Consider the following 230686-nt stretch of genomic DNA (forward strand, 5'->3'; position numbering starts at 1 on the left):
CTGAAGTGCTCGCACACCTTCAACCTGCTGGACGCGCGCGGCGCCATCTCCGTCACCGAGCGCGCCAACTTCATCAAGCGCGTGCGCGACAACGCCAGGCTGTGCGCGGAGGGCTACCTCCAGATGCGCGAGCGGCTGGGCTACCCGCTCTTGAAGTCACCGTGGACGGTGGGCGAGCAGCCCCCGGTGCTGGAGGGCAAGCCGGCCAGCGACTACTGGAAGCACGTGCAGCTCAACAAGCCCGTGGAGAAGAAGCAGAAGGCGGAGGTGGCCCATGGCGCGTGACCTGCTCCTGGAAGTGGGCGCCGAGGAGATTCCGGCGTCGTTCATCGGCCCCGCGCTGGATGACCTCGAGCGCATCCTCACCGAGCGCATGGCCGAGGCCCGCCTCAAGCACGGCGAGGTCCGCACCTTCGGGACGCCCCGGCGCCTGGCCGTGTGGGTGAAGGACGTGGCGGACGCGGGCGAGGACATCGTGAAGGAGGTGCTGGGCCCCAGCGCCAAGGCCGCCTTCGACGCACAGGGCAAGCCCACCAAGGCGGCGGAGAAGTTCGCCGAGGGCCTCAAGCTCACGGTGGAGCAGCTCGGGCGCGCCACCACGCCCAAGGGTGAGTACCTGTCCGCGCGCGTGGAGGAGAAGGGCCGCCCGGCTGCGGACATCCTCAAGGACGCGCTGCACACGGCGGTGCACGCCATCAACTTCCGCAAGTCCATGCGCTGGGGCGACGTGGACACGTCCTTCGCGCGGCCGGTGCAGTGGCTGGTGGCGCTGCTGGGCGGCGATGTGCTGCCCGTGGTGTTCGGTGACGTGTCGAGCGGCCGCGCCACGCGGGGGCACCGCTTCCTGGCGCCCGGTGCCATCGAGCTGAAGGCTCCGGCGGACTACGAGGCGGTGCTGGAGAAGGCGCACGTGGTGGCGGACATCGCGAAGCGCCGCGCGCAGCTGGTGGAGAAGGTGAAGGCGGCGGCGAGCAAGGCCGGCGCCCAGCTGCTGGAGGACGAGGCGCTGGTGGACCAGGTCACCAACCTGGTCGAGCTGCCGAGCCCGGTGGTGGGGACGTTCGAGGAGCGCCACCTCGACCTGCCTCCCGAGGTGCTGGTGCAGGAGATGAAGAGCCACCAGCGCTACTTTTCGCTGGTGGACGGCGCGGGCAAGCTGCTGCCCAAGTTCATCGCCGTGTCCAACACGCCGGTGCGTGACGAGCAGCTCAGCCTGCGCGGCTACCAGCGCGTGCTGCGCGCGCGGCTCGCGGACGGCCGGTTCTTCTTCGACGAGGACCGCAAGACGCCGCTCATCGACCGCGTGGAGAAGCTGGGCCGCGTGGTGTGGCAGGGGCAGCTGGGCAGCTACCAGGAGAAGGTGGAGCGCTTCCGCTCGCTGGCGCTGTGGCTGGCGGCGCAGTCCGGCAAGGCAGGGGAGGCGGCCACCATCGAGCGCGGGGCCACGCTGGCCAAGGCGGACCTCGTCACCGGCATGGTGGGCGAGTTCCCCGAGCTCCAGGGCATCATGGGCCGCGAGTACGCCCGCGCGGGCGGCGAGCCGGAAGCGGTGGCCCTGGCCATCGCCGAGCACTACCTGCCGCGCGGCGCCGAGGACGCGCTGCCCACGCAGGACGCGGGCGCGCTCATCGGTATCGCGGACCGGCTGGACTCGCTGTGCGGCATCTTCGCCATCGGCAAGGCGCCCACCGGCGCGGCGGACCCGTTCGCCCTGCGGCGCGCGTGCATCGCCATCATCCGGCTGGTGCTGGGCCGTGGCTATCGCTTCAGCCTGACGGCCGCCGTGGACGAGGCGCTGCGGCTGCTGGCGCCGAAGCTTGCCAACGTCAAGCGCAAGGCCGGGGACGCCGCCCCGCGCGAGCAGGTGCTGGAGTTCTTCCGCGGCCGCCTCAAGGCGCTGTGGGGCGAGCAGCACCGCACGGACGTGGTGGAGGCCGTGCTCTCCGCCGGCTTCGACGACCTGGTGGCCGCCCAGAAGCGCCTGGAGGCGCTGAGCCTCATCGTGGGGCGGGCGGACTTCCAGCCGCTGGCGGTGGCCTTCAAGCGCGTGGTCAACATCGTGGAGAAGCAGGGGCGCGACGTCCAGGGCGGGGAGACCAACCCCCAGAAGCTGGTGGACGAGCCCGAGCGGAACCTCCACGCCGCCTTCACCCAGGCCCGGAACTCCGTGTCCGGACTGGTGCGCGCGGATGACTTCGCCGGTGCCCTGCGGGAAATCACCAGCCTGAAGCCTGTCGTGGACACCTTCTTCGACAAGGTGATGGTGATGGCCGAGGACAAGGCTCTCAGGGAAAACCGCATCCGGCTGCTCGTGGAGATTGGCGCCCTGTTCAACCAGGTGGCCGACTTCTCGAAGATTCAAGCCGAGACGGCCGCGGCCTGACGGGTGGCCTGCCTGCCCTCCGGGGAATGAAGCACCCCGGGGGGCACGCAGGCGTCGGGCGCCGGGCGCACGGGAATGGCGCGCCGCGTTTCCGGTTGCCCGGGGGGAGGCCCCTCCCTACACTCCGCCCCCCTCTGATGCGCGCCTACCTTCTGACCTCCGCGTTGCTTCTCGTGTCGTGTGACGTCGGCTCCGAGAGCAAGCCCCCTCCGACCACCCGGCTCGTCTACCCGAGTGGCCTTGCCTTCTGGCGCCCCGAGACGGGTCCGTCCACCAACGGATACCTCTACGTGGCGAGCGCCAACTTCGACAAGTGCTATGACTCCGGCTCGGTCGTCGCACTGGACCTGGACGCGGTGGGCGTGCGGCCCTTCGGAACGCCCTTCGACCCCTCGGAGAGCCTGCCCAACGACGTCACCTCGCTGGGGATTGGCCCGCAGTCCTACCTGCAGATCCAGAGCTTCGCCGGAGAGATGGCGATGTGGAGCCCGCCAGGGCGTCCACCGCGGCTCTTCGTCCCGGCGCGCGCCGAGGGCAGCCTGCTGCACGCCATCGACGTGGGGGCGGACGGCCTCACCCTGAGCTGCGTCCAGGGCGGCGACCGCGACTGCCGCGTCAACGCGCTGTCCCTGCTGGACGTGCCGGGCTCTTCCAATGGGCTGCCGTCGGCGCCGGGCCCCCTGGGCGTGAGCGTGGCGGGGAATGGTGAGGACGCCCGCGTCTGGGTGACGCACACGGAGCTGGCGGGCCCGGCGTCGGCCACCGCCGAGGCGGACCTGGAGGGCTACCTGCTCAACCTGCCCGCAGCGAACCCCACGCGCGAGGCGCTGGACGTCAACGAGTTCGTGGTGCTGGGGACCAACGACCGGCTCTCCGGCGTGGCGCACGCGACGGCGATTGGCAGCCGGTACGTGTACGCGTCCGGGCGGAACTCCTCGTCGAACATGCTGGGCGCGCTGCCCGCGCGCTTCATCCTGCGGCTGGTGGACCGGACGACGCCAGGGCGGGTGCTGGAGACCGACCTCGAGCTGTCCTACTCGGTGCGCGAGGCGCGCGGGGTGGCGGTGGTGCCCGCGGCCACGCGCGTCCCCGACCCGGCCCAGCCGGACCAGACCATCGTGGATGAGCGCGTGTACCTGCTGGCGCGCGGTCCGGACACGCTGCTCGTCCTGGACGTCCTGAACGCGGCGGGCACGGCGCCCGAGGCGGGGAACCTCCCCACGGTGCGCATCGTGTCCGCGCTTCCGATGCCCGCGGGCGCCAGCGAGCTGGAAGTGATTCCGCGCGGCGAAGGCCGCGGCAACCTCGTGGCGGTGACGGGCAGCGGCGACGAGGCCGTCGTCATCTTCGACGAGGAAGTGGGGCAGCTCGTCGCCCAGGTGCAGGTGGGCGACAATGACCCGAACAACCCCAGCCAGCCCTTCGGGCTCGCCGCGGACATTCGGGGCAATGCCGCTCGCATCTTCGCCAGCACCTTTGGTGATGGCCGCGTGGCCATCATCGACATCCCCGACCTTGACCGGCCGCAGAATGCCCGGCTGGTGGCGAGGCTCGGCGCCCGGCAGGGGCGTGACCCGCGCCAGGGCACCAGCCTGTGCCAGGAGACCTCCCCGTGAAGCGCAGCGCCCTTGCAGCCCTGTTCGCGTGCGCCGGCCTGGCCGGTAGTTGCTCCGCGACCGACGTGACGACCGGCTTCGCCGGCCTGTCCGGTACCTTCGACGTCACGCTGACCGGAGACTTCGTCTTCGTCACGTCGTCGGACCGGGACGAGCTGCGCGTGCTCGACGTGGCGTCCAATCCCCGCGCCTTCGTCCCCGCGCCCAACCCGCTGGAGGCGCTGTCCATCCCAGTGCTGGACCGCCCGGATGCGCTCACGCGCGATGTGGGCTTCAGCGCCACGGGAGACGACGTCCCGGGGCCCTACATCTACGCCCGCAGCTCGGGCTCCTCGGAGATTTCGGTGGTGGCCGCGGCGCGCGAGCTGCTCCGGCAGGTGGTCCGCCTCCAGGCGCCAAGCATCGTCACCGCGTTCGCCGCGCGCTCTCCCGCGCCCGAGACGGATGAGCCCAGCACGCTGTACTTCGCCATCCAGGACCCCGACGGCGTCTTCGACACCGACACCGGCGGGGCACGCATCCTCCGGCAGGAAATCCCAGGTCCCGATGCCCTCCTGGCCGCCGAGCCCGCCCCGCTACCGCCGCCAGTGACGGTGTTCTGCCTCCAGCCGGGGGAGTCCATCCTGTCCATGACGATGCTGGCAGGGCAGGGGCAGTTCGCGGTGGCCACGCGGCAGGCGTCGGGCCGTTCGGGCCGCACGCTGGTCGTCACGGACTCCGGGCCGGTCGCGGATTGCCTCCAGCCCTCCGCGCCCACGCTGGACGTCTCCGCGGGCTTCGGCAACGTGCCCGTGCGGCTCCTCGTGAGCCACCCCCGCGCGGAGATCCCCAATGTGGAGACCCTCAACGCGGGGCGCTACCTCTTCGGCATCCGGGACGAGTCCGCGTGCGCGGGCGCACGTGAGTGTTCAGGGGTGCTCGCGGTGGACCTCGAGTCGTCACCCCCGGGACAGACGGCGCGGGACCTCAGCGGTGCCCCCATGCTGCCCATCTACCCGGCGGGCGGCATTCCCACCGGGCTGGCACTCATCCCCAATGCGCCCCTGAACATCACCCTTGATGATGCGTCGTCAGGCGTCATCACCGTCCCGCTGCTGGGGGTCATGCCGGCGTCCAACGGCTACATCACGATGTTCTCGGCCGGCGACCTTCGCCAGTTCGACCTGTCGGCCGCGACGGCGCGCTCCATCGTGTCACTTCTGGACAGCAACGAGCTTCCGGTGACCATCGAGACCGCGGACCTGGTGATGGTGACCCAGGATCCGACGCTCCAGCGGTCGGTGCTCTACGAGGGCTCGGTGCCCAACGGCTTCTACCGCATCATCTACCAGGGCGGGCTCCCGGGGCTGAACAGTCTGGATCGCAATGTCGATGACCCCCGGCGCTTCGAGGCCGAGGCCGCCGTCGCCGCGAACGCGCGGGCAGGGGACATCATCGTTCTCGAGAGCTCGGAAGCACTGTGCGCCGTCGACCTGTCGATTTCTGCCGTGGAGCCCGTTCCGGGGACCACCCGGGTGCGCTTCGTCATCCCGGACACGCAGGAGATTCCCACCGAGTGCGCCAGCCTGCCGCGCTTCACCGTGCGCGCGGGCGGTGATCAGCCCTTCGTGCTCTTCGATGAGGCTGGTACCTTCCTGTCGCGGGATGTGACGGGGGCATCGAGCTACAGCATGCCCACCGAGTACTTCTTCCACCCGGAAGGGTTCTACGTCGACGACGACGAAGACCCGCAGACGCCGCCGGTCCCCAATCAGGCCCTCTTCCCCCAGCCGCCCCCTCCACTGCACATCCGGGTGGCGGCCGTCGGGCGTGAGGTGCGTCGAGGCGACCGCTACGCAGTGACGGTGGCTGCCGGCATCCGGACCTACATCCTCACGCCGGATGTCACGGCGGGCACGGGGCTGGCGTTCTACTCGCTGCCTGGGCCGGTCACGGCCGCCCAGAATGGGGAGGCGGACTTTGCCTACATCGCCTACCCGTCGGCGGACGGCATCCTCCAGATCAGCCTGCAAGCCATCTACGACAACCGGGCGCAGTCCCTGGGATTTGTCCCCTTCGAGTAACTGGGCGGGAATGGAGGCCTCTGCTATCGTCCGGGGCTTCCAGTTTCACGCGAGTCAAGACCGATGATCGATCAGAACTCCCGTCCTGCCCGCAAGGTCGGTATCGCCGACCACCTGTGGGAGACGTACGAAGACATGGCCCAGCAGATGGGCTCGGATCGCGATGCGCTGATCAACCAGGCGCTCTTCATGTTCGCGCGCCTGAACGGCTTCCTCGAAGTGAAGTCCCGCTCCGAGGCCGCCATGGCGCCGGTGGCCGCTGCCTCCGCGCCGGTGAAGCCCGTGCAGGCCGCGCCGGTCCGTCCGTCCTCGCCGCCGGTGCTGGCGCCCGCGCCCAAGCCGGAGCCCACGCCCGCCCCAGTGCGCCCGCCCGTGCGCGCCACGCCGGAGGAGCGCGCCTCCGCCAACGGCCTGGACAACGACCCGGTGCGTCGCGAGGTCGCCGAGCGCGTCCTGGAGACCGCCGCCGAGCTCGAGCGCCTCATCAAGGGCAAGAACAGCGAGCCGCCCCCGCCGGCCGACGACCTGGTCGAGGACGAGGAGCCGCTGCCCGAGGCCGAGGACCCGGGCCTCATGGACGAGGAGCCGCCCCCGGAAGAGGCCGAGGAAGAGCCCGCGGACGACCTGGCCGAGGAGGAGGAGGGCGGGGCGCTGTACCTCGTCACCGAGTCGGGTGAGCAGGAGCAGATCGTCAAGGATCGCTTCGTCATCGGGCGCGGCAAGCACTGCGACTTCGTCATCAACTCCGGCAAGGTCTCTCGCGAGCACGCCGTCATCCTCCGCGAGGGGGACGACTGGATCATCGAGGACCTCGGCTCGTCCAACGGCACCTGGTTCAACAAGCAGCGCATCAAGCGCCGCAAGGTCGAGGACGGGGACGAGTATTTCATCTGCAGCGAGAAAATCCGTCTCTTGCTCCGATAACGCGATGACCCAAGCCCCGTCTTGCGGGGCTTCTGGTTGTTCGCCAATTGACGGGCTCCGGGCGTCCCTGGTTTGATACCGGACGCCTGCCGCGAATGGGACAGGCGCTGATGACGCCTGTTCAAATCGCGCTTTGGATGGTTCTCGGAGTGGCCCTCGTGATCTCGGTGGTGACGGATGTGCTTCGCCGCGAGATCCTCGACGTGGTCACCTACCCGCTGATGGCGGTGGGCCTGGGCGTGCGTCTCGCCACCGAAGGGGTGGGGGACCTGGACCAGGGCCTCGTCAGCGGGCTGGTGTCGGGGGCAGGACTCGCGTTGTTGCTGCTGCCAGCGGCGCTGCGCGGGCGGATGGGGTGGGGCGACGTGAAGTTGATGGGAGGGGTGGGCACCGTGCTGGGATTCCCGGCGGTGCTCGCGGCAGCGGCCTTCATCTCATTGGTGGGGGCACTGCAGGCCGTGGTGACGCTGCTCTGGCAAGGGGCGGTCTGGGACACGCTGGCGGCGGTGGTGCGTCGGTGGGCGGTTCGGGTCCGGCTTGCGAGCGCGGACGAGAACCCCGCCCCCCAGCGCCACATTCCTTACGGCGTGGCCATCGCGCTCGGCACCTTCTGGGCTCTGTGGTGGCAGCACGGAACGTTGGGTTAGCTCGGACTTCTGGAAGAGAAGAAGGGACACGGACGATGTTCACACGCATCACGCATGCCGCGGCGCTTGGCGCCCTCATCGCACTGGTGGCGGGCGGTAGCGCCCTGGCGCAGGATGGCACCAACATCAGCATCGGCGTGGGCTCCCAGAAGGTGGTCACCATCCCTGGCCTCAGCCGCGTCGCGCTCGGCGATCCGAGCATCGCGGACGTGAAGACGCTGGGCTCCGGCCAGCTCCTCATCACCGGCCAGGCCGAGGGCCGCACGACGCTGCTCGTCTGGAAGTCGTCCGGTCAGCGCGTCAGCTACCTGGTGTCGGTCCGCAAGCAGGACCCCAACGAGATCATCACCGAGATCAAGCGCCTGCTCGGGGAGATCGAAGGCGTCTCCGTCCGCATGGTGGGTGACCGCATCTACCTGGACGGCCAGGCCTACACCACGCAGGACGCCGACCGCATCGAGCAGGTGGTGGGCCTGTACCCGAACGTGAAGTCGTTCGTGAAGATTGCCCCCAACGCCAAGAAGCTGGTGGCCCAGAACCTCAACGCGGCCTTCCAGAAGGCGGGCCTGAAGAACGTGCAGGCCAACGTGGTGGGCGCCACCATCTTCCTGGAGGGCTCGGTGGAGAGCCAGCAGGACCTCCAGAAGGCGGAGCTCATCACCAAGGCCATTGGCGAGAAGGTGGAGAACCTCCTCGTGGTGGGCATCAAGCGGATGATCCTCTCCGAGGTCCAGTTCGTGGAGATCCGCCGCAACAGCCGCGACCGCTACGGCATCCGCTACCCCACGGACATCACCGGCACCGCGACGGCGGTCTCCACCATCACCCAGGAGCTCTTCCCGGGGACCTTCGGCTCCGGCGTGGCCAACATCGGCCTCAACGCCTCCGCGGACTTCTCCTTCGGCTTCCAGGGCAACGACGGTTATGGCCGCCTGCTCGCGCAGCCCAAGCTGGTGTGCGCCAGCGGCGAGAAGGCGGAGTTCCTCGCCGGCGGCGAGGTGCCCATCCCGCTCATCACCAACAACCAGTTCACGGTGGAGTTCAAGAAGTACGGCGTCATCCTGAACCTGCGCCCCACCGCGGACCGCAACGGCAACATCCAGACGGAGATCGAGGCGGAGGCGTCCGAGATCGACACGTCCGTGGCGGTGTCCTTCGGCGGCTCGGCGTCCATCCCGGGCTTCCGCACCCGCAAGGTGAAGACCAACGTCACCGTGCGCCACGGTGAGACCATCGTCCTCTCCGGCGTGTTCAGCCACGACGAGCAGAAGTCGGTGTCGAAGATTCCGGGCCTGGGCCACATCCCGATCGTGGGCGAGCTCTTCAAGAGCCGCGGGTTCGACTCCACCAAGCGCGAGCTGGTGATCTTCGTCACCCCGCGCATCGTCAACCCGGACTCCGACAAGGTCCGCACCATCATCGAGGACGTGAAGAGCCGCTACAAGCAGGCCCGGTCCGAGGTGAACTTCAACATCTTCGACTGAGGCGGGCGCCCCGGGCGCCGCTCCAGCGCGGCCTTCACGGGCCACCCAACGGGCCGGCTTCCTCCCTCCTGGGGAGGGACGCCGGCCCGTCGCTTTGCGGGCAAGCGTGCGACCTGGTTCTCACGCTTTGAGGTCGAAGGGGGGCTTGCTAGCATCCGTCCCCATGTTTCTCATCACCCTCGCGGAAAAGGGCGGCGGGACCGAGCAGCGCGAGTACCACAAGAATGAGGTCACCATCGGCCGTCTGCCGGGCAATGACATCATCCTCGCGAAGGGCAACGTCTCCAAGTACCACTCGCGAATCGTCGCCAAGGACGGGAAGTTCATCATCGTGGACATGAAGTCCACGAACGGCACGTTCGTGAACGGCAAGAAGATTGCCGCGCCCCAGGTCCTCAAGCCGACGGACCAGGTCTACATCGGCGACTACATCCTCAACGTCGAGGCGCTCGAGGACGAGGGCCCGGCGATGACCCGCGCGGGCCAGCCGGAAGAGGAGTACTACGACGACCAGGGCGAGGAGCCCTACGAGGACGAGGAAGGGGCCTACGAAGACGAGGAGCCCTACGAGGAGGAGGAGCCTCCGCCTCCCGCGCCCTCGCCCAAGAACATGCCGGCGTCGCTGGCCTCCGCGCTGGCGAAGAACAAGCGCAAGGTGGACCCGCGCGTGGAGCGCTACACGCGCCTCCAGAAGGAGATCCACGACCGCCTCATCGAGTACCTCGACCTGCGCCGGATGGACATGGACCGGCTCGGCGACGACGAGCTGTGGCGGCGCACCGAGAAGGCCATCCGCGACATCATCGACCAGATGGAAGCGGATGGAGAGCTTCCGGAGGACGTGGACCGCGAGGAGCTGCTCACCGACGTCATCAACGAGGCGCTGGGGCTCGGGCCCCTCGAGGCGTTCCTCGCGTCGGATGAGATCAGCGAGATCATGGTGAACCACGCCAACCAGATCTACATCGAGCGCAAGGGCAAGCTGACGCTGTCGGAGAAGACCTTCTCCTCCAACCAGGCGGTGCTCGGCGTCATCGAGCGCATCGTGGCGCCCATCGGCCGCCGCATCGACGAGTCCAGCCCGCTGGTGGACGCGCGCCTCAAGGATGGCAGCCGCGTCAACGCCATCATCCCTCCGCTGGCGCTGAAGGGGCCTTGCATCACCATCCGCAAGTTCAAGAAGGACTCGCTGAAGATCTCGGACCTCATCAAGTTCAAGACCGTCACGGCGCAGATGGCCGAGTTCCTGGAGATGTGCGTCAAGGCCCGGCGCAACATCGTCATCTCCGGCGGCACGGGCTCCGGCAAGACGACGACGCTGAACATCATCAGCTCGTTCATCCCGGAGGGTGAGCGCATCATCACCGTGGAGGACGCCGCCGAGCTGCAGCTGCCGCAGGACCACTGGGTGCAACTGGAGAGCCGTCCGCCCAACCTGGAAGGCAAGGGCGCCATCACCATCCGCGAGCTGGTGAAGAACTGCCTGCGCATGCGGCCCGACCGCATCGTCGTGGGCGAGTGCCGCTCCGGTGAGACGCTGGACATGCTCCAGGCGATGAACACGGGCCATGACGGCTCGCTCACCACGCTTCATGCGAACACGCCCCGTGACGCCATCGCCCGCCTGGAGACGATGGTGCTCATGTCCGGCATGGACCTGCCGGTGAAGGCCATCCGCGAGCAGATCGCCAGCGCCGTGCACATCATCGTGCAGCAGACGCGCTTCTCCGACGGCACGCGCAAGATCTGCTTCATCACCGAGGTGTCCGGCATGGAGGTCGACATCGTGACCCTCCAGGACATCTTCTATTTCAAGCAGGATGGCTTCACGGAGGACCACAAGGTGCGTGGCCGCTACGTCGCTTCCGGCTTCGTGCCGAAGTTCTACGACGAGCTCCAGCGCAAGGGCATCCCCGTCAACATGAGCATCTTCCGCGAGGACTGACGCGCCCATGCCCACCCTGGTCGTCCGTCTGCCTGACGGTACCGAGAACGAATTCGTCATCACCGGCGAGCTGAAGATTGGCCGCCAGCAGGGCAGTGACATCCTCCTCACCGAGGGCGGTGTGTCACGCACGCACGCGCGCGTCTTCGAGGAGGGCGGCACCGTCTTCATCGATGACGTGGGCAGCGCGAACGGCACCTTCGTGGACGGCAAGCGCATCATGGCGCCCACGGCGCTGACGCCTCAGTCGGAGGTCCTGCTCGGGGACTACACGCTGCGGCTCAAGGCCCCTGCTCGGGCCTCGGGCTCCCGGCGCGCGGCGAAGCCTCCCGCGGACGTGGAGGCGCCGATGCCGGTGGGCGGCGAGGGCGGCGGTGCTCGGGCCACCCGGGCCATGCCCAGCATCAAGAAGGGGCCCGGCGCCGCGAAGGGCGCGGCCGGCTCGGAGCTGGCGAAGCGGCCGCGGCCGGCCCGTTCCGCGCCCGGCGGCGCGCGTCCAGAGCCAGGCCGCGGCGGGCCGTCACTGCGCGGCATGGTGGGGCCCTGGGCCGGGCAGACGTACCCGCTCAAGGGCAAGGTGCTGGTGGGCCGTCAGCCGCCGGCGAGCATCCTGCTGGATGACGACTCGGTCAGCCGTCGGCACGCGGAGCTGGAGGCCACCAGCGCCGGCGTGACGGTGCGGGACCTGGGCAGCGCCAACGGGACGCTGCTCAACGGCGAGCCGCTGGACCAGACGCCGGTGCCGCTGGAGCCGGGGGATCAGCTCCAGTTCGGCGTGGTGGAGATGACCTTCGAGCCGGACGCGTCCGCGGCGCCGGTGCGCCGTGGCGCGGGGGCGGCGAGCCGGGGCGGGGCGGTCGAGGACCCGGCCGCGAAGCGCAAGAAGCTCATCGTCGTCGCGGCAGCCCTGGTGGGCGTGCTGCTGATGGTGGGCATGGTGTCGTCCATCCTCAGTCCGCCACCCGCGGACGTGCCGGCCTCCGCCGCGGCCGCCCAGGAGGACCAGGCCGCGAAGATCCAGGAGCTGCTGAGCGAGTGCCGCTCCTACGCGTCCAGCGAGCTGGGCGCGCCCAACTGGGACAAGGCCAACGAGGTCTGCACCCAGGCGCTGGACCTGGACCCCATCCACCCGGAGGCGAACACGCTCATCCGGCGCATCAAGCTGGAGAAGGAGTCCTTCGAGTACTACTCGCAGGGTGAGCGTCTGCTCGAGCGCCTCAAGCCCGAAGAGGCCCTGGAGTCGTTCCGGAAGATCCAGAAGGAGAGCGAGTACTTCCGCCGGGCCCGTGCCAAGGCTCGCGAGGCCGCGGAGGCGGTGACGAAGCGCGCCCTGGAGGACTGCAAGCTGTACCTGCGGGACTCGCAGTGGAGCGCCGCCGTGCCGCGCTGCGAGGTGTACATGGCGGTGTGGTGCCAGTCGGTGTCCCGCGAGGACCTGCAGCCGCCCCTGGGCTTCACCCTGAAGCTGACGGGCCGCCTGCGGCGCAACGAGTGGCGGCCGAAGGACCCGCTGTTCGTGAAGTTCCTCATCGCGCGGCAGCGCCTGGACGCCAACGCGGCGCCGTGGGTGTGCCCGGTGGCGGAGGTCCTCGCGGGAGACGAGCGCGTCGTGGACCCGCGCACCGTCGTCGCGGAGGCGGCCAAGAAGCGCTTCCCCAACAAGCTGATGCAGGCCGCGCTGCTGGACTACTGGAGTGGTCGCGGCAGCGAGGCGCTGGCCACCATGCAGAAGCTGCGCGCCAACTACGAGGCCGCGCAGTACCACGCCCAGGCGGACGAGCTGATGAAGATCATGTCCACGGTGGATCAGCTCTTCAAGGCGGGCCAGAGCTTCCTGGCCGCGGAGGACCCCGAGAAGGCCGCGGAGCCCTTCCGCGAGGCGCTCGCCACGGACAAGGCCCTGATGCTGGACCTGGCCGAGTCCAAGCCGTCCTTCTACCGCCGCAACATCCTCCAGGACTTCGCGGAGAAGTCCTACCAGCGCGGCAAGCACTGGGCCGATCGCGAGGACCACCGCCGCGCCTGCCGCGTCTGGAAGCTGGGCTTCAGCTTCTACGCGGGCAACCCGAACCTCAACAAGGCGGCGGCCTTCTGCTCCACCCGGGCGCTGGAGGCCTTCCGGGCCGCGGGCGGCTGCGGCGACATGGCGGTGGCGCTGGACTACGCCGTCAAGGGCGACGGCGTGGAGGAGATGGTCGTCGCGAAGAAGGCCGAGCTGGGCTGCAAGTAGCGCCCGTCATGGACAGGGAGGGGCGGGCGCGCTAGGCACGGGGCATGGTCGACACCAGCCCCTCGCGCTCCGCGCCCACCCTGGTCCTCATCGACGCGTCCGGCTTCATCTTCCGCGCCTACCACGCCATCCCTCCGCTCACGACGAGCAAGGGCGTGCAGACCAACGCCGTGCTGGGCTTCACGCGCATGGTGCTCAAGGCCCTGCGCGAGCTGACGCCCACGCACGTGGCGCTCGCCTTCGACAAGGAGAGCCGCACCGAGCGCCAGAAGATTGACCCCACGTACAAGGCGAACCGCGAGGGGCCCCCGGAGGACCTCGTCCCGCAGTTCGCCCTCATCCGTCGCGTGGTGGAAGCCATCAACGTGCCCGTGCTGGAGGTCGCCGGCTGGGAGGCGGATGACGTCATCGGCACGCTCGCCGTGAAGGCGAAGCAGGAGGGCTTCTGCGTCCAGGTCGTCACCGGCGACAAGGACTTCGTGCAGATTGTCGATGACGACGTGCGCCTGTACGACCCGATGAAGGACGTGCACACGCTGCCCGCGGACGTGAAGGCCCGCCTGGGCATCGAGCCGCGGCAGATGCGGGACTACCTGGCCCTCATCGGCGACGCGGTGGACAACGTCCCGAAAGTGCCGGGCATCGGCCCGAAGACGGCCACGGAGCTCATCCAGCAGTTCGGTGACGTGGAGACGCTGCTCGCGCGGCTGGACGAGGTGAAGAAGCCGAAGATTCGCGAGAACATCGCCTCCCACCGCGAGAGCCTCCTGCGCGCCAAGCAGCTCGTCACCTTCAAGACGGACCTGCCGCTGGACGTGCGCATGGCGGACCTGGCCCGCAGGCCCCTGGACGCGCAGCGCTCGCGCGAGCTGTTCACCGAGCTGGAGTTCTTCGCGCTCCTCAAGGAGCTGCCGCAGCAGGACGGCGCCGCGGGCGCGCCCGAAGCCGCCAGGGAGAAGCCGGCGCCCCTGACGGTGACGCCGAAAATGGTGAGCGAGGACGCGGAGCTCGCCACGCTGGCGGCTGCCGTGCGCGAGCAGGGCGCCGTCACACTGATCCCCGCCTTCGAAGGCGCGCCCTTCGGCGCGAAGCTGGTGGGCCTGGGCCTCGCGCTGCCGGACGGACAGACGGCCTATGTGCCGCTGCGGCACGCGCAGCTCGGTGTCACGCAGGTGAAGCCGGAGTCCTTCACCGCGGCCTTCCGCGAGGTGCTGGAGGACGCGGCGGTGAAGAAGGGGGGCCACGACCTCAAGGCGCTCTGCCTGGTGCTCGCCAACGACGGCATCACCCTGCGCGGCGCCCACGACGACGTGGAGCTGCTCAGCTACCTGCTCAACCCGTCCCGCCGGGAGCACGCGCTGGTGGACCTGGCCCGCGAGCGGCTGCACACGGAGCTGCCGCCGCTGCCGCCCGCCGCCGAGGGCAAGCGGGGCAAGAAGGACCGCGCCCTGGCGGACCACACGGTGGAGGAGGTGGCCACGGGCTTCGCCATCCGCGCCGAGGCCGCCCGCCGGCTGGCGCCCGAGCTGTGGAAGGAGCTGGAGGCCGCGAAGCTGGCGGACCTGGCCCGGGATCTGGAACTGCCGCTGCTGCCACTGCTGGCGCAGATGGAGCGGCGGGGCGTGCTGCTGGACACCGCCGAGCTGTCGCGCACCTCGGTGAAGGTGGACGCCGCCGTCGAGGCGCAGGTGAAGGAGGTCTACCGGCACGCGGGCCGCGAGTTCAACATCGGCTCCAACCCGCAGCTCGTCGACGTGCTCTTCAACGAGCTGAAGCTGCCCGTCATCAAGAAGGGGAAGACGGGCCCCTCGGCGGACCAGGAGGTGCTGGAGAAGCTGTCCGAGGAGCACCCGCTCCCCGGCGCCATCATCGAGTACCGCGGCCTGTCCAAGCTGAAGAGCACGTACCTGGACACGCTGCCCACGCTGGTGGCCGCGGACGGACGCATCCACACCACCTACCACCAGGCGGCCACCGCCACCGGGCGGCTGTCCTCCACCGACCCGAACCTCCAGAACATCCCTGTCCGCACGGAGCTGGGCCGGGAAATCCGTCGGGCCTTCGTGGCCGCGGAGGGTCACCAGCTGGTCAGCGCCGACTACAGCCAGGTGGAGCTGCGGCTGCTGGCGCACATCGCGGAGGACGCGGTGCTCATCGAGGCCTTCCGCCACGACGAGGACATCCACACCCGCACCGCCGCCGAGGTGTTCGGCGTGGCCCCGGACCAGGTGGACCGGGAGCAGCGGCGGGTGGCGAAGATGGTGAACTTCGGAATCGCCTATGGCCTGTCGCCCCATGGCCTGGCCGCGCGGCTCGGCATCGCCCAGGACGTGGCCCGCGACATCATCGAGCGCTACTTCACGCGCTACGCGGGCATCAAGCGCTACCTGGAGGAGACGGTCGACCGGGCGCGCAAGACGGGCTACGTGGAGACGCTCTACGGCCGCCGCCGGTACATGGCGGACCTGAACTCCAAGAACCGCGGCGTGGCCCAGGCCGCCGAGCGCGCCGCCATCAACATGCCCATCCAGGGCACGGCCGCGGACCTCATCAAGAAGGCGATGCTCGCGGTGGACGTGGCGTTGAAGGCCCAGAAGCTGCGCACCCAGATGCTGCTCCAGGTGCACGACGAGCTCCTCTTCGAGGCGCCCGATGCCGAGGTGGAGCAGGTGAAGGCCCTGGCGGTGCAGGCCATGTCCTCGGTGGCGGACCTGAAGGTGCCGCTCAAGGTGGAGGTGGGCGCGGGTCGCAGCTGGGCGGACGCGCACTGACGCGGCCGCGACGGCCAGAAAAAAGACGGGAGGAGCGCCCACCCCCGTAGGCGCCCCTCCCGATGCTGCACCCCCGCGGCCCCCACGGCCGCCACTGCACTCCCACTGCGACAAATGCGCCGACCCGTCCGACCGGCGAGTCGCGTGGACCCCCATCCACGCGTCTTGCCAGCGGCTCGCGGTGCGCGCTCACCACTCCCCAGCGGGAGCACGCCTTCCCACTCAGTGCGCCGTGGGCCCCCACCCAGGCGCACTCCCTCCCGCCGGTCTCGGACGCGCCCGTTGCCGGGGGCGTCAAGTCGAACGGGCCGGCCAACCCCTACACGCCCTCAGTGCATTGCCGTGCGGCCATCTCCTGTGTCCGGTGACACGCGCCGCGTGCGAGACGGGCGCTCGAAGTACTCGACGACCAAGCCACCGAAGGGCACCCGCGGCCCATCCGCCCTCGGGTCCTTCATCCGTTGCAGGAGCGCCACCGCGGAGTCCACGGCCTCGTCGACCGCGCGGTTGATGCGCTCGCGTTCCCAATCCCCGCCGCCGAGCACCTCGGAGGCGTCCACCAGGCAGCGCCGCAGCGCCGCGAACTCGTCATAGAGGGAGCGGGCCCCCCGGTGCGGCGACAGGCGCAGCACCGCGCGCGTGCGGCTCCAGGGGCTCGTCTCCTCACCCGCCAGCGTCCGGCCCAGCTCGCGGATGAAGGGCTCCACCAGGTTGTCCAGCTGCGTGGGCATGCCCTGCGAGGCCTCGGAGTCGGGCGCCGCCAGCACCATCCGCCGCCACAGCGCGGAGATTCGATCCGGCTGCTGGCGGAAGAACCGCGCCAGCACGGCTGCCTTACGTCCCCGCTCGCTCATGTCCAGTGCCTTCCGCATCGCGTACGGAGGCCAAAGCAAACCGGCTGCCAACGCCACCAGAAGACACATCGCCAGTGAATTCAGCAGGTTGCCCTGAAGGGCTGGGCAGGCAGAGGAGCAGTGCGGCCGTAGAAACTACAGGGCCGGCCCTGTAGCGATGCCGGGCTCGGGGCCACCGGCCTCAGTGCAGGGTGGGCTTGGGCGGGCGGCCGTGGGGGCCATCCTCGTCGTCCGCGTCACCCGGGAAGTCCGGGGAGGCGCCATCGGCGAGCACGGCGTCCGTGTCCGGGGGCGGCGCATGGGACTCCGTGCCCGGGGGGCCCGAGGGCCAGTCCGGCCACGTCGCGTCCGCGGCGCTGGCCAGGGGGGCCTGGGCGTTCGCCGCCGCGGCCTGGGCCGCCAGCAGGCGCAGGGTGGCGTCCTCCGCCGCGTCCTGGGCGGCCATCTCCGCCAGCCGGGCGGCCCGCTGCTGGCGGCGCCGGGCGTAGGCGGCCACGCAGAGGAAGGACGCGCCCAGCCACACCAGCGCGGAGCTGGTGGTGAGGGGCAGCCAGCCGTAGCGCGCGGCCAGGCCGTCACGCCACGCCGTCTCCTCCACCAGCAGCGAGGTGCGGAAGGCCTTGCCGAAGGCTGTCTCGAAGGGCTCGCCGCGCGCCACGCCGTCCACGAGCGCGGCCATGCCCTGCGGGCCGAACTTCGAGGACAGGTGCGCGACGAAGGCCGCGCTCTGGGCGTAGGCGATTTCCACGTCGGACGGCACGTCCGGCCAGGCCCGCGCCAGGTGCTCGAAGTGGAAGACGCGCTCCTGCGTCACGGCGCGGAAGAGGGCGGCGTAGTGGGTGATGGAGAAGTGCTCCCCGGTGACGTTCTGCGCGACGCCCTCCTGGAACCAGCGGGGCCACTCCGGGGCGAGCTGTCCCAGGGCGACGTGCGCCAGCTCGTGCCGGAGCGTCTGCTGCCCGTCGGGGGCATGCAGGCTGAGCGCGTCCAGGAGGATGATTTGATGGGCGGGGTAGGCCAGGGCCACGGCCCAGCCCGGGGGCTTGCCGCCGGGCAGCGCCAGCGCCTCGAACTCCGAGCGCCCCACGCCCAGGCGAATCTCCGTCACGCCTGGCCAGTCCTTGCCCAGGATGGAGCCAAAGGCGTCCCGGACGCCTTCAATCTGGCGGGCGAGCTCGTGCGCGGCGGCCGTGGCGGCGGCGGTGTGGAGGATGCGGAAGCGCTTCGTCGTGACTTCGCCACTCACCTCGGCCGGACGGGTCAGCGGCACCAGGGCCGCGTCGTACACCACGTCATGGCCGTGGGGGCCCGGGGTGCCGCCCGGTCCCTGGGCCCGGGCACCCGGGGTGGCCAGCAGCAGGAGCAGGACAAGCAGGTGGCGCATGTGCGGCGGCCTCACGTTCCCACTGACATAACAGCCTCGCCCCCGATTGCCGCAACCTCGCGGCATGCTGCGCGGTGCGTCAGGAGTCGGCGTTGGCCTTCTTCTGGGACAGGTAGGCCACGTTGTCCTCGACGCGGGCGTAGTCGCGGTCTGCGAACGCCGGGCTCTTGAACGTCTCCAGCAGCTTTTGATGGGCGTCCAACACCGAGCGGACCTGCGATTCGAACTGCGCGCGCTGGCGCTTCAGCTCGTTGATGTCCTCCACCACCTGCACCAGCCGCTGGTGGGCGCCGTGGACGATCTTCTCCGCCTGGTGCTCGGCGTCCGCGATGATGATTTCCGCTTCCTTCTTCGCGGCGTCCTTCAGGTCCTCGCTGATGCGCTGGGCGGTGACCATGGTCTCCTGGAGGGTGCGCTCCCGTTCCTGGTGCTGTTCGACCTTGAACTGGGTGCGCTTCACTTCCTCCTTGAGCGCGATGTTCTCCTTCACCACCTCCTCGAACTCGCCGGCGATGAGCTCGAGGTAGGCCTCCACCTCACGGCGGGAGAAGCCGCGCAGGGCCGTTTCGAACCGTTTCTGCCGGATGTCGAGCGGGGTGATTTTCATGACGCCGCAGTGTAGCGCAGGGGCGTCACTTCTCCAGGAATCGGCCCTTGACCCGGGCCGCCGCCCCGGCGGGTGGTGCCTGGCTGCCTGCCCGGCGGGGAGGCGTCAGCGGCGGACAGCGTCCCACTGGGACACGACGGTGCGCGCGGCGTTCTGCACGCCCGAGGTGAGGCGGGCGTCCACGGCGGCGTCCTGGACGGCGCGGCGCGCGGTGGGGGTGCGCTGGAAGATGAGCCCGTTGAGCGCCTGGATCTTCAGTGCGTCCGGCAGGCGGGGGTGGCGCACCACGTTGGCCAGGATTTCCTCCGCCCGCGCGTGCTGGAACAGCGTCACGGCGCGCAGGGCGGCCTGCTGGATGCGGGGGTTGGGGTCCCACAGCAGCACCGCCAGGGCGTCCAGGGCGCGGGCATCTCCCAGCAGGGCCAGGTCCTCGATGGCCATGGCCCGAATCTCCTCCGGTGCCGGCTTCACGGCCCCCAGCAGCCCCCGGAGCAGGGCGGTGTCGTCCGAGGGCGAGGCCGAGGCGACCGGCTCTGTCGCCGGGGCCGCGGACGCCAGGGGCGGCGGGGTCGGGGCCTGGGCGCGGGCGGCGGTGGCAAGCAGCAGGCCAGCGAGGAGCACGGGACGCATGGAGGCCCTTCTACTCCGAGGTGAAGAGATTTTCTTGACGCGATCGCCCATCGTGGGAGCTTCCCCGCTGCTACAGGTGTGTTGCGAACGGGAGCAAGGTTCGATGAACGCGGCGGCCGCGAACTGGCAGACCCTGGAAAACGTCGATGTGGAGTGCACCCACTGCGGCATCCGGATGACCCTGCAACCGGGGACCCGGGTTCGCTACTTCCGGTGTTCCGGGTGCCACCGCTGGGTGTCCAGCGTGTACTCCGACGTCTTCCGGGCGGACGCGAAGGTGCGGACCCACCCCGTGAAGGACACGGACGCCCGGGACGAGCAGTTCATCGAGGTCAAGGACCGGCTGGACCGGTGGCTCTCCGCGCTGGAGGAGCAGGACCCGTACCGGCTGCTGGGCGTGTCGCCGCTGGACTCGGCGGAGACGGTGCGCGCGCGCTACCACGCGCTGGCCATGGAGCGGCACCCGGACCGCGGCGGCTCGGCGGAGAAGATGCGGGAGCTGAACGCGGCCTACGAGCGCATCCTCCGGCACCGTCAGCGCAAGCGTCAGGAGGCGCTGTCGGCCGGCATCTCCGCGGCCTCCGCGTCCGTCCTGCCCGCGCGCAGCAGGTAGCCCCAGAAGAGCGCCCCCAGGGCCAGCCCCAGCCCCGCCTTCATCCAGGTGGGGAACAGGTCGCCGGGTGAGACGTAGCCCTCCACCACGCCGATGAGCGCGAGGAAGGGCGCGCAGCCCAGCACCAGCTTCACCGCCTCCCGCCCGCGCAGCGCCAGCGCCTGTCCCCGGGGAAGCTCCCCCGGGTCGATGAGCGCCTGGCCCACCATCAGCCCCGCCCCGCCGGCGATGACGATGATGGACAGCTCCACCGGCCCGTGCGCGGCGATGAAGTCCAGGAGCCCACCCAGCATGCCCTCGCGGGCGCACAGCGCGCCGATGGCGCCGATGTGCACCCCGTTGTTCACCAGCACGAACAGCGTGCCCAGCCCGAAGGTGATGCCCAGGGCGAAGGTGACGATGGTGACGGTGAGGTTGTTGGTGGCGATGCCCGACGCCACCGAGTTGGGCGGGGCCACCGACAGGATGTCGTCCGTCCACATGCGGCCCTGGGCCACGTAGTGGCGCACGCCGGAGGGCACCAGCAGCTCGGCGCCCTGGGGCTCCCACAGCACCACCACCGCGCCCAGCAGGATGCCCAGGACGAACAGCGCGGCGCTGGCGCCCACGAAGCCGCGCTCGCGGCGCAGCGTGGCGGGGAACTCGCGGCGGAAGAAGTCGCGCACCGCGGGCCAGCGCTCGCGCGGAGGCTGGTAGATGGCGGCGTAGGCCTGGCCGCAGAGCTGGTTGAGGAAGCGGTGCGCGTCCGTCCCCGGGTAGAACGTCTGCGTGTGGGCCAGGTCGGCGGACGCGCGCCGGTACAGCGTGTCCAGCGTGCGCAGCTCGTCCAGCTTCAGCGTCCCGGAGCGCTGGCGCGCCAGCAGGGCCTGGAGGGCGTCCCAGTCCGCCCTCCGGCGGGCCACGTAGGCGGGCAGGGGCGTGGCCATGTCAGCGCTCCCCCTGGACGCGGGCGCGCAGGAAGGCCTCGGTGCTCTCGGAGGAGGCCAGCACCGCCGCGCGCGCCTCCGCATCCGGCGGGCCCACGCGCTCCACCAGCCGCGCGCCCAGCCGCTGCCGCACCTCCGGAGAGAGCCCGGGCGCGCGCGACAGGAAGGACAGCACCAGCTCCACGTCCTCCGGCGAGAGGGGCCGCGCGCCGGCGGACTGGGGCGCGGCCTCCGTCAGGGAGGCGGGCGGCGCGGCGGTGTACTTGTCCAGGTCGATGCGCTCCTCGCGCACCAGCAGCGTGCCGGCCAGCAAATCCCCGAGCCGCCGGTGCTGGCGGGAGAGCAGCATGCTGATGCAGGCGGCGGCGTACAGCATGGGCAGGAAGTCCACCGCGCGGCAGAGGTTGCGGACCGCGCTCTCGTAGACGCCCACCGGCGAGCCATCCACCCGCACCACGCGGATGCCGAGCGCTCGCTTGCCCACCGTCTGCCCGTGGAAGAGGACCTCGCTCACCGTCCAGTACAGCCACTGCGTGGCGAAGATGCCCACCACCAGCAGCGTCTGCGCCACGCCCGACAGCCCCTGGAAGACGCCGAGCACGTCCGACACCAGCAGCGTGAAGACGAAGTAGGCGACCAGCCAGAAGAAGAACAGCAGGCTCGCGTCCACCAGCCACGCCAGGCACCGGTAGCCGATGCCCGCAACGGGAAGCGTGAGCGCCACGCGCTCGGGCGTGGCGACGTCGAGATGGGGAGTCGGAGCAGGGCTCATGCTGGAGGCGCAGCATACACGCCCGCCTTCCACACCCGCCGACATGTGCGCCGCGTTTCAGCGCGGAGTTGCGGGGTTTCCGGGGCCCTATCGCGTGTAGAGCGGATGACATCCGGGCTGGCGAAGGAGGGTGCTTTCATCGACTTGTGGACGTCACGGCGTGTCGTGAGGCCGACAGCGATGACGAACCAACGGATGAAACCCCCGTAACGTGCTCTGATTCATGCACACTGGACACTCCCGTTAGGGCTGGTTCGCGTCTGCGCTTTCCCGGTGATAGGGTTTCAGCCGTTGGACCATGAACCTGGGCCGAAGGAGGTGCGGCCCGCTGGGACGTCGGAAGTAGCAGAAAGTCAAATACAGTCAGGAGTCGAGTCGTACATCGGTAGGTCGACTCCGGAGTGGCTCAGCGGACACGCTCGTTCTTCCCTGTCACACAACCCACTGGCCCAGGATGTACCGGAGCCGGCTGTGGTCAGTTGTCTGTTCATGCAGTTTTCGCCATGACGGCTGGGGGGCCTTCGCATGGCAACCAATCAAGCAGCGATTCGTGTATCGATTCTCGAAGGACCGTGGGCGGCCTGGCAGGGCCTGGCCGACGGGCTCCGGGGTGAGGGTGTACAAGTGTCCTCGGTGACGAGGGACGTGCGCCTGTTCCTCGACAGCCTGGGCACGGACCCGCCGCAGGTCGCGGTGATGGACGTCGAGGGTGACAGCGAGGCGGCCGTGGGCTGCTCCGTGACGGAAGGCATCAACCTCCTCAGAGAAGCGCGCAAGCGCCGGCTCGAGGTGAGGATGCTGTTGCTCTCCGCGGTGAGCTCGCCGGAGATCATCTCTCAGTGCTTCGATGAAGGCGCCTCCGGCTACCTGTTCCGGGCGGGCCTGGGGACGACGGCCGTCGCCTCCGCCATCAACTCGCTGGTCCGTGGCGAGCGGTTGTTCCCGGTGCAGCTGTTGCGCAATGACTTCGAGCATCCGCCGGTGACGTCGCCCACCGCGAGCGTGCTGCTGGCACTCACGCAGCGTGAGCGCGAGGTGCTGGCGTACGTGGCGGGCGGCGCGGACAACCTGAAGATTGCCGCGCACCTGCAGATTGCCGAGCGCACCGTGAAGTCCCACGTCACGCAGCTGTACCGGAAGCTGGGCGCGGAGAACCGGACCCAGCTGGCGCTCAGGGCGTGCCACCTGGGCGTGCGCCCGCCGCCGGACCTCTAGTCCGCGGCACGCCGTACCGCGCATGCAGCACGCCCCCCGGACCTGGGCGAGGTGGCCCGGGTTCGCAGGGGGCGTGCGCACGGCGGTCGCGGTGCCTACTGCTTCGACATCTCTTCCATCTTCTTGCGGAGGCTCAGCGGACGCATGTCCGTCCAGACCTCCTTGATGTACTCGAGGCACTCGGCCTTGAGGCCCTGCTTGCCCGCATCCTTCCAGCCGAGCGCGTTCTCGCGGTCGGCAGGCCAGATGGAGTACTGCTCCTCGTGGTTCACCACGACCTTGTAGATGGTCGTGTCCTCGCGCTCATCCGCCATGATGACTCTCCTCGAACGGCCGCATTCTGGTCACAATCCAGGAAAAGGGGTCAAGACGCGGAAGGTGTGAGCGCGCGTCGTGGCCGGGCGCCTCCTATACTCGCCGGCCATGCGTCACGTGTCTCGTTTCATTTTGGCCGCGTTCCTCCTGCTGGGGGGCGTGTGGGCCGCGCTCGCCCTGTCGTTGACGGGGGCGGGGCCCGAGGGCCCACACCTGCTCCGGGGGCTGGGAGCCGTGCTCCTCTCGGCCGCCGCGGTGGCGGCGTGGCGGCGCCACTCGAAGCGTGCGGCCACGGCGGTGATGGTGGTGGGGTGTGCGGTCATCTGGGGGTGGACCCAGACGGTCCGGCCGGTGAAGCAGGCGGACTGGGCGCCAGACCTGGCGCGCTCCGCGCGGGCCGACGTGGACGGCACCCGGGTGACGCTCCATGACGTGCGCGACTTCCGCTACCGCAGCACCTCGGACTGGGACGCGGCGTGGTACTCGGCCACCTACGACACGCGGGAGCTCACGGGGGCGTGGTTCATCGTGGAGCCCTTCTCCGGCGTCTGGGGCGCGGCCCACACCATGGTGAGCTTCGGCTTCGCCGACGGCCGCTACCTCGTCTTCTCCGTGGAGGTCCGGCGCGAGAAGGGCGAGACGTTCTCCGCGCTGGGTGGGCTCTTCCGCCAGTTCGAGCTCACCTATGTGGTGGGGGACGAGCGTGACCTGGTGCAGCTGCGCTCCAACCACCGCAAGGACGACGTCTACCTGTATCCGGTGGACGCGTCGAAGGAGCGCATCGCCAGCTTCTTCCTCGACATGGTGGCGCGGATGAACGCGCTGCACGAGCGCCCGGAGTTCTACGACACGCTCACCAACAACTGCACCACCAACCTGGTGCGGCACCTGGAGAAGGTGAGCCAGGTCCAGGTCCCCTACGACCACCGCACGCTGTTTCCAGCCTTCTCCGACGCGCTGGCGTACGACCTGGAGCTCATCGACCGGGACGTCCCGCTGGAGGAGGTGCGCAAGCGCCACCACATCAACGCCCGCGCGTTGGCGGCGCACGGGCGTCCGGACTTCTCGCGGCGCATCCGCGAGCCCCTGGTGGCCACCGCCGCTGACAGCGGCCCGTGACGGCTCGCGCGCCGCCTACGCGGCCGAGCGCGCCTTCAGGTGCGCGTCGTAGTGCTGTTGCAGCGTGACGAAGTAGCCGCGCTCCTCCCAGAGCGCCGCGATGAGGCGCTCGGTCAGCGTCTTCACCTCGGCGCTCTCGTCCGGCGTGGGCGTGCGGGGGCCGGGGGACTGGGCGCTGAAGAAGGCGCGGCTGGCCTCGGCCATCAGCAGGCGGCTGCCCGCGAAGAGCCGGCGCAGGGCCTGGTTGACGGGGCGCGGGTCCAGCTCCGCGCATGCGGCGACGATGGCGTCGTGAATTGCGTCGGGGCGCTTGCCCTCCATGTCCTCGGGCCTCAGGTCGCCGCGCTCCAGGGCATGGTTGAGCAGGTACCCATGATGCAGGGCCGACGAGGCCACGTCGACGCAGTCCTTCACCCACAGCACGAAGAAGACCTTCCGGAACACCTTGCGCAGGGGGAAGAGCGCCAGGCCCTTCACGTAGCTCAACACCCGTCCGCCCGCCGTCCGGCCGACGTGGGAGCCGGCGAGGATTTCCACGGTCCGGGACGGCTTGGGCAGGCGGTGTTCGGAGAGGAGCGTGAGGACCATGCTCTCTCGGGCCTGGCGGAGCGCGTAGTCGTCCAGGAAGGGGACGGGGATGAGCGGCGTCAGGCCCGAGACGACGGAGAGGAAGGCCACGCGGCTCAATACCGGGGGCAGCTCGTTCGCGGGAGGACGGGGCTTCGGCTCGGTCATATGTCCTTCATATGCCCATCTCTCCTGGCGATTGCGCTGGGCCTGGAGGGCGGGCTGTTGGCTGGCTCCCAACCGGGCGGCGGCCCTCAGCCCTTCCGTTCCCCTCGGGCGTGCGGCAGCAGCAGGGCATACAGCGTGGCCATGACCGGCGTGGGGACGCCGCGCGCGCGGCCTCGGCGCACCACCGCGCCCTGGAGGTATTCGACCTCCAGCGGCTTGCCGTTCTCCAGGTCGCCGAGCATGGAGGGCCGCATGTGGGCGGGCAGCCCGTCCAGGTACTGCAGCAAGGCCTCCGGTGTCCGGGTCGTGGTGACGCCCTCCGCGGCGGCGACCTGGAGCACCTCGGCGCCCGCTTGCTGGAAGACCTCGCGAAGGGCAGGGCTCTCCCGCAGCACGCCCGCGGGAAGCCGGGTCACGGTGCCGAAGCCGGACAGGCAACCCAGGAACGAGAGCTTGTCCCAGAGCGCTCCGCGGGCATCCGGCACGGCCTCCACGGTGACGCCCGCGCCGGCCAGCGCGTCCCGCAGGGCTTGTGCCCGGGGTGAGACTCGGGAGGTATCGCCGAAGACCTCGCCCAGCACGATGCGGTGGATCGTGCCCACCTGGGTGATGACACCCGGCTCGGTGATGGCGGCGGAGATGTACGTGGTGCCGCCCATGACGGCGGATTCTCCGACGACGGCCGCCACCTCGGCGGGACTGTCCACGCCGTTCTGCAAGGTGAGCACCCACGGCGGCGTCGCTCCCTGCGGGACATCGCCTCGGGCGGAGAGCAACGTCTTCACTGCTGGCAGCACGGAGGCGACGTCGTAGGTCTTCACGGCGAGGAACACGCCGTCCACGGGACCGAAGCGCTGGACGTCATCTTCCGCCTTGACGGGGAGGGTGAAGTCTCCGTCGGGGCTGCGAATGCTCAGTCCCCGCTCGCGCATGGCACGCAGGTGCGCGCCGCGAGCGAGGAATGTCACGTCATGGCCGGCCCGGACCAGCCTCGCGCCGAAGTACGCACCGACGCCTCCTGAACCCACGATGGCGAATCGCATGGCGCGGAAGATAACCGCGTCTCGACGCCCCAGCAGGCTGGAATGCCGTGCCCGCACTCAGCGCATCATCGCGCCGCGAACTGTGCTGGTCGCGCCCACCATGACACGTGGGCGTGGCCGAGCTCAGCGCGTCAGCGACACGTGGACGGTGGCCTCCTCGGGAGGCGGGTGCCACGCGAGCGGGCTGGTGGGCGGAGCGGCCTCGCGGGTGGTGCGGCGGTGGCGCGAGATGAACGCCGCGCTGCTCTCCGGGCTGGCACATGCGGAGAGGATGAGCTCCGGTGTCACGAAGGCGGTGGCGATGGCATCCGCAACGCGCGCGTCCTTGCTGCCCGCGGCGAGCAGCTCGATGACATGCGGCGGAGGAGGCTGCAGCAGCGCATTCGTCCAGTGCGTCGCGGGCGCCGTGGCGGCCCACGAACTCGCCTCGGCCTCGCGACAGAAGGCCTCATCGAAGGGGCGCTGCTCCGCCAGCGCGGTGACGATGTTCTCCGCCAGGGCGAACGCGGAGGCGGAGCCCGCGTTGGCGCCCTGTCCCGCGACCGGGTCGTTCGTCACGTGCGTGTCGCCCACCGCCAGGGCGAAGCGGCCACCCGCGAGGCGCGCCCAGCCCTGGCGCACCACCGGCGTGAAGGAACCCTGGAGGTAGTCGAGGGGCCCGCGCACACCGAAGCGGGCCGGGTCCACGCGCTCGTAGGTGGTGGGCGCGAAGCGGCGCAGGAAGTCCAGCAGCAGCGCCTCGAAGCCACGCGGGTCCTCGTCGTAGCGCTGGGTGCTGAGCCGCGACAGCTCGCTGCCTGGCAGCGCCTCGATGAGGACGCTGGGAACGCGGCCCTCCGCGGTGACGACCTGGGACTCGAAGATCTCGCCCTGGCCCGGAATCAGGTTGGCGTTCATGCCGATCGGCTCCTGCATGCGCACGCCCTTCAGCAGCGCGGCGAACAGCATGCGCGGCGGCTGCGTGTGCGGCGACAGCTCGGGCACGCGGGGGAACAGGCGCGTCAGGCCATTGCGGCCGGTGGCGACCACCATCAGCGCGTGCTGCGCGGCCAGGCGCTCCAGCACATCCACGTCGACGGGGAGGACCTCCAGCTTGCCACCTCGCGCGACGAAGTCCTCCGCCAGGCGCGGCTGGTACTGACGGTAGTCCACGAAGATGGAAGGCGAGTCCACGCGGCCACGGAGGCTGAAGGGCTGGGGGCCACCGTTCACGTGGATGCCGATATAGAACATGTCGGCGTTGGGGCCGCTCCAGTGGTCCACGCCCAGCACGCGCTCGCGCGTGCGCGTGGGCGCGTGGTGCGCCACCGTGTTGAGCAGACGGGAACCCCGTAGTCTGCTCGGCTCCTGCTCCGTGTAGATGGTCACAGGAACACCGTGGGACAGCAGCTTCAGCCCCAGGTGCAGCCCCGCGGTGCCAGCGCCAACGATTCCAATGTGCTCCATATGACTTTCCTCCGTGTCCCGTGCCTTCATGGCTGTCTGTGTCGGGATGGACCCCCCAAGGGCCGGGGGCGTTCCTTAACACAACACAATCGGAGAACTTCAGACAGGACGTACTTGATAGCCGAGAAAATTGGAGCCGCGTTGCGTCATGCCCTGATGGGCAGACGTTTGCGTCCGGTTGGGAACAGCAGGCACAAGGCTTTACAGTGACAGTCAATGAGCCAGTACATCGACGTGGCGTTGAAGGTGGGAGACATCACCGAGTTCCCCGCGGATGCCGTGCTGTTCAAATATGCACAGAGCTTCTATGGCGCGTCGGGTCAGGCGGCGAGGCGCCTGGAGGGGGTGGGCATACCCGCGTCGCAGCTCACGCTCGCTCCGGGGAGCCATCGCTTCGTCGAGACCCGTGGGGTCCTGTCCGCGCCGCTGGCGCTCTTCCTGGGCACGGTGCGTCTGGGTGAGTTCGGCTACCACGAGATTCGCCAGTTCGCGGTGCGCGCGTTGACGGCGCTGGAGCCCCGCTCGGCGCTCACGCATGTCGCCGGGACGGTCCATGGCCCCAACTACGGCCTGGACGAGGACGAGGCGGTGCTGGCCTTCGTGGGCGGGCTCGTCGAGGCTTTCCAGCGTGGCGCCGGGCCCCAATCCCTGACGCGCTTCACGGTGGTGGAGCGCGACTCGCGCCGTGCGCGAAGCCTCGCCAGGACGTTGGCGCGGGGCATGAGCGAAACGCCGGGAGTCCAGGCGCTCCCGGAGGGCGTCTTTCGCGTGTGGCGGATGTCTGCCGTCACGCAGGCGCCGCCCCTGGCGACGGCGGGCACGGTGTCCATGGCAAAGCCTCACGCCTTCGTGGCGATGCCCTTCTCGCCTGAGATGGAGGACACCTATCATTATGGCATCCAGGGCCCGGTGAAGGCCGCGGGCCTGCTGTGCGAGCGCGTGGACCAGGCCGTGTTCGATGGTCCCATCATCCAGCGCATCCGCGAGCGCATCGAGACGGCGAAGGTCGTGATTGCCGACCTCTCGCTGGCGAACCCCAACGTGTACCTGGAGGTTGGCTATGCATGGGGGCGCGGCCGGCCCACGCTGCTCCTGGTGCGTGACGTGAAGGAGCTCCGCTTCGACGTCGCGTCATATCGCTGCATCGTCTACCGCAGCATTCGCGAGCTGGAGTCACTGCTCGCGAAGGAGCTCCAGCGGCTGGACTGAACGGAGGGGAGGGCGTCACCAGCCGCGTGCGGCAATCGCATGCGTCGCCACGTGGCGGTCTTGCCGCATCACATGCAGCTTCTCGTGCAGGTTGACGGAGGCGCACGCGTGGTTGGGCACGACGCGCACGCGGTCGCCCACGCGAGGACGCCAGTCGGTGCGGGACAGGTCCAGCAGGCCGTGCTCTTCGGACAGCCCGTGTACCCGCACCTCCGGCATGTCGAGCAGGGCGCCGTAGCCGCCCGAGGCATCGAAGCCTTCCTCCTTGGCCAGCGCCTTGGAACCCGCGTCGATGACGGCCTGTCCGGGCACCGCGGTGCTGACCACGGTGGCCAGCACGGAGTAGGCGCACTCGCTCCATTCGCAGGCGCCCACCGACACGGAGTTGCGGTCGTTGAAGATGTTGATGCCGGGGCGAATCTCCGTGAGCCCGGCGACGTCGTGCGAGCGCCACAGTGTCGGCGTGGAGCCCCCACTCACGGTTTCGGGGCGCAGGCCCTCGGCTGTCAGTGCCTCCACGAAAGCGAGCAGGCGCTCGGATTGCGCGCGCATCGCGGGGCCCAGCTCCGCTTGAGGCAGGCGCAAATGGCCGGCGTAGAAGGTGATGCCCCGGTACTCGACGCCGCTGCTGTACGCCGCCTCGCGTGCCAGCTTGACGGCGTCCGCCGGCGACTGGACGCCCACGCGGCGCATGCCCATCTCCAGCTCCACCAGGACACCCACGGTGCGGCCGGCACGTCGCGCCGCATGGGCCAGCGGGTGCAGTGCTTCGGAGGAGTCCAGCGCGACGGTGAGCCGCACGTGTGGTGGCAGGTCCATGAGCCGGTCGAGCCGCTCCGTTCCCACGGGCGGGTAGGCCAGCAGCACGTCGTCACAGACGGAGGCCATGACCTCGGCCTCCCGGACCGTGGCCACCGTGACGCCCTGGGCGCCGGCGGCCAGCTGGAGCTGGGCGAGCTCGGGCGTCTTGTGGGTCTTCGTATGCGGGCGCCAGCGCAGGCCGCGCTGTCGGGTGTAGGCGGCCACCCGCGCCAGATTGGCCTCTACGCGGTCCAGGTCCACGAGGGCCGCGGGCGTCACGGTCATATCGAGCCAGCTCACGTCCATGGCGCGCATGCTGACACCGGGCAGCGCGGGCTTCCAAGGGGAACGACGGGCCCTGTCCTTCGCGCCGTGGGGTGGTACACCACCGCGACACATGCCAGACACTCCACTGACTCGAAGAGCCCTCAACCGCGCGACGCTCGCTCGGCAGCTGTTGTTGGAGCGTGGGACGGTCTCCGTGCTCGAGGCGGTGGAGCGGCTCCTGGCGCTTCAAGCCCAGCAGGCCAGGCCTCCCTTCATTGGCCTGTGGTCGCGTGTCTCGGGCTTCGAGCGGGGAGCGCTGCTGTCATTGCTCCAGCGCCGGGAGGTCGTCCGGGCCACGTTGATGCGCGGCACGTTGCACCTCGCGAGCGCGAAGGACTACCTGCACCTGCGTGCCAGCTTCACGCCGCTGCTCGAAGCGTCGGTGGCATCGGTGCTGCGCGAGCGGGCGAAGGGGCTGGACATCGCGCCGCTCGTCAAGGAATGCCGCGCCTTCTTCGAGGAAGCGCCCCGCACCTTCGAGGCGCTGCGCGACCACCTGGTGGCCCGTCATCCCGAGAAGGACGAGCGCGCCATGGGGTTCGCGGTGCGGATGTTCCTGCCGCTCATCCAGGTCCCCACGGAGGCGGAGTGGGGCTATCCAGGCACCACGGACTTCGCGGTCGCGGAGTCGTGGCTGGGGACGTCGCTGCGAACGGAGGCGGACCTCTCCACGCTGGTGCTGCGCTACCTGGCGGCGTTGGGACCGGCCTCGGTGGCGGACGCCCAGACGTGGTCCGGCCTCAAGAGGCTGAGGCCCGTCTTCGAGTCGCTGCGTCCGTCATTGCGCACGTTCCGGGATGAGAGCGGGCGGGAGTTGTTCGACCTGCCCAAGGCGCCCCGGCCAGACGAGGACACGCCCGCGCCGGCGCGCTTCCTCCCGGACTTCGACAGCCTGGTGCTCGGCCACGATGACCGGGCGCGGCTGGTGGATGACGCGTATCGCTCCAGACTCATCACGAAGAATCTGCGGGTCCCCGCGACCTTCCTCGTGGATGGCTTCGTCGCCGGGACCTGGACGGTGGAGCGCAAGCGCGCGCTTGCCGCCCTCGTCGTCGAGCCGTTCGCGCCACTCAAGAAGAAGGACCGCGACGCGCTGGCGAAGGAAGGCGAGGCCCTCCTGCGCTTCGTCGAGCCCGAAGCCCGCACGTTCGAGGTCCGTGGACTCTGAGGGGCGGGCGTGCCTTTCCAACTTTCTCCGAGCTAGGCTGGACGCGCAGCTCACACAGAAAGGTGGTTTCGCATGCGGGGTTCACTGAAGCGGTTCGGGCTTCATGGTGCCGTGTTGCTGGCCGTCGTGGGGCTCACGGGCTGTGGTGTCGTGGAGGACGAAGGCGCGGCTCCCGACACGGTGGGCGCGGAAGCCGCGCTCGACACCGGGTGCTGTCAGGCATTGCCGGGGACGACACAGGCCTTCTGTGACTCGCTTCCCCAGACGCCGGACCGCTGCAACCAGGCCTACGGTGGCACGGCCTGCGCCTGGGTGTGCCCGTCGTGCTGTCAGGCATTGCCGGGGACGACGCAGGCCTTCTGTGACTCGCTTCCCCAGACGCCGGACCGCTGCAACCAGGTCTACGGCGGAACGGCCTGCACCTGGACCTGCTGAGCCTCCGGGCGGCAACTGCTCCACCGCCGCACCGACTGCGGGGCGGCGGTGGAGGTGTCGCTCACGCGGCTACTGCGGCTTGGGCGCCGCGACCTTCTTCGCCGGCGGCTGGTACTTCATGCCCAGCGCGTTGAACACGAACGAGTAGACGTCCACTTCCTCCTCGATGCGCGCGTTCAACGGCGTGCCAGCGCCGTGGCCCGTCTCCGCGTTGGCGCGCAGCAGGATGGGGTTCGGCGCCGTCGTGGCCTCCTGCAGCCGGGCCACCATCTTCCGCGAGTGGAACGGGTCCACGCGCGGGTCGTTCGCGCCGGACGTGAAGAGCACGGACGGGTACCGGGTGCCGTCCTTCACGTTGTGGAACGGCGAGTACGCGTACAGCGCCTTGAACTGCTCCGGGTCCTTCACGGAGCCGTACTCGGTGATGTTGAACTGGCCGTTGGGCGTCAGCTCCACCCGGAGCATGTCATAGATGCCCACGCGGGCCACGACGGCGCCGTACATCTCCGGGTGCTGGGTGACGGCCGCGCCCATCAGCAGGCCGCCGTTGCTGCCACCCTGGATGGCCAGCTTCTTCGGCTGCGTGTACTTCTGGTCCACCAGCAGCTTCGCGACGGCGTAGAAGTCGTCGAAGACGTTCTGCTTCTTCGTGAGCGAGCCCTCGGCGTGCCACTTCTCGCCGAACTCCGAGCCGCCGCGCAGGTTGGCCACCGCGTACACGCCGCCCTGCTCCAGCCAGAAGCCGGCCAGCACGTTGAAGCCCGGGCTGATGGAGATGTTGAAGCCGCCGTAGCCGGTCAGCAGCGCCGGGTTGTTGCCGTTGAGCTTGAGGCCCTTCTTCTTGAGGATGCTGACGGGCACCTTCGTGCCGTCCTTGGACGTGGCGAACGCCCGCACCACGTCCACGTCGCTCAGGTCCAGCGGCGACGTGCGGGCCAGGGCCGTCTTCTTCACCGTGTTGTCCTTCGCGGAGTACCGGTACCAGGCCATGGGCTGGGTGAAGCTGGAGTTGATGAAGAGCACATCATCTCCACCCTGGCTCACCAGCCCGCCCACGGCGGACACGGGCAGGGTGGGCACCATCCCCAGGGCCTTGCCCTTCAGGTCCACCATGCGCAGCTGCGACGGCCCGCCGAGCTGCTCGCTCACGTAGAGGCGCGACTTCGTGGGGAAGACGCCCTGGATGCTGGCCTCGCCCTCCGGAACCAGGACGGTGGCCTTGTCCAGCGTGGGCGTGGCCAGCGGCAGCCGCAGCACCTTGCCGCGCGGCGCGTCCTTGCGGCTCAGGAGGTAGATGGCCCCGTCATGCCCGAAGCGGGCGCGGATGACCTTGTCCTCGAACTTCGACACCTGCGTCCACTTCCCGGCAGGGTCGCGCAGGTACAGCATGTACTCGCCGCCGTCGCCGTTGGCCACGACCGCGGACACGTACTTGCCGTCGTGCGAGGTATCCAGCTCCGTCATCGCGATGCGCGGGAAGTCCTTGCCCAGGACGTAGGTGTCCTTCTCCGTGGGCGTGCCGAGCTGGTGGAACCAGACCTGCTGGTAGAAGTCCCGGTCCGCCGCGGGGCGCTCCTCGCCGCGCGGATAGCGCGTGTAGAAGAAGCCCTTGCCGTCCGCGGTCCACGCCAGGCTGCCGCCCGCGGTGCCGCCGTTCACCCGCGGCACCGTCTCGTTGGGCAGCGGTTTGCCGGTCGCCACGTCATAGACGGTGACGTCGCCGCTCTCCGTGCCGTTCTTCGACAGCGAGACGGCGACCTTCTTGCCGTCCAGCGTGGGGACGTACCAGTCGATGGTGGTGTGCCCCGACGGATCCACGACCATGGGGTCCAGCAGCACGCGCTCCTTCGACGTGTCATCCACCGAGCCGAGCACGACCAGGAAGGCCTGCTGCTTGGGCGGCTGCGCCTTCATGGCGAACAGGGTGCCGCCCGCCTCGTGCAGCGCGCCATAGCCCGGGGACTTCCAGCTCAGCAGCTCGGTGACGCGCTGGCGGATGGCCTCGCGGCCCGGGAGCTTGTCCAGGACGGCCCGCGTGTACGCGTTCTGCGCGTCGTTCCACTGCTGCACCTTCGGGTCGGAAGATGCCTCCAGCCACTGGTACGGGTCCTTCACCTGCGTGCCGTGGTAGGTGTCCACCTTCTCCTGCTTCGCCGTCGCGGGCGCCTTGGCGGCGGCCTTGCGGGGCGCCGACGCGGCGGGCGCGGGGGCAGGGGCCGCCGGCGCAGCCAGCGGCAGTGTCAGCACCGCCGCCGTCAATGCGGTCTTCAGCTTCACGGTTCACCTCGGGGGTTGGGAAAGGTCCGCGCAGCCTGCCACGTCCCTCGTGTCGAGGCAGGCCCTGCGTGCGTCGGGAATGCCGTCGCGGCCCGGGTGTTCGCTCGCGCCGCCACCGTTCCAGTGTCGGAACTGCGACACTGGGCGCGAGACATCAACGCAGCGGCAGTGTGACCAGCCCTTGCGCGAACCGGTCGAACGCCACGTTGGCGGGCAGGGCGGTGCCGTCGTCCATGTTCCCCAGCATCAGGGCGAAGACGACGCGCGGGTGACGGGAATCGCCTGGGCGGTCCACCACGCCCACGAAGCACTTCTGACCCGACAGCGTGCCCGTCTTCGCGCGGATGTGGCCCGCGGTGTCGGCGGTGACGGGGCGGGTGGCCAGCGTGCCGTCCTGTCCGGCCACGGGCAGGCTGTCCAGCAGCGCGTCACCATAGGACTCGCGCAGGCTGGTGTAGAGGACGCCCACCAGCCCGCGGGCGGTGGCCAGGTTGTAGCGGGACAGGCCGCTGCCATCCACCGGGCGCAGGTCTCGCGAGGGGATGCCGCGGCGGGACAGCTCCGCCGTCAGGGCGGTGCGCAGCGCGGCATAGTCCTCCGCGCCCGTGAGCTCTCGCGCGAAGCGCAGGCCCAGCCGCTCCGCGTACAGGTTGAGGGACTCCTTGTTCGTCACCTTCACCAGCTCGGACAGCGGCGGGCTGACCAGCGTGACGAGCGGCGAAGGCACCGGGGGGCTCGAGGGGGTGGGGGCCTCCAGCGTCAGCGGCAGCCGGGGGATGCCGCGCTCGAGCAGGGCGGCTTCGACACACGCGGAGAAGAGCTGCTCGGGCTCGTCCACGGAGAGCCGCACGGCCGCGGTGCGGGGACACGCATCCGCGGGAGAGCGCCACAGGCAGCGCACGCCCGGGCCGCCGCGCTGGCGTACGCAGGCCAGCGTGGGGCGCTCCGCGTCCGTGTCCACGCGCACCACGGCCTTGAGCGACGCGAAGGCGGGCGCCACCTGGAGGGTGGGCGGCTGCGCGCAGTCCACGCCGTCCGGCCGCGACAGCGTCAGGTCCACCACGTTCTCCCGGAAGACGAAGGCCGTGGGGGCCGCGCTGTAGGCGTAGGCGGCGTCGTCCCAGGCCCAACCGGGACCGAAGGGGAGCTCCCCGTCACGCGCGCCGCGCACGCGCACCTGGCCACGCCACTGGCGGATGCCTCGGGCCTGCATGGCGTCCGCGACCTGCTCGCAGGCCCGCGCCGTCTCCGGGAATCGCCATGAGCCCAGGGACGGGTCGCCCGCCGGGTCCACCACGACGTCTCCGAGGAACAGCCCGCCGTCGACGGTGCCCTCCAGCGCCACCGGCGTCTGGAAGCGGTAGTCCGGTCCCAGGGCGGCGAGGACGGACGCGGTGGAGACCACCTTCATCGTCGAGGCTGGCAAGAGCCGCATGTGCTCCCGGTGGTGGAAGAGCGGCTCGCCCGTCCGCGCGTCCACCACGTAGGCGCTCGCGAGGGCGCCCTCGGCCTCCAGCGTGTCGATGAGGCCCTGGGCCAGGTCGGGGAGCGTGGTGGCGGTCTCCTCGGGCCGCTTCGTGTGGAAGCAGCCGGAGAGCGCCAGGGAAGCCACGAGCAGCAGCGAGGCGGACGGAACGCGGCGCATGTCGCCGGCCACGCTACCGCCGGGGCGCGGGCATGTCATGCGGTGGGGGGCCGGCTGGCTGGAAAACGGGCGTGTCTCCTGGGAAGGCGCCCGCCAGCCACGCCGAGTGCCTTGACGGCACGGCGCTCGCCCACCATCCTGCCGCGCCCCATGCCTGTCCTTCGTGGTGCTGTCACGTTGTCGCGCTTCCGGGTCGAACCGGCGAAGGAAGCGCCCTCGGATGTCAAACGCTGGCTGACGCGCGGCCTCAAGGCGCACGCGTTCGAGCCCATCGACCGCCGCTCCGAGGAAGAGCGCGCCGTGGGCTTCGTGGAGCTGGAGAACGAGGAGTCCAGCGAGTTCCCCGCCAGCCGTCTCTATTATGGCGAGTACGCCCTTTTTGCCTTCCGCATCGACACCATCAAGGTGCCGGCCGCGGCGCTCAAGGCCGAGCTGGCGAAGTGGGCCGCCGCCTTCGAGAAGGAGAACGGCCGCCCGCCCAGCCGGGGCGAGAAGACGCAGAGCCGCGGTGAAATCCGGCAGATGCTGCGCAACCGCGCCACGCCGCGCACCACCACGGTGGACGTGAGCTGGAACCTGAAGACGCAGCAGGTGCAGATCTGGTCCGCGTCCCGCAAGGTGGTGGACGAAATCACCGTCGCGCTGGAGGGCGGGTTGAACGTGAAGTTCTTTGGCATGACGCCCGCGGCCATGGCGCAGACGGCGGGCATCGACGAGTCCGCGCTGGGCCCCACCGCGGAGTTGATTGGCATGGACCTGCCGGCGACGGCTTCGGAGGAGGTGGCTCATGGCGAGGCGTGACGAGGCGCGGGCCGAGGCGGCCTTCATGCGGGGCGACGTCGGCGTGGACGGCGCGGCCACCGAGGAGACGCAGGACGAGGCCGAAGTCGAAAAGGGCAAAGCGCGAGAGCAACTGCTGCGGGGCCGGGCCTACCTGGGCCGGGAGTTCCTCACGTGGCTGCTGTGGCGCACCGAGGCTGGAGGTCCGCTGGTGGAGGTGGAGGGGGAGGGCGTCAGCGTCCTCTTCATGGGGCGCGTGGTGCTGCGCGGCATCTCCGGCGAGGTCACGGAGATGAGCGCCAAGGGCACGCTGGCGCCGTACTCCGAGCAGGTGAAGCACTCCCTGGACCGGGGCCTCCTGGTGGCGCAGGCGCGCCTGCGCTTCACCCATGGGGAGAAGGAGTACGAGGCCACGCTCGACTCCGAGTTCCTCGACATCCGCGCGGGCAAACTGCCGGCGCTGATGAGCGAGGAGGAGGATGACCAGCTCTCCGAGCGGCTCTTCCTGATGGAGCAACTGTCCGCCATGGTGGACGCGCTGGTCCACGACTACCTGTCGGTGCGCGCGGGCAAGAGCTGGAGCAAGTCGGTGGTGCCCGCGATGAAGGCGTGGATGCGCGGCGACGAGCAGGGCACCGACGCGCTCGCCAAGGCCGCCCGCGCCCGGGGCCGCGACGCCCGCGCGGCGCGGAGCTGAGCGAGGCCCGGTGGCGCTAGGCGTCTGGAGGCGGCGGTGAGCGCCGCCGCACCCAGGCCAGCGCCAGGCCCGGCAGCAGCACCATGCCCGCGAAGAGCAGCAGGAACGACTCCAGCTCCGCGGCGCTGGCGCCCAGCGCGGCGTACGTGACGGACACGCCGAGGTTGGCCAGCGCGGTGGTGGTGAGGAAGGCCCGTGCGCCCATGCGACTGGTGCCCGCGAAGAGCACGGACGTCTCCGCCAGCACGGGCACGGCGCGGAACGTGAGCAGGAACCAGGGCCCCATCCGCTCCGCGGCGCGCATCAGCCGGGCCACCTCCGTGTCGCCCGCCATGCGCCGCAGCGCCGCCGTCCCGGCCCGCGCGCCCAGCACGTAGCCGACAGCGCAGCCCGCCATCATCCCCAGCCAGGACGTGGCGGCACCGCCCCAGAAGCCCAGCAGGCCGCCGGCCGCGGTGCCCACGAGGCTGGAGGGCACCGGCAGCACGACGTCCCCCGCCAGCAGGCCGCCCAGCAGCAGCGCCACCTGCCAGGACGGGGGCCTCGCGGCGAGGAAGGCCTGGGCCGCCGCCTCCAGGCCTGGGCCGAAGAAGGCGAAGGGCACCAGGACGCCGGCCAGCAGCAGGCCGCAGAAGGCGGCCCATCCGGAGAGGACGCGTCCGGAGGGGCGGCTCGCGCCCACCGTCACGCCCGGCGCGGGCTCACCCATCCGCGAGCGGGAGCCGGGATGCCGCGGCCATCAGGGACGCCTCGCGATCGATGGCCAGCGCGCCTTCCTCCATGAAGGCGATGCCCACCACCGCGCGGACGCGGCCCGTCGCGTCGAGCACGGGCAGCGCCACGGCCGCGCGTGCGTCCACCGCCTTGGCGCCCGGCTTGATGTCCGAAGAGGTGTCCTCCTGGAGGTTGCACGTCTGCACCGGCGCCTTGCGCACCTGGGCGAGGCCCGCCATGCCCTTGCCGTGGGGCACGTGCTGGACGGCCGTCATCAGCGGCGGCGGGATGTTGAGGGCCGCCACGAGGAAGAGGTCATCTCCTCGCTGGATGTGGACGGTGCCGGCGGTGGCGCCGTGCTCGCTGGCGAACGACTCCAGCCACGACTGGTAGGGCGTGCTCTTCTCGCTCATGACGCTCTCGACTGTGCGCCCCTGCTTCTCCCGCAGTCAACGCGGTCCATTCGCGGAGTCCGTGCCGCGTGCATGCGTTCATCCGCCAGTCGACGCTCGGCCGTCGCGGCGGCGGTCTGTCCAGTCCAGGTCATTCCCTTGCACTGGAGGGCACCGGGGCCTGGTGTCCGTGCACGATGGGGCCGCGACGCTCCCTGGAGGGAGGTCGCCGGACGTCCATTGCACGATTTCCTTCGGGTGCCTGGTCGATGAAGGCGCGCTCGCTTCGCTTCTACCTGGGGTTGCTCGCATTCGGCCTGCTCGTGCCGGTCGTGCTCTTCGCGGCGGGCGTGGTGAATCGCTTCGCGGACTCGCAGCGAGAGGCGCGCGCTCAAGGCATGCGTGAGACGGCCCGGGCGCTGGCGCTCGTGGTGGAACGTGAGCTGGGGCAGTCCGTCCGGGCGCTGGAGGTGCTCGTGCGCTCGGCCGCGCTGGAGGCCGGAGACCTCGAGACGTTCTACGCCACGTGTCAGTCCGTGGTGCGCACCCAGGAGCCGTGGGGCTCGCTCACCCTGCTGGATGCGGAGGGGCGGACGATGTTCACCACGGACCACCCCTTCGGGACCGACCTGACGGCCCAGGTGGATGACCGGCCCTACGTGCGTGAGGTGGTCGCGACGGGGCGGCCCGTCATCACCGACTTTCCCTATCAGCGCATGCAGGGGCCGCCCACGGTGGTGGTGGCGATGCCGGTGAGGCGCCTGGGTGTGCTCACCGGGGTGCTGGTGGCGACGTATGCCATGCAGCACTTCGACCGGCTCTGGGCCGAGCAGCGCATCTCCGGCGACTGGGTGGGCACGCTGGTGGACGAGGACGGCATCATCCTCTCGCGCAGCCGCGGCCGTGCCCGCTTCGTGGGCACCAAGGCCCGGCCCGAGTACATCAAGCGAATCCGCGAGGGGCGGGAGGGCTTCTTCGCGTCGCGCACGGTGGAAGGGATGAAGTCGTACGCGGCCTTCGCGCGCCTCCAGCTCGTGCCCTGGACGGTGTCGTTCTCGGGGCCGCGCGCGGCCTTCAAGGCGTCGGTGAACGAGACGCTGGGCGCGCTGCTCGTCGCGGGCCTGGGCTGCTGTGTCATCGCGGCCGTCTGGGCCACCTGGGTGGGCCGCCGCATCTCGCACCCGCTCCGGGCGCTGGCGAGCGCGGCCCGCGAGCGCCCGGACTCGCCGGATGCCTTCACCAACGTGGGCGCCACCGGCATCTCCGAGCTGGAGGACCTGCGCGCGACGCTCGCGCTCACCGCCGCCATGGTGACGGATCGCGAGGAGGCGCTTCGAACGAAGATGTTGGAGGCGGAGGCGGCCAACCTCGCCAAGGACCAGTTCCTCGCCATGCTGGGCCACGAGCTGCGCAACCCGCTGTCCGCCATCACCCACGGCGTGAAGCGGCTGGCCGTGGCGGACGACGCCGCCAGCCGTGAGCGGGCGCGAGCCCTGGTGGAGCGGCAGGCCTTCCACCTGGCCCGCCTGGTGGACGACCTGCTCGACGTGGAGCGCGTGAGCAGCGGCCGCATCCTGCTGCGGAAGCGCGCCATGGACCTGGCGGAGTGCGTGCGTCGCGCCATCGCCGCGCTGGAGGCCTCGGGGAAGACGCAGGCGCACCAGCTCGAGGTCGACGTCGCGCCCGCGTGGCTGGAAGGCGACGAGAGCCGCCTGGAGCAGGTCGCCTCGAACCTGGTGTCCAACGCGCTCAAGTACACCCCGCCGGGTGGGCGCGTGCGGGTCGTGACGCGCGAGGAGCCCGGCCACGTGGTGCTGGAGGTGTCCGATACAGGGGATGGCCTGTCTCCCGAGCTGCAGGAGCGCGTGTTCGAGCTCTTCTTCCAGGCGGAGCGCACGCTGGACCGCGCACAGGGTGGCCTGGGCATTGGCCTCACGCTGGTGAAGCGCCTGGTGGAGCTGCACGGCGGCGTGGTGCGCGCGCGGAGCGAGGGGCCGACAAAGGGGAGCCTCTTCACGGTGCACCTGCCGCGAGGGCAGGTGGTGCGGCCACCGGCGTTGCCTGCGCAGGCGCCGGAGCCCGCGCCGGCCCGCCGCGTCCTGCTCGTGGATGACCACGAGGACAGCCGCATGCTCGTGCGGGAGCTGCTGGAGCTGGAGGGGCACACCGTCAGCGAGGCGGAGGACGGCCCCTCCGGACTGGCGAAGGCGCGCGAGCTGCGTCCCGACGTCGTGCTGCTCGACATCGGCCTGCCCGGGATGGACGGGTACGAGGTGGCGCGGGCGCTGCGGACGTCGGACGAGGGCCGTGCCCTCGTGCTCATCGCGGTGACGGGCTACGGCCTGGAAGAGGACCGGCGCCGGGCGCTGGAGGCTGGCTTCGACGCGCACCTCGTGAAGCCGGTGGACCTCGCGCGTCTGCGCGAGCTGCTCCGGCTGCGGAAGGACGCCCCCCGGGCTCAGTCCACGTAGCCGGGGCAGGACAAGATGGCGGGCTGGCAGAGCTGCACGACGCGCGAGGGGTCGGAGAAGGTCTGCTGCCGCGCCTGGATGTAGCAGCCCGCGGGGTCTTCGTCCGGCGCGGTGAACTGGCACAGCTGGACGGCCTGGCTCTGGGAGAGGGAGCCATCGTCCTGGGCGCGCACGAAGCAGTCGGCGGGGGCCGAGGAGCGAGCGCCCCGGCAGAGCTGTGCGGCCAGGGAATCATCGAGCCCTCCCTCGGTCGCGCGCTGGTAGCAGGACACCTGTGGAGCAAGCTCCTGCGCGGCCACGACCCAGGGCGCCGCCGCGACGCCGAGTGCCACGGTGATGGCTGCGCGAGCCAACGGACGAACGCGCCTGGATGTCCCCCTGCCTGTCTTCATGGAGCCTCCTTTTCAAGCAATCTAGGCGTCCGCGCACGGAGAGGCCGGCCCCCGGCGGGCGGTCCGCCCCGAGGCGGAGCAGGGGAGGAGGGCCTCGCTCCGTTGCCTTGCCTCGAACGGCACAACTGTCGCGTGGCGAGTTCCTGTCCGGGCCGCGACGTCCCCGGAACGAGTCGCTGGCTCACTTCATGACGGCTGCACTTCGCGCGGTCCGGCATCCGGCAGACGCGGCCTCGGCCGCGGGGTCCGGCCCCTGGCATCCGGCTCCCCCCTGAACCACCAGAGCATCGCCATGAAACAACGACGTCCGTCACTCATGATGCTGCTGTCGCTGGTGATTGTCGCATTGGGCCTGCTCGGCATCTCCCTCGCATGTCCCGGTTCATCGACCGACCCGGGCGTCGGGCCAGGGGACGGCAAGGACATCCACGACCCTCCGGGCGATGGTGGACCGGGCACCGAGGCAGATGGGAGCACACCGCACTCGCCCGATGGCGAAGCCCCGGATGCGCCGCTCCCCTTCGGGCTCGATGTACGGCCTTCGAACCCCACCTGTGTCGCGCCCCCTCGCCCTCCGGACCCCGCGGGCGTGGCCCTCGAGCGTGCCTTTCCGGAGCTGAGCTTCACCCAGCCCCTGTTCGCGCTCCAGGCGCCAGGGGACAACCGCCGCATCTATGTCGTGGAGCGGGGCGGACGGGTCCGCGTCTTCGACTCGAGCGTCACGCCGGTGACGAGCTCGGTGTTCGCCGACCTCTCCGGGCGGGTCAACACGGAGCATGACGAGACGGGCCTGCTCGGCATGGCCTTCCATCCGAACTTCGCCACCAACGGGCAGGTGTTCCTCTCCTACGTGGGGAACAACGAGATGGGAGGCCTCCGCTCGTACATCGTCCGCTATCGGAGCGCGGACGGCGGCGCCACGCTGGACCCGGCGAGCGCGGAGCTGGTGCTGGAGCAGGACCAACCCTTCTCCTTCCACAACGGTGGCCACCTGGCGTTCGGTCCAGACGGCTTCCTCTACTTCGCGTTCGGCGATGGGGGCGGTCGCATGGACCCGAACCGGACGGCCCAGAACCCCAACGAGCTGTTCGGGAAGATGCTGCGCCTCGACGTGGACAGCGCCCGGCCCTACGCCATTCCTCCCACCAACCCGTACGCGACGGCCGGAGGGCGGAAGGAAATCTACGCCTCGGGTTTCCGCAATCCCTGGCGCTGGAGCTTCGACCGGGCCACTGGTGCGCTCTGGCTGGGGGACGTGGGGGAGAAGCTCCTCGAGGAGATTGACCGCGTCGAGCTGGGCGGCAACTACGGCTGGAGCGTCCTGGAGGGCACCGAGTGCGTGCGAGGCGCGGGCTGTGACACCACCGGGCTGACGCCACCCGTGGCCACCTACGGCCGTGCCGAGGGCGTCTCCGTCACCGGCGGCTATGTGTACCGGGGCACGGCCGTGCCGACGCTGGTCGGCAAGTATGTCTTCGGGGACTTCGGCGCGGGCCGCGTCTGGACGCTCCCGGGAGATGCGCAGCCTGGAGGAGGGGCGAAGCCGGAGCTGCTCTTCAGCACCGCGCTCAGCATCTCCTCCTTCGCGGAGCTGAACGACGGCGAACTGCTGGTGGTGGACTTCGCGGGCGGCGGCCTGCATCGCATCAAGGCCTCACTGCCTGCCACGCCTCCACCTGGGGGCAGCTCGTTCCCCGCGCTGCTGTCCGCCACGGGCTGCGCGGACCCCGCGGACGTGAAGCTGCCCTCGGCGGGCCTCATTCCCTACGACGTGAACGCCCCGCTCTGGTCGGACGGCGCGCAGAAGGAGCGCTTCATCGGGGTTCCGGACGGCACGTCAATGACGGTGGGACCGGAGGGTGTCCTGGATGCTCCGCCCGGCACCGTGGCGGTGAAGACGTTCGCGCTGGGAGGCCGCCTCGTGGAGACCCGGCTCTTCATGCGCCATCCGGACGGCGTCTGGGCGGGCTACTCGTATGAGTGGAACGACGCGGGCACGGACGCGGTGCTGCTGGAGACGGGCAAGGTGAAGACGGTGGGCACCCAGACGTGGACCTTCCCCAGCCGGGGGGAGTGCATGCAGTGCCACACTGCCGCCGCGGGCTTCTTGCTGGGGCTGGAGGTGGCCCAGCTCAACCGCAACTTCAAGTACCCCGGCGGCCGCCTGGCCTCGCAGCTCGGGACGCTGTCGCACATCGGCGTGCTGACGCTGCCCGCTCCGCCGGAGCAGCTGCCCCGGATGCCGGCCTACAACGGACCGGAGCCCGTGGAGGCGCGGGCGAAGGCGTACCTCCACGTGAACTGCGCCGTGTGCCACCGTCCCAATGGCCTGGGCCGCGGTGAGTCGGACATGCGCTACGCCACGCCTGTCGCTGGCATGAAGGTCTGTGGCGTGGCCCCGCAGCACGGCGACCTGGGAGAGGCAGGCGCCATGCTCGTTGCGCCGGGGGCCCCCACGAAGTCGATGGTGTCGCGGCGCATGCACACGTTGGCGACGGCGCGCATGCCGCCGCTCGCCACGGCCGTGGTGGACACGGAGGGCACGGCGCTGGTGGACGCCTGGATCACCTCCCTGCATGACTGTCCCGAGGGGCGCTGAGGCGTGGGGTGACGCCGCGCCTGGCCCCACGGTGGGCCAGGCGCGTCAGGCGGGTCGCTGGACGGTGCCCGGCGCGGGCTTGCCATCCTTCAGGCCCGGGCTCCGCACGTCATAGTGGGCAATCACGGGCTGGTGGTCGGAGGACTCCGTGCTGCGGTCCACCTCGAAGAGGACGGGCACCAGCCCGGGGCTGGCGTACACGTTGTCGAAGCGCTTGCCCGTCGCCGGCACCACGCCGTGCTCGTCCGGCAGGGAGGTGAGGGTGGCGCTGTCGGCGACGTCCTGCAGCCGTAGCCACTGCTCGCTGCCGCGCTTCACACGGCCGGAGCGCAGCTCGGCGCAGGCCTGCTTCGGGGTCATCAACGAGCCATCCGGCAGGCGCACCTGGGCCGTGGTGGCGTGGGCGATGGTCTCCGGCAAGCCCTGCTCCAGCACGTGCAGCTCGTGCCGCAGGCGGGGGTCGGCGATGTTGCCCACCCCCCGGTCACCCACGCTGGCGTGGGGCTCGCCGTAGCGCACCTCGTACTCTTCCACCGTATCGGTGTCGTCATACGTCTTGAGGTGCGCCATCAACCAGGAGCCGCCCTTCTTGATGGCGGTGTTTGCGTTGAAGTCGCCCAGGACCACCGCGTGCATGACCTCGCGCTGGTGCAGCAGCGCGTTGAGCTGCCGGAGGTTGCGCGCGTTGATGCCGGAGTCTCCCAGCGTGTGGTGCACGTTGTAGAGGACGACGGGGTGCCCCTCCACCTCCAGGCGCACGTAGAGCGCGCCCCGGTCCTCGGGAATCTCGCAGGGGTCTCCGCCGCGCCGCATGATGGCGGCGTCCCGCTCCGCGTCGGGGGTGACATAGGTGAAGTGCGCCGCGTCGACGAGCGGATGGCGGGTGAGGAAGGCCTTGCCATTCAGGAGCCGCGCCCCCGGGCCGCCGTCATGCCCCTGGTAGGCCAGGTGGAAGCCGTAGCGCTCCGCCAGGAGCACCGAGATGGGGACATTGGCCTCCTGGAGGCCAAGCACGTCCGGCATGCGTCCCTGGGCCTCGAGCGTGTCGAAGTACGCCAGGAGCGCCTCGCGGCGCGTGCCGCCGAGCAGGATGTTGTACGTCATCACCGTGAGCCCAGGTCCCCGGGGGGCGCGCGCCGCGGGATGCCGGACGACGAGCGTGCGGCCATCCCCCAGCGCCCGCTCGGTCCGAGGGATGGGCACGGAGGCGAAGTCGGGCAGGACCACGGTGGCCTCACGCCGAGACAAGGACTCCTCCGGCACGTGGGCCATGCGGCCGAGGAGGGGGCCGACCCCGGGCAGGTGCTCCAGCATCTCCGGGACCTTCATCGGACCTCCTCGTCTTCCAGATAGGCAACGGGCGCCACGGATCCTCCTTCTTCCCTCCAAGTTCTGCGCTCACCCTCCCCATGGCCAGGGGCCTCCCGAGGAATGAAGGGCTGGCCGGGCCGTCCCGTTCGACTGCAGGGCGGGCGGCCACCCGGGCGCGCCGCCGGCGCGACGAGGCACGAGGAAGCACACTTGTGGTTCAATACCGGACATGCGGCGACTCGCGGTCCTGGCGTTGATGGCCCCTCTCTTCGTGGCGTGCGCCACGACGCAGGCCCTGCCCAAGAGCACCTCCTGCGAGAAGGGCAGGCTCTGGGCGTGCAACGAGTGGGGCGAGGAGCTTCTCCAGGACGGCGACCGGAGCACGGCGGAGGCTGCCTTCGCCCGCGCCTGCGACGGGGGCTCGGAGCAAGGATGTCTGGCGCTGGGGCGGCTGCGCATCGCGGACGGGAACCTGGCCGGCGCCGAGGCCCCGCTCGTCAAGGTGTACGAGACGGACAGCGAGGAAGGCGCCCTGGCGCTCGCGGACCTCTACGACGCGCGAGGCGGTGAGGCGCACGCACAGGCCGCGGCGAAGCTGCGCTGGGAGGCCCCTGCCATCGACAAACCGCCCTTCGACGTCGCCATGCAGTACCGCATCGGGGCGTGGCGGCCGACGGCGGACATCGCGCTCAACATCCAGCCCATGGCCTTCCTGGACCGGCGGCTCACCCTCGGCTCGAACCTCGCCTATACGAGCCTGGGCATCTCCGAGTTCAACGGCTTCGTCGGCTATCAGCACTTCGCCACATCGTGGCTCGTGCCCTATGGGCGGATGATGATGGGCTCGGCGACCCGGTACTCCCGCGACCCGGGCTTCAACGTGGGCGCCGAGGTGGGCGCACGGCTGTGCATGAGCTTCGTGGGCCACGTCAACGTCGCGGCGGGCATGTCCCGGGCCAGCGGCGGGTACATGTCCGTGGGCGTGGGCCTCAATGGCCTCTTCGTGCTCCTGGCCTTGCTGCACGTGCGCTGACCTTCAGCGCGTGGGCCGGCCGAGCACGTAGGAGATGGCGACCTTGCCGGGGGCCTTCGCTTCGCCCACCTCCCAGGTGTAGCCCTCGCGCGCCAGGGAGGCGGTCATCCGCCGCAGCTCGTCGGGCTGGTGCGTCCGGAGCGCCGACACCATCCCATCCCAGAAGATGAGGAGCGGCGCCACGGGCACCACGTACGTCAGCAAGAGCCGCAGGGGCGTCAGCGGACGCACCAGGGGCGTGAAGAGCAACACCAGCAGGGGCACCAGCAGCATGGACAGGAGCGCGGGGGGCGTGCGGCGCACCGTCTCGAACGCGGCGATGGGAACGCCGCGGGCCTGGGCATCGGCGAGCACGGCGCGGGCTTCGTCCGGGCGGAAGTGGTGCAGGGCGTTGAAGATCGTGCGCATGCCGCGCAGGTCCGGTGGCACCTGGAGCGCGTCCACCGAGCGCTCCAGGTAGTCGACACCCTCCGCCCGCGCCCGCCTCGCGGCCTGGGCATTGGGGAACTTGTCGGTGAGCACCACGCGCGCGTCGATGCCGTGTTTCTCCGCTAGCAGTTGGCGCAGGCGTGGCAGGGGACCGCGGCCCCCCGAGCCCAGGTCCACCAGCTCCGGACGCTGCGTGGCCAGCAGGCCGCGCGCCAGGACTTCCGCGGCGGCGTCGAACAGGCCCAGGCGGGTGCTGACGGTGTGGAGGTAGTCGGTGGTCAGGTCCCGGAGCGCGTCGGGGAACCACTCCTGGTCGGTGAACTCGAAGAGGTGCAGCCGGGGCAGCAGCGAGGGTGTGTCGTCCATGAGCCAAGCGTGCAGGCCTCGCGCGAGCCGTGCACTGACGGCGGGCGACAGAACGGCTTGCCGCACGCGCCAGCACGCCATTAGCGTCCCCGGCGTGGCGAAGCCGCCCCCGTCCCCAGCCCGTGAGCCCTCATTGTCCGCGCGCATGGCGCGGCAGGCGCTCCGGCTCGCGGGAAAGCTGGGCCTTCCGCTGGAGGCGCTCTGCCGGGAGGCCGGCTTCCGGGAAGAGGACCTGGATGACCCCGAGCTTCGCATCCCCTATGCGGCGCTGGACGGGTTGCTGGAGCGGGCCGCCGCGCTGTCCGGGGACGCCAACCTGGGCCTGCACATCGCGCGCGTGGACATGGTGGACCTGGACGACCCGGCCACCTTCGTCGTCCTCACCAGCGCGACGCTGCGGGATGCCATGGCCCGGGGTTGCCGCTACCAGCGCGTGTGGGGAGACGGGGAGCGGTTCCAGATGGAGGACACGGCGCACGGCGTGAGGATGCGCTTCACGCCCGTGGGCGCGCCGCGACCCGCGCACCGGCACCTGGTGGAGGCGGCGCTCGTGCAGTTCGCCACCGGGGTGCGCGCCTTCACGGGCGTGGACGTGCGGCCCCTGTGCGTGCGGTTCCAGCATCCGGCCCCCGAGGACCTCCGCGAGCACGAAGCCCTCTTCGGCTGCCCACTGGAGTTCGATGCGCCCTTCAATGCCATCGACTTCTCGCACGAGGACGTCGAGCGGCCCTTCATCCACGCGGACGCGCTGCTCAACGCCATGTTCGAGCGTCAGGCGCAGCGTGCACTGGAGCGGCTGCCCGAGGTGGCGACGGCCACCGAGCGCGTCCGCGAGCAGGTCCGGCGCGAGCTGGCGGGTGGGGACTTCTCGTTCGCGGCCGTGGCCCGGGCGCTGCGGCAGCCGCCGCGCACGCTCCAGCGGCGGCTGGCGGCCGAGGGCCAGAGTTACGCGGCCATCGTCGAGTCACTGCGGCGCGAGCTGTCCGCCGCATACCTCCAGCGGCGGATGTCCATCGCCGAGGTGTCGTTCCTCCTCGGCTATGCGGACCCGGTGGCGTTCCATCGAGCCTTCAAGCGTTGGTGGGGCACCAGCCCCGAAGGCTACCGGCGGGAGCGGCTCCAGGCGCCGCGGTGACATTTGAACGTCACGGGGCCCCGGGGCGCCGCGGGCCCGCCTCCACGCGTTGGTGGGACACCCGCCCGGAGGGCTACTGGCGGGAGTGGCTCCAGATGCCGCGGTGACATTTGAATGTCATGCGGCCTCCCGACCGTCCTCCCTCGCCCCGCGAGCCAGACGCTTCTGGATGGCGAGGAACAGCGCCTCATGCGTGGCGGGCGAGGCCAGTTCCACGTCTCCACCGGCCTGCCCGAAGGCCGCCACCGCGTCGCGCAGGGCCTCGCGCGCGGACATGGCGAGCATCAGCGGCGGCTCGCCCACGGCCTTGCTGCCGTGGATGGTGTTGTGCTGGTGCGCCCGCTCCAGCAACCGCACCCGGAAGTCGATGGGCGCGTCGCTGAAGGCGGGCACCGCGTAGGTGCTCGCCGAGTGCGTCAGCAGCCGCCCGTTCGCGTCCCAGCGCAGCTCCTCGCCCGTGAGCCAGCCCAGCCCCTGGACGAAGCCGCCTTCAATCTGCCCGCGGTCCACGCCGGGGTTGAGCGAGTCGCCCACGTCCTCCAGCAGGTCCACGCGCAGCACGCGCTTGACGCCCGTGTGCCCGTCCACCTCCACCTCGCACACCGCCGCGCCGTAGGCGAAGTACAGGAAGGGGCGCCCGCGGCCCCTGGCCTTGTCATAGCCAATGCCCGGCGTCTGGTAGTAGCCCGTCGCGGACAGGCTCACCCGGGCCACGTAGGCCGCCTCCACCACGTCCGCGAAGGGGAGGGCGACCTCCGGCTCGCCGCGGAGCCCCACCTTCCCGTCGCTGAAGAAGAGTGCGTCCGGCGCCACATTGCGGCCATGGCGGTCCGACAGCAGTCGCACCGCCACCGGCGTCAGCCGCTCGCGCAGGGTGATGCAGGCCGCGCGCACGGCGGCACCATTCAGGTCGGAGCCGCTGGAGGCCGCGGTGGCGGACGTGTTGGGCACCTTGTCCGTCGCCGTCTTCGCCATCCGCACCGCGCTGGCCTCGACGCCCAGCTCGCGCATGGCCACGCCCAGCACCTTGGTGTGCAGGCCCTGGCCCATCTCCGTTCCGCCGTGGGACACCATCACCGAGCCATCCCGGTAGAGGTGCACCAGCGCGCCCGCCTGGTTGAGGAAGGTGGCGGTGAAGGAGATGCCGAACTTCATCGGGGTGATGGCCAGGCCCCGCTTGATGAAGCGGGAGTGGGCATTGAAGGCATCCACCTCGCGCCGCCGGCGCTCGAAGTCCGAGGACGCCTTGAGCTCCTCCCACACGCGGAGGATTCGCTCGTCCTCCAGCTCCTGGCCGTAGTGCGTGGTGTTCGTCTCGCCGGTGCCCCGGTAGAGGTTGCGCTCACGGACCTCTTCCGCCGGCAGGCCCACGGCCCGGGCCACGCGGGCGAGGACTTCTTCCGTCACCAACATGCCCTGCGGGCCGCCGAAGCCGCGGAAGGCGGTGTTGGAGACGAGGTGCGTCTTCGCCACCCGCCCGGAGTACGCCAGCGCCGGCACGTAGTACGCGTTGTCCAGGTGGAACAGCGCGCGATCCAGGATGGACTCGGACAGGTCCAGGGACCAGCCGCCGTTGGACACCAGCTGGACGCGCAGGGCCAGCAGCCGGCCCTGGTCGTCGAAGCCGACCTCATAGGTGGCGTGGAACGGGTGGCGCTTGCCCGTCACCGTCATGTCCACGTCGCGGTCCAGCATCCACCGCACCGGGCGCCCCGTGTGCCACGCGGCCAGCGCGACGAACGCGGCGGGCGCATTGCCCTGCGTCTCCTTGCCGCCGAAGCCGCCGCCCATGCGCGGCGACTTCACCACCACGCGGCTGCGCGGCAGGTGCAGCACGTGCGAGATGATGGCCTGCACCTCCGACGGGTGCTGGGTGGAGGACACGACGGTGATGTCACCGTCGTCACCGCGCTCGGCGAAGGCGGCCTGCGTCTCCAGGTAGAAGTGCTCCTGTCCGCCGATGGCCAGCGTTCCCGACAGGCGGTGCGGGCTGCTGGCCAGCGCGGCGTCCACGTCGCCCCGGCGGATGACGTGCGGTTCGGTGTGGTAGCTGCTCCGCGCCACGGCGTCCTCCACCGTGAGGATGGCGGGCAGCGGCTCGTACTCCACCTCCACCGCGCGAGCGCCAGCGCGGCAGGCCTCCACGGACTCACCCACCACCAGCGCCACAATCTGCCCGTGGAAGAGCACCTCGCGGTCCGCCAGCAGCGGTTCGTCGTGGCGGATGGGGCCGGTGTCGTTCATCCCGGGGATGTCCTCGGCCATGAGCACCTTCACCACGCCGGGCACCTTGCGCGCCGCGGTGGGGTCCCGCTTGAGGATGCGCGCGTGCGCATGGGGCGCGCACACCGGCCAGACCTCCAGCATGGGCCGCTTCTGTGCCAGGTCGTCCACGTACTGCGCGGTTCCCGTCACGTGGCCCAGCGCGCTCTCGTGCCGCAGCGCGCGTCCGGCGTCCGCGGGGGCCTGCGCGTCGCCCTTTTCGAAGCCCGGCGCGTCGTCCAGGGTGGGGCTGCGCGAGCCGGAGAAGAACTTCTCGAACAGGCCCGCCACCAGCCCCCGCCGGTACTCCGCGCTGCCACGCAGGTCGCTGATGGGGGTGATTTCCTCCGCGAGCACCGGAAGCACCTGCGCCACCGTCTCGCGCGTCCAGGGCTGTCCGGTGAGCACCGCCTCCGCGCGGCGCGCCCGCACCGGCGTGGCCGCGACACCGCCGTAGCCCAGTCGCGCCAGCCGCACCACGCCGCTCGCGTCCAGCTCCACGCGGAAGCCCGCGGCGACGATGCTGATGTCCAGCTCGCGCCGCTTGGACACCTTGAAGGAGTCGGAGAGCCGCTGGCCACCCTCGGGCACCGAGGGGTGGGGGATGACGATGTGGCGGACGACCTCGTCCGGCTGGAGCGCCGTCTGCCGGTAGGCGAGGAAGAAGTCAGCCAGCGCCACCATTCGCTCGCCCCGTACCGAGCTCAGGACGAGCGACGCGTCCAGCGCGAGCAGCACCGGCGCCATGTCGCCAATGGGCGAGGCCGTCACCAGGTTCCCGGCCAGGGTGGCGCGCTGGCGAATCTGCCGGGAGGCGAAGACGTTGAGCATCTTCGTCACCTCGGGCAGTTCGTCGCCAAGCGCCTCCTCCAGCGCCACCAGCGAGGACGCGCCGCCCACGTACCAGCCGTCCGGCTCGCGGCGGATGGCGCGCAGGGACTCCACGCCCTCGGTGGAGATGAGGAAGGGGTAGCGGCGGGCCTTCTTGGTGATGTCCACGCCCAGCTCGGTGGCGCCCGCGACCAGGTGCGCCTCCGGGTGCCTCGCGCGCAGCTCCAGCAGCTCCTCCCACGACGTGGGGCGCAGGAAGGTCTGTCCGCCGGCCTCGTAGCGCAGCGGGGACAGGGGCTCGGCCGGCCCTTCGAGCGGCGCCGAGGGAATCGCCGTCGCGGGCGCGGGCCCCGCGTCGCGCGAGGCCAGCGCCTCCATCATCGCGTCGCGGATGGGGCGGTAGCCGGTGCAGCGGCAGAGGTTGCCGCACAGCTGGTCCGCCACGGTGGCGGGGGTACAGACGTCCTTGCGCGAGTACGCCTCCGCCATGGAGACGATGAAGCCCGGCGTGCAGAAGCCACACTGCGAGCCGTAGTGCTTCACCATGGCCTGCTGCACGGGGTGGGGCTTGTCGCCGCTGCCCACGCCTTCCACCGTCACCAGCTCGCGCCCGGCCACCATGGGCACCAGGGCGATGCAGGCGTTGAAGGCACGCAGGCACCGGTTGCCCTGGGCGTCCCTGTCCACCATGGCCACGGTGCACGCGCCGCAGTCGCCCTCCGCGCAGCCCTGCTTGGTGCCGGTGAGGCCGCGGGCGCGCAGGAAGTCGAGCAGCGTGGTGTTGGGGGAGACGCCATCGACGCGGACCGTCGCGCCATTGAGCCGGAACTCGAACATATTGCTCATTCTCCTGACGAGACCCCGCGCAGGCGGGGCGTCTCCGAGGCCGGGGCCTCGGCGGTAGGGTTGGCGTCTGCCCCCTGGGCGTCGGCGCCCTGGTGATGCAACTGGAGGAGCCCCGCGGCGATGCTCACCGCGACCTCCTGGGGCGACTTGCCACCAATCTCCAGGCCCATGGGGCAGCGCACGCGCGCCAGCTGCGCGGCCGTCGCACCCCGGGCCTCCAGCCGCTGCCGGAAGCGGGCCCACTTCGTGCGGCTGCCAATGAGGCCCACGTAGCGCGCGGGCTTCTCCATGGCGAAGGCGATGATCTCCTGGTCCAGGTCGTGCCGGTGCGTCATCACCGCGACATAGGTGCGGCGCGCGTCCCAGACGGCGCGGGAGGCGAAGACGTCCCAGGGCTCCTCGTGGCGGACGACCGAGGCGGGGATGCGCTCGCCATGGAGCCACTCCGGCCGCTCGTCCACGAGGTGAATCTGGAAGGGCGTGCCCTCCAGCGTCCGGCACAGGGCCTGGCCCACGTGGCCGGCGCCGAAGAGGTACAGGCGCGGCCCGTGATTCACCGGCTCCACGAAGACGTCCACCACGCCGCCGCAGCACTGGCCAAGCTTCGAGCCCAGCGGGTACCGGTACGCACGGGGTTCCCCTTTCTCCAGGCAGGCGCGGGCATCCGCCAGGACGAGCTGCTCCAGGTGCCCACCGCCCACCGTGCCGTGGAACGTCCCATCCGCACGGACGAGCAGCTTCGCGCCGGGCTCGGCGGGAGTGCTTCCCTGACACACCGTCACGGTCGCCACGGCGAACGGAACATCGTCTCGCGACCACTCCGCCAGCTGGCGGACCCAATCCCACATGGTCCGGCCGAGTCTGCCACAGGCCGGGCCGTCGCCGTCACGCCCTTGTCACGGAGTCCGGGTCAAAACGCGTAACGCACCCGGCAGTAGGGCAGCCGGCGGGCCAGCAGTTCCTTGAATTCAGCGACCAGGCGGCCCTTGAGTCCGGTGCGGTACCGCACGTTGTGGCCTCCGCCCTGGGACACCTTGGCCTCCTGGGTGTCCGGCGTCCACAGCAGGGCCTCCGCCTTGGGGTGCCAGCGGAGGTTCACTTCATGGAGGCCCTGATGGTGGGTGAGGAAGATGACCTCGGCGGCGAGCTGCGCCTTGGCGGCGGGGCCGATGGCCGTGTCCACCTGCTGGAACAGCGCGTCGTATTCCTCCTGCCAGCCCTCGTAGATGACGACGGGGGAGAAGTTGAGGTGTACCTCGTAGCCGGCGGCCACGAATTCGTCGATGGCGGCAATCCGCTCGGCGATGGGGCTGGTGCGCACGTCGAGCAGCTTCGCCTTGGCGGCGGGCATCAGGCTGAAGCGGATGCGCGTCTTGCCCTGGGGGGCGTAGGTGAGCAGCTCGCGGTTCACCAGCTTGGTGGCGAAGGTGCCCATGGCATTGGGCAGCGTGGTGAACAGCCGCACCAGGTCCTTCACGTTGTCACTGAGCGCGGCGTCCGCGGCGCAGTCGCTGTTGCAGCCGATGTCATAGACCCAGTAGCGCGGGTCCACGCTGTTGGGCTCCGACTTGGGGCCCAGCCGTCCCGCGTGGCGGCGGATGGCGGCGAGAATCCGGTCGATGTTGACGAAGACGGTGACGGGGTTGGCATACCCCTTGTGCCGGGGCACGTAGCAGTAGGCGCAGCTCATGACGCACCCGTTGGCGGCGGACGGCGGGATGAAGTCGCAGCTGCGGCCGTTGGGCGTGAAGGACATCGTCTTCTTCACACCCAGCACCAGGGTGCTGCCCTTGATGCGGTTCCACGCCTCGGCGTTGCCCTCGCTGCCGAACAGCCCGGGGATGCCCTGGTGGGAGGCCACGGGAATGCGCTCCGCGTCCGGGAAGCGCGCGAGGATTTCACGTCCGCGCAGGTGCTCCTCGACGCCCGCCTCCACGTAGATGCGGGACACCTTCAGCAGGGCGTCCAGCGGCCCCGGCCCCGGAGGCGGCGGGGCAGGGGGGAACAGGTCCAGGTTCGACATGGCCTGGTGGATGTTCACTGCTCGCGCAGGAAGAAAGTCCAGGGCACGGCCTGGTTCAAGTCGGGCCGGGCCGATGTGAGCGCCGCCACATAGGTCCCCGACAAACGGGCCGTGAAGTACCGAGCCCCCGCTTCTCCGTACTCCACGTACACCTGGTAGCGCTCCGGGTCGATGATGCTGAAGGTCGCCGCGTTGCTGTCCAGGACGTAGGTCCGGCCTGCTTCCAAGGGGAAGACGAGGAAGTCGGAATCGGAGGGCACTTCGAAGACGCCAGTCGCGTTCACGGGGACGCTCTGCGGCGTGGCATGGTCCGCGACGTCGCCGTGGTCATCCGTGCCCACTTGCTCCATCCGGAACGTGAAGGCGTCAGGGGTGGACCCCGAGCTGACGAAGAACGTGGCGAGCCCTGAAAACGGCGCAAGCACGTTCCACACGCCGGGCTCGACCTTCTGCAGGATGACGTACGTGCTGGCCAGGCGCGTCGCCAGCGAACAGTCGGGGGTACAGGTGAGGCGATAGACGCCATCGACGTCGAGCGGAACCGCGATGGCGTCCACGTCCGTCTCCGTGTGGATGACTCCCGTGATCGTCTCGCCCACTTCCGCGGGGGTCGCTGTTTCGGGCGTGCCACCATGGTCATCCCGACCCAGGTCATCCCATTTCATCTCGAAGTCACGGACCCCGGACACATCCGGGAGGACCTGCACGTAATAGGTTCCCGTCGTCGTCGCTTCATGGAGGATTCGGTTCCAGGAAGGTTCAGCCAACGTCTTGCCGTCCGCGTCCGTGAGCCTGAAGCGCCACGCGCGAGAGGGTGACACCTGGAGCTCATAGGTGTGCCCCGACGTGGCGAAGAAGGAGAAGACATCCACGTCGTTGAGGCCATGGAGCCGTCCGGCCACGGAAACGCTTGGCGTCAGCGGGGTCGCTCCTTGGGGTTCGTTCGCGTGGTCATCCCGACCCAGGTCCTCCAACTGGCAGTGGGCGGCCAGGACCTCGTCCGTCGAGCTGTAGACGCGAACGAACCACGTGCTCGCCTCCAGGCCCAGTTGGCTCACGCCGCGTCGCGACGAATCCCACTGCGACGCGCCATCCACCGTGGCTCCCGCTCCATCCATGAGGACCAGGGAGACGTCCGTACCCTCGCAGGAGAACAGGAAGCCCTGGTTCGACTCGGTGCGGAAGGTGAAGACATCCTCGTCTCCCTCGAACTCGAGCGCGAGCGGGAAGGGCGTGTTCGTCACGGCGAGCGGGGTCGCCGTGGCGAGCGTATCGCCGTGCGCGTCACGGCCCAGGTCCTCCAACCGGTAGGTGTACGTCCCGGACGCCGAGCTGCCTTCCGGAGCCGCCACGGAGATGAATCGAGGGGCCTCTTCCGTGGAGACGAACTCCAGGTGGGTTCCGTCTTGCGCCTGAACGGGCCGCGAGCGCACCGGGTTCCCCGAGGCATCCAGGAGGCGCACGTCCACCTGGGGCAGGGTGCCAGCCCGGACGATGACGCGATAGCCATGGCCCGCCGCGGTGGGCATGGCGAAGACGTCCCGGTCCGGGTTCCCTCGGAAGGGGGGCTGGATGGCGCCTTCGTGGAAGTCCTCGGACGGTGCCACCGCCGTGGCGGCCTTCGGCGTGTCGCCGTGGTCGTCGGCCTGCTGGTAGGCCACGATGGCGCACGTGAGGCCCGCGGCCTGTTCCCAGGCGCCGCATCGGCACACGGGGGCGCCGTCTTCGGCGACGCAGCGCCCCGCGCTGCATTCCACGTTGGCGCAAACGCGCGCGTCCTCCTCGGCGGAGGGGCCACCACAGGCGGCGAGGAGGCCAATGGCCAGCAGCGCGAACAGGCGCGGGAGGATGAAGGAGCGGAGGCGGGGCACTGGGAAACCTTGGATTGACGGCGGTCGAGCGACCGTAATAACCGAACGTCAGCCCATGCAAACACTCTCTCGTCCCGCCGTGCGGGCCCTGGTCCTGCTGTCACTCCTGGTGTCTTGGCCAACCTTCGCGGAGGAGCCGGAGGGGCGCGGCTCGGGCTTTCCGAGCTGGCTTGCGCTCTCCGTGCGCGGGGGCTACCTCATGCCGGGCGGGCGCATGGATGGCGCCACCGAACCGCTCTATCTGTACGAAGTCTACAAGGGGCTCTTCGCCGCCATCGTCGAGCCCACCTTCCGGCTCGGCGCTCACGTTGAATTGGGCCCCTGGGCCCAGTTTTCCTACGCGCAGATGCGCATCCGCTGCGCTGCCGGTCGGGTATGCCCCGGCAGCAACCTGCGCTTCGGGTTGCAAGGGAACTACCACTGGAATCCGTCAGGTCCCATCGACCTCTGGTCGGGGGTGGCGCTGGGGTACGACACCACTTCGTTCGAGATACCCGGCGCTGAAGTCACGTACTCCGGGCCTGACGTCTCGCTCCAGGCCGGGTTCGACAAGAACTTCGGCGGGAACTTCTGGGCTGGCCTCTTCGTCATGGGCACGGGCGGCGAGTACGACACGCTGAAGGTGAACATGACGGGCGGCTCCGGACGCGAGAGCCTCCGTGAGCGTGCCTTCCACGTGTGGATCGGCTTTGGCTTCCGTGTGAGGGTGGCCGCGCCGGCCCCGGCGGACAAGACCTGAAGCGACGCCGGGGGCCGGAGGACGTCACACCGCCAGGGGCGAAGGTGGACTGTCGGACGTGGAGCGCCGCATGGGCTGCGCCTTTCCGTACGTCAGCGAGCGCCACACCCACTCCACGGGGCCGAAGCGGAAGCGCGACAGCCACAGGTGGCTCCACAGCACCTGGACGCAGAATACGCCCACGCAGATGACGACACAGGCGAAGGGGCCTCGCTTGCCCACCTGCCCCAGGCCGTAGCCGTAGAAGATGAGCAGGCTGAGGACCGTCTGAGACAGGTAGTTTGTCAGTGCCATGCGGCCCGCGGGCGCGAGCAACCCGAGCACGCGCTGCCAGGCGCCGCGCTGGAAGAGCAGGGTGATGGCGGCCACGTAGAAGGCCGCGAGCCCCAGTTGCCCCAGGTTGCGCAGCGGGGCCGTCACGAAGGGAAGCCATAGGGGCGTCGAATCGGGCGTGAACACCTTCCAGCGGAACAGCAGGTGAACGATGAGCCCCGCGCCGCTGCCAACGATGCCGGTCACCAGTCCCCAGCCCAGCATGCGGCGGAAGAAGCCCAGGTGCTGGTCCACGTCATGGAAGAGCCGGCGCCGGCCAGCCCAGAGTCCGAGCACGAACCGCCCCAGGGTCGCCAGCAGGCCCAGGGCCATCATTGGAAGGAACTCGCTGCCGTAGAACCGGGCGCTCACCTTCACCACGTCCAGCCAGCTTCCGCTGGTGATGGCCGCCAGCACCTGAGCATGGTGCGCCAGGGTTTGCTCTCGGGCCGCCTTCATCAAGGCCGCGCCGGCCTCCGGCGTGTCGGCCAGGAGCTGGGGCAGGCGGAAGATGGCGGTCTGGAAGAGGGGCCACACGAAGCAGAGCAACGCCGCGACGATGAGCAGCGTCCGCTCCGAACGTCGCCGCAGGAGCAGCAGGCCGAACCCCATGACGGCATACGAGGCGAGGATGTCGCCGTACCAGAGCAGGAACAGGTGCAGCAGCCCGATTCCCAGCAGCACGCCGAGTCGTCGGGAGTAGAGCGGAATGATGGATGCCCCTCGCGCATCGGCCCGCTGGAGTTGCACCGCGAACCCCAGGCCGAAGAGAAACGAGAAGAGGGTGATGAACTTCCCGGAGACCAGAATCTCGTAGGCGTACCGGGTGACGCTATCCAGAAGCGATGCGTTCTCCATCGCTGCTTCGGCCTCAGCGGGAGGGAGGAACACCCTGCCGCTGAACCACATCATCACGTTCGAGATGAACACGCCGAGCAGCGCGAAGCCTCGGAGGGCATCGAGAAGCTCCAACCGCTCACTGGCATCCACCGGACGGGCTTCGGCGGGCGGCGCGGGAACCGTGGAAGTCGGGACAGGGGGCATGGTGACAGTAAAACGCCACAGGCGCGCCTCGATTGCCATGACCCATATTGGGAATGATTGTGTTTGGGCGTCCCGGAACCGGACAGTCCACTCGTTCATCCCAGGTCCGAACACGCAAATCCCAGCAACGCCACCGAGGCCGCTGGGGCGCTTGCGCGATTTGGCAACCCGCTTCAACAATGGCCAGAATTGAAGCTGGCGGAGCGGGGGATCTGCCGTCCGCCTTCGTCATGACCACGCCTTGGCCTATACGCCAATGCGGGGGCAGATGTCCTTCACGATGCACGCCTCGCACTTCGGCTTCTTCGCGGTGCAGGTGTACCGCCCATGAAGGACGGTGGCAGGGCCGAAGAAGGTCCACTGGTCCTGGGGAAGCAACTTCATCAGGTCTTCTTCAATTGCGTCGGGCTTCTCTTTCTTCGTGAGGCCCAGCCGCTGGCTGACGCGCGCCACGTGGGTGTCGACGATGATGCCGGAGGGGAGATTGAAGGCGGTGTTGAGGACGACGTTGGCCGTCTTCCGCGCAACGCCTGGGAGCGTCACCAGTTCCTCGATGGTGCGCGGCACTTCTCCGCCGAACTTGTCGAGGAGCGCGCGGCTCATGGCCTGGACGGACTTGGTCTTCTGCTTGAAGAAGCCCGTGGGCTTGAGGTCCTCCTCCAGGGCGGCGGTATCCGCGTCGGCGAAGGCTTGTGGACCTGGGTACTTGGGAAACACGGTGGCGGTGACGCGATTGACGCGCTCGTCCGTGCACTGCGCGGCCAGGATGGTGGCAACGAGCAGCTCGAAGGGCGTGGACCAGTTGAGCTCGTAGCGCGCGTCCGGATGGGCTTCCCGGAGACGCTCGAGGAAGACGGCGGCTTTCTCGGCAGGATTCATGGTTGCGTGAGTGAGCGCCACCCTACCTGGAGCGTCTGACACGTGCCATGCGCGCGTGGGCGGCGCGCGGTACGTTTCTGGTCATGGAAAATCTGATTAGGTGGCCATCCCTGATGCTTCGGGGCATTGTGGCTGCATCCCTGTGCTGCATTGCGTGTGCTGAGGCTCCGCTTCCCAGTACCGCCAGTGCAGTCCGGAAGTGGGTGGGGCCTCGCGTAAATGTGCCGGGCGGGGGACAGTTCCAGACCATCATCTACTATGGCCCGTGGCAATGCAGCGCTCAGCTCATGACCTACTGCCAACGCAAGTGTTCTGGCACCGGTCATGCACTGCAGGGGTGTATGTGGCTGGCGGATGTGAAGATGGACTTTCAGGGCACCGTTGTTCGTGCAGGGAGCCGCTTCGGAATGACGCACTGCTGCTGCAACTACGGCACGCTTCCTCCGGCGCAAACCAGCGCAGCGCGCAGTCGATGGGACAGCATGCGTGCCGACTTCAGGGACCAATGGGCGAACCGATTTGGTGCCTGGCCTACCGAAGCCAACGGCACTCTCTACGAGGGGCATCACGTCTGGGACCTCTGGCACGGAGGTAACCCGACAGACTGGGATAACATCATCCCGTTCCCGCGAGATCTGCACCAGCAGCTACCGGAGGCGTATAAGCAGTGCTACGCCAACAACCCACCTTGGATCACGACCGGTGTGGACTATCCGTATGGACACTGACCCATCCATGGCCGAACTGCTCGCAGAGGTGTCGCGGCTCCACTTCACGCGTCCTCCGGCGACGCCCGAGCAGATCGCGTCGTTCGAGCAGCGTGTCGGGTGGCGACTGGACCCGGACCTGCGTGCCTTCTATCTGCATTGCAATGGCGCAGACCTCTTCGACCGCGTCGATCCTGCCTTCTCCTTCGTTCCGCTGCCAGACCTTCGGCGTGCCCGAGTCGTGATGCGCAACCGGGACACAGCTGATGCTGGACCCGCGTCCTGGTATGCCCTCTGCCGTCTGCGCGACAGCAACTTCGTTCTGCTTGACGTGAGCGAGGCGTATGCGGGCCGGTATCCCCTCCGTGACGGCTACAACGAGGCGTTCCCAGACCCGGACTACTGCCCCAGGATTTCTGAGTCCTTTCGGGAGTTCCTGGCGGGTGCGCTTCGGTCCGGGGGCCGGTGGTTCTGGTTGCCCACGCAGTAAGACGTGGTGCCAATGTCGCTCCATGCCTGAGAGCGATTCGGGTTTTCCCGCAGAGCGAGTGCTATTCCAATGAGATTGGTCAAGCTGCGGAATCGCATGCTGGGAACTGCCGCTGGTCTCTTCGTCGGGCTCTCAGTGCACCTGCTGCTGCTCGACGGTCTGGACGGCCTGCTGTTGTCAATGCTCTTCACTCCGAGCACGCAATTCGCCCCCGGCTACTCGTCGCTTGCCTACTGGCGCGTTCATCCCGGAATGAGCCAGGTCGAGGTCGTGAAGTTGCTGGGAGAACCGCTGGATAAGTTCGAGTCGCCAACGCAGGGAAGCCTTTGGCGCTACTCGCGGAGTCCCACCGATTCCCACTATCACCAGCGAACGGTGCGGGTCTCGAATGAGGGCATCGTGACGAAGGTGCACCACGAGTACTACGTTGATTGATGTCCGGCGGGACGGCGCTGGCCCGCGGCGATTGGCCGCCCGCGCTGAGTCCATCAGCCTCCTCGTGGCGCCATCTGCTGGAGCAGTCGCACCGTCTCAGGCGCGGCCAGCGTCGGCGCATACGCGGTGACTGCGACACCGGACACCACCCGAGTGATGTTGTGGTCCACCTTTCCTGGCTGGGACCAGACCTCGCCGGTCGGCGCGGTGATGTACGCGGAGAAGGTGTGGTGGCCGGTACCAGGCCGTTCGCCGATGACGTGGATGAGGGCGCGGTGCCGGGTCCCTTCGGCCAGTCCGCCAAAGAGCACCTCGCCCACCCGGTAGCCCGCGCGCACGCGCCCGGCGGTGAGCACCAGGTGCTCCGGTGCCGGCTGATAGCCCGCCTCGGTCAGCGCCGCGCGCAGGGCCTCCAGGTAGGGCTCCAGGTGCCCGTCGTCCATGATGGCCAGCGCGTTGAGCCCGTCCGACACCATCAATTGGACGTCATAGCGCCCCGCGTGACGCGCCCTGAGCGAGCGCAGCAGCTCCAAGGATGCGGCGTCGAGCTGCTCACCCGTCTCGGGATGGAGGATGTACTCCGTCCGGTTCTGTGACTTGGACACCAGCCGCACGCCCTCGGGCACGGCCGAGATGAACGCGGGCGTCAGCTCCGTCCACAGGCTCTGCTTCGCGTCCGCGTAGACGCGGCGCATCTCCGCGTCCAGCGCCGGCTCCAGGTCCCACGGGTTCGCGCCGTGCCCTCGCGCAATCGGCACGCCGCGCGAGCGCACCTCCGCGAGCTGCCGCTCGGCGTCCGCCCGGATGTCCGCCTCGGAGCGCGCATCCCCCTTCGCACGCAGGTACTGGAGGTAGACCCAGACGGGGTCGCCGAAGTGCGCGGTTGGCTTGCCCTCCGCATCGATGACGCCCAGCCGCTGGAAGAAGGCCCACATCCGGTCATCCACCTTGTAGCCGAACCGCTCGCGGACGCGGACGTGGTCCTGGAACCCGGTGGTGAGGTAGCCCAGCATCGGGTCGTTCTTCGTGGGCAGCGCCATGAGGTACGCCGGGTTCGCCGGCATGATGCGCTCGATGCACCAGTCCAGGTCGTCCAGCGACACGTCCATGTGGAGCGTGGAGCAGACGTCCAGGCCAATGGTGAGCCCGTGCAGCTTGCCCATGGCAATGTCTTCCAGGCAGCAGCGCACGAGCTGCTCGCGGGTGCGGAACACCTCCGGCCCGATGAAGCCCGCCACGTCGTTGAGGTGCACCCACGGCGCCGCGCCCTGCCGCGCCCGGGACACGCGCTGGGCCAGGGCCCTCGCGAAGCCGTACTTGCGCGACTCGTGGAGGACCATGTCGTAACCGTGGCTGTGGCCATTGGTGAAGTCCGCGCCCTGGCCGGTCTCGAAATAGAGGCCATACGGTCCGGTGCGGCCGTCCGCGTAGGCGAGCATCTTCTCCACGGAGATGTCGAAGGTCGCGTTGGCGCTGTCACTGCCAGCGATGCTCTGGAACCAGACGCCCGTGGTGCCGGGCTGCCGGCGCTCCACCTCCGCCTGCACGTCGATGTGCGACAGCACGCAGTGCGGCAGCACGTCCACCAGCCCGAACGTCACCAGCACCTCGTGCAGCGCGGACTCGATGGCGCCCACGGACTCCGGCGTGGAGGACACCGGGTTGCACCCCAGCACCACGTCACCCACGGCATACGAGAATCCGTCGAACACCTGCCAGCGGATGTCGTCCACGTTGTCGGTGGGCGAGTTGGGCTGGATGCGCGCGCCCATGTAGCCCCGCGCACCCACCTTGCTGCCCGGCAGCGGGTTGAACACCTTGCGTCCCAGGGCGATGAGCTCCCCGTCGCTCATCAGCTTGACGACGCAGCCGATGACGTCGCTGCCCAGGCCGGGGCTGATGGCGTGGATGGCTGCTTCGTCGGCGTCCAGGAGGAAGTGCTTCAGCCGGGCCAGGGACCAGTCCGCCACGTGGGCCGCGGCTTGTGGGTCCTCGGCTTCCAGCAGCAGCGCGTGGAGTGAATCCTGGAGCAGCGGGTGCTGCCTCAGGTCCGCGATTCGCGTGTTCCCCAGCAGCCAGCGCGCGTTCTCACGCGACGACTCGTCCGCCGCGGCGACGCCGACCAGCGCATCGCCTTCCTTGAAGGCGTTGGCGGCGCCCAGCACCTGCTTGTAGAGCGTCTCGTCGAAGGCGCCTCGGATGCGCTGGACGTACCGGAACACGTCCTCGCCGCTCCGGACGTCCGGGATGTGGACACCCTCCGGAGGGGGCGTCGGGGCGGGCGACTTGCGGCAGCCCAGGACGGAGGCCGCCGCGCCCCCGACCATCGCGGTCAGCACGGTGCGCCGGTGCAGCAGGATGCGCGGGAGCAGGTCCATGGTCCTTCCTCGCTCGGGACGTGAATCCCGCAAAGCGAACACCCCGCCGGCCTCGCGGAACAAGCCGTCCCGGAAGGCCGCCACGGGGTCATGTAGGGCGCACAACGTGGACCAGCGCTGGAGTCGGAGGCCCTCCGGGGCAGGCCGTGCGCGCATCCCTGGACGGACGCGGGCTCGGCGCCTAGGGTCCGCGCGCAATCATTCCTACCCCCCGAGTGAGAACACCATGGTCTCGGACATCTTCAATCCGGCGCGCTGGAAGGCCGTCGAGGGCTTCAAGTTCAAGGACATCACCTTCCACCGCGCGGTGGACCAGGGCACGGTCCGCATCGCGTTCAACCGGCCCGAGGTCCGCAACGCGTTCCGTCCCCGCACCGTGGACGAGCTGTCCCGGGCGCTGGAGGCCACGCGCTTCATGACGGACGTGGGGTGCGTGCTCATCACCGGCAACGGCCCGTCCCCGAAGGACGGCGGCTGGGCGTTCTGCTCCGGCGGTGACCAGCGCATCCGTGGCAAGGACGGCTATAAGTACGAAGGCGAGGAGGGCGAGTCCGACCCCGCGCGCCTGGGCCGCCTGCACATCCTGGAGGTCCAGCGGCAGATTCGCTTCCTGCCCAAGGCCGTCATCGCCGTGGTGCCGGGCTGGGCGGTGGGCGGTGGGCACAGCCTCCACGTCGTCTGCGACATGACCATCGCGAGCAAGGAGCACGCGGTGTTCAAGCAGACGGACGCGGACGTGGCGTCGTTCGATGGCGGCTATGGCTCCGCGCTGCTGGCGCGGCAGATTGGCCAGAAGCGGGCGCGCGAGATCTTCTTCGTCGGGGCGAACTACTCGGCGGAGGAGGCGTTCCAGATGGGCATGGTCAACGCCGTGGTGCCCCACGCGCAGCTGGAGGAGTTCGCGCTGGAGTGGGCGGCGGAGATCAACACGAAGAGCCCCACGGCCATCAAGATGCTGAAGTACGCCTTCAACCTGCCCGACGACGGCATGGTGGGCCAGCAGCTCTTCGCGGGTGAGGCCACGCGCCTGGCCTACGGCACCGACGAGGCGCAGGAAGGCCGCGACGCCTTCGTCCAGAAGCGCAAGCGCGACTTCAAGCGCTTCCCCTGGTCGTACTGAGGACGCGCCCGCGCCTCACCGCGTTCCGCCGGGCACCGGCCTGGCGGAACGCCCGTGAGGGGCGGCTGACCGCGTCGACCCGAATCCAGGCCGGAGCGTGAAGGGCGCTACGACGCCTTCCACCGGCACCGACGATGAGGCTTCAGCCACCCCGCACGATGTCCAGGATGACGGCGTAGTGCACGCCTGCCGCGGCGACGACGAGCAGGTGGAAGATCTCGTGGTAGCCGAAGACGGTGGGCACCGGGTCGGGCCAGCGGCGCGCATAGATGACCGCGCCCACGGCGTAGAGGACCCCACCCAGCATCAAGCACGCGACGCGGCCCGAGCCAATCACCTCCGGGAGCCGCAGCATCACCGGGGTCGCCACCGCGCCCAGCGCGACGTAGAGCGCCGAGCGCAGCCCTCGCGACGTGTGCACGCCCAGGAGCGTCAGCCCCGCGCCCGTCAGCGCGGCGATCCACATCAACCAGAGCAGATAGCGGCTCGTGTCCCCCGAGGTGTCCAGGGTGGCCATGGGGGTGAAGGAGCCCGCGATGAGGATGTAGATGGCCGCGTGGTCGAAGCGCTGGATGCGGCGGTACGCCTCCAGGCTCCAGGTGAAGCGGTGATAGGTGGCGCTGATGCCGAACATCAGCACCAGGCTCCCGCCGAACACCAGGTCCGCCACGTACTGGGCGCCCCGGGCCGGGATGAGCGCCAGCTGGAGGCACCCGAGCAACGCCGCCACGAAGGCCACGGCGTGGGACACGCCGCGCAGCCGCGGCTTGACGCTCTCGATGAGGAGCAGGGAGTCGATGCCATCGCGGGACGCCATGCGCCTTGCGTAATCATCGCCGGTCACCGTGGCGTCAGCGACCCGCACGTCCGTCCACGTTCTGACGCCTGCTCGGCCCGAGCGTCCAGCGCCGCACGCGAGCGGGTGCGGACGGTAGACACCTCGCGGCCCGACCCGGGACGTCGCCCCGCGCCTGGACGCGGGCTTCATCACCACGGAGGCGGCCGGCGCGTCGACGGGCCGTGGAACACGGCGTCGGTGTGGTTCCCATGGACGTGAGCGAACAGGCGGCTCTTGTGGAATTCCATCGGGTTGCGCCACGGTGATATGGCCCACAGACCCGGGCCCGTGCGTTGGGGGGCGGGAGGCTGACATGAAACCGCACATGCTGACCTTCTTCTGTGAGCTCGAGGCAGGCCCGCTCCGTGAGCTTTTCGCCACGCCCGGCGTCCTGGAGGACCTGTCCGCGCTGGAGGCGGGCGTGAGCCTGGGGCTTATCGACCTGGGGCCGGAGCGGGCCCAGGTGGTCCAGCGATTGAACCGGGTGGGCATCCCCGTCACCGCGTGGCTGCTGTTGCCCACCGAACAGGGGTATTGGTTCCACGCGGGCAACGTGGAGCAGGCCACGGCCCGTTATGACGCCTTCCGGTCCTGGACGCAGGCGCATGGCCTGGTGTGGGAGGGCGTGGGGCTCGACATCGAGCCGGACATCCGCGAGCTGCGGCGGTGGATGGAGGGTGGGTGGCGACAGATGGGCGAAATCGTCCCGCGGCTGGTCCAGGGGCGGCGCGTCCGTGACGCTCGGGACGCGTACTCGCGCCTCATGGAGCGCATCCGCGCGGATGGCTACCGCGTGGACACGTACCAGTTCCCCGTCATCGTGGATGAGCGGGAGTCCCGCTCCTCGCTGGTGCAGCGGCTGGCGGGCGTGCTCGACCTGCGGCCGGACCGGGAGGTGCTGATGCTCTACACCAGCTTCCTGCGCCCCTACGGCCCCGCCGTGCTCTGGAGCTACGGCCCCGGGAGCCAGTCCATCGCGGTGGGCGTGACGGGCGGCGGCGTGGAGTTTCCGGGCGCCTTCGCCGCCAGGCCCCTGGACTGGGCCGAGCTCTCACGGGACCTGCGACTGGCGGTGCGGTGGACGCATGACCTCCACGTCTTCAGCCTGGAGGGCTGCGTGCGCCAGGGCTTCCTGACGCGGCTGAGGACCTTCGACTGGGACGCCCCCGTGGACCCGCCGGTGGCGGCGGCGCGGCGCGTGGATGCCCTGCGCCGCGCGGCGCGGCTGCTGCTCCGCACGAGCGCCTGGGTGCTCCGCTGACGGGCGTGCGGCGGTGCCGGGAAGCCGCCGCGCGTCATGACCGGCGCGCACCGCATCGCGATTGACGCTCGGGGAGTGGGGCGGTGTCATGCGCCCGGCCACCTCCACCCGTTGCCCGGCGTCCTCTCCGGGTTGGGATTCCCATGTCCGACTCTCGCATGACGTCCAAGCTCCTCGGCGCGCTGCTGCTGTCCGTGAGCACGCTCACCGCGGCGCCTTCCTGGGCCGCCGCGCCCGCTTCCACGCCCGTCCCCGTGCCCAACGGGAACTTCGAACTGGCGGGGGGCACGGGTTCGCTCCCCGCGTTCTGGAAGGTCCGGGGGCAGGGGAAGGTATCCGGCTCCGCGGCGGCGAAGGTCGAGGGCAAGCGCGGCCTCGCCATCGAGAACCCGGTCGGCGGTGCCGAGACGACCGTCGAGTCCGAGGCGATGAAGCTCCAGGTGGGCCAGTTGTACCGGCTCAGCGCCTGGGTCCGCACGCGGGGCGTCCAGACGGATCCCCAAGCGCGCTATCCCACGGCCCATGGCGCGTGCCTGTCGATGAAGAGCTTCCCCTTCACCAACTGCTCGCCCGCGCCGGCCACCGAGGCGGGGGGCCGCGCGTCGGTGCTCTTCTTCGCCACCCAGTCCACGGACCGCGTGCAGCTCCACCTGGGCCGCAACGGCAAGGCCACGGGCACCGCGCACTTCGACGACGTGCGCGTGGAGAAGGTGGAGGACATCACCGCCTACATCCCGATGGAGACGGTGCGCTGGGCCGGCAAGGGCTTCCGCTATGACGAGGGCGGCTGGATCTTCGTTCACATCGAGGGCGAGCCCTACGAGCGGGGCCACCAGTTCGGCCAGCTCGTGCCGCAGGAAATCGTCCGCTACATCGAGAAGCTGGGCATCGAGAAGGACAAGACGGACGCGGCCAAGGGCTGGAACCACCAGCGCCTGCTGGCGGACGCGCTCTTCCTGCGCAAGTACGACGCGGAGTACCTGGAGGAGATGAAGGGCATCGCGGACGGCGCGAACAAGGCGGGCGCGAAGTTCAAGGACCGCGAGCTGGACCTGCTGGACATCGTCACGCTCAACTCGGCCGTGGACGCCGGGCAGCTCGCGGAGGCGAACCGGGCCACGGCCACGCCGCTCACCGGCCGAACCTTCCTCAAGGCGGAGGAGGAGGCCGAGCGCGCCGGCAAGGGCGACCACTGCTCGTCCTTCGTGGCCACGAAGTCCGCCACCCCTGACGGCCGCGCCATCATGGGGCAGATCTTCATGTGGGGCGGCTACACGGGCGTGCACTGGGACGTGATGCTGGACGTGCAGCCCACCAAGGGCCACCGCTTCGTGATGCAGACCTTCCCCGGCGGCATCCACAGCGGCTCGGACTGGTACGTCAACGCGTCGGGGCTCGTCATCGGCGAGACGACGGTGGGCCAGTCGCCGTTCGACATGAATGGCTCGCCGCAGAGCAACCGCATCCGCAAGGCCGCGCAGTATGCGTCGTCCATCGATGACGTGGCCCGCATCATGAAGGACGGCAACAACGGCCTCTACACCAACGACTGGACGCTGGCGGACACGAAGACGGACGAGGGCGCCTGCCTGCTGCTGGGGACGAAGAAGACGCGCCTGTGGCGCACCGGCGGCAAGGGGCACGCCGCGGACACGCCGGGCAACCTCAAGGACTTCATCTGGGCCAACAACAACAACCGGGACCTGGAGGTGCGCAAGGAGTACGTGCCCAACCCGGACAACGCCCCGGTGGACCTGGCCTTCAACACCTGGAACCGCGACATCGCCTTCCAGGAGTACTACGCGAAGTACGGCAAGAAGGGCTTCGACCTGGACACCGCCATCCGGATGATGGCCTCCAGCCCCATCAACCGGCCCCATGCGTGTGACGGCAAGGTCACCACGTCCGAGATGGCCCAGAAGCTGATGTTCCTGGCCCACTACGGGAAGACGACGCTGCGCGAGAAGATGGTGGGCGGCCGGTGGATTCCCGACCTGCCCGGCGCCACGCCGCACCTGTCCCTGGGCTACACGGCCTTCAGCCCCGTCGTCGTCGCGGACAAGCTCAAGGCGGCCCACAAGACGTGGAAGCCGCCCGCGGAGCCCACCGCGCTCCCGCGTGACATGTCGAAGGTGAAGGACGTGTTCGCCTTCGACCGGAGCCTGCTGTGGGCCAACACCCTGTTCCCGAAGACGGATGGGGACAACTGGCTGGTCAGCGGCACCGCCGCGTACTGGAAGCTCCTGAAGGAGCTCCCCACGGGGGAAGGCACGTCGGACAAGGCCTTCGAGTACCAGCGCAACGCGCTGGCCGACCTCAACGCGCGCTATCTCTTCACCACCTCGCGCGAGGCGGACGTGGTGCCGGCGACCGCCAAGACGGACTACGGCCGCTACGGCGCGTACCTGCTGCCGCGCATCAAGGGCACCTTCCTGCTGCACCAGCTCCGGCTGCTGCTGGGGAACGCGAGCTTCTCCAAGGCGATGAACTTCCTGCACGGCCGCTACGCCAACAAGGACGTCACCACGGCGGACTTCAAGCGCGCGGTGCTGGAGGCCACCGGCCGGGACGTGGGACCCTTCGTCGCGCAGTGGGTCGAGCAGACGGGGCTGCCGCAGCCGCGCATCCTCGCCAGCGCCACGCAGGTGAAGGACGGCTACGAGGTGACGCTGAAGGTGGAGCAGCCCGGCTCGCGTCCCTGGCACTTCGTCACGCTGGTGGAGGTCCGCACGGCGAAGGGCGCCACGCTGGAGCGCGTGGAGGTGAAGGCCGCCCACGAGACGTTCACCTTCCGCACGGCCGAGGCGCCCGTCCGCGTGGTGTTCAACGCGGCCAATGACATTCCCGTGCCTCGCGAGCGCTTCCAGACCCTGACGAACCAGCTGGATGCCTGGGAGCGGCTGCTGCTGGTCCACGGTACGGCGCGTCAGACGGAGTCCATGCGCACGCTGGCGCTGGGCTATCGCGAGGTGCTGGCGGACGCGTTCGTGGAGTACCTGCTGCCCATCAAGCCGGATGCCGAGGTGACGGACGCGGAGCTGGCGGACCGGGACCTCATCCTCTTCGGCGGTGCGGAGGACCACGCGCTGATTGCGCGGCTGGTGGGCAACCCGAAGCTGCCCGTGGAGCTGGGAACGCGCTACTTCCGCTGGCAGGGCAAGACGTATGGCCGCCCGGATGATGGCCTGGCCGTGGCGTTGCCGAATCCGTGGAATCCGAAGAGGTCGCTCTACCTGTTCCTGGCCAACAGCGGGCTCCAGCTCTGGCACATGACGCGCGCCTACCACCGCGGCATGCCCGGCTGGGCGGTGTTCCGGGGCGGGGAGGTGACCGCCAAGGGCTTCCACGACCTGGAGGCGCTGGCGCAGGACGTCACCGTGGCGCCGGCGGCCCCGCCGTCCCAGGCCCCGGTGCCGGGACCCGTGCTGGGCCAGAAGAGCGAGTAGCCCAGCGCTCCGAGGGGCCCCACCGCGCGGAAGGTGCGAGCAGGGCCCTGCCCATGGAATAGGGTGTCCGCCAGAATGTTCTTCCTGCCTGCCCGGAGGGACGACAACCCTCCGCGTCTGGCAGCATCTGCCGCCCCTCATTCCTCTCGGAGCCGCATTGAGCCCCAAGAAGATCCTCGTCCGCCGCGCCTGGGCCAGCAGCGCCCTCGGTACCTTGCTCCTCACCGGCTGTGCGTCCACGCAGCAGCCGGCGCCCTCGGATGACGCGCCCCCGCCCGCCGTCCCCGCTCCTGCCTCCGCGCCCGCCGCCAAGGCGGCCTCGGCGGCGGCCGTGCGCTCGCTGGGCGTGGAGCTGAAGAACCTGGACCGCAGCGTCCGGCCGCAGGACGACTTCTACACCTTCGTCAACGGCAACTGGCTGAAGACGACGCCCATCCCCGCGGACCGCGCCCGCTACGGCACCTTCATCGAGCTGGCGGACAAGGCCGAGCTGGCGATGCGCGCCATCATCGAGGAGTCCGCCGCGGCGAAGGAGCGCCACCCGGGCTCCACCGCGCAGAAGGTGGGCGACCTCTACAACAGCTTCATGGACACCCAGCACATCGAGTCGCTGGGCCTGAAGCCGGTGAGCGACGAGCTGCAGCGCGTGAAGGCCCTGAAGCGCGCGGATGCGCTGCCGGAGCTGTTCGCGGACATGCTCCGCGAGGGCGTGCCGGTGCCCTTCGGCATCTACGTGGGCCAGGACCAGAAGCAGGCCACCCGGTACATCGTCTACGCCACGCAGCTGGGCCTGGGCCTGCCGGACCGGGACTACTACACCAAGCAGGAGCCGCGCTTCGTCGAGGTCCGCGCCGCGTACGTGGCCTACATCGAGAAGCTGCTCTCGCTGGCGGGTGAGAAGAACGCGAAGAAGGCCGCCCAGGACGTCATGGCCTTCGAGACGGCGCTGGCCGCGAAGCAGTGGGACCGCGCGCGCAACCGCGACCGGGAGAAGACGTACAACCTGAAGAGCGTCGCGGAGCTGGACGCGCTGACGCCGGGCTTCTCGTGGGCCCGCTTCCTCAAGGCGTCGGGCGCCGAGGCCACCCCGGGCGTCATCGTCCGCCAGCCGGACTACTTCGAGGCCCTGGCGGGGCTGCTGAAGTCCACGCCGCTGCCAGTGCTCAAGCACTACCTGGCCTTCAAGGTGCTGGACACGCGCGCGCCGCTGCTCAGCAGCGCCTTCGAGCAGGCGCACTTCGAGTTCCGCGGCAAGACGCTCCAGGGCCTGGAGGAGAACCGCCCGCGCTGGAAGCGTGGCGTGGCCCAGGTGAACGACGTCGTCGGCGAGGCGGTGGGCCAGCTCTACGTGGAGCGCCACTTCAGCCCCGACTCCAAGAAGCGCATGCAGGAGCTGGTGGCCAACCTGCGCGAGGCCTTCCGCCAGGGCATCGACAAGCTGGACTGGATGAGCCCCGCCACCAAGGCGCAGGCCCAGGCCAAGCTGGCGAAGTTCGGCGTGAAGATTGGCTACCCGGACAAGTGGCGGGACTACTCGAAGCTGGACATCGTCGCGGGTGACCTGGTGGGCAACGTCCGCCGGGGCGAGCTGTTCGAGCACGAGCGCGCGGTGGGCAAGCTGGGCAAGCCCATCGACCGCGAGGAGTGGGGCATGACGCCGCAGACGGTGAATGCCTACTACAGCTCCACGATGAACGAGATTGTCTTCCCGGCCGCCATCCTCCAGCCGCCGTTCTTCAACCCGGAGGCGGACGACGCGACGAACTACGGCGCCATCGGCGGCGTCATCGGCCACGAGTTCAGCCACGGCTTCGACGACCAGGGCAGCCGCTCCGACGGCGACGGCAACCTGCGCGACTGGTGGACGCCCGAGGACAAGTCCGGCTTCGAGCAGCGCACCAACATGCTGGTGGCGCAGTACAACGGCTTCAGCCCGCTGGAGGCCATGAACGTCAACGGCAAGCTGACGCTGGGGGAGAACATCGGCGACCTGAGCGGCCTCACCGTGGCCTACCAGGCCTACAAGCTCTCCACCCAGGGCCAGACGCCGCCCGTCATCGACGGCTTCACGGGCGACCAGCGCTTCTTCCTGGGCTGGGGGCAGATCTGGCGCGGCCTGTACCGGGACGATGCCATGCGGCAGATGCTGCTGACCGACCCCCACTCGCCGCCGCAGTACCGCGTCAACGGCGTGGTGCGGAACATGCCCGAGTTCTACGAGGCCTTCGGCGTCAAGCAGGGCGACGGCAGCTGGCTGCCGCCCGAGCAGCGCGTCAAGATCTGGTAGCCCCCGACGGCGGGGCCGGTGGACAGCGGCCACGGACTGTCTAGGCTGGAGGCGTGAACGCCCTCGTCCTCCGGCTCGTCTGTGGCCTGCTGTTCGCCGTCCTGGTGTCAGGGGCCATCGTGAGGCCCCCTGACAACCTCACGCAGGGGCTGGGAATGCTGCTCCCGGCCACCATGCTGCTGGGCGTGGCCATCAAGGGGCCACGCCGCTCCATCATCCCGAAGCGGCGCGCCCAGACCCCGAAGGGCAGCGAGCCGCCCGGGGTCTGAGCGTCAGCGGAAGGTTCGCTCCATCTCGATGTCCGCGCGGTCGTAGCCCGTGTCGCGCGACACGGCGTCCCCCTGGCGCGTCGTCACGAAGCCGTGGCGTCGGTACAGGGCCAGCGCGGGCGCCAGCTTCGTGTTGGACACGAGGTACACCCGGCGGGCGCCATGCGCCTGGGCCCACTGGAGCACGGCCTGCATCAGCGCGTGCCCCAGGCCCAGGCCGCGCGCCTCGGGGGCCACGGCCATCTTGCACAGCTCGAAGGTGTCTTCCGTCTCGCGGCGGAGCGCACAGGTGCCCAGCACCTGACCGTCCACGAGGGCGAAGAAGACCTCGCCCCCGGGCGCCACGAACGTTCCATCGGGGTCCGCGAAGCTCTCCAGGTCCGCGGGCTCCAGCCGGAAGTGCGCTTCAATCCACTCCCGGTTGAGCCGCGCGAAGTCCTCGCGGTAGCGCGCGTCCCAGGTGATGACCGCCGGGGAGGGCATGAGAGCGCTCAGGCCTTCTTCGCCGCCGCCGACGGCTTGTTGATGTTGGCGAAGAAGTCGTTGCCCTTGTCATCCACGACGATGAAGGCGGGGAAGTCCACCACTTCAATCTTCCAGACGGCCTCCATGCCCAGCTCGGGGTACTCCAGCACCTCGACCTTGGTGATGCAGTCCTTCGCCAGCCGGGCCGCCGGGCCGCCGATGGAGCCCAGGTAGAAGCCGCCGTGCTTCTTGCACGCCTCGGTGACGGCGGGCGAGCGGTTGCCCTTGGCCAGCATCACGAAGCTGCCGCCCGCGGCCTGGAACTGATCCACGTACGCGTCCATGCGGCCGGCCGTCGTCGGGCCGAAGGAGCCGGACGCATAGCCTTCCGGCGTCTTCGCCGGGCCGGCGTAGTAGACCATGTAGTCCTTCAGGTACTGCGGCATGCCGTGGCCGGCGTCCAGGCGCTCCTTGATCTTCGCGTGGGCGATGTCGCGCGCCACCACCAGCGGGCCGGTGAGGGACAGGCGCGTCTTGATGGGGTAGCGCGACAGCTCGGCGCGAATCTCGCTCATGGGGCGGTTGAGGTCGATCTTCACCACCTCGCCGCCGAGCTGGCTGTCCGTCGTCTCCGGCAGGTACTTCGCCGGGTCGGTCTCGAGCTGCTCCAGGAAGATGCCGTCCTTCGTAATCTTCCCGAGAATCTGACGGTCCGCCGAGCACGACACCGCGATGGCCACCGGGCAGGACGCGCCGTGGCGGGGCAGGCGGATGACGCGCACGTCATGGCAGAAGTACTTGCCGCCGAACTGCGCGCCAATGCCGGTGCGCTGCGTGAGCTTGAGGATCTCCTGCTCCAGCCCGACGTCGCGGAAGCCGCGGCCCAGCTTGTTGCCCTCGGTGGGCAGCGAGTCCAGGTAGCGCGCCGAGGCGTACTTGGCCGTCTTCAGCGCGTACTCGGCGGACGTGCCGCCGATGACGATGGCCAGGTGGTAGGGCGGGCAGGCCGCGGTGCCCAGCGAGCGGATCTTCGCGTCCACGAAGCTCAGCAGGCTCTGCGGGTTGAGCAGCGCCTTCGTCTCCTGGAAGAGGTAGCTCTTGTTGGCGGAGCCGCCGCCCTTGGCCATGAAGAGGAACTTGTAGGCGTCACCGTCCGTCGCGTAGAGCTCGATCTGCGCGGGCAGGTTGTTGCCGGTGTTGACCTCCTTGTACATGTCGAGCGGCGCCATCTGCGAGTAGCGCAGGTTCGACGTCTGGTACGTGTCGAACACGCCGCGGGAGATGGCCTCCTCGTCATTGCCGCCGGTGATGACGTACTGGCCCTTCTTGCCCATGACGATGGCGGTGCCCGTGTCCTGGCAGGAGGGCAGCACGCCGCCGGCGGCGATGTTGGCGTTCTTCAGCAGCTCCAGCGCCACGAAGCGGTCGTTGGACGACGCCTCGGGGTCTTCGAGGATGTTGGCCAGCTGCTGCAGGTGCCCGGGGCGCAGCAGGTGCGCGATGTCGCGCATGGCCTCGCGGGTGAGCAGGGTGAGCGCCTCGGGCGCCACCTGGAGGAAGGTGCGGCCACCGGCTTCGAACGTGGAGACGTGGTCCTTGGACAGCAGCCGGTACGGCGTCTCGTCCTTGCCCAGCGGGAGCATTTCCTGGAACTGGAAATCGGTCATGGCCCATAGGCGTAGCGCTCTTGCGGCCCTCGTGGGTAGCCGGAACGCAGCGGGGAGAAAATCTCTCCGCATGGGAGCTACAAGTCCCTTCACTCCTGAAACAGCCTGATACAGGGACGGGGAGGGGGCTCACGGAGGGTCGACTGGTCGTCAGCTCAGGTGGCGGACAACTCGCGGAGGCGCCAGGTTGTGCGATGCTGTGAGCCCCCGTGGCCGCCATCTCCGCTCAAGTCTCTCTTCTCGTTTTCATGGGTCTGCTCGCCGCCTCCGCGCGCGCCGCGGAGCCGTCCGCCGTGGAGCAGCGGGCGCGCGAGGACCTGGACCGGCAGCTCCAGGAGATGGTGAAGACGCCGCCGCCGGAAATCATCATCTCCTTCGAGGGCCTGCCCGGAGCGGGCACGTCCAAGGGCTACAAGCTGGTGGAGGCCGACTTCCTGGTGAATGGCCAGCCCCTGGCCATCCCCGGGCTCGACAAGCTCAACGGCCCGGGGCAGCACCGGCTCGCCGTCCTCACGGTGGAGGAGGGCTCGTACACGCTCGTCTCCCACGTCACCTATGCCAACGAGTCCTGGAACCTCTTCAGCGAGGAGAGCGGGTTCCTCTGGAAGCTGACGGCGTCGGTGACGGTGCAGGTGCAGCGCGGGTTGCGGGCACGGGTGCGGGTGCTCCCGGCCATCAACCCCACGGCGCCGGACCCCCGGCTGAAGCTGAAGCTGTCCCATGACGTGACAGCGGAGATGACGGTGCCGCTGGCGGACGTGGCGGTTCCGGACAAGGTGGACGTGGGAGCGCCCGCGGTGGCCCAGGCGCCCGCCAAGACGCCGCCCCCGCCGGTATCCCCCGTCAGCACGCCCGTGGCGGCCGCGCCGCCCGTGACCGCGCCGGTGAAGGCCGTGGAGGCGCCGGAAGAGGGGCCCGTGGCCCCCGCGAAGCTCCTGCTGAAGGTGCTGGCCGGGAAGCGCCCCGCCGCGGCGACCGTGTATCTGCGGTCGGCCTCGGGGGCGCCTCAGCGGGTGGTGCTGGACCGCAAGGCGCGCAAGCCGGTGGAGGTGATGTTGCCGCCGGGCGACTACCGGGTGGACGTCCTCTCCCAGGGATACCTGGCGCAGACGCGGAAGGTGACGCTCTCGCGGGAGGCGGCGCCGACAGTGGCGTTCGCCCTGGCGAGGGCGCCGGTGAAGAAGTCGCAGAAGGCCCAGGTGAAGAAGGAGGTCGTGGTGCTGCCTCGGCCTCCGCGCTTCGCGGAGAAGCAGGCCACGCCGCGAAAGGGCTCCACCGCGGGGTTGGCGCTCCTGGTGGACATGCTGGTCCGCGACGAGAGCCTCCGCCTGCGCATCGAAGGGCACACGGACAACCGGGAGCGCCCGGCGAGTGCCCGGAAGGCGCTGGCCGAAGCGCGCGCCGAAGCCGTGGCCAAGGCCCTGGTCGCGGCGGGGTTGGATGCGTCGCGCATCGAGACGACGGGCCTGGGGGATGCGCGGCCGAAGGCGCCGAACCTGCTGCCGCGTGGGCGGGAGCTGAACCGGCGCGTCGAGTTCGTGTTGCTGCGCTCGAAGTAGCAACGCGGCACGTGGGCAGCGATGGCCACCCGAGGCGCGTCCTACGTGACGTCGCACCTCCAGGGCCAGGGCACCGCCGAACTACGCCGCTCAGCCCGGTGCCGTAGGTCCCCACCCGAGGCGAGTCCTCAGCCCGGTGCGTAGGTCCCCACCCGAGGCGCGTGCTGCGACGTGCGCGCCGCTTCCGCGCTTCCAGGGCACCGCCGAACCACGCCCCTCAGACCGGTACGCCGGTCCCCACCCGAGGCGCGTGCTGCGACGTGCGCGCCGCTTCCGCGCTTCCAGGGCACCGCCGAGCCACGCCCCTCAGACCGGTACATCGGTCCCCATGAGCCCGCCCGGGGGGCGGTCGTTCATCGGCCCGTCTCCGTTCCCGGCTGTGCGAGGCTCACGGCCCGGGATGGTGTCAACACCGTCCCGGGTTGAGGGCCCGGACGCTCCGGAGGTGCGCATTGAAGCCTGGTTCCGTGGACACGCTGCTGCGTGAGCTGACGGCGGAGTTGCCGCCGGAGGTCGTGGTCACCGACGCCGACGTGCTCGAAGCACACCGCTGGGACCAGGCCGAGTGGGCGCCGGCCGGTACACCTGGCGTCCTGGTGCGGCCCGCCTCCACAGCCCAGGTGCAGGCCGTGCTGCGCATTGCCACGGCGCTGCGCGTTCCGGTGGTTCCCCGGGGCGCGGGCTCGGGCCTCTCGGGTGGAGCGAACGCGGTGGATGGCTGCATCGTCCTGTCGCTCGCGCGGATGAACCGCGTGCTGGAGGTGGACCGTCGCGGCATGTTCGCGGTGGTCCAACCCGGGGTGCTCAACGCCGCCGTGAAGGCCGCCGCGGCGGAGCAGGGGCTCTGGTACGCCCCCGACCCGGCGAGCTGGGAGTTCTCCTCCATCGGAGGCAACCTCGCCACGAACGCGGGAGGCCTGTGCTGCGTGAAGTACGGCGTGACGGGGGACGCGGTGCTGGGGCTGGAAGCCGTGCTCGCGGATGGCTCGGTGGTCCGAGCAGGTGGTCGCACGATGAAGAGCTCGGCGGGGTACGGGCTGACGCGGCTCTTCGTTGGCTCCGAGGGCACGCTCGGGGTCATCACCGAGGCCACGCTCAAGCTGAGGCCACGGCCGCCCCCGGCCACCACCCTGCTGGCCGCGTTTCCGACGCTGGTCGCCGCGGGTGTGGCGGTAACGGACATCATGGCCTCCACGCGCCCGTCGCTCCTGGAGCTCATGGACCGCACCACGGTCCGTGCGGTGGAGTCCCACGCGGCCATGGGATTGGATGTAGAGGCCGCGGCGTTGCTGCTGGCGCGCTCGGACGCGGGGGGCCAGCAAGGCGCCGAGGAGACGGCCGCCATGGCCGCCGCATGTGAAGCCGCGGGCGCGACCTTCGTGGCCCAGTCCACGGACCCGGCCGAGGGTGACCTGCTGATGCAGGCCCGCCGCCTGGCCTATCCCGCGCTGGAGAAGCAGGGCGCCACGCTGCTCGACGATGTCGGCGTTCCGCTGTCGCGCATCGCGGAGTTGCTGTCCGCCATCGAGCGCATCGCGTCCGAACGCGGTGTCCTCATCGGCACCTTCGGCCACGCGGGCGACGGCAACATGCACCCGACGGTGGTCTTCGACCGCAACGACGCCGGCGAGCTGATACGGGCGCGGGCGGCGTTCGACGACATCGTCAGCGCGGCGCTGTCGCTGGGGGGCACCATCACCGGCGAACACGGCGTGGGGGCGCTAAAGCGGCCCTTCCTGGGCGAGCAACTTGGAGAGGGCGGCCTCCAGATGCACCGCGCCATCAAGGCGGCGCTGGACCCGCTGGGCATCCTCAACCCAGGCAAGGTCTTCTGAACGGGCTTCAGCGGTGCGCGGTGGGCGCGGGCTTCACGAGGTACCGGCCCGTCTTCGGATCGACCGACGTCACGGGGACCCGCCGCAGCGCCTCGAACTGGCTGTAGGCCGGCTCGAGGCTTCGCCAGAAGGCCGCGAGGGGTGACTCCGGAGGCAGGTCTTTCGTCAGCGCCGCCAGGCCCGCGGCATCCAGCCGGCGCGGGAAAATGTGGATGGGCACGTCGCGCTTCGTCTTCGTTCGGGTGTCCAACGTGATGAGATACAGCTCCTCGATGGGGCCGTTCTCGATGGCGATGCAGCCGATGCTCACGCAGCTGCCATGAATGTAGATGTCACCGCCGAGCGGCACCCCGGCCACCTTGTGGAAGCGGTCCGCGGCGTTCGGGTAGCTGACGCGCATGGACAGGTGGAAGCTGCTCTTCGGATTGAAGAGGTCGATGGTGTAGAAGCCCTCCGGCACCTGCTCGTCCCCCTGACGCCGCTTGGGGCCCAGCACGCCGGATGCAGCGCAGAATGGATACGTCTGCACCTTCACCAGGGCACCGGTCCGCGAGCCCGCCCAGACCTCCAGCTCGCGCTCGTGCTTGAAGGCCCTCAGATAGAGCTGCTCGGGGGGCCAGGAGACACCCGCTTTGCTGAAGAGCGCGGCGACCTGCTTCGACCGCGCCTCGCGCGCCGCGGCCACCCGGTCCGCGGCATGGCAGGCGGGGGCAACGAGCAATACCCAAAGGACCGTGGCGAGGAATCGCATGCGACCGGGAGCCTCCTGATTCGGACCTCCAGCCATGGCGGCCGGACGTCCGGAGCGTAGCCCCCGGCAGGGGGGAGGCTCCAGCCCGCCCGCGGCCCCCTACGCCGCGAGCGGTGCCAGCCTGTGGACCTGCTCCAGCAGGTGTTCGAGCGAGAAGGGCTTCTTGAGAAACCCCGCCCAGCCGCCGTCAGGCGGACGCACCGACGGGTCGATGGCGCTCATGACGAGCACCGGAAGGCTGGCGAAGGCCTGGGAGTTTCGGATGGCCCGGATGGTCTCGAAGCCATTCATCACCGGCATCATGACATCGATGATGGCCAGATCCGGCCGTGTCTCCTCCAGACAGTCGAGGGCTTCGCGACCGTTGGCGCAGGTGACGACCCTGTAGCCCTCGTCCTCGAGGATGGACTTCACGGCCTCCGCGATGTCCAGCTCGTCGTCGACGACCAGCACCGTTTTCATGAGCGCCTCCGGCGGGCTGTCTTCCGCTTGGCCTTCGAGGCGGGCTTCTTCCGCGGCGACCTGACGCCCATGGGCGGCTTGCGCCGGGCCGTCTTCGGCGTCCCCGCCAGGACGGCGTGGCCGGTGAGCACGGCCTCGGCGCTCTCGAAGGTGTCCGCGACGGTGATGCCCTCGTCGGTGATGGAGAACTCCCGGATGCCGCTGTCGTACTGGCTCTCTCGCATCTTCATGATGGAGAGCAGCCGGTAGAGCTGCGAGCGCAGCTCCACGTAGCGCAGCAGGATGACGTTCTCCACGTACGCGGTGGCATCGGGCTGGGGCGCATCCACACCTGGGGAGAACAAGGCCGTCTCCTCCGAGTAGATGGTGGTGACGTCCAGCATCCGGAGTTGATGGGAGAGGGCGGAGAAGAAGCGGCTCATGCGCTCCGGGTAGACGCTCGCCGAGCGGAAGCCCGCGACGCTGTCGACGAAGAGGCGCATCCGCTTCACCTTCCGCTCGTGGATGCGCTCCAGGAGCCGCTCGGCGAGCGAGTCCAGGTTGTGCTCCAGCGGCGGCTGCCACTGGATTTCAATGAGCCCTTCGTCCACGTACTTCTTGAGGTCCCCCATGCCCACGCCCTCGGCCTTCTCGAAGAGCCGCTGGGACGTCTCGTAGAAGCCGAAGTACACGCCCGGCTGGCCCTGCCGCGCGCCCTCCAGGAGGAAGCGCAGCCCCAGCAGCGTCTTGCCCGTGCCGGGCGCGCCCAGCAGCAGCGTGGTGGAGCCGGACAGGAGCCCGCCGTGGAGCGACTCATCCAGGCGGGGGATGCCAAAGGCCATCCGGATGCGGTGCTCCTCGCCCTGCTCGTTGGGCTTGGAGAACTGCACCTCGGTGCGAGGGTGGACGATGATTCCCTTGTCGGAGATTTCGAGCTCGTGCTTGCCGAGCAGCGAGTCGCTGCCCCGGAACTTGAGCGCGACCATCTCCCGCACGGCGCGAGGGCCCGCCAGCCAGAGTGACAGCTCGAAGATGCCGTCCACCGCCGTCGTCTCGGGGGGCAGGTCGCCGGGATTGTGGGGCGACAGCAGCAGCGTGGTGCAGCCGATGATGCTGATGAACGTCTGCAGCTCCTGGAGGAATCGCTTGTAGGTCAGGTCGTCGCGAGCGAACTCCTTCGCCACGTCCATGCCGTCCATGATGAGCAGCGTCGCCTGGTGCTGCCGCGCCGCGCGCCGCACCAGCTCCAGCAGCCCCTTGAGCCCCTCGGTCTCCAGCTGGCGGTAGCCGCTGATGTAGTGGAGCTTGTCGGGGATGGCGCTGGCGTCGAAGAAGGCCATCCCCTCCAGGTTCGCCAGCATGCGTGCATGCGACTCGGTGAGCAGCGTGACGTAGAGGGCCTTGCCGCCGTGCTTGACGTGCCAGAACGCAATCTGGTGCGCCAGCACCGTCTTGCCTGACCCAGGTGGGCCCAGCACCGCGTAGGAGGCCCCCTGGAGCAGGCCTCCCTTCGTGATGAAGTCGAGCCGGGGGACGCCGGTCTCCATCCGGGGATGGACCGTCTTTCGTCCGCCGCCTCCGCCTTCTTCCTCAGCTGACACGAACCGCTCTCCTTTCAGTCAGTACGCTTCCATCCGGTGACGGGGCAGCGTGACCTGGAACGTCGCTCCCTGGCCCAGCTCGCTTTCAACGGTGAGGGTCCCCGCGTGTGCGGCGACGATTTCGCGGGCAATGAAGAGGCCCAGGCCCAGTCCTTCGGCGCTGCCAGCGGACGCCGCGCGCTCGAACCGGTTGAAGATACGGGCCTGGTCCTCCTTCGCGATGCCGATGCCGTGGTCCTTCACACACAGCTTGAGGACGTCGACATGCTCTTCGATGGATAGTCGGACGGGCTTGCTGTCGCCATAGCGGAAGGCATTCGTGAGCAGGTTGCTGATGACCTGCTCCAGGCGGATGCGGTCTCCCAGCAGCAGGGTGGGCCGGTCGGGAAGGTCCAGGGTCAAGGTAATGCCGGCCGCACGGGCGGGCATGGCCAGCCGCTGGGCCACGTCATGCGCGGCCTCGGCCAGGTCGAACAGCTCGATGTGGAGCCGCAGCTTGCGGCTGCCGACGCGAGAGACGTCCAGCAGCGTGTCCAGCAATTGCTGGAGGCGGACCAACTGCCGCAGCGCGGGCGTGGTGCTTGCCTCGATGGCGTGACGCGGGACGGTGTCGCCCGCGCTCCGGGTGAGGCGGTGGACGAGCCGCTCCAGGTTGAGCCGCAGCGCCGTGAGCGGCGTCCTCAGCTCGTGCGCCGCGATGGAGAGGAACTCGTCCCGGGCGCGGACCGCCGCCTGGGCACGCGACTGGAGTCGGAGCAGGGCCTCGATATTGGCGAGCAGCTCGTCATCCGCCAGGGGCGTGGTCCAGTAGGCATCCGCACCCTGGGCCAGCCCGCGGAGCCGGTCCTCGCGTCGGACGGAGACGGCGGACAGGTGCGCAATGAGCAGGTCTCGCGTCTCCTCCTGACTTCGCAGCCGCCGGCACACCTCATAGCCGTCGATGTCCGGCAGATGGACGTCGAGGAGCACCATGTCAGGCCGACCGCTCGCCAGGCGGAGCGCCTCGGTGCCGCTGCTCGCGTCCACCACATGGTAGCCGGCGTTCTTGAGGATGAGGCTGGTGAGGTAGAGGACGGACGGCGTGTCATTCACGTTGAGGATGGTGGCGCGCGGTCGGTCTTCCCCCTCCATCGGTCGCTCGGATGCGCTGGCGGTCGCCATTCCAGGAAGATGGGGTTTGATTCATCCGAACGGAATCCCCGATGGGGGATGTGTCGCCAGGAGGAATGTGCGCTACGGGACAGTGCTTGAGCCCGGTCGCGAGGTGACGGATTCTGAATAGGCGCGGGGCGCCACCGTCTGTCTCTCCGAACACGACGGCGGGCCCAGAGCTCACGAGGACGCACCCCATGAACCGCATCGCTTTCGCGCTTGTCGCAGCCCTTCTCCTCTCAGGCAGTGCCCAGGCCCAGGGTCCTGGGCACCGTTCCAACCGCGTGGAGCGGCGTGAGCTCCGGGACGATCAAAAGGACCTGGAGCAGCTGCGGGACGTGCTGGCCCGCTTCGATTCGGCGTGGGCGCGCCGGAGCGAGCGACAGATGGCGAACGTGGAGGCCAGCTTGCGCAAGCTGCTCCGCGCCGAGCTCGCGGAGAGCCAGCGCGAGCTGTCCAAGGACTGGGCGGAGGCGCGGCGGACCCGGCGTGAGGCGCGCGTGGCGCAGTGGGGAGGCCCCCGCGCCACCATGTGGGGACAGGCCGCCGCCGTGGGGGCCCGGAGCGACCTGCGCGCGGAGCACGCCGCGCTGCGCACGAAGAAGGCGATTGCCCGTGAGCTCGATGAGATCGAGGGGCTGCGTCAGCCCGGTGCGCTCCACCACAAGCGCACGCTCATCCTGGAGCTCATCCAGCTGGCCGAGCGTGAGCGGACCGAGGGCCGCCGGGACGTCTACCGGGACCGGAACAACGGCTGGCGCCGCTGAGCGCCGCCGGCTCCCAGGACCGCCATGCCCCGGAAGCCGACCGTGTGTCGCTTCCGGGGGGAGATGGCCCGCCGGCGCGTTGCGCTACTCCGCCTTCTTCGGCGCGGCGGCGGGGTGTACCACGCGGTGGACGGGGTACAGCTCGCCGGTGGTGATGGCTCCGTCGAGGAACTGCCAGCGGCAGAATCCGTCATCGGAGTGCGGCTCCAGCAGATACACGGCGAGGGTGCCGGCGCGCTGGGCCGTGGGCACGTAGAGCGTACCGGCGGGGAACTCACGCGTGGTGCGCTCCGGGGCCACGGTGAGCACCGTCTCGAAGCGGACGGGCTTGGGCTTCTGGCTGAGGGGCACCTCGGCCTCTCCTGGCAGCGGCACGTTGGCGGCCACGTCGGGGCTGAAGGTCTCCTCGCGCCGGGCCACGCGGTAGCTGTCCACCGTGAACGCCCGCGGCTTCGGCAGCCGCTCGAACCGGATGCCGTGGCCTTCCAGCCGCTCGGCCAGCTCCGGTGGCGCCAGGTACGCCTCGGGCGTGCTCACGGCCTGGGTGGGTACGAAGGTCCGGTAGTGCGGCATCTTGTAGGTGCGCTTGCGCTTACCGGGGTAGCGCCGCGCGGCGATGCTGGCTTCGTCGAAGGCGAGGATGTGGGCCACGTCTCCGGGCAGAGCATGGGCGGGATACTCGAAGGCCAGGGCGCCCTGGGCGTCGCGCGTGGCCACGCCGTAGTTGATGCCCACGAGCGTCTGCACATCAGGCGCCGTGCCGCGCGCGATGATGTCCTCCTGGGCCTCCTCGGTGATAGCGCGGTAGGCGGCGGCATGGCGGGCCGCATCACGGAAGAGCTCCAGCAGCCAGGCGCGCATCACCGCGCAGCGACGCGGGAAGTCGATGTAGCTGTACGTCTCCAGCAGCACATCCAGCCGGCCGAGCAGCCCGCGGTAGTGGCTGCCGAAGCGCGGCAGCGCCGGGTACGTGTGCCAGCCCGAGCTGGGGTCACCCTCGTCCTTGTAGTTGCCGTACCAGAAGCTGTCGAAGCCGTGGCGCGTCTGCACGGCCCTGGCCACGCGCTCCAGCATGCCGCGGTTGTAGGCGCGCAGCTTGGAGAAGAGGGGCTCGTTCGAGTGCGACGTGTCGAACGTGAGGTCGAAGGCGTGGATGCTGCCGTCGGTGGTATGGCAGTCGATGAAGACGTGGGGCCACCAGGTCTGGTGCAGCGCGGCCATGGCGCGCGTCTCCGGAGCCTCCTGCTTCGTGCTGTCGCGGTTGAGGTTCCAGCCCTCGCCCGTGTAGCGCGTCCCCACGCCGCCCTCGGGGTTCACCTGTCCCTCCAGGTCCTGGAGGTTGAGCTTCCGGTTGTTGGGGCTGATCCGGTCGTTGCCGTCGGGGTTGAAGTTGGGGACCAGCACCAGGCACAGCTTGTCGAGCAGCGTCTGCCCCAGCTTGGTGAGCGTGAGGTCGCGCGCGAGCGCGAGCACGGCCTCCTTGCCCTCGACCTCGCCCGCGTGGATGTTGGCCTCCACCATCACCACGACCTTCTTCTGCTTGCGCGCCTGCTCGGGCGTGAAGCAGCCGCGGTCGCTGACCACGAGCGCCACCAGGGGCTGGCCTTCGCCGCTGCGGCCGAAGTCCACCCGCCGGGCCAGCTTCGTGCGCTGGCAGAGCGCGTCGACGAAGGCCAGCACGTCGGAGTGAAGGGACGTTTGCGTGTAGTTCGACGCTTCAGCGCGGGTCAGCAGCGGGTCCATGGGCGCGCATCCGAGCGCTCCCGCCCAGGCGCGTCAAGTCCCGCCACAGGGTGTGCAAAAGCGTGAGCCCGAGCAGGGTGTCCTCCTGCCCGGGCTCGGGGTGCTGCCATGGATGAGACCCGCACGTTTAAGTTCCTGCCTGCGGTTGAGACCTCGGGTCCTGCGATTGAACGACCGCCGCGCAAGGTGGAATGGAGCGGCGGGCTGGAATTGCACCAGCATCACGAGGGAAGGGGCGGGAACGGTCGATCGGGCCTGCGACAGCGAATGCTGAGTCTGGAGTGAGAATCTGAGATTGGGGTGCCTCGCGTGCTCGTGTTGCCGCTTGCCTCTACCGGGATTGGGCTACCCCGCCGCATGAGGTGGGGGCGGGGGCAGGGCTCGAACCTGCACTGGGGACGGCCGGAGAACGTCTGGCGTGAAGCTGCTGCTGAGTTTGAGCTTGGACTCCGAAAGGTCTGCGGCCGTGAGCCTAGCCGAACAGGTAGCCGAGGAGTGCCTCGCCGGCCTTCATTTCCTCCACCTCGACGGCGTTCGCCTCTTCGCGGGCGAACTTGACGGCCTGCTGCAACTTCTCCACGCGCTCCAGCAGGTCATTCACGCGCGTGGCGGGGAGGGCGCCGGAGAACTTCACCGTCTTCCAGTAACCCACGACGATGTCCTCGTAATAGACCTCGACCTGGGCCGGGTGCTTCTCGGTCGCCTCGGACTTCACGTGGTTCCGGGGAACCTTCTTCGTCTTCGCCGTCTGCACGGGCTCGGTCGCCCACAGGCCCTGCGCCGGGTCGGGAACCCACGACTCCGACGGGTCCAGCGTGGGGAGCTTCTTCACGAACGTGTGCAGGTCCACGAGCTGCTTCTCCAGGAAGAGCAGGTACGTGGCGGGGACTCCCTTCAGCAGCACCCGGCCATCCACGCGCACGTCGGCCTTGGCATGGCAGTTGGTGAGGTCCTTGGTGGCGGTGACGTCGAAGAGCCGGGTCAGAATCTCCTGCGTCTTCTTGAGGACGTCCTGGGTCCGTACCTGCACGCGGGTGGACTCGGGAGGGAAGCGCTCACCTTCTTCGTCACGGGGTTGATACGTACGGGAGATACCGCTCAGGAGCTGCGGCTTCTGGAGGTCGTGATGCGCCTGCGTGAGCTCCTGCTGGCTGCGGTTCTTGACGCCCTTCTCGACGGCGATGATCTGGTTCAGCTTCGGCATGACGCCACTTCCGTTCGGCGAGAGATTTGTTTTGGGCCGCCGACGGCGCACCGGACGTGTGCCTGACATTGCCTGGGGGCTTCAGGGCTGTTGCCCGAGCCCGTCACGCCCTGGCCATCCAGTCCTATGGCGCAGCGAGCAGCGCCTCCAGGCGCCGCGCGTAGAACTCACGCGAGCGCTCGCCATTGACGGCCACCACCACCACGCCCTCGCGGTTGATGAAGACGGTGGCGGGCACGGTGGAGATGCGCAGCGGGCCCAGCACCTCGCCCTTCGCCGTGGCCACGGTCATGTGCACCCCCAGCTCAGCCGCGGTGCGGCGGTTGCGCGCCTCGCTGGGGTTGATCGAGAGCGCGAGGAAGCCGACGCCGCGCGCCTCGTACTCACTTCTCAGGGCTTCGAGCTCGGGCAACTCCCGAGCGCAGGCGTGTCAGCCTGGGGCCCACACATTGATGACCCAGGGGCGGCCCAGCAGTGCCGCCCGGTCGATGCGCTCGCCCTCCAGCGTCTCCGCCCGCAGGCTCTCCGGCACCGGCGTGCCGGGGCGGTCGTAGCGGTCACACGCTCCCAGGAGCAGAGCGAGCGCGAGCAGGAGCGGGGCGCAGATGGGACGGCGCATGGGCTTCTTTATGCACATGGAGACACGTCCGCGCATCTCCTTTCCGCGCGGGAACTTCGGCGGGGCTCGCGGTGTCACCCCCGGAACATCGCTACCGCACACGAAAGGTCCCATGCATGCACCGTGGTGGCTTCCTCGGGTTCGAATTCGCGCTCGACGCCGGGCCGCTCGTCGACGCCATCATCCCGTGCTCATCGCTGTCGCCCCGGCCTCGACACGTGAGAGCCAGGGCCGCCCCGATAGGATTCAGGTGTTGACGGGGCCGGCAGCGGGCCCGCCTATTGCCCCGGTCACGGTCATCGCGACGAGCCCCCTGCCTCATCCGCGCTCGCCTTCTGGCCCAATACCGCCAGAGACGCCGGGCTGCCGGGGGAGCCCTCCGTCCACGCGAGGCCCTGGGAGCCGGACTCCCGGGCCTCGCCTCCTGCTCTGTGTACGTCCGTGGGGGTGAGCCCTCATGCATGACGTCAGCACAGCGCCGCGCCCGGAAGGTCCCGCGGAAGGAGGCAGCACGCCATGACGGAGCAAGAGGCCTACGTGAAGCAGATGGATGCGGAGAAGCGGAGGCTCGATGCCCGGATTGCCGAAACCGAGGCGCAGGCAGACGTCCGCCAGGCGGATGCCGAGCTCAAGGACCTGTCGGGCGTCCGGCGTGTCTTCGACCGGTTCCGCCAGAAGCTCGACGAATTGAGCAGCCGACAGACCCAGAACTTCGACCAGGGAAAGGCCGAGCTTCGCAAGTCCTACGACGACCTCAACCAGGCCGTCATCGACATGGACGCGCGCATGGCGCTCGTCCGGGCGGGCTACGAGCGCAAGCGGGAGGCGGAGCTTCGCGAGCTTGGCGCGCAGATGGACGGCTGGGAAGCCTCCATCTCGCAGTCCCGCTCCGAGGACTCGCGGCTCACGCGCCAGGAGCTCGAGTTCATCCGCCGCTCGTTCCACGACACGGAGTCCGCGCTCCGGCGGCTGATGAGCAGCCACGGCGACAACTGGTCCAAATTGAAGAAGGACTACGAGGCGTCCTGGCGCGAGCTCCGCGAGCGCTCCGACAAGATTCGCGCGGGCGCCGAGGCCCAGCCTTCGTCACCGGCCTGAACCTTGAGCGTGTGAGCCCGGACGCAATACGCGCCCGGGCCCACAGCCCACGGACTTCCGGTGTCGCTAGAAGGCGCGGTTCACCGCGGAGGCGCAGAGCTTGTAGTCGTTGGGCCTGGGGATGCCGCCAACAGCGCGGTGCTTCACATCATCCCGTTCGTCTTCAGTCCATGGCTCCCGTCGTGGCAGCTCACCGCGAGTGTGTCGGTGCTGACGCAACAGGCATTTCATGGCGATGGAGATTAGCCCGTTGATGGAGTTTTCCTGCGGACGTGCTCCCAGGCCTCGTTGAGCTTGCGCGTCTCTTCCAGGGCCAGCGCCTGCAGCTTCGGTCCAAGCTGCGCGACCTTGTCCGGGTGGTACTGCGCCACCAGCGTGAGGTAGGCCCGCCGTGCCTCGGCGAGCGGCGTCCCAGGCGTGATGCCGAGCACCTCCCAGGGCGTGGGCTCGGGCGCGCGGGCCGGCCCGGGGCGGGGCTCCGGATCGGGTTCCGGCTCGGGCTCGGGTTCCGGCTCCTCCTCTGCTTCGGGGGCGGTCCAGGCCTCGTCCTCCGCCTCTTCTGCGTCTTCGACATGCGGCTCGGGAGGAGGAGGTGCGGGCCGGTCGAAGCCTGCTCCGCACCGCGAGCACAGCAGGCGCTCGTGGAGCGTTCCCTCCGGGGCGGGCACGACGCGGGTGTCGAAGCAATCACCGCACACGATGTGCTGGCACCCCTCACAGCGCGCGGCGGAAGCGGCCTCCTCCAGGTCCTGGCCACAGCGGGGACAGTCGTCGGGCAGCGGCGCTTCTTCGCCGCAGCGCACGCAGTGAGCCCACGCCCGGTCCATCCGGCTCTCGCACTCCGTGCACTCCAGGTTGCCGCCGCTGGTCGGCTCCCAGTCCTTCGCTTCGCCACACCACGGACAGAAGGGCATGAGCCAGGCCAGCTTCCCCAGGCACGCCTCGGAGTCGCAGTCGAACTCGAGCCGGTAGCCCAGGGCCACGGGCTCGGGCGGGTTCGCTTCCTCGAAGGACTCACCACAGGCCCAGCAGGCGTTGAAGCGCGGGTGGGACGGCGCTTCGCAGGCGGTGCAGACGGGGTTGTCGTGCTCGGCCTTCCAGGCCACCTCATCACCGCAGCCCGGACAGAAGGCCATGGCCTGGGTGACGTTCGGGTGCTGGCACGCGGCCCTCGCCGCGCGTGCGGCGCGCTCCCGCTGGCCTGGTGGCGCGGGGAAGGGCGGCTGGACGCCGCGCTCCGTCAGGTGCTCCCACCAGCAGGCGCGGCACACGCGGCCGCGGGCCTTGCGTGGCGCGTGGCCCGCGACGTTGGGGCGCTGCCGGAGCTCACCGGCATCCAGCACCTGCGTGCTCAGGCACACCTGGCAGACCGTGTCGCCGCACACCTCGCAGCTCCCCGCGAGGCGGCGGGCGCCCAGCCCCAGGATTCCGGCTGTCAGCACCTCCCTGCAGCACGGGCAGGCTCGCATGGACTCCTCTCGCTGGCGCTCGGGGCTCCGCGGGCCTCGGGTGCCGGGTGTGGGCGCCCTGTGCCGGGAGCCGGTGAATCTCCGTCCCCACGCATGCCCGAATCAGCCTGCCAGGTCCAGCGCGCTTACCGGGCGGCCTCCGCGGCTGGTGGCTCGCAGCCGATGCGCTGGGGGCCCACGGCCAGGTCGTCCAGCCACCAGTCCGTGGGAACGGAGAGCCCCTGGTAGAGGAAGACGCCTGCTTCGAGCATGGTGAAGCGCGTGGCCTTCTCCCGCACGGGGCGCTCCGTCGTGGGAGGATCGGCGAAGACGAACGTCTCCGGCCACCGGAGCTCGGTGCCATTCAGCCACACGCGAGGCTCGGCGGCCTCGGGGTGCGTGCCATTGGCGCCGTCGAAGAGCCATTCCAGGCAGGCCCACGCATCGAGCACGAGCGGGGTGTCCGACAGCTGCACCCACTCGGGGAAGCCCGGGGGCTCGGGCGGATGCCAGATGGCCATGTAGCGCTGCCGGTACGTGGCGAGCTCATACCAGTCGAGCGTCTCCACCGCGCCGCCGGACTGCCCCGGCCTGGGGTAGCGCGCGTTGAAGAGGCCGGCGTGCGACAGCGGGCGAGCCGGCGTCGTATAGACGTAGACGCGGCCCCACAGCACGGGGCCGAAGCCGGCGGGCAGGTCGAAGCGGAGCGTCTTCTTCGGGCCGCCCTGGCTTCCTTCCGTGCCGCCGACCAGCTTGCTGGCATGCAGCGCATACCGTCCCGAGCGCGCCCGCGAGTCATCCACGCGCAGCTCGCCGCTGAGCTCGTCGCGGTACGGCGTCCAGCCGTCGGGGATGCGGCCCTCCTCGAAATCCCAGCAGCGCGTCCCGGGGGCCTCACAGCCCCTGGCTGGCGGCGGGGGCGGGGCGACCGGCCGCGCGGGGGCGGAATGGGAGCAGGAGGCCAGGGCCACCAGCAGCAACGAGGGACCCCACCAGTCGCGCCGGGCTCGCACGTCACGGACCTCTTCGGTGAATCCAAGAAAGCTAGGCGCAACCCGGGGTGGGGAACAATGCGCCTGAAGGGGCTATCGAAGCCGCGTTCCCGCGCTTAATCCGGGCTATATCCCGGGTGTGGGTGGTTTCCAGGCGAAACACCCGCGCCCTCTACACCAGGAAGATTCTCGTGGCCGGAAGCAGTCTTCTCACCCTGATTGATGACATCGCCAGCCTGCTGGACGACATCGCCGCAATGACCAAGGTGGCGACCCGGAAGACCGCGGGTGTGCTCGGGGACGACCTCGCGCTCAACGCCCAGCAGGTCACCGGTGTGAAAGCCGACCGCGAGCTTCCCGTGGTCTGGGCGGTCGCGAAGGGCTCGTTGGTCAACAAGGCGATCCTCGTCCCCGCGGCCCTGGCCATCAGCGCGCTGGCGCCCTGGGCCATCACCCCGCTGCTGATGCTGGGCGGCGCCTTCCTCTGCTTCGAGGGCTTCGAGAAGCTGGCGCACAAGTTCCTGCACGACAAGGAAGCGCAGGAGGCCGAGCAGCAGGAGCGCATCAAGGCGGTGGCCGACCCCGCGGTCGACCTGGTGGCCATGGAGAAGGACAAGATCCGTGGCGCCGTCCGCACCGACTTCATCCTGTCCGCTGAAATCGTCGTCATCTCGCTCGGGACCATCTCCGAGGCGAGCTTCGGGCTCCAGGTCGCTGTGCTGGCGAGCATCGCCCTCCTCATGACGGTGGGCGTCTACGGCCTGGTCGCGGGCATCGTGAAGCTCGATGACGCGGGCCTCCACCTGATGCAGAAGCAGGGCACCGGGGGCTTCATCGGATTCCAGCGCAGCCTGGGCCGAGGCATCCTCGCCGCGGCACCGTACCTGATGAAGAGCCTGGCCATCATCGGCACCGCCGCCATGTTCATGGTGGGCGGCGGCATCCTCACCCACGGCATCGCGCCCGTGCATCACTTCATCGAGCACGCCGGCACCGCCGTGGCGACGGTGCCCGGCGTGGGGGGCTTGCTGGCCGCGCTCGTGCCGACGCTCCTCAACGCGGTGGCTGGCATCCTCGCCGGTGGGCTCATCCTGCTGCTCGTGAGCGGCGCGACGCGCATCGTCCAGGCCGTGCGCCCCAAGGCGGGCTGACGTCTTCGCGCCCCTGTGCGCCCGTTGCTGGCGGGCGCGCAGGGGCGCCTTTCGTGGGTCAGCTCGGTTCGGCCACCTTGACCACGAGCTTGCCGAAGTTGCGGCCCTCGAGGAGCCCGATGAATGCCTCGGGCGCCCGGTCCAGGCCCTCGACGATGTCCTCGCGGTAGCGGACGCGCCCCTCGCGAATCCAGGCGCTCATGTCCCGGTAGAAGTCAGGCAGCTGGCTGACGAACTCCCGCTGGATGAAGCCTCGCAGCGTCAGGCTCTTGGAGAGCACGTCGCGCATGACGATGGGCAGCCGGTCCGGGCCCTCGAAGGGGCCGGTGCTGTTGTACTGGGCGATGAGGCCGCAGACGGGGATGCGGGCGAACTCGTTGAAGAGCGGGAACACGGCGTCCCAGACCGCGCCGCCCACGTTCTCGAAGTACACGTCCACGCCCTTGGGGCAGGCCTCCTTCAGTTGCCTGGCGAAGTCCGGTGCGCGGTGGTCCACGGCGGCGTCGAAGCCGAGCTCGTCCCGGACATAGGCGCACTTCTCCGGCCCTCCCGCGATGCCCACCGCACGGGCACCCTTGATGCGGGCGAGCTGGCCCACCGTGGCGCCCACCGGGCCGCTCGCCGCGGCGACGACGACCGTCTCGCCGGGCTGCGGACGGCCAATCGTCAGGAGGCCGGAGTAGGCCGTGAAGCCGGGCATGCCGAGCACCCCCAGCGCCGTGGAGAGGGGCGCCGCCTTGGGGTCAAGCTTGCGCAGGCCCTTTCCGTTGGACAGGTCATGGGACTGCCAGCCGGAGTAGGAGAGGACGAAGTCACCCTCGGTGTAGTCCGGGTGACGGGAGCGGACCACCTGGGCGACGGTGCCGCCGACCATCACGGCCCCCAGCTCCACGGGTGGGGCATACGATTTGGCGGCGCTCATCCGGCCGCGCATGTATGGGTCCAGTGACAGGTACAGGACCTTCAGCAGGAGCTCGCCGTCTCGAGGCTCCGGCACGGCGGCGTCCTCGATGCGGAAGTTCGCTGGCGTGGGCCGGCCTTCGGGGCGGGATGCGAGCACGATTCGTCGGTGGGTCATCCGCATTCCGTAACCACCGTGCTGGGAAGCGTCAATCCAGACCTAGGGGCAGTTGAAGTAGACCTCGTCATCGTCCGTGGTCAGGGATTCCGGTGCCCCTCCACAGGCCAGTGCAAGGACAGACACGGCGAGCACCGAAGCGCGGCGGAGGGAGCGAAGCTGCTTCATGGACGGTCTCCTGGGGCGTGGGGCAAGGCAGACGCTACGAGTGCCCGTTGTATGGAATCAAACTCCAGGAGCGCAGCACCCCTCGCGCGCTCTCCTCGACGAGGTCCTCGATATCGTGCTGCGACATGGTCCGCCCTGGCTCCGGATGTGCGCGCGTGCATTGTTGGACGGCGGGAGCCTGTTCCGGCGGCGACGAGGGGGACGGCCAGGAAAATTCGCTCGTTGCGTATCCCCATCAGGTTTCCGTTCCCCATTCCACCGACCATTCCCATGACGCCCCGCTACAACCTGCTGTCGGCCGAGGTGAAGACCAATCCCTACCCGACGTACGCGGCCATGCGTCGCGACGCCCCGGTGTGCCAGGTGGACCCGGGAGGGATGTGGGCCGTGTCCCGTTACGAAGACGTGATGCATGTGCTGAAGAACCCGCAGCGCTTCTCGTCGCAGGGGTTCCGGGTGGCCACGAATCCGCCGTGGCTGGGCGGCAATCCCTTCTCCGAGTCGATGCTCACCATGGATCCGCCGCAGCACGGGCGACTGCGGGTGCTCGTCTCGAAGGCATTTGGTGTCTCGGCCATCGCCCGGCTGGAGAAACAGGTCCGTGCCTACTCGCGCGAGGCCGTAGAGGCGCTTCCCCTGGGGCAGCCCTTCGACGCCATGGGGCCCTATGCCTTGCGAATCCCCGCCAACGTCATCGGCGGCATCCTGGGGGTGGACCCTGTGATGCATCCGCGGCTCAAGCAGTGGGCGGACCTCATCACCGGTGGGGTCACCACGGTCCGGCCGGACGAGGAGGCGCGGAAGCAGTTGGCGCGTGATGCGGTGAAGGAGCTGAAGACGTACTTCGGCGCGCTGCTGGACGAGCGGCGACACTCCCCTGGCGACGACATGGTCAGTGACCTGCTATCGGCACGGGTGGAGGGGCAGTCGCTGACGGACGACGAGCTCATCGCCTTCCTGGCGTTGTTGCTGGTGGGTGGCATCGAGACCGCGGTGAATATGCTGGCGGCCTCCCTGGTGGTGTTGATGGAGCGTCCCGCGCTCTGGGCACGGCTGCGTTCAGAGCGCTCGCGCATCCCAGCCTTCGTCGAGGAGGTGCTCCGCTACGAGCCCCCCGCGCAGGCCGTGCCACGCATGACGACCGAGGAGGTGGAGTTGGGCGGCGTCCGGCTGCCCAAAGGGGCGCCGCTGCTGGTGCTCATCGGCTCCGCCTGCCATGACGACGCGCAGTACCCGGAGGGCGACCGTTTCGACATGGACCGGATGGGGCCGCAGAACCTGCCCTTCGGGCATGGGGCGCACTTCTGCCTGGGGGCCCAGCTGGCGCGCATGGAGGGCAGGGTGGCGCTGGAGGCGCTGCTGGACCGGTGCGGAGCGCTGGAGCGCGGCAGCGAGCCGGTGTCGTGGCATCGGACCTTGGTGGTGCGAGGGCCCGCCACGCTCCCTGTCGTGCTGCACGCCGCGTGAGCTCGGGACACACCCGAGCTCGTTCTGAATCCGGGCGCACTTCTCCCGATGGGGGGATGCCGGTAGCGTTGTACGTCCATGCGACGCCTTCTCCTTTTCCTTTGCGTGTGCTTGCCCGTGGCCACTGGCTGCCGGCATGTGGACAAGCCCTCTCTGCGAGCGGGCCATGGTCACCTCTCCCAGTCCATGGCCCGCTACCTGGACCAGATGAATGGTTCCATGGAGCCCCTCAACGCCTTGTGGAGACTTGAGGCGGAGCAGGCCACTCCGCGCCAGGAGCTCTCGGCGGAAGAAGCACCTGCCGTCTTCCAGGAGGTCGTTCAGGTGCTTTCGGGGACACCTTCCGCGGAACAGTTGCGGAAGGCACAGCTCGACCTCGTTGCTGCCTGTCGCGCGGAACTGCCCGAGGCTTGCACATACATGCGGGAGCAACTGAAGCGGCCCAAGCGGCTGTCGGGCGCGACGCCGTCGCTGACTCGAAGCGCGTTCGAGAAGAAGGCGGTGGCCGCGGTGGTCATCGGTGCCCGCCTTGGAACCAACGGTCGCCCGCGCGACTTCACAGTGGTGGAGTCCGCGCCTTTTGGCATGACCGAGGAGGTCATCAAGGCACTGAGTACGTTCATCTACGAGCCCGCGAAGCTGGCGGGCCATCCCATCGAGATCCCGTATACGTTCACCTTCAGGATATTTCATCCGGAAGTGAGCCTGTCCAAGGAACAGGAACTGCAATGGGCGCGTACACGCGTCTCTCAGTTTCCCGCTAGCAGTGCGGCCTGGGATAACCTTGCGCGAATCCTCGCGAGGGATGCGCCCGAGGACCCGTGGTATGGCAAGGCGCTCGATTCCCTGAACCGTCTGTCGCCTCAGTATTGGTGGTCCGCGACCGAGCTGGCGTGGTTGCGAGCGGAGGAGGGGAGGTACGCGGAGGCTGAGCCCCTGGCGAAGGTGGGGCGACGCTCCGCGCCCGAAAATCCCTACGTGCTAGAGACCGCGGCGCGGGTTGCCTTCCACCGCGGGCGGTGCCGTGAGGCTATCGAGGAACAGCAGTTGGCCGTGACGAAACTGCCCGAGGCATGGCCCGAGGAAGAACGGGCGCGCTTCAAACAGGCGCTGGAGGTGTATCAACGCGGGTGTTCGTCTGCATCGGCCCCGGCGGTCCCCTCCAACGGGTAGGGCCGTCCCCGGTCTCTCGGGGTGTCGAGAAAGCACTCGTTGGAAGCTGAGAGAGCGCCTCGTCGGCTCTCGTGGCGTCCCTGTGCTCGACGTGCCAGGTTGCCAGGCGTGGGGCGGAGTGAAGGGCCCCGCGCCGCGACACGGGCGAATGGCTCAGCGCCGCGTCTTCTGGCCCGCGTTGGTGGCGTCCGCCATGAGGCACATCACCGAGTACAGGTTCATCGTGTAGAGGCTGTTCTCTGGCTCCAGGTCCGCGGCCTTCTGGAACAGCGCGGTGGCGCGTTCATAGTCGCGCTGGTGGTTGAGGAGGATCATCCCCAGCCGGTTGTACAGGGGGGCGGGGGCGGGGAGCAGTCCGATACCTCGCTCCAGCAACTCGACGGCTTCCGCCAGGCGGCCGGATTGCTCCAGCCGGATGACCCGCTGGAGCACGTCCTCATTCGAGTCCTCCGCTCGGGCCGGCGGCGCCGCTGGCGCGGGAGGAGTGGCGGGTCTGGCGGCAGCTCGTGTCTCGGTTCGGCCAGGCTGCGCAGCCGCCTCCTTCCGCGGGGGCGGCGTGCTCCTGCCCTCGGTGTGCTCTGTGCGCGCGGGAGCTGCCCGAGCCGTGGGGGGCGGAACTTCGTAGAGCCGTGCGACGCCACGCTCCTCCAGCGACGCGAAGAGGGCGCGCAGCTCCACCTCCGACAGCTGGGTGATGAGCGCCAGCTCCGCCAGGGACGTGTGACCGTCCACCAACGACAGGATGTATGCCTCGAATGGGCTGAGCTTGAGGCTCGCCACGTTGAGCCCTCCCACGAGGAATGGCCGGGCCTGGGCGCCTCCGGTGGGCGTGTGGAACGTCGCGATGCGCGTGGCCTCTGGCCGGGGCGTGCCGTGCTTCCCGGTTCGTTCCGGCTGGGTCAGCAGCGCCCGGACCAGCGACACATTGTCCCGAGGCGGCAGTTCGTCCACGTTCCGCACCAGCAGCAGCTCGCAGCGCGCGCACTGGAAGTCCCCTGGCTGGGTGGGGGCGCCGCAGTGAGGGCACGCGTCATCCTCGGGCGGGTGCTCGAAGGCGAGCGTGTCCGCGTAGTAGTGCTTCCGGATGGCCGCCCGGATGGACCTGCGCACCGCGATGAAGGGCAGCACCTGCGTGACGCCCACGGCGCGGACGATTTCCTCCAGGGCGCGCTGCCGCTGGGGCTCCGCGATGGCCACGTACAGCACGCCCTGTGTCAGCCGGAGGGGCATGAAGTCGAAGCCCTCGGCCAGCCGCACGGGAACTTTTTCCAGCAGCGTGGGGGCCACCTGCGCCTGGGCCAGCTTCTCCGTGGACACGAAGCGTGTCTGGAGCGCCTGGGCCAGCAGCCGAAGGACCGGTGTCTCGTCCACGCCCAGGCGAACGAGGCACTCTCCCAGCTTCTGCCCCGTCTCCTGCTGGTGGGCGAGCGCTCGGGACAGCAACTCGGGCGTCAGCACGCCATCCAGCACCAGCCGCTCTCCGAGTCTCCGCGTCATGTCCCCTGATTCAAGGCGCTGGGATGCCCCTGCGTCCACCGAGAGTGGGCGCGATGCCGTATGGAATCGGGCGCGACGCGGTGCCAGCAGGACTTCAACGAATCGCAGCGAATGCTTGAGCTGATGACCCCGGGGAGAGCGCCTCGTCCCGCCGTGAGGCGACCTCTCTAGGCCGCGAGCAAGGCACGGGAGGGGAGGAAGGGGAAGCCACAGCGGGCGTGGACCCGCTCGTCGCCGGAATGATGATGCATGGGGCAAGGCCTTGCACGGCACATGCGCAAGACCACTCAATGTCAACCATCGTGGGTGCCAAGGGCTCCAAGTCAGACATGGGGGCGCATCATTCTCTGTGTGAAAGGGTACGCGCACGTCTGTGCAGGGCTTCGAGACGCGGGGGCGGTCGCCTTGGGCTGGAGTCCGCGCCCGGGTTGAGGGATACCGGCGGGCAGAATCGATGTGTGAAGCACCCCGAGACTCCTCATGCGTACCGTGCCCGTTCTCCTCGCCTGCCTCTCGTTGCTCCTGACTCACCGCGCGAACGCTCAGCCGCCGCCGTCTCCCATCGGGCCTGTGTCGCCCGCGACGGGGCTGGTGCTCCGAGACGACGTGGTCCGCGCGCTCATCCATGAGAGCTCTGGGGACCGGATCCACGATGGGGTCCAGCGCCTCGCGTTGATCGCCCGGGACACTCACGCGGGGTATTCCGAGGCCGCGGCGTGGATGCAGCGGGCCGCCGAGGCCGCGGGCCTGCAGGACGTCCGGCTGGAGCCCATGAAGAGCGGCCCCCAGTGGCGCGCCACGCGTGGCGAGCTGTGGGTGGCGGGGCCGCAGCGCTACCGTGTGACGTCGCATGCGGACATGCCCATGGCGCTGGCGGTTGGCAGTGGCAGCTTCGAGGGCACGGACCTGGAGCTCGTCGACGTAGGGTCGGGTGCCCAGGATGCCGAGTACGCGGGCAAGGCGTTGAAGGGCAAGGTGGCGCTCATCGATGGGCATCCCACCGCCGCTTTGCGCCAGGCCGTCGTGCGGCATGGCGCGGTGGGGGTGGTCTCCTCGTACTCGACACCGCCGTGGAATCTGCCCAACCGCATGGACGGTGACTTTCCGGACCAGGTGGGCTGGGCCCTGGTTCCCCCGAAGCTGATGCCGCCGGGGGCGCCGGCGCCCTTCCTGTTCATGGTCTCAGACCGGGTAGGACGTGAGCTGCGCGCGCAGTTGCGGACGGGGCCCGTGAAGGTGGACGTGAGCGTCGCCACCGAGCAGGCCCCAGGGCACTTCAGCATCGTCAGCGGTGTCATCCCCGGGCGTCAGCCGGGAGAGGAGATTGTCCTCACCGCGCACCTGGACCACTACAAGCCGGGCGCGGATGACAATGCCTCGGGGGCGGCCACCTTGCTGGAGATGGTGCGGACGTACACCTCGCTCATCCGTCGCGGGGTGCTGCCGCCGCCGGTCCGTACGTTGCGCGTGCTGTGGCTGCCGGAGTTCGAGGGGACGCGGGAGTGGTTCTCTCATCATGCCGAGGACCCGGTGCGCCGCGTGGCTCACTTCAACTTCGACATGCTGGGCGCCGGCCTGTCGCGTGTGCACTCGCGCTTCCTGGTGACGTACACGCCGGACTGGAACGGCAGCTTCGTGAATGCCGTCTCCGAGTCCACGGTGGCCTTCATGAACCGGTTCAACGCCGTGGTCTACCCTCCGCGGAAGGACTTCCGTATCGACTCGGTGACAGGTTCCCGGGATCCGCTGGATGCGCGCATGGACCGCTACAGCCGGGGCTCGGACCACCAGCTCTTCAACGACCATGGCATTCCAGGCGTGGCCTTCACCACGTGGCCCGATGATGCCTACCACACCAGTGAAGACCGGCCGGAGAACGTGGACCCCACCCAGCTTCACCGTGCCGCCTTCGCGGGCCTGGCGACTGTCACGGTGGCGGCCTGGACCCATGGCACCGAGGCCGTCGAGCTGGCGCGTCTGGTGTCGGTCCACGGCGCGCGCCGGGCGGCGGAGGACGAGTTCAGGGCCCGCCGCGACCTGGCCGCGGCGTCCCCCTCCGAGCTGTCTGTCAGCTACCGGCTGGCCCGCGCGGTGGTTCGCGCCGCCTATCAGCGCGAGCGAGAGGCCCTCCGCTCATGCCTTCCCCTGGGCGCGTCCGCCGCCACCGTGAAGGCCATGGTCAAGGCACTGGACACCGCCGAGTCCCAGGCGCTGAGCCGCATCGAAACGGACGTGAAGCTGCGCGGCCCGGTTCCCAAGGAGCCCGCCCTCTCCGACGCAGAGCGCCGGGCGCGGGGCTTCATTCCGCGCAGGGTGAAGGGCCAGGAGCTCGCGGCCTTCGACGAGGTCACGGGCAAGCTGGGCGCCGAGGACCAGCCCCGGCTGGCGGCGGTGAAGGCCGCGTTGGACGCCGCGACCACGGCCCTGCGTCAGAGCGGCGAGGGCGAGCTGCGTTTCTATCAACTGGCCGATGCCCTCGCGAGCTACGCCAATGGTCAGCGCTCCGTCGCCGACATCCGTGACGCTGCCTATGCCGAGTACGGTCATGTCTTTCCCATCGAAGCGCTCGTGGACATGTTCGTCTTGCTGGAGCGAGGCGGCGTCATGACGCGGGCGCGGTGAGCGGGCGCGGCGTTGCATCAGGCGGGGGCCGTGCCCTTCGGAGGCCGGCCATAGAGCCTCCGTAGCTCATCCTTGGCTTGCTCGAGCGCTCGCCGCCGTTCCGGCGCCAGCCTGCGGCCCGCCCGGTTCTCGAAGAACGTGAGCATCGACATGGCGGATTGGAACGGTGAAGCCTTCCGCCGGCTGCTTTGTTCCGCCGAACGTTTCAGGGAGCGGGCCATGTCCTTCGGGGCTCGCGTGAAGACGCCCTCTTCGAGGTCGAGCGCATTGCTTCGCTCCGTCACGTCGCAGGACCAGCGACGTTCCTGCTGGGCGCCACCCGGCTCACGCTGGTGATGCGCTTGCCTCGGGGCGCGCTGGGATGGCTGCGCTGTCGTTCCGGCCTTCCTGATTGCCTCGGAGGACTTCGCACCGCGGCCAGTGGCCTCTGCCTTGGCCGGGCGCGCCCGCCGGGATGTTCCTTTGCCTGGGTTCACGTCCAAGGACTCCGGAGTTGGGGGCTCGCTTCGAGGTCAAGTGGATGGGGGCCCGTGGCCTCCATGCAGGCGATGCGAGATGAGTCAGCCGGTATCTCCTGCCGGTGCCCTGCGTCCTGGCGTTGGCAGGCCACACACCGCCTTTCGTGAGGCTGTTCATGGCGTGACTCGTCGGCAGGCTCGGCGTTCCGTGCCGCGCTGGGGCGGCCGGGTCATGAGGGCGGTCGGAGGCGGCTGCCTGGCTCGCCGCGATTCAAGCCTCGCGACGGGCCTTCGCTACCGTCGGCTGTGGCCAGGAATGCACTGTGCGGTCGGCGGCCCGGCGTAGGGGACGCCAGGCCGGCCATCTTCGAATATCGAGCGCTATTCGAAGACCTCGACCTCGGCGAGGCTGAGCGGTCCTCCACCAAGGAGCTGGACCTTGACGTAGCGGCCCGAGCGACGCACGGGAATGCGCGTGACGGTGCCTGCCTGGCCTGGGTGCGGGAACTCGTGCCACGTCGTCCCGTCCGCGGAGACCATCAACTTGAAGTTGGAGAGGCGCTCCGCGCAGCAGTCCGTGCGGTTATGGAGTACCACCGAGCCAATCCATCGCTGTGCCTCGAGGTCGACCATCCACCAGGGCTGCGGGTCCTGTGGCGCGCCCAGGGTGTGGGTCACCGAGAGGTTGGGGAAGACGCCATCCGTGTTCCCGTCGACCGCTTTCCAGGCCTGAGCGTCATTGAGGAGCGAGGACTGAGTGGCGGGCTTGTTCAGCGCCAGGTTCCTGAAGGGAATCTGGGCGAACATGCCCGTGGGCGTACCATGGCTGTCCTTCTGGGTCAGCGTGAGCGCGGCGTCGTCCACCATCACGTCCAGATAGGCACCCGAAGTGGCCGCGCCCGATACGAAGGAGAGGAACCGATCGGGCCCCGAGATCCGGCCCGCGGGTCGATAAAAGAACTCCTGGAACGGCGAGCCCGGGCCTCGGTGGTTGTGCCCCGTGAAGATGGCGATGACGTTGTAGCTCGCGATGGCATCCCAGTAGGCCACGCGCTGCGCCTCGGTCCACCAGTACTTGCCGTTCTCCTCACCCGTGGAGAAGGGATCGAAGCCGTAGTGATGGATGAGGACCACCGGACGTCCCGAGGTCCCGACATGGAAGGCCAGGTCCATCATCAGGAAGACGAGCGAGTCCTTGGGAGAGTGCTCGGGACGGGTGGGCGATGCCTCCGTCCCCGGGAAGAGGTTGAGCTGGACGAAGTGGATGTCATGCCAGTCCCACGAGTAGTGAGGATTTCCACGGAGGGTCAAGACGGTGGACCGCTTCCGCTCATGAATGTCGTTCTGGATCTCCACACGGTCGACGCACGTGGAGTCCATTCCAGACGGGAGTCCGCAGGCGAACTGCTGAGCGAACGTCGCCTCGTGCTGGTCATGGTTGCCGATGCCGTCATAGACGAACCGGCTCATGCCCGAGATGGCACGCTTGTACGAGGCGAACTCGTCCCGTGGCCGGGTGTTCTGCGTCAGATCTCCGGCGACCACCATGCCCCGAACCTGCGGATTCTGGCTGATGGCGTTGACCATCGTTGCCAGCGTTTGATTCGCGGTGCTGTTGTCACCGCTGTTCTGGTACTGGGGGTCGCCCGTCACCAGGAACCGGACGTCCCGCTTCGTGAAGCCGACACCATAGTTCGACTGGTAGATGAGCTGGTGGTCGTGTGTGAACGACTTGCAGTAGTAGTTGGGCGGGAGGCGTAGATGGGAGCGATCCTCCTGCTCGACGGACGCATACCCCCCTGCCTGCAACGGCACCACGCAGTTGAACGTGCCTACCTCGAACTGCGCACGGAGCATGGCACCTTGCGTACCTGCAGGGTTGCAGTCCTTGTTGCTCCAGTGACAGCACGCATTGGCACCGGCCGAAACGTTGGAGCTGAAGTCTCCTCCAAGGACTTTCACGTCCGCCGACGCATTGATGCTGTTGTAGAGGCAGAACGCCGAGGCTGCGCCAGGCACCAGCAGGGACAGCGCCACGGCGAGAACGTGTGAGGAGGGCGGTGAGAGCAGGGGCGGGCGGTGTTTTTCGAGCATGCGGTTTCTCTCGACGTCGAGGGGGCGCCCGGGTGGGGGCCGGGCGCCGCGCTCGGATAGCGCGCGGGTTCTGCTCTGTCCAGGGTTCTTGGATTTGCTGGTTGTCGAGTGGGATTGCCCGTGTTCGGGAGCATTCCGGATGCTCACGCGCTTCTGGCGCCATGCCGCCGCTCAGATTGCGACGAGCGCAATGGCTAGCGCGGGCAGGGCGCCCTGGATGATGCTGGCCGTGAGGAAGCGGCGGTTGGTCGACACGAGCACCAGCGCGGCCAGCGCCATGCATGCACAGCCGAACATGACCACCGCGACGCCGGAGGCGACCGCGTCGGTGTGCACGAGCGACACGCCTGTCAATACTCCCAGCGCGAGGAACAAATTGTAGAAGCCCTGGTTGAGCGCCATGGGCTTCACCACGTCCGCCTCCGCCTGCGACTTCAGTCCGAAGCGCCGCCAGACCTTCGGCTGCGAGAAGACGATGCTCTCCATGACGAAGAACAACACGTGAATGAGCGCGGCGATGACCGCGAAGCCCTGTGCCAGTGGCGACATGATGACTCCCCTCCGGAAGTTCGCTATTCTGAACCAGTCAGTTCCGAATCATATTGAAACGATCGGTCCAGAATTGTCAAGGAGGGTGACGTGGCGCGGACGCGTGCGTTCGACGAGACGGAGGCGGTGCGCAAGGCGCTGGGGGTGTTCTGGTCCAGGGGATACGAGGCCACCTCGCTGGCGGACCTGGAGGAGGCGACGGGGCTGAACCGCTCCAGCCTGTACCAGGCGTTCGAGAGCAAGCGGGGGCTGTTCTCGCGGGCGGTGGCGCTGTACCTCCAGGAGGTCATCACCCCCCGGCTGGCCGTCTTCGCCACGAGCCCGGCGGGCCTGGCGCAGGTGGCGGCGTACTTCGAGTCGCTCGCGACGACGATGCTCACCGCGCCGCCAGCCCTGACGCGCCGCGGGTGCCTGCTCGTCAACACGGCCACGGAGCTGGCCCCGCATGACGCCGAGGCCCATCGCGCGGTGGAGGACTACCGGGCCCTCTTGCAGGGACACCTGACGAAGGCCCTGGAGGCCGCGGCGCGGTCGGGTGTCATGCCGCGGAAGACGGTGGCCCGTCGGGTGGAGCTGCTGCTGGGCTCCGTCATTGGCGTGCTCGTCACCGCGAGGTTGGACCCCGCGGCGGCCGCGAAGCTCGCACGCGCCGCCGCGAGCGAGGTGGAGGGCTGGGCCGGCGCAGGGGGGCCGTGATGCGCGGCCCGCGCTACTTCTTCGACGACAGCCAGGCGACGATGAGCGATGCGAGGGTCGCGGCGGCGGTGCTCTCCGGGATGGTGCCCCGGAGCATCTCGCGCGAAATCGCTTCCGCCGCGCCGATGATGCCCACGCAGCGCTGCCGCAGCGTGTCCCGGGGCAGCTCGCAGTAGGGGGCGAGCGCCTCCTGGTAGTGGGCCACGTAGCCGTCGAGCACGCGCTGGTAGAAGGACTCCATCTGCCCGTCGCCCTTGAGTGCGGCGGAGACGGCGTGCAGCTCCGGCCCCATGCTCATGTAGCAGTGCATGTACGCCGCGCTCATCACCTTCGCCACGTCCTCCAGCTTGCGGCGCGTCCGCTGCAACGCCTCGGTGAGCATCGCCATCTGCTGGCTGTCGGAGCGCTCGTACAACGCCATCAACAGGCCGGCGCGCGTCTTGAAATGCTCGTAGGGGATGGGCTTGCTGACGCCCGCGCGCTCGGCGAGGTGACCGAGCGTCAGCGCGTCCGTCCCTTCCTCCCGCACGATGGCCATCGCCGTATCGAGCAGTTGGTCGCGCCGCTGGGCCTTCGGCAGCTTCTTGGTGGAGGTGTCGCTCATGGAGACGTCGTGGACTCGCTTCTGGGCTTAGTCCTCCCGGTACCGACTCGCAACCGGCGACCGTCCCGTACGAATTCGTGGCGAACCTACTTTTGGTAACTTACTGTTCGTAGGGTTACCAGGACAGTCCACCGCGCCGCCCCGGCGGCCACACCTGTCGTCTGCCCGAAGGGGCAGGGGAGTGCATTCGTCATGTCCACGAACTCGCAGAAACCCGTACTCATCATTGGAGGCTCGGGCGTCGTCGGCTCCCTGGCCGCGAAGACGTTGCGCCAGCTCCAGCCGGCCTTGCCCATCACGATTGGCGGTCGTGACCTCGCCCGCGCGGAGGCTGTGGCGCGGGAGCTCGGGAACGCGGATGCCGCCCGCGTGGACCTGGGGCGGCCGGACCTGGGCCAGCCCGGGTCGCGGGCCTACAGCGCCATCGTGATGTTCGTGAAGGACGACACGCTGAACTCGCTGCGCTATGCGCAGACACAGGGGGCGGCGTATCTGGGCATCTCCACGGCGCTGTTCGAGGTCGCGCCCGAGGTGGCGTACTTCATCCACCAGCCCACGCGCTCCGCCGTGCTCATGGCCAGCAACTGGCTGGCCGGCGCGGCGACGCTCTCCACGCTGCACTTCGCCCGCGCGTTCCAGTCATTGGACGCGATTGAAATCACGGCCGTGCTCGACGAGCAGGACGTGGGGGGACCGGCGGCCCTGGTGGATTTGGAGCGCCAGACGAAGGCTGCGCCGAGCAGCCTCGTGCTGGAGCAGGGCCGCTGGCGCTGGGCCGAGGCTGCGAGCTCGGCACGTACCGTGCGTGGCGTGGATGGGCACGCGCTCCACGCCCAGCCGTACTCGCTGCTCGACCCCGCGAGCCTCGCGGCGGCGACCGAGGCGAAATCCGTCCGCTTCGATGTCTCGGTCGGGATGTCCTCCTCGCGCCGCCGAGGCGAGCCCTTCTCCACGGAGTTCATCATCGAGCTGGAAGGCGTGCTCGAGGACGGAACGCGGGCGCGCGTCCGCCACGAGGTCACCCACCCGCGGGGGCAGGCGCCGGTGACGGCGATGGGCGTGGCCGTGGCCGTCGAGCGCCTGCTGGGGCTCTCGGGTGGAGCCCCCGCGGCGCCGGGGCTCTACCTCCCGGAGACGCTCATCGCGCCCGAGTACCTGGTGCAGCGCCTCCAGGAGAGCGGTGTCCGCTTCAGCCGCGTTTGAACCTGTTCCTCTCTCATCGCCCTAGGAGCTTCATCATGTCCACGAACACGCTGAATCCCGTCCTCATCATCGGAGGCTCGGGCGTCGTCGGACGCCGAGCCGTGAAGGCCCTGCGTCGACTCCAGCCCACGCTGCCCATCTGGATTGGGGGCCGTGATCGCGACAAGGCCGCGGCGCTCGCGAGCGAGGTTGGCCTCGCGGAAGCGGTGCGCATCGACCTGGAGCGGGACGACCTGGGACTTCCTCCGGACGCAGCCGTCAGTGGGGTCGTCGTGCTGCTCAAGGACGACACGCTACGTTCCATGAAGTACGCGCAGGCGAAAGGCGTACCGTACATCGCCTTCTCCGACTTCGCGTTCGACATCGGGCCCGCCGTGGCGCTCCACGCGCATCGTCCCGCCGCCGCGCCCATTCTCTTCCTGGGGCACTTCCTGGGGGGCACCATGACCCTGGCGACGCTGCACCTGGCACGCGAGTTCAAGAAGGTCCACGCCATCGAGATGGGTGGCCTCTTCGACGAGGAGGACGTGGGAGGGCCGGCGGCGTCCGGTGACATGGAGCGCTTGACGCGCGGCGTGCCCAGTCCACTGATTCGTCAGGATGGGAAGTTCGTGTGGGCCTCGGACGAGGCGGCCTCGCGTGTGTTCCACAGCGCGGATGGTACGGCGTGGACGGGCCGTGCGTATCCCTTGCTCGACGTGGTGAGCCTCGCGGCGACGACGGGCGCGGCCACGGTGCGGCTCGACTTCGCAATTCGGGCCGCGGCTCAGCGTCCGCAAGGGCAGGGGGCTGGTTTCGAGACAATCATCGACATCACCGGCGAGCTGCCGGATGGGACGACGGCCCGCGTCCGCCATGCGCTCGTGGACCCGGATGTCCACTCGGGACTGAGTGCCCTGGGCGCGGCGCTCGCCACGGAGCGGATGCTCGGCCTCGCGGGAGGGCCGCCCGCCGCGCCGGGATTGCACCACCCCGAGGGGCTGCTGGACCCGGCCTACGTCGTCCAGCGCATGCAGGAGTCGGGGACGCGCATCTGGCGGGTGTGACCCCTCCAGCGGACCTTCACGCAGGTGGACCTGGACGCGCCAGGTCCGCAGAGCCGAGCCATCCTAAATGTATCGGCATGGTGGGCGTAGGGTCGCCAGTTCCGGGCTGGCGGCTCGGTGGTCTCCTCGGTTCCCGCCGTGTGGACGCTCTCCGCCCTGTCTTGATAAGGTTGTAACTGCAACTTCAAAGCACGTATCGCGACAAGGAGCCACGAATGGCGCTATCTCGTTGGGTCGTTGGGATCTCCGCGCTGCTTCTTGGCGCTTGCGGTGGTCCGGCCGAGTCAGGGGCCGGGCTTCCAGTGGGTGACACGGCCTCGGTGGAGCAGCGCTCGGAGGAGCCGGGCGGTGGAACGCGGTATGGCCAGCATCGGACCTACTACCACGACGCAGCCAAGCAGAACTGGGCGGGGGCGTGGCACGCCGACTGTTCCGGGTACATCACGCAGTCGGGGCAGGTGACGGCGTATTTCACGGACACCTTCTTCCTCTGCTCGTAGCGAGAGCGGTGCGGCGTTGTGAGGACTGACCATGGCGGATCAGGCGACTCCCAACCTCCCGGCCATCGACTTCGAGGCAACGTCTCAGTTCTATCGACGGCTTGGCTTCGAGCAGCGCTGGCGAGACGACAGCTGGATGATCATGACGCGGGGAAGCGTCAAACTGGAGTTCTTCCATCATCCCGGCCTGAATCCGGGGGAGAGCTGGTTCAGTTGCTGTCTGAGAATGGATGACCTGGACGGCTTCTACGCCGTGTGTCAGGCCGCTGGCGTGCCTGAGCAGAGCCGAGGCTGGCCTCGGCTGCATCCGGCGACGATTGAAAAGTCAGGGCTCCGGATGGGCGCCCTGATTGATTTGAACGGAACCTTGCTCAGGCTGATCCAGAACTGAGCTGTCCGTCGTGTTGTTGCAAACTGGGCCTGAGCGACTCCTGGAGAATCGTCCTACGAGAACGGACTCGTCGGCGGGGCGCGGCTGAGCGGGGCGCCAGACGTAGACGAACTGGGCCTGGGGCAGTGATTCAGCAGGCCAATTCGAGCCTGCATGGCGATATGTGGGGCACGCACGGTGCGTTCTCAGGAGTGTCCTCCGAGAGCCAGGCCCGGGCGCGGAGGCCATGCTCCATCCCGCCTTGCCCCGGGCAATGCCGAGAACGTCGTCATGCGCTCACACCTTTTGATGTGGTTGACGGTCGGGCTCCTGTTGGGCGCGTGCGGTTGCGCCGTCACGCCCGAGACCCGCCAGCAACTGGTGGAGACCACCAGCGGCAATGCCGTCTACAAGCTGCCGCCCGACGCCCTGCTGGCGACGACGCGACGCCTGCTCGCGGAGCAGAAGTACGAGCTGCTCCCCACCGCGGACCCGCTCTACATCCACACCACCTGGCGCATCCGGGGCAACACGGACCTGGGCGCCGCCTGGTCCCGTATCTTCGTGCAGGTGCATCCGCTGTCGGACGGCCGCTCCGTGGTGCGGGCCTACCGGATGGACTACACCACCAACGGGCGCGCGCCCTCGCATCCGAGCATGGGCGCAGGCAATCGAGACGCGAAGCTGGGGGAAGGCGCGGCGGCGTCCTCCGTCCCGGGGGAGCCCCTGTCGCCGACGCGGCCCGTCGTGCGCCGCGCCATGGATATCGAATGGGAGGTGCTTTCGCGTGTGGAACCCCGGCTCGCCGCCCACCTGGAGGCCCGTGCGGAGGCGTACCTGGCCACCGGCAGGAAGGACCCGAGCGAGCCCACCGAGGAGTGAGCACGCCGTCGGGCCCCCAGTCCCCGTGTCAGTGCATGCCGCCCCACCGGCTGGGCGCCGATGAGGCGCACCGGCTCACCACATCGGCTCGCTGCGCTCTACAATCTCCGCCACGAATGCGTCTTCGGTCGTTGCATCTGATTGAAGCGCAGTCGCTGGCGTGAACCACAAACAGCCTCGCCCATTCATGAGCTCGATCACCGCACGCGGCACTGCCCGAAGGTACGAAGGGATGCGCTCGTCGTGGAGATGCTCGGCGGGAACGAGCTCGACCGGCTCTTCGACGACGGTGGACCAGTTCCCTGCCTCATCTTTGTACGCGAAGGTCACGATACAGAAGAGGCCTCCTTCCTGCCAGACCGTCCCCTCGGACACGATGACTGCCACCTTCGTGTTGTCGACGAGCGGGACTGGAAGGTCCTTGAACGACTGCTTGCAGATGCTCAGGGGGTCGTGCATCCATTCCCAATAGCTCAGCGGCCCCGGGCGTTACCATCCCTTCGAGGAGGGCGCGCCGTCGGTCGTCTTCGCCCCGGGATTTCTTGAGACACCTCTCCGGGGATCGCCCCCTCTGGTTGGGGCCGAGGCCAACCTCGAGAGCCGCGAGCCGGAACCTGCGGACGGAGAGGTGCTGCGGCTCGAGGCCGGGGACGCAGGTGGACATCCGGCGGTCCTCCAGTCCGCCGGCGGAGGCCATGGGCCATGCCTTCGCGAAACCGCTGGACGCGGCCTCCAGAGCGCAGGGGGATGACGACGCCGCGTGCGAGCGTGGGCAGGCCCTGGCGCGCTCCTTCGCGAATCCCCAGGTGGCCTTCGCCGAGCCGAACGGGGCTCGAGAACTCGACGTTCGAGGTCGTCGTGACCGATGACGAGGGCGCCACGGCGCGCACGGTGGTGGAGCTGGTGCCTGCCTTCCGGTACGCGCCTTCGCCGGACCAGAAGTCGAGTGGGTGCTCCTCGACGAGCGGCACGGCGCCCTTCACCATGGGGCTCCTCGTCGTCCTCCTTCGACGCAAGCGGGCACGGGCCACATCTGTGTGACGCAAGGGTGGCGGTTGCCCAGGGCGCAGACGCTGAGCCACGACTGGACCGGTTTCTCGCGTTGGCTTGGGGGACGTGGGGTGTCGCGGAACCTCTCCACCGCGGCGGTTCGCACACGGGCGGGTACGGCGGGGCAGGAGGTGACGTTCACCGCCGTCCTTCCAGGCGCTGGTACTCTTGTCTCGCTCGACCGGGCCCTGAACGGCAGGCTCGGCGGCCAGCCACCGCGGGGCGCTGCGGTTGGCAGGCGGCCCGATGGCAGCCCACCAGACGTCTCCACCCGCCGGTGGGGCTTGCGCAGTGCGCATTGCTGCTGGAGCGGATGAGCGGATTGCCCCGGTGGACGGCATTCCATCCGCTGCATCACCATGCTGTCCGATAAGCTCCAAGGAAGCCTACCGTGTGGGAATGGATGGATTCCTTCTCGCCTCACGGCAGGTGGTCACTCTTTTCCTTCTATCCCGATGACCCATGAAAGCCTGATACGCGAGGCCGTGCGCCTTGCCCAAGCCAATGCCGCCTGCGGCGGCCGACCGTTCGGGGCGGTGGTCGCCATTGACGGCGAGGTGGTGGCGACCGGCGTCAACGACATCGTCCACAGTCACGACCCCACCGCCCATGCCGAGCTGGAGGCGCTGCGAGCCGCCTGCCGCAAGCTGGGCAGGCCCCATCTGCCTGACGCCGTGGTCTACGCGAGCGGCCATCCGTGTCCGATGTGCCTGGCCGCGCTGACGATGGTCGGCGTGAGGCAGGTCTTCTACGCCTTCGACAATGCCGACGCCGCGCCCTACGGCATGTCGAGCGAAGCGACCTACCAGGCGCTGCGCCTGTCGCTGTCGCCGCCGCCGCTGGCGTTGGTGCGTGTGCCGGTGGAGGTGTCGGCCGCGGAGCTCTACGGAGCACGTCCGCCCCGCGCCCCGGCGTGAGCGGCACGCCCATGCCGGCGACGGCGCCGCCGGGCTGGCGGGGCTCGTGGCGTCGCCATTCCCAGCGGTCGTCGTGCCGGCCCGAGCCATCCCCTCCACTCGACGACGCCGAGTCACTTCCAGGGCCCGCAGCCCCTAGCGGGGCTGCTGGGACTTCTGGGAGCGACGGTCATTGCCGGGAACGAGGAGCTGTCTCCGCGCTGATTTCACCCTGCCTTGAGGGGGATCTTGCCGAGCGTCTCGGTCAGGCTCTGCAGGGCAGCTTGTCGCTTCGACTGCTGGGCCATCTTCTGGACGGCGCCAGCCAACCCGGAGATGCGATGGTGCAGGCCTGCCTTGGCAGCCGGCGTGACCAGATCGGTGACCTGGTAGAATTTCGAGTACGCGTCGATATGCTGGTAACCGACCTGCGCCAGGAACGACTGGAAGAGCGCGTCGGGACCATCGCCCTGGATGCGATCGTCATCGCAGAAGGTGCCGTCCACCTGGATGTTCTGGATTTGCTTGAAGGGGCTGGAGGCATTGATGTTGAAAATCAACGAGAGCAGGCTGGCCCCCGTGACGAGCCCCGCGAGCGCTGGGGGCATCGGCTGGGTGGGGGGCTTCTGCATCCAGGGCGCCTGCTTGTAGAGCGATGGAATCTGGCCGAGCATGGAGGCTTCCCATGCATGCGGCACGGCGTCGAGACTGTTCCAGATGTTCTGGTTCCAGGCGTAGTAGGCCTGTGGAGCGTTCGTCAGCTTGACCGGTGGGAACACCTTGTTGAAGAGGTTGGCGAAGTTCTCGTCTCCCGGCGTGGGGCCAGCCGTCGGGAGAACGTAGACATTGCCCCAGTCCGCGATGTTGAGCGCCTTGTTCTTCGACGTGGCGAGGGCCAGCGCGAGCGTCGGCGCCAGCGCGCCACCCAGGCTGTGGCCGGCGAAGATGAGCGTCTTGGAGCCCTTCGCGCGCAGCGAGCCGAGAAAATCAACCAGGCTTCTCTTGGCCAGGTCGGTCATCGCCAGCAGGTTGTTGACGCCGATCTGGGTCCCTTGCGAGATGTGCGGCGTTTGGGCGCCAGAGGGCGCATCGCATCCATTCAGCGACGGGAACGCATTTGCCCAAGGGATTGCATTGATGACGCAATTGTCCTCGATGATGACATCGGTCAGGAGCGCGTTGAAGTTGGTCCCCGCGATGGCGACGACGTAGACGGACTTGTCGGCGTTCGTCGCGACGTACATGACATTGGCGGGGACACCGAGCGGCGCATAGACCGCCGGGCCCCAGGCGAGCGACCACGGATATCCTCGTCCCGCCAGCTTGGGAAAGACCTCACCGATGAGATGAAGCCCCAGCTCGATGCCCAGCACGCCGGGCAAACCATTGTCCTTGTTGTCGCCGAGGTAGTTGGACTCATGAGAGAGGAGGAACGCCTGCTGACAGAGATTGAGTTTGCTGTCGGATGATGACATGGCAGCCTTCAGGGGTGGGCCCGCGACCGGTCGAGGGCGCGAGGAGGGCATGAGCGCCCGAGCGGCACACCCAGCACGGGGCATGCCAATCCACGGTGGTGCGCTTTCCCTGGGGGACTGGCATTGAAAGGCATGTCGGGAATGGCGCCTGACATGTCACGAGCGCTGGCTGACATGTCAAAGGTGGTGATTGATATGGCTGGTCAGCTTGAAGGGGCGGGGTCATCACGCGGTATGTCCTGTCGAAGCCGCACTGACTTGACGCCCGGCATCTCGGCGGTGCGGGGAATCTTGTGGGCACCTGGCGCACGCGGTCGGATGGTGGCGGCAGTGCTGTCTTCATTGCCCTCCCCACTGGGGATTGGCCGCGGGCCGCATGAGGCGACTGTCACGAGCGGACCTCCAGCGTGGAGTCTCCCTGGGACTGGCCAGGCCCCCCCGAGTAGGGCTCGTAGTCCCTGCCCACCTCCGGCATGGGCACCACGACCTGCTCACGCTCGTGGCGTGCGCGAGGGCTCCGTTGCAACAGGCCGCCAGCGCTTCCTCGCCCCAGGCGGCTCCCGTCGTGGCGCGCGTGTTCGTCCGGCAGGAGGCGCCGAGCCCGACGCACCAGGAGCAGGTGCGGGGCATCCTCCCGCCAACAGGTGGCTGCAGCCGGAAATCTGGCTGACGTATGTTTCCGGGGCGAGGCAGTCTCAGCGCTGGTCCCATGCCCCCGTGTCCTGACGAGAACGAGCTGCTGGAGTGGGAGCAGGGGCGCCTGTCCGCGGACGCGGTGACCCGGCTGGAGGCCCACCTGGACCGGTGTGCGGCGTGCTGCGCGGTGGTGGCGGGGCTCGCGGGCCAGGGGGCCCTGGCCGAGGCGTCCCTGGCCCCGCACGGGCCGGAGGCGTCTCCTCGGGCTGGAGCGCGCGTGGGGCGCTACGTGCTGCTGCGCCGTGTGGGCGAGGGCGGCATGGGGGTGGTCTTCGCCGCGTATGACCCGGACCTGGACCGGGAGGTGGCGCTCAAGCTGCTCAAGCCGGGGCCCGTCGCGGACGCGCAGGCGCACGGGTGGCTGGTGCGCGAGGCCCAGGCGCTGGCCCGGCTCTCGCACCCCAATGTCGTCACCGTGCATGACGTGGGCCTGGACGGCGACACCGTCTTCCTCGCCATGGCGCTCGTGCGGGGGCGGACGCTGCGCCACTGGCTGGCGGAGGCGCCGCGGCCGTGGCGCGAGGTGCTCGCGACATTCCTCCAGGCGGGCCGGGGGTTGGCGGCCGCGCACGCGGTGGGGCTGGTGCACCGCGACTTCAAACCAGACAACGTGCTGCTGGGAGACGACGGCCAGGTGCGCGTCACCGACTTCGGCCTCGCGCGCCCGGCTCCCTCCGAGCAGGAGACGGGCGACGGCTCCTGCCCGGAGGCCTCGTCAGGAGGGGGCGACGCCCAGCTCGGCGTGCGGCAGGGCACCCCCGCGTATATGTCCCCCGAGCAGTGGCGGGGCCAGCGCGCGGACGCGCGCAGCGACCAGTTCAGCTTCTGCGTCGCGCTCTACGAGGCCCTCTTCGGCCAGCGGCCCTTCGAGGGGAGTCGGGCGGAGTGGCGGCTGGTGCCACCGCCCCGTGGCTCGCGCGTGCCCGGCGCCGTGCGCGACGCCGTGCTGCGCGGCCTGGCCGTGGAGCCAGCCTCCCGACACTCCTCGCTGGACGCGCTGCTGGCCCGGCTCGAGTCCGCCTCGCGTGCGCGCCGCTGGCGGCGGGCGGCCGTGGTGCTGGCCATGGGCGTGACGGCCAGCGCCGCGGTGGGCTTCGCGCTGGCTCGGGGTGACGCCGCGCGAGTGTGCACCGGCCTGGAGTCCCGGCTGGAGGGCACCTGGGACGCGGCCCGCCGGGCCCGGCTGGAGCAGCGCTTCCGTCAGCACGCGCTGCTGGCGCCCCGGGATGCCTTCGAGTCCACGGCGCGGGCGCTGGACGCCTATGCCCAGGCGCTGGTGGCCCAGGAGCGTGAGTCCTGTGAGGACACGCGCGTCCGGCAGGCGCAGTCCGAGCGGCTGATGGATTTGCGCGCTGCGTGCCTGGATGGCCGGCGCCAGGCGCTGCGCGTCCTGGTGGACCTGCTGGAGGAGGGGGAGCGGGAAACGCTCACCCGGGCGCCCGAGGCCGCGCGGCAGCTCCCTTCGCTGGCTGCGTGCGCGGATCGGGATGCGCTCGCCCGCGTGGACCCGCTGCCGCCGTCGCCGGAGGCCCGGAGGCGGTTGGCGGCGCTGGGCCGGGAGGTGGACGGGCTGCGCGTGCAGGCCGCGGCCGGATTCCACGTGCGCGCGTTGCCCCGGCTGGAGGCGGTGGTGGCGGAGCTGCGGGGGCTGGGGCACCGGCCCACGCTGGCGCGGGCCCTGCTGCTGCTGGGCGAGCTGCGGGGCACCGCCGGGAGCTTCGCGCCAGCGCGCGAGGCGCTGGAGGAGGCAGTGCGCGTCGCGGAGGCCGGGCGCGACGACGAGACGGCCGCGCGTGCATGGAACCGCCTGCTCTATACGGAAAGCGAGGGCATGGGCCTGGTGAAGGAGGCCGAGCGCACCGCGCGCATGGCGGAGGCGGCCCTGGAGCGGCTGGGGCCCGAGGCCTCCCTGGAGCTGGCCGCGGAGCTGTACCGCGTCCGCAGCAGTCTCAGCCTCAAGAAGGGCGAGTACGCGCGGGCGCTCACCGATGCCAGCCAGTCCCTCGCGCTGCTGGAGCGGGCACGCGGGCCGCAGGACGTGGCGCTCGCCGATGTGCACATCGGCATGGGCCAGGCCCTCAACGCGCTGGGGCGCTACGTCGAGGCGGAGCAGCACCATGCGCGCGCCCTGGGGCTGGTGGAGGCGGTGTATGGCCTCGAACACCCGCTGCGCGCCGCGCACCTCAACAACGTGGCCACCGCGCTGCGACTCCAGGGGAAGGTGGCCGAGGCGGTGGCGCGCTACGGCGAGGCGCTCACGCTAGGCGAGCGCCTCCTCGGGCCGGAGCACGCCAGCACCAGCATGATACGGGTGAACCTGGGCGACGCGCTCTCGCGGCAGGGCCAGCTCGAGGCGGCGCTGCCCCACTACGAGCGCGCCCTGTCGGGCCTGCGCAAGGCCGGGGAGGGCGGGCAGTTGCGAGTGGCCAACGTGCTGCTGAGCCTGGGCAATGTCCGGCTGGACCTGGGGCAGCTCGCGCAGGCGGAGGCGGCCTACCGCGAGGCGCTCGAAATCCAGGAGGCGCGGCTCGGCCCCCGGCATCCGGACGTGGCCCTGTCGCGCAACAACCTGGGCTGGGTGGCGATGGACGCGGGCCGCCTGGAGGAGGCGCGGGCCCACTTCGAGGCGGCGCGCGCGCTGTGGGAGGCCACGCTGGGGCCCAGCCACCCGAAGGTGGCGAGCGCGCTGTACAACCTGGGACACGTGGAGCTGCGCCTGCGCAGGGTGCGCCCGGCGCTCGTCCACCTGCGGCGGGCGCTGGCGGTGCGCGAGCAGGTGCTCGGGGCGGAGCACCCCCGGGTGGCGCAGACGCTCGGGCTGCTGGGCGAGGCGCTGCTGGAGGGAGGCCAGCCGCACGAGGCCCGCGAGCTGCTGGAGCGGGCGGTGGCGCTCTCCGCGCGGGTGGAACAGGCCCCTCCCGAGCGGGCCCGGGCGCTCTTCGCGCTGGCCCGCCTTCTCTGGCGCTCTCACGGGGAGCGGCCGCGGGCGCTTGCGCTGGCGCGGGAGGCCCGGGACGCCTACGCCCGCGGCGCGCCCGCCTACGCGCCCCGCGTGCGTGACGTGCAGGCCTGGCTGACCGCGCACGGCCCTCCCTGAGCCGGCGCCGTGTCTCACTCCTGCCCGCGCGTGCGGGCTCGTCGGTGGAGGTGCTTCTTGATGTCCGAGCAGACCGAGTCCTTCCTCTCGCGGGCGCCGCCGGCGCTCGTCCCGGCGCTGCGGGCCCATCCGGGCCTGGAGGACGCCCTCGCGGGCCTGGTGCGGGAGGCGCGCGAGGCGTGGCCACGGGTGGACATGGACGTGGAGGCCTTCCTGGCGCACGTGGCCGAGCGGCTGCCCTCCACGGGCGAGGTCGGCGAGGTGCTCGCGCGGCTGCGCGCGGGGGACCTCTTCCTCGCCTTCGCCTGCGCGCGGGGAGACGCTCGGGCCGTCGAGGCGTTCGAGGCGCACGTGTTGTCGCAGGTGAGGACCTGGCTGCCGCGTGAGGCGCCCTCCCTCGTGGACGAGCTGCGGCAGGTGTTGAGCCAGCGGCTGCTCGTCCCGGTGGACGGGGGCGCGCCGAAGCTGGCCTCCTATTCCGGGCGCGGTCCGCTGGAGCAGTGGGTGAAGGCAGTGGCGCTGCGGCTCCACATCGACCAGCAGCGCGCCGCGCCGCGTGAGCAGCCCGTGGGGGAGCTCCCGGCGGGGCTGGCGGAGCGGCTGGGCGCGGACCCCGAGCTGGCCTTCATCCGCGAGCGGCACCAGGAGGACTTTCGCGTGGCCTTCCGTGCCGCGTTGGGTCGGTTGGATGCGCGGGAGCGCAACCTGCTGCGGCTGCACCATGTCCACGGCCTGTCCATGGACTCGGTGGGCGCCACCTATCAAGCGCCTCGCTCCACCGTGGCGCGCTGGATTGCTCGCGCCCGCGAGCGGCTGCTGACGCTCACCCGCGAGGAGCTGATGGCGCGGCTCGGGCTGACCCCCGACGAGCTGGACAGCATGCTGCGCCTCGTGGGGAGTCAGCTCGACGTCAGCCTGCGACAGCTCATGACGGACTGAAGGACCCGGAAATCGCGCCAGCCGGGTGGGACGAAATTCCCCTTTTCTCGTCAAAGGGGAAGTACCGCAGCGTTCCCCCTCGGAGGCAGTCATGACGAAGCGAGATGTGCGTTCCTGGGCCGTGCCGTTGGTGCTCCTGGGTGTGGTGGGGTGTGCCAAGACTGGAGGTGATGATGAGGTGCTTCCGGCTCCCGCGGTGGATGGCTACGTGGCGGCCTGGGTCCCCGGGACGCCGGTGCCCACCCACGCGCACGCCGAGGGCACGGCGCACACGCTCACGGTCGACTGGATTCTTGAGGAGGATTCCATCGACGCGCTGACCGACCACTCCGCGTTGATCATCAACGGCCGGGTGGAGTCCACGCGCTTCGACGTCGTCCGCGCTCACGCACTGTCCAAGGAGGATGGGCGCCCCCTCGGAGAGGAGAGCGGCCTCTACAGCGACCTTCCGGTGACCATCGCGACCGTGCGAATCGCCGACGTCGCGCGCTCCTCGATGGAGCTGAAGTCCGCCTCAGGCGGCGTGCTCGCGCAGGGAGCCACCGTGGACGTCGTGTTCCCCGGCGGCCTGCTCGCCGACGGATGCACGCTCGCGCCGGAGGACAACCCGCTGCCGAAGGTGGGCGAGCAGTCGGTCCTCTTCCTCACGCCGCAGGTGGGCGAGAAGCCCATGGTCGCGAGCTCCCTGAGTGGCCTCTACGCGGTGACGGGCGGACCGAGGGGACGGATCCTGGTGGAGGGCGGCCTCGTCCAGAGCGCGGGCGACTCCCATCACGCCACCGCATTGGGCGCGCACGTAGGCCAGCCGGTCGACGCGCTGCTCGCCAAGGTCGAGGAGCGCGCGAGGACCGTCGCGTACGTGCGCCCCGAGGCGCGCCCGGTGCCCATGCTGAAGGAGGCGTTCCCCGGGCCGACCGCCCAGAGCTGGTGCGGGCTTCCCCTCTTTGGCTACAAGTGGTGCCGGCGGCCCACGAACGTCACCTTCACGGACCTCACGGGCCCGAACTGGCCCGTGGGTGATTCGATGAACGCGTGGATGTACACGACCATCTCGAACAGCCTGTATCTCCACTGGCGCGCCAGCGGTGCCTCCGACGTCATGGTCTACGCGGCGGCGTATGGCTACAACGGCTGGTACGGGTACGCGTACAACAACTGGTCGGGCACCTGTCTGACGCGGAGCACCATCCAGCTGAACGAGACGTACCGCGCGGGCGCGCACCACACGAAGACCGTCACCCTCCACGAAATCGGTCACAGCCTCGGCTTCAACCACCACCGGGACTGCAACTCGATCATGTACTCCAACCCCACCGTGTGCGCGGCCGCCGTGACGTCCTGCGACGCACAGGCGGCGGCGGAGCTCTACCCGTATTGATTCAGGACACGAGCAGGTCCTTTATGCGACGGACCGCCCGCAGGCCCGTGTGAGGCTTGCGCCGGTCGGTCGCGGGTCCAGTCCCGAATCCTGTGGACCTGGTTCGGTCGAACCCCGCTATCCCATGACACAAGGTTCGGGACTGGCCCTTACGACAAGACGCGCTGGGCGAAGCGGACGCCCTTTGTGTCCTGACGGCCCACCTACAGCACCCGCCGGGTGGCCTCGCGGATGCGGTCGAAGTCGAAGTTCGGGGACGGGTCCACCTTGTCCGGGTTCGTCTCCCTGTGGCCCACCACGTTCTCCAGGGGAACACCGTGCTCGCTCGCCAGGTACGGCACGAGCTGTTCGAGCGCGCGGTACTGTTCCTCCGTGTACGCGTCCCTTCCATCACCCTCGTTGACGATCTCGATACCGATGGAGCGGTCATTCACGTCGGCGCCATCGCCCCGCAGCGAGCCCTCACCGGCGTGCCAGGCGCGCATCTCATCATCGACGTGCTGGTAGATGGTCCCATCCTTGGCGATGGTGTAGTGGGCGCTGACCTCACCCTTGACCTGCTCCTTGGCCCACAGCCACGCCTGGCCGAGCAGGTTGTCCGCCTTGCCCGTGAGCGTCTCCAGGCTGCTCTCGTCGGAGCCGTCCGCGGTGTGGTGCAGGACGATGGTGTCGATGTCCTGCCCAGGGGGCCGCTCATTGAAGTTGTCGGTCGGGCGGGACACGACCTCCGGCTTGGTCGGCCTCGCCGCGTTCCGCGCATTGGACGCATTCGTTCTTTCGGTGCGCGCCGGCTCGAAGGTGTCTGGCCGAGAAGGCCTTACGCGGGGCTTCGGCTTCTGGAGACGATTGTGTTCGATCGCCTCGGGCAGGCGGGTGGGACGGCTCCGGGAGGAGCGATTGAGCCGGGAAACCATGTCAATCTCCAGGGAGTATGGGGGGCCTGCCTGGATTATCTTCTCAGCCGCTGAGATGTTGTGCGTCCGCACGCAAAAGACACGCAGGGTGCGCCTTCTCGGCCAACGGGAACACGCGCGTCGGTGCCATCTCAGGCAGGCAAGGACCTTCTTGCAGTGGCGGTCCTCCCCGCGACCCTCGGGCTCGGCTTCGTGCGCGTGTCTTCTGGCCGCTGGAGAAAGCCTGGGCCGCGCGTCCAGGAGCCTCCTGGTTCGTGCTGACGCTCACGCTGTGCGAACCCTCGGGGACTTGCTGGGCTGCGGCCACCAGCGGCCTCCACCCGGGGCCGCTGGTGGCCGTACAATGCTCCCACCTCAAGGCCCAATCGCTCGAACGAGGAGCGGCTGCAGGGCAGCCCCCACTTGACGCGCCGTCGCCTCCGCCTTGCGCAGAGCAGGAGAAGGCCGCTGCCCGGTGAGATGAGGGCTGACCACCCGCGCCGCTTCACGCTGCGGGGGCTGTTTCCGAGGAGGTGAACCACCGCGAAGCCAGCGACGACGGCGGGTCAAGTTCCGAATCGTGTGTCGTTGGTTCGGAAGGGCGGTGCTGGGTGCCCCACGGTGTGACGCCGGGGGCACGCAGTCTCACGGCTCAGTCCACCTGACGCAGGACCGGATAGAGACGGTAGCGAGGGTCGCTGTAGGGCGTTTGTGCGAAGAACCATCGCAGCCTTGCGTCGCCATCCCGAGCAAAGGCTGGGTCCGCTTTCAGCTTCGCCTCGAAGGCTTCGCGCAAGGCGGGGTTCTCGCTGAGCATCCGATCCGCCATGGGGGCCAGGGCGTAATCCTCCAGGGAGAATCCTCCGGGGGAGAGGACATGGGGAAAGAAGCCCCAGGCGAGCAGCGAATCGTCGCTCTCCGGTTCCAGCAAGGCGGCGGCCAGCAGGCGCAGCGGCTGATCGGATGAGACGCGCACCGTTCCAGCGGGCACGGTCTGTTGCCGCTTCTCATGCTGGAAGGTTGCTTGCAATCGCACCCGACCTTCCTGCGCGTCGCCATGGGTCGGATCGATCAGTCGCACCGTGTCCAGCGTCAGCGTCATGGGCCGGTCAAGGGTCTCGAGCTGGATGCCGTGCAGCTTGAGGCGGTCAATGACCGCTGTTTCGCTGGCCGGAATGAACCATGCGCGCGGAATGGTCACTGAGAGGCTTTCTTTGAAGCCAATGACCGGCTTGCGCGTGGTGACGGGCTTGCCCAGCCAGCGAATCTCTTCGCGGCCCGATGCGGGCGACCGATAGCGGTCATAGCTGATGCCCTTGAATTCAACCGTGGCGATCGGCTTCGTCAGTCTCTCCCATTTCACCATCAATCGGCTGGGGCGCGCGGCGCGGTCCTCGGACTTTGCCCGCGCGATGACCGCGGCATCGGCGCCAACCGCACGCAGCGCCGCCTCCAGCAGGACATAGGTGCCCAGGACCCGCTGCTTGTAGGGCTTGAGCGAGTGGTTCTCGACCAGCACGGTCGGGATGCCGGTGAAATCGCCATAGCCGGTGGAGTAGCGAGGCCCTTCGGGCGAGAAGCGCAGGCCCGACGCCGGATCGCGGCCGTCAATCAGGCTGGGATAGACGCCCGGCACATGGCCCTGCGCGGTCAGCGCGGCATCCACTGCGGGCTTGAACCGTTTCTCCAGCCAGCCCGTGATGGCACGGGCGCGGGCATAGGTTCCCCAGCCCGCGAAGGTGTAGGTCACGTCATATTGCATGTCGGGACCGTCACTGACGTGGAAGTCGATATACAGCGCTGGGTCCAGCTCGCGCAGCAGGCCGATGATGGCGCGGGTTTCAGGCGCATCGGCCTTCGCATAGTCGCGGTTGAGATTGATGTTCTGCGCGGTGGCGCGCCAGCCCTTCTCGCGCGGTCCTCGCTGATGACCGCGAGACCAGATGCTCGCCCGTTCGTGACCGTCGATGTTCAGGATGGGGACGAAGACCAGGTCGACATGGTCGAGCAGCTCGCTCTTGCCGCGCTTCGCGATGTCTCGCAGGAGCATCAGCCCGGCGTCCTTGCCGTCGATTTCCCCCGCGTGGATTCCCGCCTGTGCCAGCACCACTGGCTTGTCCGCGCCGCCCTTGCTCGCCCGGACATAGAAAATGGCGCGGCCCTCGGGTGTCCGCCCGAATTCCTTCAGGGTCAGCAAGGGGGACGCGGCGACCAGTTTCTCCAGCCAGGCGCGCGTCTCCGCGTACGAGGGCGTGGCCTCAAACCCGGCGCGCTCGGCGGGCGTGAGCCAGGGATGTGACGGCGCGACGACCAGCGCCTCGCTCTTCCCCGACCAGGGGCGAGCAGGCGGCAGCGGCGCCAGTTCCTGTGCCCATGCCGAGGGGGCGGTCATCCAGCAGGCGGCGAGCGCCGTGAGAAATGCATGTTTCCGGAGCATTCGATGTGTCTCGTAGGAGGGGGACGCGGAGCACACGCGTCGGAGCCAAGGGAGATGCGCTGCATCTGCGCAGGCGCTTTCAGCCAATCGGGCAAATTCCGCGAAGGCCCTGGTTCCGTGAACGCGTGATTCGGATTCTTGAAGCAGCATGTTGCATCGCGATGAGATAATATTGCGCGAAACTATTGCAACATGATTGCGTTGGTGGGTGGCGCAAAGGAGCCAAGGGCGGCCCACCCGTGTCGGGGAAACCCAGCGAACCGGTTGAGGTCCGCGTGGCTGATGTCACATCCCGGCACCGGGATTCAGCGCTGACATGAGCCCGACACTAACGGTGCGAGAGACGGCACTACTGCGAGGATGGGATGGCGGTGGGCCAGCCGGAGGCTGGAGGAGGGGCGCCGCTTAGGCTTGGAGGCATTCGAATGTAGCTGCGCCGGAGCCCCAAACGCCCCGGGGCCGGAAACCGCGGTTTCATCCGCGGCTTCCGGCCCCGATTGAAGTGTCCCCGACGGGATTCGAACCCGTGTTACCGGCTTGAAAGGCGAGTGGCTAGCCGCTCTGTCATGAGCGCGCCGTTCGTGCTACTTGGCGAGAACTTGGCGAGCCCAGGAGAACGCCGATGTCCAAGCCCCCATATCCTTCCCAGAAGCGAGTCCGTACTTGGGAAGGCGGCTTCGTCCGCCTTTCCCGCGATGGGCGTGAAGTTTTCGTCATCGAACGCGGGATTAACGGCCGGGCCTGGAAGGTCACTCTGGACGCCCAGACGCACAGGCAAGCCCTGGCAGAGCTGGCCCTGTTCGAACGCGACCCGGAGGGCTACCGGACGCGCGCCCAGCAGCGACGGGAGCGAGCCGCAGCGAGCGCGCCTGGCCTTCGCCTCGACGCCGCGGCGCTGGCCGCATTCGATGCGGACGCCAAGGCGAGGGTCGATGCGGGGGAGCTGTCTCCGGGGTATGTCCGCCATACGCTTCAGCCGTACCTGCGCGCGTGGGCCGACGCTCTTGGTGGGCGAGAGCTCCGCACCGTGACGCTCGCAGAACTGCGTGTCACGCTGGCCGGGTGGGAGAGTGCACGGCATAAACGCGTCGTCGCACTGAAGGCGTTCACGGCCTGGGCGCGCTCAGCGGGCCGCCTTGACCAAAAGGATGATCCCTCCCTCTGGCTGGAGGTGCCCAAGGTGACGCCCCGGCCGGTGGCGGACCGCGCCTTCACCGCTGAGCAGGTAGCCACGTTCTACGCCGCGCTCCGGGACTACACGTACGCCCCGGGCTACGGGGACGACGCGCCGCCGGAGGCCCCGCGCTTGCGCGTGGACCTGCAGCCCATCCGCGATGTCTTCCTGCTCCGGGCGCTGTGCGGCATGCACGGCACGGAAATCGAGCGCCTGGCCCGAGGTGAGGGCCGCATCCGCGTGCTGGAAGGGGAGGGGGAGATCGCTGCGGTGCTGGAGTTCAAGCACAAGAACGGCGGTGCGCATGCAGTGAGCATCGGCTGCCAGGCGCTCGCCGCAGCGCAGCGGCTCCAGGCCGCGGGCAGGGCCCCGGATCGAGTCGCCACGTCCCGCGCCGTGGCGCGCGTCATCGCGGCGCGGCCAGAGCTGGACGGCTTCAGCTTCGAGCGCCTGCGCCACACGTTCGTCACGCTTAGTGCGAATGGTGGGCGGCTCGTCACCGCACGCGCGGGAGGCGTATCACTGGATGCGATCAGCCAAGTGACGGGACATAGCATCCGCACTGCACGCCGGCATTACCTGGGCGTCCACATCCCGCCGATGGTCGTCGTGCCCCTCGTGCTGGTAAATGCGGACGATGAAATCCACTCCCCTCCTTTGCTCGTTTCGTGAGGCCGCGAAGCTGCTCGGCGTCGGCCGGAACTCCACATTGCCTGGGCTCATCGCCCGCGGGGTGCTCCGCCCGGTGACGGTGGCCGGGCGCCGGTACATCCCCCGCGAGCAGCTCAAGCACTTGGCCCGCCACGGTGAGGCGCCCGCCGAAACCACGCCCCCTCCGAAACGCCGCCGTGCTGCGAGCTCCCTCCGCGACCTCAAGCTGTAACCATCTGGAATGGTTGTGGTTTTTGTTCATAAATTTATCAGAACGTTTACGTCTGTCTAAGGGATTGGGGCGCTATTGGGGTGGTATTGCCAGAACACCGAAAACATATAGTGTTCTGGAGACATGCAACCTCATACTCCAGACTCGAACGGACGGAAGCTGACTCGCGCGCCCCTCCCTGACGACCTCCGGGGCCCGCTCGCTGCCATGGTGGCGAAGGACGGGGAAAACGCATTTTCCCAGCGCGCGGGAATTGGCAATGCCACTCTCGCCCGTGCGCTTGGCGGCCTGGGAATCAACCGAGGCACCGTGGCGGCCATTCGTGCCGCCCTGGCGGAGAGCCGCGAGGCTCAGCCGTGACATCGCTGCTCGACGTGAACGAGGCCGCCGCTCGACTGCGGTGCTCGACTCGCCGCGTGTTCGAACTCCTCTCGGACGGGACGCTGGTCCGCGGGCCGAAGTTCGGGCGAAAGACGGTGATCACCGCCGAGTCCGTCGAGGCCGCTCTTGTGCCGCCGGCCCCGCTGGTGCTTGAGCCGACCGCACCGCCGAAACTGCGCGCACCGCGCGACTTCAGAAGCGACTTGGCTCGTCTCGCAGAGCAGCAGCGCGAGCAGTGGCGCAAGCGCTGAAAACACCAAGGGCGCCGCTCCCCGCCAGGACCGACGCCCTCATGCACTCGCGATGTCTAGGTGAACGAATGCACACGGATAGTATTGCAATTGCTCCCCCCGCTGCAACCCCGTCTCGCATGAGCAAGGTCGCTGCCTTCTACGCACGTGAGGTGGGCTGGCGCGTGATTCCGCTGCACAACATCACCCCCGCTGGCGTGTGCTCGTGCCAGGAGGGGGCATCGTGTCCTGTGAAGCAGCGGGGCAAGCATCCGCGGCTCAGCAGGTGGCAGGACCGCGGCACGCGCGACCCCCAGGAGATCGCGTCCTGGTGGGGGAAATGGAAGGACGGGAACGTCGGTATCGTGACCGGTGAGGAGTCTGGGATATTCGCCCTCGACGTTGACCCCGAGAACGGGGGCCGGGATTCGCTCGCGGCGCTCGTGGACAAGTACGGCCCGCTTCCGCGCACTACGCGCGCAATGACCGGGAGCGGCGGCGATCACTATCTCTTCCGCTGGCCAGAGGGCGGCGTCAGCAATACGGCAAACAAGGTTGGTCCAGGGCTCGACGTACGTGGCACCGGTGGGCAGATCGTCGCCGCACCGTCCGTCAGCGGGAGGGGCCAGTACCGGTGGATCCTGCCGCCGTGGGAAACGCCGCCGGCCGATGCCCCCGATTGGTTGCTTGCGCGCGTCCGTGCGCCTGCCGAGCGAGCCGAGCACTCCTGGGCGCCGAGCACCTTCCCGCCCGCGACGCCAGCCGTGCTCGACGAAGCGCGGGAAGCACTCCGGCGCCATGGTCCCTCACCCGCGCGCGTTGACGGCGAGGGCGGGGGGCTCCATGCGGTGCAGGCGGCAATGATTCTCGTGCGGGACTTCGCGCTCTCCGATGAAGAGGCGTGGCCGCTGCTGGTGGAGTGGAACGCACGCAACCCCACGCCCTTCGACCTGGAGGACGACGGGCCCGAAGGGCTGCGCTACCGGCTGGCGCGCGGGCGGAAGTCCGCGAAGGGCACGCTCGGCGCGAAGCGCAAGCCCGTGATTGAGCTCGTCGCGGGGCGCCTCGCGGAGATCGCGAGCGAAGCTGAAGACGCGCTCGTGCAGGCTCGCGTCCCCATCTACGTACGAGGCGCGCGGCTCGTGCGCCCCGTGGTTGAGGAAGCGGAAGCCGCGCACGGCCGGCGCACGAAAATCGCCCGGCTCGCCAAGCTCGAAGGCACGTACACGCGAGACCTGATGGCGCGGCATGCGAAGTTCGCTCGCTTCGACAAGCGAGCGGGTGAGCTTGTCACCGCCGATCCTCCGCTCGACGTCGCACAGACCGTGCTGGCGCGCGAGGGGGAGTGGCGGTTCCCTACGCTCGCGGGTGTCATCACCTGCCCCACGATGCGCCCGGACGGCTCGATCCTGAGCGCCCCCGGCTACGACGCGGAGACGCGGCTCGTGCTCATGGCGCCGCCGAACATGCCCGCCATCCCCGACGCTCCGACACCGCACGACGCACAGAAAGCCCTGGCGGTGCTGTTGGCGCTCCTGGATGAATTTCCGTTCGTCGACGACGCGAGCCGTAGCGTCGCGCTCTCCGCCATCATCACGCCCGTTGTGCGCGGCGCGTTCCCCGTTTCTCCCGGGCACGTGTTCAGCGCGAGCACGCCAGGCACGGGGAAGTCTTTCGCGTGCGACGTTGCCGCCGCCGTGGCACTGGGCCAGCCGATGCCCGTCATGTCGGCGGGACCGTCCGAAGAGGAGATGGAGAAGAGGCTTAGCTCCGCGATCATGACCGGTCAGCCGCTGGTGTCCCTCGACAACGTGAGCGCGCCCCTCGGAGGGGACGCCTTGTGCCAAATCCTGGAGCGCCCAATCGTCGAGGTGCGCGTGCTGGGCAAGTCGGAGCTGATCCGCGTCGAGTCCCGCTCAACGATGTATGCGACGGGAAACAACATCCTGTTGAGGGGTGACGTAACCCGGCGAATGCTGCTGGCGCGGCTTGAAGCGAACATGGAGCGGCCCGAACTGCGCGCATTCAAGCGCAACCCGGTTGCGGAAGTCCTGGCAGACCGCGGGCGCTACGTGGCCGCCGCACTGACCATCGCTCGGGCGTACGTCGTCGCGGGCCGGCCAGCGTGCGCAGCTGCCCCGCTCGCGTCGTTCCAGGGCTGGAGCGACACCGTACGCAGCGCGCTGATCTGGCTGGGCTGCGCTGACCCGTGCGCCACCATGGAGACGGCGCGTGCCGAAGATCCGCTGATGGCGATGCATCGGTCCGTCCTCACCGCGTGGGCGGAGCGGCTCGGGACCGGCGCGGAGAAGTGGCGCACGGCCGCCGACCTGTTGAAGGAAGCCGAGCGGTTCGACCCGCACAGTCCCGCGCTCCAGGCGTTCAAGGACGCGATCAGCGCCGTGTCCAGCAACCGGGGCAGGCCAGACGGCCGCACCCTGGGGAAGTGGCTGAGCAAGCACAAGGGGCGCCCCGTGGATGGGCTGCGAATCGTTGGGCAGTCGGACCACCACGGCTCGCGCTGGTGGGTAGAGCGTCTACCCTAGGACTGTGGTTACCGTGGTTAGCGTGGTTGGTTTTAAGCGGCGGCAGGGAGAACACACGGAATTAATCTCTCTACATCTTTGGAAATAGAGAGTTGAAACCAACCACAGAAACCACGGTAACCACAAAGCCGGTGGTGTTCGGTTCGGACCTGCGAACGCCTCGACGTGCCCAAGTCCTGCGGTCTACGCACCCGTTCCAGGCACGTCCCGAGGAAGGACCCAGATACATCATGTCGCACACGTGCCCACCCCCGGGTGTAGGTTCTTCGCGGGAGCCCCCCTTCCAGAGGGTGCGCAGAGCGCAGTTTCCGTCTAGGCGGGGGTCCGGATAGGTGTCGTCAGTATATGGGCGTCGGTCGTCGGGACCGCTCGAGCGCGCTCGACTTCTGGCGGGCGCGCGTGGCTGCAGCCCAACGCCTGACACCCCTGGTGACGACCATCGCCGCCTGTGTCACCGGGGGTGTGTCGGGGTGTCAGGGTGGTGCCATTGACTTAGTCCTATATCCATATATTTCAAATCTTGTCTCTAAGGCGCAATGCCAGGCAGAGGAGCGCACACATGACGAGGACGGAAGCGGAGAATAGCAAGCGGTTGCAGCTGGTGACGCAGCACGGGCGCGAGGCCGTGACGTTCGCGGCGCGGCGCTTCGGACCTCTCCCGCCGGACAGGGAAGAGGAGTTCGTGATTCGGATGGCCGAAGCCATGCGCGTGCTTGTCGAGAGCGAGGAAAACGACGCGCTGGACCTGCTCGCCCGGTCCGCCGTTCTTCTGCTCGCCGCTGAGCTGTCGGGGCACCTGGTGCCGGACGTGGTCGCCCGGCGGTCTGAGTTGCTGTGCATCGGCACTGCGGCCGGCCGAACGCTGCTGGCGTCCGGACGATACCCGGCGCCGAGTGAGACCCAGCACGCGAAGATCGCGAAGCTCGTCAGCGAGCGGGCAGAGCAGCTCGTCGCCCTGGGTGAGAGCATCACCCGCGCGGTGGCTCGCGAGGAGATTCGCAAGGCCGGCAGGGCCGCGGTGGCCATCACCGTGGGGCGCGAGTCGCCGCGCTCCCACCTTCACTGAGGGCCGCCGCCATGCACGCCGTTGATCCTGCGATGTTCGTCACCTTCGAGCGGGAGACGTTGGGCGTGCTGGACCCGATGCTGCGGAGCTGGGCGCTCCAGGTGATGCTGTCCGGGCTTCCGTATGAGGCCCGGCAGGCGCACCGGGACCGCGCCCTGCGCGCCGCCGCGGGATTCCTCCCCGCGGACCTGTCGCTCACCGAGCGAGCCCGGCAGCTCCACGCGGCGCTGTCCGCCGCGCGGCGCCGCACGCGCCCGGCGCATCCGGACCTGAACAGCCTGGAAGGGTGCCTCGCGTACGCGCTGCTCGCGCGCGACACCGTTCCGAAGTGGCGACAGCTCTTCAACGTGCTTGAGGGTATGCAATTTCCCTGTATGTGAATTGCATTGGCGCCGTGTGACAACGGCGCCATGACTTCAACGGCAACCGTCGAGCGCGACGCCCACGGGAACGAAATCACCCAGCGCGGTGAGGGCACGCGCAAAGAGTCGTTCACCGTCGTCCCGTCGAGCATCAACGAGGCCGCGCGGACCTTCGAGATCACCTTCGCCACTGGCACGCCCGTCCGGCGCGTGGACTGGGACGGCGAGTATTTCGAGGAGCTGAGCCTCGACCCCAAGCACGTCCGCATGGCGCGATTCCAGTCGGGCCGAGCTCCCTTCCTGCTCGAGCACAACCGCTGGGACTCCCGTGCCCACGTCGGCGTTATCGAGCGCGCTTGGCTCGTAAAGGGCGAGGGCCGCGCGCTGGTGCGGATGCTGAAGGACGACCCGAACGCGGACAGCGTTTTCAACAAGATCCGTCAGGGCGTGCTCTCCAGCATCTCCGCCGGCTACCGCGTCTTGAAGATGGAGAAGACGACGGGCGGCGACGGGACTCCGCCCACTTATCGCGTCGTCGACTGGGAGCCGATGGAGGCTTCCGCCGTAGCGATGCCTGCCGACCCGGCTTCCCACATCCGAAGCACACAGGAGAAACGCACGATGTCCGCCACGAACAACGACAGCAACAACGACACCGACGTGAAGGTCCGCGCCGAGCGCGAGCGCATCAACGTCATCACCACTTTGATGCGCAAGCACAACCTCCCCGCCGAGTTGGAGGCCCGCCTCATCAACGAGGGCGTGAGTGTCCACGACGCGCGAAACGCCATCCTCGACGCGCTCGCGGAGCGTAGTGACCGCGGCGGCCCCGGGCAGACGGCTCACGTTGCCGTCGGTGAGACGCACGACAGCTTCGACAACCGCGTCCGTGACATGGGCGAGGCGCTCGCGCACCGCTGCGGCGTCCGCGCAAAGCTCACCGAGCGCGCGCAGCAGTACGCGCAGCTCGGACTCGTGGACATGGCCCGCGTGTGCCTGGAGGCGCGCAGCCCGGGTTCCACGCGGCTCCTGTCGCGTGGCCAGGTCCTGCAGCGCGCGATGGGCGGCCTGCACACGATCTCGGACTTCGGCGCCCTGTTGGGGGAAGCAGGGAATCGCGTGCTGCTCGACGGCTACGGCGCGCTGGCCAACGACCCGACCAGCATCCGCCGCATTTCCCGGCAGTCGAGCGCCATGGACTTCCGCCCCAAGTCGCTCCTGCGGCTCGGCGAGGCGCCCGCGCTGGAGAAGGTCCCAGAGTCGGGGGAGGTGAAGGCCGGAACGATGGCCAGCACGTCGACCGGCTACGCGCTCGCGACGTTCGCGAAGATCTTCGGCATGACCCGACAGGCGATCATCAACGACGACCTGGGCGCGTTCGACATGGTGCGGAAGTACGGACGCGCCGCCGCCGAGCTCGAGGTCACGCAGATCGTCGGGCTGCTGACGGGGAACAAGCTCATGGACGGTTCGACGCTGTTCTCGTCTGCACATGGCAACCTCGCCGCGTCCGGCTCCGTCATCTCCATCGCCTCGCTCGGCGAGGGCGCTCGCGCGATGCGCGTGCAGAAGGGGCTCGACGGCGTGACGCCACTCAACGTTCGCCCCATGTTCCTGGTGGTGCCCGCGGCGCTCGAAGTGCTGGCGCTCCAGGTGACGACGCAGATCAACGCGACGCAGACCTCGAACGTGAACCCGTTCTCCGGCCGGCTGGAAGTGCTCGTCGACCCGCGCCTCGACATCGTGAGCGCGGCCGCCTGGTATCTCGCGGCGAGCCCCGAGCAGGCGCCGACCATCGAGCACAGTTACCTGGACGGCGCGACCGGCCCCGAGGTCATCGAGAACGAGGGCTTCGAGGTCGAGGGCCGCCAGTGGAAAGCGCGCATGGACTTCGGGTGCGGCGTCATCTCGTACGAGGGTCTCTACAAGAACCCGGGCGCGCCCTTACCTTGAACACACCGGGGCCGCGCTCGGATAGGCCGCCCCACTCGCAACGGAGAAATACAAGATGCGGAATTACATTCAATCGGGCGACGTCCTGGAGTTCACCGCGCCGAGCGGCGGTGTGGTGTCCGGTGGCCTGTACGTGATCGGCGCGCTCCCCGTGGTTGCCGCCGCGGATGCCGACGCGGGCGCCCTGTTCCAGGGCCAGCGCGTGGGTGTGTTCACGCTGCCGAAGGCCACCGGCCAGGAGTGGAGTGAGGGCGCGGCGCTGTACTGGGACGACACCGCGAAGAACTGCACCACCACGAGCACGAGCAACACGCGGATCGGCTACGCCGCCGCTGCCGTCGCGAGCGGCGCCACGTCGGGCGCCGTGCTGCTGTCGGGCGCGTGATGTAAGAGATTCGGTGGCAAACCACACGGGGCGCGCGGTGTGCCCGCTCGAAACAAGCTCACTCCCCCCTGCCGCCGCCGCGCTCGTCACGCGGGCTCCTTCGGGGGAGTGGGCACACCGCATTCTAATCGCATACGCCGGAGCAATCGCATGCATCGAATTGACAGTGATGGCAACGTGGATGGGAAGTACACAAACGGCAACCCTGTGCTGGGGCAGGAGGCCACCGTTTGTGACGCGGACGCGCTGAACGCACTGCAGGAAGAGCCGTGCACCGTCATCGAGGCGGAGGGGATCGCGCTCGAGAAAGGGAACAACGGGCAGCTGCTCCAGGCGCTCGACTCGCGTTTCGGACGGAAGGCGACCGCGAACACCTGGCAGGGCGCGCAGACGTTCAGCGCGGCGGTGACGGCAAACAACGGCGGTCCCAGCGTGCAGCTGAAGCCTGGCACCATCGATCACGTCTACCTGGAGTTCTTCGCGCGTACGTCCGCTCCGAATACGCGCAGCGGGTTCCTGGGCTACGGCGCTGCGGGTTCATCCGTCCTGGCACTCGTCAACAGCCTGTCGGGCGGGGACGTCGAGGTGACGCCCGGCAGCGGCGGGAAAATCAGTCTCGCTGGCTCAACGCAGACGAGCGCGCCGATCACGGTGGGCGGGACGACCCCGGCCAGTAATACCGCGTTCACGAACACCTTGACGAAAGCGAACATCGTCAAGGCGTGGGGCAGGATCAACGTCAGCGGCGGCACGGCCACGCTGCAGAACGGCTTCAACGTTGCGAGCGTCGCGGCCAGCGGGACCGCGATCACGGTGAACCTCGCGGGCACCCTGTCGAGCAACTTCTACACGGTGTCCGCGAACAAGGTCGTCTCCGCCGGCATCGCGGAGAATCCCGCCGTGGGCGTGCATTCCATGGGGACGAGCTCGTTCGCCATGTCCGTCTACGATACCAGCTTCAACCCGCTGAACGTGTCGTCCGGCTCGCACGCGGTGATGTTCGTGGTGCTCGGCCACCAGTGACGGGCGGTGCCACAAGGCGCGCGGTCGGCGCTGGAGCGCTAGAACGTCGATCAGGTTACGGCGAGCGAGCAGGCAGGGACCAGGGGATCGACGCCAGCGTCAGAAGTGAGCAGGTAGGCCCATGGACACGGCAGGAGTGAACATGGACCGGTGGAGCCCCGAGGTCGCGTGTAGCGAGAGGGAAGAGCGGCTGCTGAAGCTGGCGGGCAAGAGCCGCAAGCTCTTGGTCTTCTTGCGGCGGCACCGCCACGAGCTATTCGACGAGGCCTTCCAGCAAGAGCTGGAGGGCATGTACCGACAGACGGGCCAGGGGGAGGCGCCTCAGCCCCCGGCCCTGCTGTGCATGGCGCTGCTGCTGCAAGGCTACCTGCAAGTCTCCGATGCGGAGGCGGTGCGGCTGTCGGCCACGGACCGGTGCTGGCGGGTGGTGCTGGGCACCCTGGAACCCGACGACGACGCGCCCGCCTTTTCGCAGGGCGGCTTGCAGCAGTTCCGCGAGCGGCTCATCCACCACGACCTGGACCGGCGCCTGCTGGAGCGCACGGTGGAGGTGGCCCGGAGGACGAGGGCCTTCGACTGGAAGAAGCTCCCAGGCACCCTCCGCCTGGCGGTAGACAGCCGCCCTTTAGAGGGAGCCGGGCGGGTTGAAGACACCTTCAACCTGCTCGGCCACGCGGGGAGGAAGCTGGCCGAGGGCGCCGCTCGACTGCTGGGCACGGACGTGGAGGAGGTGTGTCGTCAGGCTCGGGCGCCCGTGCTGCTGGGCTCCAGCGTGAAGGCCGCGCTGGACATCGACTGGAGTGACGCCGAAGCGAAGCAGGCGGCGCTGACTCGACTGGTGCGGCAGGTGGACCGGTTGGCAGCATGGGTGAATCGCCATGTGGACGGGGCCGAGGAGGCCCCGCTGCGGCGCTACATCGAAGCGCTCGTGCAGGTGAAGGCGCAAGATTTGGAGCCGGTGGAGACAGGCGGGGTGCGCCTGCGCCAGGGCGTCGCGCCAGACAGGCGTGTGTCCATTGAAGACGAACAGATGCGGCACGGGCGTAAGAGCAGGAGCAAGCGTTTCAATGGCTACAAGCAGCACATCGGCACGCACCTGGATGCCGAGCTGGTGCTGGCGTGTGCGGTGACACCGGCCAACCGCCCCGAAGAGGAGGCCACCCCGGAGTTGAAGGAGGACTTGCGGAGGCTGGGCCTGGGGCCAGTCGCGGTATTCATTGACCGGGCGTATGTAAATAGCGAGCTGACCAAGGAGGTGAAGGCGGCCGGTGGCGAGGTGGTGTGCAAGCCATGGCCCGGGCGCGGTGTGAAGCCAGGCCTGTACGGCAAGAAGGACTTCGCCGTGGACGTGAAGGCCGGCACCATTACCTGCCCGGCGGGCCAGGTAGAGACCTTCGAGCCTGGGCAGGTGGTGCAATTCGCCCCGGAGGTGTGCGGAGCGTGCGCGCTGCGCGCCCAATGCACGCAGGCGGCCTCCGGACGCGGCAGGAGCGTCCGGCTGGGCGAGGACGAGGCCCTGCAGAAGCGACTGCGGCGACTACAAGACACTCGTTCGGGGCGGGCGAAGCTGCGCGAGCGAGTGCCCGTCGAGCACCAACTCGCCCATCTGAGCCAGCGGCAGGGCCCACGGGCCCGTTACCGCGGCACCCGCAAGAACCTCTTCGACCTTCGCCGGCTCTGCGCGCTCCAGAACCTGGAGACCGTCCACCGCCGCATCGCCGAGCAACAGTGTCTTGCGGCCTGAGGTTCCACTAACCTGTTCGGCGCTCTAGGGTCGCGATTTATACGGAGTGAGTCCCGACCGCGTCACGCGGCACCGACAGGGCGGCGCGGTGGATTTCGCCGTGGGGGCTCCCCTAGACTGGGCGGTCTCTGCTACTTGGGGGCGTTCAGTGGACAGGAAGAAGACCAGCCACGTCGTTGCGTTTGAGAAGGCGAAAGCGAAGCCCGGGGAAATGGTCGTTGAGTTCCTCGAGGGCTACATCGGGGAGATGATGGGGAGTGGCGACAAGGCCCAGCACAACGGCGCCTTGATCATCACTACTGAGCGGGTGGTCTTCTACAGGAAGGGATGGTTCGGAGAAGTCTTCGAAACCATCCCGCTGGCGTCCGTTACATCCGTCGAGCAGAAGTCCCTCATGGGGCATCGACAGATGACGCTCCACACTTCGCACGACGAACTGTCGTTCAAGACCTTTGAGCAGGCGGGGCAATTCGACAAGGCATACGAAGCGGTAGAGCAGGGGCGCTCCAAGCGCGCCGCACCTGCCGCACCGCCAGCCCCTTCAGTTGCACCCGCGGCGGATCCGCTGGCGCAGCTGAAAGCGCTGGCGGAACTCCATAAGTCTGGCGTCATCACGACTGAGGAGTTCGAGACGAAGAAGACGGCGCTCATGGCGCGGATCTGAGCCGTCAACGGACAGGGGCCCGGCACCTTGCGGCACCGGGCCCCCGTGGGTGCGGTTCAGCTGGTGGCGCTACTCTCGGCGAACGCCTCCGCCCGTCTCCGGCTCGGGGACCTCCGGGCTAGCATCGGCTGCGGACACCAGTTTCACTTCGACTCCAAGGAGGCACGTCGTCACCTGGGGAGCGCTGGGAAACAGGGCCATCACCCAGGGGATGCCGTCGTCTTCGCCAGCGTCGAGGAGTTCGCCGACGTCACCGGGCTGTGCGAACACGCGCCCTTCATCGAGGATGAGATCGGTCGCTCGGACTTGGTTGGGGATGTTGCCGCTCGTGCGCATGGTGGGTCTCCCGCCCCGGCGCGAATCGCCTGGGTACGGCAGACGGTATACACTTCGCTGCGTAATGTAAATTGATGCAGCAGATTGTTTAGTGGTGGCGCTCGCGTAGTGTGCGCGGATGACTACTTGCAAGGTGTGTGGGCGTGACGCGAGCGTCCCTGGTTCGGCCCGTGGGCTGTGCCCGCGGTGCTACCAACGCGACCGGCGAGGCCGGCCCCCTGCGGCCGAGCCGAAAAAGTCCGAGCCTGGGGAGGGAGACCGGGTGACGTTCAGCTTGGGGCGCGCGCTCAAAGAAACGGCTTCGGACTTAGCAGCTGCGGAAGGCGTGTCCCTCTCGGACTGGTGCCGAGTGGCAGTGACCGAGCGAATCGAGCGGATGCGGCGCGGGGAGTAGGGGCGTTTCTTGGCGGGAACTTGGCGAGGTTCTGGTGCGCACCGGAGCATTCATATGCGCTCCGGTGCGCACCTAAACCCGCGAAACTACTACCGCACTCAGTGTCCCCGACGGGATTCGAACCCGTGTTACCGGCTTGAAAGGCCAGCGTCCTGGGCCTCTAGACGACGGGGACGACACTTCGACCACATGAGTCGCGGGGGGATCGAACCCCCGACCCTCGGCTTAAAAGGCCGGTGCTCTACCAGCTGAGCTAGCGACTCGCACTATTCTTTTTTGAATTTCTTCACCGACCACCCCGGAAGCCCCCGAGGCAGGCGCTTCCTACCAGCACTCGGCGGCGCTTTCCACTGGCGAGCGCATGGGGGCGTTTCTGACGGCGCCCCGTCCGCTTTCCGGTGAACGTCCCCGCCGCCGCCTTTCCCTCCTCGTCACCCCCTGGCGATATACAGGAGCCATGTCCCAGGACGTACATCCCGACGAACCGGAGGCCGAGGACGACGCCGAGCGCGCCCCGTTCCGCCGCTACCTCACCCGGGCGGGCGCCGAGCGCCTGCACCGCGAGCTCGTCCACCTCCTCAACGAGGAGCGCCCCAAGGTTACCGCCGAGGTCTCCGCCGCCGCCGCCCAGGGCGACCGCTCGGAGAACGCCGAGTACATCTACGGAAAGAAGCGCCTGCGCGAGATCGACCGCCGCCTCCGCTTCCTCCAAAAGCGCCTGGACACCGCCACCATCGTCACCCCCTCCGAGCAGAGTGACCGTTCTCGCGTCTACTTCGGCGCGACGGTGAGCCTGGAGGACGAGGACGGCGTCCGGAGCACCTACCAGATTGTCGGCTCGGACGAGATCGACGCGTCCGGGGGCCGGATCAGCGTGGAGTCCCCCATGGGACGCGCGCTGCTCCGCAAGGCCGTGGGGGACTCGGTCGAGGTGCGGCGGCCGCGGGGCGAGATCGAGCTCACGGTGGTGGACATCCGCTACGAATGAGGAGGGGAATGCCATGCCTCGGATCCAGCCCGTCAATCCCCGCTACCGCCGCATCTACCAGGCGCTGAGCGGGCCGGACCTGGCCGTCTCCGAGAACGCAGGCATGTCCCTCGAGGACCTGGGGCTGGCCAACACCGAGGCCTCCCGGGTGGACCTCGTCTTCGGTACCTACAGCCCGCAGGGCCTGGAGCGGGCCCTGCGCGCCTACGGCCTGTTCCAGCGGGTCGAGGAGCGGGTAGGGCCCCTGGAGCTCCGCGTCGTCTGCACGGACCCGTACCGGCCGCGCATCATCCTCATGAGCCGCCGCTTCTACGTGCCCGTCGCGGACCTGGAGCTGCGCCGGACGACGGGGGCCGAGGTGGGGCTCGGTGACGCGTTCGCGACCACGCCGCTGCTGTACCTGGACTCGCTGCTGCTCCAGAACCCGGGCCGCGCCTTCGACTGGAACCGGCCGCCGCTCCCCGGGCAGAACCATCCCGGGCTGAAGCTCGCGGGCCACATCCTGGACGTGCTGCTGCTCATGGCCCGGCGCATCGGCACCGAGGCCCTGGCGCTCACGCCGTCCACCTTCGCCGCCGCGTGCGTCTACGACCGTCGCTTCCTCTTCGTGGACGGCGCCGCGCAGGGCCGCTTCCTCGCGCTCCGCCAGGCCGGGCAGCACCTTCCGCGCTGGCTCCATGCCTGGGCGGTGGAGCTGCGGTGCATGCGCGACGAGACGGGGCAGACGGTGGCCTTCAAGCCCACGCCCATGCTGAGACCGCTGTCGTCGCGGCTGGGGCAACACTTCGATGCGAACGCGTGGGACGATGCGCTCCAGCTCGAAGCGCGGCGGCTCATTTCGCTCGACGAGGAGACGCTCCAGCGCCGCTTCCCGTGGGAGCGGATGCCTCCGGGGCCGCCGCCCGAGCGGGTGGCGGAGCTGCTCGGGTATGATCCGCTCGCGCCCGTCGTGGCGCACTGAACGGACGTCGGCTCGTGCTACAGGGCTGATGCATGCCGGCCCGTCGAAAGTCACTCCGGACGATGTCGTCATTCCCCGCGCCTGCGGCGTGGGGTATCGGACAGCGGGCCGCCTCCACCACAAGCAGGCTGTTTCCCCTGGAGGGGGTGCCTATAGTGGTCAGGAGACTCTCCGTCGCACGGTCCCTCGCGGTCGCAGCCGAACCTTCAGGTCGCGCAACCCACGATGCGTAAGAACTTCATTCTCGACACCAACGTCCTGCTCCACGATCCCCGCAGCATCTACGGATTCAAAGACAACAACGTCATCATCCCCATCTACGTCATCGAGGAGATCGACCAGTTCAAGCGCGACCTCTCCGAGCTGGGGCGTAACGCGCGCCTGGTGGCGCGGTACCTGGACTCCTTCCGCGCGGAGGGCTCGCTGAAGGAGGGCGTCCCCCTGCCGCACGGAGGCATGCTCCGCGTGAGCTTCACCGAGCGGGCGCTGCCGTCGTCCATGGCGGACAGCAACCTGATGGACAACCGCATCCTCGGGGTGGCGCTCGACCTGATGGAGTCGGAGCCGGAGACGCAGGCCGTCTTCATCACCAAGGACACCAACCTCCGAATCCGCGCGGACGCGCTCGGCCTCATCGCCGAGGACTACGACACCGAGCGCGTGGAGATCACCGAGCTGTACACCGGCTTCGCGGAGCGGCTCGTCCCCAAGGACCTGGTGGACCAGATGTACCGCCAGGGCGCGGAGGTGGAGCTCCCGGACGCGGAGTCCCTGTTCGCCAACCAGCTGGTGCTGCTCAAGGACGAGACGAACCCGTCCCACACCGCCATGGCCCGCTTCAGCGGCGCCAGGAACCGGCTCGTGCCGCTGGTGCGGCAGATCAAGGACGGGACGTGGGGCATCCGCCCGCGCAACATGGAGCAGGCCTTCTGCCTGGACCTCCTGCTCAACGACGACATCAAGCTGGTGACCATCGTCGGCAAGGCGGGCACGGGCAAGACGCTGCTCGCCATCGCCGCGGGCCTGCAGAAGGTGACGGAGGAGGGGCTCTACCAGAAGCTGCTCGTCAGCCGGCCCATCTTCCCGCTGGGCCGGGACATCGGCTACCTGCCCGGCAGCGTCGAGGAGAAGCTCAACCCCTGGATGCAGCCCATCTTCGACAACGTGGAGTTCCTGATGAACCTCAGCCGTGCGGACAAGAAAGCCGGGCGCGGCTACCACGAGCTGCTGGACCTGGGGCTGATGGAGATCGAGCCGCTCACGTACATCCGCGGCCGGAGCCTGCCCAACCAGTTCATCATCGTGGACGAGGCGCAGAACCTCACCCCCCACGAGGTGAAGACCATCATCACCCGCGTGGGCGACAACACGAAGATCATCCTCACGGGAGACCCGTTCCAGATCGACAACCCGTACGTGGACGCGACCAACAACGGTCTGGTCCACGTGGTCAACCGATTCAAGAGCGAGAAGATCGCGGCGCACATCACCATGGCCAAGGGTGAGCGCAGTGCGCTGGCCGAGCTCGCCGCCAACCTGCTGTAGCGCTGGTACGAGACATGACGAAGCAAGACGCTGGAAGCCCCCCCGACGCGGACGGGGAGAAGAAGCCCCTCATCGAGTACCCCACCGTCTACACCTTCAAGGTGATGGGCGCGCAGGAGGCCGGCTTCACGGAGCACGTCCGCGAGCTGTTCAAGCGGCTCATGGGGACGGAAATCTCACCGGACTCCATCCGCGAGCAGCCCAGCAGCAAGGGCAAGTACGTGTCGTTGAGCGTGTCGGTGTACCTGCTGTCCGAGGAGCACCGCCGCGGCATCTACGACGCCCTCCACAAGGACGAGCGCGTCAAATACTACCTGTGATGGCTCGGCCGCCCGGGCCCGGTCGCATCCAGGCCCGGCCCTGGCTGGAAGTCTCCAGACGGGGCGGGTATATGAGGAGGCCATGAGCCCCCCCGAGCCCTTCCCGCTGTATCACCCCGCGGACGTCCGGCGCGCCTTCAGCTCTGATGATGCAACGCGTCGCTTCGCCAAGGTGGCTCAGCTGGAGCCCGGCTCGCGCGTGCTGGTGCTCGGCTGTGGGCCGGACGGAGGCGCGGCCCTGCTGCTGGCCCGGGAGCTGGGCTGCTCGGTCGTGGTCGCCGACACGGAGGACGCCGTCCTCAACCCGGTGCGCGAGCGCGTGCGGGCGCAGGGGCTCACGGACCAGATCGAGGTGCAGCGGGTGTCGCTCGACGCGCTGGGCCTCCCGGACGGCGCGTTCCACGGCATCCTCATCCAGGGACGGGTGCTCTATCCGCTGAACGCCACGCTGGCGAACCTGCGCGGCCTGCTGGCGAGACGGGGCCGGCTGGGCTTCACGTTCCCCGCGCGGGTGGGGCGCTTCGCGCCCAAGGCCACGCTGGACTTCTGGGAGCGCCGCATCGCTGGCCCCTTGCTGCTGCCGCGCGAGCTGCTGCAGGTGGTGGAGGGCGCTGGCTACGAGCCCGAGTCCGCGGAGACGCTCCACGACACGGAGCTGGACGCGCACTACCGGGAGCTCGAGGCGTTCCTGGCCTCCATTCCCGGCTCGCAGCCCGCGGCGCTGCGCGAGGAGGTCGCGCTGCATCGCGAGAGCAACGGCAAGGCCAGCGTCAGCTATGCCTTCATCGTGGGCCGCCGCAAGGAGCCAGGGGAGAAGCCCCCGGCGTCCAGGGATCGCGGGTAGCCCGGCGGGCGGTGCGGCGCTCAGTTCAACGCGCCGGTGAAGTCCACCAGCTCGACGGACTCGGCGGCCACGGACAGGTTGACCTGCTCGCGGTAGCCGGCCGCGTCGCCGCCCACCTGGAAGGGCATGGGGTTGGCGAAGCGGATGGTCACCTCGCGGGCGTGGAAGTCCATGATGCCTTCGGGGAACCAGCGGCCGCTCCACAGCCGGGGCAGGTGGGCGAGCACCTGCGTGGGCGTCACCTGGCCCAGGCGGAGCTGCATGAAGCCCTGGCGCTGGCCCGCGAAGGGGAACATGCGGAAGCCGTAGCCGTAGAAGGGCATGGTGCCCGCCGCCGCCATCATCAGCCGGCCGCGGAAGAGCGTGGCGCCCGGGGCCAGCGGCTCACCCACCGCGCTGCCATCCGGTCCCAGCCGGTAGGCCTCGCTGGAGTCGCCATTGACGACCTCGCACTCCACCCACGTGGAGTGGGTGAGGTAGTGGGGCACCGTCTTGCAGGCCACCGCGGAGAAGTAGCCGCCGCCGCCGCTGAGGACGCTCTTGAAGAGGCCCTTGCCCAGGTTCTCCTTCACCCAGATGTAGTCGTTGAGCACCTTGCCATCCACGCCGAGGCCGGCGAAGGGCGCGCGCTGTCCGTCCACCATCAGCAGGTCCATGGGGCGGTAGCCGGGCACCTCGCCCGTGCGGGCGCGGAGCACGTCATTGAGGATGCCGTCGCCGCGCGTGCCGGAGGCGTTGACGTAGGCGGCCAGGCCGTTGCCCGTGCCCAGCTTGAGGATGCCGAAGCGGGGCGGCGTCCGGCCCGCGAAGCGGCCTCGTGGGCCGACCTGGTGGAGGACCTCGTTCACGAAGCCCATGAAGGTGCCGTCACCACCGCCGGTGAAGACCATGGGGTAGCCGCGCTCCAGCACCGTCTGGATGATGCGGCGGGCGTCCAGCGGCGAGCGGGAGAGGAACAGGTCCTGCTCCGGCACCACGTGCGACAGGGACTTCACCACGCGCGCATCGACCTTCCGGGCGTTGGCGTTCAGCAGGACCGCGACCTTGGGCTCGGCGGCAACGTCCGATGTGGGCGCACGGCGGAGATCAGGAGAACGGAGGGGCTGGACCAGCATGTGGGCGGCTCCGAAAGGTGACGCCGGTGGGGGACCCGGCGGCGACACGGGGAGCCAGTGCACAATCCTCGCCAAGTCTTGATGCAATGCGTTAGCAGGCGGGCAGGTAAGGAATTCCGAGGGGTTGAATCGTTCCCTGCTGTCCAGAGGCCCGCCCGGTTGCTACCGCGGGGTGACGGAGGTGTAGAGCGCGTTACGCACCCGTGGCGGCCAGGTGGCGCGACTGTGACGCAGCGCGCGGGTCGCTGCGCACTGCGCTACGCAGCGGCGAGTGCCACCTTCAGTGTGTGGCCCGGTGCCCCATCCCGTTTGACAGCCCAGGGTGGGTGGTTACGTTGGGCGTACATCAGAAGCTTTCAAGAAAAACGCAGTCTTTTCCGGAGGATACGAACCGTGGGCAAGATTATCGGGATCGACCTGGGCACCACGAACAGCGTGGTGGCGATCATGGAGGGTCGCGAGCCCAAGGTGATCGTCAACGAGGAAGGCAGCCGCATCACGCCCTCGGTGGTTGCGTTCACGAAGGACGGGGAGCGCCTGGTCGGCCAGGTGGCGAAGCGCCAGTCCATCACCAACCCGGAGCGCACCGTCTACTCGGCCAAGCGCTTCATGGGCCGCCGGCACGACGAGGTGCCCGAGGAGGCCAAGCTGGTGCCGTACAAGGTCGCCCGGGGCCCCAACGGCGACGCGCGCGTGGACATCGACGGCAAGCAGTACAGCGCGCCGGAGATCAGCGCGCAGGTGCTGCTGAAGCTGAAGCGCGCGGCGGAGAACTACCTGGGTGAGAAGGTGACGGAGGCGGTCATCACCGTCCCGGCGTACTTCAACGACGCCCAGCGCCAGGCCACCAAGGACGCGGGTGAGATCGCGGGCCTCACGGTGCGGCGCATCGTGAACGAGCCGACCGCCGCGGCGCTCGCGTACGGACTGGACAAGAAGAAGGACGAGAAGATCGCCGTCTACGACTTCGGCGGTGGCACGTTCGACGTGTCCATCCTGGAGGTGGGCGAGAACGTGGTCGACGTGCTCGCGACCAACGGTGACACGCACCTGGGTGGCGACAACATCGACCAGCGGATCATGGACTGGCTGATCGCCGAGTTCAAGAAGGACACCGGGCTCGACGTCAGCAAGGACAAGATGGTCCTCCAGCGCCTGAAGGAGGCGGCGGAGAAGGCGAAGATCGAGCTGTCCAGCGCGATGGAGACGGACGTCAACCTGCCGTTCCTCACGGCGGACGCGAGCGGTCCGAAGCACCTCAACGTCAAGCTGACGCGCGCCAAGTTCGAGGCGATGATCGATGACCTCATCGAGCGTTCGCTGGAGCCCTGCCGCAAGTGTCTGAAGGACGCGGGGGTGGAGCCGAAGGACCTGAACGAGATCGTCCTCGTCGGCGGCACCACGCGCATCCCGAAGGTGCAGGAGGCCGTGAAGCGCCTGTTCGGCAAGGAGCCGAACCGCTCGGTGAACCCGGACGAGGTCGTGGCCGTGGGCGCCGCGGTGCAGGCCGGCGTGCTCTCCGGCGAGGTGAAGGACATCCTCCTGCTGGACGTGACGCCGCTGAGCCTGGGCGTGGAGACGCTGGGCGGGGTGATGACGAAGCTCATCGAGCGCAACACCACCATCCCCACGCGCAAGTCGGAGACCTTCTCCACGGCCGCGGACGGCCAGACGCAGGTGGAGATCCACGTGCTCCAGGGCGAGCGTGAGATGGCGGCTGACAACCGCAGCCTCGGCCGCTTCCACCTGACGGGCATCCCGGGCGCGCCGCGCGGCGTGCCGCAGATCGAGGTGACGTTCGACATCGACGCGAACGGCATCCTCAACGTCAGCGCCAAGGACAAGGCCACGGGCAAGGAGCAGAAGGTCACCATCACCCACTCGTCCGGCCTCGCGAAGGACGAGGTGGAGAAGATGGTCGCCGACGCCCGCTCCAACGAGGCGGCCGACAAGGCCCGCCGCGAGCTGGTGGACATGAAGAACCAGGCGGAGAGCCAGTCCTACGCGACCGAGAAGCTGCTGAAGGAGAACAAGGACAAGCTGTCCGCGGACACGGCGAAGGCGCTCGAGGACGCGGTGGCGGAGCTCAACAAGGTCCGCGAGGGCCAGGACAAGGACGCCATCAAGGCGGCGCTCGATACGCTCCAGGCCGCCAGCTACAAGGCCGCCGAGGAGATGTACCGCGCCACCGGCGCGGCTCCGGGCGCCGAGGGCGCGCCGGGCGCCGGTCCCTCCGCGGCGCCGGGCTCGCAGGCCAGCGCCAAGAAGGACGACGTGGTGGACGCCGAGTTCCGGCAGTCGTAGTGCCGGCGCGGTGAGCCGCTGAAGTGACGCGGAGGGCCGGTTCCCACTCGAGGGGGCCGGCCCTTCCGCTTTGCGGGGCACCGGGTGTGGCGCTCCGGAAGCGAGGACGGCTGTACGAGAAGCGGGACGCCGGAGGGCGCCAAGCGGCTGATGGGACTGGGGGCTCGGGTGGCGGTGCCGGTGCAAGGACTGGCGCGGCTTTCCTTTCGTGAAAGGGCGTCCCATGTCCCGCATCGCGTCGTCGCCGTCCCCGCTTCCGCCTGGCACTGCTCCCACCGAGGGGGCGTCCGTGCCAGCGCCGCTTCCTCCACCCACGCGCACGGCGCAGTGCCGGCCTGCCTCCGCCTCGGGGGCCTCGTCGGTGGAGCCCTACCGGGGGCCGTCCCTGGCGCGGCAGCCGGAGCTGGCTGTTCCCGGGCCCCGCAGCGGCCCCCGGACCGGCGCGGACAATCAGTTCGATTTCGGCGTGGGCGGCGCGTTTCCTCCCAAGCCCACCGGCAACCTGATGGAGCAGCTGCGGCAGGGGGCGCTGACGGCGGCTCAGTCCGAAGCCGCCGCGGCCAGCATGGTGATGGGGGACAACGCCGCGGTGGACGCCTATGCGCGCGTCCACCTGGACCAGTTGAAGCCGAGCCCGCCCATCCCGGGCGCGCCCACGTCCCTGACGGACTACACCAGCACCATCCCCGGCGTCGCACCGGAGCAGGTCTATGCGTACTTCGTCCGCCACCCGGCTGCGGTCTTCGAGGCGGCGGGCATCCGCATTCGACCGGCGACCGCGGTGCTGGCGGATGGCGCGAAGCTGTTCCTGGAGGAGAAGGGGCTGCCGCCGGTCTGGGCGCCCATCACCGTGCGCCTGGAGCCCGGTGCGAACACGCTTCACATCACCACCCTGGACGGGCACCCGCTTCGCGGAACGAACCGCTTCGTCTTTGAAGGGGACGGGGAGGGTGGCACCCAGGTGCGTCAGTACTCCGCCTTCCAGGGCAGCTCCCCCGCGACCACCCTGGGCATGAAGTTGATGGACCCCATCGAGCGGCAGCACGACATCTGGCGCGAGGTCCACGGGCACCTCCATGACGTCCTGAGGCCTCGCTGACATGGGCTCGGTGCTCCACACGACGCCCCCGGGCCATGACGTGATTCTCTACGACGGGCATTGCCGCCTGTGCAGCGGGGCGGCGCGGAGGCTCCAGCGGATGCTGGGGGCCTCGGGGACGCGGCTGCGCTCGTTCCGGGACGAAGGCGTGCTGGCCGCATTTCCGGGCGTCACCGCGGACCGCTGTGAGCGGGCCATGCAGCTCGTCCTGCCGGAGGGGCGGGTGGTGGAGGGGCTGGAGGCCGTCGTCCTGGCGCTGGGGCGGCGGCCGCTGGGAAGGCTGCTCCGGGTGTACTACCTGCCCGGGCTGCGGCAGCTCCTGGACGTGCTCTACCGCCTCGTGGCCCGCTACCGGTTCCGCATCGCCGGACGGCAGTGCCCGGACGGCGCGTGCGCGCTCCACTTCAAATAGGGCGAGGGCGGCGGATAGCATGGCTTCTCCCCGCAACCTCGGGTTCGTCCGTGCAAGCTCAACCGTCCTCATACGTCCAGGCCGCCCGGGCCTTCCGCCACTTCTTCGGTGAGCTCCGGGAGGCATACCTGGAGCGAGAGACGCTCTTCACGCAGCTGGAGCTGGCGCTGCTGGGGCGCGAGCACGTGCTCGTGGTCGGGCCGCCTGGGACGGCGAAGAGCGCCATCGCAAGCGCCGTCCTGGGCCGCATCGTCGACGAGCGCACGGGCCTGCCCTCGCTGTTCTCCAAGCAGCTCGCGGAGTCCACCGTGCAGACGGACCTCATCGGCCCGGTGGACTTCAAGGTGCTGACGGAGACGGGGCGCACCGAGTACCTCACGGATGAGGGCATGCTCGGCGCCGAGCATGCGTTCCTGGACGAGGTGTTCGACGGCCGGGACATGCTGCTGCGCTCCATCCTCAACGTGCTGTACGAGCGCGAGCTGAAGCACGGCCGGCGGGTGACGGCGGGGCGCACCGAGTGCGTGGTGATGACGAGCAACCGGTACCTCTCGGAGGTGCTCGCGCGCTCGCCGGAGCTGCTCCTGGCCTTCGCGGACCGGCTGAGCTTCATCTGCTTCGTGCCCAAGTCCTTTGCCCGCCGGGAGAGCCGGGCGGCCATGCTGCAGCGCTACTCCCACGGCGCCCGGCCCGACCTGCGCGCGCAGCTGTCGCTGCAGCAGGTGGACCTGCTCCAGGACGCGGTGACGAAGGTGGTGGTGCCCAGCCACGTCATGGAGGGCGTGGAGCTGCTGGCGGACTCCCTGGAGCGCGCGCTGGCGGTGCAGGTCTCGAAGCTGCCGGACTACGTCCCGACGAAGTACTTCTCCCAGCGCTCCGTGGTGAAGGCGCTCTGGGCGCTGAAGGCCGCCGTCGTGCGGGACCAGATCTACCGGCGGCCGGACCGGCCCCTGGAGGCCACCGTCGAGGACCTGGATGCATTGCGCTGGTTCTTCCTTCTCGGTGGTCCGCCCGCGGGAGAGACGGAGGCGTTGCTCAAGGCGGTGGTGGACCCGCGGGAGCGGGCGCAGCTCGAAATCGTCCGGCTGGAGCAGCGCGCCTTCGACGAGTCGCTCGCCAAGGTGCGGCAGGACCTGGGCGGCGGCGTGGAGCGTGAGGCCCAGGCGTTCGCGTCGTCCGAGGAGGTGGGGGCGGCCGAGTCCCTGGGGCGCAACTGGCAGCCCGCGCTCGTCTCCTCCACCGCGCGCTCGTTGCTGACCAAGCTGGTTCCAGGGCCCCGGCATGCGCAGAATCGGGCCCCCCTGGTGGCCGCGGCGCGCGCGCTGGTGGCGGCGCAGGAGCAGCGCCTCGCGCGCGGCATGGCGGGCCACGGCGAGGGGCGGGGCGGCATCGCGCTGCTGTCCTCGTTCGGCGACGTGCTGGCGCTGTGTCAGGGCGTTCCCGAGCTCCGGCCGGGCCATGCGCACCTGTGCGAGGCCACCGCGCGCTTCCTGGAGGGGGCGCAGGAGATGATCGCCCTCTCCGCGGAGAGCGTGGACTTCGAGGATGGGCTCAAGCTGGAGAGCCTGGTCGGACTGGCGGACAACCTGGAGGAGGAGCTCTCCCAGACGGTGGAGCTGGCGGGGCTGCTGGCGGAAGGGGCCCCCACTGCGCTGGAGCGCCTGCGCGCGTCCGAGAGGGCCGTGCGTTCTCGCGTCGTGGCCGCGCTGCGCCGGCGCGCGGTGTTCGCCTTCCAGGGGAGCCTGGCGCGCGGCCGCCGTGAGCCGCTCGAGGCGCTGTCGGTGGACTCGCGCCGCCTGTCCCAGCTGGAGGCCTCCCTGGCCGCGCTGGACCCCACGCAGCAGGGCCTGAAGCAGGAGCTGCTGCTGCCCCTGGGCATCGCCTATGCGCGCGAGGCGCTGTCGTCCACGCCCTTCGAGCGAATCGAGCAGTACGGACGCGCGGTGCAGTCGGTGGCGGAGAACCTCCGGCGGGAGGGCGTGCCCGTGGAGGCGGTCTTCACCGAGTGCCGTGAAGTCATCGAGTCCCGGCTGCGCGAGCACGCCCGGCGGCTCTCACGCGAGGTGAGCAGCCCGCCTCCCGCGGCCATGTCCGTGCTCAATGGCGACGCCTACGTGTTCTACCGGGGCGAGTTCGCAGCGAACGCGCCGGATGGGGAGCTGGCCGCGCTCCTGGGCTTGGATGGGCAGCTCTCACCGAGCCGAGGCATCGCCGCTCCGGGATTTCTCTCGGAAGCGGTGCGCGCGGCGGTGGCCCACGCGGAGCTGTCCTTCGTCCAGACACGCGTCAAGTACCTGCGCAGCTGGCTGACCCAGCTGCTCACGGCCCTGCCGCCTCCCGAGTCGCTGACGGAGCGGTCCGAGGCCGAGCGCACCGTGGACCGGCTGGTGCGCAGCCGTTTCCCGATGCTCGCCCTGAAGGAGGGGGAACTGGTGCGGCTCCGGGGCGTCCTCGCCTTGCTGGGGAGCATGCCGGGAGACCTGGGGGAGGGGGCCCGGCGGTTGGAGCAGCAGCTCCGGGGCATCGACGAGGACTTCGGGCGCTTCAGCCGGCAGGTGCTGGAGCGGCGGGCGGCGCCATGAGCAGGCCCTTCGAGCCACGGCCTGGTGACGTGGGGCGGGGGCGCTGAGCGTGCTGGCGCGGCGGCTCGCGGACCTGCGGAAGCGCCTGGACACGCTCCAGCAACCCGCCCCCTCCCGCGGACGGTGGCGCTCGTGGGCGCTGCTGGGGCGCCGGGCGCGGGGGCCGGAGGACCTCGCGCTTCCGGTGCTCTCCGCGTTGGACCGGGACCTGGACCGGGTAGGGGTGCACACGTCGGCGGACGCGCAGCTCCTCAAGTCCCTGGGCCTGCGAAAGGGAAGGGCCGGGGTCCTGGCGCAAGGCCTGCTGGAGCGGGCCCATCAGGCGCTCGAAGAGGTCGAGGCGTGCGTGGAGCTCGTGGAGCGCGCGTGGCGGGCGGGAGAGCCGCTCCCGGGGGCGCTCGCCGTCCTGGAGAAGGCCTTCGTCCAGCTGGCGCGCGTGGTGAAGGTGGCGGAGCTCTTCGCCCGGCCAGCCTCGGAGCCGGAGGGAGACGATGAGGGGCTCGAAATCTACGTGCGCGCGGACGCGCCCCGTGCGCGGCAGGCGCCGTCCAGTGCGCGTCTGGCGGCCGCGGAGTTCTTCGCGGGACGGGCTCGGGCGAATGCCACGGATGTCATGCAGAAGCGCAGGGACCTGGACCTGGCGCATGAGCTGCTGCTGAGGCTGGGCACGGACCATGACCGTGAGCGGGGCATGGCGTTGCGGCGCCAGGTGGCCGAGTCCCGTGAGCGGGTGCGCGCCGTCCCCGCGGTGCGCTCCATGGACGAGCTGCTCCGGCACGTGCGGCATACGGCCCGGCGTGAGCCCCAGGTGGCCTACCGCTCGCTCAAGGGCCTCTACGAGCGCGCGCTGGAAGCCGGGGACGTGGCGCTGGCGAACGCGGCCCGCGCCGCGCTGACGCCGCTGCTGCCCCCGCCCGCGCACCTGTCGACACTGATGGAGCGAGCGGAGCTCGATTCCCTGTCGCACTGGTTCGGCGAGGCGCCCGCGCCACCCGACGCGCCTTCCGGGCCGCCACGGCCCGATGAGCTGCTGACGGACCTGGCCTTCTCCCTGCGGCCCGAGCAGCTCTCCACGTTCGAGTTGGCCGCGGGCTGCGCCCGCTACTTCGATGTGGAGGATGCGCTGTCGGAGGAGATCGTCCTGGCGGATACGCGCGCGGCGAGGGCCGTGCCCCGACGCGTTCCATACCCGACGCAGACGATGACGTACGACACGACGGGCAGCCTCCACGAAGTCCACAACTTCGTCCTCACCGACCCTCGGATGTTGCTGCGCGACCTGGCGGCGGGCCACCAGCTGGTGCGCGCCTATCTGGACGACGAGCCGCCTCCGCGTCCTCGGAAGGTGAAGCGCACGGCGGTGCGCGTGTATGTCTGCGACGCGTCGGGGTCCATGCATGGCGCGCGCGCCCGGTTCCGGGACGCCATCGTCATCGCGGAGCTCAACAACCTGCGCGTCAAGGCTCGCCGGGGAGAGAACTTCGATCCGCTGTACTTCAGCTTCTTCAATGACGTGCCCACTGAGCTGTCGCGGGTGGACTCGGCGCTGGAGGCCACGCGGCAGCTTGAGAAGCTGTTCCGGGACTCGCCCGCCGAGGGCCAGACGGACATCACGCTGGCGCTGATGTCCGCCTTCGACTCCATCCGCGCCGCGCAGGGCCGCGACCCCTATCTCGCGCGGGCCACCGTGGTGCTCATCACCGACGGCGAGGACCGCGTGGACCTGGAGCTCATCCGACGCACCCGCGCGCCCATGGACGCGCTGGACATCGCGCTGAGCTTCATCTCCCTGGGCGAGGAGAACCCCGACCTCCGGGTGCTCGTGCGCGAGCAGCGCGCCGCGGGAGGCCGCGCCTTCTACCACCACCTCTCCGACGAGGAGATTCTCTGGGCGCGAACGGAGTTCGACACGCCCTGGCGCACGCTCCTGCCGCGGGACGTGCCGGTGTCGGGTGACGCGCTCGAGCAGCTCGCGCCCCACCTGGACGCGCTGGAGGCCGTGGCGGCGGGGAGGGCCGCTCCGGCGCCCGTGGCCGTGGAGGCGTCGTTCGACGCGCTCTTCCCCGAGCAGCCCGAGCACCCCGTCGGCGCGGAGGTGCCGGGGGCGGACGTCGTGCACCGGGTGACGGACATCCTGGGCGCGCTGGTGGAGGCCGCCGCGCTGGCACCCGCGGACCGTCGCGCGGCGGAGAGCCTGCTGCTGCTCCAGCACCTGCTGGGCGTGTACGGATTGACCCCGTCGCGCTACCTGGCAGCGCTGTCCGCCGGTGGGCAGGCCACGCAGGCGGCCCTGCAGCGCGTGCGGCTGTTGTGCCGGCCCTTCGGGTAGGCTGTGCCCACGCCCATGTTCTTCGGCCTGTTCGGGAAACGGAAGAAGGAGCCGTCGCGTCCAGCGGACCCGCTGGCCGCTTTCGACCAGCTCATCGAAACCCTGGACCGGCAGGCCGCCGAGGTCCGGAAGTCCGCGGCCACGCTGCTCGCGCTCAAGGCGGACCTGGCACGCGCCGAGGAGCGCTATGCACGGCGGCTGGAAGCGCTGACCTCGCGGCGGGCCACCGCCAAGGAGCGGGGGGACGTGCACGCCGTGCGTGTCCTGGAGAAGGACCAGGCCCAGGCGGAGGACCTGCTCGCCACCACGCGTGACTCACTGGCGCGGGCCGAGTCCGACGGGCGTCTGCTGCTGGAGGCCGCGAGCGAGCTGGGGGACCGGGTGGCGGAGCTGCGCCGCGAGCGAGACAGCGCCTCGGCGCGGCTCACCGTGGGCGGCATCGTCACCGAGGCCTTGCGCGAACGCGTGGCCCGCTTCGATCAGGCGCTGGTGGTGGACGCGGCCCGGGACGAGGTCGAGCGGGCGCACGCCCTGGCGGACATCTACCGCGAGGAGCGGAATGAGCAGGGGGACTGAGGGACGCCTCAGGTGCGGCGCGCCGTCTGGTGCAGCTCCAGGACGATGTTGCCGCCCTTGAAGAGCCGCACCGCGCCCGACGTCTGGCTCACCACAAGCGCGATGCAGCCGGTGGTGGACGTCATGCCCGCGGCGGCGGCGTGCCGGGCGCCCAGCCCGAGCGGAATCTTCACCGCCTCGTCCGCGGCGGACAGGTAGCGGCCGGCGGCCAGCACCACGCCGTCCTCGCGGATGACGAAGGCCCCGTCGAGCACCGAGAAGTTCTTGATGGCCTCGCGAATCTTCGGGTCGAGCACGTTCCGTTCCGCCTCGGAGAGGCCCTGGAACGGGTTGATGGTCATCTGCCGGCTCTTCTCCAGCACGGTGGTGTGGGCGCCGATGGTGATGATGGTGCCGATGGGGTGGCCCTCGAAGCCCTCCTGGCCAATCTGGAGCGCGAGCTGGATGAGGGCGTCCACCACCTGCGAGTTGAATTCGTCACCCAGCTTCACGCCTTCGATGGCGAGCCGGTCATCGAGCGAGCCGCCGATGCGCATCTGCATCAGCGTGTCCGGCGCGCGGCCGACCTTGCCCGTCATGCACAGCACGAGGTCGCCTTCCTTGAACGCGCCCTGGGACAGCGCGGACACGAGCGCCACCTTCACCCGCTCGGTGCGCGAATAGTCGTAGGCGGGAATGACGAGCGCGCGCACCTTCTTGGCGAGGTGTTCCTCCGCCAGCTTGGGCATCGTGACCGCGTAGACGAGCTTCTTCCGAGCGGGCCGGCCGCGAAACTCCTCGGCGGGAATGGGCGTGTCGCAGATATAGAGGAAGTGATCGACTTCGTTCTTGCCGGCCAGCGAGAGGGCCGAGCGAAGGAACTCTCGATCGAACTTGGTGTTCTCGGTCAAACGCCCCTCCCTTCACCCTCGGTACGTACCCAGGTCAGCTTGACACCGAAGACCACATGAATAAAGCTTTCGGGCCCTTTTTTTGGGGTGCAGGGCCCCAAACCCTCGCTGGACTGGAGCGAAGGCTGTGAACCAGAAAGATCTCAAGCGTTACAAGAAGATGCTCGAGGACAGCAAGACGAGCCTGCTCGAGAGCGCCAAGAAGACCCTGGTGGAGGAGTCCAGTTTCGACACGGACGACCTTCCCGATGAGATCGACCTGGCGTCTTCCGAATACGCGCAGTCGATGGTCTTCCGCCTGCGGGACCGTGAGAAGTTCCTGTTGCAGAAAATCGAGAAGGCGCTGGTCCGCATCGAGGACGGCACCTTCGGCATCTGCGAGCGGTGCGAGGAGGACATCTCGCCCAAGCGCCTGGAGGCGCGCCCGGTGACGACGCTCTGCATCCGCTGCAAGGAAGAGCAGGAGAAGAAGGAGAAGTCCTACGGCTGAGCGCCGGAGGCTGTGGGGCCGCGCGGGGACTCCCCCGTGCGGCCCTTTGCTTTTTCAGGCCGCGGGCGCCTGGATTTCCACGCGCAGCAGCTGACGGCCGATGAGGAAGTGGTCCCCGTTGTCCACGAAGGTGGGCCCCGACAGGCGGATGAAGGTGCCGTTGGAGGAGCCCACGTCGCGGACCTGGAGGCGGTCCTGCCGCACCTGCAGCACCGCGTGACGGCCGGAGACGAAGCCGTCCGTGGGGAAGGTGAGGTCGCCCTGCTCGCGCCCCAGCAGGTTGTCGCCCTCGCGGAGGGGGAAGGCGCCGCCGCGCAGGCCTCCCTCCAGCAATTGCACCAGCCGCAGCCGGTAGCCGGGGTCCGGTGAGCCCCAGACCTGCGTGCCGCCGGGGCCGGTGGCGGCGGTGGGAATGGGCTCCAGGACGAGCCGCTGGCGTCCCAGGCGCAGCTCGCCGCCCGGGGGCAGCTCGCGCTCCTGGCGCAGGCGGATGAAGACGCCATTGGCGCCGCCCACGTCCTCCACGGCCAGCCGGGCGCCGGAGAAGAAGAAGCGCACCTGGAGGGGCATGATGAAGGGGTCGTCCGCGAGCGCGATGTCCCCCTGCTGGCCACAGGTGAGGGTGTCGCGCTGCATGCGGACGATGGACTCGGGGCCGCCGTCCGCCCGGACCACGCGGATGGAGACCTGGGGCCGCGAGGCGACGCTGGCGACGGCCATCACCATCGTTCCGGAGCGCAGCGGCGAGCCGCACGCCCGGCAGACGGAGGCGTCCCGGGGGTTTTCGGTGTCACAGCGTGGGCAGTATTCCATCGCGTCCATGGCGGGCTAGGGGTTGTACCAGGGCCGGAGCCCGGTTGCTCGCGTTGCGTTGCGCGCGGCTTGCCCAGTACCCGAGCGGCGTGGTGAAGTCCGTGTCCCACCCCTTTGGGGAACGTTTCCTTGCACTGCCCCTCCTGCGGCGCTGACGCCCAAGAATCCTCCCGTTTCTGTCCCGCTTGCGGCGCGACGCTCGTGCGCGCGCCCGACGCGGACGAGTACGTCGGCAAGACGATTGCCTACAAGTACCGGGTCGAGGCCCTCATTGGCGAGGGCGGTATGGGCAAGGTGTACCGCGCCCGTCAGCTCGCCCTGGACAAGGTGGTGGTGCTGAAGGTGCTGCGGCACACGCTGCTGTCGGACGAGCGCACCGTGGCGCGCTTCCAGCGCGAGGCCAAGGCCGCCAGCCGCCTCAACCACCCCAACTCCATCAGCGTGCTCGACTTCGGGCAGGCCGAGGACGGCGCCCTCTACATCGCCATGGAGTACGTGGCGGGGCAGGACCTGCACCAGATTCTCAGCCGCGAGTGGCCGCTGAGCGAGGCGCGCGTCGTGCGCATCGTCAGCCAGGTGCTGAGCGCGCTGTCGGACGCGCACGGCGCGGGTGTCATCCACCGCGACCTCAAGCCCGAGAACATCATGGTGGAGCCCCGGCGCAACGAGCCGGACTTCGTCAAGGTGCTCGACTTCGGCATCGCGAAGATCACCGACTCCACGGATGACGGGCCGGCGCTCACGCGTGCGGGCTTCGTGTGCGGCACCCCCGAGTACATGTCGCCCGAGCAGGCGCGGGGCTCGCAGCTGGACCACCGCTCCGACCTGTACGCGGTGGGCGTCATCCTCTACCAGCTGATGACGGGCCTGCTGCCCTTCGAGTCCGACTCGGCGGTGGGCTTCGCCACCAAGCACCTCACCGAGGAGCCACCACCGCCCTCGCGCCGGCGGCCGGACGCTCGCATCTCCCCGGCCATGGAGCGGCTCATCCTGCGGGCGCTGTCCAAGAATCCCGCGGACCGGCCCGCCAGCGCCGAGGCCTTCAAGGCCGAGCTCCAGGCCGTGGACAAGGAGCGCCGCCGGATGGACTCGGCGCCGCGCCGCGCGGCGAATTCGTCGGCGGTGCTGGCACCGCTGCCGCGCAAGTCCGCCGCCGGCCCGCAGCCGCAGGGGGACGGTCGCGACGCCACGCTGCCAGGGTGGGGCAACGAAGTGACGATGGAGGCGACCGTGCGCGCCCTGCCGGGGGTGCTGGAGCCGCTGCCGGCGAACGCCGAGGCGATGGACGTCGCCCGGGAGCAGACGGATTCGCTCGTCCACACCCAGCCCGGTGCCGGTGGCAGCGGCGGCGTGGCCTTCTTCTTCAAGTCGCTGACCATCCTCCTGGTGGTCGCGGCGGCGGGGTTCTTCGCCTACTACTTCTTCATGGGAGCGGGCAGCGGGGCGCAGGACCTGCCGTATGCCCTGCCCAACAACGCGCCGGTGCCCGCGGGCTCCTCCAACAACCTCACCGCCGTGGGTGCCAGCCCGGACGTGCCGCTCTATGACCGGGCGATTGTCTCGGGCGAGCGCAACGTGGAGCGCGCGCTGGAGCTGGCGCGAGAAGGGGACAAGGCCCTGCAGCGCGCTGACGTGGGCCTGGCGGCGACCAAGTACCGCGAGGCCTTCAGCCGCAGCGGGGACCCGGAGCTGGCGCTGAAGCTGGGCGAGGTCTACTGGCACCGCCAGAATCCCGACAAGGAAGAGGCGCGAGGCTGGTGGAACCGCCACCTGCGTGAGCAGCCCGCGTCCAAGGCGCGCGCCCTCATCGAGCAGCGGCTGAACGGCACCGTGGCACAGCCCGCCTCGCCGTAGCGGCTCGGGCGGAGGTGCCGCGGCGGGCTCCCGGGCCCAGGCGGCGGCTTCCCCGGGGCGCGAGCCGCCATTCCCAACAGAGGAGAGAGGGCGGCAAGGCCCGGGCTTCCACCGGTGACGGGTGTTGGCCGAGGTGGGTGGGCCGCCTGCGTTCAGCCCAGCGCTTCCACCTGCACCACGTGCTGCCCCAGCCGGACGCGGTCGCCCGGACGGAGCGGACGCTCCACGCCGCTGGTGAGGCGAACATAGGTGCCCAGCCCGCCGGACAGGTCGCGCAGCAGCGCGCCCGTGGGGGTGGGGGACAGCTCGCAGTGGCGCCCGGCGAGGCCCTCGTCGCCCGGGAAGCTCAGGTCACAGTGCGCCAGGCCGATGGTGAGCAGCGGCGCGGCGGTCATCACCGCGCGGCCCGCACGGCCACCGACGAGAATCTCCTCCACGCCGTAGACGGCCTGCCCCAGCGGCACCGGAGCGCCGTAGATGGCGGGGCGGCCCGACACGGGCGGCTGGGGCTCGAGGCGCCCCGTGAAGCGGAACAGCCGCTGTCCGGCGCTGAAGAGCGTGCGCGGGGTGAGCGCCTCGGTGCCGCCCACGGTGACGAAGACGCCGGACGCGCTGGACTCGTCACGCACGTACAGCGCGCCGTCCTTCACCAGGAAGGTGGCGTGCAGGGGAGACACGTAGACGTCGTCCGAGAACAGGATGGCGCCGCGCTGGCGGCCCACGACGCAGCCGGTGACAGGGAGCTTGTAGCGCTGGCCCCGGGCGGAGCCGGCGACGACGGCCAGCCCGAAGCGGGAGGCCGCCGGAGGCGCGGGCCGGGCCGGGGCGGGGGCCACGCCCGCGCGGCCAGGCATCGCGCTGTCCGGAACGGGCGGGGGCGGACGCGTGGTGGCGGGGCCCGGAGCCGGTGCGTTGCCCGTGCGGGCCACGATGCCCGGGGGCGCCGTGGGAGCGCGCCCGACGGGGGCCCGCTCCACCATCATCCCCGCGGCGGTGGGCGGCGGCGTGCGCGCGGACGGGCGCAGCCCGGGCGGAACAGCGCTGGGCGCGGGCGGAATCACGGGCTCCGCCACCTTGCCACCCGGGAAGCTGGACACCGCCACGGGACGGCTGCCGGGAGGCGTCCCCGGCCGGGCAACCGCCAGCGGGGGACGGGGGGCGGCCGTCTGGGGGGCAGGAGACTGTTCGCTCAACGCCTGGCCGCAGAGCGTGCATGCCGCCGAGCGAGGCGAGTTGTACCCGTCACAGTTCGGGCAGACCACGGCGAGGGAGGACAGCAGGAGCTGTGACATGAGCGGAGCGAATTTAGGGGGGCGCAAAACACCGGGTCAACGAAAGCGAACGCACCAACTGGGGCGTCCGAGAGGCGGGTGACGTCCAGGTGTGGGGCAACGTTGCCCCTCCGTTGTTGCAAAGTTACGATTGCTCCTCATTCGATGATTCGCCTGAACGACATCCTCCAACGGGTTTCCCAGTACCACCCCGACCCCGACCTGGACATCATCAAGAAGGCCTACGTCTACTCGGCCAAGGTCCACCAGGGGCAGCTCCGGAAGTCAGGCGAGCCCTACCTCGTCCACCCGCTGGAGGTCGCCGGCATCCTGGGCGAGCTCAAGCTGGACGAGGCGTCCATCGTCACCGGACTGCTACACGACACCATCGAGGACACGCTGGCCACGGCCGAGGAGCTGACGGAGCTCTTCGGTTCCGAGGTGGCCCACCTGGTGGATGGCGTCACCAAGCTGTCCAAGTTCTCCGCGTCCGCGAGCCTGTCGCAGGAGGAGAAGCAGGCGGAGAACTTCCGGAAGATGATCATCGCGATGGCGCAGGACATCCGCGTCATCCTGGTAAAGCTGGCGGACCGCACGCACAACATGCGGACGCTGGACCACATGTCGGAGGAGAAGCAGGCCCGCATCGCGCAGGAGACGCTCGACATCTACGCGCCGCTGGCCAACCGGCTCGGCATCTCGTGGATCAAGACGGAGCTGGAGGACCTGAGCTTCCGCTACGTGAAGCCGCAGGAGTTCTTCGCGCTCCAGGAGAAGCTGAACAAGCGCAAGAAGGAGCGGGAGAAGTACATCGAGGAGACGTGCGAGCTCATCCGCTCGAAGCTGGCCGAGCGCGGGCTGAAGGGCGAGGTGAGCGGCCGCTTCAAGCACGTCTACAGCATCTACAAGAAGATCAAGGCGCAGGGCATCGACTTCGATCAGATCCACGACATCATCGCCTTCCGCATCATCGCGCCCACGGCGCCCTCCTGTTACGAGGCGCTGGGCCTGGTGCACGAGATGTGGAAGCCGGTGCCGGGGCGCTTCAAGGACTTCATCGCGATCCCGAAGCCCAACATGTACCAGTCGCTGCACACGACCATCATCGGTCCGCTCAGCGAGCGCGTGGAGGTGCAGATCCGCACCGCGGAGATGCACAAGATCGCCGAGGAAGGCATCGCCGCGCACTGGAAGTACAAGGAGGGCAAGGCCGTCATCTCCAAGGATGACGAGAAGTTCGCCTGGCTGCGGCAGCTGATGGAGTGGCAGCAGGACCTCAAGGACCCGAAGGAGTTCCTGGAGACGGTGAAGGTGGACCTCTTCACCGACGAGGTCTTCGTCTTCACGCCCAAGGGCGACGTGCGCTCGCTGCCGCGCGGCGCCACGCCAGTGGACTTCGCCTACGCCATCCACTCGGACGTAGGCAACCGGTGCGTGGGCGCCAAGGTGAACGGGAAGATCGTCCCGCTTCGCTACAAGATGAAGAACGGGGACACGGTGGAGGTGCTCACCAGCCCCCAGCAGCACCCGTCCAAGGACTGGCTCACCTTCGTCAAGACGAGCCGCGCGCAGCAGCGCATCCGTGGCTTCATCAAGCAGCAGCAGCGCGAGAAGAGCCTCCAGCTGGGCCGTGAGCTGGCGGACCGCGAGCTCAAGCGCTTCCAGCTGAACTTCAACCGGCTGCTCAAGTCCGGCGAGATGAAGAAGGCCGCCGTCGACCTGGGCTTCCGGGTGGAAGACGACATGCTGGTGGCCATTGGCTACGGCAAGGTGACGCCGCAGCAGCTGGTTCACCGGCTCGTCCCCCAGGACAAGCTCAACGCGGTGGAGGCGGGCGCCCGCGCGGATGCCGCCTCGGCCGCCACGACGCCAGCAGGGACGGGGGGCAACTCGGTGCTGCCCGGGCTGTCGCGCGTCACCGACCTGGCGAAGCGCCTGGTGGGCCGCAGCAACCGCAGCGGCGTGCAGATTGGTGGCGTGGACGACGTCCTCGTGCGCTTCGGGCGGTGTTGCAACCCCGTCCCCGGCGACCCCATCGCCGGCTTCATCACCCGGGGACGGGGCGTTACCGTGCATACGGTCGGCTGTGAAAAGGCACTGGCCACGGACCCCGAGCGGCGCGTGGACGTGACGTGGGACGTCCGGGGCGACTTCAAGCGCCCCGTCACCCTGCGCGTCCTCACCGCGGACCGTCCGGGCCTCCTGGCGGACATCACCAACACCTTCTCCAAGAAGGGCGTCAACATCTCCCAGGCCAACTGCCGGGCCACGGGCGATGACCGGGCGGTGAACACTTTCGAGGTCATCATCTCCGACCTCAAGCAGCTCACCGACCTGATGCGGACCATCGAGCGGCTCCAGGGCGTCTACTCGGTCGAGCGCATCTAACGGCCTCGGCGTTTCGTGGTAGAGCGCCCGGAAACCCCGGGCGGTCCGTCGCGGCGGGCCGCTCCCACACCCGAGGTGTGCCGCATGGCTCGCAAGGCAATCCACTCCGACCAGGCCCCCAAGGCCATTGGCCCGTACTCCCAGGCCGTTCAGGTGGACGCGGGGAAGATGACCTTCCTCTCCGGTCAGATTCCGCTCAACCCCGCCACCATGGAGATGGTGCAGGGGGACGTCGTCGCGCAGGCGGAGCAGGTGATGGAGAACCTGAAGGCCGTGCTCGCCGCGAGCGGGCTCGACTTCGCCCACGTCGTGCGCTGCACCATCTACCTCACCAACCTGGGTGACTTCGCCCGGGTGAACGAGGTCTACGGCCGCTACTTCACCGGCGCGCCGCCGGCCCGCGCCACCGTCCAGGTGTCCGCCCTGCCGAAGGGCGCCAACGTGGAAATCGACGCCATCGCCGTCTCCTGACGCGCCTGCCCACCGCTGGAAAGACGAAGGCCGCCGGACCGCTGGGGTCCGACGGCCTTTGTCGCTTCAGGCCTCAGGGGCCCGAGCAGGCACTACTTCGAGTCGGCCACCGTGGGGCCGGCCTTCTTCAGCTCCTCATCGATGATGCGCTTGAACGCGTCGACGGGCACGGCGCCCACGAGCGTGCGGCCATTGATGAAGAACGTCGGGGTGCCGTTGGCGCCGAGGCTGGAGGCCTGGGCCATGTCCGCCTCGATCTGCGCGTTGAACTTGCCCTGGTCCAGGGCGGCCTTGAACTTGTCCATGTTCAGGCCCAGCTCCTGCGCGTACTTCTCCAGGGAGGCGCGGTCCAGCGCGCGCTGATTGGCGAAGAGCTTGTCGTGGTACTCCCAGAACTTGCCCTGCTCGTGCGCGGCCAGCGCGGCGGCGGCGGCCGGCTTGGCGTTGGCGTGGAAGGGCAGGGGCTGGTTCTTGAAGGCGACCTTGATCTTCCCGGCGTACTGGTCCTCGAGCTGCTTCAGCGTGGGCACCACGCGGCTGCAGAAGGGGCACTCGAAGTCGGAGAAGGCGACGATGGTGACGGGCGCGTTCTTCTCACCCTTCACCGGGGCGTTGCCCACGTCCACCTTCTGGACCGGCGGCTCGGCCGGGGCGCCGGGGGCGCCGGTCGGCGTCTTCGGGGCGTTGGCGACGTTCTCCGCGTTCAGCTTGGCGTAGAGCTCCTCGGGCTTGGTGCCGGCGGCCAGCAGCTTGTCGGCCTTGGCGATCTCCTCGTCGATGACGCGCTTGAAGGCGTCGAAGGGCTGCGCGCCCACGAACTCACGGCCGTTGATGAAGAACGTCGGGGTGCCGTTGGCGCCCAGGGCGTTGCCAGCGGCCGAGTCGGCCTCCACCTTCGCCTTGAACTTGCCCTGGTCCAGGGCGGCCTTGAACTTGGCGACGTTCAGGCCCAGCTCCTGCGCGTACTTCTCCAGCGAGGCGCGGTCCAGGGCCTTCTGGTTGGCGAAGAGCTTGTCGTGGTACTCCCAGAACTTGCCCTGCTCGTGCGCGGCGTGCGAGGCCTCGGCGGCCAGCTTCGCGTTCGGGTGGAAGGGCAGCGGCTGGTGACGGAACACCACGCGCACGTCCTTGGCGTAGGTCTCCTTGATCTTCGCCAGGGTGGGGCCCACGCGGCTGCAGAAGGGGCACTCGAAGTCGGACCACTCGACGATGGTCACCTTGGCGGTGGCCGGGCCGAAGGAGGGGGAGTCCGCGGGGATGTCCACCTTCTGGACCTTGGCGGCGGGCTGCTGCGGCTGCGCCTTGGGCGCGGCGCGCTCGGCGCCCTTCGCGATGATGGTCTCGTAGACCTTGCTGCGCGGCGTGCCGCTCTTCACCAGGGCCTCCGCCTTGGCCTTCTCCTCGTCGATGAGGGCCTCGAAGTTGGCGATGGGCTGCGCGCCCGACAGGAAGCGGCCGTTGATGAAGAAGGCCGGGGTGCCGCTGGCGCCCAGCTGGCTGGCCAGGGCCTGGTCGCGGGTGATGATGTCCTGGTACTTGGGGTTGGCCAGCTCGGCCTTCCACTTCTCGACGTTCAGGCCCACGTCCTTCGCGTACTGCTCCAGGGAGGCGTCATCGAGCTTCTTCTGATTGGCGAAGAGCTTGGCGTGGTACTCCCAGTACTTGCCCTGCTCACCGGCCGCCATCGCGGCGATGGCCGCGGGCTTGGCGCGGGGGTGGAAGGACAGGGGGTTCTGCTTCATCACCACGCGCAGGTCCTTGCCGTACTTCGCCTGCAGCTTCTCGATGGTGACGTTGGCCCGGCTGCAGAAGGGGCACTCGTAGTCGGAGAACTCGACCACGGTGACGAGCGCGTCAGCGCTGCCGTGGCTGGGCGAGTTATCAATGGGGACCTTGTAGACGGTAGGGTCCACCGGCCGACGGCCACCCGGCGCCTGAGCGGCGGGAGAGTTCGGTGCGGCCTTGGCGGACTCGGACTTCGCGGACGGGCCGGTCGTGACGCGGCCTCCGACGAACCCGAGCACCAGGCCGACCAGCAGGGCCACGATGACATTGGGCTTCATGAGTGGGTCATGCTCCTTCGCCATGGGGCCGGCATTGTGGGCCCGAGCGGGTTTTCAACGAGGGCAGAGGGCGGCGGTCTTAACAGAGGGAATTCCAGACGCGCAAGCAAGCCGGTCTAGCCTTCCAGGGAGCCGAGCCCCCCTAGGGGCCCCAAAACTTGGGAGACCTCAGAAAAATTCCGTCAGAGTCTCGATCATGGACGCCGACGTGCGCATCGATGCCCGGGGCACCTTGTGTCCCATGCCCATCCTGGAGCTCGCCAAGGCCATGAGAGCACTGGCGCCAGGGACGCTGGTGGAGGTCGTCGCCACGGACCGCGGGCTGGAGGCCGACCTTCCGGCGTGGTGCGAGGCTACGGGGAATCCACTGGTCCGCATGGAGCGGCGGGAGCAGTGCTACGTGGGCTGGGTGCGAAAGGCGGGCTGAGCGGCGCCCGGCCCGCCGGGCGCCTCAGAGCATCTGGAGGACGCGATCTTCCAGGCGCTGCCCGCGGCTGACGCCGAGGATGAGCACGTCGTGCTGGAGCAGGTGCCGCACGACCTGGCTGATGACCTCCTCGGGCGCCACGCCGCCGCTGAAGCGCACGCGCAGCACGGTGTCGCTCTCCATGCGCGCGTCGGTGACGTGGGTCATCGCGGTGAGCTCGGGGATGAGCACGGTGCCGCGGGCGATCTGCACGCGGAACTCGGCGCCCTGGCCGGTGAGCTCGGACATGCTGCCGGCCTGCGCGAGCGTGCCCTTGTCGAGGATGGCGGCGGCGTCACAGAGCTCCTCCAGCTCCTGGAGGTTGTGGCTGGACACCACCACCGTCTGGCGGCCCTTCATGTCGCGGATGACCTGGCGCACCTGGGCGGCGATGCGCGGATCCAGGCCGGCGGTGGGCTCGTCCAGCAGCACCAGCGGCGGGTTGCCCATGAGCGCCTGCGCCATGGCGGCGCGCTTGGCCATGCCGTGGCTGAGCGCCTGCGTCTGGACGTTCCAGGCCTCGCCGAGGCCCACCTTGTCCAGGGCCTCGCGGGCCTCGCGCTGGGGCTCGGCGAGCGCGGACAGGCGGGCCCAGTACGTCAGCAGGGCACCCACCTCCCAGCCGGGCGGCAGCACGGCGTCCTGGGGCAGCGCGCCCAGCCGGCCCTTGAGGGCGCCCGGCGTGGTGGGGTCCACGTCCATGACCTTGAGCGTGCCCTCGGAAGGGTAGAGGTAGCCGCACATCATGGAGAAGGTGGTCGTCTTGCCGGCGCCGTTGGGCCCGATGAGGCCGTACACCGCGCCCCGGGGCACGCTGAAGCTGACGCCGTTGACGGCCACCTTGGGGCCGAAGCGCTTGGAGACGCCGAACAGTTCAATGGCCACGTCGCTCACAGGTCCCTCGCGCGCAGGATGCCGTAGGCCGCCACCAGGAAGACGAGCGCGAAGCCCGCGTAGGCGGCTCCGCTCGCGCCGAACTGCGCCAGGCCCGGATGCAGCAGGTCGCCGGCGTAGTACGACGGTGACAGGTAACGCAGGAAGCGCAGGCTGCCCGTGTCACCCGAGGCCCGGCCGATGGTGTCCATCAGCCAGAAGACGAACAGCAGGATGAAGTTGAAGACCAGGCTCACCGCGGGCGAGCGGAACAGGCTGGAGCAGAGCGTCGTGAGCGCCACGTAGGCCAGCGAGAAGACGATGGCCGCCAGCCAGAACTTCAGAAGGTTGAGCGCCATGGTCGCGAAGCCGAAGTCCGGGTTGGCGACGCGGGCGTACACGAAGATGGCCAGGTCGATGATGAGCACCAGCCCGAGCAGCAGCGTCGCCTGCGTGAGGAACTTGCCCAGCAGCACCGACGAGCGCCGGGCGCGCACCGTGAGGTAGCGCATGGAGCGCGGGCCCACCTCACCGCTGATCTGGTCGAAGCCCATCAGCGCGATGTAGGCCGGCAGGAAGAAGAGGGTGATCTTGAAGACGGCCAGCACCTCGAGCGGCACCTGCTCCAGCGCCTCGATCATCGCGCTGTCGTTGCTGGTGAGGAAGCCCAGCACGCCCTTGCGCATCTCCTCGTTGAATTGCTCCGAGGCGCTCGCGTCCGCGCCCTCCAACTGCTTGGCGACGGCGCTGCGGATCTCGCCCGCGATCCAGCCCACCACCAGCAGGACCAGCGCGGAGAACATGCTGTAGAGGCCGAGCAGCACCACCGTGCGGCCACTGCGCACGGCCCGGCGGAGCTCGGCGCTCCAGATCACCAATGTCTCTTTCAATCCGTCCAAGGTGTGGGGGAACCTAGCGGAGATGCGCACCCGTCCGCCAAGTTTCTGATTGCAGCGTCCGTGGACAGCGCGCCCCCAGCCGGTAGGATTCGGGCCCGCGCTCACCCCCCGGAGCCCACCCGCAGCAATGAGCATCCATCGCCGTCTCCTGACCGCCGCTGCGCTGTTCCCCCTCGTCGCCCTGCTCGGATTGGCGGCGCCGGAGTCCGTCCCGCCGGCCCCTGGGGCCGACGATGGGGGGATAGGTGTCGTCGCCCAGACGGACGCCGGCGCGGCGGCTGCCAACCCCGCGCAGGACGCGGGCACGTCGGACGCGGTGTCCGCCGCGGCGGTGCTGGGCGGCGCGCCGGATGGCGGCCTCGCGGCCCTGGCGGCGGAGCCGGGCATGGTGCCCCCGGCGCCGGTGCCCTCGCGTGAGAAGGCGCCGCCCATCGCCAAGGTGAAGCCGCTGGCGAAGAAGGTGGACCTGCTGGCCCGCGCGACGCTGGAGGGCGAGACGCTGGTGGTGAAGGAGAAGGGCGGCGCGAAGAAGCGCCTCACCATCGACCCGGTGCTGCAGGCGTCGCTGACGAAGATCCTCCGCACCTATGAAGTCCCCTACGGCGCGGCGGTGGTGCTGGAGCCCTCCACGGGGCGCGTGCTGGCGCTAGCGGAGCACTCCGCGGCGCAGCCGGAGCTGCGCGGCCTGCCGGTGCGCGCGGTGTTCCCCGCGGCCAGCGTGTTCAAGATCATCACCGGCAGCGCGCTGCTCGAGGCCGGCGTCACCCCGGAAACGGAGGAGTGCTTCCACGGTGGCAAGCGACGCCTCTCCGAGAAGCTGCTGGTGGACAGCGAGAAGGACGGCTCCTGCTATTCGCTGGCGATGGCCATGGGCAAGAGCGCCAACGTCATCTTCGCCAAGCTGACGAGCAAGCACCTCACGGTGGACGCGCTGCGCCGCATGGCCGCCCGCTTCCGCTTCAACCGCGAGATTGACTTCCCCGTCCCGACGGACGTGTCGCTGGCCGCCATCCCCGAGGAGTCCTTCGGCCTGGCCAACACCGGCGCTGGCTTCGGGGACGTGTACCTGTCTCCGCTCCACGGCGCGCTGGTGGCCGCGGTGGCGGCCAACGAGGGGCGCTGGGTGGACCCCGTCCTCATCGAGCCCGAGGGGCCCGCGCCGCTGCTCCCGGCCGAGGGCGAGCCCGTGCTCACGCCGGCGGTGGCGAAGGACCTGACCACCCTGATGGAGACGACCGTCACCCACGGCACCGCGCGCAGCGTGTTCCGCGAGCGCGGGTTCCGCGTCGAGGACGCCGTGGGCAAGACGGGCTCGCTGGCGGACCGGGAGCCGTTCCGGGACTACTCCTGGTTCGTGGGCTTCGCGCCCAAGGACAACCCGCGCGTCGCGGTGGCCGCGCTCATCGTCAATGATCCGAAGTGGCGCATCCGCGCGCCGTGGCTGGGCCGCGAGGCGCTGCGCCTGGGCCTGGAGCGCCTTCCCGCGCCGGTGGAAGTGACGGCCCCGGCCTCCGCCGCGGGCAAGCACTGAGGGGACGGCGCGTCAGCGGGGCGCCAGCTTGACCAGCCCCGCGTCCACGAAGCCCGCGAAGAACTTCAGCGCGTCCAGCTCCTGGAGCGGTGACACGTGGACGATGGCGGCCACGTCGCGTCGGCCGTCGATGCGGGACAGCAGGTAGCGCTCCGGGGCCGAGAGCTGGAGCGTCTTCAGGTGCGCGGGCGCCACCTGGAGGGTGGGGACCCGAGGCGGCTCGGCCAGCTCCCGGCGCAGGTGCACCAGCAGCTTCTCCTGCGCCGCCTTGACGAACTCCGCCGTGCGGGGGGAGGGCGCCATCTCATGCGCGCGCCGGGCCAGCGCCTCACCGTCCCGGACGTTGCCGGCATCGAGGAAGAGCTGCGCGGCCTGGAGCACCTCGTCCGACGAGGTCTCCGAGCCGATGACGCCGGTGTCCTGCTCCTCCTCCACCACGACGGACGTCTCGTCGGCGGGGGGCTCGTCGGAGACCTTCACCGCGTCCAGCCGGTAGAGCGCGTACAGGCGCTGATAGAGGAAGAAGTCCGTGGCGTGCAGCGCCAGGGCGATGCCGTCGATGGTGAGGCCTTCCTTGATGAGCGCGACGATGCGCTCGTCCATGCTGCCGGGCTTGCGCTCGGGCAGCTTGCGCTCGTCCACCGAGAGCCGGACGGCGCCGGACGGAAAGACGGCGCGGATGGCCTGCCAGGCGGTCTCCCGGAACTCGCCCTCGCGGTGGATGTCCAGCAGGTCCACGCTGACGTCCAGGCCCGCGACCTCCGGCGCCGTGTCCGCGGCCTCGAAGACGAAGCCGCCGTCCTCCCAGTGGAAGGCGTCGAGAATCATCTCCCGGAACTTGTGGCTGAGCGTGCCGCGGACGGTGGGCTCCGGCACCAGCCCCGTCATCACCAAGATCTTCCCCAGGAAGATGCGCGTCGCCGCCTGGGTGGAGAAGGCCTTCTCGAGCTGATCCTCCGTCAGGTGCCCCATATTGATGAGGAACTGACCGAAGAACTCGCGCGGCTGGTTGGAACTGGCGCTGACCACGTGGCCCTCGCGCAGTTCGAGTTGCTTGCGTACGTCCCCACGCTCCACCTTCAGGGACCCCGTCGCTCGCCGGTTCCCCAGATAGACGACGAGGTCCTTGAGAGGCATCGTCGAGAAGTCGCCAGACAAGCCACGCATCAACCGCCCATCCTGCCCCGCATGCGCGTCGATATCTACTCGAAACCCAACTGCTCCCTCTGCGACAAGGCGGCTGCCGTCGTGGCGTCCGTCCAAGCCCGCATCCCCTTCGAGCTACGGATCATCTCCATCCTGGAGGACCCTGAGGCCTTCGCCCGGTGGCGTTACGACATCCCCGTGGTCGTCATCGATGGCGTGCCCGCCTTCATCCACCGTGTGGACCCCGCCGAGCTCGAGGCGAGGCTGCATGAGGTCAAAGGTGGCACAGCCATTGCTAAAACCGCTGCCCAGGATGGGTAGCAGGGTTCCCTTCCCTAGTAAATCCGGGGGGATGGGGCAGTCAGGACGGGGTGCGAGGCTGTAATTCCGGGGGAGGGCCTCCAGAAGCGGCGGAGAAATCTTCACGCGGGAAGGTGGAACGGTGGGTGTGAGAAGGAAACGGATGGGCAAGGCGGGGCAGCCGCCCACCGTGCTCGTCGTCGAGCCCCGAGCAACGGACCTGGAGCGGACCCGGTTGCTCCTGGCGGAGGCGGGCTTCCGGGTGGTGCCGGTGACGCGCTTCGACGCGGCGGTGCCGCTCTTCGAGGTCATCCGTCCGTCCGCGGTGCTGCTGGCCGCGCAGGCCCCGGACTTCGCGGCCGTGCAGGTGGCTCGCCGGCTGCGGCAGCTCAGCCATGGCGCGGTGCCGCTGCTCTACCTGGTGGATGAGCAGGACGTGGAGGCCCGGCGCTACTGCCTGGAGCGTGGGCAGTGCGTGGACCTGGTGCCCCGCTCGGGCAGTGGCTCGGAGCTGGCCATGAAGCTCCATGCGCAGCTCCAGCTGAAGGACGCCGTGCTGCGGGCCGCCGCGGGGGAGGAGGCGGGGACGGCGCAGGCGCTCCATGACCCGGCGACCGGGCTCTACAACCGGCCCTTCCTGCTGGAGCTCATCAGCCTGGAGGCCCGGCGGGCGGAGCGCTACGGCGGAGGCTTCTCCGTGGTGGCGGCCGAGGTGGGGGGCTGGGCGGCCTTCCGCAAGGAGTTCGGGCGCGGCATGGCGGAGCGTCTGCTGGTCTACAGCGCGGTGGTGCTCGGGCAGACGGTGCGCGAGGCGGACGCGGTGGCACGCGTGGGTGACTGTCAATTCGCGCTGATGCTGCCGGGAACGCCCGCGGAGTCGGTGCAGGAGGTGGTATCCCGCGTGGCGGCGCGCTTCGAGACGGCGCGCTTCCAGGTCGAGGGCAAGGTGGTGCGCACCTCGCTGGAGCTGGGGACGGTGAGCTTCCCGGACTCGGTGGGGACGCCCACGCAGTTGTTGCGCGCGGCGCAGCAGGACATGCGCCGTGCACGTGAGTTTCGCCGAATGGTCGGGAGCGCGTCCCGGCTATCGGTCTGAGGGCGGGTAGGACTTCGATGCAGCGGGCGAGTGGAGGCGAGGGGATGGACCGGATCGCGGTACTGGTGGTGGATGACGAAGAGTCTGTGCGCACGTTCCTTTCCGAGCTGCTCGGCAGCGCGGGCTACCAGGTGCGCTGTGCCGCCAGCGGCACCCAGGCGTTGGAGATGCTGTCGGGTGGCTCCTTCGACGCGGTGCTCCTGGACGTGGTGATGCCGGAGATGAGCGGCCTGGAGGTGCTGCGCCGCTACCAGTCCATGGGCGGCGGCGCGCCGGTCATCGTGTTGAGCGCGCTGGCGGGAGCGGACGACGCCGTCCGAGCGCTGAAGATGGGCGCCAGCGACTACCTGGCGAAGCCGTTTGGCAATGACGAGTTGCAGGATGCGCTCGCCCGTGCCCTGGGGACGCGGGCCCCGGAGCGTCAGGCCGCGGCGCCCGTCCTGCCCCAGCGCGGCGTGCTGCCGGTGGTGGATGCGTCCATGGAGCCGCGCGTGCTCATCTCGACGTCGCCGGCCATGCGCCGCGCTCGCGCGCTGGTGGAGCGCATCGCGGACACCGACGTGCCGGTGCTGCTCCTGGGCGAGTCCGGTACGGGCAAGGAGGTCATCGCGCGGGAGATCCACGCGCGCAGCCAGCGGCGCAGCCGCCCCTTCATCAAGGTGAACTGCGCGGCGCTGCCCGGTGAGCTGCTGGAGAGCGAGCTGTTCGGCCACGAGCGCGGCGCCTTCACCGGCGCCACGGCCGAGAAGCCGGGCAAGTTCGAGCTGGCCGACGAGGGCACCATCTTCCTGGACGAGATTGGCGAGATGGCCATCCGGCTCCAGGCCAAGCTGCTCCAGGTCCTCCAGGACGAGGAGTTCTTCCGCGTCGGCGGCAAGAAGAGCGTGCGCGTGGACAGCCGCGTCGTCGTGGCCACCAACCGCGACCTGGAGAAGGAAATCGCGCTGGGCAACTTCCGCGAGGACCTCTTCTACCGCCTCAACGTGGTGGCCATCCGCCTGCCGCCGCTGCGCGAGCGCCGCGAGGACGTGGTGCCGCTGACCGACCACTTCCTGAAGAAGTACGGCCGCGGCTATCTCAGCGGCGTGTCCGAGCTGCCCACGGAGGTGCTGCACGCCTTCGCGGACTACGACTGGCCGGGCAACGTGCGCGAGCTGGAGAACATGGTCCGCCGGCTGTGCGTGCTGAAGGACCCGACGCTGGTGCTGGACGAGCTGCGTGCCGCCGTCCGCACGCCGGCGAGCGCCCCGTCGCTGCCCACGTCCTACGCGGGGGATGACGGAGGCCCGTTCGGCCGCGCGCATGACGAGGGCTTCCGCACGCCGCCGCCCTCGGTGCAGGTGCTGGAGATGCCGTCGCGGGGGGCCGCCTTCGGCCTGGCCTCCGTGTCTCCGTTGCCGCCGCCCTCGCACGCGCCCATTCCGATGGAGCCCGCGAACGCGGTGGTGCCCGCGCCGCGCTACGTCAATCCCTTCGACGTGCCGCAGCCGCCGCCTCCGCCCGCGCCCACCGGCGAGCTGTCGCTGAAGGACATTGGCAAGCGGGCGGCGATGCTGGCCGAGCGTGAGGCGATTCTCGCCATGCTCCAACGCACCGCGTGGAACAAGCGGCGAGCGGCCACCAAGCTGCGCATCAGCTACAAGGCGCTCCTCTACAAAATCAAGGAGTGCGGCATCATCGACCCGCGCGCCAGCGCGGAGCTGTAGGCCCCTCCAGCCTCCACTTGCACAGTCCCCGCGGTCTCGCTATCGCGGGGACATGACGCCTCCTCTCGTCCTCCTGGGGTCCGGGTACACGCTCACGCGGTTCGCGGTGGCGGAGGCCCGCGCGGGCCGTGATGTGCGGGCGGCCACGCGAGATGCCACGCGCCGCGCCGAGCTGGAGCGCGCGGGCGCCCGCGTCACCTCCCTGGAAGAAGCGCTGACGCAGACGGCGGGGGCGCACGTCGTCGTCTCCGTGCCGCCCGAGGCGGGGCTGGATGACCGCATCGCCTCGGCGCTGGCGGAGCGTCCGCCCGAGCGGCTCATCTACCTCTCGTCCACGGGGGTCTACGGCCGGGCGCGGGGCCACGTGGACGAGGACACGCCCGTGGAGCTGTCCACGCCGTCGGCGCGCGCGCGCATCGACGCGGAGTCCCGCTTCCTGCCACTGGGCGCGATGGTGATGCGCATCGCCGGCATCTACGGGCCCGGACGCAGCATGCACACGCGGCTGCTCTCCGGCGCGCTCCGGCTCCCGGAGGGGGGCGGTGGGCGCATCTCCCGCATCCACGTGGACGACCTGGTGGACGCCATCCGCGTGGTGCTGGTGCGGGGAGACGCGGGCGCCGTCTACTGCGTCGCGGATGATCGCGCCGCGCCCACCGAGGAGCCGGTGGCCTGGCTCTGCCAGCGGCTGGGCGTGCCGATGCCGCCCCGCGTTCCCCTGGAGAGCCTCAACGAGACGGTGCGGGGCGATAGGGCCGTGTCGAACGCACGCCTGCGGACGCTGGGCTGGGCGCCTCGCTACCCGGACTTCATCGCGGGGTACACGGCGATGCTGGAGGCCGAGGGCCGTCACGCGGGGCCTTCGCGCATCACCCTGCGCAGGCTCCAGCCCGATGACGTGGAGGTGTTCCGCGCGCTGCGGCTGCGCGGGCTCCAGGACAGTCCGGAGGCCTTCGCGGCCTCGCTGGAGGAGGACGCGGCGCTGCCGCTGGACGCCCTGCGTGGCTGGCTTTCGGGCACGTCCCAGTGCGTCCTGGGCGCCTTCGATGGCGAGCACCTGGTGGGCGTGCTGGGCCTGAAGCGCGAGGCCCGGGCCAAGCTGGCGCACAAGGCCGTGGTGTGGGGCATGTACGTGGTCCCCGAGGCCCGCTCGCGGGGCGTGGGCCGCCGGTTGCTCTCCGCCCTCATCGAGGAGGCGCGGAAGATGGGCGGCATCCAGTGCCTGCTGCTCGGCGTCGCGGTGGGGAACGCGCCGGCGCATGCGCTGTACCGGTCGATGGGGTTCCGGACCTATGGCGTGGAGCCGCACGCGCTGAGGGTGGGGGAGACCTTCGTCGACGAGGAGCTGATGGTCCTCACCCTCTGAGTCGCATGGCCGCCCGAGGGCGTCTCGCGTCCTCCCGGGGCCTGGCGTGCGGCGGGTGACAGATTTTCGAGGGGGCGGTGTTCCAGGAGACGCGCGAGGCCGGAGGCGTCAGTACCTGGAAACCGAGGGCGCTTCGCCGCGTTGGAGACCCGCTGCGCATGGCCCCTGGCATCCCTGACTGGCTTCTGGAGCGAATCGCGCTGGGCGAGCTTCCGCCGGAGACGCTGGACGCCGCGCGTGAGCGGCTGGCGCGCGAGCCCGGCGGCGCCGCGCGGCTCGCCCGTCTGGACGCGGACTCACGTCGGACGCTGGAGCGCCACCCGCCCGCAGCCGTTGCCGCGGAGGTGGCCCGGCGAGCGCGCGTGGCCCAGGTCCAGACGGCTTTGGCGCAGCGCGGCGACTCGCAGGGCTGGCATGGCCTGTCGCTCAGCCTCCCCGTGGCCGCCTCGCTCGCATTGCTCTTCATGTCCGCGCCGGGAGAGCTGCCGGAGCCCGCCGGGATGACGTCCCCACTGGTCGTGCTGGAGACGGGGCGCATCAAGGGCACCCCCCGCCTGCGCGTCCACCGGCAGGTGGCTGGTGAACCGGAGCTGCTCGCCGACCATGCTCCCGCCCGGCGCGGGGATGTACTGCAGCTCAGCTATGTGTCCGCCGGCAGCCGCCATGGTGTCGTGGTGTCGGTGGATGGGCGCGGCACGGTGACGCTGCACCACCCCACCACAGTGACGGGAAGTACGGAGCTGGCCACGGGGGAGGCGGTGTCCCTGGCCCACGCGTACGAGCTCGACGACGCGCCGGACTTCGAGCGTTTCCTCTTCGTGACCTCCGATGCGCCGCTGGAGGTGGGGGCAGTGCTGGAGGCGGCACGCGTTCTCGCCCGCCAGCCCTCCGATGCGCGCACCCGGGCGCTGCCACTTCCGGATACCCTGGGCCAGACGTCCTTCACGTTGGAAAAGGTGCGGTGATGACGCGGTCCTTCCTCTCCTTGCTGCTGCTGGTGCCGGTGCTGGCCACGGCGGCCCCCGAGCCCACGGCACCGCCGCTGGCGGTGCGCCGGTTCGCGCTGCTGGTGGGCGTCAACGACGGGGGCGAGGGCCGCGCCAGGCTCCGCTACGCCGTCTCGGACGCGCGCTCCTTCGGCAGCGTCCTGGAGGAGCTCGGCGGCGTGCAGCCCCAGGACAAGCTGATGGTGTTCGAGGGCAACCGCGCCGCCCTGGAGTCCGCGCTGGCGCGCTTCAAGTCCATGCTGGCCGCGGCAACCAAGGCCGGCACGCGCATCGAGGCCCTCATCTATTACTCGGGGCACTCCGACGAGCAGGGACTGCTGCTCCAGAAGGACCGCTTCGGCTACCGCGAGCTGCGCAAGGCGCTGGAGTCGCTGCCCGCCGACGTGCGCATCGCCATCCTGGACTCGTGCGCGTCGGGCACGCTGGCGCGGCAGAAGGGCGGGGTGCGGCGGCCGGCCTTCATGGTGGATGCGTCCTCCGCGGTGCGGGGCCACGCCATCCTCACGTCGTCGTCCGAGGACGAGGTGTCCCAGGAGTCCGACCGCATCGGCGGCTCCTTCTTCACCCACAACCTGGTGTCCGGCCTGCGCGGCGCGGCGGACATGTCGGGCGACGGCCGGGTGACGTTGCACGAGGCCTACCAGTTCGCCTTCCACGAGACGCTGGCGCGCACGGAGGAGACGCGCGCCGGGGCCCAGCATCCCGCGTATGACATCGAGCTGGCGGGCACGGGCGACCTGGTGATGACCGACCTGCGCTCCACGTCGGCGGTGCTGGTGCTGGGCGACATGGTGGATGGGCGTCTCTACGTTCGCGACGCCCAGGGCCGGCTGGTGGTGGAGCTGAAGAAGTACGCGGGCCGCACCACCGAGCTGGGGCTCCAGAAGGGCCGCTACACGGTGATGCGCAAGCTGCTCGACCAGACGTCGCAGGCGGAGTTCGAGCTGGGGGACGGCGGCCGCACGGTGCTGGCCGCGTCCGCCTTCCGCGCCGTGGACGGCGAGCTGACGGCCATGCGCGGCGGTGGCTCGCTGCCGACGGTTGCGGCCGCAGCGGGCGTGGCCGAGGTCGCGGTCGCGGGCTCGGGGCGCCGGCACCGCTTCTTCAACGCGGGCCTGGCTCCCGGCCTCCAGACGAATGACGTGATGAGCGGTGGCGACGCCGTGGACAACAGCCTGTCCATCGCCCTGGGCATGTCCCGCATGGCGCGGCTGGATGGCGTGGCGATGGCGCTGGGGGCGAATCTGGCCACGGACTCGGTGGAGGGCCTGCAGCTGGCGCTGGGTACCAACGTGGCTTGGGGCGACATCACCGGCGTGCAGCTGGCCGTGGGCGCCAACTGGACGCACGGCACGGCGGAAGGCGTCCAGGCCGCGGTGGGCCTCAACCGGTCGCGCCGCAGCGGCACGCTGAGTCAGCTCGCGGTGGGCGCGAACGTGTCCAGCACCTCCCTGGCGGGCACGCAGCTCGCGGTGGGCGGCAACTGGACGGCCGGAGACGTCGTGGGCATGCAAGGCGCGGCGGGCTTCAATTACACGCAGGGGCGGATGTCGGGCTTCCAGGTGGCCGTGGGTATGAGCCGGGCGGCGGAGGTCCGGGGCGCGCAGCTGTCGCTCCTCAACGTGGGCGGCGACGTGAAGGGCGCGCAGGTGGGCATCGTCAACGTCGCGGGGCGGATGAACGGCCTCCAGCTGGGGCTGGTCAACGTGTCGCGCGAGATGGAGTCCGGCGTGCCGGTGGGGCTGGTGAGCATCGCGCGCAACGGCCAGTTCCACGTCGAGGCCTTCGGCAACGACTTCAACTACGCCAACGCCGCCGTCAAGGTGGGCAGCCGGCACTTCTACTCCACGCTGGTGGTGGGCATGGGCAGCGCGGAGGGCTCGCGCGGCCCCAGCCACTGGTCGCTGGGCCTGGGCCTGGGCGCGCACCTGCCGCTCTCCCAGCGCTTCTTCCTCGACGTGGACGCGGTGTCGAACACGCTCTACGACTGGGATGCCGCTTTCGAGGGCAACCGTTTCGTGCACCAGCTTCGCGTGGTGGCCGGCTTCCAGGTGTCACAGCGCTTCGCCGTCATCGCGGGCCCCACCTTCAATGTCCTGCACGGCGCGAACGGCGAGGTGGTGGACAACCTGAGCCGCCTGTCGAGGCGTGACGCCGGGGACGTGCTCCTGTGGCCCGGTGTACAGGTGGGCCTGCGGCTCTGACGCGGGGCCGATGGCTCCCATCAGCGGGACGAAAGGGCGCTTTGGAATGGCGCCTTTCCATTCACGCTTCCCCGGTGAGAGGCTGACCCTCCGGCGCTGAGGACGGCCGGTGCAACCCTTGCCCTGGGGGAGTGATGTCCAAGTTGCTGTTCGCGGCCTTCAACGACGGCGTGAGTCTGTCCATGGCGGGCAACCACGCGGCGGCCATCCTCGCGTTCGACAAGGTCCTGGCCGTGGACCCCAAGCACGTCCCGGCGCTCACCGCGAAGGGGGCGTCGCTGGCCACGCTCGAGCGCTTCGAGGAGGCGCTGCGCTGCTTCGAGCGGGCCATCGAGGTGGACCCGAGTGGTGCGGAGACTCATCGCGAGGCCGCGCTCTGCCAGTTGGAGCTGGGCGAACCGGAGGCCGCGTCGCAGCTCCTCCAGCGCGCCACGCAGCTCAACCCCACGCCGGGCTTCCGCGAGTCGACCGCCGTCCAGATATACACCCTGGGCAACGCGCTGCTGACGCGGGGCTCGCGCCGCCCCGACAAGGCCCGCTACCGCCAGGCGCGCCACGTCTTCGAGCTCGCGCTGGAGCTGTCCCCGGCCTACGCCGAGTGCGCCAGGGCCCTGGCCGACGTCTGGGAGCACCTGGGCGACACCGCCCAGCGCGACCACTACGCCCAGCTCGCCACCCGGCTTCGCCCCGTGCCGGCCTAGCAGGGGGCTGACCGCCGGCCCGGCCAGTGCCGGACGCGTCGGCTTTCGCTCCCGGTTTCAAGTCCGGACGCGCCAAGGCGGTTCGGAATGTTACACCTGACGCGGCCTTTTTCCGTTATACTTCAAGAAATTCGCGTAAAGCACGACAACGCCGCCCGGGAGAATCCAGAATGATCGTCATGCTCGAGCCGGACTCACCTGAGTCCGTGGTGTCCGCCGTCCTCCAGGTCGCCTCGCAGTACAAAGGCGTGACGCCTCGGACGCACGTCATCGGGGGCTCCGAGTACACGATTACGGAGGTCTACCTGCTGGGGCCAACGGCGCAGGTGCCCGTCGAGCCCTTCGAGCAGATTCCGGGCGTGCGGCAGGTGGTGCGCGTCTCGCAGAAGTACCGCGTCATCGGCCGGCACAAGGGCCAGCGGACGTCGGCGGGCTTCGAGTACAACGGCATCACCTTCGACGAGCGCTCCGTGCAGGTGTTCGCCGGCCTGTGCGCCGTGGACAACCGGGAGAACGTGGACACGATGATGGCGGCGCTCGCGCGCGTCGGCATCCGCACCACGCGCATGGGCGCCTACAAGCCCCGCACCAACCCCTACGAGTTCCAGGGCCTGGGCGCCGCCTGCCTGCCGTGGGTGTTCGAGTCGGCGGGCAAGCACGGCATCAAGGTCATCGCGATGGAGGTGACGCACCCGCGTCACATCGACGAGATTCGCGACGCGCTGGAGCGCTCGGGCAACGCCACGGGCGTCATGCTCCAGGTGGGCACGCGCAACGCGCAGAACTTCGAGCTGCTGAAGAGCATTGGCCAGCAGCGCGTCTTCCCCGTGCTCTTCAAGCGCGGCATGGGCATCACCCTGGAGGAGTCCCTCAACGCGTGCGAGTACGTGGCGAGCGAGGGCAACCCGAAGATCGTCTTCTGCCTGCGCGGCGTGAAGACGCACCTGGGTGACCCGCACCGCAACATGGTGGACTTCGCGCACGTGCCGGTGGTGCGGCGGCTGACGCGCCTGCCGGTGTGCGTGGACCCGTCGCACGCCATTGGCCAGGCCGCGGCGCCGCCGGACGGGCTGCCCGACATCTTCCACGCCATTGGCCAGGGCCTCATCGCTGGCGCCTCCATGGTGCTGGTGGACTTCCACCCGCAGCCCGAGGCCGCCCTGTGCGACGGCCCGCAGGCGCTGCGGATGGAGCAGCTCCCGGCGCTCCAGCGCTACGTCAACCTGGTCCGCGGCGCGTACGACGAGGCGGTGCGCAACGGCGACGGCCTGGGCGGCACCCCCGCCTGAGGCTCACACCACGCCGTAGCTTCCGAGCACCCGCAGGGTGATGCAGGCGGCCTGGGCGGCCTCCACCGCCTCGCGCACCCGCGGGTCCTCCAGCGCGCCGTCCACGTCCAGGCACCAGACGTACTCCCACGCGCGGCGCTGGGGCCGCGACTCCAGCCGCGCCACGTTGAGGCCGCGCGAGGAGAACGCGCTCAGCGCGCGGTAGAGCGCGCCCGGCCCGTTCTCCACGGTCAACGCCAGGGCCGTCTTCCGCCGCGTCCACGGGCGCTCGGGCGCGGGCCCCAGGGCGAGGAAGCGCGTGTAGTTGTCCGGCGAGTCCTCCACGCCTTCCTCCAGCACCGTCAGCCCGTACAGCGACGCGGACAGCCGGCTGGCGATGGCGGCCGTGTGGGGTGGGGCCTCCTCGGCCACCTTCCGGGCGGCGATGGCGGTGTTCGTCTCCGGCAGCGGGGTGATGCCGCGCCGCCGCAGGTAGCCCGCGCACTGGGCCAGGGCCTGCGGGTGCGAGAGGGCCTGCTGGATGCCCTCCAGCGTCTGCCCCGGCGGGGCCAGCAGGCAGTGGCGGATGCGCAGGGACAGCTCGCCCGTCACCGGCACGTCGTGCTCCAGCAGCAGGTCCACCGTCTCCGCCACCGGGCCGCCGAGCGAGCTCTCCACCGGCACCACGCCGCCGTGCACGCGGCCCTCGGCCACGGCCTCGAAGACGGCGCGGAAGGTGAGGCAGGGGACGGCCTCCACGTCCGCGCCATGGAGCACGCGCAGGGCCTCTTCACCGTAGGCACCGGGCTCGCCCTGGAAGGCGATGCGGTGCCGCCGCGGCTCAGCCATGTGGCGCCTCCGCGCGCGCATACGTGCCCAGCACCCGCAGCGACGAGGTGAGGGGACGGATGTCCTCCAGGGCCGCCGTCACCGCGGCGGAGGCGGCGTGGCCCTCCACGTCCAGGTAGAAGCGGTACTGCCACGGCTGTCCGGGGATGGGGCGCGACTCCAGCTTGCTCAGGTTCACCCCGCGCAGCGTGAGCCGCTGCAGCAGCTCCCCCAGCGAGCCGGGGCGATGCTCCAGCACCACCATCAGGGACGTCTTGCAGGGCACGCCGGGAGACAGGGGCGTGGCCTCGCGGCCCACCTCCACGAAGCGCGTGTAGTCGAAGGCCGGCTGCAAATCCCCCGCGAGCACCTCCAGGCCGAAGCGCTGCGCCGCCGTCTCGCTGGCGATGGCCGCCACCGTCGGGTCATTGCGCTCGCGGACCTTCTGCGCCGCGCCGCCGGTGTCCACGTCCGGCACCGCGCGGGCCCAGGGCACCTTCTCGCGGAGGAACGCCTCGCACTGCGCCAGCGCCTGCGGGTGCGAGAGCACCTCGCGCAGGTCCTCCAGCTTCGAGCCCGGCAGGCCCAGGAGCCGGTGGTCCACCTGGCTGACGAGCTCCGCGGTGATGACCACGCCGCCCTCGGCGAGCAGGTCATAGGTCTCGTTCATGCTGCCCGCGGTGGTGTTCTCGATGGGCAGCAGCACCAGGTCCTGCTCGCCGCGGCGCAGCGCCTCCACGGCCTCCCGGGCCAGGTCGAACCCGGTGAGCAGCACGCCGCCCGCGCGATTCGCGTAGCGGCGGCGCGCGGCGAGGTGGCTGTAGGAGCCCTCCACGCCGGGGTAGCCCACGCGCAGCGGCGTGCTGTCCAGGCGGGTGACGAGCTCGTGCTGCCGGGCCACGGACATGTCGATGAAGAGACGCCAGATGCGCTCCACCTCGTGCGGGTCCAGCCCGTGCTCCGCGGCGCGGGTGCGGATGCGGCGCAAAAGCAGGTCCTCGCGGCGCTGGTCCCGGAAGGGGGCGGCCGCGGCCAGCTTGGCCCGGGCCACGTCGTCCGCCAGGTCCATGCGGCGGCGGAGCGCGTCGAGGATTTCCTCGTCGATGCGCTCGATGGACGTCCGGATGGCGTCGAGGTCGGGGAGGGTGGTCATCACGAGGTCTCGAGGTTGCGCCACATGAGGTGATGGGGCCCGATGCCGGGAAGGTCGAAGGGCTCGCCCCGCTGGGCGAAGCCCTGCGCGCGATAGAACCCTGAGGCCGTCATCCGCGCGTTGCACCACACCTGGGAACCGCCCTGCTGCGCCGCATGCTCCATGCAGGCCTTCAGGAGGGCGGCGCCATGGCCGTGACCTCGCAAGGTCGGGTCCACCGCCATGCCTCGCAGCCGCCACGCCGTGGTGGCGCGCAGCGCGTCCGGTGGCGGCTCGCGGTAGAGCGAGGCCACGCCCACCAGGCGCCCCTGCAGGAAGGCGCCCAGGTGGAGCGTGTCCGTGTCGTCATCGCCTGGATAGACAGCCATCTCCGGAGGCTGGTTGGGGCGGAGGATGGCGTGGCGCAAGCCGCGCGTCTCCCGGGCCGGAATCCTGCGGATATCGGTGGTACTCACGGCGCCGGAGTATGCCCTCGGGGGCAGCGCCCTACCAGCATCGCGGTACTACTTCGGCAGGACTGTTCTTCCCAGCTTCAACACCTGCTTGAAGTGCGTGGCGGTGACGGGGGCCACGCTCAGCCGGCCGCGGGTGACCAGCGGGAAGTCGCTCAGCGAGGCCGTGGCCTTGATGGTGGCCAGATCCACCGGCTGGGTGAAGGGGATGACGGGGCCCATGAACGTGGCCGCCCAGTCCTCGCCGGGCGCGGTGGAGTCCGGGCCCGGCGGCGTGAGCACGCGGGCCACGCCCACCACGGCCTTGTCTTCATTGGAGTGGTAGTAGAGGCACAGGTCGCCGGGCTTCATGGCCCGGATGTTGTTGCGCGCCTCGAAGTTGCGTACGCCCGTCCACTCCGTCTTCCCGTCCTTCTCCAGCTGGGCGTAGGCGTAGACGGAGGGTTCGCTCTTGATGAGCCAGTACTGAGGCTTTGCCATGGCGGCGCACCATAGAGCAGGGCCGGGCTCGGGATTCCAGCGCCTTCGCGCGAAACCGCGCGGGTGGACCGCCCGAGGCCCGGCGCCAGGACGCCGGCGCCAGGCCTCTTCCACGTGCCTCCGACTACGCCTGCTTCGCGACGCTGGTCGCCGCCGGCGTGGGCGTCTTGTTCGTGAGCAGCGCGCTGCTGGCATACAGCGCCAGGCCCACCACCGCGACCACCGCGGCCTCCATCTGCGTCGCGAAGGCCACGCCCATCAGGGTCATGGCTCCGGTGCCCATCGCGAACGACGCCGCCACCGCCCCTGCCGCCTTCCTCATCCGTCCTTCCCCCGTTCTCGCGAACTCATCACGCGTTGTGGACTTCCTTACCCCGCGCGAAGGTCATTCCAAGACGCGTGCCAGCCACTGGACGCTTGGATTGGGAAGTCCGGGGGGACGAAGAGGGAAAAGTCGTTCCGCGATCGGAGCACTGTCTGAAGAAAGCACTGGATGCGACGCGGGGACAATGCCGGAAAAATTTCCTGAACCCCATGGGCTCCTACACGAGGGCAGTTCGTAACCCACTGCGATCCATGGGCTTTCCCTCCCCCTGGTACGTGGCACATCCGCTGCTAAGGCAACGGCGCCGGAAGCAACGCCCGGCTGCTGACGGGCCGGGAGCGCAACACACGCTTTTGAGGGAGATTGGACGATGGGCAAGACGAGCGCGGGGTTCTGGACGGTGTTGGGTGTGATGCTCCTGGGGGGCTGCGCGCACCAGCCGGCGGTGAAGGTGGACAACACGGAGCAGCCCTATCGGATTGGCCGCGAGGACGTGCTGGACATCGCCGTTTGGCGTGACGCGGAGCTGTCCCGGACGCTTCCTGTCCGTCCGGATGGCTACATCTCCATGCCCATGGTGGGCGAGGTCCACGCGGCGGGGAAGACGCCCACGGAGCTGGCCGAGTCCCTGAAGCAGGCGTTCCAGCCGTACGTGCAGGACCCCCGCGTGACGGTCATCGTCCGCGAGGTGAACAGCAGCCGCGTGTTCGTCACCGGCGAGGTGGCCCACCCGGGCGCCTATCCGCTGCGCGGCCGGGTGTCGCTGCTGCAGGCCATCGCCCTGGCGGGCGGTTTCACGGACTTCGCGAACTCGGATGGAATCGTGGTCATCCGCAGCGACAAGAACGGCGGGCAGATTCCGGTGCGCTACCGCGACCTCATCTCTCCGGATGGCGGACACGAGCTCATGCTCCGCCCGGGTGACACCATCGTCGTGCCGTGAGGTGTGGGGAGGCCGTGGGCGGAGTGGACGTGGACGGTGGCGGGTGTGCGGGACGGAGGGCGACGGTGAAGGGCAACTGGAAGAAGTGGCTACTGGCGGGCCTGATGCTCGCTGCTCCCGCCGCGCACGGCGCGACTGTCTGGGAGCCCCGGCTGCGGCTGACGGCCGAGGAGCGGTTCGACGACGACCTCCGCCTGGGCGGGGACGGCACCGGCCAGCTGATGACCAAGCTGACGCCGCGGCTGGGGCTGGAGGCGAAGGACGCGCGGCTCACGCTGGACAGCTTCTACGCGGCCGACCTGCTGATGCGGCACGGCTCGGGCAGGACGACGCTGGACCACCGGGGCGGGCTCGAGGCCCGGCACCTGCTGTCGCGCACGCTGCGGCTGGATGCCGCGGTGCGGGTGTTCCGCGTCACCGACCCCAGCTCCCTGCCGCGTGACGGCCTGGCCCGCTCCACGCAGCCCACGTTCTTCACGCAGGCGACGCTGGGCGTGACGAACCGCGTGACGTCGCGGCTGGACCTGCGCGCGGGCTACCGCTTCGAGGTGGTGCGCATCCTCGAGGCCGGCCAGCAGGCGGGCTATGCGCATGCGCCGTCGCTGGAGGCGTGGTACCGCACCACGCGGCGGCTCAGCCTGGGCCTGGAGTACCGGTACCAGGGCTTCCTCTACGACGGGACGCTGAGCCAGGCGCATGGCGCGGCGCTGGGGTTGCGGTACCGGCTGACGCGGCCTACCACCCTCACCGTCCGGGCGGGCCCGGTGCGGTACCTGGCGCCGCTGGGCCAGGAGGGTGGCTGGGTTCCGCGCGTGCACGTGGAGCTGCAGCGTGAAGGCGAGCTGCTCGACCTGGGCGTGTCGATGGGACACGACCTGGTGGGCGCCAACGGCTTCACGAACGCGCTGTGGGCGGACTACGCGTCGGTGATGCTGGCGCGTCGCTTCACCCAGAAGTTCTCGGTGTTCGGCGCGGCCAGTTTCTTCCGCAACGGGCAGGCCCCGTCGGTGGACTGGGCCGTGTTCCGAGGAGCGCCGCGGGTGTCTCAAGGCTACGCGGTGAGTGGTGGCGTGGAGTACCGCATCGACCGGCGCCTGGCGGCGCAGGGTGCGGTGGATCGCATTGCACAGGTGGGGCTGGCGGATTCGGCGAGCGCGGTGGACCTGACGCGCAATGTCTTCGCCGTCCGTCTGGTGGTGACGCCTTGGTAGGTACAGCGAGTGGGATGGAGGAGGAGCGGAACATGGAGCGAGGGATGACGGCAGACCAGCTTCTGGCGGCGCTGTGGCGGCGCAAGGCACTGGTTGGTGCCATCGCAGCAGTGGTCTTCGTGGTGGGGGCAGCCATCGTGATGACCCGGCCAAGCATGTACGAAGCATCCGTGGTCGTCCGCGTGGAGCCGCAGCGGCCGGGCGAGGAGATGGTGCAGCGCACGGTGAGCGAAATCATCGAGCAGCGGCTGCTCACCGTCCGCCAGGAGCTGCTGGCGCGCCCGGTGCTCCAGAAGGCCATCGAGGAGATGAACCTCTACCCGGAAATCGTCTCCGAGAAGGGCATGGAGGCCGCCGTCGCGCAGATGCGCAAGGACCTGACGGTGCGCGTGGAGGGTGAGACGGCCTTCGAGCTCACCTACGCGAACCGCGACCCGCAGGTGGCGGCGCAGGTGGCCAACCGCCTGCCGACCATCTTCTCCGAGGAGACGCTCAAGATTCGCCAGGCGCAGGCGGCGCGCGCCACCGAGCTCTTCAACGAGGAGATGGTCGCGCTGGGCAGGGCGGTCAGCAACTGGGAGACGAAGATCTCCCAGTTCAAGGTGGACCACCTGGGCGAGCTGCCCGAGCAGATGGAGATGAACATGCGCGGGCTGGAGCGCGTGTCCCACCAGCTCCAGACGAAGTCCGAGGAGCTGCGCGTCGCCGAGGCGCGGCGCTCCGACCTGGCGCGGGCGCGCAACGCGGTGGACAGCGAGGCGGGCCGGCTGGAGGCCGCGGAGAACGGCCTCACGCGGGCCCTGGTGAACGCGCGCACCACCTGGACGGATGACCACCCGGAGGTGAAGCGCCTGCAGGCGGAGCTGGAGGGCATGACGGCCCGCCGCAAGGAGGCGGAAGGGCGCCTGTGGGCCGAGCGCGCCGAGCGCACCCGCGTGGCCACGCTGATTGGCAACATCCAGCAGGAGATCCAGGACCTGCAGAAGCAGGCCGAGGCCTACCAGGCCCGCCTCAACAACACCCCGCGCTGGGCGCACGAGCTGGCGGTGATGAACCGCGACTACGAAATCGCGCGCACCAAGTACCAGAGCGTGGTGAGCCGCAAGGTGGAGGCGGAGATTGCGCAGGAGCTGGAGGCCAAGAGCGCCAAGAGCCTGTTCAACGTCATCTCGCCGGCGGGCGTGCCGGCGACCCCGGCCCGGCCGGACCGCATGACGGGCATGCTCATCGTCTTCCTGCTGGCCCTGGGCCTGGGTGTTCTGACGGGCGCGGTGCTGGAGATGCGCGATGACAGCCTGCGTGACGGCATGGAGGTCCGCCAGCGCCTGACGCTGCCTGTGCTGGCGGTGGTCCCGGAAATGCAGGGCAAGACGGAGCGGCGGATTCTGATGCCGGCTTCGGGGGCTCGGAACAGCGTGTCCAACCCCACGTCGTTGAACTGAGTCTCGCCGAAAAGGACGGAGGACGGAGATGGATCAGACGATGGAGCGGGCGGGCAACTTCCTCCCTCGAGTGGATGACAACCCGGCGGGCGGCAACGCGGTGGATCGCCGGGTGGTGACGCTGACGGCGCCGGCGTCGGCGGCGGCCGAGCAGTACCGCAGCCTTTATTACAGGCTGGAGCGCATGCGGGACCTGCGGCCGATGAAGGTCGTGGCGCTCACCTCGGCGATGCCGGGCGAGGGCAAGACGGTGACGAGCGTCAACCTGGCGCTCGCCGCGGCCCGGGCGAACCCGGAGCGCCGCATCCTGCTGGTGGATGCGGACCTGCGCCGGGGGGGCGTGGCGGCCACGCTGGGCATGCGCAACAAGACGGGCCTGGCGGAGCTGCTGGCGGGGGAGTGCGAGGTGCGCGACGTGGTGCGGCGGTTCAACTCCACGCGCCTGGCCCTCATCCCCGCGGGCGTCACGCCGGAGGACACCGCGCAGGTGCTGGCGAGCACGCGGATGAAGCAGTTCCTCAAGGCGGTGCGCGAGGGCTTCGACGAGGTCTACATCGACCTGCCGCCGACGCTGCCCTTCGCGGACGCGGCCATCCTCGGCCACCAGGTGGACGGCGTGCTGATGGTCATCCGCGCCAACGTCACCTCGGGCAAGGCGGTGCACCAGGCGGTCGAGACGCTGGGCGGCGCGCCCATCGTCGGCTGTGTGCTGAATGGCGCGGAGATCCACTCGGCGCCGTACTTGAAGAACTACGAGAAGAGGTAGCGGCGTGAGTCTCCGGCTCCGCCTCCTGGTGACGGGGGGCGGAGTCGGAGGTGGCAGAGGGTCGGGCGGGTTGGTTGGAGGGGCACGTGCTCCGCGTTTTTCACCACTATTTCTCTGCAAAGAAACTGACGTTCTTCCTCGCCGAGAGCTCGGCGATCGCACTGGCCTGCGTGATGGGCGCGGCGGCCTGCGCGGCACTCTTCGCGCCCGAGGGGACCCATACGCCCCTGACGGAGCTGTGGCCCACGCTGGTGGGGCTGGGCGCTGCTTTCGTCGTCACCTTCCAGTTCACGCTGTACCTGCTCGACCTGTACGACCTCCGCGTGGCCGCGGAGGACCGGGTGCGGGGCTACCGGTTCCTCAAGGCCGCGGGCGTCACCGCGATGGTGGCGGGCGGTGTCATGCTGGTGACGCCGCTGGTGATGCCGGTGCAGCTGCCGCCGGGTACCTTGCTGGGCGGGGCCATGGGCGCCCTGGCCGGCACGCTGATGGTGCGGGTGTCCATCCGCGCGCTGGTGGGGGCGCCTCACTCGGTGCTCATCGTCGGTGATGGCCCCAAGGCCCGGGCGGTGGCCAGCGCCATCGAGGCGGGCGGGGAGGGCACCTACCGCATCGTGGGCCTGACGGACCCGCGCACCTCCGGCGAGCCGCTGGAGCAGACGGCCGCGCGGCTGAACGCGGCGTATGTCGTGCAGGCCGCGGACGACATGCGAGGCGCCAACTGGGTGGACGCGCTGCTGCGCTGCCGGCTCCAGGGGCGGCGCGTCTACGAAGCGACGGGCTTCTGCGAGCGCGTGCTGCGCCGGATTCCGGTGCAGTTCCTGCGGGCCAGTGACTTCGCCTTCGCGGACGAGCTCACCGTGTCCCCGCTGCGCCGCCTGCTCAAGCGGGGGTTCGACATCGCGGTGGCATCACTCCTGCTTTTGCTGTCCGCGCCCTTCCTGCTGCTGGTCGCGGTGGCCATCAAGCTGGACTCGAAGGGGCCCATCTTCTACCGGCAGGAAAGGACCGGGCTGTTCGGGAGCACCTATCACCTGTGGAAGTTCCGCAGCATGCGCACGGACGCGGAGAAGGATGGCGCGGTCTGGGCGAAGGCGAACGATGACCGTGTCACGCGGGTGGGCCGCTTCATCCGCCGCACGCGCATCGACGAGATTCCCCAGGTCTTCAACATCCTGACGGGAGACATGAGTTTCGTAGGGCCTCGCCCCGAGAGGCCAGTGTTCGTCGAGCAGTTGAAGCAGCAGATTCCTTTCTACGGACTGCGGGAGGCGGTGAAGCCAGGCCTGACGGGGTGGGCGCAGATTCGCTACCCCTACGGTGCGTCGGTGGAGGATGCGCGCAACAAGCTGGAGTTCGACCTGTACTACGTGAAGAACGGTTCGCTGTTCCTGGATGTGGGCATCATCTTCCACACCGTGAGGCACGTACTGCTCGGTCGTGGGGCGCGGTAGGGCAATCCACTTCCCCGGCCTCATGAGGGAGGCCGGGGTGGGTGGGCCCGCCTGGGGAGGCGGGTTGGGGCGTCGTGGATGGGGGTTAGCGTCATGGTGGGAATGGACATGGAAGCGCCGCTGCCCGCGGACTGGGCCGAGGCTCGGCGCAGGCTCGAGCTGGAGCGCCAGGGCAACGAGTTGCTCCAGGGGCAGGTGGACCGGCCGACGCGCATCGTCGCCATTGGCGGGGGGACGGGCCTGCCCATGGTGCTCCGGGGGCTGGCGCGGCGCGCGCTGCCCAAGGCGCGCGAGCCCGGCATCGACATCACTGCGGTGGTGGCCATGAGCGACGACGGAGGCAGCTCCGGTCGCCTGCGCAGGCTGCACGGCGCGCTGCCGCCGGGCGACATCCGCAACTGCCTGGTGGCGCTGGCGGGCGGGAAGAACGCGCTCAAGGACGTCTTCCAGTTCCGCTTCGGCGGCGCGCGCGGCCTCGCCGGCCACGCGGTGGGCAACCTGCTCATCGCCGCGCTCGCGGAGCTGAAGGGTGACTTCCTGGAGGCGGTGCGCATGTCCGGCGAGCTGCTCGGCGCCCGGGGCCAGGTGTTGCCGTCCACGCTGGCGTCGGTGCAGCTGGTGGCGCAGATGCATGACGACACGGAGGTGGTGGGGGAGCGCAACATCTGCCGCGCGCACGGCCGGGTGCGCCGCGTCACGCTGAGCCCGCGCTCACCGCCGCCCACCGAGGGCCTGCTGGAGGCCATCTACACCGCGGACCTCGTCGCCATTGGCCCGGGCTCGCTCTACTCGAGCGTGCTGCCCAACCTGCTGGTGGACGGCGTGGCCCAGGCGCTCAAGGAGACGCGGGCGCTCAAGGTCATGGTGGCCAACCTGATGACGCAGCCGGGCGAGACGGACGGCATGTCCTGCCTGGACCATGTCCAGGCCGTCACCGACCACGTGGGGCCGGTGCTGGACGCGGTGCTCGTCAACGGCACGAAGCCCTCCGAGGAGTCCACCCAGCGCTATGCGCGGCGGGGCTCGTTCGTCGTCTCGGCCCACCCGAGGGACCTGATTGGCGCGGGCGTGGTGCCCGTCCAGGCGGACCTGCTCAAGGCAGGGTCGAGGATTCGACACGACAGCCGCAAGGTCGCTGCCTGCCTCCTGAAGATGGCCCGCAGTGGCTTGTAGCCGCGAACCTTCATCACCACCTTGGGCGCCCTACACCTCATGGAAGCAAGACACCTCTCTGCCTCGCCGCGCGTCGTGGAAGTGACGGGACGCGCGGCCTTCATGGCCCTGGAGTCCGAGTGGAACGCGCTCGTGGAGGCCACCTCCAACGAGCTGTTCTACCGGCACGAGCTCCTCCGCATCTGGCTGGACAACTTCGTCCCCGGCGTGAGCCCGCGCGTGCTGACGCTGCGGGACGCGGATGGGACCCTGAGCGCCGCGCTCCCGCTGTGGGAGGAGCGCACCACCTTGGTGGGCGTGCCGGTGCGGCAGCTGTCCGCGGCGGCCAACGCCCACTCCTGCCGGTTCGACCTGCTGGCGAAGGCGCCGGACGTCGCGGCGGCGGCCTTCATGTCGCACCTGCGCGCGCAGGGCGGCTGGGATGTCCTTCGCCTCACGGATGTCCCGGACGGCGGCGCGGCCTGGCGGCTGCATGCCGTGGCGCGCGAGGCGGGCATGGCCGTGGGGGAGTGGGAGTCGCTGCGCTCGCCCTACGTCCCGCTGCCCGCCACGCGGGAGGCCTTCCAGAAGCGCTTGCAGTCCAAGTTCAAGGCCAACTGCCGCCGCCGGCGCCGGAAGCTGGAGGAGAAGGGGCGGGTGACCTTCGAGCGGGTGGACGGCGGGCTCGGGCTGGAGGGCGCGCTGGAGGAGGGCTTCGAGCTGGAGCAGAGCGGCTGGAAGGGCGCCCGCGGCACCGCCATGGCGCAGGATGCGCGCACGCGCGGCTTCTACACGGAGCTGGCGCGGGACGCGGCCTACCGTCAACGGCTGGCGCTGTACTTCCTGCGCCTGGATGGGCGGCCGGTGGCCTTCCAGTACGGCCTGGAGTACGGCGGGCGCTACTTCCTGCTGAAGCCCGGCTACGACGAAGGCCTGCGTGAGTGCAGCCCGGGACAGCTCCTGGTGGACGAGGTCATCGGGCGCAGCATCGACCGGCGGCTGCACGAGTTCGACTTCCTGGGGCCGGACATGGTGTGGAAGCGCGACTGGACGAACGAGGTCCGGCGCCACACCTGGCTCTACGTGTTCAATGACTCTCCCTTCGGCCGGGCGCTTTGTGCGGCCAAGTTCCGGTGGGGGCCCGCGGTGAAAGAGGTGGTGTCGCGATGGAGACGATGAAGCACTCTGGCCGGCTGTTCGTTCCGTCCCTGCCCACGCTGTGGCCGCACATGTTGCTGTCACGGCCGAAGCCGGGCGCGCTGCCGCCATTCTCCTCGCCCAACGTCCGCTACTTCTACTTCGCCCGCAACGCCATCTGGCTCACGGTGAAGATGCTGGGGCTGGACTCGGGCGAGGTGTTGATGCCGGCGTACCACCACGGCGTGGAGGTGGAGGCCCTGGTGGATGCGGGCGCCACGCCGCGCTTCTACCGGGTGGGCAGCCGCTGGGACGTGGACCTGGACGACGTGGCCCGGCGCATCGGCCCGAAGACGCGGGCGCTCTACCTCACGCACTATGCGGGCTTCCCGGGCCCGGTCGCGGAGATGCGCAAGCTGGCGGACCAGCACGGCCTCATCCTCATCGAGGACTGCGCGCTGTCGCTCCTGTCGTCCGACGGCGCGGTGCCCCTGGGGACGACGGGGGACGTGGGCATTTTCTGTCTCTACAAGACGCTGCCGGTTCCCAATGGGGGCGCCTTGGTCGTCAACGGTCCGCGCCAGTACAGCCTGCCCGAGCCGCCCGCGCCGCCGGCCACGTCCACGTTCAGCCACACGGTGTCCGCGCTGCTGCAGAACCTGGAGCTGCGCGGCGGCCTGGCGGGCCGGGCGCTGCGCAGCGCCGTGCGCGCGGTGGGGCATGGCACCGTGAAGGCGGCCAGCATCGAGCGCGTGGCCACGGGTACGCAACACTTCGACCGGCGGCACGTGGACCTGGGCATGAGCCCGCTGACGAAGCGCATCGCCCTGGCGCAGGACCTGGAGGCCATCGTCGAGCAGCGGCGCCGCAACTACTTCTTCCTGCTGGGCCGGCTGCGCGAGGTGTCGCCGCCGCTGTTCAACCAGCTCCCGCCCGGGGCCTGCCCGCTGTTCTACCCGCTGGTGGTGCAGGACAAGGCGGAGGTGCTGGCGCGGCTGCGGGCACAGGGCATCGACGCCATCGACTTCTGGAAGCGCTTCCACCCGGCCTGTGACGCGTCGGCCTTCCCGGAGGTGGCGCAGCTGCGTCGCTCCATCGTGGAGATTCCGTGCCACCAGGACCTGACGCCCGAGGTCATGGCGGACGTGGCGCAGGCGGTGCGCGAGGCCGTGAAGGCGGACCATCGAACGAAGAAGCGCGTGGGCTGAGGTTCATCCAAGGGACAGGGGAGGGGCTGCCGCCCCTCCGGGAGGACGGGCGTTGATTCGGGAGGACGAGCTGTCGCAGGGACCGCGGGCCTCGCACCTGCTGGAGGTGGGCGCCGTGGGCAGCCTCTCCACGCTGGCGAGGATGCGGGAGGAGTGGGACGCGCTGCTGGATGCGAGCGACGCGGGCCCCTTCAACGCGTGGGAGTGGCTGTATCCGTGGTGCCGGCGGATTGCCGCCGCCCGGCGGCCGCTGGTGCTGACGGCACGCGACAGGACGGGCGCGCTGGTGGGGCTGATGCCGCTGGGGGTCGAGTACCTGGGCGTCACCGGCGTACCGGTGCGGCGGCTGAGCTTCCTGGGCGAGACGCACGTGGGCAGCGACTACCTGGACATCGTGGCGCGCAGGGGCCGCGAGCGCGAGGTGGCCGGCGTCTTCGCGCGGATGTTGCACGCGCTTCGCGACGAGTGGGACGTGCTGGATTTGTCGGACCTGCGCGAGGGCTCGCCCACGGTGGACGTGCTCCGGGAGACCTTCGCGGCGCAGGACGTGCGCGTGACGCCGCGCTACGTGTGCCCCTACGACACGCTGTCGCCGGGGGAGCCCTTCGAGGCGTTCCTCAAGCGCACGGGGCGCCGGGACAACTTCCTGCGGCGGCGCAAGTGGCTGGAGAAGCAGGAGGGCTACCGAATCGAGCGCACGGATGCGCCGGGCGAGCTGGCGGCGCCGCTGACGGACTTCTTCCGCCTGCACTCGGCGCGGTGGGCCGCGGACGGGGGCTCGCAGGGCATCAAGGGCACGGGGGTGGAGGCCTTCCACCGGGATGCCACGCAGTTCCTCGCGGAGCGGGGCCGGCTGCGCATGTACACGATGAAGGTGGGCGGGCGGGCCGTGGCGTCGGTGTACGGCATCCTCCACCGGAACAGCTTCGTGTACTTCCAGTCCGGCTATGACCCGGCGTGGCGCAATCGCAGCGTGGGCCTGGTGCTGGTGGGGGAGACGTTCCGCGACGCCATCGACGCGGGCCTGACCGAGTACGACTTCCTCCGGGGAACGGAGACGTACAAGTCGGACTGGGTGTCGAAGCAGCGGCGGACGGTGTCCGTGCGCGTCCACGCGGGCACCTGGGAGGGGCGCTGGTTCTCCCAGTCCGAGGCCCTGGCGCGTGGGCTGCGCGACTGCGCCAAGGCGGTGATGCCGGACACGCTGGTGGAGAAGGTGCGGCGCCTGCGCCGCCGCCGGGCCGCGGTGCCCTGAGCGGCGGCGGGGCCACGATACGAGCGCGGCGTCGACTCCGGCGGTGGGCCGGAGTGACGCCGCGAGGCTGCGTCGGACGCCGCTGACCGCCCGTCAGGGCACGCCGGCAGCGACCTCGGAGCGGAGCTGGGCGATGGCGGGCCCGAGCTGCGGGGGCTGCATGTTGCGCGGCACCTCGACGGAGAAGCGCTCGAAGTGGGCCAGCGCCGTGGCCTTGTCGCCGCGCCGCAGGGCGAGGCTGCCCAGGAAGATGAGCGCCTCCTGCGCGTCCGGCCAGGTGTCCACCAGCTCCGTCAGCTCGGCCTCGGCGCCGGGCATGTCGCCCTGGGTGGCGCGCAGCACGCCGCGGTGCACCTTGAGCTCGACGTTGAACGGGTCCGCCGCCAGGCCCTTCGCGGTGACCTTCGCGGCCTCGTCGAATTGCTGCCGGCGGATGAGCTCGTGGCTCAGCAAGGCGGCGGCCTCCACGTCACCGGCGTTGGCATCCAGCCGCGCGCGGGCCTGCTGCATCTCAGGGCTGTCCGGCATCTGCCCGTCCATGCCCGCGCCCTGCTGCTGCTGCTGCGCGGTGGCGCCGCCCGGCGGCGTGCGGCCGGTGGCCTCCATGCCTTCGGTGCGCGTCTGCTGCTCGGAGACGAGCAGGTAGCCGAGGCCGCCGAAGAACAGGACGATGCCCGCGCCCCAGACCGCACCCACGAGCTGTGGATTGCGCGATGCCCAGCCGGTGGGGGCCGGTGCCTGGGGCCGGGGGCGCGAGCCCTGACCGGAGGCCTTGCGCTGGAGGTGCTCGTCCTTGGCGCGCAGGGCCGCGGCGGCCTCGCGCTCCAGGCGGGCCTTCTCGGCGGCGTACTGCTCAGGGCTCTGGTTGTGCTTCTCCGCTTCGAGCGCCCGGAGCTGGTCGATGAGCGACTGCGCGCGCTGCGTCAGGTCATCGAGCACGCCGTCGCGGGGCTCGTCCGAGACGAGCGCGCCCTTGCGGCGCTGGAAGAGAAGCCAGCCCGCCGCCAGCACGAAGGTGGCGGCGAGAACGATGATTCCGGGCAACCAGTTGGTCGTCTGCGGCTGCATGGCCTGGCGCTCCTAGCGCTCGAGCTCCCGGCGCACGGCCTGGAGGTACGGGTCCTCTTCATCCGCCGGAGGCGTTCCGGCGGGCGCGGCCGGGGCCGCGGGTTTCGACTCTTCAGAAGGCGTGGGGGGCGTCTCCGCCGTGCCCGGGCCCCGCTGGAGCTGGCGCCAGATGACGAAGGCGCCCCCGACGACGAGCGCCACCGGCCCCAGCCACACGAACCAGTTGAAGCCCTCCGCGCGGGGGGACAGCAGCACCCACTCGCCGTAGCGAGCGACGAAGTACTCGACGATTTCCGAGTCGCTCTTCCCCTCGGCGACCTGCGCGCGAATCATGTCCAGCTGGGCGCGGGCCATGGAGGACGGGCTGTCCGCGACGGAGAGGCCCTGGCAGACGGCGCAGCGCAGCTGCTTGCCCAGGGACTGGACTCGCGCCTCCAGCTCCGGCGCGAGCGGGTCGCTTCCCGCTTCTTGCGGCGCGAACTGGCCGGTGACGAGGGTGAAGGCGAGGGACAGGGACAGGAGGGCAGCGGTCATCGGAAGCTCCGGCGAGCCGTCCCTACCTAGCGCCCCAGGCCTTTATTGGACAGTGAAACCTGAGCGGCGGGCCCTCGGCCTGCCGCCCAGCCTGCATGCCTACATGGCCCCGGAGGGCTTCAGCTGCGCCTGGGCGGCCGCCCGGTGCTCCGGTGCGCCCGTGACCAGCGCATAGATGGCGTAGCCCACGGGCCCGGCCGCGAGCAGCTCCGTGCAGTGGTCGCCCAGCCGGTCCCAGACCTTCCCGCCGGCCTTCACATAGGCGTCGACCGTGGCCTCGAAGACGGCGTCCACGCCGAGCATCTTCTGGAAGACGAAGTCCCGGGCCGGGTCTCCCACCTTGGCCGTGGTCCAGTCGAGCACGCCCGTGATGGTGTCATCCGGGTTGAGCAGGACGTGGGCGGGGTACATTTCACCGTGGGTCATCACGACGTGCCGGGGCCAGTACGAATCGTCCGCCAGCCAGCTCTCCCAGCGCCGGGCGAGCGACGCCTCGACGTCGAACTCCGAGCGGACCCGGGCGATATCGGCGGCCCAGTTGGCGCGAACCTGCTCGGGTGTCTCGACCACCAGGCCCGCCCGCCGGGCCTCCTCGATGTCGATGGCGTGCATCCGCTGGAGCAGACGGCCGAACTCCTGGGCATAGACGCGGGAGGTGTTGTCGAAGTGCCAGATGGGCTGGCTCGTGGCCGGGTCCAGCGTCAGGCCCGGTTTGCCGGGCAGGGCCCTGTAGGCGATGAGGCGCCGGTTGGCGACCTGCCACTGTGGAACGGCCACGCCGAGGCGGGGGGCGATGAAGTCCAGGATCCTGCGCTCGGCGTCGAGCTTCTCGGAGACATCGTCCCGCCGGGGGATGCGCAGGACCCACTGGGTGTCGTCGAGACCGCGCGCCATGACGACGCGGTAGTCGAGCCCGGCCTCGTTGACGGAGAGGGAGTCGGGTTTGAGCTCCAGGCCATGCGTGGCGGCGAGCTCGAGGATCTGGGGGGCATCGTTCGGGGAGGGGGACATCCGGGGCATCCTTTCAGTCGAGTCATCCCGAGGCTGGAGCGCCCATCCACCCGTCCGAGGAGGACGGAGCTCCGGTCGGCCACGGTTCGATGCGCCACGACCTCGTCGGGACGCGCATCCTGACAGTCGAGGCGGTATGTCGCCGCTGAAGCGTCGGGTCGCCAAGCGAAATGTTCGTCCCTGGACGTGGCCGTGGGGGCCTGGGGCCGGCGCGAGGTGCTCGACCCTCACTTCTTGCAGGACAGATCGTACCCGGTGCTCCAGTTCCGGCCATCCAGCGAGTACTGGCCACGCATCTTCATCATGCCTGGCGAGACGGCATTCTCTGTGTCCATGATTTTCATCTCGCCCATGGGGCCGCTCGACTCCCCAAGCCAGGTGACGCCGTCCGTGGACGAAGACCTGGCGTGACCACCCAAGTTGTCGACGATGACATTCACCCACTTGCTCGATGCTGCGTCGAACGTGCGGTACGAGGTGAAGTTGTATTTGTACTCGCCGGACAACACCACGAAGTCGGTTCGCAGCCATGCCTTGTCGAGGTCGGGCCTGACAGTGACGGTGACCTCGCTTGGGCTCGCACCACCGGGCCCATGGACCGAACCGCTACAGGTCCAGGTCCCCGTCAGGGACTCGGTCGCGTCAACCAGCGCGGACGAGGCCGTGATTGCGGGCTCGACCGTTGAGGTCGAGGCTTTCGCCGCGGCAGAGTCCGGGACCGCTTGGGACTCAGGTGTCGGTGCCTGCCGGCCCGGAGGGGCAGCCCCGGGGCCTTCCGGCCATTTCGAAGAACTGGCTCTACATCCGAACAGGCCGGCGATGGCGACGATCAGGAAGACGGACGTACGTAGGACCATGGCTTTCTCCCGCGGAGTCGTTGTGTAATCCACTTGCATCTAAGGAGTACGGTCGCCATGCGGGAAGAGCGCGGATTGCGCCTGAGTCGGCGGATCTTTCGGTGCTGTGGATAGAACGAGTGCAAGGGTGCACGTCATGGATGAAGCGTCGCAGTACGAGCAGGCTCGTGCCGTCGTCGACGAGGTGATGCCAGACGTCGAAGACCTCGGTGTCCATGTTCGAGCGGATGGCATCTGGTTCCTGATACTGAATTGGGTGAACCAGGATTCGGGTGAGGTGCTGGAGCGCGCTATCGCTTCATCGGACGGGAGTGTTCTGCGGCCCGAGCTCGTCGCGAAGCTGGAGTGGACGGAGCGCGTCGAAGAGGTGGCTCGGAGGTGGAGCGCCGTGGCGCTCGTGCCCCCACAGGACGAATCGGCCACGACGAAGCAGATCGAGGCAATTGCTCGCGAGGTCCTGAAAGGCTCGGGCTTCGACCCCATCGTCTGGGAGGACGACGAGGGGCATCTCCAGGTGGACGTCGAGCTGGTCCACGAGGAGAAGTTCAAGTTCGAGTACATGGTGCTGGCGACGACGCGCGGCGACGTGCCAATGCCGAAGCGGACCGAGGCGTTCGGGCTGCGGGCCCGGGCGGAGGAACTGGCGCGCCGGCTGGGCGAGCTATCGTACGCGCCGCCTCCGCTATCAGAAGCGCAGGCCTCGCTGATTCAGGAGCCACTGGCGGAGCTTCGCAGGACCTTCGAGTACGGCACCTACGCGCTGCCCGACATCTCAGATGGCAGCGGCGGGGGAGATTGGGACGATTTGGATGATGACCGCGTGCGCCGCGAGGTCTGGAAGGCGTTCGAAAAAGAGGTGCGGGCGCGGCTCGAGGAAGAAAGGCACTGGCCCGAGGTCATCGAGGCGGACCGGCTGGATGCCGCCTTCGACGACCTGAACCGGGCGGGCATCGTCGCCGAGATGGGCGCGACCAACACGCTGAGCGGAGGGTGGAGCTACGTCCGAGAAATCGCGGCGGAGCGGGCGCGCCGTGGTGTGAAGAGCTGGGCCGCCGCGTTCTTCCATGAGCAGGACCTGGACATTGCCCTGAAGGGCCACGGCGTCTGCATCGCCTTCGGAACCCTGGACGGCGAGGAACTCACCGATCAGGACCTGAAGGTCGCCGAGGCCGTGGTCGAGGCGCTGCGCAAGCACGGCCTTGCGCCCGAGTGGAATGGCAGCGTCCATACGCGCATCACGGTGCCCGCCTTCACCTGGCGGCGTCGGCGCTCCAGTGTGGACACGTCCGAGTCCGCCACGGTGGGGCTCTATTGCTTCAGTCCCTCGATGGTGGACCTGCTCCCGCGCGTGCGCTCCGTGACGGTGCGGGCCGACCGCCTGTTCCTGTATGACCTGGACCGGATGCACTCACGTACGCTCGAAGAACTCACGTGCGAGTTCCGCGACGACCTTGAGGCGAGCAGTGTGCTGCCTGACCTGCTGGAGCGCGTGAAGGGACGGTTCCCCAAGCTCAAGGCGCTCGCTGTGAAGGGAGACCGCTCCTTCTCGGAGACCGTGCGCTTCGATGGGTGAGCCCCGGCATCACCCGGGGCCGGTGCTCATCCGTCGCTTTGCCCCCGGGGGCCACCGCATTGAGCGAACCTGCCGGGTGGGGGAGGCGGCTCGCAGGCGCTTCCGGTCGGCGCAGGTCTGTCCTGGCGTGGCATCATGTGCCTTCCATGGACAAGAGCGTCTTTGCTGAGCGGTTGCGGCGTGCCGCCGAACGGACCCGTGACTTCACCCGCACGCTCATCTTCGAATCGCTGCCGGACGCCATCCGCTTCGATGTCCAGCTCAACTGCTCGTACGACGGCAACCAACTGCACCCGGATGAGCGCATCTACCCGGAGGACCCCGAGCGGATCCCGGCCACGTCTGGCTCGGGGCTCACGCGAGAGGAGGTCGTCGAGCTGTTGTGGCGCGAAGGGACCGTCCCCGAGTGGATCGACCTCTCAGTGAGTCGGGAGGACGGCGAGCACACAGCCATCGAGGTGGCCTGCTGTGGGCGCTTCACTGCCAACGAGCAGCTCCTCTACCATGAGCGCGAGGGATACCCGCCCTTTCACGTCCTCGGCCCACCCCTGCCGCCGTCGTACGACATCGAAAATAGAAGGCGCTATAGCCTTTACTGGCACGTGCAGGTCAGGAGTGAGGCGGAATTAGCCAGACTCAGAAGTCGGTCATTGCACGTGGAGACCCTGGTGCTGTCCGGTCCGGCTCTGGATGACAGCATCCTGGAGGCGCTCTCTCGAACGTCGCTGCCGGCATTGCGGCTTCTCCGGCTGGAGAAGACGCGCATCCTGGGGCCGGGCCTCCGCCAATTCGTAGGCGTACCGCTGCGCGATCTGGTCTGGCAAGCGGCCCCCGAACTGCCCATCGATCTCCGCGCCATCGACGGGTTCTCCGGGCTGGAGGACCTCGAGGTCGAGGTCCAGGGGGCGCTCCTCAAGGGCGTTTCCACACTCGCCTCGCTGCCGAGCTTGACGTCACTCCGCCTGCACGCGTCTTCGTTTACAGACTTCGGAACGCTTCCTTCCCTCGATTCGCTCGTGGAGCTCGACGTGGCGGGATCGCCGGTGAAGTCGCTGGAGACGCTTCGCCGTTTCCAGTTGCTGAGCACGCTGTCACTCCAGAAGACGGCGGTGGGGGACGAAAACCTGCGTGCGCTAGCGGGGCTCACTCGGCTGCGCTCGCTCACGTTGGACAAGACTTCCGTGAGCGACGCAGGGCTCGCGCACTTGCTGAAGCTGTCGACACTCCGTGATCTCTACCTTGAAAACACGCGGGTCAGCGACGCTGGCCTGAAGCACCTGCCCGTCCTGAACCTCCGCCGCGTGCACCTGCGCGGCACCCAGGTGACGAAAGAGGGCGTCGCGTGGCTCCGGGACCAATGTCCCAAGCTGCGCATCCTCTCCGCGTTCGCGCAGTACACCTCTCCGCGCGCGGGAAGCGGGCTCGGGAGCGGGAGCTAGAGAGCTACCGACGTGCCCTCCGCGCCCCGCCGAAACGCGGGTGAGGCCGACAGGAGGGGAGAGGGGCCCAGGAATGGGCCCGCCTCCCAGAATCCGTTCAGCCGACGACCAGGTTGATGATGCGGCCCGGGACGTAGACGAACTTCTTCTCCGTCTTGCCCTGGGTATGGGCCAGGACATTGGGATCGTTCGCGATGGCGGCGCGAACATCGGCCTCGGAGGCATCGCGGCGCAGCTTCACCTTGCTCCGCAGCTTCCCGTTCACCTGGACGCCCATCTCGACGACATCGTCCACGGTGAGGGCGGCGTCATAGGAGGGCCAGGGCTCGTAGGCCAGCGTCTGGGCGGCACCGAGCCGCTGCCACAGCTCCTCGGCGAGGTGGGGCGCGAAGGGCGACAGCAGGAGCGCGAACGTACGGGCCGCCTCGAGCGGGACGCGAGGAAGCTCCGCGAGCTTGTTGGAGAGGATCATCAGCGCGCTGACGGCGGTGTTGAGCCGGAGCGTCTCGATGTCCTCGCCCACCTTCTTGATGGTCTTGTGCAGCAGGCGGAGCGTCTCGTCGTCGAGCGTGGCCTCGGCGGAGCCGGGCTCCTCCTTCACGAACGCCAGCGTATTCCAGACGCGGTCCAGGAAGCGGCGGACGCCGATGACGCCCTGGGTCTGCCAGGGCTTCACGGCCTCGAGCGGCCCCATGAACATCTCATAGACACGCAGGGAGTCGGCGCCGTGGCGCTGGACGACCTCGTCGGGGTTGACGACGTTGCCGCGCGACTTGGACATCTTCTCGTTGTTCTCGCCGAGGATCATCCCCTGGTGGACGAGCTTGCCGAAGGGCTCGGGGTGCGAGACCACGCCGCAGTCGAAGAGGACCTTGTGCCAGAAGCGGGCGTAGAGCAGGTGGAGCACCGCGTGCTCGGCGCCGCCGACATACAGGTCCACGGGCATCCAGGCGTCATAGGCTTCCTGGGAGAAGGCGGCCTGAGTGTTGTGTGGGTCGAGGAAGCGCAGGTAGTACCAGCACGAGCCCGCCCACTGGGGCATGGTGTTGGTCTCGCGGGCGAACCACTGGCCATCCTTCTGGAAGAAGCGCCAGTCGAGCGCGCGCGACAGGGGGCCGGCGGGATCGTCCGAGGGCTTGAAGTCCTCGAGCTCGGGGAGGCGCACGGGCAGCTCGCTCTCCGGCACGGGGATGGGCTGGTCGTAGCGCACCGTGTGGGGGTGCTTGCGCGGATCCGTGGAGCCGGCGGGCAGCTCGACGGGGAAGTAGACCGGGATGGGCTCGCCCCAGTAGCGCTGGCGCGAGAAGACCCAGTCGCGCAGGCGGTACTGCACCCGGCGCGTGCCCAGGCTGTTCTGCTCCAGATGGGAGATCATCGCGGCCTTGGCCTCGGGCGTGCGAAGGCCGTCGAGGAACCCCGAGCGGACGGCGACGCCGTCCGTGGTGACGGCCTCGGTCCAGGAGGCGGTGTCGTGGAGCTGGCCGTCCGGCGAGACGACCTCGACCACGGGCAGCCCGAAGGCACGGGCGAACTCGAAGTCACGCTCGTCGTGCGCGGGCACGCTCATGATGGCGCCCGTGCCGTAGGAGCCCAGCACGAAGTCCGCCACCCAGATGGGCAGCCGCGCCCCGGTGATGGGGTGGAGCGCATAGGCGCCGGTGAACGCTCCTGTCTTCGTCTTGGTGAGCGCCGTGCGGTCCAGGTCGCTCTTGCTGACCACCGAGTCCCGGTAGGCGAGCACCTGCTGGCGGTGCTCCGGGGTGACGAGCGACTCGAGCAGCGGGTGCTCGGGGGCGATGACCATGTACGTGGCGCCGAAGAGGGTGTCCGGGCGCGTGGTGAAGATGCGGAGCTTCTCGCCGCGGCCTTCGAGGGCGAAGTCCACCTCGGCGCCCTCGCTGCGGCCGATCCAGTGGATCTGCTTCTCCTTCGTCTCGGGCCAGTCGAGCCCCTGGAGCTCCTGCGCCAGGCGGTCCGCGTAGGCGGTGATGCGCAGCGTCCACTGACGCAGCGGGAGGCGGACCACGGGGTGCCCCCCGCGCTCGCTCTTGCCGTCGATGACCTCCTCGTTGGCGAGCACGGTGCCCAGGGCGGGGCACCAGTTCACCGGGAGCTCGGCCTGATAGGCGAGCCCGCGCTCGAAGAGTTTCAGGAAGATCCACTGCGTCCAGCGGACGTAGGCCTCGTCGGTGGTGGCCAGCTCACGCGACCAGTCATACGAGAAGCCGAGCGACTTGAGCTGCCGCTTGAAGGTGGCGATGTTCTTCGCGGTCGTCTGGGCGGGGTGGGTGCCGGTCTCGATGGCGTGCTGCTCGGCGGGGAGGCCGAACGAGTCCCAGCCCATGGGGTGGAGCACGTCCACGCCGCGCATGCGCTGGTAGCGGGCGACGATGTCGGTGGCGGTGTATCCCTCCGGGTGGCCCACGTGGAGCCCCGAGCCGGACGGGTAGGGGAACATGTCGAGGATGTAGGCCTTGGGCCGGCCCGGGTGACGGCGGGCTTCGAAGGTCTTCTCCTGCTCCCAGCGGGCCTGCCACTTGGGCTCGATGGACGCAGGGTCGTACTTGGGGCGCTCGGTGGACATGGCGGCCGTATCTAGCACGGCAGGGCTTTGTCCCTCCTATCCGTCGCTGGCACCCCGCCCCGGAGCGGCTTTCGAGAGGCGCCGCTCAGCGGCGGTCTTGTTGGAAGCGGGGGCGTTGTCTTCACGTAGAAGGAGGGGCGATGGCACAGAGCACAATCGAGATCGTGCGGGATGACGCCACCCTGCGGCAGTGGGTGGCGGTGGTGGATTCCACGGACGTGTGGGGCGTGCCCTCGTTCGAGGATGCGCGCTACCTGCGCGGGTTGCGGGCGGGACGGGTCGACTCCGTGCTGAAGCTGGACGGCGCTCCCGTGGGCGCCGCGTTCGTGGAGCCTCCCTCCCCTGGCAGTGGTGGGACGTGCGCGGTGGCCGGCATCTGGGTGCGTCGCGAGCATCGAGGGCAGGGATTGGGTTCCGCGCTGCACCGCACGCTGTCTGCCTACGCGCATGGGCTCGGCGTGACGGAGTTGGAGGTAGAGGCCTACGCGTCCCAGGAGGACGCGCTGCGGTACCTCCTCAGGCGCGGTTACCAGGAGGCGTTCCGGCACACCGAGCTCATCCTGGAACTGGAGGGTGTCCCCGCGCCCGAGGTGCGGCCCCCGGAGGGCGTGCGAATCATCTCGCGGACAGGACGCGACGACCTGCTGCCGGGGATGTACCAGGTGGCGTTGGAGGCCATCCCCGACATGCCCGTTGACCCGCCGGAGGAGGCGGGCACCTTCGCGGAGTGGCGCGCCTCCGACATCGACCGGCCCCTCCACACGCCGGACCTGACCTTCATCGCGCTCCACGGCGACGAGGTGGTGGGCTACGCGGTGCTCCAGCGCGGCCAGCGTGGCGTCGTCTTCCACAGTCTCACCGGCGTAAAGCGCGCCTGGCGTGGGAGGGGCATCGCCAGCGCGCTCAAGCGGGCTCAGGTCGCAGGCGCCATTCACGCGGGCTTCAAGCGCATGGTGACAGAGAACGTCGTGGGGAACGCCTCCATCCGCCATCTCAACGAGGTGATGGGCTATCGGCCCCTGCCAGGTGCCATTGTCTTCAGGGGCCCGCTGTTCGACGTCGCGGGAAAGCGTCTGTAATCGCCCGGCGGTGGCCGGCGCAGAGCCGTGTGCACGGGCGGGCTTGCTCCGCGCAAGAGCAAGCTGTATGGGCGCGCCCCTCAATGACCCAATACTCCTCCCGAGCACTCCTCCCGTTGTTGCTGAGTCTTCTGTTTTCCGCCGCCTGTTCTTCCGAGGGCACCATGGGTCCTCAGGGACCGGTGGGGCCTCAGGGGCCCCAAGGGCCACAGGGGCCTGCGGGTGGACCTCCTGGACCGCAGGGGCCCGCCGGCCCGCGTGGCGAACGGGGGCTGACGGGACCGCAGGGCCCGATGGGCGAGCAAGGCCCGCGCGGCGTGATGGGGCCCCAGGGGCCACAAGGGCCCAAGGGGGACACCGGCGCGCAGGGCCCGCGCGGCGACATGGGGCCTCAAGGTCCGCAGGGCCCCAGGGGCGATACGGGTCCGGCTGGCCCCATGGGCCCCGTGGGTGAGTTGCCGGAAATCTGCGCGCCGGGTGAGCTCTTCTGCGAGGGTGCGAATCTGTGGGCCTGCACGCGTTCGGGCACCGACGCGGTGCTGAGCACGAAGTGTACTGGGGGCTCCGCGGTGAATCCCGTCGGGTGCTACACGACCGCCTGTGCCCCTGGCGATGCCGCGTGCTGCCGCACCGAGAAGCCCGCCTGCCAGTGGAACATGACCCGCCCCATCACCACCACGGGCTCGGTCTATGGGAACGGTGTGGGGGGCAGCCTCAGGTCTGGCAACTACTACTGCTATGGTCCGACGAGCTGCGCCTCGAACGATGTCTTCAATGTGCAGATGGGAATTACGGGCGGTGAGAGCGTCACCTGTGGCGCCGTCTTCTCGACCTTGGTCATCCGCGTGACCCGCCCCCTGACGACGCCCGGGCAGGTCTTCACCCTTCCGAATTCAAGGGTATCGCTCTACCTGTACGCGGATAATAACGCTGGAGAATGCACGAGCTGGACAGGCTCGGTCACCTGGCATTCCGAGGTTCCGGACTGGAGCGTCAGCGTCAACGCGACCTGCTCGGAGACGGGTAAGAGCCACATCCAGGTCGTGGGCACCTTTAGCGGCGACGCCTGAGTCGCCCTTGGCCACCCACGCCTGGCCTTCCACGACCGGGCGTGGCGGTCTCCACGAGCACGTGCTCCAACTGCATGGGGTGCCGGTCGGCTACACCACGTGACGCGCCCGCTCGATAGGCATGGAGGCCAGTTGTTTCAGGGGGTTATGTGGGGTGGTCGAATCATTGGCCGGCATGTCGATCTCCCCAAACCTCGTTCGTCGTCACGTTAGAAGCCGGGGCGGATGGCTCTGGCGCCAACCTGAAGGAACGAAGAAGGGGAGCAAGCCATGTCGACCGGAACGCCGCTGAACGTGGATGTCGCTGCAGCAGGGCAGGGCACGAAGTCGCTCGGTCGTCATTTGCTGAAGGTCGCGCGGGTGTTGCAGGGGCTGCTGTTCTTCGTCTTCGGGCTGAACGGCTTCCTGAACTTCATTCCGCCGCCGCCACCGGAGACCATTCCCGAGGCGGCCATGGCGTTCAGCGTCGCACTCGCGAAGACGGGCTACATGATGCCGCTCATCAAGGGCACCGAGGTGCTGGCGGGCGTGCTGTTGCTGGCGAACCGCTTCGTGCCGCTGGCGCTGACACTCCTCGCCCCCGTCATCGTCAACATCGTCGCGTACCACGTCTTCCTGGCGCCGAGCGGTATGGTGATGACTGTCATTGTACTCGCCCTTGAAGTCTACCTGGCCTGGGCGTACCGGGACGTGTTCCGCGCCATGCTGGCCGCCCGCGTGACGCCTGGCGCGAAGTGAGCGCGCGCGGCTCCGCCGAGCGGTCAGCGCAGCTCCCGCGTCGTGCAACTAACGGGCTTGAGAGCCGCCCTTCAACATGGGTGACTCTCACCGTTTCCTTCACTTGCACCGCGTAGGGCTGACGTGGTCAACGCTGCTTCCTGAATAGCCCCTTGCGGAGGTCCCAGAGCACTCGGAGCCTGGGTTTCCTGCCTGCCGAAGAGGGCGGGCACTGTTGCGCAGACTGCGAGCTGCGTGGGAACGCCGGGCGAGTGGTGGGTAATGCGACGATAGCCTGATGTGGCTTCATCATGATCCAGTGGATGAGCATGCCGGCAATGATGATCATGATGCTTGCTGCGATATCCAGCCACTGGAGGATGGGGGTTCGTTCTTGCCAAAGCCGCAGCCCCATCGTGCCAGACAAGTAGAGCATGACCGCGAGGTGAAGTGGACCCCGTTTTTTGGACCACCCCCATCTTTGCGTTTTGAGCCGACTCCCACGTAGGAGAACGGCCATGAAGCAGAGGAACAAGAAGCGGTTCGACCCGGAGTTCAAGGCGCGCGTAGCGCTGGAGGCGCTGCAGGAGAAGGAGAGCCTGGCGCAGCTGGGGCGCCGGCACGGGGTGCACCCGGTGCTGGTGGGCCAGTGGAAGAAGCAGCTGCTGGAGAAGGCGGCCACGGCCTTCACCACCGAGGCCGCGGGGCGGGACGCCGAGAAGGTGCAGGACGAACTGCTGCGGAAAATCGGCGAGCTGACGGTGGAGCGCGATTTTTTAGCGCGCGGGCTGCAGCGCTCCCGCTGAGCGAGAGGCGAGCGATGGTGCAGCCCGGACTCGACACGCTCTCGGTGCGCAAGCAGTGCGACCTGCTCCAGGTCTCGCGCTCGGGGCTCTACTACCAGCCCATCGAAGTGAACGCCGAGGAGCTCCAGCTCATGCGCCGCATCGACGAGCTGTACCTGGCGCGGCCCTTCTACGGCAGCCGCCGCATGACGGTGGTGCTCCAGCACGAGGGGTACGAGGTGAACCGCAAGCGCGTGCAGCGGCTCATGCGCCTCATGGGCCTGGAGGGGATGGCACCTGGGCCGCATACCAGCCGGCCCCACCCGGAGCATCCCGTCTACCCGTACCTGCTTCGAGGGCTGGCTATCGTGAAGCCGAACCAGGCCTGGGCGGCCGACATCACGTACGTGCCGCTGGCGTACGGGTGGGCGTACCTGGTGGCCATCATGGACTGGTTCAGCCGGGTGGTGCTGGCCTGGCGCGTGTCCAACACGCTCTCGACGGACTTCTGCATCGAGGCTCTCGAAGAGGCCCTGCGCCACCATGGACCTCCCAGCATCTTCAACACCGACCAGGGGGCGCAGTTCACGGACAAGGACTGGCTCGCGGTGCTCAAGGGGCAGCAGGTGCGCATCAGCATGGACGGCAAGGGCCGGTGCGTGGACAACATCTTCGTCGAGCGGCTCTGGCGCAGCCTCAAGTACGAGGAGGTCTATCTCAACGCCTACGCCGACGTGCGCCAGGCCTGGGCGGGCGTGGGCCGCTGGCTGCGCTTCTACAACCTTGAGCGCCCGCACCAGGCGCTCGGGTACCGCACGCCCATGCATGTCTACCGCACCGGCCTCATCGAGCACGCGGCGTGACTCCACAGGCCTCCACAGCTATCCACAGGTTACGAGTCTCCCCCCGCGCCCCCCTCGACACGACCACGACGACGACGTATCAACACACTCTCACCGTCGGCTCAGGCGCAAAGATGGATTGCCCCAAAGTGGTCCAGCCGATGGGGTCCACCTCAAGCGGAAGTCCCAGCCAGCGATTGAGGGGAGAGGTGCTCGGGTTATCAGCAAACTCTGCAACGGCGTCACTGGAGATGATTGGTAGCTCTCTGCGTCCGATGCGGCACGCCACTTCGACGCCTTGTTCGCCCCCATTCGTAAAGATCTCAAAAAGCCAGCGTTCACCGCCTCGCAGTCCTGCTGCGGTGAACACTGCGGTGCGTTCCTCGAACTTCGATGTGAATGCCGCTGGCCACGGAGCCAAACCCAGATGCTGAGTGCATTTTGGAGAGAATGAACCTTGTCCTCGAATCCGCAACTCAAGGCGTATGTTGTCGAGAGAAGCAATGTCATCCATGTTTTCGAGATGGATGCGGTACTTCTGTTCGTGAGGATTTCCGCTGATGAAGATATGAATGTGTGTTCGGATGACCGAGGAAATGAGTATGAGTAGAAAGGCAACGGGAACTGCGGGTATTAGTCCTTTGAGCACGTCCGACCACGTCATTGGGCCCCCTCTGGTGAGACAATCTTGTCCAGGCCTTGTAAGAGCTTGACGTTGGTTTCTGAGACAGGCTCGACTATCGATAGGGATGTGGTGTGTTTCTTTTTTCCGGCTCTCTTGAAGACGACGGGAGCAGCCGTAACCTTGATCCAGTTCGACTTGCCGTTGCGCTTCTTCGTCCGCGCGTAGAAGGTGGCAGGCTGTCCGCGAAGCCGCTGCTCCCAGATTTCTTTGTAGGGGACCTTTTTCTTCTCTTCTGCCAGTACGACGTCAGGCTCGATGATATTGGCCACCTGGACCGCTGGGTCGGACGGCAGTCGCTTCTGCCGAAATCCTTCGTTGATGCGAAGCCGCCACGTATTGAGCTGAGGAAGGAACAGGCTCACGACATCCTCCGCGGCGTCGTTGGCTGCCATGACCATCCCGTCTTCGTCCAATAACATGATTCCGACGCCAAGCTTTCGGAGCAACTCGATGGCGAGCTCATTCTCCGACATTCGTCGGGTCCAGCGATTTCCTCGCCATACTGTGAGGAACATCAGAAGGAAAGATGCGATCGCCGCACCGCCAAACGCCTTGGCACCTCGAAACGTTGCCACCGCGGGCCGCACGATCAGCAGCTTGCGGCTGCGACCGTCGTCGCTCCAGCCGCCAGGGAGCAGGTAGCGGCCATCGTGGGGGAACGACGTGTTGGCCACACTGGCAAGCTGAGTAATCGACCGCTCGACCCGCCGAAGTACCGTGGAGGCATTGTCTTCGCGAGCAAGAAGTTGGTCGAAAGTATGCTGCAGGTCCTTCTCGAAAGCTTCCCATATGGGTCTGTTCGCGGCGACCTTGACGCGCTTCTTGTGGTCCGTGACGAGCTGCGTCCCTGGAGCGTCAAACGTCCAGTAGCCGGCGACGGTAATGTCTTCCCCTGCATCAGGCATGATGGCCCGTGCCTCGTCGACCGCAATGATGTTGCTACGAATGAGTGGATCGAGGAACCGGTTGAGAGACACCGTGAAATCGAAGCAGAGGACGCCCATCAGTAGAGGGTTCCTTGCACGTGGCTTTTCGATGCGGACACAGCGGGTGCGTATTGGCCCGAAGCCAGTGGAATCTAGGTAGATGTCCGTTTCGTAGTCACCCACGGTGGCGCGCCTGAACAACCGGCGAACATAGCTTGCCTGGGCCGCAAACTCGGCGACATGGATGGTGCGTGCTCCGGGGGCGGGTGTGCAGCTCCATTGGCGGATGATTCCTTCCGGGGTCGTGAAGTAGACAGCGACCAGGGATGATTCGTCGTCAGAGAAGTCGCACTGCTGATTCGCGAAGGCCTGCAGCACAACATCCAGGGGACGGGAGAGTGCTGCGGTTTCGTGCGTCCGGGGAGAGAAACACTCTGCGCCGTCGTCGCCCGACCTGGTCGCATCCGAGCACTCGCATTGCGCCGTGCATTCGTGGTCGGAGCGGCAGTTGTCGAGTGTCGCGGGGACGAAGAGTTGGGTTCGCAGTTCAATGGTCAAATCGCATCCTGGCGTGCCGAACATGAACTCGTCCGGACGAGGAGGGGTATCTTCTACAGGACAGTGTTTGACGGACTTGGCGTAAGGGGCACACCGATAGTTGCAGATTTGATCTCTGAGGGTTGCTTTCCACTGCTGCCGTTGCTGCGGAACCGTGGTGTCGGGAAGCTCTCGGTCGAACTGTTGCACGGACTTCGGAAGGCCACCGTCCGGGTTGTCGCAGCCAGGGTCGTCGGTGGCCAGCATGTCTTTGGCCATGGCGGCGAAGGCCCCCTCAATTCGCCGAGCGAGCTGTCGCGCCCTGACCGCAGCATCTTTGTCAGGGGAGACCTGTGCGGCGTCGAAGGTGAAGGAGAGGATTCCTGGGTCATCTGGCTGATCGTTGACCACATCCGGATGGTATCGGAGGTGATTTTCGATTTCAAAGTCGATGGCCTCCATGTTCTGGAGGAGCTGGCTCAGGGCCTCCCGTATACAGATCACTGTGATGACCAGGAAGAAGAGCGACACCAGATAGAGCGCCGCGCTTGTGGAGATGATTCTCCTTGCACTGCGAACGATGCGCCAGCGCATCCGCGGGTCGAGCATTACATCCTGCAGCCCAGCCGATGGGGTCTCTGGTTCATTCACGGCACGTGACTCCTGCCCAGGGGCTGCCGTTTCACGACATCGACGCGGTGCTCATCTCCTCGTGGGGTCTTGAGCGTGTGAGGAGTCTCCGGGCTTGGATGTCGAAAGTACCGAGGGAGCCCATCGAGCGGAGCACTATGTAGGGTCAATCACTCACAATTGACACTTTCATGCGGAAAGCGTTTGGGGCGCCAATCGTGCCTGCCCCTTGAGGCAAGGCGGGCGAGCACTGGAGTCGTGGAGGCCGCGAGAGTCGAACCCACAGGCTGAAGTCGCCCCGGTTTCGGGGTAACGCCGCTCGACCGGTTCCTTCAACGTGCAAATGGGAATCACGGGGACCGAGCCGGACAGGCACCGCCATCCATTGAACGGATGCGGTGCCTGGGTGCGTTGACACTGATGCGCGCGACGGTCCTCCGGATGGTCTGCTGCCGGGCCGGCGCGGCCTACTTCACCTCGGTGCGTCGGAACAACACATCCGTGTTGTCGACCGTCAGAGCCTCCAGCCAGGTAACGTAGCCGTTCTTCCCCTCCTTGGATGAGAGGACCCGTGGGGTGGAGGAGCGCACGGGGGAGTCGCTCAGGTTCTTGATGGGCTCGAAGGACTCACCGAAGTCGCCGCTGGCCCGGTAGAAGATGTCGGTTGGGCCCGGCGTGCTGTCTTCCCACACGACGCGGAGGAACTCGTTCTCGGCAGAGAGGTTGACGGCCCCGGAGTCACCGGCGCTCTTGCTCAGGTTCCGGGCCTTGGCGAACGAGTCGCCGCGGTTGTCGCTGACACGGAGAAAGATGTCGAAGTTCCCGGGGCCATTGTCCTGCCACGCCACGTAGACGTGTTGGCCCGAGACCTCGAGGTCCGGATCGAGCGCCAGGCCCACCCCGTCGCTCAGGACCACGGACGGCTCGAAGGTCGCTCCCCGGTTGAGGCTGCGCCGGTAGACAATGTCACAAAGGCTGGGGAAGAAGTCATCACACTCCTCCCAGACCACGTGGACCTTCTGGTCTTTCACCGCGATGCGGGCGCGCTGGGACGGCTGGATCGGGCCCTGGTCGACGCTGAGGTTGATGAGGGGGTCGAAGGTACGCCCCTCGTTGGTGCTGCGGCGGAAGCGCACGTCGGGAATGTCATCCACTCCCGCGTCGTCTCCGACCAGGAACACTCCGTTGTTCGACGCGACGATTTCCGTGACGCCAATTTCCTGGCCATTGTCGATGGTGAGCGTGGGGCCAAAGCTCTGGCCCCGGTCATGGCTCGCCCGGAAGAGCTGGTCGACTGACTCCTCCCCGGTCGTGACACCCCACGTCACGTACACGTCGCCGTTCTCCGCCGCCAGCCGAGGAGTGAAGCCTCTGGTGCTGAGTGTCAGGGGCGGCTCGAACGTCCGGCCGTGGTCGTGGCTCGCGCGGAACCGGATGCCCTGCTCGCTCCAGGCGACGTAGACCTTCTTCCCCTCCGCGAACACGGACGGGCTGAAGGCGGGTGTGACGCCGCTGCTCAAGGTCTGGGGAGGGCCGAAGGTCTTGCCCCGGTCCGAGCTCCTCCGCAGGATGATGCTGGAGACGCCTCCATCCGGCGTGTCACTCCAGACGACATAGACGTCGTTTCCTGAGGTGGCCACCGCGTACTCGAAGTTGGAGGTCGGTGTGTCGCTCAGGTTCAACACCGGGCCGAACTTCTCCTCGAACCGTCGCGGTCCTTCGTGGGCGACCGCCCCAGCGGAAATAAGCAACCCTCCGAAGAACCAGACCCAGGCTCCGCGGCTCACCACGCGCGTCAGATTCGCCATGCTCACTTCCCCATCTCCTGCGCTTGTTGGGGAGGAGGAGTAGTTTCTGGGGGCGAGCCACGGCACTGCTCGCGGGCGCTGCTGGTTTGGCGGTGGCCAACGATGCGGTCCCCTCTGCTCCTCGATGAGTCTGCTCTTCCTTTCGACCGATTCAACTCCTGGCCACGACGACTCGCGGGGCTGCTGGGCCGAAGTCCAGGGAGCAGCGCAGGGCCCACCGCCTCCAGCAGGTTGTCGATGAGCCCCAGTCTTTACGTATAAGCGGGGAAACCATTGACCTGATGTGCGGGAGCGGGATAGCGCCATCCCGTCCCTCTACCGCTCGAAAGGAGCGCATCTTGGTTCGGCGATTTCTTCCCTCCCTCCTGCCGCTGGTGCTGGTGGCCTCCACGGCCGCGGCGCAGACCACCCCCACCTCCATCACGTTCGATGGCTACTGGAACGAGACGCCGTCGGCAGAGGTGATTCCCGTGGGTGGCCAGGTGGTCGTCAACTACGACACCAGCCGCCTGCCGCAGTGCCGGGGCACCACGTCCTCGGGCGACCCGACCTGGACCATCACTGGCCACGTCCAGGTGAACCGCGGCCCGGTGGTGAGCTTCTGGGTGGCCGGCCACGCGCCGGACGGCAACCCCTCCCAGCGCACCCTGCATCTCCCCGCTGGGGTGAGCGGCGCCCTGGTGATGTGGTTCGACATCTCGAGCCAGGGCTGCCAGGCCTGGGACTCCAACTACGGAAGCAACTACCACTTCGCCATCGGCGCGCCGACCCTCTCCTTCAACGCGAACTGGGACGAGATGGTGGCGGGCACGCTGCGTGCTGGCCAGGAGTTCATCGTCAACTACGACGTGGCCCGCCTGCCCGAGTGCCGCGCGACCTACAACGGCCCGGCCTGGGCGATTGTCGCGCAGTACCGCTTCGACAACGGCCCCATCCAGGAGACGGTCGTCACCGGCTCCGGCAGGTCCGAGCCGACGGCCATCACCGCTCCGGCCGGTGCCCGCCACCTGGAGATGTGGTTCCGCAACACGGACCGCAGCTCCTGCGTGCGCTACGACAGCAACTACGGCTCCAACTATCACTTCGCCGTGGAGTGAGCCGCACCTGCTGCGTCGTGAAGTGAGCGCCACCTGCATGGGTGGACGGGCTGACGACGCTGGCTTCCTCCGCGCCTCGGCCGTTCGCGCGGACTCGGCGGAAGAGCCGAGCCGTCCGTTGAGACTGCTCGGCTTCTTCTGGCGACCTCCTGTGCGCCTGTTTCGGCAGGGAAGCAGCCAGCCGGCCTGCTGCGTTTTGCCAGCAGAGGACAGACGCATGGTGCTGGTGATGAAGGACGACGGTTGGAGGATGCCGGGCCTCCCATCCAAGCAGCAGCTCAGCCAAGGCAGCAACCCGATCAGCCCAGGGGGCCGAGCCGCCAACCTCGACCTGCTGCTGAATCATGGCACGGCCCGCCTCGGGCATGTGCGCGAGTCCCTCCGCCGCCTGCGCATGGAAGAGGCCGCTTCTTCCGGAGCCTGGGCCACCCGACAACTCCGGGCGCGTGAGGATTCGCGTCCTGCCCGGGAGGCAGGCCCCCTCGGCGCGCCCACCTCGGGTTCCATCCTGTCCGATGCGTGGCGCGGGGCGGACACTATGCGGGGTTCTCTCGCCTCGCTGTAGTAGGTTTGCGTGAATGGTACGTACTTCAAGGCTGGTGTTGATCGGGTGCATCATCCTCGCCTCCGCCGGGGCCTCCGCCGCGTCCGCCGAGGCTGGCGCAGCGAGGTCCATCGAGGAGGCATCGAAGCGAGTGGAGCGTGCGCGCGCCGACCTCGCGGCGGCCGTGCAGCGGATCGAAGTGGAGCCGCCGCGCAACGCCGACCTCGACGCCGCCCTCGCGGCGGTGGAGGCGCTGAAAGCCGCGCTCGATGCCGGGGCGAGCTTCGAGACGGAGGACCTCGAGTACGCGAAGCTGGTCCTGGCGGCGCGCAAGCAGCTCCGGACGCAGCGGGAGTACGTCGATGAACGCCGGGCCAAGGTCCACATCCACGAGTACCGCCGACGCATCGACGCCGCGCTCGCGCCCCTGAACGAGCGCATCGCGAAGCTCGGCCAGGGCGATCCGGGCGCCAAGGCGATGGACGAGGCCCGCGCCGCGGTGGACGCGCTCGAGAAGCTGGCGGAGGAGGGCCGGCCCCTCAAGAGCCAGGACCCGAAGTTCTCCACGTACCTCACCGAGGTCGAGGCGACCCTCGCCCGTCACCGGAAGACGCTCGACGAGCGGTGGTTGCAGCTGATGGCGCAGAAGCAGCGGGGCCTTCTGGACGAGAGCCGGAAGACCCTGGCGAGCTCGCTCGCCGAGGTGGGCAAGGCCTGGTCGGACGAGAAGTTCGCGGCCACCGACAAGGCGGTGGCGGCGCTGCAGAAGCAGCTCGAGGAAGGCAGGCCGCTCGAGGCGCAGGACAAGGCCTATCGCGCGGAGGCGGAAAAGGCCCGCGCCGAGGTCACCCAGGCCCGGCGTCGGATGGACGAGCTCGTGGCGCAGGCGGGGGTCTCGCGGGTCAAGGTGGAGCTGGAGCCCGCCCATGAAGAGCTCCGGAGGTCCGCCAAGGCGCTCCGGGTGAAGCGGCCCCAGCCCGAGCAGCTCTCCGAGGCAAAGACCGCGGCGTTCGTCGTCCGGAAGCTGGTTGACAAGTACGAGCCGCAGGCGGCGAGGAGCCAGGCCATTGGCCAGTACCTCGCCGAAGTGAAGAACACGCTCGTCGAGGTGGAGGTGGCGCTCCAGATCCGCACTCTCGACGCGGCGCGCGCCGAGGTCGTCCAGGCGCTGCGGAACGTCGAGAAGCGGTCCGTGACCGACGAGCAGTTCGAGGAGGCGAAGACGGCGATGGTCGTCCTGGAGAAGACGCTCGAGACGGTCCACGTGAAGAACCCCGCCATCAGTCCGGCCGCCGCCGACGCGCGTCAGCTCCTCAAGGACGGGCGGGCGACGATGGAGCGGCGCCGGTACGAGGTCGACCTGCAGCAGCAGCGCGCGAAGGTGGACGAGGCCCGGAAGAACGCGGCGGCGCTGGTCACCCAGGTCCAGAAGGAGACGCCCTCCGAGGCGCAGCTCCAGGCGGCGGAGAACGCGGTCAAGCAGATTGGCGTGGTGCTGGAGGCCGGTGCCGCCTTCGTCAAGAAGGACCGTGACTACGCCCTGTACGCCAAGGAGTCGAAGGAACGCATGGCGGAGCTGAGCGACCGCATCACCCGGCGGAAGATCGTCCTGGCCGCGGCGGATGCCCGGAGCCAGCTCGCGTCCCGGCTGGCCACCACGAAGGAGAAGCTCGAGGTCGCCAAGGCCATCTCCGCGACCGACGCCGAGGTCGAGGCCGCCTCGAAGAGCGTGGACGAGGTCATGCAGATGTTCGAGGCGCACGCGGCACTGGAGCGGCAGGACGCGAGCTACGCAGCGGCCGCCGAGCGGTCGCGCGCCGACTGGCTGAAGATGGTCGAGGCGCTCGAGTTCGCGAAGCAGGCGAGGGCGCTGCGCCGGCTGACCGGTGAGGCGCTGGATGTCGCCGGCAAGGCGGTTGCATCCGCCGCGTCCTCCGCGGACCTGCGTAAGCGCAGGGCCTTGTACGCGAGCGCGGCGGAGAAGCTCAGGGCTTGCCAGGACGAGGGCGCCCGGATGGTGCAGGAGAACGCCAGCCTCGCGGCGGTCGACGTGCTCGTGGACGGGGTCCCCACCCAGCCCCAGGACGTGATGGCTCGGTGTGCCAAGCAGGCCGAGGCCCTGCAGGCGCCCCTGACGCGGGTCGACGTGGAGCTCCGGTTCCAGGAGGGCCAGCGGAAGGCCTATGACGCGGCGAAGGCCCACCTCTCCAAGGGGCGCAAGAACGAGGCGCTCGCGCGACTCAACGATTGCATCGCGGAGGGGCGCATCCTCGAGAACCGATACCCCGACTTCAAGGAGCAGAAGTTCGACGTCGGCGGCACCAGCATGAGCATGCTGGAGCTGGTCCAGGTCTGCGCGAAGGAGCGCAAGGCGCTGCAGCCTTCCCCTTGAGTGCATTCCCTGGGGCGGGAGGTGTCACCGCCCCAGGGCTCTCCAGGCCTCAGCCAGCGCGGCCTCGCGAGCACGTTGGACCTCGGGCCGGTCGCGTTGCGCCCACGTGGCGAGCGCGATGGCGGGTTCAAGCGGGGTTCGTCCCAGCGGCGTGAGGCGGTAGTCCACGCTTCACGCACGAGGGGCTGCTCGTTCGACCTCCTCACAGCGACCTGAGCCAGCCCCTTGAATTCCTTATTTCACACGAAGCGCCATGGGGCGGAAGCTGACGCCCCGCCCCGTTTCCGCCGGTTGAAGCTCAATCGAAGTGGTGCTGCTCGCACTCCCCCTTCGGACGGAATGGCAGCGCCCACAGCTCGCGTCCCGTCTTGCCGTCATCGGCGGAGAAGAACACGTCCCAGCCCGAGCGCACGAAGTCGCGCGGGTACGAAGAAGCGCTCCCATGCGCCAGCCCGTGCAGCTGTTTCGTGCCCGACCGGGTGCCATCACTCACCCAGGGCTCGAAGCCATGCACGCCATCATTCGCGGAGAAGAACAAGGTGCCTTCGATGGAGGCCAGCGCGTTGGGGTCCGATGACCCACCGCCGGATGCCAGGTCCTTGAAGAGCCGGGTCCCCGCTCCGGTGCCATTGCTCACCCAGAGCTCGCGCCCATCACCCGAACCATCATTCGCGGCGAAGAAGACGCGCGAGCCCAGCACCGCCAGCGAGCTCGGCGAGGAGCTCATGGGCCCTGGCCAGATGTCCTTCACCAGCTTGGTGCCTGGCGGCGGCGAGCCGTTGCTGATCCAGAGTTCCTCGCCCTCGAGCTCCCCGCTCCCGGCGCTGAAGACGAGACGATTCCCCAGCGCGACCAGGTCGTGCGGATACTCGCCGAAGAAGTACCGCAACGACTCCGTGTTCGAGGCGGCCCCATCCGTCTTCCACAAGCTGGCCTCGCCATCGTCGTTATCCACGAGGAAGTAGAGGCGCGATTTCACGGCCATGAGATTGAAGATGATGTTGTCGCCCTCCCGGCTGAGAACGGGAGTTGCGCCTGGCACTCCGGTGCTACGCCAGAGGTGAATCTCGTCGCTAGAGGGCCCCTCCTTGGCCGCCACGAAGTAGAAGGCCTCGTTGCCCACGCGAACCAGGTCTCGCGGGAAGGAGCCATCAGGGCCGGGCTCGATGTCCTCGACGAGGTACGTCCCTGCGGCGGTCCCATCACTGAGCCACAGCTCGAAGCCGTGGACGCCGTCATTCGCGCCGAAGTACAGGACTCCGCCGAACTCGACCAACTGGGGCTCGTTCCTTCCGAAGAGCGGGTCCTGCCGGAAGATGCCGTTCTCCGGCCCCGGGTAGATGTCCTTCACCAGGTACGTACCGGCCGAGGTCCCATCGGTCACCCACAACTCGTAGCCGTGAACACCGTCATCAGCGGCAAAGAACAGCCGGTTCCCCACGCGTGTGAAGTTCGAGATCCCCGACCCTTCCGGCCCCGGGTAGATGTCCTTCACGAGGGCCGTACCGCTCCCGCCCGTTCCGCTGCTGCGCCACAACTCTCGTCCGTGGGTCCCATCATCTGCGGTGAAGAAGAGCACACGGTCGCCATGCACCAGGTCGGCGGGATCGGACCCCGCCGAGCCGGGGCGGATGTCCGCCAATCGGACGGCCTTCTTCCCGCACAACTCCCACTTCTGACTCAGGTCGGACGCCTGACTCTGGACAGCGACGTCTTCGCCTTCGGTGACGTCTTCGCCTTCGGTGCCACAACCCGCGGCGCCCAGAAGGATGAGGAGGGGAAGGTGGGGCTTCATGACGGCTTCCTTGTGATGGCGCGGCCCATCCGCGCCGAGGCCGGAGGGTGAGGGTCACGCGCACCCGCATCCACTGCGCACAGGTGGCATGCGGCTGGCGGAATACGACAGTCACGCGCTGCGGGCCTTCCTCCAGTCGGTTCCGCGCCGGTGCATCACCAGGTCTGCACAGCGGCTGCACTGACCTCCGCTCGAGCTCGGCGCCGAAGGTCGTCGCTGGTGCTGGGCCTGCCCACGGCAGGTGCGAGGCTGACCTTCCTCCGCCCCAGGATTTCTTGAGACACCTCTCGGGGGGATGACCTCCCCCTCGTGAGGTGGATGTGAAGAAGCAGCAGAAGCAGGACAGGACGGCGGAGCGCGGTCGGTTCTGAAGCGAAGAGGAAGAAGGAGGCCGTGCTCCGGTTGCTCAAGGGCGAGGAACTGGACGCGCTGTCTCGGGAACTGGGCGTCACCGCGGCGGTGCTGAGTGAGTGGCGGGAGAAGTTCCTGGCGGGTGCTGAGCCAGCCTCTCGCCTTCCAGCGTCAATCGGTACGGACTGGCGCTCGTGACGGCCACCTGGGGTATTCCTCGCGCCACGGTGTACCGACACCGCGCCCGCCGCCAGGCCGAGGTCCAGCCGCCAGCCCGGCGCGGCCCCAAGACGGCGCTGACGGAGGAGGCCGTGCTGGAGGCCATCCGCGGCGTGCTGGCGGCTTCGCCCTTCCTGGGCGAGGGGTACCGCAGGGTATGGGCCCGGCTGCGGGCCCATGGCGTGCGCACCTCGAAGGCCCGCTGCCTGCGGCTGGTGCGCGAGGCGGGACTGCTGGCCCCGGGCCGTGCCCGCCGGGTGCTGGGCCCTCGCCACCACGACGGCACCATCATCACCGACATGCCCGACGTCATGTGGGGCACCGACGCTACCTGCACCGTGACGACGCTGGAGGGCCAGGCCACCGTCTTCGTCGCCGTCGACCATGGCACCGCCGAGTGCGTCGGCATCCACGCGGCCAAGGTGGGCACCCGTTTCGAGGCCCTCGAGCCCATTTGTCAGGGCGTCAAGGCGCGCTTCGGTGCCTACAGCCGGGGCGTGGCAACGGGGCTGTCCATTCGCCACGACAACGGCAGCCAGTACACCTCCGGCGCTTTCCAGAGCGAGTTGCGCTTCCTGGGCGCCCAGTCCAGTCCGTCCTTCGTCCGCAAGTCCCGAGGGCAATGGCTGTGCAGAGCGCTTCATCCGCACCCTCAAGGAGCAACTGCTCTGGGTGCGCACCTTCGCCACCGTGGAAGAACTCCGGCTGACCCTGCTGCAGCGGGCTCACCGGTACAACGAGCACTGGCTGCTGGAGCGCCACAACTTCCTTTCGCCCAGTCAGGCCCGGCGAGAGCTGATGCAATCGAAGCACGCGGCCTGATGACGACCAGCCTGATGCCTCGACAATCCGGTGCGGTACATCGCCGAGTTCCGCGCGTTCACAGGCGTGACGCCGCAGAGGTTTCTCGGCGAACGCCGCGCGGCTCCGTTGCTCGGCTAACGCCGGGCTCGCCCAACAGATTGCTGCGGGTCGGGTCTTCCGCCAGGCAACTCGCGTCCTGCACGGGCGGCCGGATCAACGTTTTGAGAAAGCTACACCCGCACCATAAGCAGTCCCTCGTTCGTTTCCGTGATTATCAAGATCAGGTGGGTTTTCGCGGTAGGCTGGACGGCGCCACAAGCGTTCACGCAGCCCACGGGCCACGTGAGCCTGTCCGCCCGGGAGCCATAGTGATGCAATCACAGCTGAGAACGAGTGAACGAGCGGGGTCTCCCATCCTGCTATTCGTCGTGTGCGCGGTCATCTCGCTCGTCGTGGGCTGCTCGACGGAGTCAGACCCGGCGCTCGCGGTCTCCCGCGCAGCTGCGGTCGTTCAAGATCCCAACTTCGCTGACTCCGTCTTCGTCAGCGGCCTCCAGGGACCGACGACCATGACCTTCGCGCCCGACGGGCGCCTGTTCATCTCGGAGAAGAACGGCTCGCTCCGCATCGTCCAGAACGGCCAGCTTCTGGCGACCCCGTTCATGACGCTCGCCGTGGACACCGACAACGAGCGCGGGTTGATGGGCGTCGCGTTCGACCCCAACTTCGAACACAACCATTACCTGTATGTCTATTACACGTCGATCGACGGCAGCATCCACAATCGACTCAGCCGCTTCACCGCCAACGGCAATGTGGTGGTTCCCGGAAGCGAGCTGGTGCTCGCGGACTTCCCGACGCTCGACGCCGCCAACCACAACGGTGGGGCGGTTCGCTTCGGGCCCGACGGCAAGCTCTACGTTTCGGTCGGTGAGAACGCAGTCTCCTCCAACTCTCAGAGCCTGGACACCCCGCTCGGGAAGCTGCTGCGCTTCAACCCGGACGGCAGTATTCCGACGGACAACCCGTTCTACGCGACCGCCACCGGGCTCGCCAAGGCGACGTGGGCGATGGGGCTGCGCAACCCCTTCACCTTCGACATCCAGCCCGGCACCGGGGTCATGTTCATCAACGACGTGGGGGAGGGCGGCTGGGAGGAGATCAACCGTGGTCAGGCCGGTGCCAACTACGGCTGGCCGATGACGGAGGGCTACTTCACGAACCGTCCGGAGCTCACGCAGCCGTTCTACGCGTACCCGCACGGCTCCGGCACCGCCGCAGGCAACTGCATCGCTGGCGGTGCCTTCTACAATCCACCGGCCCCCGCGTTTCCCGACGCGTACGTCGGCCAGTACTTCTTCGCGGACTACACCAACGATTGGATCTCGCGCATCGACCCGGACACTGGTGCGCATGCGCTGTTCGCGACGGCCGCCGCGGGGCCCGTGGACCTCGATGTGGGACCCGACGGCGCGCTCTACTACCTGGCGCGTGGCGCGGGCCAGGTGGGGCGCATCGCCTACACCGCTTCGCTGCCGCCGAGCATCGCGCAGCAACCAACGAGCACATTGGTATCTGTCGGCCACCCAGCGACCTTCGCGGTGTCGGCGAGCGGCGAGCCGCCTCTCACCTATCAGTGGCAGCGGGACGGCGTGGACATCGCCGGCGCGACCTCGCCCGGCTACGTGCTGAGCGCCGCGCAGCTGACCGACAGCGGCGCCCGCTTCCGCGTGGTCGTGACCAACGGGATTGGCTCGACCACCAGTGCCGAGGCGGTGCTGACGGTGACGTCCAACAAGCCGCCGGTGGCCACCATCGTGACGCCGGCCGCAGGCGCGACCTACACCGCGGGCACCCACCTGCTGTTCTCCGGCACGGCCAACGACGAGGAGGATGGCACGCTGCCTCCGAGCGCGATGACCTGGAACATCATCTTCCATCACGATACCCACACGCATCCGGCCATGGCCGATACCACTGGCATCGCGAGCGGCGGTTGGCCCATCCCCAACGTCGGCGAGAGCTCGGGCAACGTCTGGTATCGCGTACGACTCACGGTGCGCGACTCGATTGGCCTCACGCACACGACGTATCGCGACGTACACCCCGTCACGGTCCCGCTCACGGTGACCAGTGTGCCGAGCGGGCTGCAGGTGCTGATGGACGGGCAGCCGTTCACCGCGCCACACGCCACGACCGGCGTGGTCGGGGTCATCCGCTCGATAGGGGTCGACTCGCCACAGTACGCGAACGGGAAATTCTGGTCATTCGTTTCGTGGTCGGATGGCGGCGCGCAATCGCATACCTTCACCACGCCAGGCAGCCCGGCCACCTACACAGCCACGTTCGTCGAGACTTCGGGCGGGAGCTGCTACCAGATTCAGAGCGAGCGCACCGACAGGTGGCTCATCGTCAACGCCGCGGGCAAGGTCGTCGCCGGCAGCGCGACACAATCAGGCGCGCAGATCTTCCAGCTCGTTCCGAATGGTGCGCAATACAAGATCAAGGGCTCGGGTGACGCATTCCTGACGGTGGATTCGAATCAGCTCACGATGAGCGCCAACTTCACCAGCGCGGAGTCGTTCACGCGGCTCGCCTGCGGCTATGGCGGGCGCACGCGTGTCGGCTTCCAGGCTTCTGCGGGGAGTGCGCCCCACTGGAAGGAAGTCACGCCGGACGAGCCGATCCAGAGCGGTGACGGGGGTAATGGCGGCGCCTGCAATCCGGCCGATGGCGGCGCCTGGGAAGCCTTCTACCTCGAACCGGTGACCTGCCCGGATGGCAACACCGCCCCTGCGTGTGGCAATGGCATGCTCGAGAGCGGCGAGCAATGCGACGACGGCAACACCCAACCGGGCGATGGCTGCGATGCGACGTGCCATATCGAGACTGGCAGCGCCGGCTGCTTCCGTATCCAAAGCGAGCGCTCCGACAATTGGCTCACCGTCGACGGCGCGGGCACGGTGGCTGCCCTCAGCCCGACGCAGAGCGGCGGCGAAGTCTTCGAGCTCGTCACGAGCGGCACGAAGTACAAGTTCAAGGGCGCGAGCGGCGCGTACCTGGCCGTGGTCGCGGACCAGCTCACCATGAACGCTTCGCTCACCACGGCGGAGTCATTCACCCGACACGACTGCGGCGTCCACGGTGGCCGCAATCGCTATGGCTTCGAATCGTCGACGGGCACCGCGCGTCACTGGAAGGAAGTCACCACCGGCGCCCCCATCCAGAGCGGTAATGGCGGCAACGGCGGCGTTTGCAATCCCGTCGACGCTGGCGCGTGGGAAGGCTTCTACCTCGAGCCGGCGACTTGCCCGGCGGCGGGATGATGAGGCCCTGTGCGCTTCCCCGAAGCCCAGGGAACTGAACGAGAGGTCCCGCCACCCGACAGGACCTTTCTGTCTGAATGACACGGGCCTCGCGATGAATGTCGCGGGGCCCTCGTGCTCAAGCCCCTCAGCCGAGGCGACAACTTCCCTGATACAGGGGGCTATCCGCTTCCAGAGAGCATCAGGCACCAGTCCACGCCTCATGCCCTGAAGGTGCGCATGCCAGGGAACGGACGCGTTCTGGCGTGCCTGCGGAACTGTGTTTGAAAGGAACGCTAAAGCCATTCAAACACAGGGCCCAGGATGGGGTCCGTGGTGAGAATGAACGTGCCCTGGAGCATTTCAAGCAACTCCAGTGGACTTGCCACGGGCTGCTTCGGTGACGAGGGGGGACCTCGCTGCCCGGTATGCACCAGCCTTCCGTCCTCCAGGAGAATGGCCCAGCGCACTTCGCCCGCTCTGTCGGAATGCGGGTGATGGCAGTGTCGCGCCACCGCGGCGCGGGCATTCGTGGGGAGCTGGGGCAAGGGCGACATGCGCGGGGGCGCAGCGAGCCTCCCATCGGACCGGAAGCGGACCTCCGCCAGCATGGGCTGGCGTGGGTTCTTCAGTGACGCCGCCACCAGCGCCGTGTGGACGGAGCCCGCGTCATCAATCCAGACACCCGGTTCGGAATTTGGAAGCGCGCTCAGCCCACGGAGGAGCGTGCTCGCCGCGCGGCTGAGACGACCGGCGCCCGTGGCTCGCACGTGCTGGATATCCAGCCCTCCCGCCGCCGCGCTCACGAGCACGATGCTGATGCCATTGCCCACGGACCCGGGTTGCAGCGTGGCGCGTGCAGCCAGGGGAACGGACGGAAGCCGCACGCGTCCCACTTCCTTGCCGGGAGTGACCTCGGTGGCGTCCATGGTCGACTGGAAGCGCAGGAGCCGCAGTTCCTTGCCCCCAGCGTCCACGATGGGGACGAAGAGCTCTCCCGCATGTGTCTCCAGCGGCGGACGCACGAGCCTCTCGGGCGGCGCGCCCAGGTCGAAGCGGAAGGGCGCCGTGGTCGTCGCGGGCGGAGCCAGGGCGAGAATCGACGCGCCTTGCCTCCACACGACCCAGCTCACGGCCTCACCGCCCGGGGCGTCGTTGGTCCACGGCGCCAGCGCGTCGGAAGCACCCGGCGCCACCGCCCCCAGTACCTTCGAGGTCCTCCGGGAGACGCCGCGCCCGTCCTCGTCCGTCTCGTCCACGAAGACAGCCTGCATCAGCAGTGTCTGCCCCTCCAGGTGCTGCAGCCACACGGTGCCAACCCCGGAGTACGGCTCGCCACCAATCATCATCCCCGCCGACGCGGAGCCTGGCCGCCCGGTCACGACGTCGAACTCGACCGGCTCGGATACCGCGTCGATGCCCGCGGCCTGGAGCCTCGCGGTCAGCCGGTAGCGGCCGGGCTGGCGAATGGGCACCCATTCCTGAAGCGGCATGACGGACTCGAGCATGCGCCCCGCGCCCAACCGGACCTGGGGCGGGACGACGCCACCCAGTGGCTGCGTACCCTCCCGCTCGATGACGGCGTAATGATTGACGGCATGTCCCTTCGGGTATTCGGGGCCCGTGACGGTGTACGTCAGGGATTGGTCCGAGTGCCGGAAGGGGTCGGGGAACTCCAGGGGCGTGGCGCTCTCGTTCGAGAGGGCGATGCGCACGTCCAGGTCTTCCGAGGTGACGAGCTGCGCCTTGGACAGTCGGAGTTGGATGCGCATGGGCGCACCTCCAGGCGGTGGGGTGGGTGGCGCCTTGATTTGGGACGGCGCCGGAGTGGGGCTCGCCGCAGACAGGGTCAGCACGAGCAGCCAGGGCCCGGGGAGGAAGGGGACGCTCATGGGCGCGCGTTCCGGGCTCCGTCACAGTCCAGGACGCGGGTGTTCCATCCGCGCAGGCGCAGCAGGCAGAGCCCACAGAAGCGCCGCTCCTTCGTGAAGTCGTAGCCCATCAGGCAGTCCTTCCCGTCGAGGTCGTGGCGCTTCGCCTGGGCCCCACCAATCCTTCGGTCCGAGGGGAAGGGCGCATGCGGCAGGAAGAGCTGGTGCCCGATTTCATGCGCCAGCGTCTGTTCCAGCGTGTTGAAGGTGTTGCGGTAGTTGCCCGGCGCCGCGCATTGGATGACGGCGCAGCGGTCCCGCTTGCGCGAGGGGAACTCGGACGCGAAGCCGTTCACGCGAATGCCGTCAACCGTCGTCTCCAGGTTGTAGAGCCCGGAGAAATGGAAGAGCGCGATGCCCGGTGCCGTTCCCAGCTCCGAGTCCAACGCCCGGGTGAGCAGCTCCTTCGCCCAGTCCTTGCACTGCCGGTGGTACTCACGCGCCTCCAGCAGCGGCAGCCGGCGCTCACGCGTGGGCGCCAGCCACCGGGGAAGGTCCGCGTCACCGCAGTGCTTCACGCGCTTCACCTCGGCCAGGAACTCGGCGTGGGAGCGGAAGGTGATGGCGTGGCCTCCCGCGGCGAACTGGTCCACCGAGGGGTCGATTGCCGCGCGGAGCTCCCAGTGCCGGGACGTCGCCACCGCCGTGGCGATGCGTGTGTTGTAGTCCTCGGCGCGCCACTCCGAGATGCCGCCCGTGCGGTCCTCCAGGCGGAGGAAGGCGCGCTTGAAGTGCTCCTGCACGATGGGCAACGAGAAGCCGGTGGCGCCCGTGCCCTTGCGCAGGAGGCGGGAGAGGTGGACCTCTCGCCAGGACTCGAAGATGCCCGTGGAGGCGCGCACGGCCGCGGGGAGCGGCGCGTCGTCGTCCACGTCCAGCACCACGCCGCCGTCCTTGCGCCGGTCATAGGCGAGCTGCACGGTGACGCGCCACGCATCGCCCGCGATGCTGGACGGTTGGAACAGCACGCCCGTTCTTCCCGCGAAGGCGCCCTGCGTCCACGCCTGGCTGTACGCGGCCCACCCACGCGTGTGGCAGGGCATGACGCGGAACGGGAAGGCCCCGTCTCGAGGACTGGCCTGAGGGGCGTAGCCCGCCTGCCGGGGGAACACCGTCGCCGACGGCGCGCCGCGCTTCCCGCCCACGTCCCGGTGCGCGTTGTCTCCCTTGGGTTGCGACGTCGAGCGATTCCGGTCCAGCGCATGGCCGAGGAAGGCGCGGACGTTGGGCGCATGGTGCTCGAGGGCTTCGGTCTCGTCCTCCCAGTCCCAGAGGAAGCGCACGCGCCCCAGGGCCTTGGGCGCATCCACCCGGTTGCCGCGCGAGTCCTTCAGCCAGGCCCGCGCGAAGAGCGGAATCTCCGGGCCACACCCCCAGTGCCTCCGATGCAACCGGAAGTCGGTGTCGTCGGCCATCTCCGACGGTTTCGTCTTGAAGAGGTTTCCCACCAGCCGGAGCTCGACCTTTTCACCAGGCGAGGGGAGGCGCTTCAGCGCCTGGGTGAGCTCACGGTCCCGCTGCCGGGCAAGCACCCGGGGCTCACCCAGCTCCAGCTCCAGGCCCGCCACCAGGACGTGGAAGTACGTCCAGGCGACGGGCGCCTGTGGCAGGCCCTCACCCTGGAGCGTCAGCTTCAGCTTGTAAGGCGAGTGCTCCACCGTGACGACGCCGTCCGGAAATGTCTCCGACGCCGGGACGCGTCCGTCCCATTCCATGCGGTGCTCGCCCGGGAGCAGCTCCTCGGCGCTCAGCGCGCGCGACCACAGCGGCGCCTTGCGATAGCGCGTGAAGAGCTCCAGCTTGCCGGAACGCACGAGTCCGGCGGTGTCCAGCACACGCCAGGTCAGCTCCACCGGCTCGACCTCCGGTGCGAAGTGGAAGCCGTCATCGCCTCCCGCGAGCGCGGGGACGTGGGCCGGGCGATGACAGCGGGACTCAGGGCCTCCAGGACTGCGGAGTCGGAAGTCCGCGATGCCGTGGCTGGCGGGACGAAGGCGGTTGCGGTGGCGGCCCCCGGGCGCAGCGAGGGCGACACTGGCGGTCAGTGAGATGCGTGGCATGGGAGCGGGCCTCAGGCGTCGTGCTGGCGGATGAGCTCGCGGGTGATGTCCGTGAGCTGTCCCGTTTCCGGCAACCCATGGCGTCGCTGGAAGGCGCGCACGGCCGCCTTCGTCGAGGCGCCGGGCGTCCCTCGCTCGCCCTTGATGGAGAAGCCCAGATTGTGCAGCCGCTCCTGCGCGGCCCGGAGGGCATCGGACTCGAAGCCCGCCAGGGACTGGAGCTGCAGCGCCCAGCGGAGCGTCACCGGCTCGGACGGGGTGGCGGGCGCCGCTTCCGGGAAGTCCTCTTGCGTGATGACGGGCGGGTAGGGCGGCGGCACGCCCCGGGGAGGGACGGGAGGCACGCGCTGGCGCGGCGGCGCTGCTGGGGGCCTGGCCAGCTTCAGCAGCAACTCGCCCTCGGTGAGACCTGGTACGTCGTGGCTCAGCGAGCCATCCGCCGCTGTCCTTCCGACGTGCTCGGTACGGCCCACCGTGAGGACGTACTCGGTATCCGCGTAGGGCACCTCGTGGGGGTCCACCAGCACCAGATGCAGCCGTCGCTGCTTCAGGATGAAGGTGCTCGTGTTCCCTGTCCGGATCGGTGCCGTCCTCGGACTGACCATGCCGCGCTCCCCCCGTGCCTGGATTCGCGATGTTGTCGTCACGTCGTTGAAGGCCTGGTCAAAGTACGTGAACCCGGAGTGACCTCCATCACCAGAAGTTCTGGGATAACCCTGTTCTGTGCGTCCTGTTAACGGACCTCAACCTGGTGGGTCGCTCAGCCGACGCAAGGCATGGCCAGCCGGGCAGGCGGGTGTGCTCGCCGTGTGACTCATGAGGTTCCGTCCCGCGGAGACATGCCCGCTTCGCTCGGCGTGTCTACTTTGCGCGGAAGGCCATCTCTCACTTTCTTGGAGGCACCACGCATGGGCACCCTGAAGGTCTTCTCGCAAGACGCAGCACAGTGCGTGTGGCCCGCACGGGCCGAGCTCGGTGAGGGGGCGCTCTGGGTGCCTTCCCAGGGCGCGCTCTACTGGCTCGACATCAAGGGGCGGAAGGTTCACCGGCTGGCGCTGGAAGGGGGGGCCCGGGAGAGCTGGGAGACGCCGCTGCGGATGACCGCGCTGGCGCCTCGGAGACAGGGAGGCTTCATCGCGGGGACGGAGCGGGGGTTGGCCTTCTATGAGCCCCGGAGCGGCCGTCTGGAGCGGCTGTTGAACCCCGAGCCCGAACGGCCCCACAACCGCTGCAACGACGGCAAGGTCGACCTGGCGGGCCGCTTCTGGGTGGGCACCATGGATGACCACGAGGAGGCGCCAACGGGCGCGCTCTACCGGTTCGACGCGCAGGGGCACCTCGCGCGCTTCGATGATGGCTACACGGTGACGAACGGCCCCGCCTTCAGCCCCGACGGGCGGACGCTGTATGTGAATGACTCGCCCCAGCGCGTCACCTACGCCTTCGACATGAGCGCCGACGGCGTGCCGGGCGGCCGGCGGGTGCTCCTCCGCTTCGAGGAGCCCCATGGCTTTCCGGACGGCATCACCGTCGATGCGGAGGGCGGACTGTGGATTGCCTTCTACGCCGGCGGCTGTGTGCGCCACTTCTCGCCGGAAGGCGAGTGGCTGGCCGAGTACCGGCTCCCCGCCGCGAAGACGACCAGCGTCGCCTTCGGCGGGAAAGGGTTGGACCGGCTGTTCGTCACCACCGCGCGAGACGGCCTCGACGCGGAGGCGCTCGCCGCCCAGCCGCTGGCCGGTGGGCTCTTCGAGCTGTCACCCGGGGTCCGGGGCGTCGAGCCGGTGCCCTACGCGGGCTGAGCCGGTTCAGCCCCGCTCTTCCTCTTCGTACAGCTCATCCTGCTCGTACTGCTCGGGCGGCGCTTCGTCGCGAGGCGCGCGAAGCCGCTGCACGGCGAGGAAGCCCACGGCCCCCAGGCCGACGACGAAGGCGAAGGGCCCGGGCAGCAGGCGCATGTTCAACGCCGCGAACGCCAGGGCCACGACCACCGCCCCCGCGGGCAGGTAGCGGGTCCATGACGGACGCTCCACTTCCGGGCGCAGCGCCAGCAGGGCGAGCACGGCCAGCAGCGCCAGCTCCACCACCACGGACGCTGGCAGGTCCCAGCCGCGCACGGTGGTGACGCCGCCGCCGTAGCTGTAGAGCATGTCGTCGGTGGGCCGGTGAGACGGGATGACGCGCAGCTCGGGTGGCCCCTGCGGCACCGGCGCGTTGTCCGGCACGGCGTCCAGGCCCAGCTTCACCGTCCCCCACGGCACGAACAGCGCCAGCAGGCACACCACGACGCCGCCCAGGCCCACCATCTCCGGCATCATGAGGAGCTGGCGCGGCTCGAAGTAACGGCCCACGCCGTCCGGCCCGGCGATGACCTTGCGGTACTGGTCATGGGCCATCAGCCCGGCGCCCGCCAACCACAGCAGCGGCGTGACGCCCAGGCTCAACGAGCGGAAGGCGAGCGCCACGAACAGCGCGGTGGCCGCGGCGGCAGCCTCGGGCGTCATCAGCACCGCGGGCATCCGCTCGGTGAAGCCGGGGGCCTCCCCCGCGTCGCGCAGCTCACGGGCGACCAGCACCGCGCCAGCCACCAGCGCCAGCAACAGGCCGGGGATGCCCACGAACGAGCCGATGTTCAGGAGGGACAGGAGGAGCACGCCAGCCACCACCATGACGCCCAGCACGGTGGGGGAGTGCCCGGGGACGTGGGCCAGCCAGCGGGGCCCGTCATAGGCGGGCTCGGACTGGCCAGGGTCCGTCTTGTCCTCGGGCGGGAGCTCGGGGACGTCGCTCACGGCATAGGGGCGGCGCTGCTCGTGCTCCTCGGCCTCCTCGAGAATCTCCGCCGCGTAGGAAGGCTCCGCCGCGTCGCGACGGGGGCGCGAGGGGCGCGGCGCGGGCCGGCCGAGCGTGGCCCTGGGCTGCTCGGGCATGGTCGCGCCGCAGTTCTCGCAGTACCGCAACCGGGCATTGGAGTCTTCACCACACTCCGGGCACCGCATACCGCCACCTCGTTGTGACTGGCTGGGAGCTACTGGCGCGCGGCCTCGGCGGGGGCAGGGGCCGTGGACAGCTCCTGGATCCGCAGGGCCAGCGTCTGCGGATCGATGGGCCCCACGTGCTTGCCCCGGATGATGCCGTTGGGGTCGATGAAGTACGTCTCCGGCACGCCGGCCACGCCGTAGTCCAGCGCCATGCGCGAGCGGGGGTCCACGAGCTGCGGGAAGCTGGCGCCATACTGCTGGAGGAACCCGCGCGCGTTGTCGTCGGTGTCCTGGAACACCACGCCCAGGAACACCGCCTGCGAGCCGTACTGCCGCGCGCCCCATTCCAGCACCGGGTGCTCGACGCGGCACGGACCGCACCAGGACGCCCAGAAGTTGATGACCACTGGCCGGCCCTTGAGGTCGGCCAGGCTCACCATCTCACCGCTGTCCAGCGCGCGCAGCCCGAAGTCGGGCGCGGGCTTGCCCTTCATCATGAAGGGCACCTCGTGCGGGTTGCGCCCGAAGCCCTTGAAGAGCACGAAGAGCAGCCCCGCGCAGAGGACCACGAAGCCCAGCGTGTAGCGCCAGCCCTTCATCACGCCGCACCCCGTTCGGCGTCACCACCGGTCAGCGGTGACGTCCCCAGGGCCGGCGCGCCCGCCATGGCCACGGCCGCCTTGCGGCGCGGCCAGAGCGCGATGAGCGTGCCCAGCACCAGCAGGGGAATGCTCCACCAGATCCACCCGACGAGCGGGAAGACCCAGACGTTGAAGCTGGCCGTCCCCGCCTGCTCGGAGAAGGCCATCAGCGACATGTAGAGGTCCTCGGCGGGCGTCTCGCGCACGCCGGGCGTGCCGATGGGGTCCGTGCTGCGCTCGTAGTAGTTGAGGCGCGGCTTCAGCTCGGACACCTTGCCGTTCGGCGCCGTCACCTCCACGCGCGCGGCCACGTAGGTGCGGTGGGGCTCCTCGCCGCTGACCAGCCCCAGGTACTTCATCTGGTAGCCGCCCAGCTCGATGCTCTGTCCCTTCTTCAGCGTTCCCGACGTGTGCTCCACGTACGCGGACGAGGCCGCCACGGCGACGATGATGAGCACGATGCCCAGGTGCACCACGTAGCCGCCGAAGCGGCGCTGGGCCTTGAGGGCGCTGGTGGTGAGCGCGGTGACGAAGCCCTCCTTGCGCTCGGACATGCGCACCCGCACCGGCGCCACCAGCTCCCGCAGGGTGATGACGGTGACGAAGCCCGCCAGGCCGAAGGTCAGCAGCGGGTACACGCCGCGCAGCCCCACCGCGAAGCACACCGCCGTCACCACCAGCCCCACGACCGTGGGGATGATGAACTGCCGGCGCAGCGTGGCCGGATCCGGCTTGCCCCAGGGGAGCACCGGGCCCACGCCCATCAGGAAGAGCACCGCGATGCCGCCCGGCACCGCCATCTTGTTGAAGTACGGCTCGCCCACGCTCACCCGCACGCCGCGCACCGACTCGGAGATGAGCGGATACAGCGTGCCCAGCAGCACCGTGAAGGTGATGGCCACGAACACCAGGTTGTTCACCAGGATGCTCGCCTCGCGCGACAGGGGCGAGGCCAGCTGGCCTTCCGGCACCAGCAGGTGCCCGCGCACCGCCAGCAGGCCCACGCACAGCACCAGCAGGACGCCGAGGAACACCAGGAAGGTGGGGCCGATGTCCGACTGGGTGAACGAGTGCACCGAGTTGAAGATGCCCGAGCGCGTCATGAACGTGCCCAGGATGGTGAGCACGAAGGAGGCGAGCGCGAGGCTGATCGTCCACAGCTTCAGCATCCGCTTGCGCTCCTGCACCATGGTGGAGTGCATGAACGCCGTCGCCGTCAGCCAGGGCAGGAAGGACGCGTTCTCCACCGGGTCCCACGCCCAGTAGCCGCCCCAGCCCAGCACGGCATAGGCCCACCAGGCGCCCAGGATGATGCCGATGGACAGGAAGAGCCACGCCGCCAGCGTCCAGCGCCGCAGGGGCGCCATCCACGCCTCGCCAATCTCGCCGCGCAGCAGGCCCGCCACCGCGACGCCGAAGGGCACCGTCATCCCCACGTAGCCCAGGTACAGCATGGGCGGGTGGATGATCATCAGGACGTGGTTCTGGAGCAGCGGGTTGGGGCCGGGGCCGTCCGCGGGCACCGGGGACACGGTGCCCCAGGGGTTGGCCGGGCCGGCGATGAGGAAGGCGAAGAAGACGCCCACCGCCAGCATGGTGCCCAGCGCCAGCTGCATGTAGCGCGCGTGCTCCTTGCGGTGGATGTACGCGAAGGCGGCGATGTAGCCGCCCATGATGAGGCCCCAGAAGAGGATGGACCCCTCCAGGGCGCTCCACAGCGAGACGATGGTGTAGACCAGCGGGGTGGCCCGGCTGCCCACCTGCGCCACGTAGCGCACGCTGAAGTCGTGCGTGACGAGCGCGTGCACCATCACCAGGTTGGAGCCAATCATGCACGCGGCGAAGCCCCACACCGCGCGCATCACCCAGGGCAGGCCCGCGTCACTGCGGCGCAGGCCACTCACCAGGCCCACGAGCGCGCCGAAGGCCGCGAACGCGAGCCCTCCGAGCACCAGGCCGTATCCGACGGTTCCGTTCACTTCGCACCCACGGCGGTCGTGGCGTCGGAGAGCGTCTCCTGCCACTTGCGAGGATCCTCGCCCTCCTTCGGGGCGCGGTACTCGTTGGAGTGGTTCACCATCAGCCGGTTGGAGCTGAAGACGCCGGACTTGTCGTAGGTGCCCTCCACCACGACGCCAATCTTGTCGCGGAACATCTGCGGCGGCGTCTCCGTGGAGCGCACCAGCACGCTGGGCGAGCCTTCCTTGACGTCATCCGCCACGCGGAAGTGCAGGGTGGTGTGCTCGGCGTTCCACTGGATGCTGCCCGGCTCCACCACGCCGCCCAGGCGGATGGTGGCCGAGTACGCCTTGTCACCCTGGCCCAGCATCTCCGACGGGCTCCAGTAGTAGACGAGGTTCTCACCGATGTTGCCGAAGGCCACGAACCCCAGGCCGGCCCCCGCGACGAGCAGGGCCCCCAGGGCAATCAGACGGTTGCGAGCGACAGGAGACATGGCGAATCACTCCTTGGCGTCGGTGGGGGCCTTGGGCCGACGAACCCAGAGAGACACGGCGTAGAGAACCAGCATGGCGACTGTAATGGCGTAGCAGGCCCAGACATAGCCCCAGCCGCCGACGATGCGGCCGCTGCCCACCTGGCCGGGCGCCGCCGCGAGGACCCACAACATCTGCGTCGAAAGCGTCATCATGTTCAGGCCACCCTCGTGGAGCTGGCGCCGCTGGCGGCGGAGAGGTCCTGTGGCAGCGCGTCCGGGAGGGCCACCTCGGCGTGGCGCTCGGCCAGGGCCTGGCGGTAGCGCAGCACCAGGAACCAGATGGTGAGGAACAGCATGCCGAAGGCCGACACGCGCAGGGCCAGCGTCATCTCCGGGTCCACCGTCTTCGGCGTCGACTGCACCTGGTGGAGGCTGCGCCACCAGCGCACGGAGAACCAGACGATGGGCAGGTTGATGGCGCCGATGATGGCCACCACCGAGCTCCACGTGGCGCGCTTCTCCGGGTCCTCCACGAAGCGCCGCAGCACCAGGTAGCCGGTGTAGGTCACCAGCATGATGGCCTGCGAGGTGAGGCGTGGATCCCACGACCAGTAGACGCCCCAGGTCGGACGGCCCCAGATGGCGCCGGTGATCATGCCCGCGGTGCCCAGCACCAGGCCGACCTCCGCGGCCGCCTCGGCGGTGGCATCCAGCTTCCAGCCCGCCTTCATGAGGTAGGTGACGGCCGCCACGAAGTTGACGGCCATGGCCACCATGGCCACCCACTGGAGCGGCACGTGCACGTACATGATGCGCTGCACGTCGCCCATCTCACGGTCCGGCGGCGCCCAGACCAGGCCGAGCCACCACCCCGCGGCGAGAACGACCAGCGCCAGCGCCGGCAGACCCCACTTGATGAACTTTCCCATCCGTCAGTCCTCGATGATCCGCGGGAACAGCAAGAAGCCTACGCCCCAATAAATCAGATTGAATCCGCCCAAAAGCCCCATCCATGAGCCAAACTGATTCATGGGGTCTCCTTGAAGTACGAGCGTGGTCGCCTTGGCCGCGGAGAGCAGGGCGGGGATGACGAGCGGGAACAATAGCAAAGGCAGGAGCACGTCCCGTGCCCGGGCATTGCTCGAAATCGCAGCGTAGACAGTTCCGGGGGCGCTGAGGGCCAGGCTGCCGAGCAGGAGCACGAGCCCCAGGTCTGCGGCGCTGGTGACGATGCGGACCCCGTAGAGGGCCACCATGACCGGCACGAGCAGGGCGCCCAGGGCCGTCAGGAGCAGGGAGTTGCCCAGCGCCTTGGAGAGGAAGATGGCGCGGGCGTCCGCGGGGGCCAGGCGGATGCCGTCCATGCAGGCGTTCTCCGACTCGACGCGGAAGGACTCGCCCAGCGCGAGCACGCTGGCGAAGAGGATGGCGAGCCAGAAGTAGCCGCCGGCGTTCTTCTCCAGCAGCTTCGTGTCCGGGCCCAGCGCGAAGGAGAACATCAGCAGCGTGGCCAGCGCGAAGAAGATGATGGCGTTGAGGCGCGCCCGGGTGCGCCACTCGATGAGCAGGTCCTTGCGCAGCAGGGCCAGCGTCGCCGTCAGCAGGCCGATGGGGCGGGGCGTGCTCATGCGGCCACCGCCCGGCCTTCCTGGAGGTGAAGGCGCTCTTCACACAGCGTCAGGCCCTGCTCGATGAGGTGGGTGGCGAGGATGACGGTGACGCCGCTGGCCTTGAGCTCCGCGATGATGCCCTCCATGTCGTGGATTCCCGCGGGGTCCAGCTCGCCGAAGGGCTCGTCGAGCAGCGCGATGGAGGGCGCCTTGAGCAGCAGGCGGGCGATGGCCAGCCGCTTGCGCATGCCGGCGCTGAAGCTGCGGACCGGACTGTCCGAGCGGCGGCCGAGGCCCACCCGGGTGAGGCCCGCGTTGGCCGCGTCCTCGGGCGAGGGCAGGCCCAGGAGCCGGGCCAGCACGGTGAGGTTCTGGTGCGCTGTGAGGTCCTCGTAGAGGAAGCTGGCGTGGGACAGCAGCGCCACGTTCCGGCGCACCGCGTCGCGCTCCGCCACGGCGTCCCGGCCGAGCACCTCCACCCGGCCCGCCGTGGGGCTGAGGGCGGTGGCCAGCAGGCGCAGCAGGGTCGTCTTCCCCGAGCCATTGTGGCCCGTGAGCAGCAGGGAGCGTCCGGCGGGGAGCGCGTACGTCAGGCGCGCGAGGGCCCACCGGCGGCCATATCGCTTGCTGACGTCGTGCAGGGCGAGCGCGGGGGCGTCGGAGAGGGGAGGCATCGGCGGTGCCGTACGTATCCGGAAACCCGGGTGTCCACCAGTGAAACCCGGGGCGGTGGGCCGGACGGAGAAGGAGCGGGCCTGTCAGCGGGAAAGGTTTTCCACCCCATGTGGTCGCAGGTGCCCGCCGGGGGCCAATCCGGTTCCACGAAGAGGAACGTCCACTGCTCGCCATGCGACCCGTGCGGATGGACGGCCCTCTCGACTGCCCGGCCCAGGGGACCCCGCTTCATGGCACCCCCCCTGCATGGTGCGCGGGCATGCGAAGCGGATCCGCTGATCCGCGCGGAGGGCGTGAATGGCGACGGGAAAAGTACTGCGAAGGGCGGTCAAGGCGGCGGCGGCGGGGATGCTCCATTACAGCGGGATGCGGCGGGCCATGGCGGCCTACCGTCGCTCGCAATCGGGTGGCCGGCGCATCCTCATCGTGAGCTACCACCGCGTGGTGAGCGACTTCACCGGGGAACTGCAGCGCTCGATTCCCGGCCTGCTCATCTCCCAGGAGACATTCCGGCGTCACCTGGAGGAGGCGCACGCGGCGGGCTTCGAGCTGGCCTCCATCGGGGACGCGGTGGACGTCATGAGCGGCCGCCGGGTGGCGAAGAAGGACCTGTGCGTCGTCACGTTCGATGACGGCTACCGGGACGTCTACCGATACGCCTATCCGATCCTCAAGCAGATGGGCGTGCCGGCCATCACCTACCTGCCCACGGCATTCATCAACACCGACAGGCGCTTCAACCACGACCGGCTCTTCCACCTGCTGCGCCGCGTCCAGGAGCGCCGCTTCCGGCCGCTCTATGACACGCTGCCGGCGCCGGCGCTCCAACTGCTGGGCCCCATCCTCTCCGGGCAGAAGACGGTGTCGGCCTCGCTGGACGACTTCATCGGCGAGCACCCCGCGCGGGTGCTGACGGAAATCATCGACGCGCTGGAGCAGCAGCTCGGCGGCGGCACGGACCTGATTCCGGAGCAGGGCGACGTCATGAGCTGGGACGAGGTGCGCCGCATGGCGCGCGACGGCTTCGAGTTCGGCGCGCACACGCTGGGGCACACGGTGCTGACGCTCGAGCCGCAGGAGGTGGTGGAGCGCGAGATTCTCGAGTCCAAGCGCGCCATCGAGCGCGAGGTGGGCATCACCGTGCGGGACTTCGCCTACTGCAACGGCTGGTACTCGGACGAGGTCATCCGCGTGCTGTCGGCCAACGGCTTCCGCTCGGGCGTCACCACGGAGGACCTGCCCAACCGCATTGGCGGCGACCCCTTCACGCTCAAGCGCAAGGTGCTGTGGGAGAACTTCAGCCTGGGCATGCTGGGCGACTACTCGTCGTCGCTCACCGCCTGCCAGCTGGATGACTGCTTCGGCGTGCTGGGCATGAGCAGCCCGGTGCCAGGCAAGCGCCCCCATTTCATCAGCGCCCCCACGGCGGGAAACCAGGTCAGCGGCTCGGGGCGGCTCTCCCCCAGGGCCGCGGGCGGCGGCAATGAGCTGGTGGTCGGCCCGGAGGCGACCCCGTCGGTCCAGGAGGCTCCGTGAGCGGAAGCTCCACGCCGGCCGCGTCCGGGGGCTCGTTCCTCGGGCGCGCCGGCCCCCTGGTGTTGGCCCGGCTGTTCACCGCCGGGCTGACGCTGTCCATTCCCCTCGTGCTCGCCCGGGTGCTGAACCTGGACGACTACGGCACGTACTACCAGCTCTTCCTCATCGCCACGACGCTCTACTACGTCCTGCCGTTCGGCGTGGTGCAGAGCCTCTACTACTTCCTGCCTCGCGCGGAGGCGAAGCGGCCCTTCCTGGGTCAGACGCTGCTGTTCATGTCCGCGGCGGGGCTGGTGGGCGCGGTCGCAGTGTGGGCACTGCTGGGCCACGTGGCGGGCTGGTTCTCCAATCCCGCGCTGGCCGAGTACCGCCTGCCGCTGGCCGCGTATACCGCCTTCCTGCTGGGCAGCTTCCCGCTGGAGGTGTCCCTGACGTCGCAGGGGCGCACGCGCGCGTCCGCGGCCGTCTACTTGGTGTCGGACGCGGTGCGCGCCTCGGTGATGGTGGTGCCGCCGCTGCTGGGCGCCTCGCTCTACGGGATGATGATGGCGGTGGCCGGCTTCGCGGGGCTGCGCTACCTGGCGACGTGGCTGGTCTCGCTGCGCGGCGCCACCGGGCCCCTGGTGGACGGCCCTCGCTTCCGTGAGCAGCTCGCCTACGCGGCGCCCTTCGGCGCGGCCATGCTGCTGGCCATCCCCCAGCAGAACGCGCACCTGTACGCGGTGGCGGGCGCGGTGGCGCCGGCGCTGTACGCGCTCTACCGCGTGGGCTGCTTCCAGCTCCCCGTCGTGGACCTGCTCTACACGCCCACCAGCGAGGTACTGATGGTGCGCCTGGGCGAGCTGGAGCGCGAGGGCCGCCTGGAGGAGGGCGTGGAGGCCTTCCGTGAGGCGGCGGGGAAGCTGGCCTACTTCTTCCTGCCCTTCGCCGCGTTCCTCTTCTCGGCGGCGCCGGAGTTCATCGGGGCGATGTTCGGCGAGAAGTTCCTGCCCGCGGTGCCCGTCTTCCGCGTCAGCGTGCTGGGCGTGGTGCTCTCCATCCTGCCCATGGACGGGACGCTGCGCGCCCGGGGGCAGACGCGCGCGATCTTCGCGTCCTACGCGGTGAAGGCGGCGGTGACGGTGCCGCTCGTGTGGCTGGGCGTGAAGCACTTCGGGCTGATGGGCGGCATCGGCTCGTGGGCGGTGGCGGAGGTGGTGGGCAAGGCCATGCTGCTGGCCCGGGTGCCGGCGGCGCTGTCCACCCCGAACCGGAAGCTGGGCGTGGCGGACGTGATTCCCTGGCCGTCGCTGGGCAAGGCCACGCTGGCGGCGTGCGCGGCGTCGGCGGCGGTGTTCCTCCTGCGGGCGGGGGCGCACGGGGCCTGGGCGCATCTGCCCACCGGCTTCCTCTGGCGCGTCCTGCCGCTGGCGGTGGCGGGGGCGCTGTTCTTCATCGGGTACCTGGTGGTGCTGCACTTCGCGGGCGTGCGGCCGCTCAGCTTGATCGCTGGGCTGCGAGCGCGGAGGGCGGGGTAGGGCACTTCCCACCCTGCGGGGTGGTACCTAGTTTGGTGCGGGTCGGAACACGGGGTTTGGGAGGCGTGATGGGTGTCGACGCGATGACGTTCTACCGGCTCGCGCGCGGGCTGAAGAAG

At 69.3% G+C, this 230686-nt stretch carries 190 protein-coding genes, 2 tRNA genes and 1 pseudogene (2 of these 193 only partly in view); 108 read left to right on the top strand and 85 right to left on the bottom strand.

Annotated elements, in window-relative coordinates; translation table 11 throughout:
• The 10 genes from glyQ to polA form a co-directional block, all read left to right on the top strand.
• Positions 1 to 285: the end of a glycine--tRNA ligase subunit alpha gene (gene glyQ, locus VZL07_RS30595; RefSeq protein ID WP_426751476.1), read on the top strand. It extends 708 nt beyond the left edge of the window; 285 of the gene's 993 nt are visible here — the last part of the coding sequence; its start codon lies beyond the left edge, outside the window; its stop codon occupies positions 283 to 285.
• A complete protein-coding gene (gene glyS, locus VZL07_RS30600; RefSeq protein WP_426751477.1) occupies positions 275 to 2383 on the top strand; it encodes a glycine--tRNA ligase subunit beta in 2109 nt (702 codons plus the stop codon). The genes glyQ and glyS overlap by 11 nt, the downstream gene beginning before the upstream one ends.
• Before the next feature lie 137 nt (positions 2384 to 2520).
• Complete coding sequence (locus VZL07_RS30605; protein ID WP_426751478.1) at positions 2521 to 3999, top strand: YncE family protein; 1479 nt, start codon at positions 2521 to 2523, stop codon at positions 3997 to 3999.
• Positions 3996 to 6062, top strand: coding sequence for a hypothetical protein (locus tag VZL07_RS30610; protein ID WP_426751479.1), 2067 nt, complete (start codon positions 3996 to 3998; stop codon positions 6060 to 6062). Before VZL07_RS30605 ends, VZL07_RS30610 begins: the two co-directional genes overlap by 4 nt.
• A gap of 63 nt (positions 6063 to 6125) precedes the next feature.
• On the top strand, positions 6126 to 6986 hold the full coding sequence (locus VZL07_RS30615; protein WP_426751480.1) for an FHA domain-containing protein: 861 nt from the start codon (positions 6126 to 6128) through the stop codon (positions 6984 to 6986).
• Between the two features lie 110 nt (positions 6987 to 7096).
• Positions 7097 to 7633 carry an A24 family peptidase gene (locus tag VZL07_RS30620; protein ID WP_426757409.1) on the top strand — a complete coding sequence of 179 codons (537 nt, stop codon included), beginning with the start codon at positions 7097 to 7099 and terminating at the stop codon, positions 7631 to 7633.
• 35 nt (positions 7634 to 7668) lie between these two features.
• Complete coding sequence (locus VZL07_RS30625; RefSeq protein ID WP_426751481.1) at positions 7669 to 9117, top strand: type II and III secretion system protein family protein; 1449 nt, start codon at positions 7669 to 7671, stop codon at positions 9115 to 9117.
• Between the two features lie 163 nt (positions 9118 to 9280).
• Complete coding sequence (locus VZL07_RS30630) at positions 9281 to 11062, top strand: ATPase, T2SS/T4P/T4SS family (protein ID WP_426751482.1); 1782 nt, start codon at positions 9281 to 9283, stop codon at positions 11060 to 11062.
• Between the two features lie 7 nt (positions 11063 to 11069).
• Positions 11070 to 13292 (top strand): FHA domain-containing protein, encoded by a 2223-nt coding sequence (locus tag VZL07_RS30635; RefSeq protein ID WP_426751483.1) that lies wholly within the window; start codon positions 11070 to 11072, stop codon positions 13290 to 13292.
• A 44-nt stretch (positions 13293 to 13336) separates the two neighbouring features.
• Positions 13337 to 16063 carry a DNA polymerase I gene (gene polA, locus VZL07_RS30640; RefSeq protein WP_426751484.1) on the top strand — a complete coding sequence of 909 codons (2727 nt, stop codon included), beginning with the start codon at positions 13337 to 13339 and terminating at the stop codon, positions 16061 to 16063.
• 329 nt (positions 16064 to 16392) lie between these two features.
• On the opposite strand, the gene VZL07_RS30645 is transcribed toward polA, so the two are convergent.
• The 4 genes from VZL07_RS30645 to VZL07_RS30660 form a co-directional block, all read right to left on the bottom strand.
• The gene (locus VZL07_RS30645; protein WP_426751485.1) at positions 16393 to 16935 is read right to left on the bottom strand and encodes a hypothetical protein; all 543 of its coding nucleotides are present in this window, start codon (positions 16933 to 16935) and stop codon (positions 16393 to 16395) included.
• 163 nt (positions 16936 to 17098) lie between these two features.
• Positions 17099 to 18301 (bottom strand): peptidase MA family metallohydrolase, encoded by a 1203-nt coding sequence (locus tag VZL07_RS30650; protein WP_426751486.1) that lies wholly within the window; start codon positions 18299 to 18301, stop codon positions 17099 to 17101.
• 79 nt (positions 18302 to 18380) lie between these two features.
• Positions 18381 to 18908: a DivIVA domain-containing protein gene (locus tag VZL07_RS30655; RefSeq protein ID WP_426751487.1), complete on the bottom strand. Its 528-nt coding sequence runs from the start codon at positions 18906 to 18908 to the stop codon at positions 18381 to 18383.
• Between the two features lie 105 nt (positions 18909 to 19013).
• Positions 19014 to 19538 carry a HEAT repeat domain-containing protein gene (locus VZL07_RS30660; RefSeq protein WP_426751488.1) on the bottom strand — a complete coding sequence of 175 codons (525 nt, stop codon included), beginning with the start codon at positions 19536 to 19538 and terminating at the stop codon, positions 19014 to 19016.
• Positions 19539 to 19641: 103 nt separating this feature from the next.
• On the opposite strand from VZL07_RS30660, the gene VZL07_RS30665 reads away from it, so the two are divergent.
• Positions 19642 to 20151, top strand: coding sequence for a J domain-containing protein (locus tag VZL07_RS30665; RefSeq protein WP_426751489.1), 510 nt, complete (start codon positions 19642 to 19644; stop codon positions 20149 to 20151).
• Here the strand turns inward: VZL07_RS30665 and VZL07_RS30670 are convergent.
• Complete coding sequence (locus tag VZL07_RS30670) at positions 20085 to 21077, bottom strand: stage II sporulation protein M (RefSeq protein ID WP_426751490.1); 993 nt, start codon at positions 21075 to 21077, stop codon at positions 20085 to 20087. The two genes, VZL07_RS30665 and VZL07_RS30670, sit on opposite strands and share 67 nt — an antisense overlap.
• Position 21078: 1 nt before the next feature.
• Positions 21079 to 21849: an RDD family protein gene (locus tag VZL07_RS30675; protein ID WP_426751491.1), complete on the bottom strand. Its 771-nt coding sequence runs from the start codon at positions 21847 to 21849 to the stop codon at positions 21079 to 21081.
• Positions 21850 to 22374: 525 nt separating this feature from the next.
• On the opposite strand from VZL07_RS30675, the gene fruA reads away from it, so the two are divergent.
• On the top strand, positions 22375 to 23064 hold the full coding sequence (gene fruA, locus VZL07_RS30680; protein WP_426751492.1) for a response regulator transcription factor FruA: 690 nt from the start codon (positions 22375 to 22377) through the stop codon (positions 23062 to 23064).
• Between the two features lie 95 nt (positions 23065 to 23159).
• On the opposite strand, the gene VZL07_RS30685 is transcribed toward fruA, so the two are convergent.
• Positions 23160 to 23378: an MbtH family protein gene (locus VZL07_RS30685; protein WP_426751493.1), complete on the bottom strand. Its 219-nt coding sequence runs from the start codon at positions 23376 to 23378 to the stop codon at positions 23160 to 23162.
• Positions 23379 to 23487: 109 nt separating this feature from the next.
• On the opposite strand from VZL07_RS30685, the gene VZL07_RS30690 reads away from it, so the two are divergent.
• A complete protein-coding gene (locus tag VZL07_RS30690; RefSeq protein ID WP_426751494.1) occupies positions 23488 to 24498 on the top strand; it encodes a DUF4105 domain-containing protein in 1011 nt (336 codons plus the stop codon).
• 15 nt (positions 24499 to 24513) lie between these two features.
• Here VZL07_RS30690 and VZL07_RS30695 read toward each other — a convergent pair whose 3' ends face one another.
• The 3 genes from VZL07_RS30695 to VZL07_RS30705 form a co-directional block, all read right to left on the bottom strand.
• On the bottom strand, positions 24514 to 25233 hold the full coding sequence (locus tag VZL07_RS30695; protein WP_426751495.1) for a hypothetical protein: 720 nt from the start codon (positions 25231 to 25233) through the stop codon (positions 24514 to 24516).
• Positions 25234 to 25319: 86 nt separating this feature from the next.
• The gene (locus tag VZL07_RS30700; RefSeq protein WP_426751496.1) at positions 25320 to 26276 is read right to left on the bottom strand and encodes a ketopantoate reductase family protein; all 957 of its coding nucleotides are present in this window, start codon (positions 26274 to 26276) and stop codon (positions 25320 to 25322) included.
• 123 nt (positions 26277 to 26399) lie between these two features.
• Positions 26400 to 27722: a styrene monooxygenase/indole monooxygenase family protein gene (locus VZL07_RS30705; RefSeq protein ID WP_426751497.1), complete on the bottom strand. Its 1323-nt coding sequence runs from the start codon at positions 27720 to 27722 to the stop codon at positions 26400 to 26402.
• A gap of 216 nt (positions 27723 to 27938) precedes the next feature.
• Between VZL07_RS30705 and VZL07_RS30710 the strand changes: the two genes are divergently transcribed.
• Positions 27939 to 28931 (top strand): hypothetical protein, encoded by a 993-nt coding sequence (locus tag VZL07_RS30710; RefSeq protein WP_426751498.1) that lies wholly within the window; start codon positions 27939 to 27941, stop codon positions 28929 to 28931.
• A 15-nt stretch (positions 28932 to 28946) separates the two neighbouring features.
• Here VZL07_RS30710 and VZL07_RS30715 read toward each other — a convergent pair whose 3' ends face one another.
• On the bottom strand, positions 28947 to 30047 hold the full coding sequence (locus tag VZL07_RS30715) for a D-TA family PLP-dependent enzyme (RefSeq protein WP_426751499.1): 1101 nt from the start codon (positions 30045 to 30047) through the stop codon (positions 28947 to 28949).
• Between the two features lie 82 nt (positions 30048 to 30129).
• Here VZL07_RS30715 and VZL07_RS30720 point away from each other — a divergent pair, with 82 nt between their 5' ends.
• Positions 30130 to 31227, top strand: a complete 1098-nt coding sequence (locus VZL07_RS30720; RefSeq protein ID WP_426751500.1) for a winged helix DNA-binding domain-containing protein — start codon at positions 30130 to 30132, stop codon at positions 31225 to 31227.
• 72 nt (positions 31228 to 31299) lie between these two features.
• A complete protein-coding gene (locus tag VZL07_RS30725; RefSeq protein WP_426751501.1) occupies positions 31300 to 31662 on the top strand; it encodes a hypothetical protein in 363 nt (120 codons plus the stop codon).
• A 69-nt stretch (positions 31663 to 31731) separates the two neighbouring features.
• On the opposite strand, the gene VZL07_RS30730 is transcribed toward VZL07_RS30725, so the two are convergent.
• Entirely contained in the window at positions 31732 to 33939 is a 2208-nt protein-coding gene (locus tag VZL07_RS30730) for a prolyl oligopeptidase family serine peptidase (protein ID WP_426751502.1), read from the bottom strand.
• Between the two features lie 154 nt (positions 33940 to 34093).
• Entirely contained in the window at positions 34094 to 35584 is a 1491-nt protein-coding gene (dacB, locus tag VZL07_RS30735) for a D-alanyl-D-alanine carboxypeptidase/D-alanyl-D-alanine endopeptidase (RefSeq protein ID WP_426751503.1), read from the bottom strand.
• Between the two features lie 150 nt (positions 35585 to 35734).
• Here dacB and rdgC point away from each other — a divergent pair, with 150 nt between their 5' ends.
• Both rdgC and VZL07_RS30745 read left to right on the top strand, forming a co-directional pair.
• Entirely contained in the window at positions 35735 to 36385 is a 651-nt protein-coding gene (gene rdgC, locus VZL07_RS30740) for a recombination-associated protein RdgC (RefSeq protein WP_426751504.1), read from the top strand.
• Positions 36372 to 37061 (top strand): hypothetical protein, encoded by a 690-nt coding sequence (locus tag VZL07_RS30745; RefSeq protein WP_426751505.1) that lies wholly within the window; start codon positions 36372 to 36374, stop codon positions 37059 to 37061. Before rdgC ends, VZL07_RS30745 begins: the two co-directional genes overlap by 14 nt.
• A 16-nt stretch (positions 37062 to 37077) precedes the next feature.
• Here the strand turns inward: VZL07_RS30745 and VZL07_RS30750 are convergent, their stop codons facing one another.
• Both VZL07_RS30750 and VZL07_RS30755 read right to left on the bottom strand, forming a co-directional pair.
• On the bottom strand, positions 37078 to 37770 hold the full coding sequence (locus VZL07_RS30750; RefSeq protein ID WP_426751506.1) for a TVP38/TMEM64 family protein: 693 nt from the start codon (positions 37768 to 37770) through the stop codon (positions 37078 to 37080).
• Positions 37763 to 38188, bottom strand: coding sequence for a GAF domain-containing protein (locus VZL07_RS30755; protein ID WP_426751507.1), 426 nt, complete (start codon positions 38186 to 38188; stop codon positions 37763 to 37765). The genes VZL07_RS30750 and VZL07_RS30755 overlap by 8 nt, the downstream gene beginning before the upstream one ends.
• Before the next feature lie 248 nt (positions 38189 to 38436).
• On the opposite strand from VZL07_RS30755, the gene VZL07_RS30760 reads away from it, so the two are divergent.
• Positions 38437 to 40638 (top strand): hybrid sensor histidine kinase/response regulator, encoded by a 2202-nt coding sequence (locus VZL07_RS30760; protein WP_426751508.1) that lies wholly within the window; start codon positions 38437 to 38439, stop codon positions 40636 to 40638.
• Here VZL07_RS30760 and VZL07_RS30765 read toward each other — a convergent pair.
• A complete protein-coding gene (locus tag VZL07_RS30765; protein WP_426751509.1) occupies positions 40626 to 40991 on the bottom strand; it encodes a hypothetical protein in 366 nt (121 codons plus the stop codon). The two genes, VZL07_RS30760 and VZL07_RS30765, sit on opposite strands and share 13 nt — an antisense overlap.
• Positions 40992 to 41322: 331 nt before the next feature.
• Here VZL07_RS30765 and VZL07_RS30770 point away from each other — a divergent pair, with 331 nt between their 5' ends.
• Positions 41323 to 43629 carry a PQQ-dependent sugar dehydrogenase gene (locus tag VZL07_RS30770; protein WP_426751510.1) on the top strand — a complete coding sequence of 769 codons (2307 nt, stop codon included), beginning with the start codon at positions 41323 to 41325 and terminating at the stop codon, positions 43627 to 43629.
• A gap of 45 nt (positions 43630 to 43674) precedes the next feature.
• Here VZL07_RS30770 and VZL07_RS30775 read toward each other — a convergent pair whose 3' ends face one another.
• Positions 43675 to 44958 carry an endonuclease/exonuclease/phosphatase family protein gene (locus VZL07_RS30775; RefSeq protein WP_426751511.1) on the bottom strand — a complete coding sequence of 428 codons (1284 nt, stop codon included), beginning with the start codon at positions 44956 to 44958 and terminating at the stop codon, positions 43675 to 43677.
• 211 nt (positions 44959 to 45169) lie between these two features.
• On the opposite strand from VZL07_RS30775, the gene VZL07_RS30780 reads away from it, so the two are divergent.
• Positions 45170 to 45973, top strand: coding sequence for a hypothetical protein (locus tag VZL07_RS30780; protein WP_426751512.1), 804 nt, complete (start codon positions 45170 to 45172; stop codon positions 45971 to 45973).
• A 3-nt stretch (positions 45974 to 45976) separates the two neighbouring features.
• Here the strand turns inward: VZL07_RS30780 and VZL07_RS30785 are convergent, their stop codons facing one another.
• Entirely contained in the window at positions 45977 to 46768 is a 792-nt protein-coding gene (locus VZL07_RS30785) for a hypothetical protein (RefSeq protein ID WP_426751513.1), read from the bottom strand.
• Positions 46769 to 46901: 133 nt separating this feature from the next.
• On the opposite strand from VZL07_RS30785, the gene VZL07_RS30790 reads away from it, so the two are divergent.
• The gene (locus tag VZL07_RS30790; RefSeq protein ID WP_426751514.1) at positions 46902 to 47903 is read left to right on the top strand and encodes an AraC family transcriptional regulator ligand-binding domain-containing protein; all 1002 of its coding nucleotides are present in this window, start codon (positions 46902 to 46904) and stop codon (positions 47901 to 47903) included.
• A gap of 117 nt (positions 47904 to 48020) precedes the next feature.
• Here VZL07_RS30790 and xdhB read toward each other — a convergent pair whose 3' ends face one another.
• The 4 genes from xdhB to VZL07_RS30810 form a co-directional block, all read right to left on the bottom strand.
• The gene (xdhB, locus tag VZL07_RS30795) at positions 48021 to 51842 is read right to left on the bottom strand and encodes a xanthine dehydrogenase molybdopterin binding subunit (protein ID WP_426751515.1); all 3822 of its coding nucleotides are present in this window, start codon (positions 51840 to 51842) and stop codon (positions 48021 to 48023) included.
• On the bottom strand, positions 51839 to 52690 hold the full coding sequence (gene xdhC / locus VZL07_RS30800) for a xanthine dehydrogenase accessory protein XdhC (protein ID WP_426751516.1): 852 nt from the start codon (positions 52688 to 52690) through the stop codon (positions 51839 to 51841). Before xdhC ends, xdhB begins: the two co-directional genes overlap by 4 nt.
• Positions 52691 to 52752: 62 nt before the next feature.
• Entirely contained in the window at positions 52753 to 53865 is a 1113-nt protein-coding gene (locus VZL07_RS30805; protein ID WP_426751517.1) for a spore photoproduct lyase family protein, read from the bottom strand.
• A gap of 14 nt (positions 53866 to 53879) precedes the next feature.
• A complete protein-coding gene (locus VZL07_RS30810; RefSeq protein ID WP_426751518.1) occupies positions 53880 to 55736 on the bottom strand; it encodes a hypothetical protein in 1857 nt (618 codons plus the stop codon).
• A 55-nt stretch (positions 55737 to 55791) separates the two neighbouring features.
• Between VZL07_RS30810 and VZL07_RS30815 the strand changes: the two genes are divergently transcribed.
• Entirely contained in the window at positions 55792 to 56475 is a 684-nt protein-coding gene (locus VZL07_RS30815; protein WP_426751519.1) for a hypothetical protein, read from the top strand.
• Positions 56476 to 56499: 24 nt separating this feature from the next.
• On the opposite strand, the gene VZL07_RS30820 is transcribed toward VZL07_RS30815, so the two are convergent.
• On the bottom strand, positions 56500 to 57831 hold the full coding sequence (locus tag VZL07_RS30820; protein WP_426757410.1) for a DUF418 domain-containing protein: 1332 nt from the start codon (positions 57829 to 57831) through the stop codon (positions 56500 to 56502).
• Between the two features lie 246 nt (positions 57832 to 58077).
• On the bottom strand, positions 58078 to 58710 hold the full coding sequence (nth, locus tag VZL07_RS30825; protein ID WP_426751520.1) for an endonuclease III: 633 nt from the start codon (positions 58708 to 58710) through the stop codon (positions 58078 to 58080).
• 735 nt (positions 58711 to 59445) lie between these two features.
• Here nth and VZL07_RS30830 point away from each other — a divergent pair.
• Complete coding sequence (locus VZL07_RS30830; protein ID WP_426751521.1) at positions 59446 to 59907, top strand: SMI1/KNR4 family protein; 462 nt, start codon at positions 59446 to 59448, stop codon at positions 59905 to 59907.
• A 69-nt stretch (positions 59908 to 59976) separates the two neighbouring features.
• Complete coding sequence (locus VZL07_RS30835; protein WP_426751522.1) at positions 59977 to 60342, top strand: hypothetical protein; 366 nt, start codon at positions 59977 to 59979, stop codon at positions 60340 to 60342.
• 53 nt (positions 60343 to 60395) lie between these two features.
• Here the strand turns inward: VZL07_RS30835 and eutB are convergent, their stop codons facing one another.
• Entirely contained in the window at positions 60396 to 62720 is a 2325-nt protein-coding gene (gene eutB, locus VZL07_RS30840) for an ethanolamine ammonia-lyase subunit EutB (protein ID WP_426751523.1), read from the bottom strand.
• Positions 62721 to 62946: 226 nt separating this feature from the next.
• Between eutB and VZL07_RS30845 the strand changes: the two genes are divergently transcribed.
• Complete coding sequence (locus VZL07_RS30845) at positions 62947 to 63840, top strand: 1,4-dihydroxy-2-naphthoyl-CoA synthase (protein WP_426751524.1); 894 nt, start codon at positions 62947 to 62949, stop codon at positions 63838 to 63840.
• A 142-nt stretch (positions 63841 to 63982) separates the two neighbouring features.
• Here the strand turns inward: VZL07_RS30845 and trhA are convergent, their stop codons facing one another.
• Positions 63983 to 64657, bottom strand: coding sequence for a PAQR family membrane homeostasis protein TrhA (gene trhA, locus VZL07_RS30850; RefSeq protein ID WP_426751525.1), 675 nt, complete (start codon positions 64655 to 64657; stop codon positions 63983 to 63985).
• A 334-nt stretch (positions 64658 to 64991) separates the two neighbouring features.
• On the opposite strand from trhA, the gene VZL07_RS30855 reads away from it, so the two are divergent.
• From VZL07_RS30855 to VZL07_RS30870, 4 genes are all read left to right on the top strand, one after another.
• Positions 64992 to 65939: a hypothetical protein gene (locus VZL07_RS30855; protein WP_426751526.1), complete on the top strand. Its 948-nt coding sequence runs from the start codon at positions 64992 to 64994 to the stop codon at positions 65937 to 65939.
• 143 nt (positions 65940 to 66082) lie between these two features.
• Positions 66083 to 69385 (top strand): C45 family autoproteolytic acyltransferase/hydolase, encoded by a 3303-nt coding sequence (locus VZL07_RS30860; protein ID WP_426751527.1) that lies wholly within the window; start codon positions 66083 to 66085, stop codon positions 69383 to 69385.
• Positions 69386 to 69542: 157 nt separating this feature from the next.
• Positions 69543 to 71672, top strand: a complete 2130-nt coding sequence (locus VZL07_RS30865) for a M13 family metallopeptidase (protein WP_426751528.1) — start codon at positions 69543 to 69545, stop codon at positions 71670 to 71672.
• A gap of 53 nt (positions 71673 to 71725) precedes the next feature.
• Positions 71726 to 71941, top strand: a complete 216-nt coding sequence (locus VZL07_RS30870) for a hypothetical protein (protein WP_426751529.1) — start codon at positions 71726 to 71728, stop codon at positions 71939 to 71941.
• Between the two features lie 3 nt (positions 71942 to 71944).
• On the opposite strand, the gene VZL07_RS30875 is transcribed toward VZL07_RS30870, so the two are convergent.
• Positions 71945 to 72424, bottom strand: a complete 480-nt coding sequence (locus VZL07_RS30875; protein WP_426751530.1) for a GNAT family N-acetyltransferase — start codon at positions 72422 to 72424, stop codon at positions 71945 to 71947.
• 8 nt (positions 72425 to 72432) lie between these two features.
• Positions 72433 to 74073 carry a fumarate hydratase gene (locus VZL07_RS30880; RefSeq protein WP_426751531.1) on the bottom strand — a complete coding sequence of 547 codons (1641 nt, stop codon included), beginning with the start codon at positions 74071 to 74073 and terminating at the stop codon, positions 72433 to 72435.
• 248 nt (positions 74074 to 74321) lie between these two features.
• Between VZL07_RS30880 and VZL07_RS30885 the strand changes: the two genes are divergently transcribed.
• A complete protein-coding gene (locus VZL07_RS30885) occupies positions 74322 to 75632 on the top strand; it encodes an OmpA family protein (RefSeq protein ID WP_426751532.1) in 1311 nt (436 codons plus the stop codon).
• Positions 75633 to 76084: 452 nt separating this feature from the next.
• Positions 76085 to 77467, top strand: coding sequence for an FAD-binding oxidoreductase (locus tag VZL07_RS30890; protein WP_426751533.1), 1383 nt, complete (start codon positions 76085 to 76087; stop codon positions 77465 to 77467).
• Between the two features lie 7 nt (positions 77468 to 77474).
• Here the strand turns inward: VZL07_RS30890 and VZL07_RS30895 are convergent, their stop codons facing one another.
• The 4 genes from VZL07_RS30895 to VZL07_RS30910 form a co-directional block, all read right to left on the bottom strand.
• On the bottom strand, positions 77475 to 78218 hold the full coding sequence (locus VZL07_RS30895; RefSeq protein WP_426751534.1) for a L,D-transpeptidase family protein: 744 nt from the start codon (positions 78216 to 78218) through the stop codon (positions 77475 to 77477).
• Positions 78219 to 78317: 99 nt separating this feature from the next.
• Positions 78318 to 78680: a response regulator gene (locus VZL07_RS30900; protein ID WP_426751535.1), complete on the bottom strand. Its 363-nt coding sequence runs from the start codon at positions 78678 to 78680 to the stop codon at positions 78318 to 78320.
• A complete protein-coding gene (locus VZL07_RS30905) occupies positions 78677 to 80260 on the bottom strand; it encodes an RAD55 family ATPase (RefSeq protein WP_426751536.1) in 1584 nt (527 codons plus the stop codon). The genes VZL07_RS30900 and VZL07_RS30905 overlap by 4 nt, the downstream gene beginning before the upstream one ends.
• 18 nt (positions 80261 to 80278) lie before the next feature.
• Entirely contained in the window at positions 80279 to 81391 is a 1113-nt protein-coding gene (locus VZL07_RS30910; protein WP_426751537.1) for a hybrid sensor histidine kinase/response regulator, read from the bottom strand.
• A 218-nt stretch (positions 81392 to 81609) separates the two neighbouring features.
• Between VZL07_RS30910 and VZL07_RS30915 the strand changes: the two genes are divergently transcribed.
• Positions 81610 to 82179 carry a hypothetical protein gene (locus tag VZL07_RS30915; RefSeq protein ID WP_426751538.1) on the top strand — a complete coding sequence of 190 codons (570 nt, stop codon included), beginning with the start codon at positions 81610 to 81612 and terminating at the stop codon, positions 82177 to 82179.
• An 84-nt stretch (positions 82180 to 82263) separates the two neighbouring features.
• On the opposite strand, the gene VZL07_RS30920 is transcribed toward VZL07_RS30915, so the two are convergent.
• From VZL07_RS30920 to VZL07_RS30930, 3 genes are all read right to left on the bottom strand, one after another.
• Complete coding sequence (locus tag VZL07_RS30920) at positions 82264 to 83922, bottom strand: M14 family metallopeptidase (protein WP_426751539.1); 1659 nt, start codon at positions 83920 to 83922, stop codon at positions 82264 to 82266.
• Between the two features lie 472 nt (positions 83923 to 84394).
• Positions 84395 to 85126, bottom strand: a complete 732-nt coding sequence (locus VZL07_RS30925; RefSeq protein ID WP_426751540.1) for a hypothetical protein — start codon at positions 85124 to 85126, stop codon at positions 84395 to 84397.
• A 124-nt stretch (positions 85127 to 85250) separates the two neighbouring features.
• Entirely contained in the window at positions 85251 to 85745 is a 495-nt protein-coding gene (locus VZL07_RS30930; protein ID WP_426751541.1) for a TlpA family protein disulfide reductase, read from the bottom strand.
• A 516-nt stretch (positions 85746 to 86261) separates the two neighbouring features.
• On the opposite strand from VZL07_RS30930, the gene VZL07_RS30935 reads away from it, so the two are divergent.
• Positions 86262 to 86843, top strand: a complete 582-nt coding sequence (locus tag VZL07_RS30935; protein ID WP_426751542.1) for a hypothetical protein — start codon at positions 86262 to 86264, stop codon at positions 86841 to 86843.
• 242 nt (positions 86844 to 87085) lie between these two features.
• Here the strand turns inward: VZL07_RS30935 and VZL07_RS30940 are convergent, their stop codons facing one another.
• Both VZL07_RS30940 and VZL07_RS30945 read right to left on the bottom strand, forming a co-directional pair.
• Positions 87086 to 88312, bottom strand: coding sequence for a J domain-containing protein (locus VZL07_RS30940; protein ID WP_426751543.1), 1227 nt, complete (start codon positions 88310 to 88312; stop codon positions 87086 to 87088).
• A gap of 125 nt (positions 88313 to 88437) precedes the next feature.
• A complete protein-coding gene (locus tag VZL07_RS30945; protein WP_426751544.1) occupies positions 88438 to 89304 on the bottom strand; it encodes a hypothetical protein in 867 nt (288 codons plus the stop codon).
• Positions 89305 to 89474: 170 nt separating this feature from the next.
• Between VZL07_RS30945 and VZL07_RS30950 the strand changes: the two genes are divergently transcribed.
• On the top strand, positions 89475 to 90434 hold the full coding sequence (locus tag VZL07_RS30950) for a DUF808 domain-containing protein (protein ID WP_426751545.1): 960 nt from the start codon (positions 89475 to 89477) through the stop codon (positions 90432 to 90434).
• A gap of 58 nt (positions 90435 to 90492) precedes the next feature.
• Here the strand turns inward: VZL07_RS30950 and VZL07_RS30955 are convergent, their stop codons facing one another.
• Both VZL07_RS30955 and VZL07_RS30960 read right to left on the bottom strand, forming a co-directional pair.
• On the bottom strand, positions 90493 to 91512 hold the full coding sequence (locus VZL07_RS30955) for an NADP-dependent oxidoreductase (RefSeq protein WP_426751546.1): 1020 nt from the start codon (positions 91510 to 91512) through the stop codon (positions 90493 to 90495).
• A 42-nt stretch (positions 91513 to 91554) separates the two neighbouring features.
• A complete protein-coding gene (locus VZL07_RS30960) occupies positions 91555 to 91680 on the bottom strand; it encodes a hypothetical protein (RefSeq protein WP_426751547.1) in 126 nt (41 codons plus the stop codon).
• A 270-nt stretch (positions 91681 to 91950) separates the two neighbouring features.
• Between VZL07_RS30960 and VZL07_RS30965 the strand changes: the two genes are divergently transcribed.
• Positions 91951 to 93147 carry a cytochrome P450 gene (locus VZL07_RS30965; RefSeq protein WP_426751548.1) on the top strand — a complete coding sequence of 399 codons (1197 nt, stop codon included), beginning with the start codon at positions 91951 to 91953 and terminating at the stop codon, positions 93145 to 93147.
• A 186-nt stretch (positions 93148 to 93333) separates the two neighbouring features.
• Positions 93334 to 94320: a hypothetical protein gene (locus VZL07_RS30970; protein WP_426751549.1), complete on the top strand. Its 987-nt coding sequence runs from the start codon at positions 93334 to 93336 to the stop codon at positions 94318 to 94320.
• 153 nt (positions 94321 to 94473) lie between these two features.
• On the opposite strand, the gene VZL07_RS30975 is transcribed toward VZL07_RS30970, so the two are convergent.
• On the bottom strand, positions 94474 to 95817 hold the full coding sequence (locus VZL07_RS30975; RefSeq protein ID WP_426751550.1) for a hypothetical protein: 1344 nt from the start codon (positions 95815 to 95817) through the stop codon (positions 94474 to 94476).
• 480 nt (positions 95818 to 96297) lie between these two features.
• On the opposite strand from VZL07_RS30975, the gene VZL07_RS30980 reads away from it, so the two are divergent.
• Positions 96298 to 98439, top strand: coding sequence for a M28 family peptidase (locus VZL07_RS30980; protein WP_426751551.1), 2142 nt, complete (start codon positions 96298 to 96300; stop codon positions 98437 to 98439).
• Between the two features lie 17 nt (positions 98440 to 98456).
• On the opposite strand, the gene VZL07_RS30985 is transcribed toward VZL07_RS30980, so the two are convergent.
• The 3 genes from VZL07_RS30985 to VZL07_RS30995 form a co-directional block, all read right to left on the bottom strand.
• Positions 98457 to 98915, bottom strand: a complete 459-nt coding sequence (locus VZL07_RS30985) for a DUF3175 domain-containing protein (protein ID WP_426751552.1) — start codon at positions 98913 to 98915, stop codon at positions 98457 to 98459.
• A 363-nt stretch (positions 98916 to 99278) separates the two neighbouring features.
• Entirely contained in the window at positions 99279 to 100991 is a 1713-nt protein-coding gene (locus VZL07_RS30990; RefSeq protein WP_426751553.1) for a discoidin domain-containing protein, read from the bottom strand.
• 171 nt (positions 100992 to 101162) lie between these two features.
• A complete protein-coding gene (locus VZL07_RS30995) occupies positions 101163 to 101540 on the bottom strand; it encodes a DUF1304 domain-containing protein (protein WP_426751554.1) in 378 nt (125 codons plus the stop codon).
• A 90-nt stretch (positions 101541 to 101630) separates the two neighbouring features.
• On the opposite strand from VZL07_RS30995, the gene VZL07_RS31000 reads away from it, so the two are divergent.
• Complete coding sequence (locus VZL07_RS31000; RefSeq protein ID WP_426751555.1) at positions 101631 to 102236, top strand: TetR/AcrR family transcriptional regulator; 606 nt, start codon at positions 101631 to 101633, stop codon at positions 102234 to 102236.
• Between the two features lie 13 nt (positions 102237 to 102249).
• Here VZL07_RS31000 and VZL07_RS31005 read toward each other — a convergent pair whose 3' ends face one another.
• Positions 102250 to 102840, bottom strand: coding sequence for a TetR/AcrR family transcriptional regulator (locus VZL07_RS31005; protein ID WP_426751556.1), 591 nt, complete (start codon positions 102838 to 102840; stop codon positions 102250 to 102252).
• A 192-nt stretch (positions 102841 to 103032) separates the two neighbouring features.
• Here VZL07_RS31005 and VZL07_RS31010 point away from each other — a divergent pair, with 192 nt between their 5' ends.
• The 5 genes from VZL07_RS31010 (at position 103033) to VZL07_RS31030 (ending at position 106841) form a co-directional block, all read left to right on the top strand.
• Entirely contained in the window at positions 103033 to 104043 is a 1011-nt protein-coding gene (locus tag VZL07_RS31010) for an NAD(P)-dependent oxidoreductase (RefSeq protein ID WP_426751557.1), read from the top strand.
• A gap of 35 nt (positions 104044 to 104078) precedes the next feature.
• On the top strand, positions 104079 to 105089 hold the full coding sequence (locus tag VZL07_RS31015) for an NAD(P)-dependent oxidoreductase (RefSeq protein ID WP_426751558.1): 1011 nt from the start codon (positions 104079 to 104081) through the stop codon (positions 105087 to 105089).
• A gap of 215 nt (positions 105090 to 105304) precedes the next feature.
• Entirely contained in the window at positions 105305 to 105589 is a 285-nt protein-coding gene (locus VZL07_RS31020; RefSeq protein ID WP_426751559.1) for a hypothetical protein, read from the top strand.
• 31 nt (positions 105590 to 105620) lie between these two features.
• A complete protein-coding gene (locus tag VZL07_RS31025) occupies positions 105621 to 105980 on the top strand; it encodes a bleomycin resistance protein (protein ID WP_426751560.1) in 360 nt (119 codons plus the stop codon).
• A 270-nt stretch (positions 105981 to 106250) separates the two neighbouring features.
• Positions 106251 to 106841 carry a hypothetical protein gene (locus VZL07_RS31030; RefSeq protein ID WP_426751561.1) on the top strand — a complete coding sequence of 197 codons (591 nt, stop codon included), beginning with the start codon at positions 106251 to 106253 and terminating at the stop codon, positions 106839 to 106841.
• Between the two features lie 75 nt (positions 106842 to 106916).
• On the opposite strand, the gene VZL07_RS31035 is transcribed toward VZL07_RS31030, so the two are convergent.
• Positions 106917 to 107300 carry a hypothetical protein gene (locus VZL07_RS31035; RefSeq protein ID WP_426751562.1) on the bottom strand — a complete coding sequence of 128 codons (384 nt, stop codon included), beginning with the start codon at positions 107298 to 107300 and terminating at the stop codon, positions 106917 to 106919.
• Between the two features lie 399 nt (positions 107301 to 107699).
• Between VZL07_RS31035 and VZL07_RS31040 the strand changes: the two genes are divergently transcribed.
• Both VZL07_RS31040 and VZL07_RS31045 read left to right on the top strand, forming a co-directional pair.
• On the top strand, positions 107700 to 107882 hold the full coding sequence (locus VZL07_RS31040; RefSeq protein WP_426751563.1) for an MYXO-CTERM sorting domain-containing protein: 183 nt from the start codon (positions 107700 to 107702) through the stop codon (positions 107880 to 107882).
• 464 nt (positions 107883 to 108346) lie between these two features.
• Positions 108347 to 108808, top strand: a complete 462-nt coding sequence (locus VZL07_RS31045; protein ID WP_426751564.1) for a nucleoside deaminase — start codon at positions 108347 to 108349, stop codon at positions 108806 to 108808.
• 206 nt (positions 108809 to 109014) lie between these two features.
• Here the strand turns inward: VZL07_RS31045 and VZL07_RS31050 are convergent, their stop codons facing one another.
• Complete coding sequence (locus VZL07_RS31050) at positions 109015 to 110262, bottom strand: alpha/beta fold hydrolase (RefSeq protein ID WP_426751565.1); 1248 nt, start codon at positions 110260 to 110262, stop codon at positions 109015 to 109017.
• 388 nt (positions 110263 to 110650) lie between these two features.
• Positions 110651 to 110788, bottom strand: coding sequence for a hypothetical protein (locus tag VZL07_RS31055; protein WP_426751566.1), 138 nt, complete (start codon positions 110786 to 110788; stop codon positions 110651 to 110653).
• A 183-nt stretch (positions 110789 to 110971) separates the two neighbouring features.
• Between VZL07_RS31055 and VZL07_RS31060 the strand changes: the two genes are divergently transcribed.
• The 3 genes from VZL07_RS31060 (at position 110972) to VZL07_RS31070 (ending at position 116372) form a co-directional block, all read left to right on the top strand.
• A complete protein-coding gene (locus VZL07_RS31060; RefSeq protein WP_426751567.1) occupies positions 110972 to 114055 on the top strand; it encodes a tetratricopeptide repeat protein in 3084 nt (1027 codons plus the stop codon).
• Positions 114056 to 114115: 60 nt separating this feature from the next.
• Positions 114116 to 114994 (top strand): sigma-70 family RNA polymerase sigma factor, encoded by an 879-nt coding sequence (locus VZL07_RS31065; protein WP_426751568.1) that lies wholly within the window; start codon positions 114116 to 114118, stop codon positions 114992 to 114994.
• 91 nt (positions 114995 to 115085) lie between these two features.
• Positions 115086 to 116372 (top strand): matrixin family metalloprotease, encoded by a 1287-nt coding sequence (locus tag VZL07_RS31070; RefSeq protein ID WP_426751569.1) that lies wholly within the window; start codon positions 115086 to 115088, stop codon positions 116370 to 116372.
• A 203-nt stretch (positions 116373 to 116575) separates the two neighbouring features.
• On the opposite strand, the gene VZL07_RS31075 is transcribed toward VZL07_RS31070, so the two are convergent.
• Both VZL07_RS31075 and VZL07_RS31080 read right to left on the bottom strand, forming a co-directional pair.
• On the bottom strand, positions 116576 to 117094 hold the full coding sequence (locus tag VZL07_RS31075; protein WP_426751570.1) for an N-acetylmuramoyl-L-alanine amidase: 519 nt from the start codon (positions 117092 to 117094) through the stop codon (positions 116576 to 116578).
• Positions 117095 to 117917: 823 nt separating this feature from the next.
• Positions 117918 to 119702: a M14 family metallopeptidase gene (locus VZL07_RS31080; RefSeq protein ID WP_426751571.1), complete on the bottom strand. Its 1785-nt coding sequence runs from the start codon at positions 119700 to 119702 to the stop codon at positions 117918 to 117920.
• A gap of 622 nt (positions 119703 to 120324) precedes the next feature.
• Between VZL07_RS31080 and VZL07_RS31085 the strand changes: the two genes are divergently transcribed.
• From VZL07_RS31085 to VZL07_RS31135, 11 genes are all read left to right on the top strand, one after another.
• Positions 120325 to 121548 (top strand): hypothetical protein, encoded by a 1224-nt coding sequence (locus VZL07_RS31085; RefSeq protein WP_426751572.1) that lies wholly within the window; start codon positions 120325 to 120327, stop codon positions 121546 to 121548.
• On the top strand, positions 121514 to 121759 hold the full coding sequence (locus VZL07_RS31090) for a helix-turn-helix domain-containing protein (protein ID WP_426751573.1): 246 nt from the start codon (positions 121514 to 121516) through the stop codon (positions 121757 to 121759). The genes VZL07_RS31085 and VZL07_RS31090 overlap by 35 nt, the downstream gene beginning before the upstream one ends.
• Positions 121760 to 122115: 356 nt before the next feature.
• Positions 122116 to 122391: a hypothetical protein gene (locus VZL07_RS31095; protein ID WP_426751574.1), complete on the top strand. Its 276-nt coding sequence runs from the start codon at positions 122116 to 122118 to the stop codon at positions 122389 to 122391.
• Positions 122392 to 122510: 119 nt separating this feature from the next.
• Positions 122511 to 124916 (top strand): bifunctional DNA primase/polymerase, encoded by a 2406-nt coding sequence (locus tag VZL07_RS31100; RefSeq protein ID WP_426751575.1) that lies wholly within the window; start codon positions 122511 to 122513, stop codon positions 124914 to 124916.
• 559 nt (positions 124917 to 125475) lie between these two features.
• A complete protein-coding gene (locus VZL07_RS31105) occupies positions 125476 to 125982 on the top strand; it encodes a hypothetical protein (RefSeq protein WP_426751576.1) in 507 nt (168 codons plus the stop codon).
• 11 nt (positions 125983 to 125993) lie between these two features.
• The gene (locus VZL07_RS31110) at positions 125994 to 126362 is read left to right on the top strand and encodes a hypothetical protein (RefSeq protein ID WP_426751577.1); all 369 of its coding nucleotides are present in this window, start codon (positions 125994 to 125996) and stop codon (positions 126360 to 126362) included.
• Positions 126363 to 126392: 30 nt separating this feature from the next.
• Positions 126393 to 128297, top strand: a complete 1905-nt coding sequence (locus VZL07_RS31115) for a prohead protease/major capsid protein fusion protein (RefSeq protein WP_426751578.1) — start codon at positions 126393 to 126395, stop codon at positions 128295 to 128297.
• Between the two features lie 55 nt (positions 128298 to 128352).
• Positions 128353 to 128682, top strand: coding sequence for a DUF2190 family protein (locus VZL07_RS31120; RefSeq protein WP_426751579.1), 330 nt, complete (start codon positions 128353 to 128355; stop codon positions 128680 to 128682).
• Positions 128683 to 128859: 177 nt separating this feature from the next.
• On the top strand, positions 128860 to 129705 hold the full coding sequence (locus tag VZL07_RS31125) for a hypothetical protein (protein ID WP_426751580.1): 846 nt from the start codon (positions 128860 to 128862) through the stop codon (positions 129703 to 129705).
• A 142-nt stretch (positions 129706 to 129847) separates the two neighbouring features.
• Positions 129848 to 131449, top strand: coding sequence for an IS1182 family transposase (locus tag VZL07_RS31130; protein ID WP_426757411.1), 1602 nt, complete (start codon positions 129848 to 129850; stop codon positions 131447 to 131449).
• Positions 131450 to 131597: 148 nt separating this feature from the next.
• Positions 131598 to 132113: an SHOCT domain-containing protein gene (locus tag VZL07_RS31135; protein WP_426751581.1), complete on the top strand. Its 516-nt coding sequence runs from the start codon at positions 131598 to 131600 to the stop codon at positions 132111 to 132113.
• A gap of 69 nt (positions 132114 to 132182) precedes the next feature.
• Here the strand turns inward: VZL07_RS31135 and VZL07_RS31140 are convergent, their stop codons facing one another.
• The 3 genes from VZL07_RS31140 to VZL07_RS31150 all read right to left on the bottom strand — a co-directional run bounded on the left by VZL07_RS31140 (position 132183) and on the right by VZL07_RS31150 (position 133106).
• Entirely contained in the window at positions 132183 to 132449 is a 267-nt protein-coding gene (locus tag VZL07_RS31140; RefSeq protein WP_426751582.1) for a hypothetical protein, read from the bottom strand.
• A gap of 496 nt (positions 132450 to 132945) precedes the next feature.
• Positions 132946 to 133018 (bottom strand) — tRNA-Glu (locus VZL07_RS31145).
• Positions 133019 to 133033: 15 nt separating this feature from the next.
• Positions 133034 to 133106 (bottom strand) — tRNA-Lys (locus VZL07_RS31150).
• Positions 133107 to 133300: 194 nt separating this feature from the next.
• Here VZL07_RS31150 and greB point away from each other — a divergent pair.
• From greB to VZL07_RS31175, 5 genes are all read left to right on the top strand, one after another.
• Positions 133301 to 133831 (top strand): transcription elongation factor GreB, encoded by a 531-nt coding sequence (gene greB, locus VZL07_RS31155; RefSeq protein ID WP_426751583.1) that lies wholly within the window; start codon positions 133301 to 133303, stop codon positions 133829 to 133831.
• 13 nt (positions 133832 to 133844) lie between these two features.
• Positions 133845 to 134792, top strand: a complete 948-nt coding sequence (locus VZL07_RS31160; RefSeq protein ID WP_426751584.1) for a deacetylase — start codon at positions 133845 to 133847, stop codon at positions 134790 to 134792.
• A 225-nt stretch (positions 134793 to 135017) separates the two neighbouring features.
• Positions 135018 to 136337 carry a PhoH family protein gene (locus VZL07_RS31165; protein ID WP_426751585.1) on the top strand — a complete coding sequence of 440 codons (1320 nt, stop codon included), beginning with the start codon at positions 135018 to 135020 and terminating at the stop codon, positions 136335 to 136337.
• Positions 136338 to 136351: 14 nt separating this feature from the next.
• Entirely contained in the window at positions 136352 to 136657 is a 306-nt protein-coding gene (locus VZL07_RS31170; RefSeq protein WP_426751586.1) for an HP0495 family protein, read from the top strand.
• An 82-nt stretch (positions 136658 to 136739) separates the two neighbouring features.
• Complete coding sequence (locus VZL07_RS31175; protein ID WP_426751587.1) at positions 136740 to 137501, top strand: SAM-dependent methyltransferase; 762 nt, start codon at positions 136740 to 136742, stop codon at positions 137499 to 137501.
• 20 nt (positions 137502 to 137521) lie between these two features.
• Here VZL07_RS31175 and VZL07_RS31180 read toward each other — a convergent pair whose 3' ends face one another.
• The gene (locus VZL07_RS31180) at positions 137522 to 138616 is read right to left on the bottom strand and encodes a diacylglycerol/lipid kinase family protein (RefSeq protein ID WP_426751588.1); all 1095 of its coding nucleotides are present in this window, start codon (positions 138614 to 138616) and stop codon (positions 137522 to 137524) included.
• Between the two features lie 393 nt (positions 138617 to 139009).
• On the opposite strand from VZL07_RS31180, the gene dnaK reads away from it, so the two are divergent.
• The 6 genes from dnaK to VZL07_RS31210 all read left to right on the top strand — a co-directional run bounded on the left by dnaK (position 139010) and on the right by VZL07_RS31210 (position 147918).
• A complete protein-coding gene (gene dnaK, locus VZL07_RS31185) occupies positions 139010 to 140920 on the top strand; it encodes a molecular chaperone DnaK (protein ID WP_426751589.1) in 1911 nt (636 codons plus the stop codon).
• Positions 140921 to 141143: 223 nt separating this feature from the next.
• Entirely contained in the window at positions 141144 to 142019 is an 876-nt protein-coding gene (locus VZL07_RS31190; protein ID WP_426751590.1) for a hypothetical protein, read from the top strand.
• A gap of 1 nt (position 142020) precedes the next feature.
• Positions 142021 to 142431, top strand: a complete 411-nt coding sequence (locus tag VZL07_RS31195; protein ID WP_426751591.1) for a thiol-disulfide oxidoreductase DCC family protein — start codon at positions 142021 to 142023, stop codon at positions 142429 to 142431.
• Between the two features lie 50 nt (positions 142432 to 142481).
• Entirely contained in the window at positions 142482 to 145013 is a 2532-nt protein-coding gene (locus VZL07_RS31200) for an AAA family ATPase (RefSeq protein WP_426751592.1), read from the top strand.
• A 49-nt stretch (positions 145014 to 145062) separates the two neighbouring features.
• Entirely contained in the window at positions 145063 to 147342 is a 2280-nt protein-coding gene (locus VZL07_RS31205) for a vWA domain-containing protein (protein WP_426751593.1), read from the top strand.
• Positions 147343 to 147357: 15 nt separating this feature from the next.
• Positions 147358 to 147918 carry a PspA/IM30 family protein gene (locus tag VZL07_RS31210; protein ID WP_426751594.1) on the top strand — a complete coding sequence of 187 codons (561 nt, stop codon included), beginning with the start codon at positions 147358 to 147360 and terminating at the stop codon, positions 147916 to 147918.
• Between the two features lie 8 nt (positions 147919 to 147926).
• Here the strand turns inward: VZL07_RS31210 and VZL07_RS31215 are convergent, their stop codons facing one another.
• A complete protein-coding gene (locus VZL07_RS31215) occupies positions 147927 to 148808 on the bottom strand; it encodes a DNA integrity scanning protein DisA nucleotide-binding domain protein (protein ID WP_426751595.1) in 882 nt (293 codons plus the stop codon).
• Between the two features lie 127 nt (positions 148809 to 148935).
• Between VZL07_RS31215 and VZL07_RS31220 the strand changes: the two genes are divergently transcribed.
• Complete coding sequence (locus VZL07_RS31220; protein ID WP_002640271.1) at positions 148936 to 149298, top strand: TraR/DksA family transcriptional regulator; 363 nt, start codon at positions 148936 to 148938, stop codon at positions 149296 to 149298.
• A 54-nt stretch (positions 149299 to 149352) separates the two neighbouring features.
• Here the strand turns inward: VZL07_RS31220 and VZL07_RS31225 are convergent, their stop codons facing one another.
• Positions 149353 to 150120: an FHA domain-containing protein gene (locus VZL07_RS31225; protein WP_426751596.1), complete on the bottom strand. Its 768-nt coding sequence runs from the start codon at positions 150118 to 150120 to the stop codon at positions 149353 to 149355.
• 120 nt (positions 150121 to 150240) lie between these two features.
• Here VZL07_RS31225 and VZL07_RS31230 point away from each other — a divergent pair, with 120 nt between their 5' ends.
• Positions 150241 to 151965 (top strand): protein kinase domain-containing protein, encoded by a 1725-nt coding sequence (locus tag VZL07_RS31230; RefSeq protein ID WP_426751597.1) that lies wholly within the window; start codon positions 150241 to 150243, stop codon positions 151963 to 151965.
• 152 nt (positions 151966 to 152117) lie between these two features.
• On the opposite strand, the gene VZL07_RS31235 is transcribed toward VZL07_RS31230, so the two are convergent.
• Positions 152118 to 153257: an FHA domain-containing protein gene (locus VZL07_RS31235; protein WP_426751598.1), complete on the bottom strand. Its 1140-nt coding sequence runs from the start codon at positions 153255 to 153257 to the stop codon at positions 152118 to 152120.
• Positions 153258 to 153401: 144 nt separating this feature from the next.
• On the opposite strand from VZL07_RS31235, the gene VZL07_RS31240 reads away from it, so the two are divergent.
• Positions 153402 to 155624 (top strand): RelA/SpoT family protein, encoded by a 2223-nt coding sequence (locus VZL07_RS31240; RefSeq protein WP_426751599.1) that lies wholly within the window; start codon positions 153402 to 153404, stop codon positions 155622 to 155624.
• 75 nt (positions 155625 to 155699) lie between these two features.
• Positions 155700 to 156095 carry a RidA family protein gene (locus VZL07_RS31245; protein ID WP_426757412.1) on the top strand — a complete coding sequence of 132 codons (396 nt, stop codon included), beginning with the start codon at positions 155700 to 155702 and terminating at the stop codon, positions 156093 to 156095.
• A gap of 92 nt (positions 156096 to 156187) precedes the next feature.
• On the opposite strand, the gene VZL07_RS31250 is transcribed toward VZL07_RS31245, so the two are convergent.
• Entirely contained in the window at positions 156188 to 158158 is a 1971-nt protein-coding gene (locus VZL07_RS31250; RefSeq protein ID WP_426751600.1) for a DsbA family protein, read from the bottom strand.
• 196 nt (positions 158159 to 158354) lie between these two features.
• Here VZL07_RS31250 and VZL07_RS31255 point away from each other — a divergent pair, with 196 nt between their 5' ends.
• Positions 158355 to 158585, top strand: a complete 231-nt coding sequence (locus VZL07_RS31255; protein ID WP_426751601.1) for a sulfurtransferase TusA family protein — start codon at positions 158355 to 158357, stop codon at positions 158583 to 158585.
• A 24-nt stretch (positions 158586 to 158609) separates the two neighbouring features.
• Here VZL07_RS31255 and VZL07_RS31260 read toward each other — a convergent pair whose 3' ends face one another.
• Positions 158610 to 159518 carry an ABC transporter ATP-binding protein gene (locus tag VZL07_RS31260; protein WP_426751602.1) on the bottom strand — a complete coding sequence of 303 codons (909 nt, stop codon included), beginning with the start codon at positions 159516 to 159518 and terminating at the stop codon, positions 158610 to 158612.
• Positions 159515 to 160375, bottom strand: coding sequence for an ABC transporter permease (locus VZL07_RS31265; protein ID WP_426751603.1), 861 nt, complete (start codon positions 160373 to 160375; stop codon positions 159515 to 159517). Before VZL07_RS31265 ends, VZL07_RS31260 begins: the two co-directional genes overlap by 4 nt.
• 148 nt (positions 160376 to 160523) lie before the next feature.
• On the opposite strand from VZL07_RS31265, the gene VZL07_RS31270 reads away from it, so the two are divergent.
• Positions 160524 to 161927, top strand: coding sequence for a penicillin-binding transpeptidase domain-containing protein (locus tag VZL07_RS31270; RefSeq protein ID WP_426751604.1), 1404 nt, complete (start codon positions 160524 to 160526; stop codon positions 161925 to 161927).
• Positions 161928 to 161939: 12 nt separating this feature from the next.
• On the opposite strand, the gene VZL07_RS31275 is transcribed toward VZL07_RS31270, so the two are convergent.
• Entirely contained in the window at positions 161940 to 163094 is a 1155-nt protein-coding gene (locus tag VZL07_RS31275; RefSeq protein ID WP_426751605.1) for a DUF4388 domain-containing protein, read from the bottom strand.
• 21 nt (positions 163095 to 163115) lie between these two features.
• On the opposite strand from VZL07_RS31275, the gene VZL07_RS31280 reads away from it, so the two are divergent.
• The 8 genes from VZL07_RS31280 to VZL07_RS31315 all read left to right on the top strand — a co-directional run bounded on the left by VZL07_RS31280 (position 163116) and on the right by VZL07_RS31315 (position 172742).
• Complete coding sequence (locus tag VZL07_RS31280) at positions 163116 to 163394, top strand: glutaredoxin family protein (protein WP_426751606.1); 279 nt, start codon at positions 163116 to 163118, stop codon at positions 163392 to 163394.
• Between the two features lie 142 nt (positions 163395 to 163536).
• A complete protein-coding gene (locus VZL07_RS31285) occupies positions 163537 to 164469 on the top strand; it encodes a GGDEF domain-containing protein (protein ID WP_426757413.1) in 933 nt (310 codons plus the stop codon).
• Between the two features lie 44 nt (positions 164470 to 164513).
• Positions 164514 to 166175, top strand: a complete 1662-nt coding sequence (locus tag VZL07_RS31290) for a sigma 54-interacting transcriptional regulator (RefSeq protein ID WP_426751607.1) — start codon at positions 164514 to 164516, stop codon at positions 166173 to 166175.
• A 52-nt stretch (positions 166176 to 166227) separates the two neighbouring features.
• Positions 166228 to 167541 carry a GNAT family N-acetyltransferase gene (locus tag VZL07_RS31295; RefSeq protein WP_426751608.1) on the top strand — a complete coding sequence of 438 codons (1314 nt, stop codon included), beginning with the start codon at positions 166228 to 166230 and terminating at the stop codon, positions 167539 to 167541.
• 158 nt (positions 167542 to 167699) lie between these two features.
• Positions 167700 to 168506, top strand: a complete 807-nt coding sequence (locus tag VZL07_RS31300) for an ActD protein (RefSeq protein WP_426751609.1) — start codon at positions 167700 to 167702, stop codon at positions 168504 to 168506.
• Positions 168506 to 170752: a caspase family protein gene (locus tag VZL07_RS31305; protein ID WP_426751610.1), complete on the top strand. Its 2247-nt coding sequence runs from the start codon at positions 168506 to 168508 to the stop codon at positions 170750 to 170752. The genes VZL07_RS31300 and VZL07_RS31305 overlap by 1 nt, the downstream gene beginning before the upstream one ends.
• 134 nt (positions 170753 to 170886) lie before the next feature.
• Entirely contained in the window at positions 170887 to 171453 is a 567-nt protein-coding gene (locus VZL07_RS31310) for a tetratricopeptide repeat protein (protein WP_426751611.1), read from the top strand.
• Between the two features lie 170 nt (positions 171454 to 171623).
• Complete coding sequence (locus VZL07_RS31315; RefSeq protein ID WP_426751612.1) at positions 171624 to 172742, top strand: 3-deoxy-7-phosphoheptulonate synthase; 1119 nt, start codon at positions 171624 to 171626, stop codon at positions 172740 to 172742.
• Positions 172743 to 172745: 3 nt separating this feature from the next.
• On the opposite strand, the gene pheA is transcribed toward VZL07_RS31315, so the two are convergent.
• From pheA to VZL07_RS31340, 5 genes are all read right to left on the bottom strand, one after another.
• Positions 172746 to 173570: a prephenate dehydratase gene (gene pheA / locus VZL07_RS31320; protein ID WP_426751613.1), complete on the bottom strand. Its 825-nt coding sequence runs from the start codon at positions 173568 to 173570 to the stop codon at positions 172746 to 172748.
• The gene (locus VZL07_RS31325) at positions 173563 to 174702 is read right to left on the bottom strand and encodes a bifunctional chorismate mutase/prephenate dehydratase (protein WP_426751614.1); all 1140 of its coding nucleotides are present in this window, start codon (positions 174700 to 174702) and stop codon (positions 173563 to 173565) included. Before VZL07_RS31325 ends, pheA begins: the two co-directional genes overlap by 8 nt.
• Entirely contained in the window at positions 174702 to 175157 is a 456-nt protein-coding gene (locus VZL07_RS31330; protein ID WP_426751615.1) for a GNAT family N-acetyltransferase, read from the bottom strand. The genes VZL07_RS31325 and VZL07_RS31330 overlap by 1 nt, the downstream gene beginning before the upstream one ends.
• A 48-nt stretch (positions 175158 to 175205) precedes the next feature.
• Positions 175206 to 175634, bottom strand: a complete 429-nt coding sequence (locus VZL07_RS31335) for an EVE domain-containing protein (protein WP_426751616.1) — start codon at positions 175632 to 175634, stop codon at positions 175206 to 175208.
• A 124-nt stretch (positions 175635 to 175758) separates the two neighbouring features.
• Positions 175759 to 175956, bottom strand: coding sequence for a hypothetical protein (locus VZL07_RS31340; RefSeq protein ID WP_426751617.1), 198 nt, complete (start codon positions 175954 to 175956; stop codon positions 175759 to 175761).
• Between the two features lie 373 nt (positions 175957 to 176329).
• Between VZL07_RS31340 and VZL07_RS31345 the strand changes: the two genes are divergently transcribed.
• From VZL07_RS31345 to VZL07_RS31385, 9 genes are all read left to right on the top strand, one after another.
• Entirely contained in the window at positions 176330 to 176902 is a 573-nt protein-coding gene (locus VZL07_RS31345; protein WP_426751618.1) for a polysaccharide biosynthesis/export family protein, read from the top strand.
• 65 nt (positions 176903 to 176967) lie between these two features.
• Entirely contained in the window at positions 176968 to 178113 is a 1146-nt protein-coding gene (locus VZL07_RS31350) for a hypothetical protein (protein WP_426757414.1), read from the top strand.
• Between the two features lie 14 nt (positions 178114 to 178127).
• Positions 178128 to 179555, top strand: coding sequence for a GumC family protein (locus tag VZL07_RS31355; protein WP_426751619.1), 1428 nt, complete (start codon positions 178128 to 178130; stop codon positions 179553 to 179555).
• 28 nt (positions 179556 to 179583) lie between these two features.
• A complete protein-coding gene (locus tag VZL07_RS31360; RefSeq protein WP_426751620.1) occupies positions 179584 to 180321 on the top strand; it encodes a CpsD/CapB family tyrosine-protein kinase in 738 nt (245 codons plus the stop codon).
• Positions 180322 to 180407: 86 nt separating this feature from the next.
• Complete coding sequence (gene exoE / locus VZL07_RS31365) at positions 180408 to 181775, top strand: polyisoprenyl-phosphate hexose-1-phosphate transferase ExoE (protein WP_426751621.1); 1368 nt, start codon at positions 180408 to 180410, stop codon at positions 181773 to 181775.
• Positions 181776 to 181868: 93 nt separating this feature from the next.
• A complete protein-coding gene (locus tag VZL07_RS31370) occupies positions 181869 to 182948 on the top strand; it encodes a gluconeogenesis factor YvcK family protein (protein ID WP_426751622.1) in 1080 nt (359 codons plus the stop codon).
• 39 nt (positions 182949 to 182987) lie between these two features.
• A complete protein-coding gene (locus VZL07_RS31375) occupies positions 182988 to 184106 on the top strand; it encodes a GNAT family N-acetyltransferase (protein WP_426751623.1) in 1119 nt (372 codons plus the stop codon).
• Positions 184103 to 185272 carry a DegT/DnrJ/EryC1/StrS family aminotransferase gene (locus VZL07_RS31380; RefSeq protein ID WP_426751624.1) on the top strand — a complete coding sequence of 390 codons (1170 nt, stop codon included), beginning with the start codon at positions 184103 to 184105 and terminating at the stop codon, positions 185270 to 185272. The genes VZL07_RS31375 and VZL07_RS31380 overlap by 4 nt, the downstream gene beginning before the upstream one ends.
• Before the next feature lie 52 nt (positions 185273 to 185324).
• On the top strand, positions 185325 to 186527 hold the full coding sequence (locus VZL07_RS31385; RefSeq protein ID WP_426751625.1) for a GNAT family N-acetyltransferase: 1203 nt from the start codon (positions 185325 to 185327) through the stop codon (positions 186525 to 186527).
• Positions 186528 to 186620: 93 nt separating this feature from the next.
• Here the strand turns inward: VZL07_RS31385 and VZL07_RS31390 are convergent, their stop codons facing one another.
• The 4 genes from VZL07_RS31390 to VZL07_RS31405 all read right to left on the bottom strand — a co-directional run bounded on the left by VZL07_RS31390 (position 186621) and on the right by VZL07_RS31405 (position 189997).
• Positions 186621 to 187595 carry a tetratricopeptide repeat protein gene (locus VZL07_RS31390; protein ID WP_426751626.1) on the bottom strand — a complete coding sequence of 325 codons (975 nt, stop codon included), beginning with the start codon at positions 187593 to 187595 and terminating at the stop codon, positions 186621 to 186623.
• 12 nt (positions 187596 to 187607) lie between these two features.
• A complete protein-coding gene (locus VZL07_RS31395) occupies positions 187608 to 188129 on the bottom strand; it encodes a cytochrome c-type biogenesis protein (RefSeq protein WP_426751627.1) in 522 nt (173 codons plus the stop codon).
• A gap of 99 nt (positions 188130 to 188228) precedes the next feature.
• Positions 188229 to 189140, bottom strand: coding sequence for a macrolide 2'-phosphotransferase (locus VZL07_RS31400; RefSeq protein WP_426751628.1), 912 nt, complete (start codon positions 189138 to 189140; stop codon positions 188229 to 188231).
• A gap of 227 nt (positions 189141 to 189367) precedes the next feature.
• Positions 189368 to 189997 (bottom strand): DUF1579 domain-containing protein, encoded by a 630-nt coding sequence (locus tag VZL07_RS31405; RefSeq protein ID WP_426751629.1) that lies wholly within the window; start codon positions 189995 to 189997, stop codon positions 189368 to 189370.
• A gap of 136 nt (positions 189998 to 190133) precedes the next feature.
• Between VZL07_RS31405 and VZL07_RS31410 the strand changes: the two genes are divergently transcribed.
• Positions 190134 to 191570: a DUF6891 domain-containing protein gene (locus VZL07_RS31410; protein WP_426751630.1), complete on the top strand. Its 1437-nt coding sequence runs from the start codon at positions 190134 to 190136 to the stop codon at positions 191568 to 191570.
• Positions 191571 to 191716: 146 nt separating this feature from the next.
• Positions 191717 to 193009 carry a hypothetical protein gene (locus VZL07_RS31415; protein WP_426751631.1) on the top strand — a complete coding sequence of 431 codons (1293 nt, stop codon included), beginning with the start codon at positions 191717 to 191719 and terminating at the stop codon, positions 193007 to 193009.
• Between the two features lie 97 nt (positions 193010 to 193106).
• Here the strand turns inward: VZL07_RS31415 and leuS are convergent, their stop codons facing one another.
• Positions 193107 to 195593, bottom strand: coding sequence for a leucine--tRNA ligase (leuS, locus tag VZL07_RS31420; RefSeq protein ID WP_426751632.1), 2487 nt, complete (start codon positions 195591 to 195593; stop codon positions 193107 to 193109).
• A 140-nt stretch (positions 195594 to 195733) separates the two neighbouring features.
• On the opposite strand from leuS, the gene VZL07_RS31425 reads away from it, so the two are divergent.
• From VZL07_RS31425 to VZL07_RS31440, 4 genes are all read left to right on the top strand, one after another.
• On the top strand, positions 195734 to 196672 hold the full coding sequence (locus VZL07_RS31425; protein ID WP_426751633.1) for a GNAT family N-acetyltransferase: 939 nt from the start codon (positions 195734 to 195736) through the stop codon (positions 196670 to 196672).
• 437 nt (positions 196673 to 197109) lie between these two features.
• Positions 197110 to 197742, top strand: a complete 633-nt coding sequence (locus VZL07_RS31430; RefSeq protein WP_426751634.1) for a collagen-like protein — start codon at positions 197110 to 197112, stop codon at positions 197740 to 197742.
• 270 nt (positions 197743 to 198012) lie between these two features.
• Positions 198013 to 198480, top strand: a complete 468-nt coding sequence (locus VZL07_RS31435) for a DoxX family protein (protein WP_426751635.1) — start codon at positions 198013 to 198015, stop codon at positions 198478 to 198480.
• A 497-nt stretch (positions 198481 to 198977) separates the two neighbouring features.
• A protein-coding gene (locus VZL07_RS31440; protein ID WP_426749735.1) for an IS3 family transposase occupies positions 198978 to 200107 on the top strand; the annotation gives its coding sequence in 2 pieces (ribosomal slippage) (positions 198978 to 199260 and positions 199260 to 200107; 1131 coding nt in all).
• A gap of 79 nt (positions 200108 to 200186) precedes the next feature.
• On the opposite strand, the gene VZL07_RS31445 is transcribed toward VZL07_RS31440, so the two are convergent.
• The 3 genes from VZL07_RS31445 to VZL07_RS31455 all read right to left on the bottom strand — a co-directional run bounded on the left by VZL07_RS31445 (position 200187) and on the right by VZL07_RS31455 (position 204672).
• Positions 200187 to 200750, bottom strand: coding sequence for a hypothetical protein (locus VZL07_RS31445; RefSeq protein WP_426751636.1), 564 nt, complete (start codon positions 200748 to 200750; stop codon positions 200187 to 200189).
• Entirely contained in the window at positions 200747 to 202885 is a 2139-nt protein-coding gene (locus VZL07_RS31450; RefSeq protein ID WP_426751637.1) for a hypothetical protein, read from the bottom strand. The genes VZL07_RS31445 and VZL07_RS31450 overlap by 4 nt, the downstream gene beginning before the upstream one ends.
• 446 nt (positions 202886 to 203331) lie before the next feature.
• The gene (locus VZL07_RS31455) at positions 203332 to 204672 is read right to left on the bottom strand and encodes a sialidase family protein (protein ID WP_426751638.1); all 1341 of its coding nucleotides are present in this window, start codon (positions 204670 to 204672) and stop codon (positions 203332 to 203334) included.
• A gap of 338 nt (positions 204673 to 205010) precedes the next feature.
• Between VZL07_RS31455 and VZL07_RS31460 the strand changes: the two genes are divergently transcribed.
• Together VZL07_RS31460 and VZL07_RS31465 are read left to right on the top strand one after the other, a co-directional pair.
• Positions 205011 to 205769, top strand: a complete 759-nt coding sequence (locus VZL07_RS31460; RefSeq protein ID WP_426751639.1) for a DUF6209 family protein — start codon at positions 205011 to 205013, stop codon at positions 205767 to 205769.
• 578 nt (positions 205770 to 206347) lie between these two features.
• Positions 206348 to 208705 (top strand): hypothetical protein, encoded by a 2358-nt coding sequence (locus VZL07_RS31465; protein ID WP_426751640.1) that lies wholly within the window; start codon positions 206348 to 206350, stop codon positions 208703 to 208705.
• A gap of 298 nt (positions 208706 to 209003) precedes the next feature.
• Here VZL07_RS31465 and VZL07_RS31470 read toward each other — a convergent pair whose 3' ends face one another.
• Positions 209004 to 210500: an ELWxxDGT repeat protein gene (locus VZL07_RS31470; protein WP_426751641.1), complete on the bottom strand. Its 1497-nt coding sequence runs from the start codon at positions 210498 to 210500 to the stop codon at positions 209004 to 209006.
• Between the two features lie 375 nt (positions 210501 to 210875).
• Between VZL07_RS31470 and VZL07_RS31475 the strand changes: the two are divergent.
• Both VZL07_RS31475 and VZL07_RS31480 read left to right on the top strand, forming a co-directional pair.
• Positions 210876 to 211892, top strand: a pseudogene (locus VZL07_RS31475) (transposase); the annotation flags it as partial.
• Between the two features lie 353 nt (positions 211893 to 212245).
• On the top strand, positions 212246 to 215200 hold the full coding sequence (locus tag VZL07_RS31480) for a PQQ-dependent sugar dehydrogenase (protein WP_426751642.1): 2955 nt from the start codon (positions 212246 to 212248) through the stop codon (positions 215198 to 215200).
• Between the two features lie 275 nt (positions 215201 to 215475).
• Here VZL07_RS31480 and VZL07_RS31485 read toward each other — a convergent pair whose 3' ends face one another.
• From VZL07_RS31485 to VZL07_RS31495, 3 genes are all read right to left on the bottom strand, one after another.
• Positions 215476 to 216951 (bottom strand): hypothetical protein, encoded by a 1476-nt coding sequence (locus tag VZL07_RS31485; RefSeq protein ID WP_426751643.1) that lies wholly within the window; start codon positions 216949 to 216951, stop codon positions 215476 to 215478.
• A gap of 116 nt (positions 216952 to 217067) precedes the next feature.
• Positions 217068 to 219170: a hypothetical protein gene (locus VZL07_RS31490; protein WP_426751644.1), complete on the bottom strand. Its 2103-nt coding sequence runs from the start codon at positions 219168 to 219170 to the stop codon at positions 217068 to 217070.
• Positions 219171 to 219181: 11 nt separating this feature from the next.
• Entirely contained in the window at positions 219182 to 219775 is a 594-nt protein-coding gene (locus tag VZL07_RS31495) for a peptidoglycan-binding domain-containing protein (protein WP_426751645.1), read from the bottom strand.
• Between the two features lie 303 nt (positions 219776 to 220078).
• Between VZL07_RS31495 and VZL07_RS31500 the strand changes: the two genes are divergently transcribed.
• A complete protein-coding gene (locus VZL07_RS31500; RefSeq protein ID WP_426751646.1) occupies positions 220079 to 220972 on the top strand; it encodes an SMP-30/gluconolactonase/LRE family protein in 894 nt (297 codons plus the stop codon).
• A gap of 6 nt (positions 220973 to 220978) precedes the next feature.
• Here VZL07_RS31500 and VZL07_RS31505 read toward each other — a convergent pair whose 3' ends face one another.
• From VZL07_RS31505 to ccmA, 8 genes are read right to left on the bottom strand one after another with little or no spacing between them, the layout of a single operon-like run.
• Positions 220979 to 222169 carry a zinc ribbon domain-containing protein gene (locus VZL07_RS31505; RefSeq protein WP_426751647.1) on the bottom strand — a complete coding sequence of 397 codons (1191 nt, stop codon included), beginning with the start codon at positions 222167 to 222169 and terminating at the stop codon, positions 220979 to 220981.
• A gap of 29 nt (positions 222170 to 222198) precedes the next feature.
• Positions 222199 to 222750, bottom strand: coding sequence for a TlpA family protein disulfide reductase (locus tag VZL07_RS31510; protein ID WP_426757415.1), 552 nt, complete (start codon positions 222748 to 222750; stop codon positions 222199 to 222201).
• Positions 222750 to 224771 carry a heme lyase CcmF/NrfE family subunit gene (locus tag VZL07_RS31515; protein WP_426751648.1) on the bottom strand — a complete coding sequence of 674 codons (2022 nt, stop codon included), beginning with the start codon at positions 224769 to 224771 and terminating at the stop codon, positions 222750 to 222752. The genes VZL07_RS31510 and VZL07_RS31515 overlap by 1 nt, the downstream gene beginning before the upstream one ends.
• Positions 224768 to 225247, bottom strand: coding sequence for a cytochrome c maturation protein CcmE (locus VZL07_RS31520; RefSeq protein ID WP_426751649.1), 480 nt, complete (start codon positions 225245 to 225247; stop codon positions 224768 to 224770). Before VZL07_RS31520 ends, VZL07_RS31515 begins: the two co-directional genes overlap by 4 nt.
• Positions 225248 to 225253: 6 nt before the next feature.
• Positions 225254 to 225442 carry a hypothetical protein gene (locus VZL07_RS31525; RefSeq protein ID WP_426751650.1) on the bottom strand — a complete coding sequence of 63 codons (189 nt, stop codon included), beginning with the start codon at positions 225440 to 225442 and terminating at the stop codon, positions 225254 to 225256.
• 2 nt (positions 225443 to 225444) lie between these two features.
• Positions 225445 to 226158: a cytochrome c biogenesis protein CcsA gene (gene ccsA / locus VZL07_RS31530; RefSeq protein ID WP_426751651.1), complete on the bottom strand. Its 714-nt coding sequence runs from the start codon at positions 226156 to 226158 to the stop codon at positions 225445 to 225447.
• Between the two features lie 3 nt (positions 226159 to 226161).
• Positions 226162 to 226857: a heme exporter protein CcmB gene (locus VZL07_RS31535; protein WP_426751652.1), complete on the bottom strand. Its 696-nt coding sequence runs from the start codon at positions 226855 to 226857 to the stop codon at positions 226162 to 226164.
• The gene (gene ccmA, locus VZL07_RS31540) at positions 226854 to 227513 is read right to left on the bottom strand and encodes a heme ABC exporter ATP-binding protein CcmA (RefSeq protein WP_426751653.1); all 660 of its coding nucleotides are present in this window, start codon (positions 227511 to 227513) and stop codon (positions 226854 to 226856) included. Before ccmA ends, VZL07_RS31535 begins: the two co-directional genes overlap by 4 nt.
• Before the next feature lie 379 nt (positions 227514 to 227892).
• Here ccmA and exoL point away from each other — a divergent pair, with 379 nt between their 5' ends.
• The 3 genes from exoL to VZL07_RS31555 all read left to right on the top strand — a co-directional run.
• A complete protein-coding gene (exoL, locus tag VZL07_RS31545; RefSeq protein WP_426751654.1) occupies positions 227893 to 229050 on the top strand; it encodes a spore coat polysaccharide deacetylase ExoL in 1158 nt (385 codons plus the stop codon).
• Positions 229047 to 230567 (top strand): spore coat polysaccharide flippase ExoM, encoded by a 1521-nt coding sequence (gene exoM, locus VZL07_RS31550; RefSeq protein WP_426751655.1) that lies wholly within the window; start codon positions 229047 to 229049, stop codon positions 230565 to 230567. Before exoL ends, exoM begins: the two co-directional genes overlap by 4 nt.
• A gap of 68 nt (positions 230568 to 230635) precedes the next feature.
• Positions 230636 to 230686, top strand: the start of a protein-coding gene (locus VZL07_RS31555) for a serine O-acetyltransferase (RefSeq protein WP_426751656.1). Its footprint extends 468 nt past the window's final position; 51 of the gene's 519 nt are visible here — the first part of the coding sequence; its start codon is at positions 230636 to 230638; its stop codon lies off the right edge, out of view.

Origin of the sequence: Pseudomyxococcus flavus (assembly GCF_050038885.1) — a bacterium.
Lineage (GTDB): Bacteria > Myxococcota > Myxococcia > Myxococcales > Myxococcaceae > Myxococcus > Myxococcus flavus.

Coding starts and splice junctions, on each gene's coding strand:
- glyS (WP_426751477.1), top strand. CDS start 275: ATGGCGCGTGACCTGCTCCTGGAAGTGGGCGCCGAGGAGATTCCGGCG.
- VZL07_RS30605 (WP_426751478.1), top strand. CDS start 2,521: ATGCGCGCCTACCTTCTGACCTCCGCGTTGCTTCTCGTGTCGTGTGAC.
- VZL07_RS30615 (WP_426751480.1), top strand. CDS start 6,126: ATGATCGATCAGAACTCCCGTCCTGCCCGCAAGGTCGGTATCGCCGAC.
- VZL07_RS30620 (WP_426757409.1), top strand. CDS start 7,097: ATGACGCCTGTTCAAATCGCGCTTTGGATGGTTCTCGGAGTGGCCCTC.
- VZL07_RS30625 (WP_426751481.1), top strand. CDS start 7,669: ATGTTCACACGCATCACGCATGCCGCGGCGCTTGGCGCCCTCATCGCA.
- VZL07_RS30630 (WP_426751482.1), top strand. CDS start 9,281: ATGTTTCTCATCACCCTCGCGGAAAAGGGCGGCGGGACCGAGCAGCGC.
- VZL07_RS30635 (WP_426751483.1), top strand. CDS start 11,070: ATGCCCACCCTGGTCGTCCGTCTGCCTGACGGTACCGAGAACGAATTC.
- polA (WP_426751484.1), top strand. CDS start 13,337: ATGGTCGACACCAGCCCCTCGCGCTCCGCGCCCACCCTGGTCCTCATC.
- VZL07_RS30645 (WP_426751485.1), bottom strand. CDS start 16,935: ATGCGGAAGGCACTGGACATGAGCGAGCGGGGACGTAAGGCAGCCGTG.
- VZL07_RS30650 (WP_426751486.1), bottom strand. CDS start 18,301: ATGCGCCACCTGCTTGTCCTGCTCCTGCTGCTGGCCACCCCGGGTGCC.
- VZL07_RS30655 (WP_426751487.1), bottom strand. CDS start 18,908: ATGAAAATCACCCCGCTCGACATCCGGCAGAAACGGTTCGAAACGGCC.
- VZL07_RS30660 (WP_426751488.1), bottom strand. CDS start 19,538: ATGCGTCCCGTGCTCCTCGCTGGCCTGCTGCTTGCCACCGCCGCCCGC.
- VZL07_RS30665 (WP_426751489.1), top strand. CDS start 19,642: ATGAACGCGGCGGCCGCGAACTGGCAGACCCTGGAAAACGTCGATGTG.
- VZL07_RS30670 (WP_426751490.1), bottom strand. CDS start 21,077: ATGGCCACGCCCCTGCCCGCCTACGTGGCCCGCCGGAGGGCGGACTGG.
- VZL07_RS30675 (WP_426751491.1), bottom strand. CDS start 21,849: ATGAGCCCTGCTCCGACTCCCCATCTCGACGTCGCCACGCCCGAGCGC.
- fruA (WP_426751492.1), top strand. CDS start 22,375: ATGGCAACCAATCAAGCAGCGATTCGTGTATCGATTCTCGAAGGACCG.
- VZL07_RS30685 (WP_426751493.1), bottom strand. CDS start 23,378: ATGGCGGATGAGCGCGAGGACACGACCATCTACAAGGTCGTGGTGAAC.
- VZL07_RS30690 (WP_426751494.1), top strand. CDS start 23,488: ATGCGTCACGTGTCTCGTTTCATTTTGGCCGCGTTCCTCCTGCTGGGG.
- VZL07_RS30695 (WP_426751495.1), bottom strand. CDS start 25,233: ATGACCGAGCCGAAGCCCCGTCCTCCCGCGAACGAGCTGCCCCCGGTA.
- VZL07_RS30700 (WP_426751496.1), bottom strand. CDS start 26,276: ATGCGATTCGCCATCGTGGGTTCAGGAGGCGTCGGTGCGTACTTCGGC.
- VZL07_RS30705 (WP_426751497.1), bottom strand. CDS start 27,722: ATGGAGCACATTGGAATCGTTGGCGCTGGCACCGCGGGGCTGCACCTG.
- VZL07_RS30710 (WP_426751498.1), top strand. CDS start 27,939: ATGAGCCAGTACATCGACGTGGCGTTGAAGGTGGGAGACATCACCGAG.
- VZL07_RS30715 (WP_426751499.1), bottom strand. CDS start 30,047: ATGCGCGCCATGGACGTGAGCTGGCTCGATATGACCGTGACGCCCGCG.
- VZL07_RS30720 (WP_426751500.1), top strand. CDS start 30,130: ATGCCAGACACTCCACTGACTCGAAGAGCCCTCAACCGCGCGACGCTC.
- VZL07_RS30725 (WP_426751501.1), top strand. CDS start 31,300: ATGCGGGGTTCACTGAAGCGGTTCGGGCTTCATGGTGCCGTGTTGCTG.
- dacB (WP_426751503.1), bottom strand. CDS start 35,584: ATGCGCCGCGTTCCGTCCGCCTCGCTGCTGCTCGTGGCTTCCCTGGCG.
- rdgC (WP_426751504.1), top strand. CDS start 35,735: ATGCCTGTCCTTCGTGGTGCTGTCACGTTGTCGCGCTTCCGGGTCGAA.
- VZL07_RS30745 (WP_426751505.1), top strand. CDS start 36,372: ATGGCGAGGCGTGACGAGGCGCGGGCCGAGGCGGCCTTCATGCGGGGC.
- VZL07_RS30750 (WP_426751506.1), bottom strand. CDS start 37,770: ATGGGTGAGCCCGCGCCGGGCGTGACGGTGGGCGCGAGCCGCCCCTCC.
- VZL07_RS30755 (WP_426751507.1), bottom strand. CDS start 38,188: ATGAGCGAGAAGAGCACGCCCTACCAGTCGTGGCTGGAGTCGTTCGCC.
- VZL07_RS30760 (WP_426751508.1), top strand. CDS start 38,437: ATGAAGGCGCGCTCGCTTCGCTTCTACCTGGGGTTGCTCGCATTCGGC.
- VZL07_RS30770 (WP_426751510.1), top strand. CDS start 41,323: ATGAAACAACGACGTCCGTCACTCATGATGCTGCTGTCGCTGGTGATT.
- VZL07_RS30775 (WP_426751511.1), bottom strand. CDS start 44,958: ATGAAGGTCCCGGAGATGCTGGAGCACCTGCCCGGGGTCGGCCCCCTC.
- VZL07_RS30780 (WP_426751512.1), top strand. CDS start 45,170: ATGCGGCGACTCGCGGTCCTGGCGTTGATGGCCCCTCTCTTCGTGGCG.
- VZL07_RS30785 (WP_426751513.1), bottom strand. CDS start 46,768: ATGGACGACACACCCTCGCTGCTGCCCCGGCTGCACCTCTTCGAGTTC.
- xdhB (WP_426751515.1), bottom strand. CDS start 51,842: ATGAGCAATATGTTCGAGTTCCGGCTCAATGGCGCGACGGTCCGCGTC.
- xdhC (WP_426751516.1), bottom strand. CDS start 52,690: ATGTGGGATTGGGTCCGCCAGCTGGCGGAGTGGTCGCGAGACGATGTT.
- VZL07_RS30805 (WP_426751517.1), bottom strand. CDS start 53,865: ATGTCGAACCTGGACCTGTTCCCCCCTGCCCCGCCGCCTCCGGGGCCG.
- VZL07_RS30815 (WP_426751519.1), top strand. CDS start 55,792: ATGCAAACACTCTCTCGTCCCGCCGTGCGGGCCCTGGTCCTGCTGTCA.
- VZL07_RS30820 (WP_426757410.1), bottom strand. CDS start 57,831: ATGCCCCCTGTCCCGACTTCCACGGTTCCCGCGCCGCCCGCCGAAGCC.
- nth (WP_426751520.1), bottom strand. CDS start 58,710: ATGAATCCTGCCGAGAAAGCCGCCGTCTTCCTCGAGCGTCTCCGGGAA.
- VZL07_RS30830 (WP_426751521.1), top strand. CDS start 59,446: ATGGCCGAACTGCTCGCAGAGGTGTCGCGGCTCCACTTCACGCGTCCT.
- VZL07_RS30835 (WP_426751522.1), top strand. CDS start 59,977: ATGAGATTGGTCAAGCTGCGGAATCGCATGCTGGGAACTGCCGCTGGT.
- eutB (WP_426751523.1), bottom strand. CDS start 62,720: ATGGACCTGCTCCCGCGCATCCTGCTGCACCGGCGCACCGTGCTGACC.
- VZL07_RS30845 (WP_426751524.1), top strand. CDS start 62,947: ATGGTCTCGGACATCTTCAATCCGGCGCGCTGGAAGGCCGTCGAGGGC.
- trhA (WP_426751525.1), bottom strand. CDS start 64,657: ATGGCGTCCCGCGATGGCATCGACTCCCTGCTCCTCATCGAGAGCGTC.
- VZL07_RS30855 (WP_426751526.1), top strand. CDS start 64,992: ATGAAACCGCACATGCTGACCTTCTTCTGTGAGCTCGAGGCAGGCCCG.
- VZL07_RS30860 (WP_426751527.1), top strand. CDS start 66,083: ATGTCCGACTCTCGCATGACGTCCAAGCTCCTCGGCGCGCTGCTGCTG.
- VZL07_RS30875 (WP_426751530.1), bottom strand. CDS start 72,424: ATGCCCTCCCCGGCGGTCATCACCTGGGACGCGCGCTACCGCGAGGAC.
- VZL07_RS30880 (WP_426751531.1), bottom strand. CDS start 74,073: ATGACCGATTTCCAGTTCCAGGAAATGCTCCCGCTGGGCAAGGACGAG.
- VZL07_RS30885 (WP_426751532.1), top strand. CDS start 74,322: ATGGGTCTGCTCGCCGCCTCCGCGCGCGCCGCGGAGCCGTCCGCCGTG.
- VZL07_RS30895 (WP_426751534.1), bottom strand. CDS start 78,218: ATGCGATTCCTCGCCACGGTCCTTTGGGTATTGCTCGTTGCCCCCGCC.
- VZL07_RS30900 (WP_426751535.1), bottom strand. CDS start 78,680: ATGAAAACGGTGCTGGTCGTCGACGACGAGCTGGACATCGCGGAGGCC.
- VZL07_RS30910 (WP_426751537.1), bottom strand. CDS start 81,391: ATGGAGGGGGAAGACCGACCGCGCGCCACCATCCTCAACGTGAATGAC.
- VZL07_RS30915 (WP_426751538.1), top strand. CDS start 81,610: ATGAACCGCATCGCTTTCGCGCTTGTCGCAGCCCTTCTCCTCTCAGGC.
- VZL07_RS30920 (WP_426751539.1), bottom strand. CDS start 83,922: ATGGACCCGCTGCTGACCCGCGCTGAAGCGTCGAACTACACGCAAACG.
- VZL07_RS30925 (WP_426751540.1), bottom strand. CDS start 85,126: ATGCCGAAGCTGAACCAGATCATCGCCGTCGAGAAGGGCGTCAAGAAC.
- VZL07_RS30935 (WP_426751542.1), top strand. CDS start 86,262: ATGACGGAGCAAGAGGCCTACGTGAAGCAGATGGATGCGGAGAAGCGG.
- VZL07_RS30940 (WP_426751543.1), bottom strand. CDS start 88,312: ATGCGAGCCTGCCCGTGCTGCAGGGAGGTGCTGACAGCCGGAATCCTG.
- VZL07_RS30955 (WP_426751546.1), bottom strand. CDS start 91,512: ATGACCCACCGACGAATCGTGCTCGCATCCCGCCCCGAAGGCCGGCCC.
- VZL07_RS30960 (WP_426751547.1), bottom strand. CDS start 91,680: ATGAAGCAGCTTCGCTCCCTCCGCCGCGCTTCGGTGCTCGCCGTGTCT.
- VZL07_RS30965 (WP_426751548.1), top strand. CDS start 91,951: ATGACGCCCCGCTACAACCTGCTGTCGGCCGAGGTGAAGACCAATCCC.
- VZL07_RS30970 (WP_426751549.1), top strand. CDS start 93,334: ATGGCCCGCTACCTGGACCAGATGAATGGTTCCATGGAGCCCCTCAAC.
- VZL07_RS30975 (WP_426751550.1), bottom strand. CDS start 95,817: ATGACGCGGAGACTCGGAGAGCGGCTGGTGCTGGATGGCGTGCTGACG.
- VZL07_RS30980 (WP_426751551.1), top strand. CDS start 96,298: ATGCGTACCGTGCCCGTTCTCCTCGCCTGCCTCTCGTTGCTCCTGACT.
- VZL07_RS30990 (WP_426751553.1), bottom strand. CDS start 100,991: ATGCTCGAAAAACACCGCCCGCCCCTGCTCTCACCGCCCTCCTCACAC.
- VZL07_RS30995 (WP_426751554.1), bottom strand. CDS start 101,540: ATGTCGCCACTGGCACAGGGCTTCGCGGTCATCGCCGCGCTCATTCAC.
- VZL07_RS31005 (WP_426751556.1), bottom strand. CDS start 102,840: ATGAGCGACACCTCCACCAAGAAGCTGCCGAAGGCCCAGCGGCGCGAC.
- VZL07_RS31010 (WP_426751557.1), top strand. CDS start 103,033: ATGTCCACGAACTCGCAGAAACCCGTACTCATCATTGGAGGCTCGGGC.
- VZL07_RS31015 (WP_426751558.1), top strand. CDS start 104,079: ATGTCCACGAACACGCTGAATCCCGTCCTCATCATCGGAGGCTCGGGC.
- VZL07_RS31020 (WP_426751559.1), top strand. CDS start 105,305: ATGGCGCTATCTCGTTGGGTCGTTGGGATCTCCGCGCTGCTTCTTGGC.
- VZL07_RS31025 (WP_426751560.1), top strand. CDS start 105,621: ATGGCGGATCAGGCGACTCCCAACCTCCCGGCCATCGACTTCGAGGCA.
- VZL07_RS31030 (WP_426751561.1), top strand. CDS start 106,251: ATGCGCTCACACCTTTTGATGTGGTTGACGGTCGGGCTCCTGTTGGGC.
- VZL07_RS31035 (WP_426751562.1), bottom strand. CDS start 107,300: ATGCACGACCCCCTGAGCATCTGCAAGCAGTCGTTCAAGGACCTTCCA.
- VZL07_RS31045 (WP_426751564.1), top strand. CDS start 108,347: ATGACCCATGAAAGCCTGATACGCGAGGCCGTGCGCCTTGCCCAAGCC.
- VZL07_RS31050 (WP_426751565.1), bottom strand. CDS start 110,262: ATGTCATCATCCGACAGCAAACTCAATCTCTGTCAGCAGGCGTTCCTC.
- VZL07_RS31060 (WP_426751567.1), top strand. CDS start 110,972: ATGCCCCCGTGTCCTGACGAGAACGAGCTGCTGGAGTGGGAGCAGGGG.
- VZL07_RS31065 (WP_426751568.1), top strand. CDS start 114,116: ATGTCCGAGCAGACCGAGTCCTTCCTCTCGCGGGCGCCGCCGGCGCTC.
- VZL07_RS31070 (WP_426751569.1), top strand. CDS start 115,086: ATGACGAAGCGAGATGTGCGTTCCTGGGCCGTGCCGTTGGTGCTCCTG.
- VZL07_RS31080 (WP_426751571.1), bottom strand. CDS start 119,702: ATGCTCCGGAAACATGCATTTCTCACGGCGCTCGCCGCCTGCTGGATG.
- VZL07_RS31085 (WP_426751572.1), top strand. CDS start 120,325: ATGTCCAAGCCCCCATATCCTTCCCAGAAGCGAGTCCGTACTTGGGAA.
- VZL07_RS31090 (WP_426751573.1), top strand. CDS start 121,514: ATGAAATCCACTCCCCTCCTTTGCTCGTTTCGTGAGGCCGCGAAGCTG.
- VZL07_RS31100 (WP_426751575.1), top strand. CDS start 122,511: ATGAGCAAGGTCGCTGCCTTCTACGCACGTGAGGTGGGCTGGCGCGTG.
- VZL07_RS31105 (WP_426751576.1), top strand. CDS start 125,476: ATGACGAGGACGGAAGCGGAGAATAGCAAGCGGTTGCAGCTGGTGACG.
- VZL07_RS31110 (WP_426751577.1), top strand. CDS start 125,994: ATGCACGCCGTTGATCCTGCGATGTTCGTCACCTTCGAGCGGGAGACG.
- VZL07_RS31115 (WP_426751578.1), top strand. CDS start 126,393: ATGACTTCAACGGCAACCGTCGAGCGCGACGCCCACGGGAACGAAATC.
- VZL07_RS31120 (WP_426751579.1), top strand. CDS start 128,353: ATGCGGAATTACATTCAATCGGGCGACGTCCTGGAGTTCACCGCGCCG.
- VZL07_RS31130 (WP_426757411.1), top strand. CDS start 129,848: ATGGACCGGTGGAGCCCCGAGGTCGCGTGTAGCGAGAGGGAAGAGCGG.
- VZL07_RS31140 (WP_426751582.1), bottom strand. CDS start 132,449: ATGCGCACGAGCGGCAACATCCCCAACCAAGTCCGAGCGACCGATCTC.
- greB (WP_426751583.1), top strand. CDS start 133,301: ATGTCCCAGGACGTACATCCCGACGAACCGGAGGCCGAGGACGACGCC.
- VZL07_RS31160 (WP_426751584.1), top strand. CDS start 133,845: ATGCCTCGGATCCAGCCCGTCAATCCCCGCTACCGCCGCATCTACCAG.
- VZL07_RS31165 (WP_426751585.1), top strand. CDS start 135,018: ATGCGTAAGAACTTCATTCTCGACACCAACGTCCTGCTCCACGATCCC.
- VZL07_RS31170 (WP_426751586.1), top strand. CDS start 136,352: ATGACGAAGCAAGACGCTGGAAGCCCCCCCGACGCGGACGGGGAGAAG.
- VZL07_RS31175 (WP_426751587.1), top strand. CDS start 136,740: ATGAGCCCCCCCGAGCCCTTCCCGCTGTATCACCCCGCGGACGTCCGG.
- VZL07_RS31180 (WP_426751588.1), bottom strand. CDS start 138,616: ATGCTGGTCCAGCCCCTCCGTTCTCCTGATCTCCGCCGTGCGCCCACA.
- VZL07_RS31190 (WP_426751590.1), top strand. CDS start 141,144: ATGTCCCGCATCGCGTCGTCGCCGTCCCCGCTTCCGCCTGGCACTGCT.
- VZL07_RS31195 (WP_426751591.1), top strand. CDS start 142,021: ATGGGCTCGGTGCTCCACACGACGCCCCCGGGCCATGACGTGATTCTC.
- VZL07_RS31210 (WP_426751594.1), top strand. CDS start 147,358: ATGTTCTTCGGCCTGTTCGGGAAACGGAAGAAGGAGCCGTCGCGTCCA.
- VZL07_RS31225 (WP_426751596.1), bottom strand. CDS start 150,120: ATGGACGCGATGGAATACTGCCCACGCTGTGACACCGAAAACCCCCGG.
- VZL07_RS31235 (WP_426751598.1), bottom strand. CDS start 153,257: ATGTCACAGCTCCTGCTGTCCTCCCTCGCCGTGGTCTGCCCGAACTGT.
- VZL07_RS31240 (WP_426751599.1), top strand. CDS start 153,402: ATGATTCGCCTGAACGACATCCTCCAACGGGTTTCCCAGTACCACCCC.
- VZL07_RS31250 (WP_426751600.1), bottom strand. CDS start 158,158: ATGAAGCCCAATGTCATCGTGGCCCTGCTGGTCGGCCTGGTGCTCGGG.
- VZL07_RS31255 (WP_426751601.1), top strand. CDS start 158,355: ATGGACGCCGACGTGCGCATCGATGCCCGGGGCACCTTGTGTCCCATG.
- VZL07_RS31270 (WP_426751604.1), top strand. CDS start 160,524: ATGAGCATCCATCGCCGTCTCCTGACCGCCGCTGCGCTGTTCCCCCTC.
- VZL07_RS31275 (WP_426751605.1), bottom strand. CDS start 163,094: ATGCGTGGCTTGTCTGGCGACTTCTCGACGATGCCTCTCAAGGACCTC.
- VZL07_RS31280 (WP_426751606.1), top strand. CDS start 163,116: ATGCGCGTCGATATCTACTCGAAACCCAACTGCTCCCTCTGCGACAAG.
- VZL07_RS31285 (WP_426757413.1), top strand. CDS start 163,537: ATGGGCAAGGCGGGGCAGCCGCCCACCGTGCTCGTCGTCGAGCCCCGA.
- VZL07_RS31290 (WP_426751607.1), top strand. CDS start 164,514: ATGGACCGGATCGCGGTACTGGTGGTGGATGACGAAGAGTCTGTGCGC.
- VZL07_RS31295 (WP_426751608.1), top strand. CDS start 166,228: ATGACGCCTCCTCTCGTCCTCCTGGGGTCCGGGTACACGCTCACGCGG.
- VZL07_RS31300 (WP_426751609.1), top strand. CDS start 167,700: ATGGCCCCTGGCATCCCTGACTGGCTTCTGGAGCGAATCGCGCTGGGC.
- VZL07_RS31305 (WP_426751610.1), top strand. CDS start 168,506: ATGACGCGGTCCTTCCTCTCCTTGCTGCTGCTGGTGCCGGTGCTGGCC.
- VZL07_RS31310 (WP_426751611.1), top strand. CDS start 170,887: ATGTCCAAGTTGCTGTTCGCGGCCTTCAACGACGGCGTGAGTCTGTCC.
- VZL07_RS31315 (WP_426751612.1), top strand. CDS start 171,624: ATGATCGTCATGCTCGAGCCGGACTCACCTGAGTCCGTGGTGTCCGCC.
- pheA (WP_426751613.1), bottom strand. CDS start 173,570: ATGGCTGAGCCGCGGCGGCACCGCATCGCCTTCCAGGGCGAGCCCGGT.
- VZL07_RS31325 (WP_426751614.1), bottom strand. CDS start 174,702: ATGACCACCCTCCCCGACCTCGACGCCATCCGGACGTCCATCGAGCGC.
- VZL07_RS31335 (WP_426751616.1), bottom strand. CDS start 175,634: ATGGCAAAGCCTCAGTACTGGCTCATCAAGAGCGAACCCTCCGTCTAC.
- VZL07_RS31340 (WP_426751617.1), bottom strand. CDS start 175,956: ATGAGGAAGGCGGCAGGGGCGGTGGCGGCGTCGTTCGCGATGGGCACC.
- VZL07_RS31345 (WP_426751618.1), top strand. CDS start 176,330: ATGGGCAAGACGAGCGCGGGGTTCTGGACGGTGTTGGGTGTGATGCTC.
- VZL07_RS31355 (WP_426751619.1), top strand. CDS start 178,128: ATGGAGGAGGAGCGGAACATGGAGCGAGGGATGACGGCAGACCAGCTT.
- VZL07_RS31360 (WP_426751620.1), top strand. CDS start 179,584: ATGGATCAGACGATGGAGCGGGCGGGCAACTTCCTCCCTCGAGTGGAT.
- VZL07_RS31370 (WP_426751622.1), top strand. CDS start 181,869: ATGGTGGGAATGGACATGGAAGCGCCGCTGCCCGCGGACTGGGCCGAG.
- VZL07_RS31375 (WP_426751623.1), top strand. CDS start 182,988: ATGGAAGCAAGACACCTCTCTGCCTCGCCGCGCGTCGTGGAAGTGACG.
- VZL07_RS31380 (WP_426751624.1), top strand. CDS start 184,103: ATGAAGCACTCTGGCCGGCTGTTCGTTCCGTCCCTGCCCACGCTGTGG.
- VZL07_RS31390 (WP_426751626.1), bottom strand. CDS start 187,595: ATGCAGCCGCAGACGACCAACTGGTTGCCCGGAATCATCGTTCTCGCC.
- VZL07_RS31395 (WP_426751627.1), bottom strand. CDS start 188,129: ATGACCGCTGCCCTCCTGTCCCTGTCCCTCGCCTTCACCCTCGTCACC.
- VZL07_RS31400 (WP_426751628.1), bottom strand. CDS start 189,140: ATGTCCCCCTCCCCGAACGATGCCCCCCAGATCCTCGAGCTCGCCGCC.
- VZL07_RS31405 (WP_426751629.1), bottom strand. CDS start 189,997: ATGGTCCTACGTACGTCCGTCTTCCTGATCGTCGCCATCGCCGGCCTG.
- VZL07_RS31410 (WP_426751630.1), top strand. CDS start 190,134: ATGGATGAAGCGTCGCAGTACGAGCAGGCTCGTGCCGTCGTCGACGAG.
- VZL07_RS31415 (WP_426751631.1), top strand. CDS start 191,717: ATGGACAAGAGCGTCTTTGCTGAGCGGTTGCGGCGTGCCGCCGAACGG.
- leuS (WP_426751632.1), bottom strand. CDS start 195,593: ATGTCCACCGAGCGCCCCAAGTACGACCCTGCGTCCATCGAGCCCAAG.
- VZL07_RS31425 (WP_426751633.1), top strand. CDS start 195,734: ATGGCACAGAGCACAATCGAGATCGTGCGGGATGACGCCACCCTGCGG.
- VZL07_RS31430 (WP_426751634.1), top strand. CDS start 197,110: ATGGGCCCCGTGGGTGAGTTGCCGGAAATCTGCGCGCCGGGTGAGCTC.
- VZL07_RS31435 (WP_426751635.1), top strand. CDS start 198,013: ATGTCGACCGGAACGCCGCTGAACGTGGATGTCGCTGCAGCAGGGCAG.
- VZL07_RS31445 (WP_426751636.1), bottom strand. CDS start 200,750: ATGACGTGGTCGGACGTGCTCAAAGGACTAATACCCGCAGTTCCCGTT.
- VZL07_RS31455 (WP_426751638.1), bottom strand. CDS start 204,672: ATGGCGAATCTGACGCGCGTGGTGAGCCGCGGAGCCTGGGTCTGGTTC.
- VZL07_RS31465 (WP_426751640.1), top strand. CDS start 206,348: ATGGTACGTACTTCAAGGCTGGTGTTGATCGGGTGCATCATCCTCGCC.
- VZL07_RS31470 (WP_426751641.1), bottom strand. CDS start 210,500: ATGAAGCCCCACCTTCCCCTCCTCATCCTTCTGGGCGCCGCGGGTTGT.
- VZL07_RS31480 (WP_426751642.1), top strand. CDS start 212,246: ATGCAATCACAGCTGAGAACGAGTGAACGAGCGGGGTCTCCCATCCTG.
- VZL07_RS31485 (WP_426751643.1), bottom strand. CDS start 216,951: ATGCGCATCCAACTCCGACTGTCCAAGGCGCAGCTCGTCACCTCGGAA.
- VZL07_RS31490 (WP_426751644.1), bottom strand. CDS start 219,170: ATGCCACGCATCTCACTGACCGCCAGTGTCGCCCTCGCTGCGCCCGGG.
- VZL07_RS31495 (WP_426751645.1), bottom strand. CDS start 219,775: ATGGTCAGTCCGAGGACGGCACCGATCCGGACAGGGAACACGAGCACC.
- VZL07_RS31500 (WP_426751646.1), top strand. CDS start 220,079: ATGGGCACCCTGAAGGTCTTCTCGCAAGACGCAGCACAGTGCGTGTGG.
- VZL07_RS31505 (WP_426751647.1), bottom strand. CDS start 222,169: ATGCGGTGCCCGGAGTGTGGTGAAGACTCCAATGCCCGGTTGCGGTAC.
- VZL07_RS31510 (WP_426757415.1), bottom strand. CDS start 222,750: ATGAAGGGCTGGCGCTACACGCTGGGCTTCGTGGTCCTCTGCGCGGGG.
- VZL07_RS31520 (WP_426751649.1), bottom strand. CDS start 225,247: ATGTCTCCTGTCGCTCGCAACCGTCTGATTGCCCTGGGGGCCCTGCTC.
- VZL07_RS31525 (WP_426751650.1), bottom strand. CDS start 225,442: ATGATGACGCTTTCGACGCAGATGTTGTGGGTCCTCGCGGCGGCGCCC.
- ccsA (WP_426751651.1), bottom strand. CDS start 226,158: ATGGGAAAGTTCATCAAGTGGGGTCTGCCGGCGCTGGCGCTGGTCGTT.
- VZL07_RS31535 (WP_426751652.1), bottom strand. CDS start 226,857: ATGAGCACGCCCCGCCCCATCGGCCTGCTGACGGCGACGCTGGCCCTG.
- ccmA (WP_426751653.1), bottom strand. CDS start 227,513: ATGCCTCCCCTCTCCGACGCCCCCGCGCTCGCCCTGCACGACGTCAGC.
- exoL (WP_426751654.1), top strand. CDS start 227,893: ATGGCGGCCTACCGTCGCTCGCAATCGGGTGGCCGGCGCATCCTCATC.